This window comes from Kushneria sp. AK178 (assembly GCF_053903105.1).
Window position 1 is genome coordinate 57,672 of the sequence record NZ_CP096381.1, and the last position, 229,484, is coordinate 287,155.

A 229,484-nucleotide genomic window follows, 5' to 3' on the forward strand; every position below is an offset into this window, starting at 1 on the left:
CATTGATGCGGGTGTTGGCAAAGTGCTCGCGGTCGAACAGGTTGCGAATGCCGGCGTAGACGTTGAGGCTCGTGTCACCGCCGAGCCGCCAGCCCTCCCCCGCGCGCAGATTGATCAGCCAGTAGCTGTCGACGTCCACGTCGTTGGCGTTGTCGGCCACCATGTCGCCGATGTACTGCGTCTCCAGCGTGGCAAAGCGCTGATCCTTCCCTTCCCAGGTCAGCCAGTTGACCCAGGTCTGCTCCGGTAGCCCCGGAATGCGGTTGCTGTCATAGCGCTCGCCGTCGGCCTCGAAACTGTCAAAGCGGTAGCGGGCCAGCGTCAGCGCGCTGTCGAGCCGCCAGGTCTCATCGATCTGCCAGCCCAGTGCGGCTTCCAGACCGTCGCGGTCGGTATCGCCGGCATTCTGGTAGAAGGTGCGGTCGCTCTCGCCCTCCAGGGTGTAGGGCACCAGCTCGTCGCGCACCCGCACCGAGAAGAGCGCCACATCGTAGTTCAGGCCGTTATCGAAATGGCCGCGCAGGCCGATCTCGCGGTTCCACGCCTTCTGAGGCTCGACGCTTGAATTGAAGCCGCCGCCGCCGGCGGGATTGGCAAATTCGGAGAAGGTCGGTGTCTCGAACGAGGTGCCGGTGTTCACGTAGGCCTGATGGTCGGGCAGGTAGCGATAGCTCAGGCCCGCCGAGCCGCTCCACTCGTTGAATTCCCGGTCACCGCTGTTGTCGCCCTCGGTGGTCAGGTCATCGTCGATCTTGAGCCTGACGCGGTCGTAGCGCGCGCCCAGCGAAGCGGTCCACTGGTCGGTCAGGTCGAGATCGCCCTGCACAAAGACGCCGGTCGAGGTGGCGGTCTGGGTTTCGTCTTCGACCTTGCCGGTGACCTCGCCGCTGAAGGCGACATTGCGCCGCCAGCGATCGTCGCGCTGATGCGCGGCGTCGATGCCGGCCACGTAGCGCAGCGGCATATCATTCAGGCTCAGCGTCTGATGATACTCGGCACTGGCGCCGAAGAAGTCGCGGTCATAGCCCAGCAGGCTGTCGCCCGGATAGGGCAGCTGCTGCTCGAAATTACGCCAGGTGTAGAAGCCCTTCACATAGAGCTCGCCGGGGCCGGCGGCAAGATCCTCGTACTGCAGCCCCACCACCTGCTGATCGACACTCTGGCCGGTGTCATAGTCCTGTGTGAAGGCGCCGGCCTGATGGCGCTTCTCACCCACCTGCTCGCGGGTCAGCCCGCCCGGGTCTTCCGAGCGCGGGTTATCCAGCAGATTGACGATGGCGGTCAGCGCGCGATCCTCATCCAGCTCGCGGCGCAGTCTGGCGTTGAGCAGGTACTTCTCCACCGAGCTGTGGTCGCGATAGCCGTTCTGGTTCAGCGCCGAGAGGCTGACGTGGTGCGACCAGTCGCCGTTGGCGCCGCCGGTCTGGATGGAGGCCTTTTTGTAGTCGTCGCTGCCGCCTTCGACGCGAATCCGGGTGCCGGGGTCATCGCGGCCGTCGGCGGTGGTCACCGAGATCACGCCGCCGGCGGCGTTGCCGTAGAGCACCGACGACGGCCCGCGAATCACCTCGATGCTCTCGGCACTGTCCAGATCGATGGCATCCACCTGGGCCTGGCCGTCCGGCAGCGTGTAGGGAATGCCGTCCATCAAAATGGTGATGCCGCGCACACCGAAGGGCGCGCGGGCGCCGAAGCCGCGGATGGCGATGCGCTGGCCCTGGGCGAAGTTGTCGCGGTTCTGGATGAACACGCCCGGCACCTGGCCCAGCGACTCATCCAGCCGCACGCGCTGCTGGCCGCGCTGAATGCTTTCGCGCTCAACGGTCGATACGGCCGCCGGGGTGTCATAGAGCTCGCGGGCCAGACGCGGCGCGCTGACCACCATCGTCTCCACGGCGTCGGTGTTGTCCACGGCATCAGCCGTTTCGACCGCCTCGCCGTGGGCGGTCCCCGCCGTCATGGCGCCCGCCAGCGCCAGCAGCAGCGTGTTGCGTGATGTCATGTTGTTCCTCTGAAGGTAGTGGTGCTGTTGTTGTCGTTATGGTGTTCGAGATGGCGCTGATTCTAGCACCTGTCGGCACTTCGGCCGCTGGCGGGCTTGCTGTCTTCAGGCAGGTTTTAAGGACGTCGCCGCAGGGCGTGAAAACGACGGCGGACAAAAGCGTCATCAAAAAAATGCCCGGCACGGGGCCGGGACACTCGCTGGTGAACGACAGGGCTGCGTTACCCTGTCATTGGCGGGAAAACGGACGCTCAGCGGCCGTCCTTGCCCTCATCCAGCTGGGCGACGATCGGGTGGCTGATGCAGCGATCGACCAGATCGGTCGAGGCGCCGATGCGATCGGCCACTTCCTGGATCGACATGCCCTGATCGATGTGCGGCTTCAGCGACATGCCCAGATCCGCGACCGGGTTGTTGCTGTGCTCATGGCCGCCCGGCTCGGCGTCCGGTCCGGTATCGGTGGCGGCGCTGGCGTCCTCGACCATGGTCGGCGTGACGTCTTCGAGTCTCTGAACAATCGGCATGACAGCTCCCTGTCTTCTGTGCGTGTCCCTGAAGGGTAGACGAGGGCGGCCGGTACTTCGAACATCCCGCCAGAACGCGCGGCGGCCGCTTCTGTTCAACGGGTGCGCTTGAGAAAATCCCGCAGCACCACGGCGTTGTTGCACTGCTCGTCCCGGGCGGCAAACAGCAGCGTCAGCCCTTCGTTCTGCGCGTGCTCGCGCAGCGTCTGCGCCAGCGTCGAATCCCGCTCGCGCAGCTCCTTGCGATAGGCCTCATAGAAGTCGTCCCAGCGGTGGCGGTCGTGGCTGAACCACCTGACCAGGTCCTTCGAGGGGGCAATGTCGCGATACCACTCGTCGATATGGGCGTCCTCCTTCGCCACGCCCCGCGGCCACATGCCATCGACCAGCACGCGGTAGCCATCCTCGCTGTCGCGCGCATCGTAAATCCGCTTGAGCTGAATCTGCATGTCGCCTCCTGTCAGTGTTCGCGTGGGCCCAGTGACACATTAGTCGTTGCGAATAGAGTCTGCAGGGCTGCCTTTTGTCGCACCCGGCCCGACCGGCAGGTCCTCAAAAATACTTAAGAAAAGCACAATACAGGGCCTTTATTGTTATGATATAACCTTGCGCCGAATACTCACCCGAACGATCAGGGGCGTGCGAAACACATGGCGGCGAATACGGTGCTAAAGGTCGATGAGCTGTGCATCCACGTGGCGGGTCAGCCGGTCGTCAGTGATCTGTGCTTTCACGTGGCCGCCGGCGAGCGGGTCTGCCTGCTGGGGCCGTCGGGCTCCGGCAAATCGCTGACCGCCGGCGCCATTCTGGGGCTGTCGCCAGACTCGGTGCGTGTGGATGGCAGCGTGTGCATCAACGGCGTGGAGGTGGCCGATATTCGCGCCACCCGCCGTCCGGTGCTGTCGCGCTCGGGCATGGTCTTTCAGGACACCCACTCGGCGCTCAATCCGCTGGTCAGCGTCGGCGCGCAGCTGCGCGAGCCCTTCATGCGCTTTCACGGCCTCTCCCGCAAGGCCGCCATGGAAGCCGCGAGAACCATGCTCGCCGGCATGAACATGGAACGTCCCGAGGATGTCATGCAGCGCTCGCCGGCCGAGCTCTCCGGCGGCCAGCGCCAGCGCGTCTGCATGGCGCTGGCGCTGGCCTGCAAGCCGGCGCTGATCGTTGCCGACGAGCCCACCACCGCGCTGGACGTGCTCACCCAGGAGGAGGTGCTGACGCTTCTGCGCGAGTGCACCGGCACGGCGGATACCCCGGCACTGCTGTTCATCTCCCACGATATCGGCGCTGCCTGTCGGCTGTGCGAGCGCGCAGTCATCATCGACGAGGGTCGGCTGATCGAGAGCAACACCCTGACCCACATCATTGCCAACCCGCAGCACCGCTTTACCCGTGAGCTGGTGCGCGCGCTGCAGGACAGCGCCCCGGGCCGCCCGCCCTGGGCGCCCGATTTTGACGCTCGCGAGGGGCTGTTGTGCACGGCCTGACGCCCGAGGAGGCTTCCTCGCCGCTGCTGTGCGCCGAAGGGCTTTACAAGCACTTCCACCAGCCGAGCCTGGCCTTCTGGCGTGGGCGACAGGCCCGCACGATCCTGCGCGACATCCACCTGTCGATTCACGCCGGTGAGCGTATCGGCCTGGCCGGCGTGTCCGGGGCCGGCAAGACGACGCTTTTGAACCTGCTGCTGGCCCTCAATCATGCCGATGCCGGCTCGATCACCTGTCAGGGGCGGTCCGTGCGCCCGGCCTCGGTGCGCGCGCTGCGCTGGTATCGCCGGCGGGTGCAGTACATTCCCCAGGACCCCGCCGCCTCGCTCGACCCGCGCATGAGCGTGCGCGAGCTGATCCGCGAGCCGCTGGTGCGCCTGAGCGTTGAAGACCATCACGGCAGGCGCATCGACGAGGCGCTGGACCGGGTGGGGCTCGATCAGAAATTGCTGGGTTATCGACCCGGCGCGCTCTCCGGCGGCCAGGCCCAGCGCGTGGCGATCGCCCGCGCCGTGGCGCTGCGCCCGCGGCTGTTGCTGGCGGATGAGCCGCTCAGCGGGCTGGATCTGCCGGTGCGCGCCCGGGTCATGCAGCTCTTTGATGACATGAGCCGCCTCGATGGCACCGCCTTTGTGATCATCTCCCATGATCTGGCCGTCATGCCGCGCCTGTGCGAGCGCACGCTCATCCTGCACGACGGCGCCATCATCGAGGATCGCCCCACGGCGGCACTCTTTGACGCCCCCGAGCATGATCACACCCGGGCGCTGGTGCGCGCCGCGCATCCGGCGTACGGCATCGCATCAATGGTGCCGGCAGCGCCCGCGCCCTCTCTTTACCCCGTTCCCTGATACCCGACTGCCCAGGAGATCCGTCTTGACCCTTCGTCGCGCGCTGTATGTACCCGCCATGGCCCTGTCACTGGCCGTGCTCACCGGCTGTCAGCAGGAGGAGGCCACCGAGGAAGCGACCGGCGAGCAGGCCGGTAACGATCGCGTGCGGGTGGCGATGCTGCAGCCGCCGCGCTCCGGGCTGAACCCGCTGACCGATGACGCCTTCAAGCTGTCGCGCTGGCGCACCGCCGAGACCCTGATTCGTCTTGATGACAACAATGAGCCGCAGCCGTTTCTCGCCACCGAGTGGGAACAGCTCGACGCGCGCACCTGGCGCTTCGGGATTCGCGACGACGTGACCTTTCATGACGGCACGCCGCTCACCGTCGAACAGGTGGTACACGCGCTGACGGCGGCCACCAACGCCGTACCGCGTCCGCGCATTCTCGATGGCGTGAAGATGACCATCGAGGCCGACGGCGATGACGCCGTGCGAGTACAGACCGAGCAGGCCGACCCGCTGGTGCCCAATCGGCTGTCGAGCCCGCAGCTCGCCATCATGGCGGCGAAGGCCTACGGCGACGACGGCCGGGTCAACCCGGTCGAGGCCGGTACGGGGCCGTTCGTGTTGAAGGAGATCAACGGCACCCAGAGCGCCCGGCTCGATCGCTATGACGACTACTGGGGCGAGCGCGCCGAACTGGCCGGCATCGATGCCGACTACGTGCCCGACGGCACTGCCCGCGCCGCGGCGCTGCGCACCGGCACTGCCGATGTGGTCGAGGCCGTACCGGTCTCGCAGGTCGCGCTGGTCGATCCGGAGCTGGTGCACGAGGTGCCGATGCCGCGCACCAACACGCTCTATCTCAATACCGACCGCGGCGTGTTCGATGATCCGGCCATGCGCGCTGCCGCGCGCGAGGCACTGGATCGGGCCGCCCTCGTCAGAACGGTCTATGAAGGGCGCGCCGATGAGGCGAAGGGCCTGCTGGGGCCGGCGCTGGCCTGGGCCGACGGTCTGCGCTCGCCGATCGAGGGGCGCCCGGAGGCCGCCGACCCGGACGGCGCCAGCATCACGCTGGGCACCTTCACCGACCGGGCGGAGCTGCCGGAAGTGGCGGTGCTGCTGGAGCAGCAGCTCGAAGCAGCCGGCTTTGATGTCCACCAGGAGGTGCGCCAGTACGCCCACATCGAGTCCGACATGCTCGCCGGTCAGTTCGACGCCTTCATCCTGTCGCGGGCGACCATGCTCGACTCCGGTGACCCGGTCGCCTACATGTACAGCGACTTCGCCTGCGAGGGCTCCTTCAACATCGCTCAGCTCTGCGACCCGGCGGTCGATGAGGCGCTGGCCCGCGCCGCCGACCTGCCCACCGGGCCCGAGCGTCGTCAGGCGATCATCGACGCCGAGGCCGCCATTCTGAAAACCGATGCCGCGGTGCCGATGCTGCACGAGCGCGTTATTCAGGGCGAGTCACAGCGTGTTCAGGACGCCGTGCGCGACCCGCGCGAGCGTGAGCTGATCACCGAGCACACGCGCCTGGATGGCGCCTCTCGTTAAGGCTTTGAGCATGAGCACTGCCGGTATCGCCCCCATGCCTGCCCTGATGCCCGCGCTGCGCGCGATGCTGCCCACCCTCTCGCGGCTGGTGACGCTGGCGGCGGTGGTGGTGCTGGTGGGGCTGCTGCCCTGGCTGTCCGGACGGGACCCGGCGCTGAGCATCCTGCGGGCCCGCGCCGGCGATCAGAACCCCACGCCCGAGGCGCTGGACTCGATTCGCGCCCAGCTCGGGCTCGACATGGGGCCATGGGAGAAGCTTGGCCACTGGCTTTCAGGGCTTTTACACGGCGATGCCGGCGTCTCCTGGATTTCGGGCGGGCCGGTGCTGCCCGGCATGCTGGAAGCCACCGGCGTGTCGCTGACGCTGATGTTCGCCGCCCTGCTGGTGGCGCTGGTGACCACCATGGCACTTTGCGTCACCGCCGTGCGTCGCGGCCTGAGGGGTGAGCCGGCGCCGACTTCCGGCGTGGTGGGCGCCACGCTCACGGCGCTGCCGGAGTTTCTGCTCGCCGCCATCCTGCTAGTGATTTTCGCTGCCGGGCTCAACTGGCTGCCGCCCTACGGCTGGGGCGAGGCGCGCCACATGGTGCTGCCGGCGCTGGCGCTGGGGCTGCCGGCCGGGGGCCTGCTGGGGCGGCTGTTCAGCGACGGCCTGACGGCGAGCTTTTCCGAGCGCTGGGTGGCGACCTGGCACGTGGCAGGCTTCACGCGCCGGCGCATTGCCCTCGCCGTGCTCAAGCGCACCCTGCCCAGCCTGCTGCCCCAGGTCGGGCTGGTGATCGTCGGGCTGACCGGCGGGGCGATTGCCGTCGAACAGGTGTTCTCGATTCCGGGGCTGGGGCGGGCGACGCTGGGCGCGGCCTCGGCGCAGGACCTGCCGGCACTGCAGACCGGCATCCTGCTGCTGCTGGCCATCGCCGTGGTGCTCGGCGGTGCGGCCGGCCTGGGCCGCACCCTGCTGCTGGGGCGCACCCTGCGCGCCGGTGCCGTGCCGGTCACCCACCATGAGCCTCATCACGGGCGCTGGCAGTGGCTGGTGCCGGCCGGGGTGGCGCTGCTGCTGGTGATCATCATTGTGGCCGGCATCACGCGCGACCCGCTGGCGTCCCAGTATCTGCGCCTGCAGACGCCGAGTCTCGCGCTGCCGCTGGGCGCCGACGGCACCGGGCGCGACATTCTGGCCCGCGTCAGCCACGGCGCGCTCTCCACCATGGGCATGGCGCTGCTGGTGGTGTCGATCACCTTCGTGCTGGGCGTGCTGATCGGGCTGATGCCGCGACTCGCCGCCGGGCCGATCGAGGTGACCAACGCCACCCCGCCGGTGATCGCCGGGCTGGTGGTGGCCGGTCTCATGGGGCCGAGCGCCGGTGGCGCCATCATTGCGGTGACACTGGTGAGCTGGGCGCCGCTGGCGGCGCATACCGCGGCGCTGGTCACCGAAGTACAGGGCCAGGCGCACGTGCGCATCACGCCCATGCTGGGCGTGGGCCGCGTGCGCCTGCTGAGTCGCTACATCCTGCCGGCGGTGCTCGGCCCGGTCTTTCGCCACGCCATGCTGCGCCTGCCCGGCATCGCGCTGGCCCTGGCCGCACTCGGCTTTCTGGGCCTCGGGCCGCGCCCGCCCGCGCCGGAGTGGGGGCTTTTGCTGGCCGAGGGCATTCCCTATCTGGAGCGCGCCCCCTGGGCGGTTCTGGTGCCGGCGCTGGCGCTGGTGCTGATGTCGGTGCTGGCCGTGTCGCTGTCGAGCCTGTGGCGGCGGGGGTGAGACGCGGTAGCGCTTTGCCTGTTCAGATAAAAAGCTTCAGGTTCACCAGTCTGTGCAAGCTCGATCCCTGAAAAAACGGCGATCAGGACCGTCGCTTCAAAAAACAGGAACGCTCAAGACTGGAAGCATAAAAAACAGCAGGAATGTCAACATTCTTGCTGTCTTCATGTTTAAAGTTATATGCATGCAGGTGTTTTCAAGACGGTCTGCTGATATAGGAGCCCTGTAGTTGTTCCAATAGCTGCTGGGTCCGTTTTTCTGCAGTTTCAATTCGATTGGCCGCGGTGCTTAACTCCAGGCCCTGATGCTGGTTCAAGGTTTTGACGACCCCGGAGTTATAGACTGTTGCAACTTCCTTGCCGCCCATAATAATTTTGGAATATATCTGATCTTCAGTGTTGTCTGCTGATGGGGGGTTGATACCCAGCTGTTTTTTTCGTTCATATTCAAGTATGAAATCTGACGGGTCAGCCTGTCTGGCTGAGCTTTTATCAAAGGTATGAATCTGATCTATCTGGGTAGATTGGGCTGCAGAAATAACATTATTAATGTTCATGTTTTCCTCACGCGCTCAAGATATCAAGGTTTACGGCTGCTTCGTCTCCACCGTCAGGTAATCATTTCCTGCCAGGGTTTCAACGGTGCGGCCACCCTCCTTTGCATTTAGAAGCTCGTTGGAAACAGTAATGACATCGTCAGGCTCGATGCCTGAAAAATAAGCCATCCTTTGCTCCCAACTTATGAATTTCCAATGCAGGATGGAAACTATCATCAATACAGGATGACAAAGTTTATAAGTGACATGCCAAAAAACTTCTTTTCCCTGGTTTGTCCACACAGAGGAGGTAACTAACTAATGTTTTTAAATAATATTTTATTAATATTGGCGTAATGTCCTGCTACATCGTCTTCCAGAAATCATCCATCGCACTCTGCTGGTACTGCACCTTGAATCACAGGCCGACCAAAGAAAGGCGCCCCTCTCATGAGGGGCGCCTTTTTGGTGGATTTTAGATGATGCAGGCCGTCACAGGCGCCGATTATCCCTTCGCCGGTGCCTGCACGCTGTCGGTGCCCTCCTCATCCAGCCAGTTGATGTGGTGCATGCGCCGCACCACCACGAACTCGTCGCGGTTGGAGCCGACGGTGCCGTAGTAGTTGAAGCCGTAGGAGAGCTGGGCGTAGCCGCCGATCATGTGCGTGGGCTTGGGGCACACGCGGGTGACCGAGTTGTGGATGCCGCCGCGGGTGCCGCTGATCTCCGAGCCCGGGACGTTCACGATGCGCTCCTGGGCGTGATACATCATCGCCATGCCGGTCTTGACCCGCTGACTCACCACCGCGCGCGCGGCAATCGAGCCGTTGGCGTTGTAGAGCTCGATCCAGTCGTTGTCTTCCACGCCCAGCGATCTGGCATCGTCCTCGGAGAGCCACACGATCGGCCCGCCGCGCGACAGCGTGAGCATCAGCAGATTGTCCGAGTAGGTGGAGTGGATGCCCCACTTCTGGTGCGGGGTGATCCAGTTGAGCACCCGCTCGGGGTTCTGGTTGCCGTCGGGTCGCTGCACCCCGGCCATCGCCGCGCGGGTGTCGATCGGCGGGCGATAGGTCAAAAGGCTCTCGCCGAAGGCGCGCATCCAGGCGTGATCCTGATAGAACTGCTGACGACCGCTCAGGGTGCGCCACGGGATCAGCTCGTGGACGTTGGTGTAGCCGGCGTTATAGGAAACGTGCTCATCCTCGAGCCCTGACCAGGTGGGGCTGGAGATGATCTTGCGCGGCTGGGCCACCACGTCGCGAAAGCGGATCTTCTCCTCGTGCTTGGGCAGCGCCAGATGGGCGTGCTCGCGGCCGGTGATCTTGGAGAGCGCCTCCCAGGCGCGCACCGCCACCTTGCCGTTGGTCTCCGGGGCGAGTGTGAGGATCATCTCGGCAGCGTCGATAGCGCTGTCGATGATCGGGCGCCCTTCCGCCGGGCCTTCGGACTTGCAGCGGTTGAGCTTGCCGAGCAGGTCGATCTCGGGGCCGGTGGGCCAGTTGATGCCCTTGCCGCCGTTGCCGAGGCTGTCGAGCAGCGGGCCGACCGAGGTGAAGCGCTCATAAGTGGCCGGGTAGTCGCGCTTGACCGCGATCAGGTTGGGCAGGGTGCGCCCGGGGATCGGTTCGCACTCGCCGCGCTTCCAGTCCTTGACGTCCACCTGGGCCAGCTCCCCGGGGGAGTCGTGCTGCAGGGGCTGGGTGACCAGGTCGGTCTCCTCGCCCAGATGCCCCACGCACACGCGGGAGAAGGCCTTCGCGATGCCCTTGTAGATTTCCCAGTCGCTGCGCGATTCCCACGCCGGGTCGGTGGCCGCGGTGAGCGGGTGGATGAAGGGGTGCATGTCCGAGGTGTTGAGATCGTCCTTCTCGTACCAGGTGGCGGTGGGCAGCACCACGTCGGAGTAGAGGCAGGTGGTCGACATGCGAAAATCGAGCGTCACCAGCAGATCAAGCTTGCCTTCGGGAGCCTCATCGCGCCACTCGACCTCTTCCGGCAGGGCGCCGCCCATTTCGCCGAGGTCCTTGCCCTGCAGGCCGTGGGTGGTGCCCAGCAGGTACTTGAGCATGTACTCGTGGCCCTTGCCGGAGCTGCCCAAAAGGTTGGAGCGCCACACGAACAGGTTGCGGGGGAAGTTCTGCGGGTTGTCCGGGTCCTCAGAAGCAAAGCGCAGCTCGCCGCTTTTGAGCTGGTTGACCACGTAGTCATTGAGCCCCTGACCGGCCGCCTCGGCGGCGGAAGCCAGGCGCAGCGGGTTGGTGCCCAGCTGCGGCGCGGAGGGCAGCCAGCCCATGCGCTCGGCGCGCACGTTGAAATCGACCAGGCTGCCGGAATAGTCCTCGCGGCGGGCCAGCGGCGAGAGCAGGTCCTTTACCTCGACCTTCTCGAAGCGCCACTGGCTGGAGTGGTTGTAGAAAAACGAGGTGCCGTTCATCTGGCGCGGTGGGCGGTTCCAGTCCAGCCCGAACGCCAGCGGCAGCCAGCCGGTCTGCGGGCGTAGCTTCTCCTGACCCACGTAGTGGGCCCAGCCGCCGCCGGTCTGACCGATACAGCCGCACAGGATCAGCATGTTGATCAGGCCCCGGTACTGCATGTCCATGTGGTACCAGTGGTTGAGCCCGGCGCCGACGATGATCATGGAGCGGCCGTGGGTCTTGTCGGCGTTGTCGGCGAACTCGCGCGCCAGCCGGGTCACCTGCTCGGCCGGCACGCCGGTGATCGCGGCCTGCCAGGCCGGCGTGTAGGGGCGCATCTGATCCAGCGTGGTGGCGCCGTCGTCCTCGCTGCCCTCGAGCGCCAGGCCCTGGTCGATGCCGTAGTTGGCCACCATCAGGTCAAAGACCGTCACCGCCAGCACCTGGCGGCCATCGGCCAGACTCAGCCGCCTGGCCGGCAGGTGGTGATAGAGCACGTCGTTGCCGTCGACATGATTGAAATGCTCATGGCGGATGTGGCCGAAGTAGGGGAAGCCGACCCGTGCCACCTCGTCATGATCGTTGACCTGCGACAGGCGCAGGTGAATCTCGTCGCCGTCGGCGTCGCGCGGCTCCAGGTTCCAGCGCCCCTGACCGGCCTCGCTTTCGCCCCAGCGAAACCCGATCGAGCCGCGCGGCACCACGAGCTGATCACGCGTCTCGTCCCAGCCGACGGTTTTCCACTCGGGGTTGTTGTCCTGACCCAGTGCGGCGTCAAAGTCGGCGGCGCGCAGCTGGCGGCCGGGTGCGAAGCTGCCGTCCTCGCGGGCTTCCAGCTCGACCAGCATCGGCATGTCGGTGTAGCGGCGCACGTAGTCGGTGAAGTACGCACTCGGCCGTTCGAGATGGAACTCCTTGAGGATCACGTGGCCCATCGCCATGCCCAGTGCCGAGTCGGTGCCCTGGGTGGGGCTGAGCCACTCGTCGCAGAGCTTGGCCACCTCGGCGTAGTCCGGGGTGATGGCGACCGTCTTGGTGCCCTTGTAGCGCACCTCGGTGAAAAAGTGCGCGTCCGGGGTACGGGTCTGGGGCACGTTGGAGCCCCAGGCGATGATGTAGCTCGAGTTGTACCAGTCGGCGGATTCCGGCACGTCGGTCTGCTCGCCCCAGGTCTGCGGGCTGGCCGGCGGCAGGTCGCAGTACCAGTCATAAAACGACAGGCACACCCCGCCGATCAGGGACAGATAGCGGGCGCCGGCGGCGTAGGAGACCATCGACATGGCCGGAATCGGCGAAAAGCCGGTGATGCGGTCCGGGCCGTACTGTTTGGCGGTGTAGACGTTGGAGGCCGCCACCAGGGTCTGCATCTCCTCCCAGTCGGCGCGCACGAAGCCGCCCATGCCGCGAACCTTCTTGTACTGCGCGGTCTGGGTCGGGTCCTCGACGATCGAGGCCCAGGCATCGACCGGGTCGGGGTGCTGCGCAAGCGCCTCGCGCCACAGTTTGATCAGCGCCTTGCGCACCAGCGGGTACTTGAGCCGGTTGGCGCTGTAGAGATACCAGGAGTAGCTCGCCCCGCGCGGGCAGCCGCGCGGCTCGTGGTTGGGCAGATCCGGCCGGGTGCGCGGATAGTCGGTCTGCTGGGTCTCCCAGGTGACCAGGCCATTCTTGACGTAGATCTTCCAGCTGCACGAGCCGGTGCAGTTCACCCCGTGGGTGGAGCGCACCACCTTGTCGTGCTGCCAGCGGGCGCGGTAGCCGTTCTCCCACTCGCGGCTCTCCTCGCGCACCTCGCCGTGGCCGTCCGCAAACGGCGTGCGGATCTTTTTCATGTACTGCAGTCGGTCGAGAAAGTAACTCATGGGTCAGTCTCCTTGAGCGTGCCTAGCAGGGGGCCGGGGCGTTACGACGGGCATAAAACCACCAGGTCAGCGCCATGCAGCTGAGATAGAAGAAAATGAAGCCGTAAAGCGCGGGCGCCACACTGCCGGTCATGGCGGTGGCGGTGCCGTAGGATTTGGGAATGAAGAAGCCACCGTAGGCGGCCACCGCCGAGATGAAGCCGAGCACGGCGGCGGATTCGCGATTGGCCTCGGTACGGGCCTGATCGAGGTGATCCTCGCCCAGCGCCCGGCGGCGCTGATTGAAAAAGATCACCGGCACCATGCGGTAGGTGGAGCCGTTGCCGATGCCGGTGGCGACGAACAGCACCATGAACATCACGAAGAAGCCGGCGAAGCTGCCGCCATCACCGTGCTCGGGCAGAAAGAGCAGCACGCCCAGCACCCCCACGGCCATCAGGGCAAAGTTCCACAGCGTCACCCGGGCGCCGCCCAGCCGGTCCGCGAGCACCCCGCCCAGCGGGCGGGCCAGCGCGCCGACCAGCGGCCCCAGGAAGGCGTAGCGGGTCGGGTCGACATCGGGGAACTGCATGTTGGAGAGCAGCGGAAAGCCCGCGGCAAAGCCGATGAAGCTGCCGAAGGTGCCCAGATAGAGCCAGCTCATCAGCCAATTGTGCCCCCGCTTGAAGATCACCGCCTGATCGCGGAAGGAGGATTTCGCCGAGGCGATGTCGTTCATGCCGAACCAGGCGGCGATCGCGGCGATGGCAATCAGCGGCACCCAGATGAAGGCGATGTTCTGCAGCCACACCGGCTCGCCGGCGTAGGCGCCCTGCTCTGCGATCAGCGGGTCTCCGGCGGCCGGCCCCAGCACGCCGGCGGCGATCACCAGCGGGCCGATCAGCTGCAGCGCCGACACGCCCAGATTGCCCAGGCCCGCGTTGAGGCCCATGGCGGTGCCTTTCTGCGCCTGCGGGTAGAAAAAGCTGATGTTGGCCATGCTGGAGGCGAAGTTGCCGCCGCCGAAGCCGCACAAAAGGGCCAGAATCAGCATCACGCTATAGGGGGTGTCGGGGTTTTGTACCGCCATCCCGATCCACAGACACGGCAGCAGCAGCGAGGCGGTGGAGATGGCCGTCCAGCGCCGCCCGCCGAAGATCGGCACCATGAAGCTGTAGAAGATGCGCAGCGTCGCGCCGGAAAGAGAGGGCAGCGCAGCCAGCCAGAAGAGCTGATTGGGCGTGTAGCCAAAGCCGAGCTGCGGCAGGCGCACCACCAGGATGCTCCAGATCGACCACACCGCAAACGCCAGCAGCAGGTTGGGAATCGAGATCCACAGGTTGCGCCGGGCGATGCGCGCCCCGGTCTGGCGCCAGAAGGTGTCGTCTTCCGGGTGCCATTCGGTCAGCACCAGCGAGCGGGAAGCCGCCAGCTCCGGCAGGTCGGTGCTGCGCGGAGTTTTGCCCCAGCTCTTGTTGTCGGCGCGGTGGATGGCGTAGTGCATCCATGCAAGGGCGGCGATCACCACCACAAACAGCAGCATGAAGCAGCTCTGCCAGATGCCCACCACGTCGTTGAGCATGCCGAAGGTCAGCGGCAGCAGGAAACCGCCCAGACCGCCCACCATGCCGACCACGCCGCCGACCGAGCCGACGTGGTCGGGGTAATAGACCGGGATGTGCTTGAACACCGCCGCCTTGCCCAGCGACATGAAAAAGCCAAGCACGAAGATCAGCACGATAAACAGCGCCAGCGGTGTCCCCAGCGAGAAACTGACCTCACCGCGCACGCCGTCGACCACGAACCGGCTGGGCGGATAGCTCAGCACCAGCAGGCACAGCGCCGAGATGCCCAGCGTCCAGTACATCACCCGGCGGGCGCCGATACGATCCGACATGACCCCGCCCAGAATGCGAAACAGCGAGGCCGGCACCGAGTAGAGCGCCGCGACGATACCGGCGGCGGCGATGCCCAGGCCGTAGACCTCCATCAGGTAGTGGGGCAGCCACAGGGCCAGCGCCACGAAGCCGCCGAAGACAAAGAAGTAGTAGAGCGAGAAACGCCACACGCGCAGCTCGGAAAGCGGCGCCAGCTGGGCCTTCAGCGGCACCGGTTCCCGGCGCCGGGCGTGCTGCGGGTCCTCCTTGGCCAGCACAAAAAACGCCACGCCGGCCAGCGCCAGCACGGTGGCATAGACCAGTGCGGTGCCCTGCCAGCCCATCGCCAGCAGCAGAAAGGGGGCGGCAAAGTTGGTGATGGCCGCGCCCACGTTGCCGGCGCCGAAAATGCCCAGCGCGGTGCCCTGCTTGCCGGCGCTGTACCAGGCCGAGGTGTAGGCGACCCCGACGATGAAGCCGCCGCCGGCCAGCCCCACGCCGAGTGCGGCGAGCAGCAGCATGGCGTAGCTGGCGGCGAAGGTGAGCAGGTAGACGCAGGCGGCGCTGACCAGCATGAGCAGGCTGAACACCCGGCGCCCGCCGAAACGGTCGGTCCAGATGCCCAGCAACAGCCGGCTGACGGAGCCGGTGAGCACGGGCGTGGCCATCAAAAGTCCGAGCTGGGTGTCGGACAGGCCGAACTCCTGTTTGAGACGCACGCCGATGATCGAAAAGATCGTCCAGACCGCAAAGCACAGCGTGAAGGCCAGCGTCGACAGGCCCAGCGCGCGTCGCTGCTCGGAGCGTGGGGGGGAGGCGGTGTCTGCTCTCATGGTGGTGCCCTCGTGCCTTGAATAATGGCGTCAGGGCTACTGTGCGCGAGATGACGGTGTCGCTTTTGACCGCTGTCAAAACAGGAGCGTCAAAAATGTCGTTAAATCAGCGTTTTATGTCATTGGCGATAGCGTCTTGCCCGGTGCCATGTCACTGAAGGCACAGTGCTTTATGAGAGGTTCTACCTCCTTGGGAGTAGTCAGGATGTGCAGGAGAACACCATGGGGGTAGGCCGACGATTCGTGGCGTCGCACCACGCGCTGAGCCTGACCATCGGCGCGATACTGGCGGCGGTATCGCTGCTGGCGCTGGGCGGCATGATGGCCAGCGGCTGGCTGGCGGAGACGGCCCGGCATGATGCCCGGGTAATCAACCAGGCCGGCTCCCTGCGCATGCAGGCCTGGCGGCTGAAGGCGCAGGCCGGCACGGCGGACGCCGCGCAGTGGCAGACGCTGCTGGACGGCGTGGATGACACCTGGCAGCACCTGGCGACGGCGGTGGCGCAGGAATACGATGCCGACATCGCCGAGCGGCTGGCGGCCGTGCGGCTTGAATGGACCCGTGCGCTGCGACCGGCCATGCGCACGTCCGACCGGGCGGCGAGCGTGGCCACGGCCCGCATTGTCCGTCACGTCAGCGCACTGGATGATCTGACCGGCGAGCTGCAGACGCTGGCCGAGGCGCGCCTTGCCCGCCTTCGTCTCCTGCAGGTCATCCTGCTGCTGCTCACCCTGCCGCTGATCGGCTGGGGGGCGTATCAACTCTACGCTCACGTGCGCCGCCCGCTCGGCCGGCTGCTGGGCGTGATCGAGGCGCTGCGCGGCGGCAACCTTCAGGCCCGCAGCGGCTACTGGCGCAACGACGAGATCGGACTGCTGGCGGCCACCATTGATGACATGGCCGGTCAACTCGACGTGTTCTGCCAGCATCTCAACGATCAGGTCGAAGACCGCGGCCACCGGCTGGAGCAGAGTCATCTGGCGCTGACGCTTTTGTACGATAACGCGCGCTATCTGGCCACGACCCCGTTCGAGGTCCTCGATCCCGAAAGCACCCTGCGCCCCTTCGAGGCGCTGATGGCGCCGGCCGAGCTTGGACTGGTCGATCCTCACCGCACGGCGGATGACGACCCCGCCGCCCACCGGTTCCCCCTGCAGGGCGATAGCCGCACGCCGCTAGTGCTGGTGGCCCGCCTGCCCGGCGGGGCGCCGCTGCCCGACTGGAAGGGCCGGATCTGCGAGACGCTGGCCGACCAGCTGGGCGCGGCACTGGCCCTGCGCGCCCAGGGACGGCACAAGCGTCGCCTGGCGTTGATGGACGAACGCGCCGTGATCGCCCGCGAGCTGCACGACTCGCTGGCGCAGTCGTTGAGCTACCTCAACATTCAGGCGCTGCGGCTGGCCTGTGCCCTGCCGGAGACGGCCGATAACAACGCAGGCGTGATTGTCGGCGAGCTGCGCGACGGTATCGATCACGCCTATCGCCAGCTGCGCGAGCTGCTGGTCACCTTTCGCCTGCGCCTGACCGAGGAGGGCATCAACGCCGCCGTGCAGGCCACCGTGGCAGAGTTTGCCGAGCGCGGCGGGCTCGATATCGACACGACGCTTACGCTGGCCGATGACACCCTCTCCCCCGATCAGGAGCTGCATCTGGTGCAGATCCTGCGCGAGGCGCTGGCCAACGTGGTCCAGCACGCCCGGGCGCACCGGGTCACGGTGACCCTGACCGATCATGGCAGTAGCATGGCGCTGGTGATCGAGGATGACGGGGTGGGGCTGCCCGAGCAGACGCAGCGCCCCTGTCACTACGGCACCATCATCATGGCCGAGCGCGCGCGCAGTCTGGGAGCGACCCTGACGCTTGCCCGGCGCGAGGCCGGCGGTACCCGGGTGGCGCTTGAATTTACCGTTGAAGGAGCAGGCGATGACGCAGTCCAAGCAGGGCCGGAACATTCTGATCGTGGATGATCACCCGCTCTTTCGCCGCGGCGTGCAGCAGCTGCTGGCCATGAGCGAGCGCTGGACCCTGTGGGGCGAGGCCGACAGCGGCCAGCAGGCGCTGGACATCTGCGCGCGCCACACGCCGGATCTGATCCTGCTGGACCTGCGCATGCCGGGCATGGACGGCATCGAGACGCTGACCCGGCTGCGCGAGGCGGGCGTGACGGCGCCGATCGTGATGCTCACCGTTTCGGAGGAGCAGGAGGACGTGCTGGCCGCCATTCGCGCCGGTGCCAGCGGCTATCTCTTGAAGGACACCGCCCCCGAGGACCTGCTGACCGCCATCGACGGCATCGAGACCTCGGATGACGCCTTCGATCCGCGCCTCATGGGGCTGCTGGCCCGGGCGCTGCGCGAGCCGTCCAGCGGCCCCGGGGTGCTGGTGGCCCGGCTGACCCGGCGCGAGCGCGACATCCTGCGCCTGATCGCCCGCAGCCACTCCAACAAGGAGATCGGCCGGCGCCTCGAGATCAGCGAAGGCACAGTCAAGGTGCACATGCGCCACCTGCTGAAAAAGATGGGCATGCGCACCCGCACCGAGGCGGCGGTGTGGGCCGCCAGGGAGGGATGGAAATAGGTGCGGGGCTGGTCAGACCGGCCGTGCCCGGCTAGTCTGGCGGGCCCTACCGTATAACTGGAGCGCTTTCCATGCTGAAACCGTTACTGCGCGGCTGCCTGCTGGCGCTGCCGCTGCTGTCGCCCCTGGCGCTGGCCGATGCCGATCATCCGCACATCGAGATCCGCACCACCGAGGGCGATATCGAGCTGGCGCTCGATGCCACCGCAGCGCCCAATACGGTGGAGAACTTTTTGCGCTACGCCGAGGATGACTTCTATCAGGGCACCATCTTTCACCGCGTCATCGACGGTTTCATGATCCAGGGCGGCGGCATGACGGTCGACATGGCAACGAAGAAGACCCGTGACCCCATCGCGCTGGAAGAGAGCGAGCTCAAGAACACCCGGGGCACCATCGCCATGGCGCGCACCGGCCAGCCGGATTCGGCCACCAGCCAGTTCTTTATCAATCTGGTCGACAATCCGGCGCTCGACTACCGCAACCTCTACGAGCCCGGCTATACCGTCTTCGGCCACGTGGTGGATGGCATGGACGTGGTCGATGCCATCGCCGGTGCGCCCACCGCTCAAAAGGGTCCCCATGCCGATGTGCCGCGCGAGCCGATCACCATCCTGGACGTCGAGCGACTGGACTGAGTCTTACCGTCCCGGGTCACCATGACACGGCCCCGGCCACCCGAGAGGGTGGCCGGGGCTGTTGGATGTATAAGGGGTCACCCGGGGCTTAGGCTCTGTCTGAAAAGTGCCTGCGCTCGACAATACGGCGTTAAAAATTGACTCAGAATACTCATTTACACCCCGTAAACTCCGCTTCTTCGCCAATTTTTGCCTTGTCTTGTCTTCGCTCACCAACTTTTCAGACAGACCCTAGTGCAGCTGACCGGAGGGGCCGAAGTACTCGAAATGGCGATACGGCGTATCGACCCCGAGGGCGGCCAGCTCGTGGTCGATATCGCGCATGAAGCCGGTGGGGCCGGTGAAGTAGCAGCTCGGTGTGGCCTCGCGCGGCAGATAATCCGCCAGCAGGGCACGATCGATGAGGCCCTTGTGGCGCGCGTCGTCGGGCGTATCCGGATGGCTGTAGACGTAGCGGTAGGTCAGCCGGCTGCCGTACTGCTCGGTCATGGCCTGCAGGTGCTCATGGAAGGCGTGGACGCGGGCGTTGCGGGCCGCGTGCAGGTAGATGACCCGGCGGCCCGCCGCCAGCGCCTGCGCCATGAGTGACAGCATCGGGGTCTGGCCGACGCCGCCGCTGATCAGCATGACCGGGGCATCGCGATCATCCAGCACCATCTCGCCCACCGGCGCCAGCAGCCGGACGTGATCGCCGACGCTGACGTGATCATGCAGGTGGCGGCTGGCGCGACCCTGGCCTTCACGCTTGACCGAGATGCGATAGAAGTCATCGCCCGGGTTCGAGGTCAGGCTGTACTGGCGCAGCGCCCGCTCACCGTCGATGTCGAGTGACACGCCCAGGTACTGCCCCGCCTTGAAGGTGCGAATCGGCCGGCCATCGAGGGGTTTGAAGTAGAACGACACGATCTCTTCGCTCTCCGGCACGCGGTCGGTAAGCCGGAAGTCGCGCTCGCCGCGCCAGCCGCCCGGGGCACTCTCCAGCGCCTCATAGGTGTGCTCCTCGGCCGCGATCAACCGGTCGGCAAACTCCCAGTAGAGCCCGCTCCAGGCATCGGCGATCTCGGGGGTGACGGCATCGCCCAGCACCTCGCCGATGGCGGCCATCAGACACTCGGCGACGATGGCGTACTGATCGGGCTGCAAATTGATCGCCACGTGCTTGTTGACGATCGGGTACATGAGTTTTTCCAGCGCCTCGGGGTCATGACGATTGAGCGCGTAGGCCACCACCGAACGGGCCAGGGCCCGGGGCTGCTCACCGGTCTCCTGGTGGCGCATGTTGAACATCGAACGCACGTGCGGGTAGCGCTCGAACATCAGCGGATAGAAGGTCATGGCGATGGTTTCGGCGTTGTCGGCCACGACCGGGGCGGTGGCGTTGATGACATCAAGCTGCTTGTCGTTAAGCATGGCGCGCTCCTGGCGATGCGGTAGCAATATGAGACATCTTTCATATCGCAATCGCCGTGCCAGCCATGGCGCCATGTGACAGCCTGCCACACCTCACACGGCCCGACGCCCGTGTGAGGCGGCGCGCGCCGGTCGCGCGACAGGAGGCCTCTGGCACTGTCGCGCGGATCATGGTCATAATGACCCTGTTTCAACGTGTCAAAATGACAATATGGCAAGCGGGGTGTCGATATGACCATCTTTTCACGGGCGCTGCGAGAGCTGCTGTCCGCGCTGAGTGACGGCAGGCCCCTGGATGCCCTGCACGCGCAGTGGTCGCAGGTGCTGGCCGCGCTGGTGCGTAACTATCCGGCCGATGCCTGCACACTGATGGTCAGTGTCGAGGGTGGCCTGCAGCCGGTGGCAGTGCTGGGCATGGATGACGAGGTCTGCGGGCGTCATTTCTCCCTGCAGGCGCATCCGAGGCTGGCCGCGATCGCGGCGCATCCGCAGGTCTGTCGCTTCCCGCGCGACTGTGCCCTGCCGGACCCCTTCGACGGCCTGCTCGATGCCGATCTCACCCATGTGCATGACTGCATGGGCGTGGCGCTGCGCGACGGCGAGCGGCTGCTGGGCATGCTGACACTCGATGCGCTGGTGCCCGATCAGATGGCGGGCATCGATGACGACGAACTGATGGCCGCCGCCGAGCTGCTGGCCACCTGTCTGCGCCTGACCGGCCAGCTCGAGGAGACCCGCTCGCGGCTCAATCAGGTGCTCTCGCCCGGGGAGAGCGCGCCGCGGCGCGCCCCCGGCTGGCACAGCCCGGCCATGGCGCGGCTGTACGAGAGCATGGCGCTGGTGGCGCCCACTGACCTGAGCGTGCTGCTGCACGGCGAAACCGGCGTGGGCAAGGAGCTGCTGACCCATCACCTGCACGAGCGCTCCCGGCGCTGCAACGGGGCGCTGGTCAAGGTCAACTGCGCCACGCTGCCGGAATCGTTGATCGAAAGCGCGCTGTTCGGCCACCGCCGTGGCGCTTTCTCCGGCGCCACTCGCGACCATCGCGGCCATTTCGCCATGGCCGACGGCGGCACCCTGATGCTGGACGAAATCGGCGAGCTGCCGCTGTCCCAGCAGCCGCGGCTGCTGCGCGTGCTGCAGGAGGGCGAGATTCAGCCGCTGGGCAGCGACCAGCCGGTGACGGTGGATGTACGCCTGATCGCCGCGACCAACCGCGATCTGGCCGAAGAGGTGGCGGCCGGGCGCTTTCGCGAGGACCTGTACCATCGCCTGAGCGTCTTCCCGCTGCGCATTCCGCCGCTGCGCGAGCGGCGCGAGGACATCCTGCTGCTGGCCGGTCATTTTCTGGAGGACAACCGGGTGCGGCTCGGCCTTGCCAACCTGCGCCTGGACATCAGCGCCGAGCAGGCGCTGCTCGCCTGGCACTGGCCCGGCAACGTACGCGAGCTCGAGCACACCCTGGGCCGGGCCGCCCTGCGGGCGATGGGCGAGGCGCGCCCCGAATCACGGCGCTCGGCAATCGTGCGCATCAGCGCGGCCCATCTGGATCTGCCACTGCAACAGGCCACGTCGCCGGAGACCGTGTCGGCCGCTGCGTTATCCACACCCGCCCGCGTGCCACCGGCGGTGGATAACACGCTCTCCCTGCGTGACGCCACCGATGCCTTTCAGCGTCACCACATCGAACAGGCGCTGGCCGCACACGATCACAACTGGGCCGCCAGCGCCCGGGCGCTGGACATGGACAGCGCCAACCTGCACCGCCTCGGGCGCCGGCTGGGGCTCAAGTAGACGCCGGAGTGCGACGTGACACGGCAATGTTTCACGTGAAACATGGAAGGTGTGACACACGTTCGGCCGTAACATGAAAAAAGCCCGCCTGTTACGCAGGCGGGCTTTTGTATCTCAAAGCCGTTCAGACCTCGACACTCAGCGTCACGTCGATATTACCGCGGGTGGCGTTGGAGTAGGGGCACACCACGTGGGCCTTGTCGACCAGTTCATGGGCCAGCGCCTCATTCATGCCGGGCAGGCGGATATTGAGTGCCACCTCGATACCGAAACCGGTCGCGATCGGACCGATGCCCACTTCCGCACCGGCCCAGGCGTTGGCCGGCAGCGTGACCTCCTGCTGCGAGGCCACGTGCTTGAGGGCACTCATGAAACACGCCGCGTAGCCGGCGGCAAAGAGCTGTTCCGGATTGGTGCCGTCACCGCCGGCGCCGCCGAGTTCCTTCGGCGTGCTGAGCACGACATCGAGCTTTTCGTCCGAGGAGACGGCGCGGCCTTCACGGCCGCCGGTGGCCTGGGCGCTGGCGCGGTAGAGAATGGTTTCGATCGACATGGTCATGCCCCTGTTCTTCTTTGTGCTATTTAGTATCGCGCTATTTGGTTGAATAAAAGATTAAATGCTGTCCAGATGACGTTTCAGGGCGTTGAGCTGATCGCGCAGCGCCGTCATTTCCGACGCCGAGCACCCCGTGGCCCGTCGAGCTTCGACAGGAATGGCCCGGGCCTCTTCACGCAGTGTCCGGCCCTTGTCGGTCAACGAGACCTCGACCTGGCGCTCGTCTTCACGGGTGCGCGCCCGCCGCACCAGTTCGGCACCTTCCAGCCGCTTGAGCAGCGGGGTCAGCGTGGCCGAGTCCAGCGACAGGCGCTCGCCGATGCCTGACACGGTCAGGTGATCCTCCTCCCACAGCACCAGCATGACCAGATACTGGGGATAGGTCAGATCCAGCTGTTTGAGCAGACGCCGATAGAGCTTGCTCATGGAGAGCTGGGCGGCATAGAGCGCGAAGCACAGCTGCGACTCCAGGGCCAGCAGATCATCGTGGTGCTCGAGGTGTTCGTTGTCGTTGGTCATGGCTGCAATCTATATCGTGCGCTATTGAATGGATAGCGATTTAAAGCTATGAGCGTCATAGTGCCGGCTTCGGAAAGGCCATGACGATCAGGGAGTTGCCGTGTCGGTGCGTATCGTGATGAAAAACAGCTTTCATCAACAATAACCTGTATCAGCAAGGATGCGCCGGCGCGCCATCAGGAGCACGCCGGACATGATGACTTTCAATCGGTCAGGAAGTCGAACTTCTCGCGCAGCGCGTCCCAGCTCTCCTTCGAGTTGGCGGCGATCATGCGGCCCTGATGGATCGTGGGGTTATAGGGCGTGCCATCGAGCAGCGCGGCGTAACCGCCGGCTTCCTGAAGGATCATGATGCCGGCGGCGTGATCCCAGGGCATCAGCTTGGCGGTGAGCATGAAGTCCACGAAGCCGAACGCCATGGTGCGGTATTCATGGCAGGCGCAGCCGAACGCCATCATGCGGGCAAAGTCGGGGAAGAGCCCGGCCAGATCGTACTGGGTCTCCTTCGGGAACAGGCGCAGCGAGGTCGAGCCGACCATGTTCGATACCCTGGTGGTGTCCGAGACCTGCAGGCGCTGCTCGGCGTCGTCCGGGCGGCCATACCAGGCGCCCTCCCCCTGGCGCGCCGTGATCCAGTCATCGGCCAGCGGGTCGTAGAGCAGGCCGAAGACGGTTTCGCCGCGGCTGACCACGGCCACGATCACGCCGAACTGGTTGAGATTGCGCGCGAAATTCCAGGTGCCGTCGATCGGATCGATGATCACTGCCATCTCGGCATCACGGATGCTGTCCAGCAGCGTCTCGTCTTCGGCGACCGCCTCTTCCCCCACGATGGTCGCCTCGGGAAAGGCCTGCGCCACGCCCCGGGCAATCACCTGCTCGGCGCTCTTGTCGGCAATGGTGACCAGGTCATCCGGGCCCGCCTTGGTATCGATGGCCTCCGGGTCGAGCCGGCGAAAGCGCGGCAGAATTTCGGTTTTTGCAGCGTGGCGAACGATATCGATAAGGGTTCGGGCGGCGGCCTGATCCAGGGTCATGACGGGGCTCCTTGGCAAGGGGTGAAGGGTCGAGGCATCAACGCGGGCCGGATGACCACGGGCGCGACGATACCGTGCGCCTATAGCATGGCGGTCATCCAGGGCAATCACCAGCACCGATGATGAACGACTCGCGCTCGCCGTCGCCGAGGGTCCGTCACGCTCCGACAGGGGATTGCCACATCGCTGCCGCTTTGTTTAAATATATTGATATATTTCTATATTAATAGGTGAAAGAGATGACAACCTCTGCTCAGGCGCTGGCCGCGCCGCTGTTTGAACCCCTCTCGCTGGGCCCGGTCACGATCCCCAACCGCATTGCCATGGCGCCCATGACGCGCAACCAGTCGCCCGGTGGTGTGCCGGGCGAGGAGGTGGCGGCCTACTATCGAAGCCGTGCCGAAGGCGGTGTGGGGCTGATCATTACTGAAGGCACCTATATCGACCATCCGGGCGCCAACGGCTACCCGGACGTGCCGGCCTTTCATGGCGAGGCCGCACTGGCCGGCTGGAAGAAGGTCGTCGAGGGCGTTCACGCCGCCGGTGGAAAGATCATGCCGCAGCTGTGGCACGTCGGCCGCGAGCGTCGCCCGGGGGTCGAGCCGGATGCCACCGTGCCGGGCTTCGGGCCGATGTCGATCGTCGAGGACGGCGTGGAAGTCGTGAAGGCGATGACCGAGCAGGACATTCAGGACGTGGCGGTCTCCTTCGCCCGCGCCGCCAGCGATGCGAAGGCGATCGGCTGTGACGGTGTCGAGCTGCACGGCGCCCACGGCTATCTGATCGATCAGTTCCTGTGGCCCGAAAGCAACCAGCGCGAGGACGCCTACGGCGGCAGCCTGGACAACCGACTGCGCTTCCCGCGCCTGATCGTGCGTGCGGTCCGCGAGGCCGTTGGCCCGGATTTCCCGATCATCTTCCGTTTCTCGCAGTGGAAGCTCTCCGACTACGAGGCGATCATCGCCGAGACCCCCGAGGCGCTGGGCGAGCTGCTTCGCCCGCTGGCCGACGACGGCGTGGATGTCTTCCATGCCAGCACGCGTCGCGTCTGGGAGCCGGGCTTCGAGGGCAGCAGCAAGACGCTGGCCACCTGGACGCGCGAGCTGACCGGCTGCCCGGTGATTGCCGTGGGCAGCGTGGGGCTGGACAAGACCTTCCGCACCGGGCACTTCACCCGCACGGAAGACCCCACCTCCAAAAGCCGGGTCAACGTCGAGGAGCTGGCCTCCTGGCGTGCGCGCAACGACTTCGACCTGATCGCCATCGGCCGTGCCCTGCTCTCCGACCCGCAGTGGGCGCGCAAGGTACGTGACGGCCGACTGGATGAGCTGAGCGATTTCGATACCAGTGCGCTGGACACCCTTGTTCGCTAGGCGGCATCGGCCGAGCTGTCTCGGCAGCCCGGCCGTGAGTGCGTATACTGGTCGGGCCTCCACCGCCTGGCCCTGATCATGGATATCAACACGATTTTAAGCGCACTGGCCAACCCGGTGCGGCTGGACATTCTGTGCTGGCTCAAGGAGCCGGAGCTGCATTTCCCGCCCCAGAAGGAGATGGCCCCGCCCGGGGGCATCTGCGTCAGCCACATTCGCGAAAAGACCGGCCTCTCCCAGCCGACCGTGTCGCTGTACCTGTCGACGCTGTCGCGCGCGGGGCTGGTGTCGTCCCAGCGGGTGGGTCAGTGGACCTATTACCGCTACGAGCACGAGGTCGCCGAGGCCTTTCTGAGCGCCCTCGGCGAGCAGTTGTCGGTCACTGATTCGCAGTGATTCAACCGGTGGATGCGTGCCGGGATGACGATGCATGGGCTGATGGCGTATGAATGGATGGCGCGTGGACCGATGACGCCTCGTCTTCTCCCGCCAGTCCCCAGAGCCGCTCGATGGCCACGCTGACGCGGCTGCCCGCCGGCAGCGCCACCGGGCTGTAGGCGGTCAGCGACTGACCATCGGTCAGGCGCAGCGCGATGACGTGGCGCTCGCCGCGAAAGATACAGCCCTCGACCCACGCCAGCAGTCCGCCCTCTACCCCCAGCCGCACATGCTGCGGTCGCACGAAGCCTCTCGCCCGGCCCTGATCGCTCAGGCGCCGGGCGTTCGCCCCGGTCAGCCACTCGTTTGGGGTGGCGTGCGTCAGGCGAACGACACTGCCCTGACCGATAAAGCGGGCCACCTCGACATCGCACGGCTGGTGATAGAGCGTCTCCGGCGTGGCGAACTGCTTGAGCCGGCCGTTTTGCATCACCGCGACCCGATTGGCCAGCGCCATCGCCTCATCCTGATCGTGGGTGACGTACACCATGGTGGTGCCGGTCTCGCGGTGAAAGTCGCGAAAGTAGTCCTCCATGCTGGCGCGCAGGTGGCGGTCGAGATTGGCCAGCGGCTCATCGAGCAGGATCACCGCCGGCTGGCTGACCAGACAGCGCGCCAGCGCCACCCGCTGACGCTGGCCGCCGCTGAGTTCGCGCGGATAGCGCCCGGCCATACGGGTCATGTCCACCCGCGCCAGCACCTCTTCCACCCGCCGCCGACGCTCGTCGCGGCCCACCTTTCGGACCCGCAGCGGATAGTCGACGTTGCCCGCCACGCTCAGATGCGGCCAGAGCGCGTAGGACTGAAACACCATGCCCATGCGCCGCTGCTCGGGCGGCACCTGCACCTGCGGGCTGGAAAGCAGCTGATCGCCAAGATGAATCTCGCCGTGATCCGGTGTCTCGAAACCCGCCAGCAGGCGCAGCGTGGTGCTCTTGCCGCAGCCGCTGGGACCCAGCAGCGCCACGAACTCGCCCGGCTCGATGGTCATGGAGAGCGCCTCGAGCGCGGTGTGTGACCCGAAACGCTTGCCCAGCGTCGTCATCGACAGACGCCCTGCATTCATTGCTGCCATGGCAATACCCCCTTCGGCAGGCGACGCGCCATCAGCTCCAGCGCCCCCATGATGGCGACCACCATGGCCACAATCACCACGGCGACCGACGAGGCCAGTACGCTGTCGCCGCTGTCATCCAGATTGAAGATCAATACGCCCAGCGTCTCGTTGCCGGCCGACCATAAAAGCGCCGACACGGTCAGCTCGTTGACGGCGCTCAAAAAGACCAGCAGGCCCCCGGCCATGGCGGCCGGCGCCACCAGCGGCAGTAAAATGTCCCACAGGCGGCGCGCCGGGCCGGCACCGGCCAGCCGGGCGGCTTCTTCAAGGCTGGGGTCCAGCTGGGCAAAGGCGCTGTGCAGCGGCTTGAGCGCCACCACCAGAAAGCGCGACAGATAGGCGATGAAGATGATGCCCAGCGTGCCGTAGAGGGAATAGTTGATGATCGGCAGCGGCCGGCTGAACACCAGGATGCAGGCGATCGCCAGCACCACGCCGGGCAGCGCAAACGGAATATCAAACAGCGCCGCGCACACGCTCAGCACCTTTGAGCGCCGACGCGCGAGCTGCCAGGCCAGCGGCAGGGTCAGCGCCACCAGCACCACGGCCGCGCTGCCGGCCAGCCACAGGCTGTTGCCAAAGGCGCGGGCGGTAACCGCCTGACGGGTGAACATTTCCTGATAGGCCGCCAGGCTCAGGTGCTGCCAGTCCAGCCCCATGCCGAAGGCCGGCACCAGTGAGGTGCTGATCAGCGCCGCCAGTGGCGCGACCAGCATCAGCCCCAGCAGGGCCCAGAGCATCAGCGTGAGCGGCCACCGCCAGCGACCGGTGGCGAACGTCAGGGGGCGGCTACCCTGCCCGCCGAGGCGATAGTCGCGCCGGGCCAGCAGCTGGTGCTGCAGCCAGATGCCCACCCCCACCAGTAACGTCATCACAAGCGCCAGTGAGGCGACGCGATCCAGTACGCCGGTGCCGAAGCCGGCCAACTGCTGATAGATCAGCGTGGGCAGCGTGTAGTAGCCCACCGGGATGCCCAGCATGGCCGGAATGCCGAAGTTGCCCAGTGCGGCGATGGCCGCCATCGCCGTGCCCGCGATCAGCCCCGGCGTGCTCAGCGGCAGGATCACCGTGCGCCACACCGTATGCGGCGGTGCCCCGCTCAGACGGGCGACTTCCACCAGCTCCTGCGGCAATTCGGCCAGGCTGGCCCGCAGGGCGAGAAAGACCATTGGCGCGTGCTGAATGCCCAGCAGCAGTGCAATGCCCTCTCCCGAATAGAGCGGCTGCGGTGACCCCAGCGCCGGGGCCAGCCCCAGCGTGATCAACAGCGTACTGGCCGGGCCGAACAGCTGCAGCCAGGCCAGCGCCGTCACCTGGGGCGGGATCATCATCGGCAGCATGAAACAGATCACCAGCGCTCGCCGGCCGCGCAGGTCGGTCAGCGCCAGCGCAAAGGCAAACAGCATCCCCAGCGCCACGCTGATCAAAGTGCCCAGCGCCGTGGTGTAGAGGCTGTGGCCGGTGGCCTGCCAGGTCGTGGGGCTGGTCAGTACCTCGACCAGCGGCGAGTCGCGCCACGGTGTCGGCGCGGCCAGTGTGGTCAAAAGCGATTCCAACAGCAGCTGGCCCACCGGCAGCAGGCAGATCAGCAGCGCCGGCACCAGCAGCAGCCCCATGCCAAGCCGGGGCATGCGGGGTGTCATGGCGGTTGAAGCCATCAGGACGAGAAGATATCGGCGAAGCGCGCCTTTTCCGCTTCGGCCTGCTCCAGCGCCCGGGGGGCCGAAAAGGGCAGCGCCTTGATCCGGTCACGCTCGGGATAGCCGTCGGGGGCGTCGACGTCATCGCGCGCCGGCAGATAACCCTGCTCGCGGATCAGCTCCTGGCCCGCCTTCGAGAGCAGAAAATCGACAAATTGTTGTGCGGCATCAATATTTTGAGTCGCCTTCATGATCGCCACCGGCTCGGTGACCACGCTTACCCCCTCCTCGGGATAGACGAACTCGATCGGCGAGCCTTTCGCCTTCTCACGCAGGGCCATGAAATCGACCATCACCCCATAGGGTTTGGTACCGGCGGCGACCTGCTTGAGCACCCCGCCGTTGCCGCCGTTGGGCATTACCCCGTTGTCAGCCAGCGCCTGATAATAGTCCCAGCCAAAGCGCTCATCACTTACCATGCTGTCCAGATGGATCAGCGCCGCACCGGAATAGAGCGGGCTGGGCATCGCCACCTGGCCCTCGTATGCCGGCTCGGTCAGGTCATGCCAGCGCTGCGGCTGCTCGGCCGCGCGCTGGTGATAAACAATGCCGGTGGCGATCTGCTTGGTGCCGAAGTAGTGGCCCTCGGGGTCGTACAGCGCGTCCGGATAGTGATCCAGCGCCGCGGGCTGATAGCTCGCCAGCAGGTCCTGCTGGCGCAGGTTCTCGAGACTCACCGCATCGGCCACCAGCAGCACGTCGGCGCGGTGCTGTCCGGCACTGCGCTCGGCTTCCAGACGGGTCATCAGGCGCGTGGTGCCATCGCGCACCCACTGCACGTCGATGTCCGGATGAGCCGCCTCAAAGGCATCCACCGTCTGCTGGGCATCGGTGTTGGGCTGGCTGGTGTAGAGCATCAGCGATTCGGCACCGGACAGCGGTGCGACCAGCATGCCGACAACGGCAGTCAGGATGGCGTAGCGACGGGCGAAAGCGGTGACGGCCATGGGCAGGAGTATCGGCAGATGAACGGGAACACGTCCTGGTATCGTCGCCGGGCAACATGACAGGTGTGTGACGGGGGCGGTGCGTCAGGAACGGTTCAACAGGCGCTCACGCAGCACGGCATTGCGAAGCATCAGCCCGATGGTCAGATCAAGGGGGCCATTTGAGCAATATGTCGCTCATTATTGAAGCGCAGAGCCTTTCCTGAGCAGATGTCTGCTCACTAAAACGCCCGCGCTTTTCGAACGCGGGCGTTTCGGTATCGGCCTGGTATGATCAGGATGACGACGAATAGTTGTCCAGTGCCTTCTGCAGCATGTCATGGGCCTCACTGACCGGGGCAAAGCCCTTGAGCTCGATGCGCTCGTCGCCCTCCGGCAGCTGCTTGTAGACGCGGAAAAAGCCCTCGAGTCGCGCGCGCTCCATGGCCGGCAGGTCATCAACGCTCTGGACCTCATCCCAGCTGGGGTCCACGGCATGGGTGGGCACGGCGATGATCTTGTCGTCGGCCTCGCCGCCATCAACCATGCGCAGCATGCCGATCGGGCGCACGGCCATGATGGCCCCCGGCACGATCGGCGTGCGCGTAAACGCCATCACATCCAGCGGATCACCATCGCCGCCCAGCGAACTCGGGATCGAGCCGTAGTTGGCCGGATAGGCCATCGGCATGGACAGAAAGCGATCGACGATCACATGACCCGCCTCGTCCAGCTCGTACTTGATGGCGCTGCCCGCCGGGATCTCGTTGACCATCAAAATGGTCTCCGGTGCGCCCTCGGGCTGGGGAATGTCGGCCAGACCGCCGGCGGCCTGGGCCAGTAACGGGGTAGCAAGCGCCGTGACGGTCAAAAGCGCAGCGGCAAGACGGCGTGGTGCGGGCATGGTCATGACTCCGGATCGACAGGATAAAGGGCCGTCCAGATTGAAACAGGGTCATGTCACGGCGATGACAGTGCCTTGCGCGTGCGCCATGTGATGGCCCGGCAGCGCGGCGCCGGGCAGCGGCTGAGCCCGAAATCCGGTGCGGCGCCCTGGTGGCCGGGGTCGCCGACGACTTACAATGGGCGCCGATCGAACCCTGCCTATTCGCGAGCGCCCATGACCCTGCCTTCCCCGGAACTCGAGACCGAACGCGCCCCGACCGGTGCCTGCCCCTATGACGCGCTAAACGATGACGCGTTGCTGGCGCGGGTGCTGGAAATCTTCGATCGCAGTGTGGTGGCCAGAAAGCTTTCCGGAGTAAGCGCTCACTGGACCCGCGAGGCGCTGGCGCGCCACCTCAAACGGGGTAGTCAGACACCGCTGAGCGATGCCGAACGCCGGGTGCTGATCACCCTGCTGCCCGCGCCGCCCCATCGTCAGGGCAAGGCTGATTTCACCTTTATCGATCTGTTCGCCGGCATCGGCGGCATTCGTCAGGGTTTTGAGGCGGTTGGCGGTGAGTGTGTGTTCACTTCCGAGTGGAACAAATACGCGGTGCGCACCTACAAGGCGAACCACTACTGCGACCCGCAGACCCACCGCTTCAACGAAGACATTCGCGATGTGACGCTCTCCGCGCGCGACGACGTCGATGAAGAGACCGCCTACGCCCACATTCGCGAGCAGATCCCCGAACACGACGTGCTGCTGGCGGGCTTTCCGTGCCAGCCCTTCTCGCTGGCCGGCGTCTCCAAGAAAAACGCGCTGGGGCGCAAGCACGGCTTTGAGTGCGACGCCCAGGGCACGCTTTTTTTCGACGTGGCCCGCATCATCGCCGCGCGCCGGCCGCCCGCGTTCGTGCTGGAAAACGTCAAGAACCTCAAGAGCCACGACGGGGGCAAGACCTTCCGCGTCATCTGCGAGGCACTCGATGAGCTGGGCTATGACGTCGCCGATGTGGACGCGCCGAAGGGCCGTGATCCGAAAGTGATCGACGCCCGCCACTTCGTGCCCCAGCACCGCGAGCGCATCGTACTGGTCGGCTTTCGCCGCGATTTAAACGTGCATAATGGCTTCACCCTGCGCGACATCAGTGAATACTTCCCCGCGCACCGGCCCACCTTCGGCGAGCTGCTGGATAAAGAGGTCGACGATAAGTATGTGCTCACACCGAAGCTCTGGAATTATCTCTACCAGTACGCCCGCAAGCACCGGGAGAAAGGCAACGGCTTCGGCTTCGGCCTGACTCGCGCCGAAGACACCGCCCGCACGCTGTCGGCGCGCTATCACAAGGACGGCTCGGAGATCCTCGTCGACCGCGGCTTTGATGAGGCGCTGGCCTTTGACGCCCCCGACAATCTGAAAAACCGCCCGCGACGTCTGACGCCGCACGAATGCGCGCGGCTGATGGGCTTTGATGCGCCCGGCGAACGGCGCTTCGTGATTCCGGTGTCGGACACCCAAGCCTACCGCCAGTTCGGCAACTCGGTGGTCGTGCCGGTGTTTCAGGCCGTGGCGGAAATGATGAAGCCGAGGGTGTTGAGGGCAAAAAGGAAAAGCACTGAGGCGGCACTAGCAGAAAGTTAAAATAGTGCGCCGCCTTATTTTAATTTTGATGGAAAAATGAAATAGCGGCGCTGACTCGGTCGTCTACCGATTCCGCTGATCCCGGTTCAGGCCGGGATGCTTGCCGAGCCGTTGCTCTATCGACAGTACCTGCCTCATCGCCGGTACCGTCAATAATCCCGTCATCGTGGTGCAGGTTCTTTTCAGTCATCCAATCGCTCATATCGCTATCCGGAAACAGGCTTTGCCTATCGCGTTTGAGCCGAGTTGCGGAGCCCCGAATAAACAGCGTTAAATGAACACCAACGAATGTATAGGCCCAGAATCAAATCGTTATGATTCTGCCAGCTTATAGCCGAATACTTTTTCCAGGAGTCACAGTGGCTACCACCGAACACCAGTTTCTAACCGCGCTTGAAGACAAGCTCTGGAAAGCCGCCGACAAGCTGCGCAACAACCTCGACGCCGCCAACTACAAGCACGTAGTGCTGGGGCTGATCTTTCTGAAATACGTCTCCGATGCGTTCGAGGAGCGTCAGCGCGAGCTGCTGGCGTTGTTCAAGGATGACGCCGACGACAACATCTACTACCTGCCGCGTGGTGATTTCGACAGCGACGCCGAGTACGAACAGGCGCTCGAAGACGAGCTGGAAATCCTCGACTACTACCGCGAGGCCAACGTGTTCTGGGTGCCGAAGGAGGCGCGTTGGAGCACGTTGAAAGAGAAAGCCGCCCTGCCCACCGGTTCGGTGCTCTGGCAGGATAATAAAGGCGAAGACGTGCGCCTGCGCTCGGTGGGCTGGCTGATCGACAACGCGCTGGATGCCATCGAAAAAAGCAACGACAAGTTCAAGGGCGTGCTGGAAGGCATCAGCCGCTTTCAGGTCGATAACGACAAGCTGATCGGGCTGATCAACTCCTTCTCGGATACCTCTTTTACCCAGCCGACCCTCAATGGCGAGCCGCTTAACCTGCGCAGCAAGGACATTCTCGGCCACGTTTACGAGTACTTCCTCGGCCAGTTTGCCCTCGCCGAAGGCAAGCAGGGCGGGCAGTACTACACGCCCAAGAGCATCGTTTCGCTGATCGTCGAAATGCTGGAACCCTACAAGGGCCGGGTGTATGACCCGGCGATGGGCTCCGGCGGTTTTTTTGTCTCATCCGACAAGTTCATCGAAGAGCACGCCCGCGAGCACCACTACGACCCCGCCGAGCAGAAAAAGCACGTCTCGATTTACGGGCAGGAGTCCAACCCCACCACCTGGCGGTTGGCTGCCATGAACATGGCCATTCGCGGCATCGACTTCAAATTCGGCCAGAAAAACGCCGACAGCTTCCTTGATGACCAGCACCCTGACCTGCGCGCCGATTTCGTGATGGCCAACCCGCCGTTCAACGTCAAGGACTGGTGGCACGAGTCGCTGGCCGAGGACGTGCGCTGGCAGTACGGCACCCCGCCCAAGGGCAACGCCAACTTCGCCTGGCTGCAGCACATGCTGCATCACCTTGCCCCCGTGGGCAGCATGGCGCTGCTGCTGGCCAACGGCTCGATGAGCTCCAACAGCGGCGGCGAGGGCGACATTCGCCGCCGTTTGGTCGAGAAGGATCTGGTCGAGTGCATCGTCGCCCTGCCGGGCCAGCTCTTCACCAACACCCAGATTCCCGCCTGCATCTGGTTCTTGACCCGCGACAAGACCGGCGGCCTCTCCCCCAACGGCGTCGAAAAACGTCGGCGTAAAGGCGAAGTGCTCTTTATCGACGCCCGCCAGCTCGGTCATATGGCAGACCGCGTGCTGCGCGTGTTCGATGATAAAGAAGACATCGCCAAAATCGTCAAGACTTTCCATGATTGGCAGCGCACCGACGCCTTTGAAAACGTGCCCGGTTTCTGTGCCTCTGCCGATCTCGCCATCATCGAAAAACACGACTTCGTGCTGACGCCGGGGCGCTACGTGGGGGCCGCCGCGCAGGAAGAGGACGACGAACCCTTTGCGGACAAGATGGCGCGGCTGACAGCGCAGTTGAAAGAGCAGTTCGAGGAAAACGACCGGCTGGAAGCAGAAATCAAGCGAAATCTTGGGGGGCTGGGTTATGAGCTCTGAGTGGCCAATCGTTACTGTTGACGAAATAAAATCTGATAAAAAAAACGCGATATCTATAGGGCCATTCGGTTCAAGAATGAAAAGTGATTGCTATGTTGACTCGGGTGTAGCTGTAATCAGAGGTACTAATCTCGGTTCCGGACCTGACTTTATTAACAGCCTTGTCTATGTAAGCGAAGAGAAGGCGAATGAGCTTGCTTCATGCAATGCTTATCGCGGCGACTTGGTTTTTCCGCATCGTGGAGCAATTGGGGAAGTTGGTATAGTTGAAAACGATCAACGTTATCTGCTTTCTACTAGTTTAATGAAGCTCACATGTGATACAGAAAAAGTTGAACCGAAATTTGTTTATTATTTTTTTAAAAGTTCACATGGAAGGCATGAGCTTCTAAAGAACTCATCACAAGTAGGAACTCCTGGTATCGGACAACCGCTTTCTTCTCTTAAAGCTATAGAGATTCCGTTACCTCCCCTTTATGTACAGAAAAGTATTGCAAATGTACTTGGCACTTTAGATGCCAAAATTCAACTAAACCGGCAAATCAATCAAACTCTCGAACAGATGGCGCAGGCCCTGTTCAAAAGCTGGTTTGTCGATTTCGAGCCGGTCAAGGCCAAGATCGCCGCGCGTAAGCGCTGGCAGGCGCTCCAGCCGGAGAATGAATCCGCATCCCCCGTCTGCTACGCCGCCGAGTTTGGCGAACAACCGGCGGTAAATGATCTGGAAACGATCATGAACCGCGCCGCCATGCAGGCGATTGCTGGCAAGACGGCGGCGCAGCTCGACGCAATTCGCGCAGAAGACCCCGAGCGTTATCACGAGCTGTATGAAACCGCCGCGCTGTTTCCATCGGCGATGCAGGACAGTGAGCTGGGGGAAATTCCGGAGGGGTGGAATTGCCTGTCTCTAGATCAAATCGCTAAATATCAAAATGGTTTGGCACTTCAGAAATTCAGACCCGAGAATGAAGATGATTATTTGCCAGTAGTTAAAATATCCCAGCTCAAAAAGGGGTATGCAGATGGCGAGGAAAAAGCTTCTCCCAATATCAACCCCGAATGCATTATTGATAACGGGGATGTGGTCTTTTCTTGGTCCGGATCGTTAATAGTTGATACTTGGTGTGGAGGAAGAGCTGCGCTCAATCAGCATTTGTTCAAGGTCACTTCTAGCATATATCCCAAGTGGCTATATTTTCATTTTACCCGACATCATCTAGAAGAGTTTCAGCGGATTGCAGCAGATAAGGCTGTGACAATGGGGCACATAAAACGGGAGCATCTTAAACAAGCCTTTTGTGCAGTACCCGACGCCAAGTACCTCTCAATAGGCAAGGCGATTGATAATATGTTTGAAAAACAAATTGATATGCGCCTTGAGTCTCTAACGTTGTCCCAAATGCGTGACTCTCTCCTCCCCAAACTTCTCTCCGGCGAGCTGATGCCCTCGGAAGCCGAAGAAACACACGCGGAGGCCACGGCGTGACCCCAGCGCCCAAACCGTGGAAATCGTTTGAGGCGCAGCTCGCGATTCTTGAAGAGCGCGGTCTTCAGGTCGATGATCGTGCGGCGGCACTGAGCTATCTGGCACGCATCGGCTACTACCGGCTCAGCGGGTATTGGTATCCGTTTCGGCAGTTGGAACGCTCACAGGGTGACGATGGCCGGCTGGTGAAGCGTCGTCTTAATGCCTTCGTGTCCGATAGCCATTTCCGTGAGGTGGTCGATCTCTACGTGTTCGACAAGAAGCTGCGCCTGCTGGCACTCGATGCCCTCGAGCGCATCGAAATGGCACTGCGGGTGGATATCGCGCACCTGCTGGGTGAGCAGGACATTCATGCCCACGAAAACCCTGACTGTCTGCATGGCCATTTCAGTAAGCAGCTGCTGAAAAAGGGGTATGGCAAGGGCAGGACGCAACATCAACTGTGGCTGGAAAAATATCATCAGCATTTGCACCGTGCCCGCCGCGAGCCTTTCGTCGCGCATTATCTTGGCAAGTATGGCCGGTTACCGATCTGGGTGGCGGTCGAGGTGTGGGATTTCGGCATGATGTCGAAGCTCTATGCCGGCATGAAACAACCGGATCAGGATCGCATCGCTGCCAAATATGGCGCGAAGGATGGCCACACGCTGGCCGAATGGCTACGAAGTCTGAACTTTATCCGCAACGTATCAGCGCATCACAGCCGCCTCTGGAACATCAACGTGCTGGAGCGCTCCGCCCTGCTTGCCGATAACGCCTATTGGCAGGCGTTGAATAATGCGCGGCCCTTTTTCTATTTCTGCCTGATGCAGAAACTGATGCGGATCATTTGCCCGAACTCGCAGTGGCATCAGCGCTTTCGTGCGCTCATGGAAGATTTTCCACAGACGGCGTCCGGTGCGGTCACGCTTCGAGACGCTGGTGTGATCGACGACTGGCAGTCGTGGGCGCTCTGGAGATGAGCAAGACAGGAAGGCAAAAACGAGAACCGGCGCGTACACAGTGAACTGTGAAGAGGCGCCGGGCGTATTACGGTGAAGTATAGCGATGACACAAAACGTGTCAACGAGTATTGACGATTTCAGCAGGTGGCAAGGGAGTGGGGATGACCGAAGATCAACTGGAGCAGCTGTGTCTCGAGTGGTTTGGCGATACCGGCTGGGAAACCGCCCACGGACCGGACATCGCCCACGATGGCGCCACGCCCGAGCGCGATGATTACCATCAGATCCTGCTATCCGGTGATCTTGAAAAGGCCATCACCCGGCTTAATCCGCAGCTGCCCGATGACGCCGTTCAGCAGGCCGTGGCGCAGGTCAGCAAACCCCAGAGTCCTGATCTCGTGCTCAGTAACCGGTCCTTCCATCAGTGGCTGCTCGACGGCGTGCCGGTGCGGTACAAGCGCAACGACGAGGTCATTTATGACCACGCTTTCCTGATCGATTTCGAGCACGTCGAGGTCAACCGCTTTCGCGCCATCAATCAGTTCACGATTCAGGGCAGCAAGCAGCCCCGCCGCCCGGATATCGTCTGTTTCGTCAACGGCCTGCCGCTGGCGGTGATCGAGCTGAAAAGCCCGAGCAGCGAAACCGCCGATGTCACTGGCGCGTTCAATCAGCTACAGACCTACAAAACGGAAATCCCTGATCTGTTCGTCACCAACGAAGCGCTCGTCATCAGTGATGGCTACACCGCACGGGTGGGGTCGCTGACGGCGGATCAGGAGCGCTTCATGCCGTGGCGCACCATCAAGGATGAAGATGACAAGCCGCTGCTGGAGTGGCAGCTCGAAACCCTGGTGCGGGGCTTTTTCGACCGAGGCTTGTTTCTCGATTATCTGCGCTCCTTCGTGCTGTTCGAGACCGACGCCGAGCGGGTGATCAAGAAGATCGCCGGGTATCACCAGTTCCACGCCGTGCGCGAGGCGGTAAAGGCGACCGTAATTGCCGCCGAGGAGCCTGCGGCGGGCGTGGGCGAGAAACGCGCCACCTACGGCGATGAGGTCATCCCCGGCAGCAAGAAGGCCGGGGTGGTGTGGCACACCCAGGGCTCGGGCAAGAGCATCTCGATGGTGTGCTACGCGGGTAAGCTGGTGCAGCAACCGGCGATGCACAACCCGACGCTGATCGTGGTGACCGACCGTAACGACCTCGATGGTCAGCTCTTCACCACCTTCAGCAGCGCCCGCAACCTGCTCAAGCAGGACCCGATCCAGGCCGAGGACCGCGAGAGCCTGCGCCAGAAGCTCGCCGAGCGCGAGTCCGGCGGCATTATCTTCACCACGGTGCAGAAGTTCGCCCTGCTGGACGACGAGCACGGCCACCCGATTCTCAACGGCCGCCACAACATCGTGGTGATCTCGGATGAGGCCCACCGCAGCCAGTACGGCCTGAAAGCCACACTCAAGCAGGATGGCACCTACCAGTTCGGCTTTGCCAAGCACATGCGCGATGCGCTGCCCAATGCCTCGTTCATCGGCTTTACCGGCACGCCGATTGCCAATGAAGACAAGGACACCCGCGCCGTCTTCGGCGATTACGTCTCGATCTACGACATTCAGGACGCCGTGGACGATGGCGCCACCGTGCCGATCTTCTACGAGTCGCGCCTGGCCCGGCTCGATATCAACCGCGAGGAAATCAACCGGCTCTCCGAGCAGGTCGACGAGGTCATCGAGGACGAAGAGGATACCGGCGCGCGGGAGCGCACCAAGGGCGAGTGGAGCCGCCTCGAAAAGCTGATGGGCACCGAGCCACGTTTGCAGCGCATCGCGGCGGACCTCGTCGAGCACTTCGAGACGCGCAACGAGATTGTCGAGGGCAAGGCAATGATCGTCGCCATGAGCCGCAGCATTTGTGCGCAGCTCTACAACGAAATCGTCAAGCTCCGCCCCGATTGGCACGACGACGACCCGGAAAAGGGCGCGATCAAGGTCATCATGACCGGCTCGGCGGCCGACAGTACGCTGCTGACCCCTCATATCTATAACAAGAAAACCAAAAAACGGCTGGAAAAGCGCTTCAAGAACCCGGCGGACCCGCTCAAGCTGGTGATTGTGCGCGACATGTGGCTGACCGGCTTCGACGCGCCGTGCTGCCATACCATGTACGTTGACAAGCCCATGAAGGGCCACAACCTGATGCAGGCCATCGCCCGGGTGAACCGGGTATTCAAGGACAAGCCCGGCGGGCTGGTGGTGGACTACATCGGCATCGCCAACGAGCTGAAAAACGCCCTCAAGACCTACACCGACGCCCGCGGCAGGGGCCAGCCCACCTACAGCGCCGAAGAAGCCTTCGCGGTGTTTGAAGAGAAGCTCGATATCATCCACGGCATGTTTGCCAAGGGCGCCAACCGCGAGGGCTTCGACTACAGCGGCTTTGAAGAGGCGCCGCACAAACTGCTGCCGTCAGCGGCCAACTATATCCTGAGTCTGGATAATGGCAAGAAGCGTTTTCTCGATACCGTGCTGCAGCTCAACAAGGCTTATTCGCTGTGCAGCACGCTGGATGAAGCCAAAGCGTTACACAAGGAGGTCGCATTTCTCTCGGCGATCAAGGCGGCGCTGGTCAAGCACACAAGTACACACCGCTCGCTGAGTGAAGAGCAGAGAAACTCGGCGCTCAAGCAGATTCTCGATAACGCTGTGAAAGCGGAAGACGTGACCGATGTCTTCGCACTCTGCGGCCTCGACAAGCCCAATATCGGTCTGCTTTCCGATGAGTTTCTCGAGGACGTGCGCCAGATGCCGCATCGCAATCTGGCCGTCGAGCTATTGGAAAAATTGCTCAAGGACGACATCAAGGCCAAAACGCGCACCAACGCCGTGCAGGAGAAAAAATACTCGGACCGCCTGCAGGAGACGCTTCGCAAGTACAACAATCGCGGCATTGAAACGGCGCAGGTGATCGAAGAGCTGATTGAGATGGCCAAACAGTTCAAGGCCGATATGGAACGTGACGAGGCGCTCGGCCTGACCCCCGACGAGATCGCTTTTTACGACGCCCTGATTACCAATGAAAGCGCGGTGCGCGAGCTGGGTGATGATCAGTTACGGGCACTGGCGGTTGAAGTGACCAACAAGCTTCGCAGCTCCACCACCGTTGATTGGCAGGTGCGCGAAAGCGTGCGCGCCAAACTGCGCATTCTGGTGCGCCGGACGCTGCAGCGTTACAAGTATCCGCCGGACAAGTCGCCGGAGGTCATTGAGCTGATTCTCAGGCAGGCGGAGCTGCTGTCCAATCATTGGAGTCGGTAGGCGAAATTATTCGCATCTCCAGATAGCGAAAAACCCCGGTGCAACTCACCGGGGTTATAACGCCGACCGGGTACTCCCAGTCCATCTCGAAGATTGGATGCTTTTGATTCTGAAATCAACGTCCGTTCAGTCTTGTGTTCGCTGAGCTCCTGCTGCTTTCTGCTGCCCGGTTCGCGCGAAAAAAGCGCCCCGCAGGGCGCTTTATCTCTCAATGACTTGCCTTTCCTTTTGACGATTCACTCCGGCAGCGCATAGGTGAGCACGTAGTCCCCCGACGGCGTTTCCATGAAGTGGTGGCCGGTGGCGACAATCATCAGGTACTCGCGACCGTTGGCTTCATACACCAGCGGGTTGGCCTGACCGCCCGCCGGCAGCGGCGCGCTCCACAGCGTTTCGCCGCTTTCGATATCGATGGCCCGAATCAGGTCGTCGGTGGCCGCGGCGATGAAGATCAGGCCGCCGGCCGTGACCGCCGAGCCGCCGTTGTTGGGCGTGCCGATATCAATCGGCAATCCTGAGCGGATGCCCCAGGGGCCGTTGGCACGGGCGGTGCCCAGCGGGCGGTCCCACAGCGTGTTGCCGGAGGCCACGTCCACGGCGCGAATGTGGCCATAGGGCGGCTGCTTGCAGAGCAGGCCGGTGAAGGGCACGCGCCAGCCGGCGTTGACGTTGACTGCGTAGGGCGTGTTGGCCTGCGGGTCGCCCGCGCCTTCGGCACCGCCGTCGTCACTGGCCATCTCTTCACGCGGCTTCCAGCCGTACTCGTTGGCCTTCTCGCGCGGCACGAGGATGTTGTAGTTGGGCATGTCGTTGTAGTTGGCGATCAGCACGCCGCGCTCCGGGTCGATCGCGATGCTGCCCCAGTCCGAGCCGCCGTTGTAGCCGGTGTATTCGATCCAGTGCTGATCGGTGGTGGGTGGCGTGTACATGCCCTCGTAGCTGGCGTTCTGGAACTGGATGCGACAGAACATCTGATCAAAGGGTGACATGCCCCACATGTCGCGCTCGGTCAGCTCGGGCTGTTCCAGGGTGTGATAGAGCGAATAGGGCTGGGTTTTCGAGCGCTGCTCGGGTTCAACACCGCCCTGCGGCACCGGGCGCTCCTCGGCACCGCCGCCGAGCAGTTCGCCATTGCGTCGATCAAACACGTAGATGCCGCCCTGTTTGGTGGGCATGACCACCGCCGGCACGCTGCCGTTGTCGGTAGGGAAGTCGATCAGCGTCGGCTGGGAGCCGGGGTCGTAGTCCCAGACATCCTTGTGGGCGGTCTGGAACTTCCACGTCGGCAGGCCGGTATTCACATCCAGTGCCACCAGCGAACTGGCCCATTCGTTTTCGGCCGGCGTGCGCGAGCTGCTCCAGTAGTCCGCCGCCGAGTTGGCCATCGGCAGATAGACCAGCCCCAGCTTGTTGTCGCCCACGGCCGTGGTCCACATGTTGGGCGAGCCGCGCACGTAGGTCTCGTCACCGCTGAGCGGCTCGCTGCGATCCGGGCGACCGGCATCCCAGGCCCACTCGAGTTCGCCGGTGACGGCGTCATAGCCCTTGATCACACCGGAGGGCGGATAGCGGCGCTGGCCGTCCAGCACCTGGTGGCCGGTGACCAGCACGTCATTGACGATGACCGGCGCCGAGTTGATCGACACATAGCCCGGCGGGGTCTCGCCCATGTTCTGCTTGATATCGACCTGGCCGTTGTCGCCGAACTCGGTGCAGGGGCTGCCGGTCTCGGCATCCACGGCAATGATGCGACCATCCAGCGTGCCCGAGAAGATGCGCGCCTGGCACTGCTGCGCGGCGCTGTCGCTTGAGGTGTTGGCAACAACATCATTGCCGGCCATGGTGCTGGCACCTGTCTCGTCGGCATCATTGTCGCTGGGCGCCGAGGCACTGTCCGGCACCTGATAGTACGTCACCCCGCGGCAGGCGGCGGTATAGGGGATGGCGTCGTCCGAGACCTGCGGATCAAAGCGCCAGCGCTCCTCGCCGCTGGCGGCGTCCAGCGAGATCAGGATATTGCGGGACGTACACAGAAAAACGTCATTGCCGACCTTTAATGGTGTGGTTTCAGCACCCCAGCGATGCTCGAGCAGATCGCCGGTGCGATAGGTCCAGGCCTGTTCGAGCTGGTCGACGTTGTCGGGGGTAATCTGATCCAGCGCGGTAAAGCGGGTGGCGGCGTTGTCCCCGCCGTAGGCGCTCCAGTCGCCGCGCGCCGGCTGGTCCGCCGGCTGGGCGCTGCCGACATCGGTAGTCAGCGAGGCCGACTGCGGGTCAGGGACATTACCGGAATGGGTGAAGTTGTGCGGTAGAAAGGCCAGTGCCCCGGCGCCGGCCAGCACCAGCGTCAGCCCGCCGGCGGTGACCAACGAGGCGCGTCGGGACACACCGGCAGACGTCTTGTACGCCACCAGCGCGACCAGAATGCCAAGGATCAGCACCACGTCCATGCGCGGGATCCAGCGCCAGTAGTCGAGACCGGACTCCCAGGCCGCCCAGATCAGCGAGCCGATAAAGACCACGGCGTACACCAGCACCCCGGCGCGGCGCTGCATGGCCAGAAGCCCGCCGGCCAGCAGCATGCCGATGCCGGCCAGCAGGTAATACCAGGAGCCGCCGACAATCGCCAGCCAGGCGCCCCCTATCGTTAAAACCAGACCGACCAGCGCCACCAGCGCGCCGACCAGCATCAGCGCGATATCACGCCGGCCTTCCTTCCCTGAAGATGTTGCCATGTCGCTCTCCCTCGCATTTGTCGTTATTCGGGAAAGCTTGTTTGTGGCTTAATGGCTTGCCCGTCAGCACAGCCTGGTCGCATTTCCAATAAAAATACATTGGATCAAAGTGCGAATCCGAGGGCTGTTCACCCGAACGCCGCCAGCGCCAGATACGCCCCGCTCTGCTCCCGAATCTCCTGTCCCAGCTCTTCGACCTCCTCACTCACGGCTTGGAAATGCGCTCGTTCGGCCAGCCCCGCAAGCCAGGCGTCCACCTGCGGGAAGCCGTCAAAGCGGTAGCCGACCGCGCGGATCTGGTAGAGCTCACAGCCCATGGCGAGATCAGCGATGGTGGGGTGTCCGTCGCCCAGCAGCGTCGGGGGATGATCGCTGCCCTGCTGATTTTCGAAATGCCTCTCCAGCGTGGCCAAACCCGGCTTGAGCCCTGCCTGCAATGGCTCGAGCAGCGTGGCCTGAATCTCGCGCTTGAGCATCGGCAGGGTCTGATGCAGGTTCATGATGTGGTGGAACATGTCGAAGCGGCGCAGGTTGCCGTGGTGCCAGGCCAGCCACTGATCGATCTTCGCGCTGCGGGTAACGTCCTGCTCCCCGGGATACCAGCGCTGCGCGGTATCCCGATCCGCGGCGGTACGACACAGATGGATCATGATCGCCTGGCTCTCGGCCAGAGTGAGCGGCTTTTCATCGCCATCGTTGTCGACCACCAGGGCGGGCACGGTCTGGAAGGGGTTGAGGGCGGTAAACCAGTTGGTGTGGGTCTCCCCGCCGGCGAAGTCGACCTCGTGGAAGTCGTAATCGACGCCCAGCTCGCGAAGGAGGATTTCCGCGGCGCGCGAGGGCTGGGAGAGGCGGTGGGCGTAGAGGGTCGTGGGCATGAGATGTCACTTGAAGGGAGTTTGCTTGAGTCTGGCACAGGTGTTCGGCCTTCTCCTTCGAGATGGCCGAACACCCGATGCCGTCCGGGTTAGTGCACCACCACGCGCACCCGCGCCAGGTTCTCCATCCGGGCGTAGGGCGTTTTCTCATCCCCTTGCACCCGGGAGACACCCTTCAGGGCCACGAAATGGGTGCCGGGCCGGTCGAAGGTGCGGGTGGTCGTGAGCGTGACCTGCGTCTGGTCGGGCTGGATCCCGGCCTCGACCGGGAAGGCGGTCTCCTCCTGACCGAAATCCCACCGGGCGTCCATCACGACACCGGCGCCGGGGGGCGTTTCGATGGTGCCGGTCAGCGTCACCTGGTCGCCGGGCTGGATGTCGGCGCGTTCGCCACCATTGACGCTCAGATTGACCACCGGCTGCAGCCCTTGCCGCATCGTCGCCGTGCCGGGCACATGCACCTGGCCGTTGTCGATGCGATACCCGGTGCTGGCCGGGGGCGCTTTGTCGTGTTCGACCCAGGCCGCCAGTTCGCGCAGCGCCTGCTGGAGGACCGGGATGTAGCTGACAACGCGCGTGGGGTCATCCACTGCGTTCGGGTCATCGCCGTGCAGGGCGTGGTCGACGTAGTAGAGTCGAACGCGATCGTCGCCCCGGGCATGCTGCTCGACCTGGCGGCGGTACCAGTCCGCCTGCCAGGGCAGCGCTTCACGGTCCCACAGCGAGGCCACGAGAATCATCCTTTCATCGACCTCGCCGGTGATCTCCCCGCCGGCCGTGTTGCCGGCAAAGAGCGGGCCGAGCAGCATGGGGCGCTGCGGGTAGAGCGGCTCGCCACTGTCATCGCGGAACTGGTCCCACACGGGGTAGCCTTCGGGCGGCACCTGGTGGCGGTGGTAGCTCTCCATGGCGAGCAGATTGCTGTTGTCGAGCGTCACCCGGTCACCCGGGCGGATCGCCTCGGCCGCATTTTGTCCGGTGTCGGCGAGCATGACGATATCGTCGACGATGTCCGTTGCCAGCAGTGACTGCCCGGCACTCTCGCCGTTCTCGACGTCAAGATCGCCCGCGACGAAGGTGACGTCAGGCGGTGTGTCCTCGAGACGAAAACCGACGATATCCTCGGCGCTGGCCTCGCCCTCGAAGGCGTTGTCGACACCGCCCGCGGCATCGCCGTCCGTGGGGGCTTCCATCAGGCCGAGATCATGGGCCTCGCGCCGGGTGATCGGTTCGGCCACGGTCGAGGCGAATTCGATGCGCGCCTCGTCGAAATAGTCGGGGTGGTCGTGACCGAGATAGCCGGGCTGCGTCCAGAAGTCCTCGAAATAGGCGGCATCGGCGGCCCGGACCCCCTGGTACAGAGCGGCAAAGCCGTGCAGGCCCATGGACTCGTAGGCGTACCAGCTCTTCAGCGGAAAGCCCATCCTGTCGGCTTCGCGCAGGACCTCGGCCTCGCGCTCGGTGAGACCGGCGTACGGGTCGCCGCTGCCGCCGGGATCGACTGCGTCCACCACCTGCGCCAGTTGGTCGTCGAGCACGCGAAGCGCCTGCATGCGCACGGTAAACATGTTGGGAATCGCCATGGGCGAGCCGAGCACATAGGGGACGCCGCCGTCCCAGACGTCGGTGTTTTCGAGGCTGCCGATGGTGCGAAAGGCGCCCCCTGAGCCGCCATAGACATAGCCCCAGGGGCGCTCGTCGTTGGTGTAGACCTGACGGGCCACATGGCGGGAAAACCGCGCCGCGGCCGCGTTGGCGCGGTAGGCGGCGAGGGTCGGATCATTCCCCTGGCCCTGACCGCCGCCGTTGGTCTCGACGAAATAGGCGCCGCTGTCGGCGGAGAAGCCGATCTTGTTGTCGGCGCCCGCTGCGGCTTCCCGGGCGAGGGTTTCGCTGATCGGTGTGGGCGTCACATGCTGGAAAAAACGCCCTTCGTAATCCTCCCTCGGCGGGAAATAGTACGAAAAGCGCGTGTCGGTGCCCTTGAAACCGCCGTGTACGTAGCGGTGCGGCACGGGCTCGGTGCGCCTTTCGTCCGTGTCGATATAGGGCGTGGCGAAGGTGTCATCCCGGGTGTCGAATCCCTGTGCCGTCAGCGTGTCCCGGGAGTGCGGCGCAGAGCAGGCCGTCAGCGTCAGTACGGCGAGGCCGCAGGCGGTGCCGGCAACGCCCTGCATGTATCGTTTTGCCATGAATATCCCTTTGCTTTTGTCTGTTGTTTCCTGAGGGGCTGCGTCAGTTACGGGTGCCCGTCAGAAGACTGCTGCCACAATGCCACGCAGCCATGCCGGGCCCACTTTTGAAGTACAGGCCCGGCGGAAACGTTAGCAGAGATTAGAAATGTTCGATGAAGTTGTGGCGAAGGTAGAAGGCACAGGCAACGCCCGGACAGAGACGACTAAAACAGCGCGCCGAAAGCCGATGCTCGAGAGGAAGGCATGCAGCAGCATGGACAGTTCTGGTGCCAGTCCCTGACCGAAAAGCGCCACAAGGGTGAGCAGACGCTCTTCTGGTCATGGCCGGGCGTCGCGCAAGTCATCGTCTTCGTTCAGGGCGCCGGCCCGAGCGTGAGCGTCAAGCAGGTCGTTGGTGGACGGACATGCTAGCCCGCCAGCCTGACGTCCTGGATCAGACGGGAGGATTGCAGTCGATGTTTGACCAGATCCACGGCGGCCCTGTCATGAGTGGCCACTTCCGGCGACTCGATCAGACAGGCCAGACATTCCGGCAGCGGTAAAAAGCCTTCTCTGGCCCCCAGGATCTGCATCTCTCCGGTAAGCCGTTCCCGATTGAGCACGCTGACCGCCAGGCCGTTGCGGACGGCCGATTCGATCGCGGTCACGCTGGTGCTGGCAAAGACGGTCTCCCAGCGTCGGCCGCTCTCGTTCAGCGCGGCCAGGCCAATGGCTCGATAGGTGCAGTCGGTGGGATACAACGCCAGCGGTAGCGGGTTCAGCTGGTGCAGCTCGTGACAGGTCGACCCCGCCCAGACCGGTTGCGTGCGCCAGAGGGGAGGACCGGGCATCGGTGTTTCCCTGTCGGCGTACAGGGCAATCGCCAGGTCGAGTTCACCCCGTTCCACGGTCCGGCGCAGTTCTAGGCTATTGGCCGTTGTGACCTGGAGTCGGACGCGGGGCATCGATCGTCGAAGAGCCGGCAGCAGGCTATCGAGTACCCCGGGGACATAGTCGTCCGGCAGGCCGAGGCGAACAGTGCCCTGTGTCGATCGGTGCGAGAGCCGCTCGAGCAGCGCGTCGTGTTCGGCAAGCAGCGCAAGCGATTGCGCGATCAACTGCTCGCCGTCCGTGGTGAGCTGTACCCCGGTCTTGAAGCGCACCAGCAGCTGACGGTCCAGCTGTTGCTCCAGCCGCTTGATCTGCTGGCTGACCGCACCGAGCGTGCAGTGTCGGCGTGTGGCCGTGGCACGCAGCGTGCCCAGCGACCCCGCCATGTGCAGCGTGCGGAGCAGTTCGATATCCAGCGTTCGATCGGCCATGTTTAACTTTTCTATACACAGGCTGGTTTAATTATAGATTCAATAATCACATGGCAGCGCCTACCCTGACAACGTTGCCCTATCCGTTCAGTGAGTGGCGTGCCAGGAAACGGCACGCAGGCCGATTCCGCGTGTCGAGGCGGCGGATTGAGGGGGGTGAAGGAAGGGCGGCCGCCCCCATGTCGATCACGCGGTGTTCCAGGGGCAGCCGATAACGTCAGGTATTGATCACGGAGAAGCCCGGAAGTGACACAAACCAGTCGAGCCGACATGAGAAGCACCGTGGCCATCGCCGCAGGTGGTGCGCTGTGTACCGCTATCGCCTTCGGGCCGGCCCGAATGGGCTACGGGCTGTTTCTTCCGCAGTTTCGCGAGGTGTTTTCGCTGAGTACCGCCCATGCCGGCCTGATCGCCAGCAGTGCCTTTGCGGCCTTTTTCCTTGCGCTGCTGGTGTCCGCCCGTCTTGTCATCCGCCACGGCTCGCGCGTGCCGGTGGTCTCCGGCTCGCTGGCCGCCGCCATCGGTATGGCACTTGTCGCCGGCACGCAGAACACGCTGGTATTTGCCGCCGGCATCGTTCTGGCGGCCACCAGCGCCGGGCTGTGCTGGTCACCCTTCAATGACGCCGTGGGCCGCGCGATTGCTGAAAAATGGCATGGTCGCGTGCTGTCGATGGTCAGTACGGGGACTACGTTCGGTATTGCCGGGGCGGGTGTTCTGGCACTGGCCGTGGCACTGCTGGGCTGGGACTGGCGTGCCATCTGGTTCGGATTTTCCGCTCTGGCGCTGTCGTGTGCCGTGTATAACCTGGTGGTATTGCGTCAGCTGCCTCGAACGACGGCGTCGTCCCTTGATTCGGCAACCTTCAGGCGACTGATGAACAGGGCCATTCGGCCCATTTACTGGATTGCCGTGTCCTTTGGCGTTACCAACGGCATCTATCTGTCGTTTGCCGTGGATCAGATCGATTCAACGGGAGGTCTGGCCGGTCTGCAGGCTGACGGGGCCGGCGCCGTACTGTTCATGGCCTTTGGTGCCGGCGGGATCGTCGGTTTATTGACGGCAGATGTTGAGCGTCGTATCGGTCTGCGTCGTCTGGTGCAGGGCGTCTTTCTCTGTTCTGCGGCCTCCCTGCTGTTCATCGCCTTCGCCGCGACGCTCTGGATGGGCGTCATTGCCTCTGCTGCCCTGCAGGGGCTGTGCCTGATGAGCCTGAGCGCCATTTTTTCGTTTGTCAGCCAGCGGCTGTATCCCGACATCTCGAGCATCAGTTTTACGGCGGTGCTGACGGTCTATGCCCTGGGCAACGTGGCAGGGCCCGCGCTGGCAGGCTATCTGGCCAGTGCCACGAGCCTGATGATGGTGTTTACCGGGGCGGCCGTCGTATCGCTGGTCACCGGCGTGCTGTTTCGGGCGCGGTATACCTGAACGTGGGGGCGCCGCGGGGATGCCGGTATCCCATCCTGCGTCTGTCGGCAGGCCGGCATCGCCATCAGGCGGCGAACTGCGGCTGGCTTCGGCATGGTGGGGAAAACGAGTCTGATGCTGTTGGTCATGCCTGAACGTCGCCGCGTTGTTGTATGCAAAACGGTGCCATGGTGCGTCGCTATCCATGACAGCGTTAGCACGGATCGGTAACCGGTCACGGCGGCAGGTGAAAGGGATCGTGCCTAAAACAGCGCCCCGACAAGGCCGATGCTCGAGATGAAGGCATGCAGCAGCATGGGCAGCAAAAGACCCCGGGTGCGCCAGCGGTAGTAGCCCAGCACCAGCCCCCAGCCAAAAAGCGCCACAAACGTGAGCAGGTGGTGATACTGGATCATGTGCAGCCCGGCAAAACACAGCGCGCTGAAGGCGATCAAAAGCGCCACGCGCCAGCCCCGCGGCTGATCATCGATTCTTGCGATCAGGAAGTGACGAAAGGCCAGCTCCTCGATGATGGGCGCCCAGATCAGCACGCAGACCACCATGATGAGATTCTGCCAAACGCTCCTGTTGTCATACAGCGAGGCCATGAACGCCTCGGGCGCCATCTCCAGCCAGACGCTGACGGCCGCCGCCAAAACCTGAACCAAAAGCACCAGGCCGATGCCACGAGCGACATCGCCCCGCGTGAACTGACCGACAAACGTGGGTTGCGTAGAAAACCAGCGTCGCCATGCCCAAAAGCCTGCCAGCATCAATATCAGCGACGGCGCCAGAATCACCGCGAAACCATACCCCTGGATGAGCTCGGCAAAGGCGGCAGCGCTCATGACAAGCTGCAGCCCCTGCACGCTCAGAAACTGGCTGGCGAGATAGCCGGCGAACATTACAAGGCCGAAAAGGATCTGCCGTGCAGGGGGATGGTAGACAGGACGGGGCGTGGTCATGACCCGGGCTCCGGTAGCGGGAATCCAGGCAGGGTAGCACTCGTTTCTGAAGACAGTGCAGAACAGGGCGATGGAAAAGAGCGCTAGACTGGGAGCGTTGCCCTGCAAGGAGCTGCCATGAAGACCTTTGCCCTCTCTCCAGGAGACGCCGAGCGCGCCCGCCCCGACGTCGCCGGCTTTTTCGACCCGCGCACCTTCAGCATTCAGTACGTGGTCTCCGACCCCGCCACGCGGCGCTGCGTCATCATCGACCCGGTGCTCGATTTTGACGAGAAGGCCGGCGCCACCGCCACGCGGCAGGCCGATGTGCTGCTGGCCTATATCGAGCGCGAAGGGCTTGAGGTCGAGTGGATTCTGGACACGCATCCGCACGCCGATCACTTCTCCGCGGCGCGCTATCTGCATGACAGCACCGGCGCACCGACCGCCATCGGCCGGCCGGTGACTCGGGTTCAGGCGTTATGGAAAACGATCTACAACTGGCCGGATTTGAAAGACGACGGCAGCCAGTGGGACCGGCTGTTCGATGATGGCGACACCTTCCGGGTGGGCGACATCGAGTGCCGCGTCATGCACTCGCCGGGCCATACGCCGGCCTCGATCACCTATGTGATCGGGGATGCCGCCTTCGTGCACGACACACTGTTCCAGCCCGACTTTGGTACCGCACGCGCCGACTTCCCCGGCGGCTGTGCCCATCAGCTGTGGCGCTCGATCCAGGCGATTCTGGCGCTGCCGGACGATACCCGGCTCTTCACCGGCCACGACTACATGCCCGACGGACGCGAGCCGCAGTGGGAGAGCACGGTGCGCGAGCAGCGCGACACCAACAAGCACTGTTTGAAAGACAGCAGCGAGGCGGCCTATGTCGAACTGCGCCAGAAGCGCGATCAAGAGCTGCCGATGCCGAAGCTGATCCTGCATGCGCTGCAGGTCAACATTCTCGGCGGGCGCCTGCCGGAGCCCGAAGAAAACGGCCGGCGCTATCTGAAGATACCGCTGGAGGCGCTGGACGGGGCCGAGTGGGAGTAGCGCAAGTCTGGCGTCGTGACTCGTGGAGCAGGGAGTCGGCGACGCCATGGAAGAGATAAATGATTACTCGAGATTCTGAATCTGCTCGCGCATCTGCTCGATCAGGACCTTGAGCTCCACCGCACAGCGGGTGGTGTCGGTGACGGCGGCCTTGGAGGAGAGGGTGTTGGCTTCGCGGTTCAGTTCCTGCATCAAAAAATCCAGCCGCCGCCCGATGGGGCCCTTTTGATTGAGCTGGCGCTCAACCTCGCCGACGTGTGTCTCCAGCCGGTCGAGCTCTTCGGCGACGTCTGCCTTCTGGGCGATCAGCGCCATTTCCGCTTCCAGCCGGTTGGGGTCAAGCTCGGCCCTGACGCTCTCCAGACGCTCCAGAATCTGACTGCGCTGGCGCTCCAGCACGGCCGGCAGGTGGGCGCGCACTGCCTCCACCTGGGCGCGAATGCCGGTCAGGCGCTCGCGAATCAGATCGCAGAGCTGCTCGCCTTCGCGCTCGCGGCCGGCGTTCAAGTCCTCCAGCGCCTGTGACATCAGCCCAAGTGCGGCGGCGCGGACGGTGTCCATGTCGATCTCGCCGCCGCGGGCGATGCCGGGGTGATCCAGAAGCTCCAGCAGGCTCGGCATGGAGGCTTCCGGGGCGTGGCGACGCAGGCGGGTCAGGGTGTCCATCAGCACTTCAAGGTGTTCGACGTTGATGTCGAGGCCGTCACCGCTGCTCCGGGCGCGTTCAAAGCGCAGCGAGCACTCGATCTTGCCGCGCGACAGCGCCCCGCGCAGGCCGTCGCGAAACGGCGCTTCCAGATCCCGCAGCGCTTCGGGCAGGCGAAAGTGCAGGTCGAGATAGCGCTGATTCACCGAGCGCAGTTCCAGCGCAAGGCTGCCCCAGTCGGCATCCAGCGTCTGGCGGGTAAAGGCGGTCATGCTGCGTGCCATGGGTCATCCTTGCATGAGAGGTGAAAGCGATCAGTCTAAACGATTCGTTCATGGCGCAGGCAGGCGTGTAAGATGCCCGGCCCATCGTTTCTTGTGTTTTCATTTTTACCAGTAGAGAGAATGTCATGCGACCCAGTGGACGTGCCCCCGAGGCGACTCGTGAAATTACCCTGACCCGCGGCTACACGAAGCACGCCGAAGGCTCGGTGCTGGTCGCCTTTGGCGATACCCAGGTGCTGTGCACGGCCAGCGTGGAAGCCGGTGTGCCGCGCTGGCTGCGCGGCAAGGGTCAGGGCTGGATCACCGCCGAATACGGCATGCTGCCGCGCGCGACCCACAGCCGCAGCGGTCGCGAAGCGGCCCGCGGCAAGCAGGGCGGACGCACCATCGAGATTCAGCGCTTGATCGGGCGCAGCCTGCGCGCGGCAGTGGATCTGAAAAAGCTCGGCGAGTTCACCATCACCATCGATTGCGACGTGCTCCAGGCCGATGGCGGCACGCGCACGGCGGCGATTACCGGTGGCTGCGTGGCGCTGGTCGATGCGCTCCAGTCGCTGCAGCGCAACAAGCAGATCACCACCGATCCGCTCAAGCAGCTGATCAGCGCGGTGTCAGTGGGCATCTACAAGGGGCAGGCGGTGACGGATCTGGACTACGCCGAGGACTCGCGCGCCGAGACCGACATGAACGTGGTCATGACCGCCGACGGCGGCATCATCGAGGTGCAGGGCACCGCCGAGCAGAAGTCGTTCTCGCGCGCCGAGCTCAACGCCATGATGGATATGGCCGAAGCCGGCTGCGAGCAGCTCTTTGCGCGTCAGCGCGAGGCGCTGGGCGTGGTCAGCTGAGCGGTACGCGCCGCTTGAGACACGGCAGTAATGACACGGCGCCGGCAGCGAGAGCTGTCGGCGCCGTGGCGCGAAGGGACCGGGGCAGGGACGCTCGATCACGACATTGACGTGATCGGGCGATCTGTCAGAGCTCCAGATCGTACTCGATGATCAGCGGCGCGAACTCGCTGAAATCGGCGTCGCGGTCGATCCAGGCACTTTTGACCGTGCGGGCCAGGTCGGGCCCGGTGATCTGGTAGTCCATGCGCCAGCCGTCCTGACGCTTGCGCGGCACCTCGCTGTCGAGCTTTTGCCACCAGGTGTGATGACCGGCGTTGCGCTCGACTTCGCGGAAGGTGTCGACAAAGTCCATCGGGCCGAAGACCTGATCCATGAAGGCGCGCTCTTCGGGGCGAAATCCGGGCGTGCTCTGGTGTTCGGACCAGTGGTCGAGATCGATGGTCTTGTGGGCGATGTACCAGCTGCCGGCGATGATGTACTGGCGGCGCTTGCGGCGCAGCTTGCCGAGGTAGTCGCTGTACTGCGCGATGAAGCGCTGCTTGGCGTGCGGGTCTTCCGGCATCAGAAAGGAGGCCACGCTGAAGCGCTCGTAGTCGGCCTGCAGAAAGCGCCCTTCGTTGTCGCACTGCTCAAAGCCCAGACCGTACATGATCGCCTTGGGGATCTTGCGGCAGTAGATGCCCACGCCGGCAAAATCGTCCTGTTCGGCGTCCAGGAAATAGCCTTCATAGCCCTCGGGATAGAGGATCGAGTCGTCCAGCTCGAAGCTTTTGGTCTTCAGGTTCTGCACGCAGACGATGTCGGCATCCTGCGCTTTCAGCCAGTCGAGAAAGCCCCGTTCCACGGCTCTGCGCATGCCATTGACGTTGATACTGGCGATTTTCATACGTGGTCCCTTGTTTTTCGCGCGTGTATGATACCCGAGCCTGACAGGTTTGGGTAAAGAGCCGGTACAAGAAAAGGGTATGACATGTTTGACGAGCAGCGGGAATTCATTGAATTTGCCATCCGCGAGCAGGCGCTGCGCTTTGGCGAATTCACTCTCAAGTCGGGGCGTGTCAGTCCCTATTTCTTCAATGCCGGCCTTTTCCACACCGGTGCCGCACTGGAAGTGCTGGGTCGCTGCTATGCCGGTGCCATCCAGCGCAGCGGTCTGGAGTTCGATCTCCTGTTCGGCCCTGCCTACAAGGGCATCCCGCTGGCCTCGAGCACGGCCATTGCGATGGCCACGCATCATGACCGCAATCTGCCTTGGTCGTTCAATCGCAAGGAAGCCAAGGACCACGGTGAAGGCGGCTCGCTGGTCGGCGCCCCGCTGTCCGGCCGCGTGTTGATCATTGATGACGTCATCACCGCCGGCACGGCCATCGGTGAATCCATGGCGCTGATCGAGGCGGCCGGGGCCACCGCCGCCGGGGTGGTCGTGGCGCTGGATCGCCAGGAGCGCGGCCAGGGTGACATCAGCGCCATCGAGGACGTGCGCCGGCGTTACAATATCCCGGTGGTGCCGATCATCACGCTGGCGGGCATTCTCGAGTATCTCGACACCCGGGCCGATGACGCCCTGGAGCCGCATGCCCGCGCCATTGAAGCGTATCGCGCACGCTACGGCGTTTAGCGCACGGCTTCAGACGGTGGTAAGGTGGCCTTAATAAAAAAGATGACATCATGTCGATTCATGTCCTCATGATGGCACAATGTACCGGTCGACACCGGTCTGTATTCCCGCAGGCGAACGGACTCCTCTCTGATAGCGCCTGCCCCTGGCGGGGCAGCAAGCCAAGGATTTCAACATGAAAAAGATCATCATTTCGGTACTGGGTACCGGCCTGGCGCTTTCCAGCCTGAACGCGTCGGCCCTGAGCCTGTCGGCCAGCGGCGGCAAGGACTCTCACGGCGTTCAGATCAACCAGTCCCTGCTGCCGGGCTGGAGTGCGGGTCTGGGCTACTACAGCACGGATCGCAGCGGCGACAACACCAAGACCTATTCCGGTCAGCTGATGTTTTCACCCTACGTGCCGGGCGTGGATATCTCGCTGGGCGGGCGCTATCAGTATTTTGATTCCCACTACGGCAACGGTGGCGGCCTGGGGCTGGGCGGTTCGGCCTATGTCGATACCCCGATTCCGCGCGTCAGCGTCGGTGGCTACGGCTTCGTCACGCCCACCGGGCTGAGCCACGGCGATATCGACAAGAGCTACGAGTACGGCGCCCGCGCCCGTGCCACGCTCTTTGCCCAGACCTACGGCTATGTGGGCTATCGCTACTACCGCGCCGATTTCGACGATCACAGCAACAAGACGCTGTTCAGCGGTCCGGAACTGGGTGTCTCCGTCGGTTTCTAAACCAGCGAACGTCTGATGCAAGCGGGCCCGGCCTCTGTGCCGGGCCCGCTGTCGTTGGTTCCCGGCAATACCGATCGCAGACCTGGAGGCCACGCCCGCCATGCTGGATATCGCCCTGTTCGAGCCGGAAATTGCCCCCAACACCGGCAATATCATCCGGCTGTGTGCCAATACCGGCTTTCGTTTGCACCTGATCGAGCCGCTCGGCTTTGAACTCGATGACAAGCGCCTGCGTCGCGCCGGGCTGGACTACCACGAGTGGGCGCGCGTCCGGGTGCATGCCTCGCTGGACGCCTTCATGGCCGCCCTCGCGCCGCAACGGGTGCTGGCCATCACCACTCGCGGGCGCACCCGGCACGACCGTGTGGCCTATCACACCGGCGATGTGCTGCTGTTCGGCCCGGAGAGCCGCGGCCTGCCGCAGCCCCTGATCGACATTCTTCCCGAAGATCAGCGTCTGCGCATTCCCATGCGCGAAGACAGCCGCAGCCTCAACCTGTCGAATGCCTGCGCCGTGCTGGTTTACGAAGCCTGGCGGCAATTCGACTTTGACGGGGCGTTGCCGTCCTGATCCTCAAGCGTTTTGGTCATGAACACGCTGTAGGGGCTTTCGAGATAGGTGCCGAAGGGCGGGCAGGTCTCGAATCCGAAGCGGGCGTAGAGACTGCGTGACGGGGCAAAGATATCCTGCGGGCCGGTCTCGAGGCTCAGACGCTTGAAGCCGCGCGCGCGGGCTTCCCGGATGATGTGATCGAGCAGTTTGGCCGCCACCCCGCGGCGTAAATGGGTGCTGGCGGTGCGCATCGACTTGATTTCGCCGTGGGTCTCGTCGAGCGTTCTGAGCGCGCCGCAGCCGGCCAGCGCGTCCCCCTCCCAGACGCTCCAGAGGGTCACATCAGGGGCGCGCAGCGCCTCGAGGGGCATGGCGTGGCAGTTCTCCGCCGGGGAGTGGCCGGCCAGGTCCGTCACGTGTTCATGAATCAGCGCGGTGATGGCGTCACCGCTCAGGTCATCCTGCACAATCTTCATGGGTCATCCCTTTTGTTGTTGTGCCTCAAATGATCGCGCCCCGGAGGGGAATCGATCAGAAGCCGGCGGGGGCCAGACGCCCTTCCAGCCAGGCAAAAAGGCGCTCGTAGCCGGCCCGTTCGGCCGCGCTCAGAAACCCCTGCTCGGTAATGAGCTGATCGCTCTGGGCCTCGATGGCATCAAGCTGGGTCATGAGAGCGTCGGCATCGTGCGGACCAAGCGTCCCATCGCCCCGGGCGTTGCCGATACGGTAGCGAAACGTCTCGATGAGATCATCGATGCGCTCGCGGTCGCTCTGATTGATGCGATAGTGGCCCTTGTCCAGATGAACTTCCAGCCCCGAGCCGCGCACCAGCTGGATCAGCGCCGCATCCGGGGTGAACGAGCCGTCGAGTGCCGACGCCCGATGGCCTTCCAGCAGCGCGTCATCCACCTCGACCGGGCAGCCGCTGGTATGGGCGAACTGCTGCAGCGCCTCATCAAGGCGCTGTTCGGGATAGTCATAGACCATCGCCTGAACCTGACAGGCCGCGCTGGCCGGCAGGGCACACGCCATGGCCGCACCGGCCAGCAGTGCCCCGGCGCCTGCCTGAAAAGGACGCTGTCGGACACGCCGGGCAAGCCCCTGATCACGCATGTGTTTCTCTCCTGGGCGGTGATGGGTGGTCGATTCGAGTGCCGCCATTACAGCACAGGCACGGGCACAGGATGTATCATGACGTGCTTGCGTCATCTGCCTTCCATCAGGTTGTTCCCATGTCCGATATTCGCCACCGCATCAGCGGCCTCAATCCGCGTCAGCGTGAGGCCGTGAAATACATCGATGGCCCCTGTCTGGTGCTCGCCGGCGCCGGCTCCGGCAAGACCAGCGTGATCACCACCAAGATCGCGTATCTGGTACATGAGTGCGGCATGAGCGCCCGGCGCATCGCCGCGGTGACCTTCACCAACAAGGCCGCCCGCGAGATGAAGGAGCGTGTGCAGTCGATGCTGCCCGGCCGCAGCGGCCACGGCCTGACGGTCTCCACCTTCCATACCCTGGGGCTGACCATCATCCGCTCGGAGCTGAAAACGCTGGGCCTGCGCCCCGGATTTTCGCTGTTTGACCCGGAAGATGCGAAGGCGCTGCTGCGCGATCTGATGCAAAAGGACGCCCAGATCGATGCCGACCAGATCAACCGGGTGCAGAGCCAGATCTCGAACTGGAAGAATGACCTGATCCTGCCGGGCCATGCGCTGTCCCACGCCGAGACCGAGGACGAGGCGTACTGCGCGCGCATCTACGAGCACTACGTGCGCCACCTGAAGGCCTATAACGCGGTCGATTTCGATGACCTGATCATGCTGCCGGCGACGATGTTCGAGCGTCACCCCGAGGTGCTGCAGCGCTGGCGGGGCCGCATCCACTACATGCTGGTGGACGAGTATCAGGACACCAACTCGAGCCAGTATCAGCTGGTGCGCATGCTGATGGCCGAGCGTCAGACCTTCACCGTGGTGGGCGATGACGACCAGTCGATCTACGCCTGGCGCGGCGCGCGGCCGGAGAACCTGGTGCAGCTGGGCGAGGATTTCCCCTCGCTCAACGTCATCAAGCTGGAGCAGAACTACCGCTCCACCTCGGTGATCCTCAAGGCCGCCAACACCCTGATTGCCAACAATCCCCACGTCTATGAAAAGACGCTGTGGTCGGACAAGGGCCGCGGTGAGGCGATCCGCATCATCGTCAACCGCAACGAGGAGGCCGAGACCGAGCGGGTCGCCACCGAGATCCTCACCCGGCGCATCAAGGAGAACGCCCAGTGGCGCGACTTTGCCGTGCTCTATCGCGGCAATTTCCAGGCACGGCTGCTGGAGCTCAAGCTTCAGCACCACCAGATTCCCTACAAGCTCTCCGGCGGCACCTCCTTTTTCTCACGCAACGAGATCAAGGACGCCATGGCCTACCTGCGTCTTTTGATCAACCCGGCCGATGACAACGCCTTCTTGCGCATCGTCAACGTGCCGCGCCGCGAGATCGGCCCCAATACGCTTGAAAAACTCGCCAACTACGCCCAGGAGCGCAGGGTGAGCCTGTTTGCGGCCTGCAGCGAGATGGGGCTGTCGCACGTGCTCTCCGAGCGCGCCGTCGACCGGCTGGGGCGCTTCAATCACTTTCTCGACGGCATTCGCCGGCGCATGGACGAGGGCGACGCCATCGCCGCGATCCGGCAGATGTTTACCGAGATGGACTACGAGGCCTGGCTGTATCAGAACGCCAGCGCCCCGGTCGTGGCCGAAAAGCGCATGGGCAACATCCACATCCTGATCGATCAGCTCGAGAAATCGATGCAGCGCGACACCGACGAGGGCGACGACGTGGCCCAGGAGACCGACGATGTAGAAGCCGCCATCTCGCGGCTGGTGCTGCGCGACATCCTCGATCAGCAGGCTCAGGAGGATGACACCGACAAGGTGCAGCTTCTGACCCTGCACGCCTCCAAGGGCCTCGAGTTTCCGCACGTCTACGTGATGGGCATGGAGGAGGAGCTGCTGCCGCACCGCAACTCGATCGAGCTGGACACCATCGAGGAGGAGCGCCGGCTGGCCTATGTCGGCATTACCCGCGCCCGCCAGACCCTGACGCTGACGCTGGCCCAGCAGCGCAAGCAGTTCGGCGAGATGATGAACTGCACGCCCAGTCGCTTTCTTGATGAGCTGCCGCCGGATGATCTCGAGTGGTACGGCCGCGCCGACAAGGAAGACCCCGAGAAGAAACGCGAGCGCGGCCAGAGCGCCATTGCCGGGTTGCGCTCGCTTTTGGGGTGAAAACTTCTCCATAACGTCGTTAGCGAGACAGTAATGGCACTCTCCGTCTGGCTTTTAACCGGGATCAAAATCATCGGACAGCTCACGCCAGCGAGTGGCCTCGCTGCGCAGGGCGTTAGCCATGATGGCGATGTCGTTGGGGCCGGCCACAAAGCGGTATCCGGCGTTTGATAGCGTATCGATGTCTCGAGTCGGCGCCGTGATGGTGCCCATCCAGCAGCCGCTGGCCGTAATGCGCTCTTCCAGAGCCTGTATGGTCTGACGAACGTCGGCGTCCTCCAGCTGTTCCAGCCGGTCCATGGAACCTGCCAGATCGTTGGGGCCGATAAACAGCATGTCGATGCCTTCAACCGCCGCGATGGCTTCGATCTCTTCACGGGCATCGATGTGTTCGATCTGCACGATCAGCAAAAGGTTGTCATTGGCGAGGCGGGCGTAGTCGCTTATGGCACCAAAGCGGGAAGCGCGCACAATGGGCGCGGCATAGCCGCGATTGCCCTGCGGCGGATAGCGGCAGGCATCCACGATGGCACGGGCCTGTGCGGCGGAATTGATCATGGGCACCATGATCGAGCGCACCCCCATGTCCAGTATCCTTTTCAGATAGGCTGGATCCTCGGCCGGTATACGCAGAACAACGTCACCCCCGGCGGCCTCGACGGCGCGCAGCAGATGGGCCGTATGCTCGAGGCTGGCAATACCGTGTTCATTATCGACCAGAATGGTTTTCCAGCCGGCATGTACAGCCAGTTCGGCAATTTCGGGACTGGCGCTTTCAAGCCATAGCGCGCTGACGGTGCGGCCCTGTTCCAGGGCCTGGCGGGTCGGGTTGAAGGAAGTCATCAAGGTTCTCGCTTGGGTGCATTGAGGGAGAGGACACGCTGTCGCTTGTAGCCCTCATAAAGTGCTCGACCGAGCAGGAAAATCCAGACCATCAGAGTGAGAGCGCCCAGTGCAGCCGCCCAGGGGCGCTCAAAAAAGGCGAGCAGATTGCCCTGCGATTTAATCATCGAGGTCATGAAGTTCTCTTCGACAATACCGCCCAGTACGATGCCAAGAATGGCAGGTGCCAGCGGAAACCCGGTGGCTTCCATGGCGTAGCCCAGAATGCCCAGCACCAGAACGATCCAGACGGCCACGACCGAATTGGTAATGGCGTAGGCGCCTACCAGCGAGAAGAGCAGCACGATGGGCATCAGTACGCGACGAGGGACGCGCACAATTTTGCTCGAGAGTGCGATGACCGCGATGCCGATCGGGATCATCAGCAGGTTGGTCAGCGCAAAGGCGCCGTACAGGGTCTGAACGATTTCCGGATTGTCGGTAAAGATGCGTGGCCCGGGCGACAGTCCATTGAGTAGCAGAATACCGATGGCGATGGCCGTCACGCTGTCTCCCGGGATACCGAAGACCAGTGCCGGTGTCCATGCGCCACCGATGGCGGCATTGTTGGCCGATCCACCATCGACGATGCCTTCGATATGCCCCTTTCCATAGCGGTCCGGGTGGCGCGAAAAGCGTCTTGAAAAGGCATAGCAGATCCAGGCCGCGATATCGGCACCGGCCCCCGGCAGGGCGCCGATCAGGGTGCCTGAAACACTCGAGCGCGCCACGTTGCGACGATAGCGTGCCAGGGTGGCAAAGGTTTCCCTGAAGGCCCTGGAAAGGGTTTCGCGTATCTCGATAGGGGGCGGCTGTCGCTTGCCGGTACTGACCGCGCGCAGAATCTCACTAAGCGCAAAAAGGCCGATGATGGCCGGGATAAAGCTGACGCCATCAAAGAGTTCATACCAGCCGAAGGTGAACCGGGGATGGCCCACCGCAACATCGATGCCGATCGAGGCGATGAACAGCCCGATAAACAGGCTGGCAAAGCTCTTGATCACCGAGGCATTGCTGGTCATGACCGCACAGCTCAGCCCCAGGGTGGCCAGCCAGAACACCTCATAGCTTGAAAACCCGATGGCGACCCGAGCCAGCTGAGGGGCGATCAGAGCCAAAAGGATGACACTGACAAGTCCCCCGATCGAGGCGGCCAGTAGCGAGACCAGCAGGGTCGAGCGCGATTTTCCTGTACTCGACAGCCGGTAGGCGTCCTCAACGTAGGCCGCCGAGGCCGGCGTTCCCGGAATGCGCAGCAGGGCGCCGGGGATATCGCCGGCGAAGATGGCCGTGGTGGTGGTGGCCACGATGGCACTGATGGCCATCAAGGGGTCCATGAAGTAGGTGAAGGGCACCAGCAGCGCCACTGCCATGGTGGCCGTCAGGCCCGGCATGGCGCCAACAAGGGTGCCGTAGAGCGTACAGAGCGCCAGCAGGGTCAGCGACTGGGGTGAAAGGAGGCGAAAGAGCGTATCGAGTTCCATGCGGGGTCACCAGGCCAGCGGTGTCAGGACGCCCCAGGGCAGCGGGACATTCATCAGCGAGTAAAACAGCAGGTGTACGCCGAATGTCAGAGGCACCGACAGGCATAGCGCCCGTGGCGCATTCAGTCCGAAAAGCAGGGCCGTGGCAGTCATGGCAAGCAGCGAGGTGAGATGAAAGCCCAGCGAATCAAGGGCCAGGCCAAACCCGGCCACGATCAGCACCAAAGCCACAAGTCGTGCCCCGGCACGACGCCGCTCCGGTACCCAATGATTCGAGGAAGCGTCGTGGTTGCCGGGCGCGTTTTTCGCGGTCGTTGCGCGTTGTCGTGCCAGCAGGGTCGAGAGCAGTAACAAAATGCCGCAGACCGTGAGCCCACCGGCGGCAATCGAGGGAAACAGGTCGGGCCCATAGGGCAGGCCGGCCATGCTTGGAAAGGTCGAGGCGCGCCAGAATATCAACGCACCAGACAGCATCAGCAAAAGTCCGGACCATAGATCGGTGCGTACCATCGTCCTGCCCTCTCGTCTGACTCTGCCAGTCATGCCTTTAGTGGACGCTATCGAGCCAGGCCAATGGCGTTAATCACGTCACCCAGCTGCTGATCGGTTTCTTGAAACAGCTCGGCCGTCTGCTCGGGGCCCTCAAATACCACTTCGCTGCCGCGGCTGGCCTTGAATTCGGCCCATTCATCGCTCTGGGTAATCTTCTCGATGGCCCGGGCGTAGGAGCAGGTCATCTCTTCCGGCAGATCCCCGGGGCCGCTAATGGTCATGAAGGCGCTTTGTGTCCAGCCGCTGTCGAGCACGTCCGAGGTTAGCGGTACATCGGGCAGGCTCGAATTGGGCGTATCGCTCATGTAGGCCAGCGCCTTGAGTTCCTCCTGTTCGACCAGGTGCTGCGCTTCCGACAGCGACGGTGTGGCAACATCGACACCGCCTGCCATCAGCTCCTGCATTGCCGGTGATGCCCCCTGGCTTGGGACCCAGCGAATGGCATCGGGGGGCAGACCTTCGGCCTGTAACATACCGGCCAGCGCCAGATGCCAGATACCGCCCTGAGCGGTGCCCGAGGCGGTCAGCTCACCAGGATTTTCTCTGGCTTCTTCCAGCAGGGCTTCCAGAGAGTCCCAGCGAGCATCCTCTTTCACCACAACGCTGGCAGGGTTTTGATCAACCAGCGCGACCGGCGTGGCGTCCTGCCAGGTCAGGGGTGTCAGCCCCAGGTGATGCATGGTGGACAGTTCAATGGTGGCAGCACCGATGGTATAGCCATCCGGTCGTGCTCGAGCCAACGCGGTATGGCCGACCACGCCGTTGCCGCCGGTGCGATTGACCACGTTGAAGGGCGCGCCCATCTCCTGTTCCAGCAGGCTGGCCAGCCGCCGGGCGTTGGCATCAGTACCGCCGCCGGTTCCCCAGGGCACGATCATCGTGACGGCGCGGTCGGGCGTCCACTCGCAGGCCGCCTCACCGGCCTGTGCCATGTTGGTAGCCGTAAGGGTGCCCAGCGTGACGGCGGTCATCAGAGCCATTCCGGAGAGTGCATGAGCCATGTTGGTGCTCCTGTGGTGGAACAGGAAAGAAGTGCGGCAGGTCAGCCGCCGCGTTGAGATTTGATATGATTAAACGCAATTCAATCGATTGAACCAATCCGACCATGGTCTTTGATGACAAGGTCGAAGATGCGCGCAAACTACCAGGCCTGATTCAGGGCAGGTGTCTGCTGCGAGGTAATAATGTTCCCACCGTTCACAGGAAACAGGGCATGACACGGCGTCCCACTCTCAAGCACATTGCCGAGCGCGTCGGTGTCACGGCATCGACCGTCTCGCTGGCCCTTCGCGATGATGCGCGAATCTCGACCAAGATGCGCGAACGCGTCCGGCAGGTGGCCCTTGAAATGGGCTATATCTACAACCGTCACGCGGCAGGGCTGCGACGCGGGGACAGCGGCACGGTGGCGCTGTGTCTCAATGATCTGGGTAACCCGTTTTTCACCGAATTCATTGCGGCCATGGAACAGCGGTTTCGTTTTCAGGAGCGCATGATGCTGTTTTGTCACGCTCAGGAATCGCTGACAGTGCAGGCCGATTTCATGCGTCGCATGGCCGAGCATGGCGCCTCGGGGCTGATTCTGATTCCGGCTGCCGGCACGGCCCGGGAAGATCTTCGTGGGACAGGGGCGGCTCATTTGCATCATCTGCCGCTGGTATTATTGTCCCGGGATGTGGCCGGGGCCGAAGTGGATCGCGTCATCAACGATGATGCCTGCGGCATGGCTCTGGTGGTCGAGCACCTGCTATCGCTGGGCCATCAGCGTATTGCCTGGCTGGGGGGCGGAAATGCAACTTCTACATCGCAGGAGCGCGAGCAGGCCTTCAGGAAGGTGTTGGCCCGGGCCGGCTATCCGCCGGATCAGGACGGCATACGCTACGGTCCTACCACCATGGCATTTGGTTACCAGGGGCTCGAGAAGCTTATGGCGCAGGCCCGGCCACCGACTGCCGTGGTCTGCTTTTCGGATCTGATCGCTTTTGGCGCAGTGGCGGCCTGTCACGGACTGGGGCTGCGTCCGGGGGTGGATATTTCAATTACCGGTTTTGATGACATGAGCGCTGCGGCCTATACCACGCCGCCTCTGACCAGTGTTCGGGTAAGAACCGATCTGATGGGCGCACGGGCCAGCGAGATGCTGCTGGCCCGCATTCGCGGTGATCAGGAGGCGCCACGCAGGGAAATGATGGCGCCGGAACTGGTGGTGCGTGAAACTACCGGCCCCGTTTCTTTCCGGCATCGGAACTGAGTCGTTGTTCAAATCCCCAGCAGATTCAGCGCGGCAAAAAAGCCCGCCATCAACAGCGCCACGGCGATCGCCACCGGGTTACGCACACGCTCGAACAGGTAGTGAAAGAGCATCGAGATCGGCAGCGAGACGATAAACCAGCCGAGGTAGTTGCTCAGCGGCACCGAGATGTCGCCCCAGGCCCACATGTCGTGCTGGATGGCGACCGGTTCGATCAGCATGTCGAGTGCCACCATCAGCATCGCACCGGCCACCCCCTTGAGCGGCCGCGACAGCCCGGGCAGCACGCGCTGTACCACCACGTTAAGGCAGTACAGCAGCAGCGCCCAGTTCACGCCGATGATCAGCGGCGTGTGCCACAGCGTCGGCCCCAGCACGTGGCCGTAGGCGTAATCGCCGAACAACAGCCCCGTCGAGGTGCCGATCGCCTCGGCGACAAACCCCACGGCGTAGCACAGCGCCACGTAGCCCCACAGCCGACCGCGCGGGCCGGGGTGAAAGGCCATCACCAGTCCTAGTGATGCCAGCAGTGTCAGCGGCGTCAGGCGGATGAACTGATCATGCACCGGCAGCGCAATGCCGATGACGCCGGCCGCATAGATCAGGCTTAAAAGAATGATTACCGGCGTCTGGCGCAGGCGGCGCTCGCGAGTGGCGGGGCCGGGTGAAGTCATCAGGCATCGTCCTTTTGTGAAGACAGGGCGTTGTGCGAAGAGGGGGCGTTTGGCGGCCACGGCTCGCGCTGGGCCATGACGTCGGTCATGATTTTTGCCGACAGCAGACACAGCGGCAGGCCGCCGCCGGGGTGTACGCTGCCGCCGCAGAAATAGAGCCCGTCAACGTGGCGGCTGTAGTTGGGATGGCGCATGAAGGCGGCCATGCGGTCATTCGAGCTGGTGCCGTAGAGCGCGCCTCGATGCGACAGCGTGCGCGCCTCGATGGTGGTCGGATCAAACACGCACTCCTCGGCGATCGCCCCGCGAAGTTCGCGCCCCAGCATCCGCTCGAGCTTGTCGATCACCCGCTCGCGGGTGCGCTCGATCAGCGCCGACCAGTCCTGCTCCGGCGTGGCAAAGGGGGCGTTGATCATCACGAACCAGTTCTCGCCACCTTCGGGGGCGGCGCTTGTGTCATAACGCGACGAGATGCTGATGTAGACGGTCGGGTCATCACACAGCGTGCCCGCCTCCAGCGCCTCGAACTCGCCAGCGTAATCGTCGCTGAAAAAGATGTTATGCACATCCAGTTCCGGGAAGCGTTTGTCCACACCCCAGTAGAAGATCAGCGCCGAGGTCGATTTCTCCCGCGCCAGCACGCGCGTCGGGGCCGGCGCGCCGGGCAGCAGTCGTTCATGGGTGAAGAACACGTCCATGTTGCTGACCACGCGATCAAAAAGCACTTCCCGGTCATCCATCAGGCGCAGCCCTGTTGCCCGCGGTCGGCGCCCTTCCGGCCGGGTGAGGATCTCTTGTACTGACGTATTGAAGTGAAAGATCACGCCGACCCGCTCGGCCAGGCCATACAGTGCCCGACCGATCGCCGGCATGCCGCCTTCCGGTACGAAGGCGCCGGCGCCGTGCTCGAAGTGGGCAATCATGGATAAAAGCCCCGGCGCGCGGTACGGGTTGGAGCCGTTGTAGGTCGCAAAGCGATCAAAAAGCTGCACCAGATGCGGCTCTTTCAGATCGCGCTCGTGGACCTCGTGCAGGGTGCACATGAGATCGAGTCGGTGCAGCCGGGTCAGGGCGTGGCCCACCTCCGGCGTCAGCCAGGTCTTCGGAGCGTGCAGCGACTTCTCCAGAAAGGTCCGCCCGGTCAGCTGGTACTTCTCGGCGCCGTGGGAAAGCGTATCAAGCACTCGCTGCGCCGGTACGTCGAGCACCTGCTCGACCTCTTCGGCGAAGGCCTGCGGGTCGGCGCGGGCATCCAGCCGGGTGCCGTCCTCCCAGGCGTAGCGGCATACGGTGTCCAGCCGCTGATAGCGAAAGTGCTCACCGGGCACTTCACCGGCCAGCGTAAACAGCTCGTCGATGTACTCCGGCATGGTCAGAAGCGAGGGGCCGATGCCGAAGCGATATTCCCCCAGCACCAGTTCGCCCAGCTTGCCGCCCGCTGTGTCACCGGCCTCGAACACCTCGACATGCGCGCCTTCCAGACGCAACCGGATGGCGGCGGCCAGCCCGGCGATGCCGGCACCGATGACGGCGATGTGGGGGGCGGTGCTGGCAGTATGGGATCGGGTCACGGCGTCAGCCCCTCAAGCGGGCGTCGAAGCCGGTGGCGTGTGGTGATCGATGCAACATCATGGGCCATGCGTGATTGCTCTGCCGGGCGTTGACAAGACTGAGCGTGAGTATAGCCCCTGTGCGGGGACGGCCCTGTAGATGGATTTAAGCGGGGCGGGCGTGCCGCCCCGCTGCGTACTCCACTGCCTTGATGCGATTCAGGAAGCGCGCTGCTGGATATCCTCCAGGCTGCGGCCGCTGCCGGTTTCAGGCAGATAGAACATGACAAACAGCCAGGCCGCGACGCCGACGCCGGCGAAGATGAAAAAGCTCAGCGCGGCGCTGTAATCCAGCAGCGAAGGAAAGGCCTGCCCGACGATGAAGTTGGCCAGCCAGTTGAGTACCAAAATCAGCCCGGCGGCCGTGCCGCGGATCGAGGAGGGAAAAAGCTCCGAGATGACGACCCGCACGCACACGCCCCAGGAGAGCGCAAAGGCGGCGAAGAAGACCATCATGCCGATCAGATTGACCCAGGCGCTTGCCATCGACGGCTCCGGTCGCATTGCGGCATGCAGCCCCAGCAGGCCCATGGCCAGCAGCATGACCAGAGCGCCGGTCCCCATCAGACGCTTGCGGGAGAACCGGTCCATAATCAGCACGCCAATGATGGTGAAGACCACGTTGACCACGCCGATGCCCAGATTGGCGGTCACCGCCGCGGCGTCGCCAAAGCCGGCGCGGGAGAGCGTGGTCGGCGCGTAGTAGATGATCGAGTTGACGCCGATGAACTGCACCAGGATGGCCACGGCGGCGGCCGCCAGCGAGGCCGAGCGCAGTCGGGGCGACAGCATCTGCTTGAGCACCGAACTCTTGGCCGGTCCACCGATCTCACCGGCACGATGGGCACTGACGAGCTCATCAAGTTCGCTATCGACCTCTCGGGGCGCCCGCCCCAGCGTCCTGAGTGACTGACGGGCGGCGTCGATACGATCGCGCATCACCAGCCAGCGCGGCGTTTCGGGCATGAAGATCAGCCCGATGAGCAGCACCAGCGCCGGGATGGCCGACAGCCCGATCATCCAGCGCCAGGCATGAAAGGGCTGCAGGGCGTAGCCCACCAGATAGGCCAGCAAAATGCCCGAGACCACCATCAGCTGGCCCATGGCGCCGACGCGCCCGCGTAGATGCGTCGGGGCCACCTCGACCAGGTAGACTGATACCACGACCGCTGAGGCGCCCACGCCCAGGCCCATGATCATGCGTGCCACGATCAGCGATGCCACTCCGGGTGCCAGCGCAGCGGCCACGCCGCTGACGGCAAAGATCACGCCGGTCAGTATCAGCGCCGGCTTGCGCCCCAGACGGTCGGCAAGCCAGCCGGCCACGCCGACCCCGATGGTGGCGCCGAACAGAATGGAGCTGACCACCAGACCCCGGGTCATCGGGTCCAGCGCGAAGTCCTGTTCGATCGAGAGCAGTGCCACACCGATTATGCCCAGGTCGTAGCCGAACAAAAGCTCGGCCAGCGCACCCAGACCAAAGATCGCCAGCGGTGATCGCGGCGTGGCGGCGTCGCTCACGGTTGTCGAGGCGGTCATGATGACGCTCCTGATGTGGGGGTGGTGGCGTTCGATGCCAGCGGCGGCAGGGCATCCACGGCGCGGGCGCGGTGCTGCGGCGGCTGTATCGGCCCTTCGAGCAGCGGATCGCGGGTGGTGGTCATCCACTCATCGAGTGCCTTCAAAAGCCGGATCTGAACCTCCTGGTATTCCGGCTGATCGAAGACGTTATTGAGCTCGTGCGGATCGACGCGACGGTCATAGAGCTCGGTCATGTCGCGCTCTTCGAGGTGAGCATCGCCCATGCCCTGGCGGGTGGGGCTGTTTTCCAGATCCAGCGACAGCGCCAGCTTCGGCCCTGGCGTGAAGTTGCGAATCAGGGCAAAGTCGCGCGTGCGCACGGCCCGCTTGGGGTCGTAATTGTCGTGATAGGTCTTCTCGGTGAAGATCATTCGATCGTCCGCCGCTGTGGGTTCGGCTGCCGTGGCGCCGGATGTGGTGAGCAGCGCCACCAGCGAGCGCCCCTCCAGCGCCGGATCGACCGGGCCGCCGGCCACCTCGAGCAGGGTGGGCAGGATATCGACATGGCTTGCGACGTTATCGACCCGGGCCGGCGCCTCGCCCCAGGCAGTAGGCGGACGAACCAGCAGGCTGACCCCGGTGCCGGCGTCATACAGAGTGCTCTTGGCGCGCGGGAAGGCCGTGCCGTGGTCGGTGGTGAACATGATCAAGGTGTTGGCCGGATCGAGGGTGCTGTCCAGCGCCTCGAACAGGCGGCCCATGGCCTCATCGAGCTGGCGGATCGAGCCGTGGAAGGCGGCAATGTCGCGGCGCGTCTCGGGTGTGTCCGGCAAAAACGTCGGCACCTCGACGTCGGCCGGATCGGCCGGCGTGTAATCGCTCTCCGGCCACGGCCGATGCACCTCCCATACGCCGATGGCGGCAAAAAGCGGGGCGCGCGTCTCGCGCAGCGCCTGATCGGCCAGCCAGCCCCGGGCGGCGTCCACCACCTGGTGGGCACGGGGCAGAAAGCCGGCGCCGGCCACCTCGTCATAGCCCAGCACATCCGGGTCGACGTGCTCGTGCTGTAGCCCGATCAGTGTAGAGCGATAGCCCAGCTCGCGCAGATGCTCGGGGGCCGTCAACACGTTCTCGCGGTAGCGCCAGGCATCGTGCGCCAGCCCCTGAATGCCATTGCGATGCGGTGACAGGCCGGTAAACAGCGCCCCCCGGGCCGGCGAGCACAGCGGCGCGGCGGCGTGGGCGTTGTCAAAGACCGTGGCGTGTCCGGCGAAGCGTTCCAGGTTGGGGCTCGGCACAGAGGGCATGCCGTAGCAGGAGAGCCAGCGCCCCAGATCGTGGCAGTGAATTAGGACAATATCCGGCCGTGTGCCGTCGGGTGGTGTCATGCGGGTCTCCAGTAGTGTCAGGTAGATCGATCTACCCGTCACGTTATGGAGCCCGGTCAGCCCTCACAATGCGACTTGTGTCCGGTCTTTTGTCGCTCAGCTACAGCCGCAGGAGGCGCGCACCGCCAGCACAGGGTCCAGACGCTGCTCTCGCGGTACGTCCTGCTGTTCAAGAAGCGCCAGAGTGCGCCGGGCGGCCAGCGCGCCCATCTCCTCGGGCCCGACCGTGACGGTGGTCAGCGGCGGATCATAGAGCGCGGACTCCTCGAGCCCGTCAAAGCCGATGATCGGCCAGGGGATATGGCCGACCCGCTGACGACAGGCCGCCATCAGGGCAAAGGCGATGATATCGCTGTGACAGATCACGCCATCGGTGGCGATATTGCTGTCCAACCACTGTTCGGCCAGCTGCAGACCGCCCTGAACACTGGCATGACCGGTCATGTCGGCCACCAGCGCGCCACCGACCGCTTCAAGGGCACCGTTGACCCCCTGTAGTCGTTCCGTGCGCACCGACGCGCCCGCCGGTCCCCCCAGATAGGCCAGCCGCCGGCAGCCATGCACGCGAACCAGATGCTCGGCGGCCAGGGTGCCGCCATGGACATCGTTCTGGCCGATCCAGGCGATGTCGGCCTGTGGCTTTCGGGTCAGCGCCAGATCGGGCCAGTAGCCGGCCGGCAGCGCTGCCTGTTCGCCATGGGCGGAGGTCGAGACCGGCACATGCACCAGCGCATCGACCGGCATTTCACGCATCGAGCGGATCAGCGAGCGCTCGCGCTCGGGGCTGTCGAAGGTATTGGCCAGCATGGTCAGATAGCCCGCCTCGGCCAGCGTCTGCTCGAAATGCACTGCCATGGTGGCATGAAAGGGGTTGGAGAGCTGAGTCACCAGAAGGCCCACGACGCCGCTGCGCTGCTCGCGCAGGGCCGCCGCGCCGCGGTGATAGACATAGCCCAGCGCCTGCATGGCCTGCTGGACGCGCTCACGGGTTTCGGCGCTGATGCGCCCTTCGCCGCGCACCACCAGCGACGCCGTGGCACGGGAGACGCCCGCGTGCTCGGCCACCTGGCTCAGGGTCACTCGTGTCATGGTTCTGCCTTTCCTTGAACGTGATGATGCGCTCGGCGCTTGACGCCATGGCCCCGGCCGATGTGCAGTAACGGTTTTCCTGAACCCATTGTAGGGCCGTGACGGGGGCGTGTACCGCGTCACGGCCCGTCTGTCCGGAACCGATCATGACCTCAAGGCCTGCTTCCCCCTGCTGTGCTGCCTCGCGTCCGCCGGGGCAGGATGAACGGGCGGCCCCCGCCATCGCCCCGCGTCAGGCGCCGACCGACACGACCGGCATGTGTGCCCTGCCGGGGGGCCGCTTTCTGATGGGCACCGATGATATCGAGGGCTTTGCCCAGGATGGTGAAGGGCCGATTCGGGCGGTCGACGTCGCGCCGTTTCTGATCGACGCCTGCGCCGTCAGCAACGCGGCCTTCGCCGACTTTGTCACGGCCACAGGGTATGTCACCGAGGCAGAAGATTTTGGCTGGTCGTTCGTGTTTGAAGGGCAAGTCTCGTCGGACAGTCGCGCGGGCATCGTGGGCACCGTGCCGGGCACCCCTTGGTGGCTGGCGATCAAGGGCGCCTGCTGGCATCAGCCCGAGGGGCCGGACACGTCGCTTGAAGGGCGGGAACATCACCCGGTGATCCACGTGTCACACAACGATGCCCTGGCCTATTGCCGCTGGGCCGGCAAGCGCCTGCCGACCGAGGCCGAATGGGAGTACATGGCGCGCGGCGGTCTGGAACAAAAGCGCTACCCCTGGGGCGATGAGCTGATGCCTGACGGGCAGCACCGCTGCAATATCTGGCAGGGGGAATTCCCGACCCGCAATACCTGTGAGGATGGTTATATGGCCACCTGTCCGGTCGATGCGTTTCCCCCCAATGGCTACGGCATCTTCAATGCCAGCGGCAACGTGTGGGAGTGGTGTGCTGACTGGTTCGGTGTCCGCCACCCTGCCTCCGTACCGGCGGACCCGACCGGCCCGGCCAGCGGTCAGGCCCGCGTTATGCGCGGCGGCTCCTATTTGTGTCACCGCTCCTACTGCAACCGCTACCGGGTCGCGGCGCGTACCGGCAATACGCCGGACTCCTCGTCAGGCAATCTCGGCTTTCGCTGCGCGCTGTCCGCGTGACTCAGGCATCCAGCCAGCGCAGCGCGATCAGCCCGCGCTGGCGCAGCAGCGTCTCATCGACCTGATCGAGGGCGTCCAGCCAGGCCATGGCGAAGCTGCCCGGGCCCTGGGCGTGCTCCTCGGCCAGCTCCGCGGCCACGGCGACATGCACGTGCGCGGCCACGGCGGCGCTCAGCGGGTCGCGGACCACCGCGCAGTAGGCGGCGATGATGGCGCCCAGCGCACAGCCGGTGCCGGAGACGCGGGGCTGCCACTCGCTGCCGCCGCCGACTTCGGCTACGGCGTGACCGTTGTGATGACGATCGAGCAGCGGGCCGACCAGAATGTCCACCGGTCCGGAGGCCGATACCGCACAGGCCTGCCCCAGCAGCTCCCGCGCCGCGCCGACGGCGGTCTGCGGGCTCATGGCGCTGTCCACGCCACGGCCGTGGCCTTCCTGACCGGCCAGGCCGATGATTTCCGAGGCGTTGCCGCGCACCACCGTGGGCCGATGCTCCAGAAGCTCCAGTGCCAGGCCGTGGCGCCACTTCATGCTGCCGGCACCGATGGGGTCGAGGACCCAGGGTGTGCCTGACTGGTGGGCGCCGCTGGCGGCCTTGTGCATCGCCTTGACCTGATCGCCCTGCGGCGTGCCCAGGTTGATCAGCACCGCATCGGCCTGGGCGGCAAAGCGGCCGGCCTCCTCGGGGTTATCGATCATCGCCGGTGTGGCGCCGGCAGCCAGCAGCGCGTTGGCGACCAGATTGACCGTGACGTTGTTGGTCAGGCACTGCACCAGCGGCTTTTGGGCCTTCAGCGCCTGATGTGCCTGGATGACCATGTCGATGGTGGGCTCACCGCCCGGTTGCTCACTCATGCCCATCGGGGGACTCCCTGGTGATCAAAAAAGGTGGTCTGACGCGTTAGTATAAGCACCCTGTCGGCACTTGCCCGCCTGACGAAAGAGGCATGCAGAGGCGGCGCTCGAGAGTGGACAGGTGCGGGTGCGGGCGTTAGGATAACGCGCTGTCTTCCCCGTGAAGACACCCCGCGCGCTTGTAGCTCAGCTGGATAGAGTACCGCCCTCCGAAGGCGGGGGTCTTGGGTTCGAATCCCAACAAGCGCGCCACTACCCCTTCCCAGCAAGTCCTCTCCAGTCCTTTAAACCCCTGAAATTGCTGCAAAAATGGCGTTTCAGCGTCTCTGCCGTTCCTGCCTGTTCCTACCCAATCCAGCCCCTAAAAGGTATATTGTTTGGTATATCCCATCGTTAGATTCTGCTCGGTATACCACCATGCCGCTGACCATCAAAAAGATCGACACCACCAAGCCATCTGAGAAAACCGTGACGCTATCCGACGGCGACGGTTTGCAGCTCATCGTAAAGCCCAATGGCCGCAAGGGCTGGCGCTTTCGCTATACCCGCCCGGACGGCTCGAAGAAGCGCAACATGATGAGCTTTGGCAGCTATCCCACGGTCAAGCTGGCAGAAGCCCGTGAGAAAGCCAGTGAGGCCCGCCGGCTGGTCTCTCAGGGCATCGACCCTGCCGAACAACGCCGAACCGAACAGGAAGCGCTGGAGAACTTTGATGCTGACCATTTCCGCACGCTGGCCAATGAGTGGCACAGCGGCAAGGCGCAGCAATGGAAGGCCACCTCCAACCGGGCAAAGCTGAGCTGGTCAGTGCTGGAGAACCATGTGTTCCCCTATGTGGGAGATCGCCCGATCCAGAGCATTACCCCCATGGACTGGCTGGGGATTCTTCGCCGGCTGGAACAACAGGGCAAGCACGAACAAAAACGCCGTGTACACTTCTTCTGCCGGGATATTTACCGGCTGGCCGTAGTGACGGGCCGGGTGGACAGTAACCCTCTGACCGATCTGGGCGTCGCACTCCAGCGGGCCAAGAAGGGCAGCATGAGTCACATTGGCCCCGAGGAACTACCAGAGCTGGTGCAGGCCATCGAGAACTACAGTGGCAACGTACTGGTGAAGTACGGCCTCAAGCTCCTGCTGCTGACCTCTGTCAGGCCGGGAGAATTGAGAAAGGCCGAGTGGAAAGAGTTCGATTTCGAAAAGGCCATATGGCGCATTCCCGCCGTGCGCATGAAAATGGGCAAGGAGCACAAGGTGCCGCTGCCTACCCAGGCACTGGATGTGCTCAGGGATCTGCACCGCATCACTGGCCACTACAACCTGCTATTTCCGAGCCGTAATGACAGTACCCGGGCCATGTCAGATATGACATGGAGCATGGCACTCAAGCGCATGGGCTTTGATGGCCGGCATGTTCCCCACGGCACACGCCATACCATCGCCACAGCGCTCAAGGAGATGGGCTATCCCGGCGAGTGGATCGAGATGCAGCTCTCGCACAAGCTACCAGGCATTCAGGGCGTCTACACCCATGCCGAGCACATGGCATCGGAGCAGAGGCCGGCCATGATGCAGGCATGGGCAGATTATCTTCGCTTTTAACTGCCCTCTATCTCTTTAACTACTTTTGATAATCGTTGGTTAAAGTCAGTGAATTTTTCTTTATTGGAACTACTTTCATTATCACCCATCTCACCGGTTTCTTTGAGCATAATAATCTTGAAATGCCTAATAGAGCATGCTTCTTTTGTGTACGTGTTTCTGGTTTTTTCATTATTAAGAATCTCTTCTAGTTTTCTATAAGATTCTTCTCGATAAGTTGGGTCTTGTTTTTGTCTTATTGCGTCTATAAACAAATATGCTTCTTCGTAGACTAATAATGCATCGTTGTCTCGATAGATACTAAATGGATGGTCTATTCCAGATTTACCATGCATTTCATGCAGCGCTTTGTCTCTTATGATTCTGCCTTCAGCTCTGTGTGATATGCTGACTTGAGCAGAGTTTCCTGTAAATTTCAATATCGAGTTATAAGTTTTGCATAAAACAAAAAGCCTCTCATTTAAAGAATAAATATTTATTCCAGTGTTGTTGTCAAAAAACAATATATCTCCATTGCGATGGTTCTTTTTATTTTCTAAATGAAGCGATGATTGCAGGTTTATTATCTCGAAAATGCTTCTCAAGTCCATCGATTGTTCTTTTAAAATTTTTTCAACACTGGAGAACATTACATTTATATCTGTAAGTCCATTAGGCTTAGAGCACCTAATATCTACTAAATAAACATTCGTCTCACAGCGAGATGGAGAGTTGCTTGGGTATATTTTTTCGTAAAGTTCTTCTTTGTTGTAGAACTCTATTTCGTTTTCATAAAGCTTTTCTATGCTTTCAAGCCGTTCAAAAAAGATGCGGCGATGCTTGTCATATCTATCAAATTCGATGGATTCTATCTGCTTTGCCGTTACTATCTGTTGTTCTTTAAATTGTGCTTGAATCGCAATTAAAGTTGCTACAGCTGCAAATGTTCCTGTAAATGCAAATAAACCAGAAAGTAAGGATCCAAAGTCACCCCAAGCGGAAGAGTTTTTTGATAAGTTGCTCGGCATGGTGGCAAAGTACACAGCTACTATTGTTAAGGATATTGTTAAAGATAATCCAACAATCACTATAAGAGTTTTATTCAGCAAGCTTAATTTTTTAAACTTCTCTCTGAGGTCTTTTAGTAAAGCCATCATTTCATCTTGAAACATTAAAACTCCTATTTCCTAGTATTAAAGCTTAGGCTTTTTTCTTAAAAATCAATTTATACATTTCATGTTGATGATGTGATGTCAGCTCTGTCATATATTTTATATGCGATCCAACCGTAATGGCTAAAGCTGTTACGTTTTTTGTACCTATCGCAAGGAATATTGCCTTTAGCTTGTCGTTTTTATTGTAAAGCCGCGTTTTACAACGCCAGCCGCTCGAAGTCCCCGCCGCTACCCTGCAAGCTGATCCTGTCTTCTAAAAGCTCCAGTAACTTTTGAGGACCTCAAGCGTTCCTAGAGAGTACTCCGAGATTTTTTCCAAATGTGCAATCTTGGAAAAGTCAGCCAACACACAGGAAAACCAATGGCCCAACGCAGACATGTCGAAAAGATTCAGCTTGGCAACCGCCTGCTGCGCCGCCGTGAGGTGGAACTCAAGACCGGCAAGAGCCGTTCATCGATCTACAAGGGGGTGAGCGATGGCACCTTCCCGGCGCCCGTACCGATTGGCGATAACAGCGTCGCCTGGCTGGAAGAAGAGATCGACGGCTGGATCGCCGAACGACTGGCCCAGCGCAACACCGCCCTGAACACCACTACCCGACCGGAGGCCCGCGCATGAAACGCTTCACCATGAAGATTGGCAATCAAAGCATCGACTTTACCGAAGCCGATATGGAGTCGATGGATTCGGCCCTGACCGGCGCCGTCAACATGCCGGGCCGGGAGATCGTGCGCGGTGGCAGTGAGCGCTTTGTGTCCGTCACCCAGCACAAGGAAGGCAATGCCTCTGGCCATCACGGCGAACACCCCGCAAACCGTCACCTGCTGACCGACCTGCAACGCGGCCCCAGCATCGAGACCGACTGCTAGGCCGCGCCACCGCCTGACCCTCTGAATCACTGAATATCACCGCTGCCCGGTAGTCACCGGGTGGGGTTGGGGAGACTTTGTGCCCACGACACGCGAAAAAACCGAGACACGACGGGCTGCCGGGCACTTTTTTCAAGATCCGGCATCGGCCACCGGGACAAAATCGTCCCGGCATGGCTTGCCACGTTCTGGCCGGTCTGATTATGATGAAAGGGTCGCAGCAAAATCTGCGACCGGGTTTGGCGACTCGAGCATATCTAGGCGCAGTAGCGCCCATAAACTCATTGCAGGCGCTTTTTTTGTGCCCGTAATGCGTTGTTATGGCGGGCTGCGTGGGGAGACCTTTGGGTCTGCCGGTTTCCTAGATTGCCGGTTCGCCAACCCTGCGCAGTCCGTCACCCAACTGTTTGGCGACAGTGGTGACGGTTCCGAGACTATATCTAGGAGCCTTCCCATGGCACATCACGCCCTCAGTGCGTCCGCACGCCCGCAAAATCCCCATACTGAAATACCCGCTTCCCAGAAAGCCATCGCCCTGATCGGCTCGCGCTTGATCGAGCTGCGCGTCAATCGCCGTCTGGATCAGTTTGCCGAGCTGGTCGGCATGGCCCGCATGGCCCACACGCTGGGCGCCATTTCTGCCGCCGACTACACCGAACTCCTTTCCGATCTGGATGACATGATCGGTGAGGGGGTGGCCCGTGGCTGATCAATACGTCCCGCTGACCGCTCACCCGACAAACCAGCGCCCGGCGCTGCTGATCGACCGCAAGGCGAGCTTTGACGAGCTGCACGACTGCGCCGGCCTGCGCCTTTCTGCCGCCCGCGACATGCTGTTCACCGTCACCACGCTGGGCGGTGAGAGCAAGGGCGGCGCCGTCGATGGTCGGGATCTGGCCAACATCACCCACGCTGCCTATCTGCTGCTCAACGATGCCGACGACCTGATGAGTATTGCGGGCCATGCGCACAGCCGGGAGGTGGCCCATGGCTGAGCATGAGACCTTTGCCAAGATTCGCCGCGTCAGCGCGGCAGCCCTTGAATACGCCGAGCTGCTGCTCTCCGAGTGGCTGCCCGAGGGCCAGCGACAGGGCAACGAGTGGCAGGCCCGCAACACCGTCCGGGGCGACCGCCACGCCGGTTCCTTTGGGGTGTCGCTGACCAGCGGCAAGTGGAACGACTTTGCCGACTCTGACGCCCGGGGCAGTGATCTGGTGTCGCTGCTGAGCTATCTGCGCGGCTGCCGGCAGGTCGATGCCGCCATGGAGATCGATGCCCGGCTGGGGCTGGGCGTGTTCCGGTCTTCCCGTAGCGGCATGCCTGCCCATTCCTCGCCGGTGCTTGATCCTGCACTGACGGCAGCTCATGAAGAACGCCGGCGCACCATGGAACAGGAACAGGCCCGCAACCGCGAGGCCGCCGCCGAACGCGCCCGGCGCTACTGGGACAGCGCTCGACCGGCAGGCAAGCATCATCCCTACCTGATTGCCAAAAAGCTGCCGGCCTATAACCTGCGCCAGTCCGGGCGCGGCTGGCTGATGGTGCCGCTGTATGCCGATGGTGAGCTGGTCAACCTGCAATGGATCATGCCCAACGGGCGCAAGCGCTTCCTGAAAGGCGGTCGCGTCACCGGCGCCTACTCCCTGATTGGCGACCCGATCCCCGGCGGGCGTCTGTTCGTCTGCGAGGGCTGGGCCACCGGCGCCACCCTGCACCGGCTGACCGGCGACGCCGTGGCCTGCGCCATGAACGCCGGCAACCTGGAAGCCGTGGCCCTTTATATGAAAAGAGCGCTGAACGGCTCGCTGGAACTGGTGATCGCCGGCGACGACGACCGGCACACCGAAGGCAATCCGGGCAAAAAGATGGCCAACGACGCCGCGGTCGCTGCCGGCGCACTGGTGCTCTATCCCAAGTGGCCGGAGGGTGCGCCGGAGGACGCCACCGACTTCAACGACCTGTACTGCTGGCACCGGCAGCGCATCGATGCCGAAAGCCGGCGTGATCGGGCGCAGACCGGCAAACCCCACGCTCGCCAGAAGAAAGGCACTAGCCAGACAGGGGGTGCGCAATGAGCAACAACGAATCGCACCTGTCACTGGTGGGCAATCCCAACGTGCCCGAGCGGGAAGGCATCACCCGTCCCGGCTTTGCCACCTATGACGGCCCGGTGAACATCGACGGACGTCTCTATAAGGCCGGCACCTGGTATCACGGCATCAAGCAGACCTCGCCGGATGAACCGGGCCAGCCGTTCGACCTGTGGATCTGCTCGCCGCTCTATATCGAGGCCGAGACCATCGACAGCGACGACGGCAGCATCGGGCGACTGGTGCGCTTTTATCACCGGGGCCGGGAGCTGGAATACGTCATCCCCATGGAGGCGCTGGCCGGCAAGGGTGACGACGTGCTCAAACCGCTGATGCGACAGGGGCTGATCGTCGATTATCACCACCGCAAGTACATCCCGGCCTATGTGGCCAGCCACCATGCCCCTGACGTGGTGCTGACCACGACCACCCGCACTGGCTGGCACGCCGGCACCGGGGCCTTTGTCATGCCCCACCGTGTGATCGGCAGTGATCAGGTGCGCTATCACGGCTCGGGGCTGGAAGCCCGGGTGTTCGATTCACGGGGCACCCTGGAGGACTGGCAGCAGGAGGTGGCCACGCCGTGCCTGGGCAACCCGGTACTGATTGTGGCCGTCTGCTGCGCCCTATCGGGGCCGCTACTGCGCAAGGTCGGTGTCAACGGTGGCGGTATCCATCTGGTCGGTGATTCATCCAGCGGCAAGTCACTGGCGCAGGACGTGGGCGCCACAATCTGGGGACGCCCGGAGGGCTTCAAGGTGTCATGGGACATGTCCGCCGGTGGCGTCGAGATCGAGGCCACCACCCGCAACGATACCGTGCTGATTGCCGACGAGATCAGCCGCGCCAATCCCAAGCGACTCCAGGAGCATATCTACGCGCTGGCCAACGGCTCGGGCAAGGGCACCATGACCCGGGAACGCGAGGGACGCCCGAAAAACCACTGGTGTCTCCCGATCCTGTCCAGCGGTGAGCGCAGCGCCGCCGACCATACCGGCATTTCCGGCCAGAGTGCCCATGCCGGCGCCGAGCTGCGTATGGTCGATATCAACGCCGGCACCCGCACCTATCGCGCCTTCGATGACGTCCACGGCATGGACGGCGAAACCTTTCACCGCGCGCTGACCGGCGCCGTAACCAAACACTACGGCCACGCCGGCCCGGCACTGGTGGAACATCTGATCGATGAGAACGTGGCCAACGGTCTGCCGTGGCGCTTTGGTGAGGTTCGGCGCTCGTTCGATGTGGCCAGCGCTCAGGCTGGACGTGTGGCGGATCGTTTCGCCGTCATGGCGCTGGCCGGAGAGCTGGCCAGCGAACTGGAGATCCTGCCATGGCCGAAAGGTGCCGCCACACAGGCGTGCCGGGGGCTGTTCATGGAGTGGCTGGCCACCATCGGCGACGGCAACGCCGAAGACCGCCAGATACTGACGGCGCTGGCCGACTTCATCGCCCTGCACGGCGATAGCCGCTTTTCCGACGTGAACGCCCAACTCGCCGCCCATGTCTCGCACCGGGCCGGCTTCTATGAGGTGGACGACAACCGCCGCCTGTACCTGTTTAACCGGGCCGCCCTGCTGGAAGCCGTCGAAGGCTACAGCCGGGACCGCATCCTGCGCACCCTGAGCAGCCATGACGTGATCCCCAAGACCGACCCGGGAAGGCTCCAGAAGAAGTACCGCCTGCCCGGCGGCGGCAGTGCCCGCTTCTTTGTCATCGATCCCGAAAAGCTCGAGACCGAAAGCGGTGCCCGATGATTCGACAAGCTACCGCGCCACCTGCCGCACTCATCTTTACCCCCGCAACCCGGGACGGCCTGCTGGCCGTCCCCTCATCCACTGCATGGAGCTGCCCCATGACCGCTGCCAACACCAATGCACAGAGCACTACCACGGATAATGCCGCCATGAATGCCAATGCTGCAACGCAGAACACCGAGACCACCACAGACAGTTCGGCACCGCTCCCGCAACCATCACGGCGCATGCTGGACGCCAACTTTGACTATCAACCCACCACGGTAGCCATTAACGCCCTAACGCCGGCAAAGGCGCAGGAGAAGCTGGCCAGCGCCCGTGCTGACTATCTGGACAAGCGCGAACGTCTCAAACAGGCCAGCGAGGAACTGGACCGGATCGAAAAGACGATCAGCGCCGCCGAAGCACAGGAACAGCAGGCCGCCAAAAGCTGGCGCAGGGCCTTTCTGGAAGGCGCCGGCAAGCAGGGCAAGGAAGTACGGGACCAGCAGAAGCAGGCCGGCCAGTGGCGCATCGAGGCCGAGCAGAAGCGCGAGATGATCGAGCTTTTAAAACCGCAGGTCGAGTGGCTGCAAATCGAGACACAGGTCGCCCGGGAGCAGTTCCAGCGCAGCCTGAAGGCCACACGGGAAGTCATCAGCCATCACAGCCTGCTGGCCGAAGCAGAGAAGCTGTTCGAGGGGCTGGAAAGTGACGCCTTCCAGGCATCGCTCTCGGGGCTGTTCCAGCGCATCACCGACGATCTATGCAACAACGTCGGGTACATGGCCCAGTACAATCTGGACGTCTCCAGTCAGCCGGGCGAGCGCATCTTTGCCAACCTCAACGATCAGGAGACCAGAGCGGTACGCCGTGATATTCGTCAACGTCAGTATGCCGCGCTGGGCGAACTGTTGTGGCATCTACTGCCGAAAACCAGCACCGAGCAGCCGGACATACTCAAGGGCATTGCGCCGCTGGCATGTGAAGCCGGCAAGGGTGAGCTGGGTAATAGCATCGGGCGCCGCCGTCGCCAGCTTGAGCTGGAAGCCACCATGGAATATGTGCCGGGCAAGACGCAGCACTGACCCACAAACGACAGAAGGCCCCGCCATGTGCGGGGTCTTTTTGCATGGGGGCCTCGACCATAAACCCCATCGCTCGCCAAGAGGAAGGATCGCCAAAACCGGCAGCGGTGATGGCCAGACGACCCGCATCGAGCACTAGAACGGTGAGGAAGGTTTTCACAGGAACCTGAAAACGACCGGGAACAGCGGGAACAGTGGGAACACTTCGCTGGAAGCCGCGCCACAGGCGGGCTCGCTTGTTCCCGGTAAGACACTAAAGAGTGGGAACAAACGGGAACACCTAACTGTATAGGGGTATTTTTACCCTTTTCTGTTCCCACTCGATTTTTCGGTGGGAACAATGTTCCCACGCTGGAACCCGCATGGTTGAGCCTTGTTCCCACTGTTCCCGGTGTTCCCACTCAAAAATCACAGGTGTGAAAACGGTTCAGGGGAATAGGAATCAGCCTCAGAAAAAGAGAAGCCAGAAACGGCTGGATCAAGGCTTGATCATTTCATTCTGGCGAGCGATGTTTTGGCGGTATCAGGTAATGGCCGTTCTATCCCCTCACCCGTTCCATTCCGGTAGCTGCTGACTGGTTCGAAGCCGCAGGCGCTGAAGCATCAACCCTTCGAATACATCTTCCAGGCTGCTGTCTTTTTTCACGGTCGGTAGTGACGCCTGCGCTTCGGTGAAAAACTGACGTTCCATCGAGCTACCCATGAACGCATGACGCCACCACGCCAGAATCCTTGAGCGGGCTCTGGTCATCAATTCGATGCTGGGAAGCTTTTCCGATTTGTCAGCATTGGCCCTGCTCGACGCAGGCAGCAGGTTCCAGAGGTCGTTATTGCCCCAGCGCGCCCAGGGGAGACAGTGATCGATGTCGTACCGGCTACGGCTCAGGTCGGCATTGGTCCAGACGCAGCGTACCGGGTGGTTGTCCTGTATTGCCTGAGCGACCGCAGCACGGATCCTGCTGGTATCGCGTTTGCCCTCCTGCCAGTACAGCGCCTGATACATCCGGCCTATATCGTCGTTGCCACCATAGCTGCGCATCAACCGGACCCACTCATTGACAATGGCGGGCTCCAGCCAGCAATTGAATCGGCTGAAACAATCCCACAGCGATGCAGGAACGCGCAGCGTGCCAAAGGCCGACAGGCTGTCTCTATCCAGCCGTGATGGCAGGGTGGGAAATCTTGCCGTCTTGCTCTGAGCCTCGAATACGGGGCGCCTGGAACCCGGCCATGTCATGAACTGTGCCGGCATGTTCACAATATTGTTCACGGCATCGCGGATAGCCTGAACAAGGGTGGCCATCAGGTCGCTGGCCAGCGGCTGGCCGATTCTCAGATCGTGTCCCGAAACATTGGCCAGCGCATAAAAGGCTTTTTTGGCGAATCCATAGCCTCTGGTGCCCGGCGCCTGTCGTAGCTCATGTCGCAGCACCAGCGGCTGATATAGCTTGATCCAGTACAGCCCGACAGCGCCCAGCGGTATGTCTACCCACTGCTCCGAGCGATCAATCACGATGCCCGGCACGGTTTCGGCAATTCGCGCCACACTGCGCAGCAGGCCCAGCTTGTAGGTGGCCGACTTGTCGTCATTGGTGATGATATGGCGCAGCACCGGCAAGGCACTGGTGCCGTCATCGGGCAGCCGGAATACCAGCGTTTCCCAGCGCACCCCCGGCCTTTGCTGCTGGTCGTCGCTCTCTCCGTCATATAGCAGCACCAGTGCCTGATCCCGCGCCCAGCTCTCGATGTGGTGCCGGTCAACGTCATGGAAAACCCGTGCATCAGGGCTGGGGCCGTGGCGAAGGGTAATGACCAGCACGCCGCCGGGTGTCAGCAGCTCGGCCAGAATGCGAAAGGCCCGCTGCTGTTCGGTCAGCGGCAGGTGCATCCAGACCGCAGACACCAGAACAAGATCGAAGCGATAGCCAAGGGTGCGAACCTGATTCAGTCCGGGCAGAGCATCATCGAGCCACTGCACGGACAGTCCGGCAGTGCTTTCCTCGCCCAGGGCACGCAGGCCGGCCGCCGGCTCAACGGCCAGCACTTCCCAGCCTCTTTGCGCGAGTGCCGCCGCATCGCGCCCACTACCCGCCCCTGCATCCAGTGCAAGACCGACGCGCTCAGAGAGATGGTGCAGCCAGTCGCCATGCACCTCATCGAAGGCGAGCTGCTGATACTGAGCAAAGAACCGTTCCGCATTTTCCGAATACAAATTTTTCATGGATCAGGCATTGCTTATGGGGCGGATGTTCGAGACATTCTACTCCCGGTATTAAGTCTTTTGTGAGAACGCTGTGGACTACAGAAGGCGGCAGAAGATACCCGGTAAAGGCTGCCTGCACAGATTCGAAGGCAAAAGGCATCTGACACGCTCACAGGCACTCGTCGCGGTGGTGTGAAATGCAAGGAAACGCATGATTTTTTGAGCCGCTAAACCGTCATGCAGCCCAGCACTGGGGCGGGCTGGCGCCTACTGCAAGGGTGCAATAAAACCGACCCATTTAGCGCGCAGGCGGGGCGGGGAGTCGACAGCGCGCTGGGGGAGTTGACCGAGGTTTTCGCCGTGGGCGGATGCAAGGGTGTTGTCCATGGCGTCAGGAGAGCGGTAGACGTGTCTGACCGCTTATATCGTGCCAACAGCAGTAAGGAGTGATTATGGGTATCAAACCGGGTCCTAAACGGACTGCCAAGTCTACTGGCCAGCCTGACAAACGTCAGCGTGACAACAAGCAGACGCCCGGCAATACGCCATCCCTGAAGCCACATAAACACAAAAAGGGAGATTAAACAGGCTGATATTGAACCCCGCTATTGTGCGGGGTTATGTGATCCATTCAATGAGGTGACAAAATGGGGATGCGTTTCAGAAAGTCCATAAAAGTAGCACCGGGCATCCGCTTGTCTGCTACTCACCGTGGCCTCGGAGTTCGCCTTGGTGGCCGTGGTGGGGGCATCTCCTTCTCCCCTTCCGGTACACGCGTAAGTGCCGGTATCCCTGGTACAGGATTGTCTTGGTCTGAAAAAATCGGTTCAGGTTCTAGCAATAGGTTACGAGCTTCCTCCTCCAATCTTAACTCCAGACAACAAGAGCATATCGAGATACAGCTACAAATTGTTATCGATGATGAAACCGGTGAAGTTCAGTTATTGAATAGCCGTACCGGTTTACATCTAGATTCTTCGACCTTAAAAGTCCTCAAGCAGCAACAAGGCGACGTCATCCGGGAAAGGCTGGGGTTGATGGTCGATAATATTAATGAGACGCGTGAATCATTGGCCATACTACATGGCGATATACAGGCGCCGATTGCTCAGCCTTATAAAGTAAAATCATTTAATGAAGAACAGCCTACACTCCCTGATTTACCTTCCAAAAAGCTTGTGCATTTAGTCTGGCCACCAGCAGAAAAACGGCGCCAAAAATGCATTGAGTTGATCAATTCTGATTACCAAAATGCTATTTCTGATTGGGAAAATTCCCAAAAGCAGCACGAAGCGCTCCAAGAATCTTTAAGGCTAAGGCACTTATATGGCCAGCAAGGAGACTTGCAGAGCATGGAGGAACTATTAAAAGAAGCGTTGGAAGAGATCGAATGGCCCTATGAAACCTTAATAGCTTGGGATTTCCTCTCCAACCATGAGCTTAAAATCGACGTGGATTTTCCGGAAATCGATATGCTTCCAGCGCGTCGAGCGGCATTAGCTGCCCGTGGTTTCAAAGTGAATGTACGTAAGCTTGCCGCAAAGGAACTGAATGAGCTTTACGCTCGACATATCAGCAGCATTGGTTTGAAGCTGGCAGCGCTGTGCTTTCAGATTATGCCAACAATTCAAAAGATAACTTTATCTGGATACTCACAGCGCCTCGATCGTAGCACTGGTCATGAGCAAGACGAATATCTCTATAGCGTTAGATTGAATCGCGATGCATGGCAATTATTGAATTTCGATTCACCAAAAGACATCGATGCTTATGACTGTCTTGGAAACTTTGATGTTAAGCGAAAGGTGCTTGCTTCGTGGACAATGAAACCAATTGAGCCGTTCTAGGCTCAGAGTTAGTTTTCTTCGGCCCGTTGCAAGGGTCCTGATATTGATCAAAAACAGATATCTAAGGTATATGTTTATAGCTTTATTTAATAAGCTGAGCAAAAAGGCGGTATACAAAAAGGTATACCGGCAGAAAAAATTTACTAAAAAGTCAATATTATCATGAGTTTGAGTAGATTTTATAATCCCAACAAGCGCGCCACTTCCTTTCCCTGTAATACCTTCCTTGTTTTGACGCTGCTACTGAGTCCGCTCAGGGTCTTGTTGCGTCTGGCGTTTGGGCCTTATCCATCATTGCCATGCGGCCAGGCCAGAATCTCCATCCCTGAATAGGGAGTCTGTCTGCAGGCTTCCAGTCTGCTATTCAGGTTGCCCACGTGAATCTCGAGCCTGTGACCATCCGGATCGAGAAAATAGAACGAATCCCCTTCGCTCCGATTTTGCCGCCACTCTTCGACGCCATGGGCTCTAAGGTGGTCGACGCTCGATACGAAATCCTCCTTCATTACCGTGAAGGCGTAGTGCGTGTATTCAGGGTGTGGTTGAGTATTGCGCTGATTGTCCAGAGTCAGGCAGAGCCACAAATCAGGAAGTGACAGATAAGCCCCTGTATCCCATCGAGCGTTCAGCGTCAGCCCCAGCACGTCCCGATAAAATTCGATGCTTCTACCCAGCTCGGAGATAGAAAGCGTCAGATGATTCAGGCCTCTCAGCATATCCAGCTCTCGATGTAGTGGTATTTACGAATTGATGACCGCCGTGAACCAGCCAGAATAACGCGCAACAGATCCAGGGGTGAGGCGCCCCAATTGGTTGAACCCATCAGTCTGGGATATTGGGCAGTCAGCTTGGTACGGCGCATTTCTGCCGATCGCATGAAGACGGGAAAGGAATACAAGGTGTCGCGTCCTATCCAGGCACTGGACGTACTCAGGGATCTGCACCGCATCACTGGCCACTACAATCTGCTGTTTCCCGGTCGCAATGACAGCACCCGACCCATGTCGGATATGACGTGGAGCATGGCGCTCAAACGAATGGGATTTGATGGCCGGCATGTGCCCCATGGCACACGCCATACCATCGCCACAGCGCTCAAGGAGATGGGTTACCCGGGGGAATGGATCGAGATGCAGCTTTCCCACAAGCTGCCGGGCATTCAGGGCGTCTATACCCATGCCGAGCACATGGCACCGGAGCAAAGGCCGGCGATGATGCAGGCGTGGGTAGATTATTTGAAAACCTAAAAAATTTAGATTTTCACAACGCTTTCTACAGAGCCAGGAATAAAGCTAATAAAATTGTTTTCCCAGCTTATAGGCTGAGTGTCGTTTATCAATGATGATAGTTGACGAATGTCGTTTTTTATATTTCGCGGCAATTTTTTCCACCATTTCAAGTTAAAATAATTGTTCTCGATATATAAAAATATCATCGTAAATAACCATTTTTTCACAAAATCCTTGTTGTCTTCATTCAGGAAGTTAAAATATTGGCCCATCGTTCCATATTTACGAAGGTGAGATACTATATAAACAGCTTTGCTGTCTTTGATTACAGTTGATATATTGAACCCTTGGAAATCGTTGTTATAAGTATTTATTTCTCTTTGTATTTTATTTCCTAGAATATCGCGCCTTGGAGCTGCTGCTCCACTAACTGCAACAGTTATTGGTGCATCTAAAGTTATTATATAACTTGTTAGGCCATCATAAGCTTCCTCGATCTTGATTTCTTCGAATGTTTTTTTCTCTTTTAAGACAAAGTATTTTCCCATATGTATATCAAATTCTTTCGTTGAGATTAAATCGTCCAATACAACTTGTGCTTTGGACGATAAGCCCTGAGAAAGATAATTTTTTTGCCAGCTCAATGCTTCTTTTGCAGCTATCTTCTGGTAATACTCGTGACATATAGCTCTATAGCTACTTGCCCAACAGTTTTCAGGAGATGGCTGGAATTCTATAGCTTCTATATCATGAAATAACTTTGAGTCGTGAAATTCACAAAAACTATAAATAGTAGAGGCTTCTTTGTTTATACCTACTGATCGTTCTTTGAATGTTAGGGGCTCACATTGGTAAAAAGTGCCAACATGACCTTTGTCTGCAAAGCTAGAAAAGACTCTGCTTTTTTGTATCGTATGAGCTCCTTTTATGCTTCCGTTGCAATTGTCTTTATCAAAATCTGACGCGCAGCAAAATCGAGGTTTCCTAAAGGCACGAGAAAAACTATTATTTATTTCTTTATAACTCAGTGCTCTTTTTTTCTGCATTCCCAAATGACAGTCTTGAAACGATTTTTTGCTTCCGCACCAACACATGTCATTAGCATTTAATGTGGCAGCTTCTGCTGTTTTCCAAAGTAATTTATCTTGTTTTTCTATAGGAAATTCTTGAAATTTTTCCAATAGCATTTGGTTTAAGTTAAAATTTTCTAAGCTTCTCTTTTTCATAGGGTTTTATAACTCAATGCGATTAAAATTTTGCCAGTAGTCTGATTTTAAAATTGGTAGGTGTGTACGTGAATGTTTTTCCTGTGGACTTGTTTCTCATGGGTCCACTGATGACGTTGTGAAGTCTACTTTTACAACACCAGCTGCTCGAAGTCCCCACCATCCCTTGGCAAGCTAATCCTGTCCCCGGCGGCACCTGCGCTGCCTGAATCAACCACGACAGGAAATACCCATGACGGTATCAATACAGCCCACTACCCGAGCCTGCCGGCACGTCGAGCGCATCCAGTTGGGCAACCGCCTGCTGCGTCGCCACGAGGTGGAACTCAAGACCGGCAAGAGCCGCTCATCGATCTACAAGGGCGTCAGCGACGGCACCTTCCTGACACCCGTGCCGATTGGCGACAACAGCGTCGCCTGGCTGGAAGAAGAGATCGACGGCTGGATCGCCGCACGACTGGCCCAGCGCAACACCGCCCTGAAAACGACTGCCCAGCCGGAAGCCCGCGCATAAAACATTTCGCTCTGAAGATCGGCGAAAAGAGCATCGGCTTTACCGGCGGCCCCTCGGCTTTTGATTTTTTATCATGAGTCTTTAATATAGATTTTCACTTCTACTCCAAGGGTATTCGTCCGATGCGCCATTGATGCCGCCATCACCCTGACGGCCAGTCTCCGCCCACCCCATTTGCTGGGGGAGTCTCTGGTATCGATGGAGTTATCCATGACAAATCCCTATCTGGCGCTTGAAAGCGTCTCTTGTCTTCTGCCGGATGGCAGACCCCTCTTTTGCGACCTCAATGAGCATTTCGATACCCGTCATACGGGACTGATCGCCCGTAACGGCATCAGAAAGACCATGCTGGCGCGCATCATGACCGGTGACATGGCGCCGTCGAGCGGCATCTGTCTTCGCTCGTGGAGCGTTTATTACCTTGCCCGGCAGGTGTTTGTTGCGGCAGATGCCAATGCTGACTTCCTGACCCTAGATGAGCCTACCAACCACCTTGAACAGACGAGTCGGCATGCCCTGATAAAAAGGCTGCAGCAGTGTACAGGCGGGCTCATCGTGGTCAGTCATGAGGGGGTCCCGTTAAGTAAACAGGAGCAGTTTGGTTACCATTACTTTTTAGAAAGAAATTGTTTACTTACCGAGAAAAACAGAGCCTAAGTGAATGTGCTCCACCATCCTTTTATCTTGTCCCAGGCCCCTTTCTCTTTGTCGGATGCGGTCAAAGATGACTGTCTTACTATCAGGCCGGTTGTTGTCCTATAAATCTTATAAAGCTTGTCGGTTTCTATATTCTGATAAACAGATGTGCCGTAAGAAATGTCAGCAAATAAGTTGAAACCAAAAATTGAAAAAAATTCTAAAGTTCCACCTTCGTCAAGATCATTGACAAAATGTTGCTTGTTATTGGCATCTTCAGCGCTGGAGTAACGACCCTCAAGCCTTGAAAGCGCATATCGAGGTTCTTTTCCGAAAGCGCTGAAAAGCCACCGCATTTTTAGAAATCTGGCATCAAGCCGCCATTGATCACCTTTTACGGTATATACGGCTTCATCAGGTGAGTCAGAGCTTGCTTTAAGGTAAGCGGTATATACCATCTCACCTTCTTGCTTGAAGCGTAATTCTGCGACCGGTACTTCCTCTGTAAGATTGCTGTAGGAAACAAAAAAGCTGGATATAGCCACCACCAGCATAAAAGCAAGAATCGCAATTACTAACAGAAGGCTTATAACGGCATGACCACCCTGTCGCTGTATAGATAGCTTTTCCAAGGCTGGGCTCCTGATCTGAAAATGATATTCCGATATCATGATATCGACTAAAACCTGAATTTATTTAGAAAAACTCTTTTGAATGGCTGCTTTCAAATCCCATCGTCAAATCAGAGGGTCGTTATGCCTGCTCGATTTTACATTCATGTCGAGCCTTGATTTTGCTGGCAAGTCGTCTACCAAGCGCTATGGTTAATGCCCTGGCGATAAAGCGAACCGTCAACGCGTCCCCTCTCACACACAACACCGGAGCCCCCATGGACATCGAACGACTCGGCAACGGCCTGGCGTTTTTAAAGGAAGCCGAGCGGCTCAAGAGCGTGCTGCGCACGGCGTACACCTCGACCGGGCGGCAGGAGGATACGGCGGCGCATACGTGGCGGCTGTGTCTGATGGCGATGACGTTCGAGCGCGAGCTGGCGCCTTTGGACATGGCGCGCGTTCTGAAACTCTGCGTGCTGCATGATCTGGGCGAAGCGATCCACGGCGATCAGCCGGCCATTACGCAGGATGCCGACAAGAACACCCAGGAGCGTGTGGATCTGCTGACCGTGATGGCGCCGCTGGATGAGACGCTCAAGGCCGAGTTTCTCTCATTGTGGGAGGACTACGAGCAGGGCGCCTCGCGCGAGGCGCGGCTGGTGAAGGGCCTCGACAAGCTCGAAACCATTCTGCAGCACAGCCAGGGCGATAACCCGCCCGGCTTCGATTACGCGTTTAACCTCACCTACGGGCTCGAGCAGACGGATGCCGAGCCGGTGCTGACCATGCTGCGCACCCTGGTCGATGGCGAGACGCAGCGGCGCATCGATCACGGTCAGTAGCGTCCATTCGTGATGAAGTGAGTTTTAAAATAAAAAACCCCGACCAGCAGAGGCTGTCGGGGTTTTTGGTGTCGGGCCGGGCAGGGCACGTGTTCGGCTCAGGCAGGTTCCGCCGGCTTGACCGTGCTCTTGTCCTCGTAGTCGTAATCGTCATCGAGGTTGTGCTCGGGGTCGTTGAGCTCGCCGCGCATGAAGGCGAGCAGGCGCTCGTCGGCTTCACTGTCCTCGGCGGTGGCGTCAAAACGGTGGCGGATGACGATGTTGGCGCGCTGGTGGTTGAAGAGCCCGCCGACCATGAAAAAGACGCTGCCCACCAGAAAGAGCGAGGCCAGCAGGTTATGCAGCTGGTCGTGGTCGGCCACGCTGTCGAATCCCCACAGGTAGGGGATGGAGGCGACCACGAACAGTACCGAGCCCACCACGAAGGTCACGGCGGTCAGGTTCATCAGCTGCAGGGTGAGCAGCGCCGAGGCGCGAATCACCATCATGACGTTGAGACAGGCGCCGATCAGAAAGAGCACCGAGCCGACGATGAACATCCACGCGCCGATCTCGATCCAGTGCCACCACGACAGAAAGAGCAGGCTGCCCACGGCATAAAGCACGGTGCCGACGATATAAACGGCCAGCGAGATGACCTCCAGAAGCTGCGAGGGCGAGACCTTTTTGCTGTCGCTCCAGAAGCGGCGCACTTCGATGACGTCGTGGGCCTGAACGACCAGATAGACCAGCGAGCCGACGAAAAACAGCCAGGCACCGATGTCGCGGATGTGTTCAAGGCGCGGGTAGAACATCACGCTGCCAACGATGAACATCACACCGCCCAGCTCGTAGAGCACCGCGTTGATGCCTTCCCAGCGGTAATCCTTTTCGAGATTACTCTTGCCCCGGCCCGGGCGGGCTGAGCGGGGGCGGTCGGTAAACAGGTGCGGCATGGAAATGGTCCTGCGGGAAAACGCAAAGTGTGGTTCGTACACTCTCGCTTGTATAGAGCTTAACGCTTCTTTTTGGGACCGGGGCGCTGACCGCGCGGAGCGCTTTTGTTATCGCCGGGTTGGCCCTTGCCGGCGGGTTTGCCGTTCGAGCGACCCTGGGGGGCGGGTTTGCTACCCTGCTTGCCTTTCGTGGCGGGCTTGCCGCCTGTCTTCTGGCCGTTGCCGGTGTTCGACGATTTGCCGCTGGTCCCCGGCTTGCCCTTGCCCCTGGCGTGCATCTTGTCCAGCGCCGGCTTGCCAATGCCCAGCGGGTCGGTTTTGGGGGGCTCTTTCGCCGTCTTCTGACCGCCACCGGTACGCGACGAGGTTTTCGAGCCGGCCGGCGTCGGGTCGGCTTTTGAGTTTTCCGTCAGCTCAAGGAGGGTGTCGATCTCCTTCGTGGTGAGATCGCGCCAGTCGCCCAGCGCCAGGCCCTTGAGCGAGACGTTCATGATCCGGGTGCGGATCAACTGGGTGACTTCAAAGCCGAAGTGCTCGCACATGCGGCGAATCTGGCGGTTGAGCCCTTGTACCAGGGTGATGGTGAAGACAAACGTGGAGACTTTCTCGACCTGACAGCGACGCGTCATCTGGCCCAGAATCGGTACGCCGTTTCGCATACCGTCGATAAAGTCCTCGGTGATCGGCTTGTCGACCGTGACCTGATACTCCTTTTCGTGCTGGTTGTCGGCCCGCAGAATGCGGTTGACCAGATCGCCGTTGTTGGTCAGAAAGATCAGCCCCTGGGAGTCCTTGTCCAGTCGGCCGATGGGGAAGATGCGCGCGCCATGCTTGACGAACTCGACGATGTTGTCCTTCTCGCTCGCCTCGGTGGTGCTGACAATGCCGACCGGCTTGTTGAGGGCGATCAGGACCAGGTCCTCTTCCTCGCGCGGCTCGATCTCCTGGCCGTTGACCGTGACGCGATCCCCGGCAACCACCTGATCGCCCGTGGTGGCCCGGCGGCCGTTAAGCCGGACCTGGCCCTGTTCAACAAAGCGATCCGCCTCGCGTCGCGAGCACAGGCCGCTTTCACTGATGTATTTATTGATGCGGGTCGAGGTTCGTAATGGCATGACGTTTCGCCGGATCGGGAGTGGTTGAACAGGTGGCTGAGCGCGGCGGTCGCGGGGCCTGCCGATGCAGAAAGCCGGTGACGGGCCCATGATGCGATACGTCACGGGGTCGTGTCGTGCGGCGCTTCGGAATACATCAATGAAAGGATATGGCATCTGCCCATGAACACGTCACGAGTGCTTGCCTTTATCAGAGGCTTTCGCAACAGTATCGCCTACCTGACCAGCCTCATCATCACGATTTACGTACTGCTGGGGCTGGCGGCGGTCACGTTCGAGGTGAAGAGTCTGCCCGGGTTTCTGGATTTCATGGACTTCGACCAGCCCGGCACCGCCCGAACGCTGCTGGCCACGCTGATGGCGGGGATGATCTCGCTTCTGGTGTTCAGCTTTTCCACCGTCATGTCCGTGTTGACCCAGGCCGGCAGCAACTTCTCCAACAAGCTGGTGTTCGGCATCATGACCGAGAAGCGCCACCAGAAGGTGCTGGGGCACTATCTGGGCACCATCCTCTATCTGCTGATCCTGCTGCTGGTACCGGCCATCGGCAATACGCCGGATACCTGGCGCTCGTTGGCGGTCTATCTGGGATCGGCCATGGTGATCAACTGCCTCGCCATGTTCGTCCTGTTCATCCATGGCACCTCGCAGTCGGTGCAGATCAATGCGATCACCCAGAACCTGCTGATCTCCACTCAGCTCTCGCTGGACAAGCTCAGGAAGCGACAGGCGCGCGACGACTATACCCATCGCACCGGCGCGGTTCATCCCGGCACCGTTTATACCCTGTACTCCCGCGACAGCGGCTATATCCAGGGCGTCGATTTCAAGACACTGGGCGAGCTGGCGCGCCGTCATGAGCTGGCGATCCATCTCGGGTTCAGCTTTGGCGATTTTGTGGTCAAGAAGTTTCCCCTTCTGACGGTCGAGGCCGAGACACCGCCCGGTGAGGTGCTGGTAGAGCAAATTCTCAACTGTCTCGAGTATGTCGAAGGGGAGTCCACCCAGAATCACTATGTCAACGGCCTGACCCAGCTGATGGAGGTAGCCATCAAGGCGCTATCGCCGGGGATCAACGACCCGGGCACGGCGCGGCTGTGCATCCATCAGGTGACCGAACTGCTGGCGCAGCGTCTGGCGCTGACGCCGCCCGACATGCTGGTGGATGACGATGGCCGCTGTCTGCTCACCTGGCACGAGGAGGGCGTCGAGAGCCTGATGTTTCGGGTATTTGATCCCATTGTTCACTACGGCGGCGAGGATCTGAGCATCTGTCTGTCGCTGCTGAAGGCCTTCAAGACGCTCTCCAATTTCGCAACGGCTGCCGACAACCGGGTCATTCAGGCCCACACCGATCGCGTCATTGCGCTCATGGCGGCGAACTTCACCACGCCGCTGGAGATCGGTTTTATCGAGGCGCGGCTGGCCGGCGGGCTGCATCGGCTGCAGATCGATACCCGGCTGCCGGCAGCACCGACCCCAACGTAAGGGCCGATCCGCCCGGCGCTCTTCACCGACCACGCTCCGGCTCGCGGAGCGTTTGGAGCGCTTTCGCCATCAGAACGCAGATGCGGTCCGGGTAGTCGACCGTTCCCGTGCGTTGCCACCCGTGGCGCTCGTAGAGTGTCTGACTGTCGGCGGTAATCAGGTGCAGCCCTGTCTCTCCCCGGGCCCGGGCATCCTGCTCGATCGCCTCGATGAGCTGCCCGGCAATGCCCCGGCCGCGATAGTCGGGATGCACGAAGACGGCCGCCAGCCAGGGGCGCAGGTCGGGGCGTTGGGCACAGTCGTTGTCGAACAGGCTGGCCATGCCGAGGGGACGGTCACCGTCATGGGCCACCCGGGTGAGCGGCAGGCCGCTGCCGTGGGCGGCGCTGGCGAATAGCAGGCGGGTCTCCTCCAGCGTGCGCCGGCTGTAGACGCCCCACTGACCAAAGGTCCAGGCGCTGCAGGCATCGATGAAGGCCGGGCGCTGGTGCAGCGGTGTGATCTCGATGGACATGGTGGCCTACCGATCGGTGTCAGAGAGAATGGGTATAAACCGGTTGGGTACGGCCTGTATACCGCTGTTGTGTTTCATGACGGGAAGTGGCTGGAAAGGTGCCCATGCCGGCGGCGCTGCAATAACTTTGTAACATTAAAAATCACTCCCTGATCTTTCGAGCCTATCATCAAGAAAGCCCCGTCCACGTCGATATAGCTCCGCAATTGTACTTGCCATGAGTGATACGACGATGTTGATGCGTTTAAGGATCGGCCCACGGCTGGCCCTGGCCTTTGGTGTCCTGACACTGCTGCTGATGGCCAGTGCCGCGGTAGGGCTGCTGGGTCTTGGCAACATGAAGATGACGGCCGACAGGGCCATCAATACCGATGCCCGGCTGGCGCAGAATGCGCTCGAGGTACAGCGTCTGGCCCTGGAAGAGCGTCGCTTCGAGAAGGACAGCTTCATCAATATCGCCACCCCTGATCGGGTCGCATCCTATTACAACAAGTGGAACGGCTCCCGGGAGGCGCTGCGCCGGACGCTGGCGGACGGTCAGCAGCTTGCGCCGACCGAGGCGCTGCGCGAACTCTACGAGCAGGCCGGCACGGCACTGAGCGCCTATGCCGCCGGATTTCAGGCCATTCATCAGCGTATTCTCGATGGCGAACTGACCGAGCCGGCGCAGGCCAATGCGGCCTTTGCCACCTATAAGGAGCAGGTGTATGCGCTCGAATCGCTGGCCGATCAGATCAATACGGCCGCTGCCGAGCGGATGAGCCGTGCCAGTGAGACAATTGCAGCCGCGCACGATCGCACCATGATCAGCCTGCTGATCTTTGCTGCCGCGGCGCTGCTGGCCGCCGTGGTTCTGGCCGTCCTTATCACTCGAAGCATTACACGTCCTCTGAGGCGGGCACTCCATATCGCCGAGCAGGTGGCGCAGGGCGATCTGACCCAGCAGATCACGGTGACCGGGCGCGATGAAACCGCTCGGCTGTTGATGGCCATGAAGCAGATGAACGCCTCGCTTCTGACACTGGTCAGCTCGATCCGTGAGACCTGTCAGAGCGTTCATGCCGGTGCTCGCGAGCTGTCGCACGCCAGTCATGATCTGTCGGCCAGAACCGAGCAGCAGGCCGCCTCGCTCGAGGAAACAGCGGCCAGCATGGAGGAGATCTCCTCGACAGTGAAACACAACACCGAGGCGACCCAGCAAGTCAATACGCTGACCCGTGAGGCGACCGGCAACGTGCGCAGCAGCCGTCAGGATGTGGTTCAGAGCCTGTCGTTGATGAAGGAGATCGCCACGCAGTCACAGCGGGTCAACGAGATACTGGCCACCATCGACTCGATCTCGTTTCAGACCAATATTCTGGCGCTCAATGCCTCGGTGGAGGCGGCCCGCGCCGGCGAGCAGGGGCGCGGTTTTGCGGTGGTGGCCTCGGAGGTCCGGGCGCTGGCCAACCGCAGTGCCACCTCGGCCGGCGAGATTCGCCAGCTGCTCGAGGAGATGAGCCAGCGGGTCGTCTCCGGCGTCGCCCAGGCCGAGCGCAGCGGCACCAGCATCGAACAGACCCGGGGTGCCATTGAACAGCTCGCCACGCTGATCAACGATATTGCGACCGCTTCCCGCGAGCAGGATGGTGGGGTGGATCAGGTCAATACCGCCATTGCCCAGATGGATCTGGTCACCCAGCAGAACGCAGCCATGGTTGAACAATCCACGGCCGCGGCCGGCATGCTGGAGGAGCAGGCCGGACAGCTTCAGAAGCTGGTGGCGACTTTTCGGGTTCGGGAAGCGGCCGGCGCCTGAGCGCAGGCCCGGGGCCGGCGCATCGTCGGCCCTGCTACGGGCGCCGCTCATCGAACGGACAGGTACCAGACACACAAAAACACCGAAGCCCGCTTGCGCGGGCTTCGGTGGTCCGAGCCTTGCGGCTCGAGGCAGAAATAACCCGGAGGTTAGTCTGCTACAACGTTGGCAGCCTGAAGGCCTTTCTTGCCCTGAGTCACGTCGAAGGAGACCTGCTGGCCTTCCTGCAGTGACTTGAAACCTTCAGCCTTGATTTCGGAGAAGTGAACAAAGAGGTCGTCGCCGCCGTCGGCCGGAGAAATGAAGCCGAAACCTTTCGCGTCGTTAAACCACTTGACTGTGCCGTTTGCCATTTTCGAAGTTCCTTTGCGCTTGTGCGCTATAAAAAATTACCGGGTGTTGCCCCAGAGGAAGCAGGTAAAACAAGGGGGATAAAACCAGGCGATCGAAGGACTCGAGTACTGCTGACAATATGCATCTTGCTCACCAACTGAGGCCATCCTGTCACGCCCGCAGGGCGGGGTCAATCAAATACTCGGAAATTGTCCGGCCCATTGCTACCAAAGTTGCAGGGCCGCTGTCCCGGGACATATGTTCGCACCCCGGGCCATCAGCCCGGATGCGGCGCCGAGCGGTACTTGCTCCAGTGCATCCGGGGACGACCGACCACGTACTCTGTACGTCATGATCGGGGCGATGATGGCATCAATTACACGTATGGTGATAAAGATCACCCCGAACAGCGCTGGCGACAGGCTGTCAGTGTTGCCGCGGCTTACCCGGCAGCCATTGATCGGCAACAATGGCCCTGACGCCCACGATAACCAGAGGAAACACTGTCATGAAGATAGCCATACCCGCCGAGATCAAGAACCACGAATATCGCGTGTCCATGACGCCGGCCGGTGTCCGCGAGCTGTTTGATCAGGGCCATGAAGTGGTGGTCGAACAGGGCGCCGGCACCGGGACGGGCTACAGCGATCAGGATTACGAGCAGGCCGGCGCCCGCATCGAGGCCGATGTCGAGGCGCTCTGGGCGGGGGCCGAGCTGATCATCAAGGTCAAGGAGCCCCAGCCGGTCGAGGTTGCCCGTCTTGGCGAGCATCAGACGCTGTTCACCTATCTGCATCTGGCCGCCGACGAGACGCTGACCCGGGGACTGATGGAGAGCGGCGCGACCTGCATCGCCTACGAGACCGTGACCGACGACCGGGGCGGGCTGCCGCTGCTGGCCCCCATGAGCAGCGTGGCGGGGCGCATGGCGGTACAGGCCGGCGCCCACGGGCTGGAAAAGGCGCAGGGTGGCGCGGGTATTCTGCTGCCGGGTGTGCCCGGAGTGGCGCCTGCCGGGGTGACCGTCATCGGTGGTGGCGTGGTAGGCGAAAATGCGGCCCGGATGGCGCTGGGGCTGGGCGCCGACGTCACCGTGCTGGACCGGTCACTGCCGCGACTCGAAACGCTTGATCAGCGCTACCAGGGACGCCTGCGCACGGTCTACTCCACGCAGGACGCCATCGAGGCAGCCGCCCGGGAATCGGATCTGATCATCGGCGCGGTCCTGATCCCCGGCGCCAGTGCGCCCAGACTGATCACCCGGGACATGCTGTCGATGATGAAGCCGGGCAGCGTGCTGGTCGATGTGGCCATCGACCAGGGCGGCTGTTTCGAGACCAGCCACCCCACCACCCATGCCGAGCCGAGCTATATCGTCGATGGCATCGTTCACTACTGCGTGGCCAACATGCCCGGCGCGGTGGCGCGTACCTCTACCCAGGCCCTGAGCCATGCCACGCTGCCCTGGATTCTTCGCCTGGCGCGTGACGGCTGGCGCAAGGCACTCAAAGACGATAGTCACTTTCGCCACGGCCTGAACCTGACCGGCGGGCAGATTGTGCATCCGGCCGTGGCCGAGGCGTTCGATCTGCCCTGCACCAGCGTGGATGACGTGCTGGCCGAGTGAGTACCGCATCTTCCGGGCAGACGTCCTCGCCTCGGATGGAGACGCCGGCTCGAGGCCGATCCGATCACGGCATTGACGCCACAGGGTATGGCAGGCGAACCGTGACGACAGTGCCGCCGTTGTCGCCTGCGTCCATGTCTATGGTGCCCTGATGGGCCTCCACGATGGCATGAGAAATGGTCAGCCCCAGACCGCTACCGTTTTCAGAGCCGTGGGGCCCTTGATGAAAGGGGGCAAATACCCGCTCGCGCTCTTCCGGGGAGAGGCCGCACCCCTGGTCGCTTAACGTAATCAGGGCCTGCCGGTCTGTCCTTTCAAGCGTTATCTCTACGCTGGAGCCCCGGGGCGCCGCGCGTAACGCATTGTCGACCAGATTGGTCAGCATGGCATTGAGCAGTGCCGGTTCGCCTTCAAGGGTCAAAGGCTCCGGAGGCAGTCGGGTTTCAAGGTGAACGCCTGCCTCTGTGGCTGCCTGTTCATGTTGCTCGATCACCTCTTGAATCAATGCCTCGAGCGTGATTGGTTGTGTTTCGATGCCCTTTCCGGAGCGGTCCAATCGCGCCAGCAGCAGCATGCGATGGATCAGCTGTGTCATGTGTTCGATGCTTTCCCGCATGCGCTCAAGGGCACGCCTGCGCCGGGGCTCATCATGGGCGTGCCGGGCCAGCCTGAGCTGAGCCAGACAGCCTGCCAGCGGCGTACGAAGCTCATGGGCGGCACTGGCGGTAAAGGCGCGCTGGCGTGCGTAGATATGACGCATCCTTGCCAGCAGATGATCCAGAGTGTGAACCAGGGGTTTTAGTTCGCGGGGCACTTCACGCTCGGCAGGCGACAGCGGTGTTGGATTTTCGGGATCGACACGACCGATGCGTACGGTCAGCCGACGCAGTGGTGCCAAGCCCCGCCAGACGGACAGCAGCGCCGCCAGTGCCAGTCCCGGCAGCAGCCACAGCAGCGGCGAGCCGAAATCGCGTGTCAGTAACCGCGAAGTGGCCTCCTGCGTCTGCTGCGCGAAGGCGACACGAAGTACCAGATCACCCTGGTCGTGGATGCTGGTATAAAAACGCCAGGTGTTGCCATCAATTTGACGATTTTCAAAGCCCGTTGTGCTGCTTGCGGGCGTGTCGGGGAAGTTGTCGGAGCGCGCGATCAATTGTCTCGAGCGGTCAAGAAGCTCGAAGGCAGGCGGAGAGCGGCGCGCACGATCATCGTCGCTGCCCGAAGGAGCGACCTCGGGCAGGGACGTCTCTGTTGTGTCCCGGTTCTGACCATGATGAAGCTGAATGATCAGCATGGCGGCGCTGCGTAGCCGGTCATCAATATCCTGGCGAGCGCTTTTTTCAACCTGGCTGTAATGATTGGCCCATAGAACCACCCAGAGGGCACCGAGCAGAATCAGCAGCCACAGCAGCAGGCGCTGATGAAGCCCCGGCGAAAAACCGTGTCGTGTCAAAACAGAAGTTCCCTTTCTCATGCGTGCAACCGATAGCCCATGCCGCGTACTGTCATGATGCGCTCGGCGCCCAGCTTGCTGCGCAGCTTGTGAATCAGTACCTGCAGGCTGTTGCTTTCCGGGCCGCCTTCCCAGCCGTAAAGACGTGTCTCCAGCTGTTCCTGGGTCAGGGATCGGCCCGGGCGCTCCATCAGGGCTTCAAGCACCATGAATTCATAGGCAGACAGCGTCAGTTGGCGATCCCCCAGCCACACCATGCGATCGCCGCGGTCCAGACTGATGTCACCACAGCGCATACGGTTATCGGGGTGACCGTTGGCGCGGCGATGCAGTACCCGCAGGCGTGCCTCCAGCACGTCGGTATCCACGGGCTTGACCACATGTTCGTCAGCGCCCAGATCGAGTGCACGAATGCATTCGTCATTGCCCTCGCGCGCGGTCAGGATCAGCACAGGCGTCTCATGGCCACTGCGACGCCAGTGCCTCAGCACCTCGAGTCCCGAACAGCCGGGCAGGGCCAGATCCAGGATGACGGCATCGAAGGCATCGGCCTCCAGTGCGTGCAGCGCTTTTTCGCCACGGGTCAGCCAGTCCACGGTGTATCCCGACAGCCTGAGCCCCTCGCACAGCCCTTCTCCCAGAATCATGTCGTCTTCCACGATCAAAATACGCACTGGTATCTCCTGCCAGCGGGGTGACCTGTTAACCATGAAAATAACCTGCTGGTGGAGACCATAGCCCAGTCGTGCCAATACCTGCCATGCACTAAGACCCGGTTAATGAGATCTGACCAGGGTAGTGCGTACCGGAATTGCCGGAGTGGTTCGAGGCAGACCGGTCAATAGCGACTCATGTGAAAGGAGAGCACGACATGCGAAAGGATATTGTACTGGGTATCGCCCTGGCACTGAGCTCGACGGCCGCCCTCGCCGCCGGGTCGACCTTCAGCGCGCTGGACAGCGACGGCGACAACAGTATCAGCAAGGATGAATTCTACGGCTCGGTCAGCGACTGGGGCACCTACTCCGACTGGGACACCAGTGGCGACGGCCTGATCGATGACGATGAGTTCAACACGCTGGTTGCCGACCGGGACGTTGACTGGGACTACGCGACCTGGGATCTGGACGGCGATGGCTATCTTGATTCCGGCGAGTTCTATGACGGCATCTACACCGTCTACGACTACGACGAGGACGGCTATTGGCAAAACGGCGAGTGGCATGATGCTGGCGAAGCCGGCCTCTGGGATGTCTAAACCCCTGGCATGTGGCCCTGGCGCGTGATCGTTGGGCCACGAGAGTGGCTCCGGGACCGGGGATTTCCCGGTCCTCTCCAGCGATAGCGCCCTGTTAGTCCGGCGCCAGAAGCTCTAATAAACCGCGTATCCGGTTTTAGGGGCAGGCTCAGGGCAGGCGTACCAGGAAATCTTCTTTGGCACGGCGTACCTTCGCCTTGCCGGCACCCGGGTCGCGTTCGGTGTCGCGATAACCCAGCGCCATGATGACCACGCTCTTGAGCCCCTTCTCCCGCAGGCCGAGCGCCTCATCCAGCCTGTCCGGATAAAAGCCTTCCATGGGGGAGGCGTCGACCTTCTCCAGCGCTGCGGCGCTCAGCGCCACGCCCATACCGATATAGGCCTGACGCGCCGCCCACTCCAGGCACGCCTCATGGCTGCCCTTTTGATCCATCACGCCCTTGACCATGTTGCGAAAGCCGTCCAGCGAGCTCTCATCGACCTCCCGGGTGAGGGCCATGCGAGTGATGTGGTCATCCACCTGGGCCTTGAAGTCGCGATCGTGGACAGCAAAGACCAGCAGATCGGAACCCTCGATCACCTGCGGCTGCGGGGCGGCGTCGTCATGCAGGCGCGCGCGCACCTCGCTGCTCCGTACATGCACCAGCGACCAGGGATGCAGGCCGAAGGAGGAGGGCGCCAGCCGGGCGGCGTCCATGATCCGCTCCAGGGTTTCCTCGGGCACCGGTTCGCCGTTCAGGCGCTTGGCGGCATAGCGCCAGTGGAGGGCATCGGTCAGTGACATATCAATAACCTCGCGAAAAAGGGGTGAGAGAGAATGGTAGCAAGCGATGTCGTGATTACCGCCCGGCTCGCGCGTACTGAAACATCAGCACGCCCAGTAATATCAGTACGCCTGCCATCAGCAAATGTGGCGGTATTGGTTCATCAAACACGATGACGGACAGGGTGATGGCAATCGGCGCCGCCACAATACCGATCTGGCTCAGGTAAACCGCGCCGGCCATCCTTTGCAGCACAAAATAAAGAAAATAGAGCAGGGCAAAGATGGCGGCCTCGGCGGCGACCATCAAGAGACCATCGGCACTGTCGAAAATAGCGGCGATGGGGGCTGGCCCGGCCAGCAATGACAGGGGGAGAAGGATCATGGCGCCCCCGAGCATCATCAGTGCCGCAAGAAACAGGGGCGCGGCATCCGTGGGCCAGCAACGGGTACGATAGATGTTACCCGTGACCACAATAACGGGAATGATGGCAACGACCGCGAGCCAGATCGGGCTGACCTGGGATGCGGAGGCCTTGCCCAGCGCCAGAATGGCGCCTCCGCAGAGACCGAGCAGGACACCGGCCAGGCGTCCTGCCTGCCAGATTTCCATTCCCATGAAAAGTGCCATCAGCCAGGTCAGCAGCAATGGAAAAACGAAGCTCAATGACACAAAGCCGGCGCCCAGATGGGGCAGCGCCAGGAAAGCCATCGCGTTGGGCAGGGCAAAGAGTGTGCCGGCCACGAACGCGTAGACCAGAACCTGACGGTTCCAACGGGTGCCGCTTTTCCCCGGTACCGTGATCGATAGCAGTATGCCCCCCGCGCCCAGTAGCCCCAGCATCAAAAAGCTCAAGCCAGGAATGCCGGCTCTGTTCGCCATTTTGGCGAGCAGTAGTGACAGCGCCAGCAGTGTCCCTACCAGCAGCAACAGCAGCAGCGCACCAGAGTGTGAAAAGGATTTGCGATACCGGGCTGACAGCGTGATCATGGCATTTATCTCCGGGTAAAGTATCTTTATGTCGAGATATATTGCCAAAGTATCTTACCGTCAAGATAAAGGGTCAAGCATTCCTCATGGATCAGGTTGAAAAAGCAATTACTCAATGGCGACAGGAGCGCCCCGAGCTTGAGCTTTTGGCGATGGCCACCGTGGCTCGACTCGGCGCTACGACAAGAATCGTGGGACGCAGTTTTCTTGAGCCCTTTTTTAGAGCCCATGAGCTTCAGGCTGGCGAATTTGACGTACTGGCCACATTGAGAAGAGCCGGTGCACCTTACGCTCTGGGACCTACCCAGCTTTATGAAGCGTTGATGATCTCGTCAGGAGGCATGACCAATCGCCTTGATCGGCTGGAAAAGCAGGGGTTGATCGAGCGTCATCCCAACCCCGAGGACCGTCGGGGAACACTGGTGCAGTTAACGAGCCGGGGAAAGGAGATCATCGACAAGATGGTCCCTGAACACATTGATAATGAAAGCCTTGCCCTGTCGGGGCTGACCCGGGAAGAGCAGGAGCAGCTCAACGCCCTGCTGGGCAAGCTGCTGGAGCATCTGGAAAACCATGAAGGGGAATAGACTCATGCACTGAAAAGGCCCCGCCGGCGCACATCGCGGGCAGGGCCTTCGGCACCAGGGGTGCGGTTCAGTGTAGCTGGCTGAACCTGTCGATACGATCGCGCAGCGCCTGCTCGGGGCCGATCAGCTCGATCAGTTCCGCCTCGGTGAGTTCGATGTCCTGATGCCGGGCAACGATGCTCGAGTAGTCCTCGCCGTTGGCCAGCGCCTGCTCGACCAGCAGGGAGAGCTCCTTGCGGTCGTTGATGGCGGCCGGGTCAAAGCTCTGGCGGTTGCGTTGCTGCTGAACGCGCTGTTCGCGGCGACAGCGCATCAGCAGATTATCGGTGATAAACGGAGCACTCATGGACCGGGTCCTTTGTGGGGTACACGAGGTCATGCTGTGGCGACGGTGCAGCGCTGTCCATTCGACCCTGGATGTATCGCCAAAGGTCTCGGGTCGCTGTCGAGACGGGGCGCCGTGGGGGCGGGGAGGGCGCCCTGCGCATCAACGTGGCGCACTTTACCCCCGGGCTGGCACCGCTGTTCGACCCCGATGATGGGGATTAAACGTCGCCAATCTCCTCCAGCAACGCGTCACGAAACGCGACCAGCCGCGCATGGCGCGCTTCGGCCAGCTGCTGGCCGGTGGCAGTGCGAAAGCCTGCCCTGAGCGTCAAAAGCTTGGTCTGGAAGTGATCCAGCGTGAAGCGCCGGTCATCCAGCGCTCTGGCGGCGGCCTGCGGGTCGAGCGGGTCGTACAGGGCGCTGCCCATCTGCCCGGCGGTGTAGAAGCAGCGCGCGATGCCCAGGGCGCCCAGCGCGTCGAGCCGGTCGGCGTCCTGCAGGATCCCGGCTTCCAGCGTTTGCGGCGCGATACCCGCCGAGAAGCTGTGTGCCTCGATGGCATGTGCCACCGCCTCGATGCGCGAGTCCTCCCATGACAGCGCTTCGAGAATCCCGCGGGCCTGTTCGGCGGCAAGTCGCGAGGCACTCGACCGGCGCGGGTCGTCCTTGGGCACATGAACGCCGTCGTGCAGCACGGTGGCGGCCAGCAGCAGGTCACCATCGCCGCCCTCCACGGCGCTGATGCGCTGTACGTTGCGCCACACGCGTCCAAGATGGGCGAGATCATGAGCGCCATCGGTGACGTCGGGCAGCCGGGCCAGCAGGGCATCGGCCAGCGCCTGATGGGGAGAAAAGAGGGTCGACACGGCAGGCACCTGATCGTGTGAGCGGGCGCCGGGCAACGGCGCCCTGTAGGCGGGTCGGTTTACAGCGGTGTCTTGCCGCCGGTGGCGGCGTAGATCTCACCGGTCAGGTAGGTGGCGCTGCTCTCGGCGAGCTGGACATAGACGCCGGCCAGCTCCGCCGGCTGGCCCGGTCGCGTCATTGGCGTATCGCCGCCAAAGCCCGTGAGCTTCTCTCTTGAGGCGTTCGAGCAGACCTGCAGTGGGGTCCAGAACGGCCCCGGGGCCACGGCGTTGACGCGAATACCGCGGCCGGCCATCTGCCTGGCCAGGCCCTTGGTGAAGTTGGAGATGGCCGCCTTGGTCATGGCGTAATCCAGCAGGTCCTCGGGTGGTGTCCAGCCCGTGGTCGAGGTGGTGTTGATGATCGTCCCGCCTTCCGGCAGATGGGGAATGGCCGCCTTGCTGAGCCAGAACATGGCGTAAAGGTTGGTCTTCACGGTCCAGTCAAACTGCTCGGTGGTGATGTCCATGATCGAGTCATGGCTCTGCTGGCGGGCGGCGTTGAGCACCACAATATCCAGCCCGCCGAGCTGATTGACGGTTTGGTTGATCAGACGCTGGCAGAAATCCTCGTCACGAATGTCGCCCGGAATCGCCACGGCCCGGCGCCCGGCGGCCTCGATCAGCTCGACGACCTCGCGGGCATCCGGCTCTTCATCGGGCAGATAATTGATCGCCACGTCTGCCCCTTCGCGGGCATAGGCGATCGCCGCGGCGCGGCCGATGCCGGAATCCCCGCCGGTAATCAGCGCGCGACGCCCGGCCAGCCGGTTGCTGCCGCGATAGCTCTGCTCGCCGTGATCCGGGCGCGGCGTCATTTTGTCGGCCAGCGCCGGCCAGGGCTGCGTCTGATACTCGAACGGCGGTTTGGGGTAGGCGTTCTGCGGGTTTTCAAGCGATCGGGGGGTGTTCTGTGCGGCCCCGTTTTGATGAGCGCCGTTCTGGCTGCCGGCAAGGGCCGGACCGGCCGCGGCGGCGGCCATGGTCAGGCCGGCGCCCTTGATGATGCGACGACGCGAGGCGTCATGGTCGTTCGTTGCCATGTGCTGCTCCCTGTGGTTGGCAGACAATGCCTTCCCGGCACCGTCGTGGATGACCCGTGAAGCATAGACCCTCGAGCGTGCCTGTCAGCCGGCGCCGGGCCGGTGACAGGGTCACATCAGCCGGGTGCCCAGCGGCACGTCCTGGTCCGGGACGCACAGCGCCACGGCGCCCTCCTCGTTGTGAAAGCCGGTGACCAGGCACTCCGACATGATCGGGCCGATCTGTTTGGGCGGGAAGTTGGTGACCGCCACCACCAGCCGGCCTACCAGGGCCTCGGGGTCATACAGCTCGGTAACCTGGGCGCTGGACTTGCGCACCCCGATGTCAGGACCGAAATCCACCTGCAGCAGGTATGCCGGCCGGCGCGCCTTGTCGAACACTGCCGCGTGTGTGATGCGCCCGACGCGCAGCTCTACCCTTGAAAACTCTTCCCAGCTCAGTGTCGACACCGATTGCTCCTTTCCGGTCTGCGCCATTGGTCGTAAACAACGTTCAAGCCCTACAACTTTGGCAGCTCGAGCGGCGGGTGTATTGACGACATTGGTCGTCTTTTCAAGGAGATGAAAAAAGACATAACCAAATGGATATATCTTGATGGTTCGACAGCTATTAGTTAGGCATTTGCGCTTCTCCTTATGCTCGAGCGATTGAATTCACCGGCCCACCGCCCGGACACCCGTCCCCCGGCGGCTACCGGGACCAGTCGCACCGACGCAGGAGACAAGCATGCAAAAGGGCAGAATCAGCATTGTCGAGAAGATCGGCTTTGGCATGGGGGATGCCGGCAACAACATGACCTTTGCTGCCGTGGTCATGTATCTGTCCTACTTCTACACCGATGTCTACGGCATTTCACCGGCGGTGGTCGGGACCATCTTTTTGTCGATGCGCTTTGTGGATGCCATCACCGACCCGATCATGGGCGCCATTGCCGACCGCACCCGTAGCCGCTGGGGCCGTTTTCGCCCGTGGATCCTGTTCATCCCGGTGCCGCTGGCCATCGCCTGTGTCCTGATGTTTACCACCCCGGACTGGTCGGACCAGGGCAAGATCATCTATGCCTTTGTCACCTATGCGGTGATGTCGCTTCTCTACACGGCCGTCAATATTCCCTACTGCGCGCTGGGCGGGGTCGTCACCAGTGACCACCGCGAGCGCGTATCGTGCCAGTCGTGGCGCTTCGTGCTGGTGGGTGTGGCCTACCTGATTCTCAACTCGACGCTGATGCCGCTGGTCGAGTGGTTTGGTGATGGGGACGAAGCCCTGGGCTTCCAGATCACCATGGGCATCATGTGCGTGATTGCGCTGTTCATGTTCGGGTTCTGCTTTGCCACCGTGCGCGAGCGGGTGCAGCCGGTCGAGAACAACACCAACGGGCTGCTGGAAAACCTGAAAACGCTGGCCACCAACCCCAAGTGGCGCCAGGTGCTGTCGATCACCTTCCTGCAGGCCTTCCAGTTCTTTCTGCGCCAGGGCGCGGCGATCTACTACGCCACCTGGGTACTGGGCCTCGGCGCGGCCGGCATTTCGTTTTTCGTGACCTCGGGCGTGGTCGGCGGCATGGCAGGTACCGCCATCTCGCCGCTGCTGACCCGGTATACCACCAAGATGCGCGTGTTCATTCTCAGCTCCATCGCGCTGGTCGCGGCCTGCGTGGCGCTCTATTTCGTACCCGGCGATCAGGTGATCCTGGCGGCGATCGTGGTAATCGTGATCAACATCTGCCACGGCATCGGCACGCCGATCGCCTGGGCCTTCATGGCTGATGCCGAGGACTACGGCGAGTGGCAGAGCGGCTATCGCAACACCGGCGTCTCCTTTGCCGGCAATCTCTTCTTTCTCAAGCTGGGCCTGGCCGCGGCCGGCGGCCTGGTGGGCTTTCTGCTGTCGCTGGGCGGCTATGTCGGCGGCGCCGATGCCCAGGACCCTCAGGCACTGACCATGATCGTGCTGCTCTTTACCCTGATACCGGCGGTAGTCAGCGTACTGATGACGCTGGCCGCCTGGCGCTTCGGGCTGGATGATGCCGAGATGGATCGCATTCGCGCCGATCTGGAATCGCGTGCCGGTGACCGATCGAGCCCGGCCACCCGGAACGGGTCCGATGTAAACGATGCCGGTGGGGCCGCTCGTCCGGCCACTACCTGATAACAATACTGTTCACCATAACGGGAGAACCCCATGCAGACCCGCGTGACCCTGCACCGTGACTTTGTCACCAGCACCATCGACGGGCGTCTCTACAGCGCCTTTCTCGAACACATGGGCCGCGCCATCTATGGCGGTATTTATGAGCCCGGTCACCCGCAGGCCGATGACCAGGGCTTTCGTCAGGACGTACTGGAAATGGTGCGCGAGCTGGCACCGCCGCTGGTGCGCTACCCGGGGGGCAACTTTGTCTCCGCCTACAACTGGGAGGACGGCATCGGTCCGCGCGAGGAGCGTCCGGTGCGGCTCGATCTTGCCTGGCACAGCCGTGAATCCAACCAGGTCGGCATTCACGAGTTTGCCGACTGGTGCGAGCAGGCCGACATCGAGATGATGCTGGCGGTCAATCTGGGCTCGCGCGGTATCGACGAGGCGCGCAACTTCCTGGAGTACGTCAACCACCCCGGCGGCAGCGCCTGGAGTGACGAGCGCATCAAAAACGGTCGCAAGGAACCGTGGAACGTGCGCCTGTGGTGTCTGGGCAACGAGATGGACGGCCCCTGGCAGATCGGGCACAAGAGCGCGGCGGAATACGGCCATCTGGCCAATGAGACCGGCAAGGCGCTCAAGGCCTATGACCGCTCGCTGGAGCTGGTCGCCTGCGGTTCGTCGAATCCCGATATGGCCTCCTATCCGGAGTGGGAAGCCACCGTGCTGGAGCACTGCTACGAGACGGTAGACTACATCTCGCTGCACATGTACTTCACCAACCACGAGAACCAGCTCGGCGACTATCTGGCGCTGGCCGAAAAGCTCGATCGCTACATCATGTCGATTGCCGGCGTGATCGACTACATCCAGGCCAAGAAGCGCACCCGCCATCAGGTGCATATCTGCTTTGACGAGTGGAACGTCTGGTATCACAGCGTGCAGCAGGACCGGCGCGTGCTGGAGGGCAGCGACTGGCCCTTTGCGCCGCCGATTCTCGAGGACATCTACAACGTCGAGGATGCCCTGCTGATCGGCTGCGTGATCAACACCTTCATTCGCCGTTCGGATCGGGTGCGCATCGCCTGTATCGCTCAGCTGGTCAACGTGATCGCGCCGATCATGACCGAGACCGGCGGTGACGCCTGGCGCCAGACCATCTTCTATCCGCTGATGTTTGCCTCGCGCTACGGCCGCGGCAGGGCGCTGCAGCTGGCCGTCGACAGCCCCACCTATCAGACCCGCGAACTCGATGACGTGCCGTGCCTGGACGTCTCCGCCGTTCACGATGACGAGGGTGGATTCGTGACGATCTTTGCCGTCAATCGCCATCAGGAAGAGGCGCTGGATCTGAATGTCGCCCTGCACGGCTTTGAAAACGCCCGTCTGGTCGAGCATCAGTGCATCAATCATCCGCAGATGAAGGTCGTCAACTCGGCCAGCCAGCCGGATCAGGTGCGCCCGGTGACGGGTGAGGGCATCAGTGTCGAGGAGGGCGCGCTCAAGGGCAGCCTGTCGTCGCTGAGCTATCACATGATTCGCCTGTCGGTCGGTACCTGATACCCGGGTAACCGCAAGCGAGGCGTCTGACACGCTCGCCGAGCCGGCGTCGCCATGAGGCGGCGCCGGCTTTTTTAATGCCATGGTCAGAGAAAGCAGGGCAGATGGACGGTCAAGAATTGCCCCACATGTTTCATGTGAAACATCCTTCCCGGTGTGGCCGTGCCAACCCCCGAGGCGGTATCCGCCTCTGATCGCGCTCGGGATGCATTCGGCCGGATGGCAATGTTCGGCCAATGATTCGTGGCTGGCGCTACAACCTTGGTGTCGGACCCGGCGCCGGACGCCGCGAAAAACTTCCGTATTATCAGCTTTCCTGCCCGAGCGATAACGTATCAGTTATTGCTGTTATTGGCGTGTGCATTGGTGTCCCGCATGGCAGCGCTCATAGGGTCGCGCGATGAGCGGTCTGATGGCATCAGGTCGCTGCGATTCGATTCCCGCAGGGAGAGACGCATGCGCAAGGGCAGTATCAGCACGCTTGAAAAGATCGGCTTTGGCATGGGGGATGCCGGCAACAACATGACCTTTGCCGCCGTGGTCATGTACCTGTCGTACTTCTACACCGACGTTTACGGCATTTCGCCGGCGGTGGTCGGCACCATTTTCCTGTCGATGCGCTTTGTGGATGCCGTCACCGACCCGCTGATGGGCGCGATTGCCGATCGCACCCGCAGCCGCTGGGGTCGCTTTCGTCCGTGGATTCTGTTCATTCCGCTGCCGCTGGCGATTGCCTGCGTGCTGATGTTCACCACCCCGGACTGGTCGGACCAGGGCAAGATCATCTATGCCTTTGTCACCTATGGCGTGATGTCGCTTCTCTACACGGCCGTCAACATTCCCTACTGCGCGCTGGGCGGCGTCATCACCGATGACCACCGCGAGCGGGTGTCGTGCCAGTCGTGGCGCTTCGTGCTGGTGGGCGTGGCCTATCTGATCCTCAACAGCGGGCTGCTGCCGCTGGTGGAGTGGATCGGTGACGGCGACGAGGCGCGCGGCTTTCAGGTCGCCATGGGGTTGATGTGCGTGATTGCGCTGTTCATGTTCGGGTTCTGCTTTGCCACCGTGCGCGAGCGCGTCACGCCGCCGGCACAGAACAGCACCAACCCGTGGCGGGACCTGCGCACCCTGGCGGCCAACCCCAAGTGGCGCATCATCCTGAGTATTACCTTTCTGCAGGCCCTGCAGTTTTTTCTGCGTCAGGGGGCGGCCGTGTACTACGCCGACTGGGTGCTGGGCCTGGGCGCCACCGGGATTTCGATTTTCGTGACGCTGGGCGTGGTGGGCAAGATGGCGGGCACGGCCCTCTCGCCCCTGATCACCGGGCGCATCAGCAAGCGCAGCGTGTTCATGGCCAGCACCGGCCTGTTGATTCTGGCCTCGGCGCTGCTGTTTGTGGTGCCGGGCAGCCTGCTGGTGGTCGCCACGACCGTATTCGTGCTGGTCAATTTTTTCCACGGCATCGGCACGCCGATCTCCTGGGCGCTGATGGCCGATGCCGAGGATTACGGCGAATGGCGCCATCGTCACCGTCTGACCGGCGTCTCCTTTGCCGGCAACCTCTTCTTTCTCAAGCTGGGGCTGGCGCTCGGCGGCGGCCTGATCGGCTTTCTGCTCTCCTGGGGCGGCTATGACGCCGATCTCGAACAGCAGGGCAGCTCGGCGCTGTTGGCCATCACCCTGATGCTGACCCTGATTCCTGCCGCCATCTGCGTGGCCATGAATATCGCCATCTGGGCCTTCGGGCTCGGGGATGCGGACATGGACCGCATTCGCCGCGATCTGCAGGCGCGCAGCGAGGGCCGGGAGGACACGCGGTCGGCGGATGAAAAGGGCGCTGAAAGCGGTCCCGCGCCCCGCACGTCCTGAAACCGGTCGGGCTTGCCCCGGGTCATGGTCATGGCCCGGGGCCGTCAAATAGTGCGGTCCCGAGCCGTCAAAGCGCGTAAGATGCCCGCCCGTTGACACTTTCCAACAGGACACTCGAATGACCGCACTGCCTCCTTGCCCCGGCTGTGACGCCGACTACACCTACGAAGATGGCGCCCTGTTCGTCTGCCCCATGTGCGGCCATGAGTGGGCACAAGGCGGTGAAGCGCCCGCCAGTGACGAGACGGCCAGCGTTCGCGATGCCAACGGCAATGTGCTGGCTGACGGTGACACGATCACGGTGATCAAGGATCTGAAGATCAAGGGCTCGTCACAGGTGGTCAAGGTCGGTACGCGGGTCAAAAACATCCGTCTGGTCGACGGCGATCATGACATCGACTGCAAAATCGATGGCATCGGCGCGATGAAGCTCAAGTCGGCGTTTGTCAAAAAGGCCTGATCAGTGCCTTGCAGGGTGGGCCGGTGCGCCTGAATCGTTGTTTCACGTGAAACACCTTCTACCGGAAATGCTCGTGGCGCGGGTGACGCTGAACGCATGAGCCGTATAATGCCGCCTTCTTATGCCTTTTGCTTATTGAGAGGCGTGTTTTTATGGCAACCGGTAGCAGAGCGTCATGAGCAATTCTCCCGACGGGCCGGAGATTCCCGAGCCCCGCGGCACCTCCCGCGATTTCAAGCGCAGCATGCAGTCGCGCCACCTGGTGATGCTGTCACTGGGCGGCGTGATCGGCACCGGCCTCTTTCTGAGTTCGGGCTATACCGTCAATCAGGCCGGCCCCCTGGGCGCGATTCTGGCCTACCTGATCGGCGGCGTGGTGGTCTATCTGGTCATGATGTGTCTGGGCGAGCTGTCCGTGCACATGCCCGAGACCGGCGCCTTCAGCGCCCATGCCTCGCGCTATATCGGCCCCGCCACCGGCTATACCGTGGCCTGGCTCTACTGGCTGACCTGGACGGTGGCGCTGGGCTCGGAGTTCACCGCCTCGGGCCTTCTGATGGCGAAGTGGTTTCCCGACGTGCCGATCTGGATCTGGAGCGCGCTTTTTGCGCTGATCGTCTTTCTGACCAACGCCTTCACGCCGAAGATCTTTGCCGAGACCGAGTTCTGGCTCTCGCTGATCAAGGTCGCCACTGTGGTGATTTTTATCATCGTGGGCGCGGCGGCGATTTTTGGCGTTGCCGGGCCGGACGATCAGCTGGCGCCGATGTTTCATAACCTCACCCGCGAAGGCTTCTTTCCCACCGGCGTGATGCCGATTCTGGTCACCATGCTGGCGGTGAGCTTTGCCTTCTCCGGCACCGAGCTGATCGGCATCGCCGCCGGCGAGACCGAGAACCCGGAGAAGAACGTGCCGCGCGCCATTCGCGCCACGCTGTGGCGGCTGGTGGTCTTTTTTGTCGGCACCATTGTGGTGATCGCCGCCATGCTGCCGCGCGAAAAGGCAGGGCTGGTGGAGAGTCCATTCGTCACGGTCTTTGCCATGACCGGCATCCCGCATGCCGACGACATCATGAACTTCGTCATCATCACGGCGCTGCTGTCGGCGGCCAACTCGGGGCTTTACGCCGCCTCGCGCATGCTGTGGTCGCTGGGCGAGCAGCGCACCCTGCCGTCAATCTTTGCCCGCGTGACCCGCGGCGGTATTCCGCTCAACGCGCTGTTGTTCAGCATGCTGGGCGGACTGCTGGCGCTGCTCTCCAGCACCTTCGCCCCGGACACGCTCTATCTGGTGCTGGTGTCGATCTCGGGCTTTGCCGTGGTCGCGGTCTGGATGAGCATCGCCGTGAGCCAGATGTGCTTTCGCCGCCAGTTCGTGCGCGGCGGCGGCGACCCGGCCACGCTGGGCTACCGGACACCGCTCTACCCCTGGGTGCCGCTGGGGGCCTTTATCGCCTGCCTGCTGTGCTTTATCGGTATCGCCTTTGATCCCACCCAGCGCATCGCGCTCTACTGCGGCATTCCCTTTATTGCGCTGTGCTATCTGGCCTTTTATCTGACCGACCCGCGCCGCAGGGGCGGGGCCGATGTCGATTCATCTGCCGTGACGGAGACCTCATGACCCCTTCTCTTGACCCCATTGCCCGCGCTCTGCAGGACCACCCGCTGCTGATCGTGGACGGGGCGCTTGCCACCGAGCTGGAAGCCCGCGGCTGCGACCTCAACGACAGTCTCTGGTCGGCGCGCGTGCTGGCCGAGCGGCCCGAGCTGATCCGCGAGGTGCATCTCGACTACTTTCGCGCCGGCGCCGATATCGCCATCACCGCCAGCTATCAGGCCACCATCGAGGGCTACATGGCGCGCGGCATGAGCGAGAGCGAGGCGCTCGAGCTGATCACGCGCTCGGTGACCCTGGCCGCCGAGGCGCGTGACACGTTCTGGAACGAAGCTGATCACACCGGCCGGCCGAGGCCGCTGGTCGCCGCATCAATCGGCCCCTACGGCGCCTGGCTGGCCGACGGCTCGGAGTATCGCGGCCACTACGATATCGACGAGGCCGGGCTGGTGGCCTTTCACCGTGACCGTCTGGCCGCACTCGCCGCCGCCGGTGCCGACGTGCTGGCCTGTGAAACCCTGCCGTCACTGGTCGAGGCGAAGGCGCTGGTTACCGTACTGCGTGAATTCCCCGACATGAGCGCCTGGATCACCTTCACCGCCCATGACGGGGAGCACATCAGCGAAGGGACGCCGATCGCCGAGTGCGTCCGCTGGCTCAATGATCAGCCGCAGGTCGCCGCGCTCGGGGTCAACTGCACCGCACTCGAGCACATCCCGTCGCTGCTGGAACAGATGGCAGGCGCTACCGACAAGCCGCTGATCGTCTACCCCAATTCGGGCGAGACCTATGATGCGGACAGCAGGACCTGGCAGGGCGGCTGCCAGGTGTCCCACGGCGCCGGCTTCGGCGAGCAGGCCGCACAGTGGTACGCGCGTGGCGCGCGCCTGATCGGCGGCTGCTGTCGCACCACGCCCGAGGATATTCGCGCCATCGCGGCCCTTCGCGCCGGGCATTGAATGGTCGGCGTCCTGAGTGATGATGACCGCCTGCCCGGTGGATAGACCTTTTTTTGCCTGCGGCCCGGGCACCCTGGCGCACATCAGCGCCAAAGGGGCTACGCTTCTCACGGCCGTTTCGAATTCAGGTTGGATCAGGAGTGATTGTCATGAAGTCATACCGTGTGCTGGCCCTGTTACCGCTGGCAGCCCTGCTCAGCGCCTGTGGCGATCCCCAGGAGGCCAGCGAGGGCAATTTCCGCTCGGCGCTGCAGGATGATGTCGGCGGCATGGGCCCGGCCATCTGTCTGGAAGCGCCGGCACCGCGTCTGCCGTTTGTGATGAACCAGCGCGCGGCCGGTCAGCAGTCCGACATGGCCGAGCGGACCAAACGCGCCAACGCGCTGGTGGATGCCGGTCTGCTCGAGCGTGAAGACCTGAGCGACGGGCGTCAGCGCTACAGCCTCACCGATGACGGCCGCGACAGCTACGCCCGCGCTCACGGGCTCGAGCAGGGCGGGTTCTGCTTCGGCAAGGTACGCATCGAAGGTGTCGACAGCTTTACGCCGGCCCAGGCGATCGAGGGCGGCTTCACCGTCTCCCACGTGCGCTACAGCTACAGCGTCCGCGACATCCCGAGCTGGGCCGAGGAAGACAGCCTGCGCCAGGCCTACCAGGGCGGTCTCGAAGGCCTCGACGACACCCGGCACAAGCGCGCCATGATGATCCTGACCAACCAGGGCTGGCAGACCGAGCGCCGCTTCGCCGAATAATCTCGGCACCGGTGATCAAAAAAGGCGACCCCTCGGGGTCTAATGCCAGTCAGTTAAGGTTTTCCCCCACCGGCTGACGATGCGATAGTCCGGTATCAGTAACTTGCTGATACCGGACTTTTTTATGCATTTCAGTCAGGCCATCGATGCCATCAACCGGGTAAGGCCCGGCAGCTTTTCAAGTTTGGCGGACGTCCTTTCCCCCGAGCTCATCGACACCTGTCTGGAGCAGGCCGGCGTGGCGACCCTTCGCAAGCGGCGACTGCCGCTGGATCTGGTCGTCTGGTCGATTGTCGGCATGGCCCTGTTTCGCCATATCCCCATGGCGCAGGTGGTTAACCAGCTTGATATCGTCCTGCCGGGCAAGCGTCCATTCGTGGCCCCCAGCGCCGTGGTACAGGCGCGTCAGCGCCTGGGTAGTGACGCAGTCAGACATGTTTTCGAGCAGACTCAGGCCCTGTGGCATGCTCAAACGCCTCAGCCTCACTGGTGCGGACTCAGCCTGCTTGCCGTGGACGGCGTGGTCTGGCGAACGCCGGACTCTCCCGACAACCAGACCGCCTTCGCGCGCACGCGTAATGCGCAGCGTGAGGCCGGCTACCCGCAGGTACGCATGGTGTGCCAGATGGAGGTGACCAGCCACCTGATCACGGGGGCCGCGTTCGACAGTGTCGCGACCGGCGAAGTGGCCCTGACGGAAGACCTGATCGCCGGCACACCGGATCACTCGCTCACGCTGTTTGACCGCGGCTTTTATTCACTGGGCCTTTTGCATGCCTGGCAGCAGGCCGGCGAGCAGCGCCACTGGCTGATTCCGTTACGCAAGGGAACTCACTACGAGGAGATTCGCTCGCTGGGGCGCCAGGACCGTCTCGTTCGGCTGACCACTTCGCCACAGGCGCGTGCCAAATGGCCGGATTTACCGGTCTCGTTCGAGGCGCGCCTGCTGCGCCGCAAGGTTCGGGGCAAGGAGGTGGCGGTATTGACCTCGATGACGGAAACGATGCGTTTTCCGGCCGCCGACATCGTGGATCTTTACAGCTACCGCTGGGAAATCGAGCTGGGATATCGGGAAATGAAGCAGTCGCTGCTGGACAATCGGCTTACGTTGCGCAGCCGTACACCGGAGATGGTGCGTCAGGAGCTGTGGGGCACGCTGCTCGCCTACAACCTGATCCGTTTTCAGATGGCGCGAATGGCTTACAGTCTGGACAACATTCACCCCAACCAGCTGAGCTTTCACCAGGCGGCCAGCTTTATTATCAAGGAGTTATCGATGCTGCCGGCGGTATCGTCGGGTCGGGTGCCGGCGGTGGTCCAGTCGATCACGGAGATGGCGCCGGCCTTTGTACTGCCCGATCGACGAGAAAGATCGTACCCGCGAGCGGTGCGGGCACGACCGCAGAAATATCCGGTCAGGAAAAAGCCAGTCAGCACTAACTGACTGGCATTAACCCCTCGGGGTCGCCTTTTTTATACCCGGTACCGTGCGCCACTCAGTCAATGACCGAGCCGGACTGCGCCACCAGTACATCACTGTTGATCTCGCTGATGCTGCTGGCGCCGGTCAGCGTCATGGCTACACGCATTTCCTTTTCGATCAGGCCGAGCAGGTTGGCCACGCCGGCCTGGCCGTGGGTCGCCAGTGCATAGATAAAGGCGCGACCGAGCAGCACGGTGTCGGCACCCAGTGCAATCATGCGGACCACGTCGAGCCCGGTGCGAATGCCTGAGTCGGCGAGGACCTTGAGATTCCCCTTGACCGCACTGGCGATCTCCGGCATCGCACGGGCGCTGGAAAGCACGCCATCAAGCTGACGGCCGCCGTGGTTGGAGACAACTATCCCGTCGGCGCCAAAGCGCACCGCGTCCCGGGCATCGTCGGCATCAAGAATGCCCTTGATGACCATCGAGCCCTTCCAGAAATCGCGAATCCATTCCAGATCCTGCCAGGAAATGGACGGATCGAAATTCTTGGCCAGCCAGCCCATGTAGTCTTCAAGGCCGGTGGGGCTGCCGCGATATTTCGAGATGTTGCCCAAATCATGAGGTCGGCCGTGTAGACCGACATCCCAGGCCCAGAAGGGGTGGGTAAAGGCCTGCCACATCCGGCGCAGGGCGGCGCGTTCGCCGCTCATGCCGGAGTGGGCGTCACGGTAGCGCGCCCCCGGCGTGGGCATGTCGACGGTAAAGATCAGCGTGCGCACGCCGGCCGCCCAGGCCCGCTCAAGCGCGTTTTTCATGAAGCCACGGTCCTTGAGCACATACAATTGAAACCACATCGGACGATCGAGTACTGCCGTGACTTCCTCGATCGGGCAGACCGATACGGTAGAAAGCGTAAAGGGAATGCCCTTTTCTGCCGCCGCCGTGGCAGCCTGCACCTCGCCACGACGCGCGTACATGCCGCACAGGCCGATGGGGGCCAGCGCCACCGGCATCCCCAAGCGCTCGCCGAACAGCTCGGTCTCAAGGCTCAGCTCGGACATGTTTCTCAACACGCGCTGACGCAGGGCCACGCTGCCGAGATCGTCGACATTGCGGCGCATGGTGTACTCGGCGTAGGCGCCGCCGTCGATATAGTGGAACAGGAAGGGCGGCAGCCTGCGCTGCGCTGCCGCACGGTAGTCGGTCGATGCTGAAATGATCATGTTGGACCCTGGTGACAAAAGAGAGGCGATGTTTCAAATACCACTGACCAGAGGTCATCAACCGCTCATGAGTGGGTCCGTGACACCCAGCCCGTAGCAGGCCACCAATCCGATGATGCCGGTGAAGAACACGTAATACAGGGTGGGCCAGACCGTCTTGCGCAGGGTGATCCCCTCGCGTCCGACCAGGCCGACCGTGGCAGACGCTGCCACAATATTATGAATCGCGATCATGTTGCCGGCCGCAGCACCTACTGCCTGGATGGCGACGATAAAGGCCCCGGAGACGCCCAGTGTCTCGGCCACGCCGAACTGAAACTGGCTGAACATCATATTGCTGATGGTATTGGAGCCTGCCAGAAACGCCCCCAGTGCTCCCACACTCGGTGCCATCAGTGGATAGACGTCGCCGACGCTATCGGCTACATAGCGTGCCATGGCAATCGGCATGCTGGGCAGATCCGCAGCATTGACCCCCGAGTTGATGAGGATGCGCACCATGGGCACGGTAAACAGCAGCACGAAGCCGGCCTTGAGCAGCACCCGGCCGGATTCGCTGGCCGCCGCACCGAGCGCACGCAGATGCATGCGATGTAGCACCACGGTCAACAGGGCAACGAAGGCCAGAATGCCGCCGGGCAGAAACAGCGGCTCGATGCTGGCGTTGATGCCCTCTTCGCCCAGGATGTTGGTCAAATCGAAGCTCAGGGATTTAAGGGCAGTCGTCACCTCGGGAAAGACGCGACTGATGACCAGCAGGACACCCACCAGCACGTAGGGCAGCCAGGCAAGCACCTGGCCCATGGGGCGGGCGGTGAGATCATCGAGCCTGACCTGCAGCGTGCCGATCCACTCGGCCGGCCAGTCCTTTCGATCGGCAAAGTCCCAAATCGTTCTGGGAGTCAGAAAGCGCAGACGAGCGGCGGTCACAACAATCACCAGACCCACCAGTCCGCCCAGCAGGGAAGGGAATTCGGGCCCGAGGAAAATGCCGGTGATAACGTAGGGCACGGTCAGCGCCAGCCCTGCAAACATAGCAAAGGGCAGAATCTCGAAACCGGCCTTCCAGCTTTTTTTCTCACCGAAGAAACGCGTCAGCATTAATACCATGATCAGCGGCATGATGGTGCCGACAATGGCGTGCGTAATTGCGGTGCCATTGGTGATCTGCTGCAGAAAAATCTCCCAGTTCGAGCCCTGTGCGACCAATCGGTCCGTCAGGGTCACGCTGTCCAGCCCGGTGGTCACGCCGATGACGATGGGGGTGCCCACGGCGCCAAAGGAGACAGGCGTGCTTTGCACCAGCATGCCCATCAGCACCGCTGCCATGGCCGGGAAGCCCACCGCGACCAGTAGCGGCGCGGCGATGGCGGCCGTGGTGCCAAAGCCCGACGCGCCTTCGATGAAGCTGCCAAACAACCAGGTAATGATGATGGCCTGCACGCGGCGATCCGGGCTGATAGTGGTAAAGCCGGCGTGAATGGCCCGGATCGCGCCCGAGTGTTGCAGCGTATTGAGCAACAGGATCGCCCCGAAAATGATCCACAGCACGCCGACCGTGATCATGAGCCCCTGAAGCGTTGAGGCAAGCACGCGGACGACACTCATTTCCCATCCCAGCAGTGCAATCAGCACGCTGAGCAGATAGACCACCGGCATGGCGCGGCTGGCCGGCCAGCGCAGGCCGATAAGCAAAATACCGGCGACGATGATGGGGGTAACGGCGAGCAGGGCAAGCAGACCGGGTGACATGGTGATGCCCTCTTAGTGGCGAGTCGCGGGACGAAGGGGAAAGGAACGTGCCGAAATGTCGCGGTGGCTCATAAGCGTTGCTCCAGGGTGTTATTGGACTTGTACGACATTAAATTGGTAAAACCAATTTAATGTATTCTAATGAAATTGCTGTGGAGAGTAAGATGCTCTTGTTACAAGGGTCAACGAAAGCTGCCTGCTACTTTGGTTCATGGACGTTGCCATGGCTTGGGAAAATCGTGCTTAATATAAAATTGGTAAGACCGATTGAGGGTGGGATATGGAAGTAGGGCAGGTGCGTCAGCGCCGACTGGCGGATGGCATCGTCGAGCAGCTGCAGTCGATGATTCTTGAAGGGACGCTCAAGGCCGGTGAGCGTCTGCCGGCCGAACGCGTGCTGGCCGAGCAGTTCGGGGTCTCCCGGCCCTCATTGCGTGAGGCCATCCAGCGTCTGGTCGCCCGGGGGCTGCTCAACAGCCGCCAGGGGGGTGGGACCTATGTGACGCCCTCATTGGGGGCGACCTTCAGTGATCCACTGCTGTTGCTGCTGGAAGACAGCCCCGATGCCCAGCGCGATCTGCTCGAGTTTCGTCATACGCTCGAAGGCGCCTGCGCGTTTTATGCCGCACAGCGGGCGACCGAGCCGGACCGCGATCGGCTGCGGGTGGCCTTTGAACGCCTGCAGTACTGCTATGAACACGCGGGCCCGACCACCCAGGCCGAGGAAGGCGCCGCGGATGCGGGCTTTCATCTGGCGATTGCCGAAGCCAGCCACAACGGTGTGCTGTTGCACACGATCCGTGGGCTGTTTGATCTATTGAAGCGCAACGTCGTGACCAATATCGGCGGCATGTACGCCCAGCGCCTCGAGACCCGCGAGATTCTCAGCCATCAACACCAGGAGCTGTTCGAGGCAATCATGGCGCGAGAGTCGGCGCTGGCCCGTGACATCGCCCAGCGTCATATTCACTACGTGCAGCAGGTACTCGCGGAAGTACACGCCGAAAATCAGCGCATGGCTCGCGCCCGGCGCCGGGGATAAGGCGTTCTTGCAGGCGCTTTCGGCAGGCACTGGCGCTGGTATCAAAAAAAGGCGACCCCTCGGGGTTAATGCCAGTCAGTTAGTGCTGACTGGCTTTTTCCTGACCGGATATTTCTGCGGTCGTGCCCGCACCGCTCGCGGGTACGATCTTTCTCGTCTATCGGGCAGTACAAAGGCCGGCGCCATCTCCGTGATCGACTGGACCACCGCCGGCACCCGACCCGACGATACCGCCGGCAGCATCGATAACTACTTGATAATAAAGCTGGCCGCCTGGTGAAAGCTCAGCTGGTTGGGGTGAATGTTGTCCAGACTGTAAGCCATTCGCGCCATCTGAAAACGGATCAGGTTGTAGGCGAGCAGCGTGCCCCACAGCTCCTGACGCACCATCTCCGGTGTACGGCTGCGCAACGTAAGCCGATTGTCCAGCAGCGACTGCTTCATTTCCCGATATCCCAGCTCGATTTCCCAGCGGTAGCTGTAAAGATCCACGATGTCGGCGGCCGGAAAACGCATCGTTTCCGTCATCGAGGTCAATACCGTCACCTCCTTGCCCCGAACCTTGCGGCGCAGCAGGCGCGCCTCGAACGAGACCGGTAAATCCGGCCATTTGGCACGCGCCTGTGGCGAAGTGGTCAGCCGAACGAGACGGTCCTGGCGCCCCAGCGAGCGAATCTCCTCGTAGTGGGTTCCCTTGCGTAACGGAATCAGCCAGTGGCGCTGCTCGCCGGCCTGCTGCCAGGCATGCAAAAGGCCCAGTGAATAAAAGCCGCGGTCAAACAGCGTGAGCGAGTGATCCGGTGTGCCGGCGATCAGGTCTTCCGTCAGGGCCACTTCGCCGGTCGCGACACTGTCGAACGCGGCCCCCGTGATCAGGTGGCTGGTCACCTCCATCTGGCACACCATGCGTACCTGCGGGTAGCCGGCCTCGCGCTGCGCATTACGCGTGCGCGCGAAGGCGGTCTGGTTATCGGGAGAGTCCGGCGTTCGCCAGACCACGCCGTCCACGGCAAGCAGGCTGAGTCCGCACCAGTGAGGCTGAGGCGTTTGAGCATGCCACAGGGCCTGAGTCTGCTCGAAAACATGTCTGACTGCGTCACTACCCAGGCGCTGACGCGCCTGTACCACGGCGCTGGGGGCCACGAATGGACGCTTGCCCGGCAGGACGATATCAAGCTGGTTAACCACCTGCGCCATGGGGATATGGCGAAACAGGGCCATGCCGACAATCGACCAGACGACCAGATCCAGCGGCAGTCGCCGCTTGCGAAGGGTCGCCACGCCGGCCTGCTCCAGACAGGTGTCGATGAGCTCGGGGGAAAGGACGTCCGCCAAACTTGAAAAGCTGTCGGGCCTTACCCGGTTGATGGCATCGATGGCCTGACTGAAATGCATAAAAAAGTCCGGTATCAGCAAGTTACTGATACCGGACTATCGCATCGTCAGCCGGTGGGGGAAAACCTTAACTGACTGGCATTAACCCCTCGGGGTCGCCTTTTTGATGTTCGCAGGCTTTGAAAGGGACGGGCTCAGCCCTGCCAGCCCGTGGCCTGCGCCACGATCAAGATCACTACGGCGATCCCGGCCCACATGCCGAACAGCGGCAGGAAAAAGCGCACCCACTTCTGCCAGGGCAAGCGTTGCCATGAAATAGCCCGAGGTGGGATAGAGGATATTGCCGATGCCGTCGCCGAGCTGATAGGCCAGCACCGCGGTCTGGCGGGTCACACCGACCACGTCGGACAGCGGCGCCATGATCGGCATGGTGACCAGCGCCTGGCCGCTGCCCGAGGGCACCACGAAGTTGAAGCCCAGCTGGGCGAGATACATGCCCAGTGCTGACAGTGCCGTGGGCAGCCCGCCGACCAGATGGCCCAGAGCGTGCACCATGGTGTCGAGCACTTGGCCGTCTTCGAGCACCACCGCGACGGCGCGGGCAATGCCGGCGATCATGGCGCCCATCAGCACGTCCCGGAAGCCCTCGTTGAAGCCTTCGCAGATCTCGTCGATCTTCAGCCCCGCGATCAGACCGGCCACCACGCCCATGACGATAAAGAGTCCGGCCATCTCCGACATGAACCAGCCGCGCCCCAGTACGCCGTAGACCAGCACGCCAAACAGGCCGAGCGTGGCCGCGATGCAGAGCTTCTGGCGGCCGGTGGCCGGCGGCGTCACCTCGTTGAGCGCGTGCTGATAGCGCGTGCGCTTGTGCTGCTCGTCCGCCTCGTCATGCATCAGGCTCGCCTCGGGATTGTCCCGTACGCGCCGGGCGTAACGGATCACCCAGAACACCGCGACCGCCAGCATGCTGATCAGCGCCACCAGACGCAGACCGAAGCCCGAATAGAGCGGCAGGTTGGCCAGCTGCTGGGCCAGCCCCGTGTTGATCGGGTTGATGACCCCGGCGGCAAAGCCGGCCGTGGTGGCGCACAGGGCGATGGCGGCGGCCGTGACCGAATCGAATCGCAGCGCGATCAAAAGCGGCAGGATCACCGGGACATAGACCAGCGACAGCTCCTGGGTGCCGATGATGGTGGCCAGTACCGCAAAAAGCCCCATCAGCACCGGGATGACCCACAGGCTGCGCCCGGCAAAGTGGCGCGTCAGGTGATCGACCCCCAGCTCGATGATGCCGGTGCGGCGCAGCACGGCAAACATGCCGCCGATCAGCAGGGTAAAGAACACCACCTCGCCGGCGCTGAGCAGCCCGCGCGGGATGGCCAGCAGCAGCTCGGTGGGCCCGGCGGGGCTGGCCGGTACCCAGTGAAAGGAGTCGGCATCGATGGTGGTCCGCCCGTCGGGGCCGGGGATGGTGTCGTAGGCCCCTGCCGGAATCAGCCAGGTGGCCAGACCGGCCAGCAGGATGAAGATGAAAAGGATGGCGTAAATATGCGGAATCTGAAACGAACGTTTCTTTGACGGGCGATCGGATTCGGCCCGGGAGGGATCCTGTGACATGGACGATGGCTCGTTGTTGTTGATTGGGCGGCAGGGCCGCTGCTCGAAGCGGCCCTGGGCCCTGATCGTTACACAACCGGCCATCCGACGAAAGTCGGCCCGGCCGGCGGCCGATGAGATCCGCCGCCGGCCGGGAAGGGATTACGCGTCGCTCTGCTCGTCCAGCCAGGGCTGCTGCAGAATCCGGTCCACGTCGTTGAAGCGCGCAGCGGCGGTGCGCTGCTGATGCCAATAGGGGTAGATCAGCGGCGGGCGCCCGGCCTTTTCGATGGCACGAATCTCGTCATCGGCCAGCGTGAGCTCGGCGCCGGCGAGGTTGTCCTCGAGCTGCTCGTCCTTGCGCGCGCCGATCACGGCGGTGGTCACCCCGCGCCGGCCCAGAATCCATGCCAGTGCCACCCGGGCAGCGGAAACGCCGTGGGCGTCGCCCACTTCCACCAGGGTGTCGATGAGGGTGTAGAGCTGCTCTTCATCGCGAATGGGCGGCTCGGTCCAGCCCTGGCTGAAACGGGTGCCGTCCGGGTTCTGCTGGCCGCGACGGTACTTGCCCGACAGCAGACCGCCGGCCAGCGGGCTCCAGATCATGGTGCCCAGACCCTGATCGACCGCCATCGGCATCAGCTCGTATTCGGCGTCGCGCGACTGAGCGGTGTAGTGAATCTGCTGGCTGATCGGTCGGTGAAAGCCGTGGCGCTCGCACAGCAGCAGGGCCTTCGAGATCTGCCAGCCGGTGAAGTTCGAAACACCGTAGTAGCGGATCTTCCCATCACGCACCAGCTGATCCATGGTGGCCAGCGTCTCTTCCAGCGGCGTCAGGCCGTCCCACTCGTGCAGCTGGTAAAGATCGATGTAGTCGGTCTGCAGCCGCTCGAGGCTGGCATGGAGCTGGCGCAGGATGTGGTGACGCGACAGGCCGCTGTCGTTGGGGCCCTCGCCCATCGGAAAGCGCACCTTGGTGGTCAGCAGCAGGTCATCGCGCCGACCCTTGATCGCCTCGCCCAGAATTTTTTCCGAGGCGCCGGCGGAGTACATGTTGGCGGTGTCGAAAAAATTCACGCCGCGATCGATACACATGTCGATCTGACGGCGGGCACCCTCGACATCGGTATTGCCGAGACTGGCCATCCGGCCTTCGCCGCCGAACGTCATGGTGCCCAGTGTCATGGTCGAAATACGCAGGCCCGATTGGCCCAGATTGCGATATTCCACGCGAATCTCCTTATGTGTCTGCAGTAAATCAGACTGCGCCGCGCCCGGCGGGCGGCGGTCACTGCTTAGTGTGGACACACGATCATTATTTCAGCGAATGCCGAAGTGGTGACGCCAGCGGGGCTACATCAAAAAGTTGATGCCGATCAGCAACAGCAGCGCGGCGAAAAGGCGCTTCAAAAGCGTGGGCGAGAGCCGATGGGCCAGCCGCACGCCCAGCCGCGCCGACAACATGCTGGTCAGGGCAATGCCCGCCACGCCCGGCAGGTAGACATAGCCGATGCTCCACTCGGGCAGCTCGGCATGGCCGTGGCCGAACCACATGAACGACGCCGCCCCGGCGATGGCGATCGGCAGGCCGCAGGCCGCCGAGGTCCCCACCGCCTGCTGGGCCGGCAGGTTGCGCCAGAGCAGAAACGGCACGGTCAGCGAGCCGCCGCCGATGCCGAAGATCGCCGAGGCCCAGCCAATGATCGTACCGCCGCCGATCAGCCACGGCCGCCCGGGCGGGCGGTAGTCGGTACCGCCGCCCTTCGGGCGCAGGTTGAAGGCGATCTGGAGGGCCATGGCGATGGCAAACAGCCCGATCACCATCTGCAGGTCGTCCCCGGGAATCCACGAGGCGGTGAGCGCCCCCAGTGCGCAGCCGGCGACGATGCCGATGCTCATCCAGCCCACCAGCGGCCAGCGCGTGGCGCCCTTGAGGTGATGCCCGCGAATCGAGTTGAGCGAGGTGAAGACAATGGTGGCCAGTGAGGTGCCCACCGCCAGATGGGTCATGACGGCCGGGTCCACGCCCTGCAGGGTAAAGCTGTAGATCAGGACGGGGACAATGATCAGGCCACCGCCGACGCCGAACAGGCCCGCCAGGATGCCGGCCACAATGCCGAGCGCCATATAGAGAAGAAAGATCATGCGTTATCCAGAATCGTCATGCGAAGGGGTCGCGTGCCGGGAGGCGGTCGACGTATCGATCAGCATAGCGTCTTCAGGTTCAGCGGTAGAGCCCCCGCTGGCGGTACGCTTCCGGTCGCGGCCGGCTTAACGCATTGTTACGACATTGGCGCGATGCCACGCTGTCGTCCACAATTTTAGTTAATCTCGATTTACCTTTTGCGCGCGCTCAGTATCGCTTTTGCCCGATGGCTGATCGGCGTGCGCAGCATTGATCCGCTGCACACGGAATGCGGCACCTCACCTCACTGGAATGTTCATCGATGACCAAAAGACAGGTTGCCAATCCCGAGCGGGAAGAAGGCTTTGCCCCGCTGGGCGACTACGCCGCCATCGGCGAGGGGCGCTCGGTAGCACTGATTGCCCTTGATGGCGCCATCGACTGGTGGTGCGCGCCGAGCATGGACAATTCGCCGCTGTTCGATCGGCTGCTCGAACCCGAAGTGGGTGGTTACTTCTCGCTTACGCCGCGCCACGACTATCGGGTCGAGCGCCAGTATCGTGACAACAGTAACGTGCTGGAAACGACCTTCATCACTGAAAACGGTCAGGCACGAGTAACCGAGTCGATCAACAGCAACACCGCCGGGCGGCTGCCCTGGTGCGAGCTGGCGCGGCGCGTGGAAGGGCTCGAGGGCGAGGTGGTCTTTGATATCTGCTTTCACGCCGGCACCCGCACCGAAACGGTCAGCCCCTGGCTGCAGCATACCCCCATGGGACGGGTCTACAACGTGGGCCATCTGATGGCCATGCTGCGCTGCTCGGATGATGTGGAGATCACGGCGTGTTGCGATCGTTTCACCGAGGGCACGCTCACCGCCCGTGAGGGGCAGCGCTCGATGGTGGCGCTGCTGGCTACCGAGGGGCAGCCGCTGGCCGTGCCGTCGACCGACAGCATCGATGAGCGCATCGAGGTGAGCGACTTTGCCTGGCGCGACTGGGTGGAAAAGCTCGATTTTGACGGCGACTATCACGAGTGGGTCAATCGCTCGGCGCTGGCGCTGAAGTTTCTGCTTTATTCGCCCAGCGGCGCGATGGCCGCCGCGGCGACCACCTCGCTGCCCGAGCGTATCGGCGGCGAGAAAAACTACGACTACCGCTACGCCTGGGTGCGCGATGCCTGTCTGATGATCAAGGCGTTCGTGCATGCCGGCGCCATCGAGGAGTCCCAGGCGGCCTTTTCGTGGCTGACCGAGACGATCCGCCGTCACGGCCCCAACATGCGGGTATGCTACACGCTCGAGGGCGATCTGATTCCGGCCGAAACCCACCCGCCGCTGACCGGCTACAAGGGATCACTGCCGGTGCGGGTAGGCAACAACGCCCGGGACCAGATTCAGCTGGGCATGTATGGCGACATGCTCGCCACGGCGTCGCTGTTTATCGATGCCGGCCATATCATCGATCTCGATACCGCCCGGCTGCTGGGCGATCTGGCCAATCAGTGCGCCGATCGCTGGCGTATCCGCGATGCCGGCATCTGGGAGCTGCCCGGCGAGGCGCAGCACTACACCCACTCCAAGATGGCCTGCTGGCTGTCGCTGACCCATGCGGTACAACTGGCCGAGGATGGGCACATCGAGCCCACCTGGAAGGATCGCTGGAAGCGGGAAAAGGATCGCATTGCCGACTGGATCGAGACGAACTGCTGGTCCGAGGCGCGCGGCGCCTATGTCTTTCATGAAGGCGTGGAAGGACTCGATGCCGCGCTGTGTCTGACCCACCGCTACGGTGCCGAGGTCAATCGCGAGCGCATGCTTTCGACCTACCGCGCCATTCGCGAGGAGCTGGGCCGCGGGGCGCTGATCTATCGCTACTCCGGGGCCCATGAAGAAGAGGGCGCCTTTGTGGCCTGCTCCTTCTGGATGGTCGAGGCGCTGGCAGCCCTGGGCGAGAAGGAGGAGGCCCGCGAGCTGATGAGCGAGGCGCTCGAGGCCACCAACGGCAATCTGGGGCTTCTGACCGAGATGGTCGACCCCTCGACCGGCGAACACCTGGGCAACGTGCCCCAGGGCCTCAGCCATCTGGCGCAGATCTGCGCGGCCAATGCGCTCGCCGGATACACCATCGAGGATGCGCACTACTGATCCGGACACGACCCGCCGGGCATGACCCACGCCCCCTGCGCCCTGCGATGCAGGGGGCGTTTTTTTGACCACCTGCCCGCGGCAGGCCCGGGCAGGTGGTGCCACGCTATGACGGAATCGGCAACGGACACTGGATCGGGAGGAGACGGCCATGCTCAAAAAGGGCTTGTTGTGCGCCAACTGTGGCGTCCAGTTTGCTGAAAGTGAACACTCACCCACGCGCTGTCCCATCTGCGAGGATGAACGCGAGTTCGTGCCCGTTCAGGGCCAGCGCTGGACCACGCCCGGGTCACTTTGTGAACGTCATGCCAATGTGTTCGAGCAGCTCGCGCCCGGCCTTTTGAGCCTTCGCACCACCCCCGGGTTCGGCATCGGCCAGCGGGCGCTGCTCCTGCAGACGCCCCGCGGCAACGTGCTGTGGGACTGCATCAGCCTGCTTGATGACGCCACGCATCAGCTGATCGAGGGGCTGGGCGGGCTGAGCGCCATCGCGATCTCCCATCCGCATTACTACAGCACCATGGCCAGCTGGGCCGAGGCCTTTGACTGCCCGGTCTACCTGCACGGTGATGACCGTGAGTGGGTCATGCAGCCCTCCGAGCGGCTGTCGTTCTGGCCGGGGGATCGACTCGAGGTGCTGCCGGGGGTGACCCTCTACCGGCTGGGCGGGCATTTCCCGGGGGCCAGCGTCCTGCACTGCCCGGAGAAGCGGCTGTTGCTGGGCGGCGACACGCTGCTGGTGACGCCGGACAGGAAGGCGTCGTTCATGTGGTCCTATCCCAACAACATTCCGCTGCCGGCGAGTACCGTCAAAACGATGGGCGAGACGCTGGCGGGGCTCGAGTTTGACGCCCTGTACTGCGCCTTCAAGGGCAGCGAGATTGTGGAAAACGCGGGGCAGGTGGTGCAGGCATCGGTCGAGCGCTACTGCCGCGCGCTCGAGCAGGTGGGGCCCTGATCGGTGCCCGTGACAGGACAGCAGCTCCATGACAAAAGTGCGCCCCCTGACACGACAGCGCCCCCGTGTCGTCATCGAGCACGGGGGCGCCGGGTGGTGTATCGCGGGATTACTCCCGGGGCATGACGCGGATCAGCGCGTCATCGCCATTGTCGGTCAGAATCCACAGCGCGCCGTCAGGGCCCTGTTCGATATCGCGGACCCGGCCCAGGTCTTCAAGATAGCGCGCCTCGCCGGTCACGCGGGCGTCTTCCATGGTCAGCCGAACGATGCCGCCGGGCTTGAGCGAGGCGATCAGGGCATCACCCTGCCAGCCGTCAAACGCATCACCGGTATAGAAGGTCATGTCACCGGGGGCGATGACCGGATCCCAGTAATAGACCGGCTGCTCCATGCCCTCCTGCTGCGTAATGCCCTCACCGATATCCGCGCCGGAATAGTCCTCGCCATAGGTGATGACCGGCCAGCCGTAGTTGAGCCCGGCCTCGGGACGGTTGAGCTCATCGCCCCCTTTCGGGCCGTGTTCGATGGTCCAGAGCTCGCCGGTCTCCGGGTGCAGGGCGGCGCCCTGAATGTTGCGGTGGCCATACGACCATATCGCGTCCATCGCATTATCGCGGCCCACGAAGGGGTTGTCTTCAGGGATGGAACCGTCGGCGTTGACCCTGGCCACCTTGCCGATCGTGTTGTCCAGCGTCTGGGCCAGCTGGCGCGGCTCGACCAGCGAGCGCTCGCCCAGGGTGATCCAGAGTCTGCCATCCTCGCCCCATACGAGCCGGGAGCCAAAGTGTTTGGTGGAGTCCCACCCCGGCTGTTGCTGAAAGATGACCTCGACATCGCTCAGGCGCGTATTGTCCTCGGAGAGGCGGCCGCGGGCCACGGCGGTGCCGTTTTGATCGCCATCGCGTGGCTCGGCGTAGCTCAGATAGACCCACCGCTCGGTGTCGAAATCGGGGCCGAGGCTGACATCCAGAAGGCCGCCCTGGCCTCTGGCATCCAGCTCGGGCAGACCCTCGATCGGCTCGGACATCTCACCATCCGGCGTAATGAGACGCAGCCGACCGGCGCGCTCGGTCACCAGCATGTCACCGTCGGGCAGAAAGACGATCCCCCAGGGGTGTTCCAGATCGTCGGCCACGGTCTGCGTGTCGAACTCGACCGTCCCTTCCAGCTGCGGTGCGCGGGTCTGACCCTCGAAAGCGGGTGTCTGTGAGGGGGCGTTGGGTGGGCCAACGTCAACCGGCTCGGCCACGGCGGGCGTCGTGGTCATCAACACAGCGATAAAGGGCGATAGAAACGGCACGACACGCATGGACACTCTCCCGGTGGTCTGAATCAATGAAAACGGCCTGATTCAGCCTCGCATGCCACACGCGTCGATGCCCGCCGCCTTCAGCTCCGGCTCAAGGCGGCGCCGAAAACGCCGCCGGGGAAGCTACAGCGTGCCGTCCGCGATCGCCCTCGCCATGGTCGGTGCCAGCGGCAGGCGGGGCAAAAGGGTGGCCTGATAGGCGTGATAGAGATCCGGCTTGCCCGACCACACGGTGCTCGACGGCTGATTGTGGCGGTCGAGTTCCTGATGCCAGCTGCCCTGCTCGCGATCGATCATGAACTGATCGATATAGTCCCAGAAGCGGCGATACCAGTGCTCGTAGTCGCCATCGCCGGTGCGCTTGAGCAGCATGGCCGCGGTCGCGGCCGCCTCGGCCACCACCCAGTGCATGCGCTCGTGCACCACCGGTTGGTTGTCCCAGTCGTGGGTGTAGATCAGCCCCGGCGCGCCATCGACGTGCCAGGCCAGCTCGATGGCGCTGTGAAACAGGCCACGGGCGTCCTCGATCAGCCAGCCCGGCGTTTCGTCGCCATCGCGCAGCAGGCCGCCTTCAAGGTGCAGCAGCAGCCGCGCCCACTCGAAGGCGTGACCGGGGGTGGCGCCATAGGGGCGAAATGGGTCGCCGGGCCTGTCCCGGTTGTAGTCGCGCCACGCCTGCCAGTCGCTGTCGAAGTGCTCGATCACGCGGTAGTCGTTGGACGGGGCGTGGTCGTGGATGATCTTCTCGACAATCGACAGGGCGCGCTGACGCCATTTGGCCTCCTCGAGCACGTCGGCGAGCTGCAAAAACGCCTCGGTGGCGTGCATGTTGCTGTTGCCGCCGCGATACGCTTCCTCATCACGCCAGTCGCGGGAGAAACTCTCGCGCAGCCGGCCCTCACTTTCATCCCAGAAGCGCGTCTCGAGGATATCGATAATGTCCCCCAGCAGCGGCCCGCCATCCTCGTGACCGGCCTGCCAGGCACTGGCGGCGGCCAGCGCGACAAAGGCGTGGATGTAGGCCTGCTTGGTCGGCGCCTCGCCCTCGCGGGGCAGCGCGCCAAACCAGCCGCCGTGCTCGTCATCATGCAGGGCGCCGCGCAGCGCCGCCACGCCGTGGGCCACCAGCGGCATGGCGCCGGGCTCGCCGCGCATGGCGGCCAGCGCGAAGCAGTGGGTCATGCGCGCCGTGATCAGGGTATCGGGGCGGGCATCGCCGGGCAGTCGGCCCGCGTTATCCAGCGCCGCGAAACCGCACTCGCCGTGGCGCGAGGCGCGATAAAAGGCCAGCAGGCGCTGGCCCTCGGCCTCGAGCCAGTGATGATGGGCGGGGCGGTCGAGCCAGCTGTCATGCTGCGGGGGCAGGATCGATGGGGTACCGGGCATGCTGCAGAGCCTCCTTCATCCGTGCTGTGGGTGTATCGATGCCGGCTCGCCATGAAGACCGGGCCGAGGCGATTCCGGGGGCATCGAGGCCCCGGGTGTCGTTTTTTTGACATCCTGATGGGCGTATGATCGACCCGCAAGCCTTCTTTCATCCAACCGGCAGTGTCGGCACCATGTCTCCCGAACTCTTCTGGGCCTTTCTGGCCGCATCAATACTGATCAGCATCACGCCCGGCGCGGGCGCCATCAATACCATGTCCAACGGCATGCGTTACGGGCTCAAGCGCAGTCTGCCGGCGATTCTGGGGCTTCAGGTGGGGCTGGGGCTGCAGATTCTGGTGGTGGGGGCCGGGCTCGGGGCGCTGCTGGCCTCCTCGGAGCTGGCCTTCATGTTGATCAAGTGGGTCGGCGTGGCGTATCTGATCTATCTGGGCATCAGCAAATGGCGCGAGCGGGCGGTGGACATCAACGCCGCCCCGACGGATGCTCCCCGCGAGTCCGCCATGAGCCGCTTCTGGAAAAGCGTGCTGGTCAACGTGACCAACCCCAAGGCGACCATTTTCATGATCGCGCTGCTGCCGCAGTTTCTCGACCCGGCGCTGTCGCGCGTCATGCAGTTCACCGTCATGGGCGTGACCATGATCGGCATCGACATCCTGGTGATGTGCGGCTTTGCCGGTCTGGCCACCCTGGTGGCCCGCTGGCTGCGCTCACCGCGCCAGCAGCGACTGCTCAACCGCCTCTTTGGCGGGCTCTTTGTCTTCGTGGCCGGGCTTTTGGCCACCTGGCGGGCCTGAGCGGTGTCAGTCGACCCAGGGCCAGGGCATATCGATCGCTTCGGGATAGGGTGCTGGTGTAAAGGGCTTTCTCAGCGGCTGCATCAACTGACCCCACCACCGGTCGTGCTCGGGTGACTTGAAGTTCTTGAGACCGCCCGTGGGCGTAAAGGTGATCTCGCCAAAGTAGACGCGCCCATCCGTCAGATAGAGATCCACCCGGGCAAAGTCGAAGCCTTCGGAGAGTCTTTTGGCCACCTCGATGGCCTCGTCGAGCTTTTTCGGTTTCGGAATTCGCCGTCCGGTGGTGAATTGCTCCTGGACAACCTCGACCAGATTCCAGTCCACGTCGTAGTAGTCGACGGCAAAGTCGGTGAAGCGGTCCTGCACCACCTCGATATAGATTTCAGGGTCGCGCCGGTCCGGCCGTCTGAAGCAGTAGAACTTGAAGTCCATGGGCGGCCGGTCATGGTCATCCAGCAGCAGGTCCTCGAACAGCAGTCGGGGTTCGATCGCCCGGTAATGCGATTCGCGGCTTACGGCGTAATAGTCGGCATCCAGCCAGTGCCGGCCGATGCTTTCCAGCAGCCACAGCGGATACTGCTGCTTGTGTCGCACCAGCAGATTGAAGCCCGAGCCGTGGTTGCCCTTCATGACAAAGCTTTCCGGCAGTGCCCGGTACAGCGCCGGCGTCAGTTCGGTGGCATGCCCATGGCAGGGAATCAGATATTCGTCGCCGACCGTGGCCGCGACATAGTCGCGCACCGCGTACTTGTCACTCAGGATGGTGTAGACCGGCTCGGGGTCAAAGCGTCGGCAGCAGATCTTCTCATTGAAGGTCTGCGGGTTGGTCAGGTTCGGAAACCGGCCGAACTCGCGCCGGTAGACAAAAGCGACATACAGCCTGTCACTGATGCGCGATGTGAACATCCTGCGCACCCGTCGAGCGAGCGTTTTGTAGTGCAGGCCGGCAGGCTGCTGCCGGTACCCGTCGGTTGGCTCTTCGTTATCGAGCGATGCTCTCCTCATACCACACGCTTCCTTGATTGCAGGAGAAGAAAGGCTTTCGTCCGCGCTGGTCGACTCCTGTCGACATCATGTCATGTATTTCTGTTATCGATAACCTTGCTGGAAAACGCACGGTTTCGGCTTAAAAAGACCTGAAGTGCCGCTTTGACAGGCCGGAAAGGGCCTCGAACGGGAGAGCGCGCATGGTGATTCGATGGTCGATGGCGCGGGTCGGGTGACCCCTGTCAGGTCAGCGTCATGGGCCCTTTGCGCGGCAGATAATGCACGTGCAGGCAGCCGTGATGTGGCGAGCGCTCGACCACGGTTTCCACGCCGTAGACATCGCGAATGCGCTCGGGAGTAAGCACTGACGCCGGTGTGCCGGCGGCAGCCACGCGGCCTTCCTTCAACAGCACCAGCTGGTCGCAGAACATGGCGGCGAGGTTGAGATCGTGCAGCGCCATCACGCAGGTGGTGGCGAGCCGTCGGACGAGGGCGAGAATCTCCAGCTGGTGCTGGATATCCAGGTGGTTGGTGGGTTCGTCCAGCAGCAGCTCGCGAGGGTTCTGGGCCAGCGCCCGGGCGATGTGGACGCGCTGGCGCTCGCCGCCGGACAGCGTGTGCCAGCTCTGATGGCGCCGCCCGGTCATGCCGACCCGGGCGAGCGCCTGCTCGACGGCGGTGCTGTCCTCTTCGCCCCAGCCGCTGAGCATCGAGCGCCACGGCGTGCGCCCCAGACGCACCACGTCGAGTACGGTGACATCGGCATCGGTGGTAGCGCTTTGCTCGACCAGCGCCAGCCGTCGGGCCACGTCGCGGCGCCTGAGCTGTCCGATCGGCGCGTCATCGAAGGTGATCACCCCGTCGGTGGCGCGGCGCAGACCGCACAGCAGGCGCAGCAGCGACGACTTGCCCGAGCCGTTGGGGCCGAGCAGGGCGACGGTCTCGCCGGGCGTGATCGCAAGGCTCACGTCATCGACGATCAGGCGGCCGGCCGTCGACCAGCTCACCCCTTGTGCCTGTATCGACATCCTGTGGCTCCTCGGGTAGGTAAGTGCTCGCTTTCGTTACAGCGGCGGTCTCGCACGGTAGAGAATCATGGCAAAGACCGGCGCGCCGACCAGGGCGGTGACCACGCCGATGGGCAGGCTCTGGTGGGGCAGGATCACGCGCGAGACGATGTCGGCCAGCACCATGAAGATCGCGCCGATCAACAGCGAGGCCGGCAGCAATCGTACATGGGCGGTACCGACAATAAAGCGTGCGGCGTGCGGAATCACCAGCCCGACAAAGCCGATGGCGCCGACCATGCTGACCATGGTGGCGGTCATCAGCGCGGTGATGGCAAACAGGATCAGCCGCACCGCGCCGACCGGAATGCCCAGCGCGGCGGCAGCATCCTGCCCGAAGGTAAAGGCGTCCAGCGCCCGGGCAAACAGCAGACAGATCAAAAACCCCGGCAGAACCACGGCCAGTGCCAGGGTGACATCCGGCCAGCGCACGCCCCCCAGATTGCCCAAAAGCCAGAACATGATGCCGCGCACCTGCTCGGCGCTCGCCGAGGTACTGATCACCCAGGCGGTGAGCGCGTTAAACAGCTGCGAGCCGGCCACGCCGGCCAGAATAATCCGGTTGGGACTGGTGGAGGCGCCGCGCGACAGCGCCAGCACGACGGCAAAGGCGCCCAGTGCGCCCAGAAAGGCGCCCAGCGACAGGCCGACGACGCCACCGCCCACGCCGAGCACCATGATGGCCACTGCGCCGGTCGAGGCGCCCGCCGAGATGCCCAGCACGTAGGGCTCGGCCAGCGGATTGCGCAACAGCGCCTGCAGGATGGCGCCGCACAGTGCCAGCCCCGCGCCGCAGCAGGCGGCGACCAGTGCCCGGCTCAGGCGGTACTCGCGGATGATGCTCTCGTGAATGCGATCCAGTGGGTACTCACTCACGCCGAGCGCGTTGCCCAGCGCCTTGAAGGTGGTGGTCAGCGGAATATGAATCTCGCCGATCGATACCGCCAGCGCCATTGCCAGCGTCAGCACCAACAGACCCAGTACGATCAGCCCCAGGTGCAGGCCCTGCCGATGCCGGGTGCCGGAGGCTGTCAGACTCATGGTGTCCCATCCGGCGCCGGCGCATCGGTCAGCCCCAGTCTCTTCAGCCCTTCGGCCACGGTTTCCAGACCCTCAACGGTGCGCAGGGTCGGGTTCATCGCCTGGGCATCCAGCACGATAAAGCGGCGGTGTTGCACGGCGCGCATTTCGCGGGTGACCGGATCGCTTTCCAGAAACGCGATCTTTCGGGCCACGTCATCGGCCGGGAAGTGGCGGCGCTGCATCTCGCCCAGCACGATCACGTCCGGGTCGGCCGCGGCGATGCGCTCCCAGCTGACTGCCGGCCACTCCTCATGGCTTTTGATGATGTTGTGCGCGCCCAGCTTGTTCATGATGTCGCCCGGCGCCCCCAGTTGCCCGGCCACCCAGGCATCGCCCGAGAGTTCGGCGCTGGAAAACCACCACACCATGGACAGCGCCTGCGGCGTGCCGGTCGCCTCGGAGATGGCACGTGTCTCGCGCGCCTGCAGGGTGTCGATCAATTCATTACCGCGCTCGGTGACGTTGAAGATGTCGGCAAGCTCACTGATTTCGCGATAGACCAGCGCCATGTCGAAGGCGCGGGTGCGGGCGCCATCCGCGTTGGTGTCGCCGCCGTAGGTCCGCCCCACGCAGTCGGTCGGGGAGAGGTAGGTGGGCACGCCGAGGGCGGCGAACTGCTCGCGGTCGGCGATGCGGCCCTGCGGGCCGACATCATTTTCAAACTGCGCCGCCACCAGGTCGGGGCGCTTGCCCAGCACGCTCTCGAAACCCGGGATGCCGCTCGAGAGCCGCGGCACGCGCGCGTTGGCGGCCTTCAGCGCTTCCGGCACCTCCCCGATCCAGACGGCGCTGGCCGCCAGGCGATTTTCAAGCCCCAGCGAAAGCAGGATCTCGGTGGTGTTCTGGCCGATGCTGACTGCCCGCTGCGGCGGCGCCTCGAACGTGATCTGCCGGCCGCAGTTGTCCAGCGTGATCGGGTAGTGGCCGTCACGCTCGCCGGCCGGCGCCTGAAGGGCGAAAGCCATGAGCAGAAGCAAAAAAGCAGCAGAGCGCAGAAGGGCAGCGGGCATTGAAGGGTCCGGTGAGCAGGCAACAGGTCGAGACGTGAACATACCCGACGAACCGGATCGACAAAAGCGAGCGGGATTCAGTCGGGCATGTGATGGCATTCATGCCGGGGTCAGGCGCTGGCGCGTTCCTGGCGCAGTGACAGTACCAGCATCCACAGACACACTGCCGAGCAGGCCGCCATCGCCAGCACCACGGCCGTGACCGAGGCCGGCAGGCGCGAGGAGAGGGCACTCACCACGCCGGCGATGCCGAACTGTGACGCCCCCAGCAGCGCGGCCGCCGTGCCGCTGTTGACGCCGAAGTATTCGATGAACGAGGCCTGGATGTTGGGGGCGATCGCCCCGACCATGCCGATGCTGACCATCATGGTTGGCAAGAAAAGGTACAGCGGCGCATCGAGGACGCTTGCCAGCAGTGCGGCGGCCACGGCCGTGGCCTGAATGCCGGTCGCCACGCGCAGGATACGACGCGAGCCAAAGCGCTCCAGCAGCGAGCGGTTGGTCAGATTCGCCAGCAGCATGACGATCACGTTGGCCCCGAACAGCAGCCCGAAGGTGTGCTCATTGGCGCCGAAGTGGGTCTGATAGACAAAGGAGGCGTGGGTGACAAAGATCATCAGCACCGAAAACGACGCCGCCTGCCAGAACAGGAAGGGCAGCGCCTGGCGGGTGGCGAGCACCTGGGCGTAGCGCCTGAAGATATTGACCTTCGGGCCCGGCGCACCGGCCGGCGCGGTGTGACCGGCCTCCTTGAAGGCCACGATTTTCAACAGCGGAATGACCAGCAGGGCGTAGAGCGCCAGAAACAGAAAGATGAACGACCAGCCGCCCAGCGCCAGCAGCGCCCCACCCACCGTGGGCGCAATGCCGGGCGCGACCACCATGATCAACCCGATCAGGCTGAAAAGGCGCGCGGCCTCCACGCCCTGAACGCGGTCGCGCACCAGCGCCGGCACCGACACCAGCGTCCAGCCGGCACCGAAGGCCTGCAGGGCGCGAAAGGCCAGCACGCTCTCGAGCTGCTCGCTCTGCCAGATCAAAAGGCTGGCCACGCTGTAGAGGATCAGCCCCGAGAACATGATCTTCTGGCGACCGAACTGGTCGGACAGCGGCCCGCCCACCAGCTGGCCGATCGACATGGTGAAGATATAGACCGACACGCTCAGGGAGACATCGCTCAGGGGCACGCCCAGCGACTCGGCCATGGCAGGAAAGGCGGGCAGATAGGCGTCGAGCGAGAAGGGGCCGATGGCGGCCGTCAGCGCCAGCACCACGGCCAGCGGAAAATGTGAGGGAGTTCTGGATGCCATGAAGCGTTGTCGCCTGAATAACCGTCGATGATAGGAAACCGCCATTATGGCGAAGTGAGATGCATTATCAACGCGGGGCCGCCCGGCTGTCCCCGAAAGAGGTCCGTTCAGGCAGGCCCCGGTACATTGGGGGCCGGGGGCTCAGGGCCGGTCGGTCAGCGTCTCGCAGGCATGGGCAATGCGCTCGCACGCCTCGCCCAGGCGCTCGGTAGCGGCGGCAAAGGAGATGCGAAACCAGGGCGCCAGGCCAAAGGCCGTGCCCGGCACCACCGCGACATGCGCCGACTCGAGCAGAAAACGGGCCACATCGACATCGCGCTCGAGCACCGCGCCGTCCGGCGTGCGCCGCCCGATCAGCCCCTGGCAGCTGATGAAAAGATAGAACGCGCCTTCCGGGGCGCGGCACGACAGCCCGTCGATGGCATTGAAAGCGGCCGTGCACATGTCGCGGCGCTGGCGCAGGATCTCGAGGTGTTCGTCAAGAAATTCCTTCGACCCGTTGAGCGCCTCCACCGCCGCGGCCTGGGAGATGGCGCTGGGGTTGGTGGTCATCTGCCCCTGCAGCATGGCCATGGCGCTGATCAGATCCTTCGGCCCGCCGCCAAAGCCGATGCGCCAGCCGGTCATGGCGTAGCCCTTGGAGACGCCGTTGACGGTCAGGGTGCGCTCGAACAGTTCGGGGACGACGGCCGCCAGGGGAGTAAAGGTCCAGTCGTCGTAGGCGAGGTATTCATAGATATCGTCGCTGATCACGAACACGTGGCGGTGGCGCTTCAACACCTCGCCGAGGGCGATGAGCTCCTCGCGGTGATAGCCGGCCCCGGTCGGATTGGCCGGTGAGTTGAGGATCAGACATTTTGTCTGTGGGGTGATCGCGGCCTCGAGCTGCTCGGGGGTGAGCTTGAAGCCCTGGTCGTCACCGCACTCGACAATGACCGGCATGCCGCCGGTCAGGCGCACCATGTCCGGGTAGGAGACCCAGTAGGGCGCCGGGATGATCACCTCGTCTTCGGGGTCGATCAGGGCCATCAGGGCATTGAAGATAACCTGCTTGCCGCCGGTGCCCACCGAGATCTGATCGGTGGCGTAGTGCAGCCCGTTGTCGCGCTCGAACTTGGCCGCGACCGCCTGCTTGAGCTCGGGGGTGCCATCGACGTTGGTATAGCGGGTGTGGCCCTCGTCGATGGCGCGCTTGCCGGCATGGGCAATATGGGCGGGCGTGTCGAAGTCGGGCTCGCCCTGCGACAGGGAGATGATGTCGAGCCCTTCCCGGCGCATGTCGGCGGCGCGGCGCGAGATCTCGATGGTGGCCGAGGGGGCAATCGTGCTCAGGCGGCGGGCAAGCGTGGTCATGATCGGCGTTCCGGTCAGCAGGAGAGAAGCCTTCAGCGTAACGGCTCTGGCCGCGCACGGCCACGCTGTGCCGATCAGGTTGGTGTCTGACGAATCAGCTGGCGCAGCAGGCGCATCATGGCGGCCACGCCCGGCGGCAGCTGCTGGCGGCGCAGGCTGACCAGTCCGTAGGGCTGCACGCTCAGTCGTTTGGACAGGGCGATGATGCGAAAGCGCTGTGGGTCGCACAGAAGCTCCGCCACGCCCCGGGTCGCCACCGTGAGAAACGATGAGGCGTTGACCAGCGCCAGCGAGGTGGTCAGGTCCGAGGTGTCGACGATCCAGTGCGGCGGTTCCAGGCCGCGGTGGCGCACCAGATCATCGACGCGCTGGCGCATCAGGGTGCCGGGCGGCTGCAACGCCCAGGGGTAGTCGACCATGGCGCCGAGATCCGGCACCGGCTGCTCGGCCAGCGGATGGCTGCGGCTGCAGATAAAGCAGATTTCTTCCTCGCCAATCTCCTCGAACACGAAGTGCTCGCCGGAAAAGCCGGCCGGGATACGAGAGATTACAAAATTGTAATGACCATCGAGCAGGCCGGAGATCAGGGCGCGGCTGACATCGACATGGACGTTGATGCGCAGTCCCGGGCGTTCGCCGTGCATCTGCTCGATGGCGCGGGTCAACAGCGCCACGGCCGGTTCCATCACCGTGCCGACCCGCACCAGCCCCGCATGGCCGGCCTGGATGGCGTTGAACTCCTCCCCGGCACGCTCGAGCTCATCGATGATGGTGCGCGCGCGGCGAATCATCAGCTCGCCGTACAGGTTGGGCGACAGCCCGCGGCCGTGACGCTCGAACAGCGTCGTACCCAGCCGCTCCTCGAGCTCGATCAGCAGCCTCGAGGCGGCCGGCTGGCTGATGCCCAGCACTTCGGCGCTGCGATGCAGGTTGCCCTGCTCGCCGAGGGCCACGAACAGCTGCAGATGACGCAACTTTAGTCTCGATCGGAAAAACCAGTCTTCGGGCAGAGTCCCCATGACGTGCGGCTCGTTATCAGAGTGATATCAAAATGGTCATCGATTTTCGTCATGACCGGCATTGGTCGGGTATTGCCCGGGGAAGATATCGTCTGTGCCATCGTACTTACAGCGATGTAAGGCATTTTGCGACCAATGGCGTATCGAAGCGCTTCGAGCGTCATGGTCTGACCCGGAGCCGGTTATGCCCAACGCCCCCGAAGCCGCACTGTCGACACCTCTTCTGCTTTCGATTTCGGCGATGGCGATCGCCATTTTGCTGGTGCTGATCATTCGCATCCGCCTGCACCCCTTCTTCGCCCTGGTCATCGTCAGTATCGGGACGGCGCTGGCCACCGGCATCGGAGTCGGCAACCTCATCGAAACCCTGACCGGCGGTTTTGGTCAGACGCTTGGCAATGTGGCCATGCTGATCGGCTTTGGCGCCGTGCTGGGGCGGATCGTGGCGGTATCCGGCGGGGCCCGGGTGCTCTCCGATACCCTGATTCGCATCTGTGGGCGCGAGCGCGCCCCACTGGGGCTGTCGATCGCCGCGCTGTTGTTCTGCTTTCCGATCTTTCTCGACGCCGCCTATGTGGTGATGCTGCCGATCATCTTTGCGGTAGCGCGCGAGCTCAAGGGCTCGCTGCTGCTCTACGGGCTGCCGGTGGCGGGCTCGGCGCTGGTCATGCACGCCCTGATGCCGCCCCATCCCGGCCCGGTCGCCGCGGCGGTCTTTCTGGAGGCCGATATCGGTCTGGTGCTGTTCGTCGGACTGCTGGTGGGGCTGCCCACCTGGTACGTAATGGGCTATCGCCTCGCCGTATGGCTGGCCAACAAAACGCCGTTTCAGTCGGTGCCCGATGTGATGGGCGGTGAGGAAGACGACGGCGGCCCGCAGCCGGCCTTTGGCACCGTGCTGCTGGTGCTGTTGCTGCCGCTGGTGCTGATCTTCATGAACACCGGCATCTCGACGCTGATCTCGGCCGGTACCCTGCCGGATGACAATGCCCTGCTGGATGCCCTCGTCGTGGTCGGCGAAACCCCGATTGCGCTGTTGATCAGCACCTGCGTGGCGATGTGGCTGCTGATCTTTCGTCGCGGGCTCAAGGAACCGATGGAAGCCGTCAACGACATCATCGAGAAGGCGCTCGCGCCGGTGTGCACCATCATCCTGATCACCGGGGCCGGCGGCATGTTCGGCGGCGTGCTCACCGCCAGCGGTATCGGCAACGCGCTGGCGGAAAGCCTGGATGCGATCGGCATGCCGCTGATCCTGGCCGGCTATCTCATCGCTTCGGTCATTCGTATCGCCCAGGGCTCGGCCACCGTGGCCGGCACCACGGCTGCCGGCATCATGGCGCCCGCCGTGCTGGCCGAACCGGCACTGGCCGGCATGCCGGCGGCCTGTATCACCACGGCGATCGTGGCCGGTGCCATCGGCTACTCCCACGTCAACGACTCGGGCTTCTGGCTGGTCGGCCGGTTTCTGCAGGTCGAGACCCGCACCATGCTGCGTACCTGGAGTGTGATGTCGACCGGTATTTCACTGATGGCCTTTGCCCTGGCCTGGGCGCTGTTCGCGCTGGTGGCCTAGGCCGTCGTCCCGTCATCCACGGGCCCGTGACAGAGCGGGCCTGATCAAGCCCCACACAAGGAGATGGACCCATGCCTTATACCGCTGATGACTGGCCGATCACGGCCGCCACGCTGCCCTTTCCGGGCGTTGACCCCCAGGGGCGTCCCGTCAACGAGTCCGATGCCGATCACTGGCGCAGTGTCTTTGATGAAATACGCGCGGCAGACTTTACCAATGTCGATCTCTTCGACAACTGGATCAAGCCGGGCGATCTGTCGACCCCGCGGCTGGATGAGCTGGTACGCACGGCACGGGAGGCCGGCGTCGGTCTGCCCGCCATTTCGGCAGTGCGTCGCAGTGTCATTGACGAAGAGCATGGCGAGGAAAACCTGGCCTATAGCCACCGTACGCTGGAAGCCGCTGCAGCCATGGGCGCTCGCGTGGTCTCGGTGGGACTGCACCAGGCACTGACGCCCGAGCAGCAAAAGCAGCTGTGGTTCTGGACGGTAGAGGGTTACAAGTCACCGGAAGGCGATCGGGACATGTGGAACCTGACCGTCAAGCGCCTGCAGGAGCTGGGCCGCCACGCCGAGGAACTGGGCCTTCTGATCTCGCTCGAGATGTATGAGGACACCTATATCGGTACGGCGGATTCCACCGTGGCGCTGATCAAGGACATCGGTCTGGACAACGTCGGCATCAACCCGGACGTGGGCAACCTGGTGCGTCTGCACCGCCCGATCGAGTCCTGGCTCGAGATCATGGAAAAGACCCTGCCCTACGCCAACTACTGGCACGTGAAGAACTACATGCGTGATGAGGACGTGGCTCGTGACCACTATATGGCCATACCCACCTCACTGGAGCTGGGGCTGATCAACTACCGCAAGTCGATGGAGATCGCGATTGCCAACGGCTTTCAGGGCATGATCTGTACCGAGCACTACGGCGGCGATGGTCTGAGCGTGTCCAGCACCAATCAGCGTTACCTGCGTGAAAAGGTTCTGCCGCGCAGTAGCGATTACGCGCTCGGCAAGAGCCGGGTTCGCCAGGGTTGATCCGCCCCTGACCGCGATATGACAACAGCATGACCACAGGGAGTAATGTTTCATGACACGCAAGATTGCCATTGTCGGTTCAGGCTACATGGGTGGTGGTATCGCCCAGGTCATGGCACTGGCCGGTGCCGACGTATTGATCAGCGATGTGTCGCTCGAGGTGACGCAGGCCAACCGCGAACGCCTCATCGAGGAGACCCGTCAGTTTGTTGCCGATGGCCTGTTCCCGGAGGATGCCGTCGAACGCATCGAACGTCAGGTGAAGGTCGCCGATTCGATCGAGGACGCGGTGCGCGATGCCGACTTCATCGAAGAAGCGGTGCCCGAGAAGATCGACATCAAGCATGACATCTTCAAACGCGTCAGCGCCGCGGCGCGTCCGAACGCGATCATTGCCACCAACACCTCGACCATCTCGATTGCCAAGCTGTCCGAGGCCGTGACCCACCCGGAGCGGTTTCTGGGCGTGCACTTCTCCAACCCGTCGCCGTTCGTGCCGGGCGTGGAGATTATCCCGCATGAAGGTACGGCGTCCGATATCGTCGAGAAGGCCTGCGAGATCGTCCACGAGACCGGCAAGGAAACCGCCACGGTCAAGGACGTCACCGGCTTTGTGCTCAACCGGCTGCAGTATGCGCTGTTTCACGAGGCGACCCAGCTGCTGGAAGAGGGCGTGGCCAGCGCCGAGGACATCGATACGCTGGTGCGTACGACCTTCGGGTTCCGGCTGCCGTTTTTCGGCCCGTTCGCGATCGCCGACATGGCCGGGCTGGACGTCTACAACTTCTGCTATCAGTCGCTGCAGACCGACTTCCCCGAGCGCTTTGCCACGCCCGAGGCGCTGAGCTCGCTGATCGATCAGGGCAAGATGGGCACCAAAAGCGGCGGCGGCTTTACCGACGTGCCGGCCGAGCGCATCCCCGATCTGATCGCCTGGCGCAACCGGGCCTACGTGAAGCTCTCCGAGCTGATGAAGGAACTCGGGCCGCCGCCGATGAAGTGATCCGGCGCCTGCCTTCGAGCGACAGCGCCCGTCCGGCTTGCCGGGCGGGCGTTTGTCATGTCTGAAAAGGGGCTGACGACAGCGGGGCATGACTGGAGCGCCCGGCGATGCTGCGCCAGGCTTGCTGATGACATGTTCATTACAAGGAGCGATTCATGGCATCACGACGCGATTTTCTGGCCCTGAGTGCCGTGGCCGCCGCCGCAGGCGTGGCCGCACCGCGACTCATGGCCGCAGAGAAGGACAGCGATAGCGGTCAAAGACGACGCGACGAGGCGCTGCCGAACAATCCGCCGCTGGCCATGGATCGCTTTCCCCCCGAGCACAAGTACGGCGTGGGCGGGACGCAGCTGGGCAACATGTTCGAGGTCACGCCTGATGAGACGGCCGCGGACATGCTGGCGGCGGCCTGGGAAAGCGGTACCCGCCACTTTGATACCTCCCCCTGGTACGGGCTGGGGCTTTCCGAACGGCGTCTGGGTCGATTCCTGTTCGACCGGGACCCGAGCGAGTACCTGCTCTCGACCAAGGTCGGGCGGCTGCTGGTGCCGGATGCCTCGACCGACAACGTCGCCAACTGGAAGGGCAACCTGCGCACGAACTACCGCTATGACTACTCCGCCGACGGCGTGCGCCGCTCCATCGAGGACAGTCTGCAGCGCATGGGCGTGTCCAAGATCGATCTGGTCTATATCCACGACCTGGCCCCGAGCAACGGGGACATGGGCGAGGAGTGGAAGGATTACTTCGAGATCGCCCGCAAGGGGGCCATTCCCGAGCTCGAGCGTCTGCGCGATGAAGGCATCATTGGCGGCTGGGGCATGGGCGTCAACGATATCGAGCCGAGCCTGGCCGCGATGGATGCCGGGGACCCGGACGTCATTCTGCAGGCCACGCAGTACACCCTGCTCAACCATCGCGATGCGCTGGACCGGCTGTTCCCGGTCTGCCGCGAGCGCAATGTGCCGCTGGTGATCGGCGCGCCGCTGGGCTCGGGCTTTCTGGCCGGCAGCACCCACTGGATGTATAGCACCGACATTCCCGAAGGCTTCAGGCAACAGCGCGAGCGCATCAGCGCCATCGCCCGCGAGCACGGCACGGACCTGCGCACCGCGGCGCTGCAGTTCACCGCCGCCCCGGATGTGGTGGGCGCCACCATTCCCGGCGCCCGTACGGCCGAGCATGCCCGTGAAAATCACGCCTCGATGACGGCGAATATTCCGGCGGAGTTCTGGGGCGCGCTGAAATCGGAAGGGTTGATCGAGCAGGATGCCCCCGTGCCGGGCTGATGCCTGCCGGATGGCCGGGTGTCACCCGGCCGTTTGCGAAAGGGCTCGATGGCCGATGCGCCATCGTTGGGTTCCGATTCTTCAGGGGCGATGTTTCACGTGAAACATCGCCCCTGTTGATGACACGAATGGTGTTCTAGCCCATTGCCTGAGTGATCAGGCCGAAGCGTGTCAGCGGCCCGGTGTCTACCGCCGGGCCGCAGCGCATGCGCACGACTCGATCCACGCAGACAAGTCCCGCCTCACGCAGCCCCTCATCGTCTTCCGGATCGACCAGGTCCAGTCGCACGAAGGCGCCCTCGGCGCGCGCCAGCAGCGAGGAGACCAGCGTCCGGGCCTGTTCCGGCGTCTCGGCCATGACAGGACCAATCTGGTCACCGCGGCCGAAGGGCCGGCGCAGGGCCAGTCCCACCAGCTGCCCGTCGCGCTCGATGACGGCACCATCCGTGGCCTGATGCACCGCAGCCGCGTGAACCGGGTTGTCGGGCGACAGTGCCACGGCGGCGTTCAGGTCGTGCGCGGCCAGCGGGCGCAATCCGGCAACGCTGTCGGCCATCGGCGGAGCCGCGGTGACGACGCCCTGATACTGGCAGACCGTATTACACGGCATGAAACCGAGCTTTTGATAGAGCGGCGCGCCGGCCACCGTGGCCACCAGAAACTGCGTGCGATCCCCGGCCAGTGCCATCAGGCGGGTCATCATCGCGCGTCCCAGTCCCCGGCCCTGCCAGGCATCACTGATGATGACCAGTCCCAGCGTGGCAGTACGTCCCTGCGGGAGGCAGAAACCGGTGCCGATCAGCGTGCCGTCATCGTCTTCCAGTGCCACGCCGTGGCCCAGCTCGAGGATCATGGCCCAGTCCTCGAGTCGGTGAGGCCAGCCCAGCTGCCGTGACAGCGCTTGGGCTTCCGCCAGATCGGTGTCGTGGAAGGGGCGCCAGCAAGGCTCCTGTGCGGCATCGGTCGTGGGCTGTGGGGATAATGAAGGCATGACAGGACTCCCATGGAAATATCGGCGTGTCGTGGCGCTGACTGTCGCATGCACCCGGCGTGCGTGCCACATCATTGAGGACCGGGTAGCGCAATTCGGCAGATCCGACCGAATCGATGATCCAACGGCGTTGATGGGCGATCTGAACAGCTGATGCTGAGGCGACAGTGTCGTAACGGCTGTCATGTCATAATCCCGCGCTGGCAGGAAGGGTTCCGTGGCAGGCATGCCACGACAGGAGAAGGGGAGTTCAATCATGTTCGTCAACGTGGAGGCCGTTCAGGACAGTCCCGACTTTCCCGAACAGGTCGATGTCGTGGTCATCGGCGGTGGCATCGTGGGCACCACCACGGCTTTTGAACTGGCGTGTCGGGGCGTGTCGGTGGCGCTGCTGGAAAAGGGTCTGATCGGCGGCGAGCAGTCGAGTCGCAACTGGGGCTGGGTGCGCCAGCAGAATCGCGACATGTTCGAGCTGCCGCTGGCGATGCACAGCCTGAATCGCTGGGAGGCCCTGTCCGGGGAGATCGGGCGCGACGTGGGCTTTCGCCGCAGCGGCATCGTCTATACCACCGACAATCCCGAGAGCCTGGCCAAATGGGAGGCGTGGGGGGAGAAGGCGCGGGCCCACGGCTTTGTCAGCCATGTACTCACGGCCGAGCAGGCGCACGAAAAGGCGCCGGGCACGACTTCGCGCTGGCTCGGCGGCATCTTCTCCCCGACCGACGGGCACGCCGAACCCGCCATGGCCTGTCCGGCGATCGCCCATGGCGCCCGCGAGCGCGGCGCATATTTGCATCAGAACTGTGCGGTGCGCGGGCTGGAGATTGCTGGCGGCCGCGTCACGGGCGTGTGGACCGAGCGCGGTCTGATCCGCACCTCGAGCGTGGTGTGCGCCGGGGGCGCCTGGAGTTCGCGCTTCTGCCGTCGCCACGGGGTCGAGCTGCCCGCGGCCAACATCATGGGCACCACCCTTCAGACCACCCCGGGCGATCAGGTCACGCCGGGCTGTCTGACCACGCCGAAAATTGCCCTGCGCCGGCGGCTCGATGGCGGCTATACGCTGGCCATGCCGGGCCAGGGGCGGGTCGAGATCAGCCCGCAGGGGCTTCGCTACGCCACGAAATTCTACGGCGCCTATCGCAGCAAGCTGGCCAAGAAGCTGCAGGTGCGCATCGGTCGCTCCTTCTTTCGCGGGCCGGAGGCCGCCGGCAGCTGGCAGTTCGATCAGGTCTCCCCGTTTGAAGCGCAGCGCATTCTGGATCCCATGCCCGACATGGCGCAGGCCCGCGCGGCGCTGGCCGGGCTGCACGCGGAGTATCCTTCGCTCAAGGGCGTTCATATTGCCCGCGCCTGGGGAGGCATGATCGATACCACGCCGGACATGGTGCCCATCATCTCGCCGGTCGAGGACATCCCGGGACTGGTCATTGCCTCGGGCTTTTCCGGTCACGGCTTTGGCATCGGTCCGGCGGCCGGACAGCTGACGGCGGATATCGTGACCGGTGCCACGCCGGTGGTCGATCCGGCACCTTACCGGCTCGATCGCTTTGCCCGCGGCAGTCGCATTCGCCAGCCCGAAATGATGTGACCCGCCGCAGGCTGTGCTGTCCATGTCGTGAAAAAGGGCGTTTTGTACCGGCAGCGCCCGGACTTTCAGCGTCCTGCAATGGTCGTGCAGTGCTGTAATGGGGTCATGGCTTTCCGCGAGGGGGCCAGCGTCCGCAACAATTTTCGCCGCCTGCCGGCACGACAACACAGGACGACAGACCATGAGCGACATCATGCGCCCGAAGTACATCACCTTTGACTGCTACGGCACGCTGACCAACTTTCAGATGGGCAGCATGACGCGGGAGATCTTTGCCGACCGCATCCCGGATGCCGATCGGATGGACGCCTTCGTCAAATCCTTCGGGGCCTATCGCTTCGATGAAGTGCTCGGCCCCTGGAAGCCCTATTCAGAAGTGCTGTGCACCGCGCTTGAGCGAACCTGCAAGCGCTGGGGTGTTGACTACCGTGACAATGAAGGCATGCGCTATTTCGAGGCCGTGCCGACCTGGGGGCCGCATCTGGATGTGATCGAGGGGCTTGCAAGAATCGCCGATAAAATTCCGCTGGTGATCTACTCCAACGCCGATGACAGTCAGATCATGGACAACGTCAAAAAACTGGAAGTGCCGTTTCACAAGGTCTTCACGGCCGACACCTTCAAGGTCTACAAGCCGCGTCTGGAAGCCTTCGAGGCCATGATCGACACTCTTGGCTGCCGGCCCGATGAGCTGTTGCACGTCTCCTCGAGCTTTCGCTACGACCTGATGTCGGCACACTTCATGGGCATCAACAACAAGGCTTTCGTGGCGCGCAACCACGAGGGTTTCTGTCAGGGCTACGGCGCCACCGAGATTGCCGATATTCGCGGTCTGCCGGCGCTGGTCGGGCTCTGAACTGTCCTGTCGAATGGCGTGCGACGGTGATACAGCCACAAAAAAACCCGGTGCGGACACCGGGTTTTTCAGAACGCCGAGAAAAATCAGCGCTTTTTGGGGTCCAGCTTGTCGTCGCGATGCGCCGGGTCGTCACGACGCGTGCCGTCGGTCTCGTCGATATCGACTTCGTGGTGACGGACTTCGTCGCTGACGTGCTCGGTGTGCTCACCGACGTCCTTGCGAACCGCCACTTCTTCGCGCACGTGGGCTTCCTTGCTGACCACGGCCTCTTCATCCGTTTCGGTCATTTCGACCGACTTGTCGGTGAAGTCGGCATCGGTGACATGGCGATCACCGGTGACCGGGCGACGCTCAACGGAGACCGATTCGTCACGCAGGTGGACGTCTTCCTCGACCGGCGTGCTGACCACATGGCGACGGACGCGAGTGGTGCCGCGTTCGACATCACGCTTGCCGACCTTGAGCTCTTCCTCGGACAGGGCCAGGGTCTCTTCCTTGTCGGTATTGGTAGCGCGGTCGGCGGTGACGGCCGGATCGACATGCGCGCTGTCGTGTCCTGCCGTGGCGGTATTCAGGCCGCCAGGTGCCGTGGTCGGTGCCGTGCCGGCACCCATGCCGCCGGCTGCCGCACCCGGGGTGGGCGCGGGTGCATCGGCGCGCTGACCGCCCTGTTCGTCGATATCGACCGGGTCGTGGCGCTCCAGAATCGCTTCGACGCTGTCGAGCTCCGCCGTCGGGGCGCGTACGGCGATGACGATCGCGCCCTGTTCAACGTTGCGGTCGTAATCGCTGGTGTCTTCGCTGTGATCGTGCTTGCCGAACAGGCGCTGCCAGAAGCTCGGCTTCTCCTGCTCTTCATGATGCGATTCTTGAGCCACGTCGCCCTGTCTGGCATGGCGGTTGATGGCTTCTTCGGGAATGCCGGCGTCACGCAGATCCTGCATGGCGGCATCGGCGCGTGCTTCGGTGTCGTATACGGCAACTACGAGTTGTTCGTCCATGAAATAGGCTCCTTTAATCGTGCCTGGATCGACCGTTTGCCGGCCGATGTGATCTATTCGGTAATGTCGTCATCCTGACGGGTTACCACGGCGTGCTGCTCACGCAGCGTCACCTCTTCGCGCCAGGGTGTCCGGTCGTGAACGCGGCGCACATGCACCTCTTCGGTCAGGCGCAGTCGTCGCTGTACCACCAGCACCTCCTCGACCACCGGGATAATGGTGGTATCGCCCTCCTGGCGCGTCTCGGGCATCTCATCGACATACTCATTGATTTCGACGTGCTCGACTTCGACACGCGCCTGCGCAAGCATGGCTTCAACCGTTTCCGTGCGCTCACGGGTTTCGGTGCTGACGTTTACCCTGCCGGTGGTGACCTCACGACGCGAGACATCGAGCGTTTCCTCGAGCAGGGGAAGGACCTTCTCCTTGTCGGAGGGCGCTGAATCATTCGTCATGGGGGGCTCCTGCCGGGGTCATGAAACATCAGTCACCTGTTGAGGCCCGGTCGGTGCCGCTCGAGCAGGGGACATCCTTCAACTTGGCAGATTAGGCGCAGTAAGCGAATCCTTTCTTGTTATCTTTGGTGTAAACAGGAAACATCTCGGCATTTATTATGCTTTTACGACCATAAGGCGTCGTTTTGGGCACTTTTCTTGTTTTGAAATGAATGCCCGCCCATGCAAAGGGGCGCCGCAGCGCCCCTTCAAGGTCGTGATCCGCGAGTCGATCATTCCGGGGTGATCGTCGCCATCACATGGCCGGCCTCGAGGGTGGCTCCCGTCTCGGCCCGGTGGGTGAGAAGGCCGCCGGTGTCGGCGACGATCTGCGTTTCCATCTTCATCGCCTCCATGATGGCGATCACGTCTCCTTCGCTGACCCGGGCGCCGTCCTCGGCCTGCCAGGCCAGCAGCGTGCCGCTGATGGGCGCCGTGACGCTGCCGGCCGTTGAATCACCACCTTCCTCGATATCGGCGGCGGCACCGCCTGGTGACAGATGCTGCAGCAGCGCGGTGGGCAGCCCGATGCGGTGGCGCTTGCCGTCAATGTCGATCATGGCGTGCAGCATGCCGGGTTCGGTGGCAGGTCGCTGGCGGGGCGCCCACTCGAGGTTGTCCTGAAAATCGGTCTCGATCCAGCGGGTATGCACGTTGAAGGTCGCCGCCCCGGTGAAGTCCGGATGCGCCATCACCGCGCGGTGGAAGGGCAGCGTTGAGGCCACCCCCTCGATATCGAACTGATCCAGCGCGCGCCGGGCCCGGGCGATGGCCTGTTCGCGGGTCGCGCCGGTGATGATCAGCTTGGCCATCAGGGAATCGAAATGACCGGAGACATGGCCGCCGCTTTCCACGCCGGTATCGAGCCGGACGCCGGCGCCGGTGGGCGCCCGGAACGCCTCGACGCCCCCCGGCGTGGGCAGAAAGCCCTTGGCGGCGTCCTCGGCGTTGATGCGAAATTCAAAGCTGTGGCCGCGCGGCGCCGGGGTCTCGGTAAAGGAGAGTGGGTGGCCTTCGGCAACGCGCAGCTGCTCGATCACCAGATCCACCCCGGCGGTCTCCTCGGTGACCGGATGCTCGACCTGCAAGCGTGTATTGACCTCCAGAAAGGACAGGGTGTCGTCGCTGCCGAGCAGGAATTCGACCGTGCCGGCGCTGATATAGCCCGCCCGGGCGCCGATGTCATGGGCGGCCTGATGAATCCGGCGGCGCTGCACCTCATCAAGAAAGGGCGCCGGGGCCTCCTCGACCAGCTTCTGGTTGCGACGCTGCAGCGAGCAGTCGCGGGTGCCGACCACTACCACATTGCCGTGACGATCGCCCATGATCTGGGCCTCGATATGGCGCGGCCGGTCGAGATACTGCTCGACGAAGCACTCGCCGCGACCGAAGGCGGCCTCGGCCTCGCGCACTGCCGAGTGGTAGCACTCGGTCACCTCCTCCATGTGCCAGGCGACCCTGAGCCCGCGGCCACCGCCGCCGAAGGCCGCCTTGATCGCAATCGGCAGTCCCACCTCGTCGGCAAAGGCCACGACCTCCTCGGCACTATCGACCGGGTTTTCGGTGCCACGGGCCAGCGGGGCGCCCACCTCGAGTGCCAGCCGTCGCGCCTGGACCTTGTCGCCCAGCACGTCGATGGTGGCCGGGTCGGGGCCGATCCAGACCATGCCGGCATCCTGCACGGCGCGGGCAACGTCGGCGCGTTCGGAGAGAAAGCCGTAGCCCGGATGGATGGCATCGGCGCCGGCGCGGCGGGCGACATCCAGGAGCTTGTCGATCGATAGATAGCTCTCTCCGGCGCGCTCACCGCCGAGACCGTAAGCCTCATCGGCGAGCTGGACGTGCAGGGCGTCAAGATCGCCCTCGGCGTACACGGCGATCGAGGCGACACCGTAATCGCGACAGGCATTGATGAGGCGCACGGCGATCTCGCCGCGATTGGCAATCAGCACCCTTTTCAGGGGGCGCGAGGCGTTGGGCGTGTCGGGAGCAGTCATGACAGAACCTCGGGCGATACGTCGTCACCGGCCAGCGGTGCGAAACGGGTGATCGGATTGAAGCGGACGGTGGCGCCGGGGGGAATCTGGCCGGCAAGGTCCAGATGGTGATCGGCCACGCAGGCGATCACCGGGTAGCCGCCGGTCAGCGGGTGATCGGCCAGAAACAGCACCGGCTGGCCGCTGGCCGGCACCTGCAGAGCGCCGGTCACGGTGCCTTCGCTGGGCAGCTCACCGTGATGCGCTCGCGTCAGTGCGTGTTCACCTTCAAGGCGGATGCCGACCCGGTCGGAGCGCGGCGTGACCTGCCAGTCCTGATCACATAAAAGCGCCAGTGCCCGGTCGGTAAACCAGTCGCTGCGCGGGCCCATGACGATGTCGAGCGTGACCTCTTCACCCGCGCGGGGCAGCTCGAACGGCGGCGTCTCGGCAAGCGACACTGCCGTGACCGCCAGCCCTGCCGGGGATAAAACGTCACCGCACTGCAGCGGTTCGGGGCCGAGCTTCGCCAGCGTATCGGTCGAGGTGCTGCCCAGTATCGGGGTGACGTCGAACCCGCCGCGCAGCGCCAGATAGCAGCGCACCCCCGCCGTGACGGGCCCCAGGGTCAGGGTATCGCCCTCGGCCAGTTCAATGGGCCACCAGAGCGCGGCGTCGCGGCGATCGCCCTCGGCAGTGGTGATCGATACGTCGGTCTCGGCACCGGTCACGGCCACGATGGCCGGTCGGTGACAGCGCAGTGACAGTCCGCCCTGGGCGGTCTCGATGACCGTGGCACTGGCGGGGTTGCCGACGATTCGATTGGCGCCGCGCAGGGCGCTTTTGTCCATGGCGCCGGCGGTCGAGACGCCCTGGTCGGTCCGGCCCTCGCGGCCGGGGTCCTGAAAGAGGCTCTGCAGGCCGGGCTGCAGAATCTCCAGACAGGGGGTGGTGCCGGTATCGCGAACCGCGGGGGAGCCGGCAGGGGCGCTGACCCGTGTCGGGGACTCGTCGGTGACGGTAAAGCGCACCCGCATGCCGGGCTGCAGCAGCGCGGCCGGCTCGCGATGGATGTCCCACATTTTTAGCGGCGTGGTGCCGATCAGCTGCCAGCCGCCGGGGCTGTCGGTGGGGTAGATGCCGCTGAAGGTACCGGCCAGCGCCACGGCGCCTGCCGGAATACGGGTGCGCGGCGTGTCACGCCGGGGCACGTCAAGGCCCGCGCCGCCGCTGAGATAGGCAAAGCCCGGGGCGAAGCCGCAGAAGGCGACCTGATAGTCGTGCTTGCTGTGGCGGCGGATCACTTCATCGGTGCTCATGTCGAGCAGCCGGGCCACATCATCGAGATCCTCGCCGTTGTAGTGCACGGGGATCTCGATCAGTTCGCCGTGCCGGTGAGCGCCGCCGCTGACAGGGCAGGCCCCGAGCGTAGAGGCGAGCTGCGCGGCGCTGATACGCGCCGGAATGAAATGGATCAGCAGGGTGCGCGCCGCCGGAATGATGGTGGTGACGCCGTCGATCGGGGTGCGCTGGAGCCGGTCATAAAGCCCCAGCGCCTGCGACAGGTCATCGAGCTCGACCAGCAGGGTGCTCAGGTTGACGGGCAGTATTCTCATGAAAGCTCCCGGCGTGTCGTGACGTTCATGGTGTTTTCCCGGCAAAGGCCTTCAGCTCGACGCCGGCCTGGGCCAGACGCCCACGCACCGCTTCGGCCAGGGCGACGGCGCCGGGGCTGTCGCCGTGGACGCAGATGGAATCGGCTTCAAGGGCAATATCGTGACCGTCGATGGTCTCGATCACGCCGTCATGCACCAGCCGTCGCATCCGCTCGGCGACCCGGTCACCGTCATGAAGCACCGCGCCTTCTTCCCGGCGCGACACCAGGCTGGCGTCACGCTGGTAGGCGCGATCGGCAAAGGCCTCGGCCGCCACGCGCAGCCCGGTATCACGGGCCCACTCGATCAGCGGCGTGCCGGCCAGCGCGACCAGGATCAGCTCGTCATCAACGGTCTTCAACGCCTCGATGACGGCGCGTGCCTGGCGCTCGTCCCGGGCGATGGTGTTGTAGAGCGCGCCGTGCGGCTTGACGTAGCGCACCGACGTGCCGGCGGCCCGGGCCAGCCCCTGCAGGGCGCCGATCTGATAGATCACATCGCCCATCAGTTCATCACTGGCAAGATCCATGTTGCGCCGGCCAAAGCCCACCAGGTCCGGATAGCTGACGTGGGCCCCGACGCTGACGCCGTGTTCGGCGGCGGCCTTCAGGGTGCGCAGGATGCCGCTCGGATCACCGGCGTGAAAGCCGCAGGCGACGTTGGCACTGGTGACGATGCCGAGCATGGTGGCGTCATCGCCCATGTGCCACGCCCCGAAGCTTTCGCCCAGGTCGCTGTTTAAATCGATGGAGGCCATGTGAAACTCCCGGTTCAGGCAGAGGGTGTCAGAAAGTCAAAGATCGGGCCGATGGCGTTAAAGCCCATGGTCCAGGTCAGCGCGCAGACCACCGCCCCCGAGATCAGGAGCCAGCGCGGGTAGCGGTGTCCGTGCATCAGATCGCTTCGGCGCCAGGCGACATAAATGAACAGCGTCAGGCCGACCGGCAAAATCAGTCCGTTGAAACCGCCGACAAAGACCAGCAGCGCCGCCGGGGGCGTGCCCACCGACACAAAGGCGATCAGCGAGATGGCGATAAAGATCAGCGTAGCGCGATTGCGCACGTCTTCACTGATGCCGGGGCGAAAGGCGCTCAGAAAGGTCATGGAGGTGTAGGCCGCACCGATGATGCTGGTGATGCCGGCGGCCCAGAGAATCAGGCCGAAGGCGCGCAGGCCCAGCTCGCCGGCGGCGGCCTGAAAGGCCTGGGCGGCCGGATTGGCGCTCTGGCTGGAGACGTCGATGACCACGCCGCTGGCGACCACGCCGAGAATGGCCAGAAACAGGATATAGCGCATCACGCCGGTGACCAGAATGCCGCGCAGGGCGGCTTGTGAAACGGTATCGACGTTGTCGACCCCGCCCAGCCCTTTATCCAGCAGGCGGTGGGCGCCGGCATAGGTGATATAGCCGCCGACGGTGCCGCCCACGATGGTGGTGATGGTGGCAAAGTTGATGGTGTCGGGCATCACGGTCTGGCGCAGCGCCTCGCCCACGGGCGGATGGGAGGCAAACGCCACGAACACCGTCATCGCCAGCATCACCATGCCCAGCACCACAATGATGCGATCGATGGCCACGCCGGCCCGCCGGGAGGAGAAAATGGCGCCGGCGATCACGGCGCTGATCAGCCCGCCCCATGTCGTGTCTAGCCCCACCAGGGCGTTGAGCCCCAGACCGGCGCCGGCAATGTTGCCGACGTTGAAGGTCAGCCCGCCGACGATGATCAGAATCGCCAGCAGATAACCGCTGCCGGGCAGCGCGGCGTTGGCCACTTCGGGGGCGCGCAGGCCGGTGACGGTGACCACCCGCCAGATGTTGAGCTGCACCACCAGGTCGATGAGGATCGAGGCCAGAATGCCGAAGGCAAAGGCGGCGCCCATCGTGGCGGTAAAGGTGGCGGTCTGGGTGATGAAGCCGGGGCCGACGGCCGAGGTGGCCATCAAAAAGACGGCGCCGATCAGCGAGGCGCGCCGGGAGCGGGCGAACCCGGCGTCAGAAGGTGCTGCCATATCAGGGGCTCCGATGGGGAAGGATGACAGGCCCTGCCAGCAATTGTCGTGCCACAACCGGCAGAGCGACCGGGGCTTGTAGAACTTGTCGACGTTGATTGTTCAACAATACCGGGGCCGATCGCGGTGTGATATTCGACTTGCGTTCCATTGTGGTGCATTGGGCAGGTGAAGGGCGCCGTTATGGTGCGCCTGGAAGGCTTGTCGGCGGGCATCCTTATCGGGAACACTGGGAGACCCTTCAAACGGCATGATCAAGATGGCGCTTCAATGACAACGCAGGGCCTGGAAAACAGAAGCAGACCGCTGGGCGAGACCGTCACAAACGGCATTCGACGGCTGCTGGTGGAGGGGGCGTTTGCCCCGGGGCAGCGCCTGTCGGAAATGGCGCTGTGCGAGCGCCTGGGCGTATCGCGCAACACGCTCCGGGAGGCCTTTCGCACCCTGGCCCATGAAGGCCTGGTGACCCATCAGCCCCATCGGGGCGTCTTCGTGACCCGGCCCGATGCCGCCTCCATCGTTGAAATCTACCGGCTACGACGCTTCATCGAGTGCCGCGCGCTGAGCGAGGCCTGGCCCTGCCATCCGGCAGTGAAGGGGATGCGTGCGGCAGTGGCGGATGCCCGGGCCTTCAGCGAGCAGCAGGACTGGCAGGCGGTGGGCACGGCCAACATGGCCTTTCACGGAGAGATCGTGGCGCTGGCGGACAGCCCGCGGCTGGATGCCTTCTTTCGCGGGGTGCTGGCCGAGCTGCGCCTCGCCTTCGCCCTCATGCCCGACCGGGAGTGGCTGCACGGCCCCTATGTCGAGATGAACCAGCAGGTGCTGGAGACCTTTGACGCCGGCGACACCAACGCGGCCGTGGCGCTGCTGGAGCAGTATCTGGCGCAGTCCGAGCGCACCGTGCTGGCCGCCTGGGAGCGTCAGGCCGCGCCCTGACCCTTTTCTCACACAGCAAAAGGCCCCGCCGGCGTCGGCGGGGCCTTTTTTAACGGCGCATTGATCGCCCTGATCGAGCGAGCCAACGCACTCAGGCGCTAGCGGGCTCGGCGGCAGACATTGTCCGGCTCGAGTGGTCGGTCAGCGCGCGCTGGTTGGAACTGATCGGGATCTGACGGGCGCGCTGCTGCTCGGGCACCACTCGCAGCAGGTCGACCATCAGCAGGCCGTTTTCAAGCCTGGCGCCCTGGATCTCGATATTCTCGTCAAGCCGGAAGGAGAGCCGGAACGAGCGCCTGGAGATGCCACGATGCAGATACGTAACCCCTGAATCGTCGCTGTCACTGTTGCTGCGACCACCGGTAATGGTCAGTACGCGGTTTTCGACGTTGACGTCGAGCTCTTCCTCGGCAAACCCGGCCGTGGCTATCGCAATGCGATAGTCGTTGTCGCCATGCTTTTCGACGTTGTAGGGCGGATAGCTGGGCGCATCGTTGTGCATGGCCTGTTCGAAAAGATCATTCAGTCGATCAAAGCCGATGCTGCGACGAAAGAGCGGAGAAAGGGTCATGGTGTTCATAAAACCTCCTGATGGACAGCAAAGTTCGTCACTACCGTGATTGAGAAATCGCAGACCCGCATGGGCGGCATCTACGCTCGCGTCAGCCGCCCTGATGGCGCCAGCTGCCGCGACATTATGTTAAATAGTGTCGCCTGTTGGCGTTTCAAGTCTTCCCTGAAAAAAATCCTGTCTCTTTTTTTGCCGGGCGTCACTGGTCAGGAAAACAGGGCCGGCAGGCGTCTTTTCAAGAGGACATGTCAAAAAATATCGGGGCAGGGTGGACGGGCATCGATATTGCCCTTTCGAGGGCTGCTCTTTTGGCGCGCGGCGTCGATGGTCATGGAATCACGACCACCGTAAACCGCCTCAGGAATCAGCCCCATGTGCACAGCCCCAACTGCCGGCACGATCATCATCATGAGCATGGCCACATCCATGGTCCGAATTGCAGCCACGGTGTGCAAAAGCCCACGCGCAACGCGTTGAAGGATATCGGCCACAATGATCCTTGCCCCTGTGGCAGCAAATACAAGAAGTGTCACGGCGAACAAGCCGGGCGCACGATACCGGCAGATATAAAAAACCGGCGCCAGAAGGCGCCGGTTCTTTTTGAAAACAGACATCAGGGCCGGGACGCGCCCGACCTGATGCTGCTGATCAGAGCTTGCCGCTGAGAACTTCTTCAGCAGTCACCTGACGGTTGGTGACCGAGCTGGTCCACTGGCCCCAGCCTTCGGCGCTGACGGTGTCACCGTTGTTGCCCAGGTTCTCGAGACGCTTTTTGTCGTCGTCGGTGAGGACCTGTCTGGCCAGCGGCTGGAGATGCTTGACGTCACCCACGCTCATGCCGAGTTTTTCGGCCACGCGGTTGCCGTAGTCGTCATGGACCATCCAGAAGTGCCACAGCATGCGCTCCTGTACGTCACGCTCGCACTGACTCAGCATGTCGCCCATGTTGAAGGTCAGGTCTTCGCGCTCCCAGTCCTGCATGGTGTTGTAGCGACCGCGCGCCTGGACATAGTCGTTGCGACGCTCGATGACGCTGCGCGTGAGCTGGCCGCGAACTTCCGGCGGATGGTTGGGCTCGTCGCGATCAGACTCCTGCAGGCCGTTGTGGATCGACGGCTCGAAGTTGATGTGCGGGTTCTGCCCCTGCGCCACGCCCTGCTCATAGGCCATTTGACCGTCGCGCTGGTTGGTGGCCACGCGCGCATTTTTCGGCTGGTTGACCGGCAGCTGCAGGTAGTTGGGCCCGATGCGATAGCGCTGGGTATCGGAGTAGGAGAAGGTACGCCCGACCAGCATCTTGTCGTCGGAGAAGTCCAGGCCGTCGACCAGCACGCCGGTGCCCATGGCGATCTGATCGTTTTCGGCGAAGAAGTTCTGCACGTTGCGGTTGAGCGTCATCACACCGATCCTGCGCAGCGGGAACTGATCTTCCGGCCAGATCTTGGTGTCATCCAGCGGGTCCCAGTCGAGCTCGGGATGATCATGATCTTCCATGAGCTGAACGAAGACGTCCCACTTCGGATAGTCGCCGCGCTCGATGGCCTCATACAGATCCTTCGAGGCCGAGCCCAGATCCTGCCCCTGCACCTTGGCGGCTTCGGCCGCGGTGAGGCTGGCCACGCCGCACTGCGGATGGAAATGGTACTTGACCAGGACCGTCTCGCCCTGAGCGTTGACCATCTTGTAGGTGTTGACGCCGAAGCCTTCCTGGTGGCGATAGGACGCCGGAATACCGCGCGGGCTGAACAGGTGCGTCAGCATGTGCATCGCTTCAGGCGTCTGGCTCATGAAGTCGAAGATGCGGTTGGGTTCCTGCCGGAAGGTGACCGGGTCCGGCTTGAGCGAGTGGATCACGTCCGGGAACTTGATCGCATCACGGATAAAGAACACGGCCAGGTTGTTGCCGACCAGGTCCCAGTTGCCGTCCTCGGTGTAGAACTTCACCGCAAAGCCACGCGGGTCGCGGGCGGCTTCCGAGGAGTCGCGACCGCCGATAACGGTCGAGAAGCGCAGCGCCAGGTCGGTCTTCTTGCCGGCTTCCTGAAAGAGTGCGGCGCGAGTGTACTTCGACGCCGGCTCGTCACCGATCATGCCGGTGGCTTCGAACTCGCCGTAGGCCAGAAAGCCGCGGGCGTGGACCACGCGCTCGGGAATGCGCTCGCGGTCGAAGTGACTGATCTTTTCCAGAAACTGATAGTTTTCCAGCGTCGCCGGGCCGCGACTGCCCACCGTGCGCTGGGATTGATTGTTGGTGACAGGGTGCCCCTGTCGGTTGGTCAGTTCGTTATTTCTATCTGACATGCCATGCTCCTCTTTTGACATCCTGTCCGGATCATATGGGTGCCGGTCACGATCGGCTCCGAAGGCGGAAGGTACCACGGTATCTTCATGGATTAGTCCTATCGCATGGTAGAGAGCAAAACTATGACGCCGAAAGAGGAAGTGCGGTGACCGTGAAAGGCCATGTTTCACGTGAAACATGCCCTGCAGGTTTCTTTCTCCAGACTGAGGTCTGACCGCCCACATCGCATGGACTGTCGGCATGAACGGCACAGGTCGAATCGGCATAAAGGTGCACCATTGCGGTTTCCGGAGCACCAAAAGAGAGCGCCTGATGCATGTGACGAGACTGTATGCCGGTGAGGATGGCGAGTCCCACTTCGAGGATCTGGAGATCGAGGTGGGCGGTAATGCCGAGATCGGCCGGCTGTCGGTGAAGATTCCGGCCACCGGTCTGGTGTTTCGTGAAACCGCCCCGGACTATGACTACAGCTGGCACAACGCGCCACAGCGTCAGTACATCCTGATGCTCGACGGTAGCGTGGACATTACCGTGGGCAGCGGCGAGACCCGGCGATTAAACACCGGTGACATCCTGCTGTGTGAAGACACCACCGGGCGCGGCCATATCAGCCGGGCAGTTGACGGTCAGCCGCGCCGCTCGGTGTTTGTCACTCTGGAGTAACTGCCCGGCAGGCCGGAAAGGTTATGATGCCAGCGTCAGCGCCAGCTGGGTCAGGGCGTGAATGACCACCCCGATCAGGCCGCCAACCAGCGTGCCGTTGATGCGGATGAACTGCAGATCGTTGCCGACGTTCTTCTCGATCTGGTCGACGATCTCGTCGCTGTCGAGACTGTCCAGATAGCGCTGGATGTAGGCATCAATGCGCGGCCCGTTGCGCTCGACCAGCGCCGGCAGCAGCGTCACGGCCTGCTCGTTGAGCCACGCACGCGCCGGGGCATCGTGCTCGAGGGTGCGCACGTAGTAGTCGATGAAGTGCTCGAGCCAGGCGCGTGACTGCGAGTCCCGGGCCACCAGATCGCGGGCCAGCCAGTCCATCAGCTCCTCCCAGACGCCGGCGATATAGTCGCTGAGGCGGTCGTTATCGAGGAGGTCGTCGCGTAGCCGGTCGAGGCGACGGGCAAAGGCCGGGTCATGGCGCAGCTGCTCGATGAACTCGGCAAACTGGTGATCGAGGTGATGACGCAGCGGGTGATCGGGGTCGTCGCTGACCTCGCTGATCAGCCGCGCGCTCTGCTCGACGATACGCTCGTTGATCAGCCAGCCGGCCAGCCGGTGCATGCTGACCTCGCGTCCCATGACACGCGGATTGAACAGCTTGAAGACGGTATCGGTAATGAAGTGCTTGACCCGCTCCTGGTTGTCCTCGACCTCGAGCCAGCGCGACAGCCGGGCCAGCGAGTCGTCCAGCAGCGCCTGATGGCGCCCCTCGGCGGCCAGTACGCTCAGGGCGCTGCCCATCAGCGCAGCCGTATTGATACGGCCCAGGTGATGGCGCAGGGTGCGGGTGAGAAACACCCGCGCCGCACTCTGACGCACCGCCGACAGCGAGGTGCTCATCGCCCCGGTCAGGCGCTCGGCGACCATGGCGCGCCGCTCGGGTCGCGACAGCCAGCTGACCAGCGCGCCGGCCACGTCGAAGCGGCGCACGCTGTCGCGCACATAGGTCTCGGACAGAAAATTCTCGCGGATAAACCCCGACAGGCTGCGGCCCAGCCGCGCCCGGTTGCGCGGGATGATCGCCGTGTGCGGAATTTTCAGCCCCAGCGGGTGGCGAAACAGCGCCGTGACCGCAAACCAGTCGGCGATGCCGCCGATCAGGGCTGCTTCAGCAAAGGCAGCAACGTAGTCCAGCGCCGGCAAGCGGGCCTGATACCAGGTGCTGACGATATACAAAAGCAGGGCCCCCAGCAGGCAGAGCGTGGCCGTGCGGCGTTGGTTGTGGCGTGGCGGGGTCAATCGACGAAGCTCCTGTGTGACACCATTTGCCGAGCGCCTGGCGCAGGGCACGAGGTCCTTGTATGCCGACCGCCCATTGGTCCAGGGCGGTTGTCCCGCCTGTCCGGGCGGGTCACACTTCTCGCGACAATAATGCAATGCCGCGCCCGGGAATGACAGGATGCTCCGGGCTGCCGGCAGGCGCCCGGGCGATGATGCCCCGGCGCCCCAATGCTTTCTTTCAGACGACGATAGAAGAGACGGCATGACGGACACATCGAACAACTCTACAACGACCTCCCTGGAAGCGCCGAGCCTGAACTTTCGCCTTGGCGCGCTGGGGGCTGCCATCCCGCTGATATTTTTTGTCGGCTGGGCGATTATCACCAGTGTGCTGGGCCTGTCCTCCGAGATCGGCCTGGTCATGGGCTGTCTGTTCGGTCTGACGCTGGGCCTTTTATTCTGCAAAAGCCGCTGGGACGCCTACGCCCAGGGACTTTTCAGCGGCATGGCCCAGCCGATCGGCGTGGTGGCCGTGGTGGCCTGGTTCTATGCCGGCATGCTCGCTCAGGTGCTGCAGACCGGCGGGCTGGTGGAAGGTCTGGTCTGGCTGGGCGGCATCTCGGGTGCCAGCGGCGGCGTTTTCGTGGGGCTGACCTTCGTGCTGGCGGCGGTCTTTTCCACTGCGGTGGGCACCGGCTACGGCACCACGGTGGCGTTTTCGACGCTGATGTATCCCGCCGGCGTGGCGCTGGGCTGTGACCCGGTGGTGCTGTTCGGGGCCATTCTGGCCGGCGCGATCTTTGGCGATAACCTCGCCCCGGTGTCGGACACCACCATTGTCTCGGCCACCACCCAGGACGCCGACGTGCCGGGCGTGGTCAAAAGCCGCTTCAAGTACTCGATCATGGCGGCCGTGCCGTCGCTGGTGCTCTTTGTGCTGCTGGGCAATGCCAGCGGTGATGTGGGGGGCAATCAGGACGCCCTGAACACGATGATGGACCAGACCGATCCGACCGGGCTTTTGATGCTCATTCCCTTTGCGCTGATTCTGGTATTGGCCCTGCGCGGCCACCATCTGATCACCTCATTGACCTGGGGCATCGTGGCGGCATCCATCATGATCGTGGTGGCAGGCCTGGCCGCGCCGAGCGACATCATGGGCTTTGACCCCGACAGCGACAGCGTGGTGACCGGCGCGCTGGTGGATGGCGTCAGCGGCTACGTCAACATGGCGATTTTGATCCTCTTGATCGTGGCCACGGCCCATCTGCTCAGGCTCGGCGGCACCATGAGCGCTGTCACAAAGGGCCTGACGCGCTGGATCGGCGACTCCGTACGCCGGGCGGAGCTGGCCATCTGGGGCATCGTGGCGCTTTTGAACTCGGCGATCACCATCAATACGGCCGCCGAGATTGCCGCCGCGCCGTTCGTGCGTGAGCTGGGCATGAAGTACCGTATCCATCGCTATCGTCGCGCCAACATGCTCGATGCCGTAACCTCGGCGCTGGGCTATATCTTCCCCTGGGGGGCGCCGGTACTGCTGGGCTGGGGCACGATCACGGCCATGCAGGGCCAGTATGACTGGCTGCCGGTCGTGGCCCCCACCGAAGTCTTCCCGTTTGTCTTCCACGGCTGGTTTTTGCTGGTGATCATGCTGTTTGCCGCCGCCACCGGCTGGGGACTGCATTTTGAAGACCCTGACGAGACGGATCAGGCCGCACCGGCACGCTGATGTGTACGGTGGGCACACGATAACGCTGGCAATCGGCGCGCAAATCCCCTATGTTGGCGCTCCTCTTCGCACGGGCAGGCCGCTGGCCTGCCTCCGTCATCCGAACATTCCCCCTGCGCTGTCACGGCGCTGTCGCTCTCGCGAAGAAGACGCCAGCATCCGATAGCGCCATGAGACGACCTGTCGATGTCATTTTCCCAACTTGGGCTGTCGCCCGAGCTTTTGCGTGCTCTTGAAGATGCTGGCTACCAGACACCTTCGCCCATTCAGTCAAAGGCCATTCCGGCCTGCCTTGAAGGCCGCGACGTGCTGGCGGCAGCCCAGACCGGCACCGGCAAGACCGCCGGCTTTACCCTGCCGATCCTGGAGCGGCTGTCGCGCCAGCCTCAAAGCGGCAAGCGTCCGGTCCGTGCCCTGATCCTGACCCCGACCCGCGAGCTGGCTGCCCAGATCGGTGAATCGGTCGAGAAATACGGTGTCCATCTCAGTCCGCGCCTGAAAAGCGATGTGGTCTACGGCGGCGTCAAGGTCAACCCGCAGATCACGCGGCTGCGCGACGGTGTGGATATCCTGGTCGCCTGTCCGGGCCGCCTGCTGGATCTGGTCGGCCAGAAGGCCGTGCGGCTGGATGAGGTCGAGACCCTGGTGCTGGATGAAGCCGATCGCATGCTGGACATGGGCTTTATCCACGACATCAAAAAGATTCTGCGGCTGGTGCCGAAGCAGCGCCAGAACCTGCTGTTCTCGGCGACCTTCTCGAAGGAGATTCGCGAGCTGGCCGGCACGCTGTTGAACGACCCGGTCAGCATCGATGTGGCGCCGCGCAATACGGCGGCCGAGAGCGTCGATCAGTCGATCTACATGGTCGACAAGCCTCAGCGCATGGCGCTTCTGACCCATCTGATCACCCATCATCAGTGGTCGCAGGCGCTGGTCTTTACCGCCACCAAGCACATGGCCAATCGTGTCACCCAGCATCTGCAGAAGGCCGGCATCACGGCGGCGGCGATCCACGGCAACAAGAGCCAGAATGCCCGTACCGCGGCGCTGTCCGGCTTCAAGAGCGGCGAAGTGCAGATCATGGTGGCCACCGACGTGGCCGCGCGCGGCATCGATATCTCCGAGCTGCCCAACGTGGTCAACTTCGAACTGCCCAAGACGCCGTCCGACTATGTCCACCGCATCGGCCGTACCGGTCGTGCCGGGGCCAGCGGGCAGGCGGTGTCGCTGGTGATGCCGGATGAGAAGGGCCAGCTCAAGCAGATCGAGAAGCTGATCGGGCGCAACATTCCGGTGGCCACCGCCGAAGGCTTTGACTTCAGCCGCGCTGTGCCGGAAACACCGGATGAGCGCGAGCAGCGTCCGGGCGGCGGTCAGCGTCGCCAGGGCAGTGGTCAGGCGCGCCATAACAGTGGTGGTGGCGGTCGCAACGGTGGCGGTAACGGTCGCAGTGGGTCCAACAACCGCTCACGCGGCAATGGCGGCGGCAACAGCGGTGATGAGCAGGCGCGCCCGGCGCGGCGGCGTCGTCGCAGCGGCCCGCGCACGGCGGATGGCAGCGGCAATCGCTGATCGTCCGGCCACGGCCCTGGTGTCACAACCGTCTGCTCGGGCAGGCGGTTTTTTATGCCCGCCCGGCAGTGAACGCTGCAGGGCGGCAGTGGCATTGTCGCGGGGCTTTCCGGCGCGGCGCATCAGGGAGACTGCTGGTGATACGCGCCTGTCATCAGGCGCCCGGCGGGCGACAGGGGCGTGTGGTGCGGCTATTCTTGAGCATGACGCAATAAAACGGCGTGTTCATTTCGCCACTTCCGGGAAACAATGTCCTTAAACGGGTTAAGCTCAATGCCACGTCGCTCTTTCGCTACCCTGATCAAGGGACTCAAGAAGCTGCTTCATGTGGCGGCGCGTCCGGCCAAGTCGGAAAGGGTTCATGGTGGCCGACTGATTCATACCTACCGCGGCTACGGCACCCATCGGGAGGTCTTTCTGATGGGGCGCGTGTTTCGCCAGCCCGGTTTCAATCTGGATCTGCCCGAAGGCTCGTGGCGGCGCGATCTGGCCGATATCGTGCGACGCACGGTGCGCTGGGGCATCAAGTATATCGATGTCCAGATTCAGCTGGGCGGGGAGACGGTCACGGTCACTACCGACCGGGACGGTTATTTCAATGCCCATATCCGGCTCGGGACGCCGCTGCCCGGCGACCGGATCTGGCATGAGGCGCATCTGCGTATCCTGTCGCCGAGCAAGGATCACAAAAGCACCCGCGCCAATAACGGGGCCGGAGGGGATGCCGTGGCGGACATCTACATTCCGCCGGCCGACATCGACTTTGCGGTTATCAGCGATATCGACGACACGGTGATGTATACCGGCGTCGCCAACAAGCTGAAGATGATGTATCACCTCTTTATTGCCCGCGCCGAGCAGCGCATGGCCTTTCCGGGCGTGGCGGCGCTCTATCGGGGGTTTCACGTCGGTGATGGCGATCAGCACTGTCAGCGTCCGCTGCTGTATGTCTCGCGCGCGCCCTGGAGCATCTACGAGATGCTGGAGGCGTTTTTCCGACTCAATCGCATTCCGGTCGGGCCGATCCTGTTTCTGCGCGAATGGGGGCTGACCGTTCAGCATCCGCTGCCGCGCAAGGCGGAAGACCACAAGCGCGAGCTGATCGAGACCATGCTCGAGCTCTATGATCCGCTGCCCTTTGTGTTGATCGGCGACAGCGGCCAGCATGACCCGGAAGTCTATACCGACATCGTGCGGGACTATCCCGGGCGCATCCGCACGGTCTACATCCGTGATGTCAGCAATGATGCCGGCCGTCAGCAGGCCATCGAAGCGCTGTCCGACCAGATCGACAAGGAGCACAACAACGACTGCACGCTGGTGCTGGCCTCCGACAGTCTGACCATGGCCGAACACGCTCATGAGCACGGCTATATCTCCAGCGATGCCCTCGAGCACGTGCGCGAATCCCAGTAGCCTTTGCTGTCAGCGCGTACGCGACAGCCGGACGCAGAGGTTGTTGGCCGGCATCTCGATGATATCGGCCAGCGCCAGCCCGGCATCGCGCGCGGCCGGCAGCACCTCCTGCTCCAGATCCCGCACGCCCCAGCGACTGTCCCGGGCCTGAAGACTCTGATGAAAGGCGGCGTTGCTCTCGGCATGATGGACGCCGTTGCGGCTGAAGGGGCCGTACAGCAGCAGCCAGCCCTGTGGGGTCAGATGCTGCGCGGCGCCATCGAACAGATCCAGCGTGGCCTGCCAGGGCGCGATATGAATCATGTTGAAGCAGAGCATGACATCGAATCGATCATTCAGTGGCCATGGGTCGTGGCCGACGTCCAGCGCCAGGGGCGGGTGCAGCCGGGCGTCAGGTGCCTCGCGCTGGAGCGCCTCTCGCCAGGCCCTGATCGACGTCAGTGCCCCGGGGTGCATGTCGCTGGGCGTAAAGTCGTTGGCCGGCAGTTCGCGGGCAAAATGCATGATGTGCTCGCCGCTGCCGCTGGCGATTTCCAGCACGCGCGCGCCGGGGGCGAGATGGGTCTTCAGTACGTCCAGCAGCGGCCCCCGGTTGCGCTGTGCCGCCGGGCTTGACTGCCGGCCATCTGCCGGCGCGGCGCCGGAATCATCCATGGTGATCATGTGGTCTCCCCGTAATGTCGTTCGTGGACAGGATAACCGACGCCGTGAGGCCAGGATGAATTTGAACGGTTGCTCATACTTGCCCTGTTACGTCGGTTTTCTGCTATGTTAGAACGCTTTTTTGAACGGACTCAGTGAGGCGAAGCATCATGACAGTCAATATCCCTGCCAACGAACAAGAGCTTCTTGCCATGCCGGCTGAGGACTACATGAACGATGCACAGCTGGGATATTTCCGCCAGTTGCTGCTCAAGGAGCGCGAAGAAGTCGAAGCGACGCTGGAAGAGATGCGGGACAGCATCGGCATGGCGGAAAGCAGCGGTGACGATAGCGACCGCGCGGCCAGCGAAGAAGAGCTGCGCTATACTCTGCGCCAGGCCGATCGTGAAACGCGCCTGTGGCGCAAGATCAACGCCACGCTCGATCGTATCGACGAAGGCGATTACGGCTTCTGCGAGGAAACCGGCGAACCCATCGGGCTCAAGCGGTTGCTGCTGCGGCCGACCGCCACGCTTTCCATCGAGGCCAAGCAGCGCCAGGAACAGCAGGAAAACCATTACGCTCGCCGCCGCTGAAGTTGCCACCGATGCCGGTTGATCGCGCCTGCCCTGCTTGACGATCGCCCCTGCCCGGGGCGATTTTTTCATGACACCTGCCATCCGGGCTCCCGCCCGTTGCTTTCCTGTCGCTGCCCGCCCGGGTAATGACAAAAGCTGACGCATGACCGTCAAGAATATTAAAAAGATAATAATAATTAAATTTTTTCCAATTAAGAGAAAAGTGCGCCGCTCATCATCCCATCTGCACATGTCACCTTCTAATATAATCGTTATTATCTCGTAGAAGGGTAACGACAAGGCATCGATACAGGACGGTCATGACAGTCTTCTGCCGGGCGGTGACCGTAGAAGAAACGATAAAAAGCCTGGTGGATGACGATATGCACGGGTGAACTGTTGCTTCTCGGGCATTTGATACCGCTGCCGCACGGGCATGATGGCGTCTCATATCAGACCACCACTGAAGAGACGTGCCGATGCATGCTGCCGGAGGTAGCGGGAAGCGGCTTTTTTTCTGGCAGGGGCGGGGAGCCTGGAGAATGCCGAAAGGCATATTAATACTTGTATCGATGGTCATGTTGCTGCTGTGTTGCGGCCAGGCAGCGTATGCCCAGAAGCCGGTGGTACTGATCGCCAACCCCTCGACACCCCCTGACATCATGACCCGGGAGACCGTGCGCGCCATCTTTGCCATGCGCCAGCGTACGCTGCCTGATGGCGGGGCGGCCCATGTCTTCGTGCTGCCGGACAAGCACCCCCTGCATGAGCGCTTCACCAAGGAAATCCTGGGCGTCTACCCCCATCAACTGCGCCTTTCCTGGGACCGGCTGGTGTTTTCCGGTACGGGACAGGCGCCCAATGAAGTCAAATCGGTTGAAGAAATGCGACAGCGCGTGGCCGGTACACCAGGCGGACTGGGCTATCTGGAAAAAGGAGCCGTGGATGATAGCGTCAGCGTTCTTTCGGTGGAGTAATCGGCCGCGTCATCACCGATGCGCCGCCGTACTGGCACTCGTCACGATGGGGGCAGGCCTGACGCCGGCAAGGGCCGATGTCTTCGATACCGTTCAGGCACACGGCTTTCTGAGCCAGGCGCTGATCATCAGCCGACACAACGACTTCTTTGGCCCCAGTAGTCATGGCGGCGGCAGCCTGCAATACACCGAGGTCGGCGCCAATGTGTCCATGCGGCCGACCAGTGATCTGCTGGTGTCCGCTCAGGTCCTGAGTCGCCGGGCCGGCGATGACAATAGTGACTATGAGCCGAAGCTGGACTATGGACTGCTGGATTATCAGCTATTTGCCAACAATTCTCGAGCTTTCGGAATCCAGATTGGAAGAATAAAGCACCCATTTGGTATATATAATCAAACCAGGGATATCGCATTCACGCGGCCAGGAATATTGCTTCCTCAGTCTATTTATTTTGATAGAACCCGGTCTTTTGGTTTAGCGTCTGATGGCGTCCTTTTTTATAATGAAGAAAGACTAAAAAATGGCATTCTTTATTTTTCGATAGAAGGAGGTTGGCCAAGTTTAAACGGCGATGCAGAATCCGCTCTAGATATTTCTGGCGATCATCCTGCCGTCACAATGAATGAAGAATTTTCTACATTGGCTCAGATTCGCTATGAGCATGACGGCGGAAGAATGGTTTTTGCATTCAGTGTCGCCGATGTGAATGCAGAATTTGACTCGGGTGTTAAGGAAGCTGGTGAAGGGAAATTCAAATTCCAGCCGATAGCACTGTCAGCTCAATATAATAGCGCGGACTGGAGCCTGACAACGGAATATGCGCTTAGAAGAAGAAAGATCAGCGGACTTGATATGCCGGATCTGAACCAGAGTGTCATTGGAGAGAGTTGGTACCTGCAGTATGACCGCCGGTTGCTCGAGGATTGGCGCTGGCTGGTGCGCTACGATGTCATGGCCAACGACTGGCATGATCGCAGTGGTCGACAGTATGAAAATGACAACCGGGGCCCCGCCCACTCCAGGTTTGCCAGGGATCTGACGCTGGGGCTCAAATGGCAGCCGCGAACCAATTTTCTTTTATCTGCCGAATATCACAATATTGATGGTACGGGCTGGATTCCGCCTGCAGATAATGAACGTGACGATCTCGACAGATACTGGGATATGTTGATGTTTCAGGCCTCCTTTTTATTTTGATCGTGACACACGCTAGAGAGGCCGGACAGCAGATATGAAACAGAAGTTCTTCAGTCTTAAATGGCGTGCCATAGTTTTGACCAGTCTCGTATTATTGGGACTGGCTTCTGTATTTACTCTTGTCAGTCATATCAACATGACACACCAGTTTCAGGTCATGCAAAATAATAATTATAAAAGGCAAATCAAGGAGATCGATGTCTCCATCGAGCGTGACAGCAGCGATCTGCGACAGCTTGCCAGTATCGTGGCCGCTTCGGAAAGTCTGGGGGAGTCACTGGCCAAACGGGACGTGGCGGCGGGAGAAGAGATTCTCGAGTCACAGTGGCCTACCCTGCAGCTGGGGAGCGGTCTTGAAGAGGTGACGGTATTCGATACCGACGGTGGTGTCTTTTTGCACATGGGCCGATCCCAGCCAGACGTTGATGGTGATCTCGTTGCCCGATGGATCAAAAATGTCGGCAATAGTGAAATGCCTGAAAACAAGGTGTTTTGTCGTCAGGACTGCAGACAGTATGCGATTGTGCCCATTCTTTTTGAAGGTGACAGCGTTGGCATTGTCATGGTGGCAAGACCGCTGGCCGATATCGCCCTTTACGCCCTGCAAAATGCAGACGGCAATATTGCCCTTTTGCTGGATACCGATAACAGAGAGTCCGCAGATGGGTATTATCTTGCCGACTGGTCGATGACCATTACGGCCATTACCAGTGAACAAGCCACGCTGGCGCTTTTGCAATCAGCTGCCGACAGGTTTTCGTTTCATGACCTTCTGGGCAATCCTCGAATCATCAGACATGACAATCGAGCCTACGAACTGCTGGCCATGCCCATCGAGGCCGAAAAGGAGAGCAACAACGGTTATTTTATACTGACCTCCGATGTCACCGAGCAGCTTGCCACCATCAATCGGACAACCAGCTATATATTACTGATCGCACTGAGCGGATGGTTGACTGCCGAGGTACTGCTTTTTGGCATCATGTGGCGTCCCATGGCCCGGCTCAGACGCCTTACCCATTTATTGCCGGTACTGGCCCAGGGCGGTTTCGACAGGATTCGCCAGCATGCGAGCCAGAAAAGCGGCGTCTGGCATGATGAAATCGATCTGCTGGGGCAGACGGCCCAGAAGCTGGCCAATCAGTTGGAAGTTCTTGAAAACGAGGTCGATTCAAAGGGGCGTCAGCTGAACGAAAGACTTGTGGAGCTCTCCCGCGAAAAGGATTTTATCGCCGGCCTTTTGAATACGGCCCATGTACTTATATTGACTCAGGATGATCAGGGACGCATTACGCTGGTCAATCAATATGCACTTGAATTGCTGGGCATGGAAAGGGCACAGCTGATCGGCCAGCGCTTCAGGGATATATTTCATTATCCTGCGCGACTCATCGATCAATCGATCGAACAGCATGAAAGTATCGTCAAGGGCGCCGGCCGGGAAGACAGGATCATTACCTGGGTTCATACCACCATGGGCGGCAGCGACAAGACAGCGCAGCGCATTTCCGTGGGCCTTGATATCTCGGCGCGCAAGAAGGCCGAACAGCAGCTCGAATGGCTGGCACATCGTGATCCGCTGACCTCCCTTTATAACCGACGCTTTTTCCAGCAGGCACTCGAGGCCGCTATCGGACGCGGCACTCGTGGTGCCGTGCTGTACCTCGACCTTGATCAATTCAAGATGGTCAATGAACTCGGCGGCCACCATGCCGGCGACCAGCTTCTGCGTCTGGTTGCAGACGCGCTGGCCAGCGAGCTCGCCGGGGAGTGCATCGTGGCCCGTCAGGGAGGAGATGAGTTCTCCATTCTCCTCGAGTCAGCCGACGCACGGGAGGCCGTGGACACCGCGGAAAAGGTTCACGAGAGACTTGAAAGTATCCTGTTTTCGGAAGGAGGGCGTCACCATCGGGCCATGGCCAGTATTGGTATCGCGCTGTATCCCGAGCATGGGGACAACGAAACGGATCTCATGGCCAGTGCCGACCTTGCGATGTACAAGGCCAAGGAAAAGAGCACTCAAAAATGGCATCTGCTGTCTTCCGTCCACGAGTCCCGCGAGCAGCTGCAGGAGAGCGCATACTGGGTCGAGCTCATTCGTGCCTCGCTGGCTGCTGACCGGTTCACGCTGATGCTTCAGCCGATCGTTCGTATCGATGACTTCAGTGTGAAACACTACGAGGTTTTGCTGAGAATGCGAGATGAAAACGGCACGCTTCATATGCCGGGCGCTTTCATCCCCGTGGCCGAACGTTTCGGATTGATTGTCGAGATGGACCGCTGGGTGGTCAGGGAAGCCGTTGCCCTGTTGAGTCGATTCAGCGATGAACAGACAAGTCTTGCCATTAATCTCTCGGGGCAATCCCTTCATGACGAGTCCATCAAATGCTTTCTTGAAAACGAGATACAGGGTCATCGTGTCTGCCCCTCTCGTATTATTATCGAGATTACCGAGACGGCCGCCGTGGCTGATCTGGCCACGGCAAGAAACGTACTCCAGGGCATCAGCGAACTGGGTTGTAAAATAGCACTGGATGATTTTGGAGTGGGCTTCAGCAGCTTTCATTACCTTGATCAATTACCATCGGATTACATAAAAATTGATGGGTCTTTCGTGCAAAACATGCTATGGAATGATAAAGACAGGCTGATTGTTAAATCGATTGCCGATATTGCTCATGGCTTTGGGAAATCGGTTATTGCAGAATTTGTCGATAATAAAGACATGTTGGCCGTCCTCGAATCATATGGCGTTGCTTATGCGCAAGGCTATTATTTGGGTCGACCAGGTGAAGTATGATTTTGAGTGAGGTTACATGAGGATGTCATGGATATTGTAGAAAGATTTTTTACCGATTTCGATGTCAGGGTTGCTTTGTCTGAAAAGGATAAGTTTGCTGTTTACGATTTAAGATATAAGGTTTTTTTGCAAGAGTTGGGGTATGAACTTTCCGAATTGCTGTTGGAAGGTCAGGAAAAGGACCCTCATGACAATCATGCCATTCCTTTGATTATTGTATCCAGGAAAACAGGCGAGATAGCAGGATGTACTCGTATCGTTATTCCTGTACCGACGCAATATGAGAGGCTGCCGGTGGAAGATCATTGTGGTATGAATCTTTATAATGAAGACATCGATGTTTCAGCGATACCGCGTGAAAAGATATGCGAAGTTTCTCGTATTGTCGTCGCCAGTGGGTTTAGAAAATCAACTTCTGAAACCATGACTAACAGATTGATCACCCCCGGCTTGTATGCCTATGTAGCTGTTTTGCTCGACATTCTTGATCGTCCGCATATGATATGTTTCTTGGAAACGAATTTTGCTCGCCTTTTGTCGATTATGGGGCTGCAAGTAAAAAAGGTTAGTGAAGATCATGATGTTTGTGGTATTCGCGCAGCGCATTATTTAAACACGCGGACAACACTGGACACCATGTCATCTGTGTTTTTAAATATAATGAATGAGTTTAAAAAAAGAGTGATTTATACGGCAGCCGATCTGAATAATATTGTAATGGAGAATATGAACAAATAACATGCTCAATCTTAAAGGAGAGGCTGCCAGGTAGCCTCTCCTTTAAGTCCTACTGATTCACGAACAGGTCCGCATACTGACGCGGCTGTGACCGCAGATACTGATTCGGCGCTGTCACCTGCGCACCCAGCTCAGCGGCGGCATGCCACGGCCAGCGCGGGTTATAGAGCATGGTTCTGGCCAGCGCGATGGCGTCGGCATCGCCGGTCGCCACGATGGCCTCGGCCTGCTCCGGCTCGGTAATCAGCCCCACGGCGATGGTCGGCATCTCGACCACCTCACCAATGGCGCGCGCCAATGGCACCTGATAGCTCGGGCCGACCGGAATCTGCTGGGCTGATGTCAGCCCGCCGCTGGAGACATGAATGAAGCTGCAGCCGCGGGCGTCGAGTTCGCGGGCCAGCGCCTGACTCTCCTCGACATGCCAGCCGCCGTCCGCCCAGTCGGTGGCAGAGATGCGGATGCCCACCGGCCGCTCCGGCGGAAAGACCTCCCGAACCGCATCGAAGACCTCGAGCGTCAGGCGCATGCGGTGTTCCAGACTGCCGCCGTAGGCATCATCACGCTGATTGGACAGCGGCGAGAGAAACTGGTGCAGCAGGTAGCCGTGGGCGGCGTGAATCTCGATCGCCTCGATGCCCAGTCGCGCCGAGCGTTCGGCGGCCGCCCTGAACTGCTCGCGAATTTCCCCGATCTCCTCGATGGTCAGGGCGTGCGGGGCGTTTTCTTCCTCGCTCCAGGCAATGCTGGAGGGGGCGAGGGTTTGCCAGCCGCGCGGCGCGTCGGGGGCGATCTGGGCCCCGCCTTCCCAGGGGACATGCGTGGAGGCCTTGCGGCCGGCATGACCGAGCTGAATGCCCAGCGCCATGTCCGAGTTGGCGCGCACGGCGTCCAGCGTCTGTTGCAGGGCCTGCTCGTTGTCATCGTTCCAGAGCCCGAGATCATCAGGGCTGATACGGCCTTCCGGCGACACGGCCGTGGCTTCCAGAATCAACAACCCGGCGCCGGAGAGCGCCAGATGGCCAAGGTGAATGGTGTGCCAGTCGGTGGCGTTGCCGTCGCGTGCCGAGTACTGACACATCGGCGCGATCAGGATGCGATTGGGCAGTTCGAGGCCGCCGAGTGTCAGCGGTTCAAAAAGACGAGGGGAGGGCATTGAGAGATTCCTTGAAGGGTCGGGTCCAACGGATGCGTCGAGTCTGACACAGCCGTAATCCGTTAGCACGCTATCAAAATCGATGAGGCTCATCGAAAATTTTTTGCTCTTGGCAGGAACTCCTGGACACGGGACGACTCAAAGTCAGTGTTCCCTTGAATGATCCCTTGCAAGAATGTTTCTTGTCGCCTGCCATCCCCTGGCAGGCTTTTTTTTGCCTGATGCAGGTAGCGTCATCCCGTGCCGGAAGCATCTACAATGGCGCCATTCGCGTTATCGGAACCCCGTTCATGATTCAATCCTCCCTGCTGGCCGGCATTGCCTCGATCGCGCATGGCTTCGGTCATCGACAGCAGCTGATGCCCGATGTCTTCATCGGATTCGAGGCGGCACGACCTCACAAGCAGCAGGGGCACGGCACGCGCATCGTCACTATCGATCGGCCGGGTCAGCCGTGCGGCGAGGCCGATGGCTTTCTTACCGACCGGCCGGGCATTCCCGTATCGATCGTGACGGCCGACTGTCTGCCGATCCTGCTGGCGCATCGCCGCGGGCAGTTTATCGGTGCCCTGCATGCCGGCTGGCGCGGGCTGCTGGACGGCATTATCGAGGCCATGCTGGCCCGTATCACCAGGCAGCGCTGGGGTGATCTGTCGGAGTGGGTCGCGGCGGTGGGGCCGGCGGCCGGAGCGCAGGCCTACGAGGTCAGCGAGGCGCTGGTGGCGCGGTTCAGGGCGTCCCTGTCGATCCCTGATGAGGTCATGTCGCCCCGGCCGCGCCATCTGGCACTCGGCGCCATTGCCTGTCACAAGCTTGAGGCGGCAGGCGTAGGCCGGATCGAGCATCTGGATCAATGCACCATTACCACGCTGGTCGATGGCAGCCCCGGCCCGCGGGATGTCGCGGACCCGGACGCCTACCGGTTTCAGAGCCATCGCCGGCATACGCTGACCCATCCCGATTCCGGGGCGCGCCCGAAACTGCCCAATCAGCACTCCGGGCTTGTCATTCTGCCCTGATCATTGTGCTTTTGATCATGATGTTTCACGTGAAACAGCGGCCGCTGCTAGAACGATGAGCCGGGGGTGGTCAGAAAGGCCCGTTCTTCGTCGGTACTGACGCGGCCAAGAGCCTCGTTGCGATGTGGATAGCGGCCAAAGCGCTCAAGAATGGCCAGGTGGCGCTGCTCCACCTCGAGATGGCGCTCGAGGCCCGGCTGATCGAACAGCCGCACGGCCTCCCGATGAACGATCAGGGATTCGCTGTGCATCCACGGCATGTAGAGAAACGGGCGCTCCTTCAGCGACAGGCGCCGGTCACAGCCCAGCCGTACCGCCTCCTGGGCCAGCACCAGTGCCTGCGGATCATGAGAAAAGGCGCGCGGGTCACCGCGATGGACGTTGCGCGAAAACTGATCGATGACAATGATCTCGGCCAGGCGGCCGCGGTCACTGTCGCGCCAGTGGGTCAGCTCGGCCTGGCGCGCCGCATTCAGCAGCGCGCCAAAGCGTGTGGCGATGGTGTTATCAAGCGCGTCGTCGCGGCGAAACCACTGTTTGGGTGACAGGGTCTCGAACCAGAACGTCAGGACATCATCGATGTCACTCGCGGGTGTCATGACGGTTGTGGTCCTTGCCGGTCGTCAACGGCTGACCGGTGGCCAGCGACATCATGAACCGCTTGACCGGTGACATGCGGTCGGCACCCTTCAGGCCCCTTTCTGCCAGCGAGCGCAGCGGTGCGAAGGGCAGGGTGAAGAGATGGTGGAGCTGTTCGACGCCGGTCAGCATGGCGGCGTTGCGCGGCCACTGGCGGCGCTGGTAGCCGCTCAGCGCATGGCCGGCGCCCGGGTCGCTCTCCTGCTCGAGCGCATCCGACAGTGCCACCACATCGGCCAGTCCCAGATTGATGCCCTGACCGGCCATGGGATGAATCACGTGGGCGGCATCGCCGATCAGTGCCAGTCGCTTGCCCGCATAGCGCTGGGCGTGCAGCCGGCGGATCGGGAAGCGGCCGCGCTCGATGATGGCCTCGATCCGACCCAGGCGTGTCGGAAAGGCCTCCTCGATGGCGGCGCGCAGAGCATCATCGTCCATGGCCATGCGTTTTTGAACCTGTCCGGGACGGTCATACCAGATCAGCGAGGCCTGTCGGTCATGCAGCGGCAGCAGCGCCACCGGTCCGCTGGGGGTGAAGATCTGCCAGGTGGTGTTGCCGGCGGGTTCGGCCAGACGCACGTTGATGATCATGGCTTCCTGGGCGTAGTCGCGCTGCTGGCTGCTGATGCCGCCCAGATGCCGCACCTGAGAGCGGGCCCCGTCGGCGCCGATGATCAGACGGGTCTCGAGTGAGCGGCCGTCATCCAGCAGGCCATCCACGCGGTCGTCGTGACGCTGCAGCGAGGACAGACGCGATTCGCTGATCAGGGTGACCTGCGGCTGCGCCTTGAGCGTCTGCCACAGCGCGTGGCGCAGGCGGTCGTTTTCGACGAAGATCCCGAAGCGATCCAGATCGATATCGTTGGCGCTGAAGCTCAGGGCACTCGGGGCGTCTCGGCTGCCGGCCTCGAGCCGATCGAAATCGGTCAGAAAGCGCGCCGGCAGATGCGCCATGACGCCGGCCTCTTCCAGTAGCGCCAGCGCGGCACTGTTGAGCGAGGTGGTGCGCAGCCCGAGCGTGTCATCCGGTGTCCCGGGGGCGCGGTCACTGTCCAGCACCGTGATGGTGAAGGCGGTGCGACCCGCCAGGCGAGCCGCCATGGCCAGGCCCGCGATACCACCGCCGACGATGACGATGTCCGATTTGATCGTGCTGATCTCTGTCATGATTGCGCCACTCGTGTGAACAATGCCGTGTAAAGGAAATCTGCCGGTATCAACGCGCCCGTGACGCCGACGTCATCGTGCGCGCCGGTGTCGCAGGCCGCTAGCGTTGCGGGTCGGTCATGGTCGGGTCCTCGGAGAGCAGACGATTGGCAAAATCGAGCAGGGAGTCGGCAATCACGACCTCCTCGGGGCGTTCGAGCTGATCCAGATCGCCCCGGGTGATCTCGCCCTTGCCGGTCAGCACCAGCGCCGTCTTGCATCCTGCGCTCTGGCCGGCCTGCAGATCGCGCAGGCTGTCACCGACCATCCAGGCGTCATCGAGGCACTCGAGCCGGCAGAGATCGCGAATCTGATACAAGAGCCCCGGCCTGGGCTTGCGGGTCTCGCTTTCCTCATCCGGACCGTGGGGGGAATACACGACATGCGAAATCCGTCCGCCGGCGGCTTCGACCTCGCGATGCATCCGGTCGTGCATGGCCTCGAGCGTTGCCTCATCAAAATAGCCGCGGGCGAGGCCGGACTGGTTGGTCGCCACGGCGATGGTCCAGCCGCACTGATGCAGGCGGGCGATGGCTTCCAGCGCCTGGGGGAAGGCCAGCCACTGCTCCGGACTCCTGATGAACTCGATGGAGTCCTCGTTAATCACGCCATCCCGGTCGAGGATAATCAGGCCTTCACGCATGTGGACACTCTCTGCAGTGGTCCCCGGCATCGGGGCGTTGTATGAGGTAGCGCCGGGCGCCGCGACGCCGGCGGGTCGTCACGTTCTGGACGCCCTGCGATGACTACAGTACATTGAATCAAATTCTTTTTGCGGAGTTCACCATGAAAAAGCCCGTTTCGATGCTCGGCGCGGCCCTGATGACGGCCGGTATGCTTACCGCCCCGATGGCCATGGCCGGCAGCCAGGGCGCTCCCCAGGCTCAGCAGCAGGGCCAGCAGCAGGCCCCGGCACAGATGCAGCAGCCCCAGCCCGTTGAGCCTGGCACATTGTCGGATCAGTACAACGACGACGAGCTGCGCGCGTTTCTGGAAGTCAATCGCGACATGATTCCGGTCATCCAGAATCTCGCCAGCCAGAACGTGGAAGATCAGCAGCAGGCGCAGTCGCTGATGCAGGAGTTCCAGAGCAAAACGGAAGACTCCCTGCAGGAGCACGACCTCTCCGTGCAGCAGTATCAGCAGATCGGCACCGACGCTTCGCGTGACCAGGCGCTGGAGCAGCGTCTGATCGACATGGACCCGGAGCTCTACCAGCAGCTGCAGTCCATGCAGTCTCAGGCGCAGCAGCAGCCGGCGCAGTAATGTCGGCCCCTGTACGGCGCATGTCGCAGGGGTGAAGATGACAAAAGCCGGCCCGCCATCTGGCGGGCCGGCTTTTTTCGGTCGCGATCATGCTTCAGGGAATAATGCGATTGGCGCGCAGGGTATCCAGCGCGCGCAGCAGCGAGGTGCGTGCCGCCTCGGTCTCCTGAAAACCGGCATCATGGATCTTGTTGACGTCCGAGATGACGTCCGTTTCGGTGTTGAAGATGAAATGGCCGAAGTTCCAGCCCACCAGCTTCGACAGATCCGGCTCGACCAGATCGTGGCGGCTGGCAATGTCGCGCCAGAGATCGCCCTTGTCGGCCATGTGGGTGGGCAGATCCAGCGGTACCGGCGAGGCCGTGGCCATGTCGAAATAGTCGGCCACATCCTCCCAGAGGCGCTGCCAGCGAAACACGTCGCCATTGGTGATATTGAACGCCTCGCCACCGATGCCTTTGGTGCTGGCCGCCCAGAGACTGGCGCGCCCGAGCAGATCGGCATCGGTGAACTGCATCAGGACCCGATAGGCCTGCTCGCTGCCCGGGAAGCGCAGTGGCAGTCCCAGCGCTTTTGACAGGGTGGCGAACACGCCGACCACCAGCGCGATGTTCATGGGGTTGCCATGGACGTTGCCATCGACCATGACATCCGGGCGCAGCGCCACGTAATCCCACGAGGCATTTTCGGCGCGCCGGGCCAGCTGGGCCTCCTGCGCCTGATAAAGATTGGGCGGCATATGGCCGGGGTCGCTTTCCCGGGCCGGGGTGGGCACATCAGCGCCCAGATGGATGCCATAGATCTTGAAGCCCTGATAGATCACGACCCGCTCAAGCGGTGCCTCGGCCGCCTCCAGGGCGTCCAGCAGGTTGGCCAGCATCGCGGCGTTGCGCTCGGCTTCCACCGAGAGGCTGTCATCCGGGGCGAGGGCGGCATAGAAGAGATGGGTCGTGTCGGCCGCCTCCCGGGCGATGGCCTGTGCCGTGGCATGGGCGTCGGTCAGATCGGCACGGATCGTCTCCATGCCGTCCACCTCGTGGCGGGCCAGCCCTCTGACGCTGGCGCCGTCGGCCTTGAGGGTGCGGGCAGTGGCGTGACCGATAATGCCGCTGGCACCGGCAATCAGGGCGTTCATGGGGCGTGTGGTCATGGTGGCTCCTGTCATGGCGAATGGGGCCGGCGGCGGGATCTCCTGTCCCGGGCCGTGCATCTACCCCAAACATAGTGCGAAAGGGCGAGTTCACAATAACGTCTGTCAGTAAAAAACGTTTTCCGGTGCGCAGGGCCCCTGGCGATACTATGCCGACAGACCGGCTTCATGGCGCTGCCCGCGCCACCAGATCATGAGCCCCGCCAGGCTGATGGCAATGCCGAAGATAGTGACGCCCATCCAGCCCGTGTGACCATACAGCCAGGCCGAGGCCAGCGAGCCGGCCGCCCCGCCCAGGAAGTAGCTCACCATATAAGCGGCATTGAGCCGATTACGGGCGTCGGGGTCGATGCGATAGACCATGTTGAGGTTGGTGATATGCACCAGCTGCACGGCGATATCCAGCACCAGCACGCCGACCACGATCGCCACCAGCGAGTGCTCGGCGCCCAGCAGTGGCAGCCAGCCCACCAGCAGCAGCACCAGTCCCGAGGTGGTGGTCAGCCGCGCCCGGCCGCGGTCCACCTGACGCCCGGCCCAGGGCGCCACCAGCGCGCCCGCGGCACCCAGCAGCCCCAGAAGGCCGATGGTGGCATCGTTGAACTGCCAGGGCGGTGCCGACAGCAGAAAGGCCACCGGCGTCCAGAAGGCAGCGAACAGTGCAAAGGTCAGCGCCCCCAGGGTGGCGCGCAGGCGCAGCGCCGGATGGGTCGCCAGCAGGTGGCCCACCGAGCGGATCAGGGCAATATAGCTCAGGCCGGCATGGGTAGTGAGCCGGGGCAGGGCGCGCCACAGCAGCAGTGTGGTGATCAGCATCAGGATCGCGGCGACCATGTAGACCAGCCGCCAGTTGCCCAGCGTCGACAGGGCACCGGCAAAGGTGCGCGCCAGCAGAATGCCGATCAGAAGGCCGCTCATCACGGTGCCCACGGCGCGGCCGCGCTGCTCGGGCGCGGCAAGCGTAGCCGCCAGGGGCACCAGCACCTGGGCGACCACCGAGAACACGCCGGTCATGGCGGTGCCCAGCAGTAGTACGGCGAGATTGTTGGACAGCGCGCTGATCACAAGGCCTGCGGTGGCCAGCAGCATCATGATCACCACCAGCCGGCGGCGCTCGACCATGTCGCCCAGCGGCACCAGCAGCAGCAATCCGGCGGCGTAGCCCAGCTGGGCGGTGGTCACGATAATGCCGGCGCTCGAATAGGTGAGATCGAGCTGGCCGGCGATGGTATGTAAAAGCGGCTGGGCGTAGTAGTTGCTGGCCACCGAAATGCCGGTGGCGACGGCCATCAGAAGCAGCAGGGGCGTCGGCAGGGCCGTCGTTGTTGTGTCCCGGGATGTCACGGCAGGCGCCTCTCTGGGTTGAAGCTTAACAGGAGAGGCGCAGTGTGGGCCGCTTTACGATCGGGCGCAAAAGGTACGTGAGCGAAGCCGCTCAGGGTCGGGGATCGCCTGTCCCGGTGACGGCTCAGGACGCACGCACGTGCTCGGGCAGCGAGTAGCGCCGGCTCGAGCGGCCGGCCTTCACCACCTGGCCCGGCACGTCATGGCCGACCAGGTCCGGCAGGGTGGCGGAGACGGCCAGCAGGGCGTCGAGATCGAGGCATTGATGAACACCTCATGGCCGCGGGCCTGTTCGACCATCGCTGGGCTCGCGAGCGGGCGGGGTAATCAACCATTTGAAGGCCGGGCGCGAAGCGGCGCCGGGCTGAATCCGGAAGGGGGCAAAAAAGCGGGGCGGGTGTTTCACGTGAAACGTTGCACATGAAACCCCGCCCCTGGCGATGCTCGATCAGATCAGCGTCTTTTCCAGCACCGCGAAGCGCAGATCGTCACGCCTTGGCGTGCCAAAGCGCTCGTCGCCGTAGGGGAAGGGCAGGTAGTCGCCGGTGCGCGCATAGCCGCGGCGTTCATACCAGGCGATCAGCTCCAGACGCACATCGATAACTGTCATGCGCAGTCGGTCCAGTCCCAGCTCTTCGCGTACCACGCGCTCGGCTTCCGCCAGCACCGCCTGACCGATGCCGTGTCCCTGTAGCCAGGGACGCACGGCAAACATGCCGAAATAGCCGGTGCCGTCCTCTTCGCCCACGTGGGCACAGGCCACCAGCTCGTGCGTGCTGTCGCCCGGTCGCTCGGCGATGATCACCACACTGCCGGAGCGCTCGATATCGCCGCGCAGCACCTCGGGGACGATGCGCTCGCCATCGAGCAGGTCCGCTTCCGTGGTCCAGCCGGTCCGGCTGGACTCGCCGCGATAGGCCGAGGTCACCAGGTGGATCAGCGCCTGAATGTCATCGGTCGTGGCGCGGCGAAAGCGGATGGTGCTCATGACTGACCCAGCAGCGCAATGTCGGCGACTTCGAGGAAAAGTCCCTGCAGCCCGGCCAGCAGCGCCAGCCGGTTGCGCCGCAGCGCCTCGTCATCGCTCATCACCATGACCTGGTCGAAAAAGTCATCCACCGGCGCCTTGAGCTCGGCCAGGGCGTCCAGCGCGCTGGCATAGTCGCGCCGGGCAATCAGCGGCGCCGTCTCCTCGCGCTTGGCAGAGACGGCGTCATGCAGCGCCTGCTCGGCGGGTTCGGCAAGACGTGCGGCGTCCACCTCGTCCGGCACATCACCCTGCTGTTTGGACAGGATATTGGCCACGCGCTTGTTGGCCGCGGCCAGGGCCAGGGCCTCCTCGCGATGGGTGAAGGCATGCACCGCGCGCAGGCGCCGCTCGAAGTCGAACGGGTGCGTGACCGGGCGGGCGCGCACGGCCAGATAGGTCTCGGCGCTCATGCCGGCTTCCTGCGCCCAGGCGCGGAAGCGATCGAGCATGTAGTCCTGCACTTCATCGACCAGTGCCGCCACGTCGGTCACGCCGCCGTGCTGGCCGGCGGCAATGACAAGCAGCTCGCGCAGGTCGAGATCCAGCTCGGCACCCACCGTGATGCTGAGCACGCCGATCGCGGCGCGACGCAGGGCAAAGGGGTCACGGGTGCCGGTGGGGCGCTGCCCGATGCCGAAGATGCCGGTCAGGGTGTCGAGGCGGTCGGCAATGGCCAGCGCCTGGCCGGTGACGGTGTCGGGGATGTCATCGCCGGCAAAGCGGGGCAGATACTGCTGGGAGAGTGCGCCGGCGACCGCATCGTCCTCGCCGTCAAAGCGGGCGTAGTAGGCGCCCATGATGCCCTGCAGCTCGGGGAACTCGAGCACCATCTCGGTGACCAGATCGCACTTGGCCAGTCGGGCGGCCCGGCCGGCCTGCTCGCCGCTGTCGCCGAGGCGTTCGGCAATGGCGCGGGAGAGCGCTTCGACGCGGACGCTCTTGTCGGCCAGCGTGCCCAGCTGCTGCTGGAACACCACGCTTTGAAGCTGTTCGATGCGCGCCGCCAGCGGCCGTTTGCGATCGGTCTCGAAGAAAAACGCCGCATCGGCCAGGCGCGGACGGATGACGCGCTCGTTGCCCTCGATCACCTGGCGCGGGTCGCGGCTGTCGATGTTGCTGATGGTGATGAACGCCGGTATCAGGTTGTCCTGCCCGTCGAGCAGGTGGAAGTACTTCTGGTTGGCCTTCATCGACGAGATCAGACACTCCGCCGGCACCTCCAGAAAGCGCTCGTCAAAGCGCCCGGTCAGCGCCACCGGCCACTCGACCAGGCCCGTGACCTCATCAAGCAGGGCATCCTCGATGACCGCCGTGGCATCCAGAGCGCGGGCCTTCTCGCGCACCTGCTCGACGATCAGGCTGCGCCGCTTGACCATGTCGGCAATGACGTAGCCCGGATTTTCCAGCTTCTCCAGATACTCATCGGCGTGCGACAGCTCGATGGGGTGGTGGTAGTGGAAGCGATGGCCGCGGGTGGTGCGTCCGGATTCGAGCCCCAGCAGCTCGCAGGGCACGACCTCGTCACCAAAGAGCATGACCAGCCAGTGCACCGGGCGCGAAAACGCCACGCGCGAGGCGCCCCAGCGCATGCGTTTGGGCACCGGCAGGGCGTCGACGGCTTGGCGCACGATGTCGGGCAGAAGGGCCGTGGTGGCCTCACCCGGTTGGGTGTAGCGATGGCCGAGGCGCTCGCCCTTGTCGGTGTCGATCCGCGAGAGTTCGCTGACGTCGAGCCCCAGCGACCCGGCAAAGCCCTGAGCGGCCTTCGTGGGATTGCCATCCTGGTCAAAGGCGGCCGCCACGGCCGGGCCGAGGCGCTCGATGGGCTGATCGGGCTGATATTCGGCCAGCCGGGTGATGCTGACGGCCAGACGGCGCGGCGTGGCCATCGGCAGCACTTCGCCGTACGCGATGCCGGCATCACGCAGGCCGTTCTTGACGCCCAGGGCGAGGGCATCGACCAGCTCGGCCAGCGCACTGGGGGGCAGCTCTTCACAGCCCAGCTCGATCAGAAGCGTGCGGGTGGACGCCGGGGCGTTGGCGGCCGTGGTGTTGTCGGGGGCCATCAGCTCGCTTCCTTTTGACCGAGGATTTCATCGCGGATGTCAACTGATGCCAGCGGGAAGCCGGCCGCCTCGCGCGAGGCGTAGTAGGCATGGGCCACGTTACGGGCCAGGGTGCGCACGCGCAGGATATAGCGCTGGCGCTCGGTCACCGAGATGGCGTGACGGGCATCGAGCAGGTTGAAGGTGTGCGACGCCTTCAGGGTCTTTTCATATGCCGGCAGCGGCAGGTTGGCTTCCAGCAGCGCCTGGCAGTCGCGCTCGTGATGATCGAAGTCGGCAAACAGCGTCGGCACGTCGGCGTGCTCGAAGTTGAAGGTCGACTGCTCGCGCTCGTTTTGCAGGTAGACGTCGCCGTAGGTCACCGTCGAGCCGTCCGGGGCGCGGGTCCAGATCAGGTCATAGACGCTGTCGACATCCTGCAGGTACATGGCGATGCGCTCGAGTCCATAGGTCAGCTCGCCCATGACCGGGTAGCACTCGATGCCGCCGGCCTGCTGGAAGTAGGTGAACTGAGTCACCTCCATGCCGTTGAGCCAGATCTCCCAGCCCAGCCCCCAGGCGCCCAGCGTGGGGGATTCCCAGTTGTCCTCGACAAAGCGGATGTCGTGGACGAGCGGGTCGAGGCCCAGATGCTCGAGCGAGCCCAGATAGAGCTCCTGGAAGTTCTCCGGCGAGGGCTTCATGACCACCTGGAACTGGTAGTAGTGCTGCAGACGGTTGGGGTTTTCGCCATAGCGCCCGTCGGTCGGACGGCGCGAGGGCTGAACGTAGGCCGAGTTCCAGGACTCCGGACCGATGGCGCGCAGGAAGGTGGACGGGTGGAAGGTACCGGCACCCACCTCCATGTCCAGCGGCTGCATGATGACGCAGCCCTGCTGCGCCCAGTACTGCTGCAGGGCCAGAATCAGGCCCTGAAAGGTTTTCACGTCTGGCGTTGACGCGCTCGTGGATGAAACCGTCATCGGGGAACCACCGTTGGCCCATGAATTCAATAGCCCACAAGTATACAATCAGCGCCATGCGGGTTATAGGGCCGCGTCGACTCGACGGGGCCGCAGCCACGGCAGACGCGCCGGATACCCGGCCCATCAGGCGCTACGCTTGTCACCAACCGACAGGCGCCTCCGGCGCCGCTGCCTTTCAAGTTCAATGCAGGAGTACGTCCCATGATCGTCGTTACCGGCGGCGCCGGCTTTATTGGCGCCAATCTGGTCAAGGCACTCAATGCGCGCGGCCGCGAGGATATTGTTGTCGTTGATGACATGACCGATGGCACCAAGTTTCGCAATCTGGCCGACTGCCAGATCCAGGACTATCTCGACAAGGACGACTTCCTTGATCGCCTGCGCCGCGATGCCCGTCTGCCACGCATCGAGGCGATCTTCCATGAGGGGGCCTGCTCGGCGACCACCGAGTGGGACGGCAAATACATGCTGGCGAACAACTTCGAGTACTCCAAGGTGCTGCTCGATTACTGCCAGACCCATCAGATTCCTTTTCTCTATGCCTCCTCGGCGGCGACCTATGGCGGCAGCGAGGTCTTCGTCGAGGCGCGCGAGCATGAAAAGCCGCTCAACGTCTACGGCTACTCCAAGCTGCTCTTTGATCAGTACGTGCGCGCCCGCTGGGATCAGCTGACCACCCAGGTGGTGGGCTTTCGCTACTTCAACGTCTACGGCCCGCGCGAGCAGCACAAGGGCTCGATGGCCAGCGTCGCGTTCCATCACTACACCCAGGTGATGAACGGCGAGAATCCGAAGCTCTTCGGCGCGTACGACGGCTATGAGGCCGGCATGCAGAGCCGCGACTTCATCCACGTCGATGACGTGGTAGACGTGAACCTGTGGTTTCTCGACAACCCCGACAAGTCCGGCATCTTCAATCTGGGGACCGGGCGCGCCGAGCCCTTCAAGACGATTGCCGAGACGGTGATCGAAATGACCGGTCGCGGCGAGATCGAGTTCATCGACTTCCCCGAGCATCTCAAGGGGCGCTATCAGAGCTACACCTGTGCCGATATCTCGCGGCTGCGCGAGGCCGGCTACGACCGCGAGTTCCGCGGCCTCGCCCGGGGTGTTGCGGACTACATGGCAGCGCTCGGCGTGACGGGGAACCGCGATTCGTGAGTGATCTGTCACAACGCAGTGCCGAGGGCGAGCGCATTCTGGTGGTCGGCCCGTCATGGGTCGGCGACATGGTCATGGCGCAGAGCCTTTTCATCGCGCTCAAAAGGCGTGATCCGGACTGTGTGATCGATGTCATGGGGCCGAAGTGGTCGGCGCCGATGCTCGAGCGCATGCCGCAGGTGCGTCGCGCCATCGTGCTGGAAACCGGCCACGGCGAGACAGGCTTGCGCACGCGCTGGCACCTCGGACGCTCGCTCAAGGGGGCGTACGATCGGGCGGTCGTGCTGCCGCGCTCGCTCAAGTCGGCGCTGGTGCCGTTTTTTGCCGGCATCCCCGAACGGGTCGGCTTCACCGGCGAGCAGCGCTATGTGCTGCTCACCGAGCGGCGCGCGCTCGACAAGGCGGTGCTGGATCAGACCGTCAAGCGCTTCGTGTCGCTGGGGCTGCCACTCGAGGGCACCTCGAATGCCATCCCCGAGCCGCAGCTGCAGGTGGACAGCGCCCGTCAGCAGGCCCTCCGGCAGGCACACGGGCTGGAAGGACCGCTGATTGCGATGATGCCGGGGGCCGAATACGGCCCGGCCAAGCAGTGGCCGCTGGCGTATTTCCGCCAGGTGGCCGAGGCGATGATCGCCCGCGGCCATCAGGTGATCGTGCTGGGCGGGCCGAAGGACCGGGATGCCGGGGAAGCGATCGGTCAGGGGCTCGAGGGCGTGATCAATCTGTGCGGCGAGACCACACTGACCGATGCCGTCGATCTGCTGGGGGCCTGCGAGCAGGCGGTCAGCAACGACTCCGGGCTGATGCACGTGGCTGCCGCCGTGGGCACCCATGTGCAGGCGATCTACGGCTCCTCCACGCCCAACTACACGCCGCCCCTGACACCGGCCCGGGATATCCACTGGCTCAACCTGTCCTGCTCGCCGTGCTTCGAGCGCACCTGCCCGCTGGGCCACACGCGCTGCCTCAACGATCTTGAGCCCTCGCGGGTGATTGCAACGATGACCGTCGAGTGACCGGTCCGGCCGTCAGCGGGTGACGGCCAGCAGCCGCGCGCCCAGGGCGATAAAGACCGTGCCCATGAGGCGATCCAGCCACTGCGCCAGGCGCTCGCGCCGGCGCAGCCAGTCGGTCAGGCGCGCGGCACCCAGCACCACGGCCAGCTCGATGGGAATGGCCACCACAATGGTCAGCATGCCCAGAAGCAACAGCTGGGCCGGCACCGGTCCGGCTTCCGGACGCACGAACTGGGGCAGAAAGGCCATGAAAAACAGCGCCGTCTTGGGATTCAACAGATCCACCAGGATGCCCTGACGAAAGGCGCGCCAGGCCCCGGTCGGTCGTGCGCCGGGCTCGGGCGGACGGAACTGCCTGCCGGCGTGACGCAGCGCCTGTACGCCGAGATAGAAGAGATAGAGCGCGCCCACCAGCTTGATCGCGGTAAACGCCGTGGCCGAGGCCATGACGACGGCCGACAGTCCCAGCGCGGCGGCCAGCGCATGCCCCATGGCGCCGCACCATAGTCCGGCGCCGGCGGCCAGTCCTTCCCGCCGGCCGCCGCTGGCGCTTTTGGCCATCAGATAGAGCATGTCCGGCCCCGGCGTCAGATTGATCATCACTGCCGCGCCCAGAAAGAGCCCCCACCAGGTAATATCCATCGCCGCTTCCTCGAGATTGTCCGGACCCGGGCGAGCCGTCAGTCGTGGCGGTCGCTGTCCAGCGCGCGGTCCTGCTCATGGCGCTCGAGCGCCAGCTCGATCAAACGCGTGACCAGCGCCGGATAGCTCAGACCGCCGGCCTGCCAGAGCTTCGGGTACATGCTGATGCGGGTAAAGCCGGGCAGGGTGTTGACCTCGTTGATGATCACCCGGTTATCCGGCGTGAGAAATACATCCACCCGCGCCAGCCCCGCGCACTCCAGCGTCTTGAAGGCCTCGAGCGCGATGCGGCGAATCTCGTCGCTGGCGGTGTCATCAATGTCGGCGGGAACGGCCACGGCCGCCCCGGCGTCGCTGATGTATTTGGTGTCGTAGGAGTAGAAGCCGTCATCATTGATGATGATTTCGCCGCACGGGCTCGCCTCGATGTCGTCATTGCCGAGGATCGCGCACTCGATCTCGCGACCCTGAACGGCGGACTCGACCAGCACCTTGTGGTCAAACGACAGCGCCAGCGCCAGCGCCCTTTCAAGCTCTGCGGCACCGGTGACCCGACTGACCCCCACCGAGGAGCCCTGGTTGGCCGGCTTGACGAACAGCGGCGTGCCCAGCTGCTCGCGCAGGGCGTCAAAGTCGGCTTCGGCGGCGCTCTGGCGGGTCAGGGTGACAAAGGGGGCCACGGCCAGACCCGCATCGCGCAGCAGACGCTTGGTCACATCCTTGTCCATGCTCACCGCCGAGCCCAGCACGCCGCTGCCGACGAAGGGCAGGTTGGCCATGCGCAGAAGCCCCTGCAGCGAGCCGTCCTCGCCGAGGGTGCCGTGCACGATGGGAAAGACCACATCGAGCTGCTCGAGCGCCGCCTGCCGATCGATTTCGATCAGCTGCGCCTGTTCACGACCGGGCATGACGACCAGATCGCGCTGTGAATGGTGCAGGGCGATGCGGGCCGGGTCATCGGCATGGACCAGGTAGTGGTCGGCGTCGTTGACGTGCCACTGCCCCTGTTTGTCGATGCCGATCAGCGTCACCTCAAAGCGCTCGCGATCAAGGGCATCGACGATGTTGCGGGCGGACTGCAGCGACACTTCATGCTCGGCCGATTTGCCGCCAAAGATGACCCCAACCCTGATTTTTTCCATGACCACTCCCGATGTGCCGTCGTCTTCAGTGCGCGCATGATGCCATGTTCAGACGCTGCTGTGCGTGTTCGGCGCGCGCGAAGGGCTCAGGCGCTGTCGGTCCCGAGCAGCTGTGCATAGAGGGCGCGGTAGCGGCTCGCCATGGTCTCGGGGGTGAAGGCTTCCAGCCGCTGACAGGCGCCGCGGGCCAGGCGTTCGCCGCGAGCGGGGTCATCCCTGAGCGCCAGCACCGCCTCATGGAGGGCATCGGCATCGTCGGGCGGGATCAGCATGCCGCTTTCATTGTTGATGACAATATCGGGGATGCCATCCACGTCACTGGCAATGATCGGCACTTCGGCATCCATGGCGTCCAGCAGCGTCGAGCCCAGCCCTTCATTGCGCGACGGAAAGACAAACAGGTCCATGGCGGCCAGATAGTCGCCCACGTTGGACTGAAAGCCTTCCCAGATGATGTTGTCGAGCCCCTCGCTTTCACGCTTGAAGCGCTCTTCGTCCTCGCCGCTGCCCAGCATCAGGAACACGATATCGGGATGCGTGTCGGCCAGCCGACGGGCGGTTTCGATGATCAGGCTCTGCCCCTTGTGGCGATCCACCAGCGCGCCCGCATGGCCGACCACATAGCGGCCCTCGAAGCGGCTTTTCAGCGTCTCGACCACGGTGGTATTGCGGGTGAAGTGCGACAGGGCGCTGGGGATGCGCGTCACCGGGCACCAGCGGCGCGCCTCGAGATGCGCCTCGATGGGCGACGAGATCGCCACTGCGGTGGCCGCGCTGCCATAGGTTCGGCGGTTGAACCACTTGTCCCTGACCGGCTGCGGCACGCGCCGGGTGAGAATATAGAGCGTGCGGCGCAGCTTCGAGTGCCACCAGGCCCAGTGAACGGCGTGGGCCTCGTGGGCATGGACCAGATCCACCGCCGGCGTGACCTTGTGGCCGGACCACATCCGCCGGGCGGTGACGAGGTTCAGCCCTTCGACACCGGACAGGGCGTGGCGCAGCGGGGAGTCCCGGCGACACACCAGCGTCTGGGGTATGTCGTGGGCGGCCAGCTGCTCGATCAGCAGCTGGGTCTGGCGCTCGCCGCCGCGAAAGTCTCGCGCCAGATTGACGTGACAGATATGCAAGGAATCACTCACCTGTGAAGGAATCGAGGTACCAAGGGTGATGCATGAAGTGGCCGGGCGGCCAGCAGGCTCTGCCTGAAAAGTGCCTGCGCTCGACAATACGGCGTTAAAAATTGACTCAGAATACTCATTTACACCCCGTAAACTCCGTTTCTTCGCCAATTTTTGCCTTGTCTTGTCTTCGCTCACCGACTTTTCAGACAGAACCTGGGTCAGCAAACACCGTCAGTGGCGGGGCTTCAGGGGCTACCAGACCCGATTGAAGTCTTCGCGCTCGCGTACCTGCGGGTCGCGCTGAAATTCCAGCAGCTTGGCGTACTTCAGATAGGCATTGATGCCGGCCGACAGCGACACCGACAGCCCGTCCAGCCCCGCCATGAAGCCGCGCTGAAACAGGTACTTGCGCAAGAAGGCGTTGGCACCGTGGATAAACGGTGAGCAAGCGTTCACTTTCTTGCCCTTGAGATACATGATCTTGGCCGCGCGGGTGGAAAACCGCCCCCCGGCCTTGGTGAAAAGCTCTGCCAGATTGGCAAAGGAGTAGTGCTCGATATCGGCGTCCAGCTCGTGGGGGCTTTGCGCCTGAACGCTTGAGTGCTGGCGCGAGTCGGAAAAGGCCGTGCGCTCGCGATCAAACAGGCGCAGGCAGTAGTCGGGATACCAGCCGCAGCGCTTCACCCAGCGTGAGCCGATGAAATTGCGCCGGCGCAGGGCGAAGCCGTCATGGCCCGTGTCGGCAAGCGCCAGCGCGTTGATGGCGGCGACCGCCTCGTCGGTGAGGCGCTCATCGGCGTCCAGCGACAGCACCCAGCGGTGCGTGGCGGCCTTCGGGCCGACGTTTTTCTGCGGGCCGTCGCCCAGATAGGGCTGCTCGATGACCCGGGCCCCCACGGCCCGGGCCAGTGCGCCGGTGTCATCCACCGAGCCCGAATCCACCACGATCAGCTCGTCGCAGACGCGGCCCAGCGAGGCCAGACAGGCCTCGATGTTCGCCGCTTCATTGAGCGTGATGACCACGCCGGTGATCGGCGGGCGTGCGGCACCGGTCGTGGTCATGGCGTCTCCTCGGTGCCGTCCGGGGTGCCGGTGGTATCGCGGCGGGTCGGGTCGACGCTGTCATCGATGGTGGGGCCGTCGTTCCGGTGGCGCCGGGTGGCCGCCTCGCGGGCCTCGGGCACGGGTGTGGCCGGCTCGCCCATCAGGGCCTGGCGATCAGCCTCCTGCGGATGCAGCACGGCCGTCTGGTCGGTATCGGTGGCGATATCGATGCCCACGCTTGCCATCAGAAGCACCGGCATCAGGATCACCAGACTCCACACCGGGGAGGTGATGCGCCGCGCGCGTGCCATGATGCGCCAGGCGAGCCACAGTTCGACCAGCGCGATCAGCACCACGCCGCCGCCGGTCAGGCCCCACTGGAGGGGGGACAGGTCAGGGGTATCATCGCCTGACAGCGCCACCAGGTGGGCGCCGGTGGCGGCAAACAGCTGGGTATCGGCAAACAGGGCGCCCAGCCCCAGCGTGCCCAGCACGGCGCAGGGCCAGATCAGCAGGCGGCGCTTTAAAAACAGCGACAACAGCGCCGGCAGCAGCCAGAGCGCCACGGCCAGGGTGCCGAAGCTGCCCAGCCAGGCGCAGATTAGCCAGACGATGCCGAGCGCCTCCCCGGGCATGTCGATGATCGGCAGATAGCGCAGCGACAAAAGCCAGACAAATATCAGATTGAACAGGGCAAAAAAGGCCGTGGCGCGCAGTCGAAACCGCAGGGAATCTTCACTTGAACGAGGCATGATCTAACTCGATTGGTATCCGTGGTTGATGGGGGCCATGAGGGTGGCGGCCTGCCCGGGGGCAAACTTTTCCAGAGAACGCTCAAGCCGTGCAAGATTGCCGGTTTGCCAGCGCCCGCTCGAGCGCAGGCGGCAGCGGTCCAGATCGATCAGCCAGGGGGTATTGTGACCGTCGATCAGGATGTTGCGGGCATTGAGATCAACATGGTCGAGGCCGGCGTCGTGAAAGCGGCGGATCATGCGGCCACACGCCGTTAAAAGCCCGTCGTGGCGCGTGGCGGCATCGGGGGCCTGTACCAGTGATGCCAGGGCCCGGGCGCCCTCGATGTACCGGGTGATCAGCGCGGCCTGATAGACCATGCCGGTACGCCAGACGCAGGCGCCGATAGGGGGCGGCACCGGCAGCCCGCGATCAAGCAGGGTGGCCAGCAGGCGGCATTCGCGAAAGGCGCGGTTGCGCTCAGCGCCCGTCCAGACATAATGCTCGGCACTGAGGCGTGCCACAACACCGCCACGGCGATAGTGACGCAGCACCCACGTCTGATCACCGGCGCGCACGAACAGGCTCTCACCGCGCCCCGGCGCCTGGTCGATGACGGCATCACGCGCGTGCCACCAGTCGACGGTGAAGTGTTCGGGCTCAAGCGCCGGCCGGCCGGTTTGTGGGGCCGTTTGAGCATCATATAGAATGTGCGCATTCGCTTTTCGGGACGTAATCATCCGCATGAAGCATCCTTTGCCCGCGCGACCCGCGCATATCTGTGTATTGCGGTTATCCGCCCTCGGCGATGTCTGCAATCTCGTACCGACCGTTCGGGCGTTGCAGCGCCAGTGGCCCGGGGCCCGGATCACCTGGATCATCGGCCGGGCGGAGCACAGTTTACTGGCCGGCCTCCCCGGGGTCGAGTTCATGGTCTACGACAAGGCCACGGGCCTTGCCGGCATGCGCAGACTCTGGCGCGAGCTGCGCGACACGCGCTTTGACGTGCTGCTGCACATGCAGCAGTCCATCCGCGCCAGTCTCCTCTCGCTGGGGCTGAAGGCCGATATTCGTCTGGGCTATGACCGCGCCCGCGCCAAGGACTGGCAGACCTGGTTCACCAACCGCCAGCTCACGCCCCATCCGAAGGCGCACGTGCTCGAATCCTTCATGGACTTCGCCCGCGAACTCGGCGTGGAAGATGACCGGCTCGAGTGGGGCATCCCGCTGCCGGAGACCGCCCGCGACGAGGCGCGTGAGTTTCTGGACGGCCGTCAGGCGCTGGTGATCAGTCCGTGCGCCAGTCCGCGGCTGCGCAACTTTCGCAACTGGTCGGCCGAGGGCTACGCCGCCGTGATCGATCACGCCTGGCGTCGCCACGGCCTGACCACCTTTCTGACCGGCGGCACCAGCGCCCAGGAGCTCGAGATGTGCGAGCGCATCGCCGACGGCGTCAGCGAGGCCGAGCCGGTCAATCTGCTGGGGCGTACCTCGCTCAAGGGGTTGCTGGCAATCATCGACGAGGCGCGCATGGTCATTGCGCCCGACTCCGGGCCGGTGCACATGGCCAATGCCATGAACACGCCGGTGCTGGGGCTCTTTGCTACCACCAACCCCGAGCGTGCGGCGCCCTGGTGCTGGCGCGAGCACGTCGTCAATCGCTATCCCGATGCCGTGACCACCTATCTGCACAAGTCACCGGACGAGATCGTCTGGGGCACCCGCGTTCGCCATGAGGATGCGATGTCACTGATTACCTTTGATGATGTCATCAACCGGCTCGATGCCCTGCTGGCGCTGACCGCCGACCACGACAGGGCTGCCGGGAGCGTGCGCCATGATGTTTGATCCCGCAATGCTCGGCCGGGCCCGGGTGCTGGTGGTGGGCGACGTGATGCTTGATCGCTACTGGCACGGCCCCACCTCGCGCATCTCGCCCGAGGCGCCGGTGCCGGTGGTACGCGTCGATGACAGCGAGGATCGCCCGGGCGGGGCGGCCAACGTGGCGCTCAATATTGCCGCGCTGAAGGCAGGGGTGACGCTGTCCGGGCTGATCGGCTGCGACGACAACGCCGCTATCCTGGACGATCTGCTGGCCCGCGCCGGCATCGCCTCGCGCTTTCAGCGCAGCGCCGGAATTCCCACCATCACCAAGCTGCGCGTGATGAGCCGCAACCAGCAGCTGATCCGGCTGGATTTCGAATCCTCCCTCGAGGGCGTCGATACCGATGGGCTGACGGCGCAGGTCGAGGCGGCGCTGGCCGACACCGACCTGATGATCCTGTCCGACTACGGCAAGGGCACGCTGTCGCAGGTGCAGACGCTGATCGAGGCCGGCAGACGGGCCGGCAAGCGGGTGCTGATCGACCCCAAGGGCAGCGATTTTCACCGCTACCGCGGGGCCAGCATCATCACCCCCAACCTCAGCGAGTTCGAGACCGTGGTGGGGCGCTGCCACACCGAGGAGGCGCTGACCGCGCGCGGCGAGGCGCTGCGCGCCGAGCTCGAGCTCGAGGCGCTGTTGATCACCCGCAGCGAGCGCGGCATGACGCTGATTCGCGAAGGCCTGCCGCCGCTGCACCTGCCGACCCGGGCGCAGGAAGTCTTTGATGTGACCGGTGCCGGCGACACGGTCATCGGCGTGCTGGGGCTGGCGCTGGCGGCCGGCCAGGGCCTGCCGGATGCCATGGCACTGGCCAATCTGGCGGCCGGCGTGGTGGTGGCCAAGCCCGGCACCGCCACGGTATCGGTCGAGGAGGTCGAGGCGGCGCTGAATGCCGACCACGGCGTGGCGGCCGGCCACGGGGTGATCGATGCCGATACCCTGACGGCGGCCGTACGCGGCGCCCAGGCCCGCGGCGAGCGCATTGTCATGACCAACGGCTGCTTTGATCTGCTCCATGCCGGCCACGTGAGCTATCTCGAGCAGGCCCGCGCCCAGGGGGACCGGCTGATCGTGGCGGTCAACGATGACGCCTCGGTGAGGCGCCTCAAGGGCGAAGGCCGGCCGATCACACCGCTCGAGCACCGTCTGGCGGTGCTGGCCGGACTGCGCGCGGTGGACTGGGTCGTGCCCTTTGGCGAGGACACGCCGGCGGCACTGATCGAGCGCGTGCTGCCGGATGTGCTGGTCAAGGGCGGTGACTACCGCGTCGAGGAGATCGCCGGCGGCGAGGCCGTGATGGCCAACGGTGGCGAAGTCCGGGTGCTGGGCTTCGAGGAGGGACTGTCCACCTCCGGGACCATCAGCGCGATCGTCTCGCGCACCGCTCGCCGCGAACAGGAGTAGATCGCCCCGTGGGACGACGCCTTTATTCTGCGCTGTTGTATGCGCTCTCGCCGCTGATCTGGCGTCGCCTGCGCCGCGAACATCTCCCCGATCACCCGCGCGGGGAGCGGCTGGGCCGCATCCCGGACTATCACGATGAGCGGGTGCTGTGGGTCCATGCGGCCTCCGTGGGGGAGGTGATCACCGCGCGGCCGCTGATCCGCTCGCTGATCGATGACTATCCCGAGCATCGGGTGATCGTGACCACCATGACCGCCACCGGCGCACGCCAGGTGCAGACGCTGTTCGGCGATCTGGTCACCCACCACTTCGTGGCGCTGGATTTTCCCGGCGCTACCCGGCGCTTCGTGGCGCGTCTCGATCCCGAAATCGCCATCATCGTTGAAACCGAGATCTGGCCCAACCTGATTCATGCCTGTGCGATGGCCGGCATCCCGGTCACCATCGTCAACGGCCGTATTACCGAGCGCGGCTTTGCCCGCTACCAGCGCTTTTCAAGGCTGATGGCCGAGGCGATCCGCCGGCTGGCCTGGGTGGGCGCCAAGTCCGCCGAGGACGCCAAGCGCTTTCGCGCCCTGGGCGTGTCGGCCCGACGGCTCAACGTGACCGGCGCGCTCAAGTTTGATCAGCACATCGATGACAGCGTCTTCGACGCGGCCGAGGCGCTGCGCGAGGCGATCGGTGATCGTCCGGTGTGGGTGGCGGGCTCGACCCACGAGGGCGAGGAGGCGCAGCTTCTTGCCGCGCATGCGCGCGTGCTGGCCCGCTTTCCCGACGCCCTGCTGATTCTGGTGCCGCGCCATCCCCAGCGCTTTGACGAGGTTGCCGGGCTCTGTGCTGACCGGGGGATGTCGACGGTGCGCCGCAGCGAGGAGACGCCCATCGAGGCGAGCACGCAGGTGTATCTGGGCGACACCATGGGCGAGCTGACGATGCTCTACGCCGCCGGGGATATCGCCTTCGTGGGCGGGTCACTGGTGGATATCGGTGGCCATAATCTGCTCGAGCCGGCCGCGCTCGGCCTGCCCGTGGTGAGCGGCCCGTCGCTGTCGAGTCTGGGCGATGTGGTCGCAACCCTGGATGCGGCCCATGCCCGGGTCGAGGTGGACAGCGCCGATCGGCTGGGCGAGACGCTGGTGTCGCTGCTGCAGGACGAGACGCGCCGGGAGGCGCTGGGTCGCAATGCCCGGGCGGTGGTGGACGCCAACCGCGGGGCGCTGGGGCATACCCGGGACTATCTGGGACGGCTGATCCGGGCCCGCGAACTGCACGAGCCCTGGCCGCTGGCCGATGAGCGCCCGCCCGGCAGCAAACGCTAGCGGGTCAGTCGCGACGCCTGATGCCAGCCATGCCGGCGGGCGTGCTGGCCCAGATGGGTGGCCAGCCGCGTGCAGGTATCGCCCATGGGACGGCCGGGGGTGATGATGGTGGTTCGACACATCAGCGTGTACTGACGACGCTCGACGTTGAACCAGACGCTCATCAACGGCCTGACGATGTTGCCGCTTACCCGTTCGAAATAGAGGGAATAATCCGCACCCCTGATCCGCAGGCCCTCGATCTCCAGGGCGTCACAGGTATCGACCAGCGCCCGACGCAGCTGGTGCAGCGAGGCCGGGGCATACGCCGGTACGGAAATACCACTGCTTTGTCGCATGCGACCCCTCCCTGTCATTGTGATGGATGCGATACGAAACGCCCGATGACCGCCCGTGGTCAGCCATGACGTGAGCCGGTCATGACATGCCGGGTCGGCCGCAGAGCGCCCGTGTCGGCCCCTGTCCTGTGCAGGGTAGTCGCAGCGTGCAGATCATAGTGCCAGGAGAGGGTAATGTTCTGCAGCAAAAGCGTGAAGGCGTGTTGCGCAAGGGTAATGCGCCGTGAGTCATGGGTAACTCACGGCGTGGCGGGTCACTGGCGATCCGGGGCCAGTCGCTGAACGCCGTCGGCGGTGCCCAGCAGCAAAAGGTCAGCGCCGCGATGGGCAAACAGCCCGTTGGTCACGACGCCAGCGATCTGATTGATGCGCGTTTCCATGTCCCGGGCATCATCGATGAGCCGATCATAGAGATCGATGATCTGGTTGCCGTTGTCGGTCACCACGCCCTGGCGATAGACGGGGCTGAAACCCAGCGCGACCATCTGGCGGGCCACATACGAGCGCGCCATGGGGATGACCTCGATGGGCAGCGGAAAGCCGCCCAGCTGGCGGACGTACTTGGAGCCGTCGGCAATGCAGACAAACCGCGAGGCGCAGGCCGCCACGATCTTCTCCCGGGTCAGGGCCGCGCCGCCGCCCTTGATCATGGCGAAATCATTATCGATTTCGTCGGCGCCGTCGACATAGACGCTCAGCGTCCCCGCCTGATTGAGATCAAACACCTCGATGCCGGCGGCCGTCAGCCGGCGCTCGGTTTCCGTGGAACTGGCCACGGCGCCGGCAAAGTCGTCGCGCAGCGGGGCGAGGGCCTCGATAAAGCAGTTGACGGTCGACCCCGAGCCCACGCCCAGCACGGTGTCGCGGGTCAATTCCGGACGTATCTCTTCCACTGCCGCCTGTGCCACCGCCTGCTTGAGCGTCGACTGGTCCTGGGATGTCATGGTGTCTCCGAATCTGATGATGTTCTACCGCGGCCCATCAAGCGTATCATGGCGATCATCACGGACACTGTCGATCACTGCATGTGCTGTTCCCGCCTCGCCGGTCGATGTTTCACGTGAAACAGCGCCTGCGGATGTCATGCAGCCCGGTGTCCTCGAGCGTCGCCCCCAAGTCACTGCCCAGGGTACAAGAATGCTGGAAGCCTACGCCAAGAGAATCCTTCAGGCCCGCGTCTACGAAGCCGCCGTCGAGACGCCCATCTCCGAGATGCCGCAGATGTCCGGGCGCCTCGACAACCATGTGCTGCTCAAGCGCGAGGACCTGCAGCCGGTCTACTCCTTCAAGATTCGGGGCGCCTATAACTGCATGGCGCAGCTGAACGCCGATCAGCGTGCGAAGGGTGTCATTACCGCCTCGGCGGGCAACCACGCCCAGGGCGTGTCGATGGCCGCCAAACGCATGGGCATTCACGCCACCATCGTGATGCCGCGCATTACGCCGGAGATCAAGGTGGCGGCCGTACGAGCGCGCGGCGCGACGGTGGTCCTCGAGGGCGATGCCTTCAACGATGCGCTGACCCATGCGCAGGCGCTGATGGAAGAGCACGGCTACGCCTGGATTCCGCCCTTCGATCATCCGGACGTGATTGCCGGACAGGGCACGGTGGCCATGGAGATCCTGCGCCAGCGCCAGGGGCCGATCGATGCGGTTTTCGTACCGGTCGGCGGCGGCGGTTTGCTGGCGGGCATGGCGGCCTACATCAAGTATCTGCGTCCGGACATTCGGGTGATCGGCGTGGAGCCCGAGGACGCGGCCTGTCTCAAGGCGGCGCTGGAGGCCGGCGAGCGGGTGACGCTCGACAGGGTGGGCCTGTTCGCCGAGGGCGTGGCCGTCTCCCGGATCGGTGAGGCGCCGTTCGAGATCCTGCGCCATCACGTCGATGAGGTGATCACCGTCAACACCGATGAGATGTGCGCGGCGGTCAAGGACATCTTCGAGGACACCCGCGCGGTGTCGGAGACCTCCGGGGCGCTGTCGCTGGCCGGTCTCAAGAAGTATGCCCAGCGTGATGAGGTACAGGGGCAGACCCTGATCGCGATCAATTCGGGCGCCAACCTCAACTTTGATCGGCTCCAGCACATTGCCGAGCGCACCGAGTTCGGCGAGCAGCGCGAGGCCATTTTTGCGGTGACCATTCCCGAGCGGCCCGGCAGCTTCAAGGCGTTTTGCCAGACGCTGGGGCAGCGCATGGTGACCGAGTTCAACTATCGCTATGCCGATGGGGAGCAGGCCCATATCTTTGTGGGGGTGCAGGTGCAGCCCGGCGGCGAGGATCGACTGGCGGTCGCCCGCCGGCTCGAGGCGGCCGGCTACAGCGTCGAGGACCTGACCGACAACGAGCTGGCCAAGCTGCATATCCGCCATCTCGGCGGCGGTCGTCCACAGGAGCCCTTCAGCGAGCGTCTCTATCGCTTTGAATTTCCGGAGCGTCCGGGCGCGCTGATGAACTTCCTCGACCATCTGCCCGAAGGGTGGAACATCTCCCTGTTTCACTACCGCAACCACGGTGCCGCCTACGGCCGGGTCCTGATCGGCATGCAGGTGCCACAGGCCGACCATGCCACCCTCGAGCAGCGCCTCGATGAGATCGGCTATCGCTATTTCCATGAAACCGACAATCCGGCCTATCGACTGTTTGTCTCCTGACAAGCGCTGCGAGGTGCGGTGACGGCCGGAATGCAACGGTATGTAATGTTGCCGGCCCCGATATTGTGCTGATTCGGCTGCGCCACTATGATGGCGCCGCTGTGGCCTCTCGGGGCCGTTCCCTCGTGCGTTCTTCTGTTGTGACGGAGCAGTAATGAGACGTAAACCCGATCTGGTCTTTACCCTGGTAGTCATTCTCGGACTGGGCGTTGTCGCCACGGGCTATGCCCAGAATGTCATGGGGTATTAGCCGCGCCGCGATCGGGCATGGCGGCGGCTGGCATCGAGGGTGTCCGGCGCGCCGCGCAGGCCTTTCCCAACGCCTCCCGCCGGAGGCGTTTCGACCCCTGCGGTCTGTCGCTGTCAGGTATCGCCGGTGCGAGGGCGCAGCACGCGCCGGTCGCTGACGATCAGGTCCAGATTGACGTCCCACGGCTGGTGCGGCAGGCGTTCGACCTGCTGACAGTGGTGCGCCACCCCGATCAGCGTCGGCCGCGGGCCGTGAGCCCGGGAGACGAAGGCGAAGGTGCGGTCATAGAAGCCGCCGCCCATGCCGAGCCGATGGCCCTGCTCATCAAAGCCCACCAGCGGCATCAGCACGACATCCAGCGCCCAGGGCGCGAGGCGTCGAATGCGCTCGCCGCTCTGGCGCAGATCGGGCTCCGTGATTCTGAAGCGATTGAGCACCATGCGGGTATCACCGCGCCAGTGCACGAACCATAGCCGGTTCTCCACCAGCGGTCTCAGCACCGGCAGATAGACCTGCTTGCCGCGCCGATGCAGCCAGTCCACCAGCGGTGTCGGGTCAATCTCGCCGTTTTCCGGCAGATACAGTGCGACGTGACGGGCCCGGCGCAGGGCGGGAAGCTGCATCAGCCGGCGCGCCAGCGACATCGATGCCAGACGCTGGGCGCGGCCATCCAGCGCGCGGCGGCGCCGGCGCAGGTCGCGTCGCAGCGCTCGACGATCGTCGGAAGCCGGCAGGGGCGTCGCCGTCGAAGCGGATAACGGGGGATGCGAAAAGCGTCGTCGGGGACGCGGGGTGCGCAACGAAAGGGCGCGGGGTCTGCGGGGACGCGATCGGCTCGCGGGGAGTGCGCAGCGCACTGACATGAGGGTTCTCCGGAGTGCCGCTGTTGTTCTGGCCCTTGAACCTACTGGTTCAAGGTGGGTGACCGCAAGTGGACCATCAGGCTTTCCGTCGCGCGGACATGCACACAGGTCCACTTATAGTGGCCCCCTGGGTATTACGCATAGGCTCGAGGGACTATAACAACTGGCGAACACCCCAGAGAACAAAGTCATTCTAACAGAACTTCCCGGGGGCTGCGCTACCCTGCGATCGGGGCGGTCAGGCGGGGCGGTTTTTGTCCAGTGCCCGTTGCAGGCGCTCGTCAAGGCCGGCAAGCTTCTCTTCCAGCTCCTGGCGGCGCTGTGTTTCATGGCGCAGTTCGTGAGTGATGTTCAACCCCGCCATCATGGCCACCTTGTCGATGCTGATGGTGCGGCCCCGATTCTGGATACCGGCCATGGCCTGATCGAAATAGCGTGCAGCCTCATGCAGCGCCTGCTCTTCGCCGGGGGCGCAGCTGACAACGAAGTTCTGACCCATCAGGGTGATTTCGGCGGTCTGACGAGGACCTTGCGGCATGACATCACTTCCGGTACGGGCCAATTTCCGGCCGTTACGCTAAGATGGTGGGCAGCCACACATGGTCCATTGCCTGAGGCCTTTGCCGGCAGACAGGCCATGTCGCTGCACTTGCAGCACCACTATAGAGAGACGACCGGGGGCGGTCAACGCGCGGCCCCCGGGCGAGAGTTCATGATTCCCGCCACGGGAACAACCACGCAAGGGATGCAGTATGCCGTCCGGTGATAACGCCCTCGATTTCGCCACCATCAGCGATATTTTTCTTGCCCATGGCAGCCTGCAGTCGCCGGCCTTCTTTGACGGCTATCTGTGCGCGCGTCTGGCGCTCGAGGATATCAGCGCCGAAGACTGGCTGGGCCAGATCTGCGCTGCGCTGGGGGTGGAAGAACCCGCCACCCGCGAAGACGGCGAGAAGCTGCTGGCATGGCGCTCGATGGCAAAGGAGCGCCTGGATGCCCAGGAGATGAGCTTCGAGCCGCTGCTGCCCGATGAGCTCTTCTCGCTGGCCGAACGGGCGCAGTCGCTGGCGCTGTGGTGTCAGGGCTTTCACGACGTCGTCGGCGAGGTGGACCCCGATCAGCGCAGTACGTGGTCGACGCCGCTGCAGGAGGGCGTCAGCGACATCGAGCAGCTCTCGCGCATTGATGACGATATCGAGGAGAGCAGCGAAAACGAAAACGACCTGTTCGCCCTGACCGAACACGCCCGCATGACGGCACTGATGCTCTATGTCGAGCAGCATCCGGGCAAGCCCGATGTCGAACAGCCCGAGCAGTCGCTCGAGGAGGGCATGAAAAACGAGGGCCTGAGCGGCGAGGGCGACGACGACACCCGCCATTGACATGCAGCGAGCAGCACCGGCCGGACGCCGAAACGCGTCATGACAGCACCGGGTACGGGAGACAGGACACAGTGACACAGGCAGAGCAGGGCACACCGGCCCCCATCACGAGCGAGGCGTATCGACAGCGCCGCGAGCGGCTGATGGCCGAGGTAGCGCCGGACAGCGCCATCCTCGTGCCGGCCGCCGGGCTGGCAGTGCGCAATCAGGACAGCGACTACCCCTTCCGTCAGGACAGCGATTTCCACTATCTCTGCGGCTTCCCCGAGCCGGATGCCTGGCTGGTGCTGCTGCCCGGGCGGGAGGCCGGCGAGAGCGTGCTGTTCTGTCAGCCCCGTGACCCGTCGGTCGAGACCTGGACGGGCAAGCGCATCGGCCCGCGCCGGGCGGTTAAAACCTGGGGGGTGGATGAGGCCTGGCCGCTGGAAGCGCGGGACGAGCAGCTGCTGGATCTGCTGGCGGGGCGCCGAACGCTCTATCTGCCGCTGGACAGTGATGCGGCGCTGTCGCTGGCCGGCGAGATGCGGGCCGGGCTCAAGGCGCGGTCGCGACGCGGGCCGCCGGCGCCCTCGAGCTACGCCGACATCAGCGTGATCCTGCACGAGCAGCGTCTGATCAAGACCGACGACGAGCTGGCTCTGATGCGCCACGCCGGCGAGATCAGCGCCCGCGCCCACGTTCGCGCCATGCAGACCGCACGACCCGGGATGTTCGAATACCAGCTGCAGGCGACGCTCGAACACGCCTTTGCCATGGAGGGCGCCCGGGCGCCGGCCTATGGCACCATCGTGGGCAGTGGCGCCAACGCCTGCATCCTGCACTACACGGAAAACGACGCGGCGATGGCCGCCGGTGATCTGGTACTTGTCGATGCCGGCGCCGAATACGACCTCTACGCCGGCGATATTACCCGCACCTTTCCGGTCAGCGGCCGTTTCAGCGAGCCGCAGCGCCAGCTTTATGAAATCGTGCTGGGGGCGCAGCAGCGTGCCCTTCGCGCCGTGCGCCCCGGCGCCACGCTCAAGGGCATCCACGACGGTGTCGTGCGTGATCTGACCGCGGGGCTGGTGGCGCTGGGGCTGGTGGAAGGGCCGGCCGAGATCGCCGTCGAACAGGGCCATTACAAGCGCTTTTATCTGCACGGCACCTCCCACTGGCTGGGGCTGGATGTGCACGATGTCGGCGCGTATCAGGTCGAGGGCGCCTCGCGGCCGCTCGCGCCCGGCATGGTGCTGACCGTCGAGCCCGGGCTCTATATTCCCGATGATCTCGACATCGCCGAGCAGTGGCGCGGTATCGGCATTCGCATCGAGGACAACGTGGTGGTCACGTCGGACGGTAGTGAGGTGTTGACCGGCGATGTGCCCAAACGGGTTCGGGAGATCGAGACACTGATGGCGCAGGCACGGACATGAGCGATACTCCGGTAGACATTGCCATTATCGGCGGCGGGCTGGTGGGGGCCAGCCTGGCCGTGGCGCTGGCACCGCTGATCGAGCGCCACCGGCTCAGGGTGGCCGTGGTCGAGGCCAGCGAGCCGGGCGCCGGGCGTGCCCAGCCCAGCTTCGACGAGCGCTCCAGCGCCATCGCCTACGGCTCCCGCGCGCATTTCGAGGCCATGGGCATCTGGTCGGCGCTGGCCCCGCGCGCCGCGCCCATTCATGACATCGAGGTCAGCCAGCGCGGCGCGCTGGGCCGTACCCGGCTGTCGCGACGGGATGTAGGCACGCCGTCGCTGGGCTATGTCCTGCCCAACGCCTTTCTGGGGCAGGTGCTGCATGAGCGACTGTCCCGCATGTCGATCGACTGGCACTGTCCGGCACGGGTCGACACCATTACGCCGGCCCCCGACGGGCACCGGCTGGTGCTGGACAGCGGCCGGTCCCTCCACGCCGGCCTGACCGTGCTGGCCGACGGCGGGCGCTCCGGACTCAAGGCGTCGCTGGGCATCGACACGGTCCGCCACGACTACGAGCAGCATGCCCTGATTGCCAATGTGGAAACGGCGCACGATCATCACGGCCGGGCCTTCGAGCGCTTTACGCAGGAAGGCGCCATGGCGCTGCTGCCGCTGACGCAGCGGCGCATGGCACTGATCTGGACGCTACCGCCGGAGAAGATCGACGCGACGCTGGCCATGAGCGATGACGTCTTTCTGCGGGCGCTGCAGGCGCGGCTGAGTACCCGGCTGGGGCGCTTTCAGCGCGTGGGCACGCGTCATGTCTATCCCCTGTCGATGTCCCGCGCCCGCGAACAGAGCCGGCCGCATCTGGCCGTGCTGGGCAACGCGGCGCACGCCATCCATCCGGTGGCGGGTCAGGGCTTCAATCTGGCGCTGCGCGGCGTGATGGACCTGAATGCGGCCATCGGGGCGGCGCTCGAGGCCGGACGAGCGCCGGGTGAGGCGGCCACCATGGCCGATTTCGAGCAGCGCCGGGCGCGCGACCGGGATCTGATCATGCAGGCCAGCGATACGCTGGTGCGCCTTTTCGGCCTCGAGCTGCCCGGCGCCGCCGGGGCGCGGGGCGCTGCCCTGGGGCTTTTCAATCTCGCCACGCCGCTCAAGCGGACGCTGATTCGTCGTGCCATGGGACTGGCACGTCATTAACCGATCATGTGGCGCCAACGATCGCCCAACGGAGTACTTCATGACGTTCGACACCGCACGGTTTGACATGGCCATCGTCGGCGCCGGGCTGGTCGGGGCCACCCTGGCGCTGGCACTGGGGCAGCAGGGGCACCGCGTGGCCCTGCTGGACGGTGGCGAGCTCTGGCAGGACTGGCAGCCGTCGCGGATCGATGCCCGCGTCAGTGCCATTACGCCGGCATCACAGCGGCTGTTGACCACCCTGGGGGTCTGGCCGGGCATCGAGCGCCGCCGCCTGAGCCCCTACGACCGGATGGCGGTATGGGACGGGGAAGGTACCGGGCACATCGATTTCAGCGCGGCGGAAGTCGGCAGCGAGGTGCTGGGTCATATCATCGAAAACGGCGTGGTTCGTGATGCGCTGCTGGAGGCGCTGGCCGCGCGGGACAACGTCACGCTCATGCCGCACGCCCGGGTCACGGCACTGTCCGACGTCGAGCATCAGAGGCGCTGTCTCACCCTGGCGGACGGTCATGCTCTGGCCGCCGATCTGGTCATCGGAGCCGATGGTGCCCGCTCGCAGATCCGTGAACTTGCCGGGCTGGGCCATCGGGAGTACGCCACCGGTCAGCGTGCCGTGGTCGCCACGGTGTGGCATGAGCATGATCACGAGGCGACGGCACGTCAGCGCTTCATGGGCACCGGGCCACTGGCCTTTCTCCCCCTGTACATCGACGGTGACCAGAAGACCTCCTCCATTGTCTGGTCGGCCGATACGACGCTGGCCGATGAGCTGATGGACATGGATGATGACGCCTTCATGCGCGCGCTCGAGTCGGGCTTCGAGCATCAGCTGGGGCGCGTCGAATGCGTCAGCCGGCGTCACGACTTTCCTTTGGTGCAGCGTCACGCCCGACGCTATGTCGACGAGGGGGTGGCGCTGGTCGGTGATGCGGCGCACAACATTCACCCGCTGGCCGGACAGGGCGTCAACCTGGGGCTGATGGACGTGGCGGTACTGGCCGAGGAGCTCGAGCGCGCGAGCCGACGCGGCGCGCCGGTGGGCGATGTCCGCATCCTGTCGCGCTATGCGCGCCGGCGCCGCGGCGACAATACGGTCATGCTGATGGCCATGGATGCCTTTCGCATCGGCTTTGGTACCGGCTGGCCGCTGGTGCGGGTACTGCGCAATCAGGGGCTGACCACCACCGGGCGCTGGCCCTGGGCGCGGCGCCTGTTGATCCAGCAGGCCATGGGGCAGCGCAGCGACCTGCCTGCGAGCATGCAGACGCCGTCGGTCTGACGGCATTACTCCTGCCACGCTTGAGCCGATGTTTCACGTGAAACCGATCCCCATACAACAAAAGGCCCGCCGATTCGGCGGGCCTTTTGCATGGTCTGCGGCGCGATTACATGGTGTTATCAGGGTTGGCACTGTTGGTGCTGTCAATGCCGCCACCCGGTGAATCATCCATGGGGCTGCCATGACCGGTCCCCGTGCGGGTCTCGTCGGCGCCCGGCTGGGTCGACATGCCGCCACCGGTCTGAGAAGCACCGCTGCTCTGAGACATGCCGCTCTGGCCGCCCTGGGACATGCCACTCTGGCTGCCCTGGGACATGCCGCTCTGGCTGCCCTGGGACATGCCGCTCTGGCCACCCTGCGGGGCCGGGGCACCGCTGTTTTCAGGCGCACCGCCGGAGGAGGAACAGCCGGCTGCCAGCATTACGGCAGCGGCCAGCGCGCCCATCGTCAATCCCTTCTTCATGTGTACTACTCCTTTTCAAGGCGGATGGCTTCATTGCGTTGCCCTCATCAGCGTAGACGCTTTTTACTGGTCCGTGGCCGCCGGCGTGTTGTCGGTTTGTGAACCATCGTCGGAGGCCTCGTCAGCTTCGGACAAGGATGTCGCTTCGTGGTATCGCACCCCGGAGCGCTGGAACACGTTGATGCCGCGCAGCAGATTGAGCGCCTCGCCCAGCTGGTAGTCGTCGGTGGCGATGGGGGAATCGGGCAGCGCTTCCTCCTCCCGGTCGCGTTCGCCGTCGGCGTTTTGCAGGTGCCCGCGCAGATTGGATTCGCGAATCTCGAAGCGGCTTTGCTCGAGCTCCAGTCGGCCGCGGCGTACCATCACGTCCGGGGTGATGCCCTCGGCCTGGATGGAGCGCCCGCCCGGCGTATAGTACAGCGCGGTAGTGAGCTTGATGCCGGTATTGTCATCCAGCGGCATGACCGACTGTACCGAGCCCTTGCCGAAGCTTTCGGTGCCCAGCACCACGGCGCGATGATGGTCCTGCAGGGCGCCGGCGACGATCTCGGCGGCGGAGGCGCTGCCGCCGTTGATCAGAACGACCAGGGGCGTTTCGGCCAGGGCGGTATCGCCGTGCGCTTCAAACTGCATGTCCGAATCCGCCAGACGCCCCTCGGTGTAGACCACCAGGCCGCTGTCGATGAAGAGATCGGCCACGCCGACGGCGCCATCGAGCAGCCCGCCGGGGTTGTTGCGCAGATCCAGAACCACGCCGGAAAGCCCGTCGTCGCCGGCCTCGTCCTTCAGGGACGCGATGGCCTCGCTGGCCTGCGTGGCCGTGTTCTCCTGAAACTGGCTGATACGCAGATAGCCATAGCCGGGAGTCAGCATGCGCGAGCTGACACTGGCGGCCTGGATGTTGTCACGCTCCAGACTGACCTCGATGGGGGCGTCCTCGCCCTCGCGCGCCAGCGTCAGCTCGATCTCGCTGCCGGGCTCACCCCGCATCAGACCGACCGCTTCCTCCAGCGACATGCCGTCGGTACTCTTGCCGTCGATCTCGATGATCAGATCCCGCGGCTGCAGACCGGCCCTGGAGGCCGGCGTGTCATCGATCGGCGAGATGACCATCAGCCGGTTATCCTCCTGGCCGACCTCGATGCCGATGCCGCCGAACTCGCCCTCGGTCATCTCGTGAAGCATGCGAAAGGCGTCTTCATCGAGATAGTCCGAGTGCGGGTCCAGCCCCTTCAGCATGCCGCGCATGGCGTTGCGCAAAAGGGTCTGGTCGTCGACATCGTCCACATAGGCCTGCTTGATGCGCTCGAAGACCTGCGCCAGCGCCTGAATGTCCTCCAGCGGCAGGCTGCCCCGTGAGAGCGTCTCGCCATCGGCGTCATTGGCCGCATCGTTATCGGCCGGCATGGCCGGCGCGTTTTGGGGCGCGTTCTCCGGTGGCGCCGTATCGGTGGCCGGTTCAGCGGCGGTGGCCGGCAGCGTCAGCAGCAGGGCGGATGACAGGGCAAGCGTTGAGGCGACGTGACGCAGCAACATGCGAACTCCTTCAGCGGGGATGGGCCGGGCTGCAGGGCGCCCGATACCGTCAATGGATAAAGCGTGTGCCGTACTAGCGCGAGGCCAGCCAGCTCTGCGGATTGATGGTCTTGCCACCGCGACGTACCTCGAAATAGAGCGCCGGACGCGACAGGCCGCCGGTGTCACCAACGTAGCCCAGCGTCGCACCGCGCTCGACCCGGTCACCGGCGGCCACGGCAAGGCGCTGCTGGTGAGCGTAGAGAGACAGTATGCCACCGTGATCGATGATCACCAGATAGCCAAAGCCGCGCATCCAGTCGGCAAACACGATCTGACCGGCTGAGGCGGCATGGATCGCGGTGCCGGCCGGAGCGCCGATCAATACCCCGTTCTTGTTGAGACCGTCGCCGCTGCCGTAGCTCGAAATCATCGAGCCGTTGACCGGCCAGCGCGAGTCGCCGGCGCCGCTGTCGGCCTCGTGGGTCACGCCCTGACGCGCCGTGGCGCGTCGATCCGGCGCCGGGTCGGCACTGCGGGTCGGTACGCTCCGGGCGTTGCTTGAGGAGGCGTTCATTTCGTCGCTGGTCAGACCGTCATCTTCCGACGCTGTGCTTTGGCGCGACTGTTTTTGTTGTTCGGCCTCCCGGGCACGGCGTTCGCGCTCGGCCTTTTCGCGCGCCCGGCGCTGCTGGCGGGCGCGGGCCAGCTCCTGTTCGAGGCGGCTGACCATTTTTTCGGCCTCGGCGCGGTCGGACTGAAGGCCTTCAAGATCGCTGCGGCCGCTCTGGTAGCGTTTTTCCAGCGTGGCCAGCGCCGTTTCACGCTCGCGGCGCTGCTCGGCCAGGGTCTGCTGGCGGCTCTTGAGCTCTGCCTGCAGCCGATCGAGCGTCTGCTGCTGCTCCAGGGTCCGGGTGCGGTTGTCCTGAAGCGCTTCGTTGAGCGAGGCAAGGCGTGCGAGCTGTTCGGCGCGGGCCTCGTTGAGCCGGTTGAGATAGTGCTGAAAGCGGTCGATCTCGCCGGGGTCCTGATTATCGAGCAACAGCTTCAGGCGCGGCTGCTCGCCCAGCTTGTAGAGCGCCCTGACCTGTTCGGCCAGCGCCTGTTGCTGCGCATTGCGCTTGATGGTCAGTTCCTGTTGGCGCTGGTCGAGCGTGTCCAGCGCCTCGGCGCTCTCCTGACGTGCCTGTTCCAGCGTCTCCAGCCGGCGATGGGTCTCGGCCAGTGCCTTTTCGGCCTGCTCGAGCGCCTCGCGGGCGCTGCCGCGTCGGGCATCGGTCTTTTCCAGCTGGCGCTGGGTCTGTTCAATGTCCTGGCGAATATGATCCAGCTCGGCTTTTGAAGCATCCAGACTGGCGGCACCGGCAGGCACCGCCAGGCCCAGCGTCAATGCCAGCAGCCAAAACCGGCCCGCAGGCCGGTATCGTGTGAATGGCACCGAAGGGCTCCGATTACTGATGGTCGATCAGCACGCGGCCGGTCATCTCGTCCGGCTGGGTCTGTCCCATCATGGCCAGAAGGGTCGGGGCGATATCGCACAGGCGCCCGTCTTCAGAGAGCGTGGCCTGGCGCTGGCTGACGTAGACCAGCGGGACCTGGAAGGTGGTGTGCGCGGTCTGGGGCTTGCCGGTCTCCGGATCGACCATCTGCTCGGCGTTGCCGTGATCGGCGGTCACCAGGCACTCGCCGCCGGCGCGCTCGATCGCTTCCACCACACGGCCCAGGCACTCGTCCACCGCCTCGATGGCCTTCGTGGCCGCCTCCAGATCGCCGCTGTGGCCGACCATGTCGCCGTTGGCGTAGTTGCAGATCACCAGATCAAAGCGGCCGGAATCGATCGCCTCGACCAGCCGGTCGGTGACCTCAAAGGCGCTCATCTCGGGCTTTTCGTCGTAGGTTTTTACATCGCGCGGCGAATCGACCAGGATGCGCTCCTCGCCGTCGTACTCCTCTTCGCGGCCGCCGGAGAAGAAAAACGTCACGTGAGCGTACTTCTCGGTTTCGGCGATGCGCAGCTGGGTCAGCCCCTGTGATGACACGTATTCGCCCAGGGTGTTGGGCAGATCGTTGGGCGGGAAGGCGACCGGGACATCCAGATCATCGGAGTAGCGGGCCATGGCGACGAAGTGGACCTTCGGCGTGCGGTTACGCTCGAAGCCGTCAAAGCCCGGATCGACCAGCGCATGGGCGATCTCGCGGGCGCGGTCGGCGCGGAAGTTGGCAAACAGTACCGCGTCGCCATCCTCGATGGTGACCCGGTCATCATCGCTCTCGCGCAGGCTGGTGGCGGTCACGAACTCGTCGGTCTCGTCCCGGTCGTAGGCGGCGTTGAGCGCCTCCTCGACATCGCTTTCGACATGCTCGGCTTCGCCGTTGACCACCACCTGCCAGGCGGCTTCCACGCGATCCCAGCGGTTGTCGCGGTCCATGGCGTAGAAGCGTCCGACCATCGAGGCGACCCGGCCCACGCCCATCTGGCGCAGCAGGGCATCGGCGCGCAGGAGGCTGTCCAGCGCGCTCTGCGGGGCGGTATCACGGCCGTCGAGGAAAGCATGGATATAGACCTTTTTTGCCCCGCGCGCCTGGGCCAGCTCGGCCAGCGCCAGCACGTGGTCCTCGTGGCTGTGGACGCCGCCCGGCGACAGCAGCCCCAGTACGTGAACGGCGCGATCGTCGCTGACGGCCTGGTCGATGGCTTCGGTCAGGGCGGTGTTGTCGCCCAGCTCGTTGTCGCGGATCGCCTTCGAGATGCGGGTCAGGCTCTGATAGACCACGCGGCCGGCGCCCAGATTCATGTGGCCGACCTCGGAGTTGCCCATCTGGCCTTCGGGCAGGCCGACGTTTTCACCATCGGTATTGATCAGGGTGTGGGCGTAACTGTCCTGCAGCCGATCCATGACCGGCGTTTTTGCGGCGGCAACGGCGTTGTTGGCCGATTCCGGGTTGTGGCCGTAGCCATCGAGAATCAGCAGGGCGACGGGACGTGGTTGCGATGTGGACATGATTTCGCCTCGGGTACACGGACATGTAAGCCCCGATACCGGGTGGCGCCTGCTGCGTGCTACACGCAGCAGGCGCGTTATCAGGGCGTCGAAATGGTGATCATCATAACCCAGCCGGTGCATGCCAGCATTGATCATCGGGGACGGACGACGGCCGGGTGCTTGTGTATACTGGGCGCGCGCCGGATTCCAGCTGCCGGGCGGCTTCCCCGAACCCGCAGGGTAGACCAGGCACGACCGCGCGCCGAGCCATTTTAAACGACCGGGGTCAAGATATTTCCATGATCGATCAGCTTCTGGAGTTTGCCCAGAATCACCTTTTGCTGGTAGGCGCCTTTGTTGTGGTATTGCTGGCCTGGCTGGCCTTTGAATCCCGACGCAGCGCATCCGGTGGCGTCACGAGCGGTGAGGCGACCAACCTGATCAACCGCGAGGACGCCATGGTCCTGGATGTGCGCGAGATCAAGGAGTTCAAGGCAGGCCACATCGCCGGCGCCGTCAACGTGCCCGCCGCCAAGCTTGATAACAACATGCAGCGTCTCGACAAGCACAAGGACAAGCCCATTATCGTGGTGGACAAGATGGGCCAGCACAGCGGCGGCGTTGTCACGAAACTGCACAAGGCAGGCTACAGCGGCGCCCGTCGTCTCAAGGGCGGTCATTCGCAGTGGGTGGCCGATGGCCTGCCCGTTGTGACACGCTGATGTAACCTCTTCAAGCGACAGTTTTACTGGCTTCAAGCAACAGTCATTACTTACTCACCGACCGGGAAACGAGCATGTCAGAGAACAACGCCACCAGTGAGCAGGGCAATATCCAGTTCGCGCTGCAGCGCATCTACGTCAAGGACATCTCCTTTGAGGCGCCCAACTCGCCGGCGATCTTCCAGCAGCAGTTCAAGCCGCGGGTCAAGCTGGATGTCGACAACGACCACCAGCAGATCAGTGAGGGGCTCTATGAGGTCAGCGTGCGCGTGACCGCTCATGTCTATAACGGTGAAGAAGAGTCCACGGCGTTTCTCGCCGAAGTTCAGCAGGCGGGGCTGTTTGCCATTTCCGGACTCAGCGATACCCAGCTTGATCACACCCTGGGGGCCTTCTGCCCCAATGTGCTGTTCCCCTATGCGCGTGAGTGCATCGACAATCTGGTCGGCCGTGGCACCTTCCCGGCGCTGATGCTCTCCCCGGTCAACTTTGACGCCATCTACGCCCAGCGTCAGCAAAACGGCCAGCAGCAGGCCGACGCCTGATCGGCCATTCCCTGATCGTTCATGCGAATCCATGTCCCTCTGGCGCTGGTTCCCGGCGCCACCCTGACCCTGCCCGACGCCGCCGCCCATCATGTGGCGCGCGTCATGCGGCGTCGTGAAGGTGACGCGCTGGTGCTGTTTGACGGGGCTGGCGTAGAAGTGAATGCTCACATTACTGCCATCTCGAAGCGTGAGGTGCAGGTCAATATCGACGAGCGTCTGACGGCGCTGCCCGAGTCGAACCTGGCCGTGCATCTGGGGCTGGCCGTGGGCAAGGGCGATCGCATGGATTTCGCCATTCAAAAGGCGGTCGAGCTGGGGGTGGCGGCGGTCACCCCGCTCTATACCCACCATGGTGATGTCCGGCTCAAGGGTGAACGCGCGCAGAAAAAGCGCGACCACTGGCAGGCCGTCGCCGTCAGCGCCTGTGAGCAGTGCCGACGCGCCACCGTGCCGGCGGTGCATCCGGCCATCGCCCTGGAAGAGTGGCTGGCCGCCCGCGATGAAACGCTGCGACTGGTGCTTCATCCCCACGGTGCCGGTCGCCTGCCCGGGATGGCGACGCCCGGCAGTGCCGCGCTGCTGGTCGGCCCCGAGGGTGGCCTCAGCGATGACGAAGTCGCTCGCGCCCGGGACTGCGGCTTTCACGCCTGGATCATCGGTCCGCGCATCCTGCGCATGGAGACGGCGCCGATCGTGGCGCTGTCGCTGTTGCAGGCGCGCTACGGCGATCTCTGATCCCCGCGTATCCCCCGGTTTTCCTCAGCGCATCTTTTCACACGCCGCAGCCGGTCAGGCCGTGCCGGTGGCCTGATCGGGCGCGTCTGTCTGTCGTCAATGGATCGATGGCATTGGACATTCGTCTGCCGGACGTCTGAACTGACGGGTATCCACGTCCTTTTATCCGCTGGACGCCGGTCATGGTCCATGACGCGGCGTGCAGGGGCTGCCATCACAGGGAGAAGTGATCATGGTCGACTATAGTGTTGCCGACATGCTGGTACGAACGCTGGCCCAGGCCGGCGTGCAGAATATCTGGGGGCTGCCGGGCGACTCGCTCAACGGTCTGACCGAGAGCCTGCGCCGTCAGGAGGCGATTACCTGGCGCGGCGTGCGCCACGAGGAGGTCGCCGCACTCGCCGCCAGCGGCGAGGCCGAGGCGCGGGATGATCTGACCGTGTGCGCCGGTTCCTGCGGGCCCGGCAATACCCACCTGATCAACGGGCTTTTTGAAGCCCAGCGGGCGAAAACGCCGATGTTGGCCATTGCCGCCCAGATTCCCTCCAGCGAGGTGGGGCTGGGGTATTTTCAGGAGACCCACCCGGAGCAGCTGTTCAAGGAGTGCAGCGACTACTGCGAGCTGATCTCCAATCCCTCCCAGGCGCAGCGCGTGATCGAGACCGCCATGCGCACGGCGATTCTGGAAAAGAGCGTGGCGGTAATCGTGATTTCCGGTGATGTGGCGCTGTCGCCTGCCGTCGAGCAGAAGATGCAGTGGAGCGCGCCGGTGGCACCGGTCCCGGTGCCTCCCGGGCCCGAGCTTGACGAGCTGGCCGAGCTGCTCAACGACAGCAAGCAGGTGGCCATGCTCTGTGGCGCGGGCTGTGCCGGCGCCCATGACGAGGTCATCGCGCTGGCCGAGCGGCTCAAGGCGCCCATCGTGCACGCTTTGCGCGGCAAGTCGCACCTTGAATACGACAATCCCTACGATGTCGGCATGACCGGCCTGATCGGCTTCAGCTCGGGCTATCACGCGCTCAAGGAGTGCGACTTTTTGATCATGCTGGGCACCAACTTTCCCTATCGGGACTTCTTCCCCGAGCACGGGCGCATCGTGCAGATCGATGTGCGTCCCGGGCATCTGGGCCGACGCAGTACGCTGCTCAAGGGGCTGGTCGGTGATGTGAAGGCCAGTCTGGACGCGCTGCTGCCGCGGCTCGAAGAAAAGACCGATCGCAGCTTTCTCGACAAGTCGCAGGAGCACTACAAAAAGGCGCGCGAGGATCTCGACGAGCTGGCCGTGCCGGACGATCCGGGCAAGCCGCTGCATCCGCAGTATCTCACCGCCCGCGTCAGCGAACTGGCCGCCGAGGATGCCTGGTTTACCGCCGAGGTGGGCACGCCCACCGTCTGGGCGGCGCGCTATCTGAAGATGAATGGCAAGCGACGTCTGACCGGCTCGTTCATGCACGGCTCGATGGCCACCGCCATGCCCCAGGCGATGGGGGCCCAGGTCGCCCAGCCCGGGCGTCAGGTGATCTCGCTGTCCGGGGATGGCGGCATCAACATGCTGATGGGCGATCTGATGACGCTGGCCGAGCAGCAGCTGCCGGTCAAGGTGATCGTCTACAACAACGCCACCCTGGGCTTCGTGGCCATGGAGATGAAGGCGGCCGGCTACGTTGATGAGGTCACCAATCTGCCCGGCGCCGATTACGCGCGCCTGGCCGAGGCACTCGGCATCAAGGGGCTGACGGTCGCAAGCTCCGAGCAGCTCGACGGCGTGCTTGAAGAGGCCTTTGCCCATGACGGGCCGGTCATTGTCGATGTGAAGGTGGCCAAGCAGGAGCTCTCCATGCCGCCGACCATCGAAGCCGCCCAGGCGAAGGGCTTTAGCCTCTACATGCTGCGCGCGGTGATGAGCGGTCGCGGTGACGAGGTGATGGATCTGGCCGATACCAACTGGCTCAGCCGGCTGGGGCGCAGGAAGTAGCCATCGACTGATAGTGAGCACTTGCTCGCGCTGACGCATCGCCCGACAGCCGTCAGACGACAAAAGCCCCGGCCATGCCGGGGCTTTTTCATGCGCGGGGCATCAGACCCGGGCGATCAACTCTTCTCGTCGATCAGCTGCTGGCGGGCCTGACGCTCAAGCTCTTCCGGATACGTCGGGAAGTCCACATAGCCGCGGGCATCGCCACCGTAGAAGGTGGACGGATCAAACTCGGCCAGCGGCCAGCCGTTTTTCATCCGCTCGACCAGGTCCGGGTTTGAGGTGTAGAGACGCCCGAAGACCGGCAGGTCGATGGTGCCATCATTGACCAGCTTCTCGGCCTCGGCCTGGTCCAGATTGCCGGCCAGCAGCAGGTTGCCCTCGTAGACCTTGCGAAAGCGCTTGAGGTAGTCGCGCGGCATCGGCGGCATGCCCTGACCGCCCTGGTCGTGCAGGTGCACGTAGGAGAGCCCGCGCTTGTTGAACTCGCGCGCCAGGTGCAGATAGGTCTCGCCGTTGTCGTCGTACTCCGGCATGTCAAAGAGCGTGCCGTGCGGCGACAGGCGCACACCGACGCGATGGGCGCCGATCAGCGCGCTGACCTCATCGACGACTTCCAGCAGCAGACGGCAGCGGTTTTCCCGCGAGCCGCCGTACTGGTCATCACGGTCGTTGACGCCCGGGTTCAAAAACTGCTCGAAGAGATAGCCGTTGGCGCCGTGAATCTCGACACCGTCGAAGCCGGCCTCGCGTGAATTGACGGCGGCCCGGGCGAAATCGCGCACGATATCGCGCACTTCATCGGTGTCGAGCCGGCGCGGCGTACTGGCATCGAGCATGTCGGGCGTGCCCTGTTCGTTGTAGCCGAACGCCATGCCACCGGGCTGCTCGCTCGGGCCCACCGGGGCGCCACCGGCGATCTGGACGGTGGTATGCGATACGCGCCCGACATGCCAGATCTGGGCGAAGAAGACCCCGCCGCGCTCGTGAACGGCGCGGGTGGCCTTTTTCCAGCCCTCGATCTGATCCGGACCATAGATGCCCGGGTTATAGAGATAGCCCGTGCCCTGGCGCGATACCGGCGTGCCTTCCGAGATGATCAGCCCGGCGCTGGCGCGCTGGCGGTAGTAGAGCGCCCCCATCTCGGAGGGAATGTCGCCGGGCGCCCGTGAGCGGGTCATGGGGGCCATGACCACGCGGTTGTCGAGACGGATGCCGGCCAGATCAACGGGCTCAAAAAGTGATGACATGCAGGTTCTCCTGGCTGAACGCCTGAACGTCGTGGTTCAGCGATGACTTGTACCACCAAAGTCTAGCCGTTCAGGCGCGCTCCCCTGATAGTTTCCGAACATGCCTGCCATTGGAAATAACAACTCTTCAAGCGGGAAAGCAGCGGGTTCGATCATGGTCGAAGGATGAGGCTTGCGTCATACTGGCGCCATCAGCGGCTGCCATACCATCACATGGCCGTGTTCCGGAGTGTTAAATGAGTGAACGTGCATTGAAGATTGCGGTGGTCATGGATCCCATCGCCGACATCGCCTGGAAAAAGGACACCACGCTGGCGATGCTGTGGGCGGCCCGACGACGCGGCCATACGCTGTATTATCTCGAACCCGACGATCTGTACCTCAAGGACGGGCGTGCCATGGGGCGGCTGCGCACGCTGGAGGTGTTCGAAAACGACCCCGGGCATTACTACACCCTCGGCGAGGTCGAGGCCGGGCCGCTGGCGGCGATGGACGCGATCCTGATGCGTCAGGACCCGCCGGTGGATGTCAATTTCACCAATGCCGTGCACCTGCTGGGCTTTGCCGAGCGTGAGGGCGTGCTGGTGGTCAATCCGACCCGGGCACTTTTGACCTGCAATGAAAAGCTCTACGCCCAGCAGTTTCCCCAGTGCCTGGTACCGACCGTGGTCTCCAGCAACGACCGCGTGCTGCGCGAGTTTCACGCCGAGCAGGGCGATACCATCTTCAAGCCGCTGGATGGCATGGGCGGGACCGGTATCTTTCATATCGCCCCCGACGGGCGCAACATCGGCGCGGTCATCGAGCAGCTGACCCGGCGCGGCACCGAGCAGATCATGGCGCAGCGCTATATCCCCGAGATCAAACAGGGCGATACCCGCATTCTGCTGATCGATGGCGAACCGGTACCGTTCGGGCTGGCGCGCATCCCCTCCGCCGGCGAGGTGCGCGGCAATCTGGCAGTGGGAGGCCGGGGCGAGGCGCGGGAGCTGACCGACCGCGATTACTGGCTGGTCGATCAGGTCAAGGATTCCATCAAGGCGCTGGGACTGATCTTCGTGGGTCTGGATGTGATCGGCGACTACATCACCGAGATCAATGTCACCAGCCCCACCTGTGTGCGAGAAATCGACGCCCAGAAGGGCACCGACATTGCCGGCATGCTGATGGACGCCATCGAGCAACGCATCACCTGAGTGGTTGACGTCACGCTGGCCTGCCAGTGTTACCATGACACCATCAATCGCTGCCGACGAACGGGTGTCGGCAGCCAACGTCATGTCATGACCCATCGACATGCGCCCCGGCCCATCGGCGGGGGCGCCTGCCTGCGTTACCATCCGGGAGGCCCATGCAAGGCTTGCGCGATAACTTTCTCATGGCGATGCCCCATCTCGAAGATGAAAACTTTGCGGGCTCGCTGACCTACATCTGCGACCACGACGACAACGGCACGCTGGGGCTGAAGCTCAACCAGCCCATGGAGCTGACGCTGGAGGCGCTCTTCGAGCAGCTCGAGATCGATGCCAGCCACTGTCAGGCCCTGGAAACGCCGGTGCTCAATGGTGGGCCGGTGCATCGCGAACGCGGCTTTATCCTCCACGCCGGCAGCCCCGAGCACTGGGACTCCAGCATCCGCACCGGTGAGAACCGGGCGCTGACCACCTCGATGGACATCCTGCACGCCATTGCCGCAGGTCGTGGGCCCGAGCAGTTTCTGGTCTGTCTGGGCTGCGTGGGCTGGGAGCCCGACCAGCTGGCCCAGGAGATCAAGGACAACACCTGGCTGACCGTGGAGGCCAGCGACGAGGTGCTCTTTCGCACGCCCGCCCCGGCGCGGCTGGAAACCGCTGCCAGCCATCTGGGGGTCGACCTGAGCCTGCTCTCGCGCGAGGCCGGCCATGGCTGAGGCGCCGGGCCAGCGGCTGGTGCTGGCCTTTGATTTCGGCGTGCGCCGCATCGGCGTGGCGGTCGGCAACGAGCTGCTGGGCAGCGCCACGGCGCTGGATCCGCTGCCGGCGCGCGACGGCATTCCCGACTGGCAGGTGATCGCGCGTTTGATTCAGGAGTGGCAGCCCGATCTGTTCGTGGTCGGGCTGCCGCTTAACATGGACGACAGCGAATCCGACATGAGCCTGCGGGCGCGCAAGTTCGGCAAGCGCCTGCACGGGCGCTTTGGCAAGCCGCTCGAGATGTTCGACGAGCGCGGCACTACCCGCGCCGCCAAGGCGATTGCCCGCGAGGAGGGCCACAAGGGCAACTATCGCGAGCACGGCGTCGACGGTATCGCCGCCGAGCTGATTCTGAGTGGCTGGTTTGCCGAGCAGGCCGGCGGTACACGGCTTGATATCCCCGCACCGCGCTAGCCCCTGAAAAGCGCTTCGTAATGCAAGTGGGCGCTTACATCAGAGTGGCAGATCGGCGTCATCCACCCCCACCCGGTGTGGCGGCTGCCAGCCCACGTCACGCAGGTTGCGATCAAAGGTCTCATCCACCCCCATCAGCGTGGCAAAGATCGCCATGCGCACCGGAATGCCGTTGTCAGTCTGGCGAAAGATCGCCAGGCGCGGGTCGCCGTTGAGGTCCACGTTGAGATCGTTGGCGCCGGGGCGGCTGTCGCGGGGCAGCGGGTGCATCGCGAGGGTATGCGTACTGCAGCGCTGATCCAGAAAGGTGCGATCGACGCTGAAATCACTCGACAGGCTGAAACCCTCCACCATCTCCTGGGTAAAGCGCTCCTTCTGGATGCGCGTGGCGTAGACCACGTCCACATCGCTGAAATCGGCCTGCAGGGTGTCCCCCTGACGGATTCGGTGGCCGGCGTTTTCGGCCCGGTCGATCAGCTCGGCGGGCATCTCGAGCCCCGGCGGCGAGACCAGCGTGATCTGCAGCGGCGGATAGAGCGACAACAGCTTCAAAAGCGAATGCACGGTACGCCCGTATTTGAGATCGCCGGTCAGCAGCAGATGCGCGCCGGCAAGCGATTTGTCCAGCCGCTCGAACTCCTTGCGGATGGTATAGAGATCCAGCAAAGCCTGACTGGGGTGCTCACCCGGACCGTCGCCGCCGTTGATGACCGGCACGTGGGTCGCTGCGGCAAACTCGGCCACCGAGCCCAGATCCGGGTGGCGCATGACGATGGCATCAACGTAGCCGCTGATCACGCGGCTGGTGTCATAAAGTGACTCGCCCTTGGCCATCGACGAGAAGGTGAAGCCGGTGGTATCACAGACACTGCCCCCCAGTCGGCTGAAGGCCGAGTGAAAGCTCATGCGGGTACGGGTACTGGCCTCGAAAAAGAGATTGCCCAGCACGGCGCCTTCCAGCACGCGCGTGATCCTTTGGCGCTGGGCGATGGGCTCCATGCGCCGCGCCACGTCAAAGAGATGATCGACGTAGTCGCGGGACAAACTATCAACGGACAACAGATGGGCACTCATGGCACTCGCCTCTGGCTGGGAGGGACAAAGCCACACAGCGGGCACTGTGGGGCGCAAACGCGCGCCAGTGTAGCGCGACAGCCCCCTGTTCTTCATCGCCCGGAGCCACCTTCTTGAATGCCCTGCAATGCGCCCTACGCTTGAAGGGACGCCGCGCGGAACGACCGGCGGCAGACATTAATCCATGTTTCAAAAGGAGTTTGAACAGTGGCCAATTCAACCAGTGCCCCCCAGTCACAGCCGGGCGATGAAGATCGCATGAACGACCAGCCCGAATATATCCGGGCCGGCTATCGCGGCACCGGCAAGCTCAAGGGCCGGATTGCGCTGATCACCGGTGGCGACAGCGGTATCGGCCGCGCGGTGGCGGTGCACTACGCGCGCGAAGGCGCGGATGTTGCCTTCAGCTACCTTGAAGAGGACGAGGACGCCGAGGATACCCGCGCGCTGGTCGAGGCCGAAGGGCAGCGCTGTGTCGTCATGAAAGGCGATGTGGGCGATGCCGACTTCTGCCGCGACATGGTCGAAAGGACCGTCAGCGAGCTGGGCGGGCTCAATATCCTGGTCAACAACGCCGCCGAGCAGCATGACTGGGATGACATTACCAAAATCCCGGACGAGCAGATCGAGCGCACCTTTCGCACCAATATCTTCAGCCACTTCTACACGGTCCGGCAGGCGCTGGCGCACATGCAGGCGGGTGACACCATCATCGAAAGCTCCTCCGTCAACGCCTTCAAGGGCAACAATACGCTGATCGACTACACCGCGACCAAGGGCGCGATCCAGGGCTTCATGCGTTCGATGGCCATGTCGCTGGTCGGGCGCGGCATTCGCGTCAACGCCGTGGCTCCCGGGCCGGTCTGGACGCCGCTGATTCCGGCCACCATGGATGAAGAGAAGGTCGAAGGCTTCGGCGGGCAGGTGCCCATGGATCGTGCCGGCCAGCCCAGCGAGATGGCACCGGCCTATGTCTATCTGGCCAGTGAAGAGTCGTCCTACATGAATGGCCAGACCATCCATCTCAACGGTGGCGTTATTCTTAATACGTAACAATGTAATAATTTTACAGTAATGGTTACATCTGCGACCCGCGCCGCCTCTGGTGGCGCGGGTTTTTTCATGGCCGGTGATTGCCCCGGTCGTCTGCGTAAAGAGTCTCGTGTTCAGGTAAAGGATGTTTCCCACGAGTATCCTGTCACCGCTATAAAGGAGGTTAGTGACAGATTTTTCGCCGACGATGGCGTTTGTTGCCGACAGACCTGTAGCCGGCACCAGAACACGGGAGCGATTCCTGACAATGGACCGATGCGCCCTGATGGCGCATGTTTCGGCGCGCTATCTTCCGGGCCAGCTGTACATTTTCTGTTCGGCCGCGATCTCTGGATGTCAGAGTTTTATTAAACGATAAAATCCATTACGTAATATAGGGCAGGAGAGCGGTCACGACAGGCTTTCCGGAGGCCTACCAGCGCGAAAGGTCACGGTTCGACGGCGTCACACCCCGGTCGCTCGTCAGATCGGTCAGACATGAAACAGCCGGCGGCTGTTGTCCCGAATGGCGTCGGCAATCTCCTGGGGTGGCTCCTCGCGAATCTCGCACAGGCTCTGCCAGACGTGCCTGATGCGCTCGGGACGATTGGGCTCGCCCTGAAAGCCCTGTACGGGCATGTCCGGTGAATCGGTTTCCAGCAGCAGCGACGACAGCGGCAGGCGCGACAGGGTGCGGCGGGTCTTGGAGGCGCGCTCATAGGTGATGGTGCCGCCCACGCCAATGAAATACCCCGCCCTGATAAAGGCCTGCGCCTGCTGCTCGCTGCCGGCAAAGCCGTGCACCACACCGCGCCGGGGCACATCGAGGCGTCTCAGGTGCATGGCGAGCTTGTCGTGGGTGCGCCGCGAATGCAGGATCACCGGCAGATCATGGTCGCGGGCCAGCCGCAGCTGGGCGTCCAGCAGGGCTTCCTGCCGCTCGAACTGCGGATTGTCGATATAAAGATCCAGCCCGACCTCCCCGATCGCCACCAGCTTGTCGGGGCGCTGTTTGAGCCGGGTCTCCAGCTGCGCGAGGTCTTCCTCCCGGAAGTCGTGGATGGCCATGGGATGCACGCCGAGTGCGGCGTATACCGGCGCGTGACGCTCGGCCAGCGCCATGACGCCTGCAAAGCGCGCCGCCGTCACGCCTACCGCAATGATCTTCTCCACGCCGGCATCCGCTGCCCGCTGCAGGCTCTCGGGTTCGTGGCCGTCAAACGGCGGGAAATCGAAATGGCAGTGGGTATCCACAAACTGTGGGGGCATGTCGTCGCTCCTTCGAGTCATTGGCGCTCCGGACTGTCGGGCGTACGTCGGAGCCGTTCATGGCCGAGTGTAGCGCCCTGTAGCGAAGGGTGAATTGCAGGATGGGTGGGGGCGTCTACGCTTTAGACATTCGTCGGTATACGACCGGCGCAGGAGGCGACCGGCCGTATGCATCAATGACAGGTGGCTTCGGCCACGTAACGACAGGGAGATGTCGTCATGGCAGAACAGATTCCCCCGCAGAAGCAGGGTCGCCAGCCCGGCGTTGAAGGCGAGATGACGCCGGCCGCCGAGTTTATCCGCGACAGCTATCGCGGCAGCGGCAAGATGCAGGACCTGGTGGCCATCGTCACCGGCGGCGACAGCGGTATCGGTCGCGCCACCGCTGTGCATTTTGCCCGTGAAGGCGCCGATGTGGCCGTCATGTACCTGGATGAGCAGGACGACGCCGAGACCACGAAGCAGATGATCGAGGCCGAAGGCCGCCGCGCGCTGCTCATTGCCGGCGACGTGGCCGATGCCGACTTCTGCCGCAGCGCGGTGCAGCAGACGGTCGATACGTTCGGCAAGCTGGACGTGCTGGTCAACAACGCCGCCCAGCAGGTGCTGCACGACCGGCCCGAGGAGACCTCGGACGAGGAGTGGCGCCGCACGTTTGATGTCAATATTCACGGCTACTTCTACATGGCCAAGGCGGCCATTCCGCATCTGCGCGAGACGAAGGGCACCGTGATCAATACCACCTCCGTCAACGCCTTTGCCGGTAACGCCAACCTGCTGGCCTATACCACGACCAAGGGCGCCAACGCCGGCTTTACCCGCGCGCTGTCGAAGATGTGCGTCGGCGACGGCATCCGCGTCAATCAGGTCGCGCCCGGCCCGATCTGGACGCCGCTGATTCCCTCTACCATGGGTCAGTACGATGAAGACATGGTCGAGGACTTTGGTAGCCAGTCGCCCATGGGACGCGTCGGCCAGCCCGCCGAACTCGGCCCGGCCTACGTGTATCTGGCAAGCCAGGACAGCAGCTACGTGACCGGCCAGACCATCCACGTCAACGGCGGCATGATCGTCAACGGCTGACGTATCGCCTTCAAGGCATGCGTCTGCATGGGCGGCCTGCAATGGCCGCCCTGCTTATCGACGGACAGGATGCCTGTCTGCAGACGCGCCATTCGCACAGCATTGTCTACCGAAAAGGGAGATTTCAGACATGGCCGATCAGTTTCCGCAGCAGTCACAGGATCGTCAGCCCGGTTTCGAGCACGAGATGACGCCAACGCCCGAGATCATCCGCGACGACTATCGCGGCAGCGGCAAGCTCGAGGGCAAAAAGGCCGTGGTCACCGGTGGCGACAGCGGCATCGGCCGCAGCGCGGCGGTGCACTTTGCCCGTGAAGGGGCCGACGTGGCCGTGATGTATCTCGACGAGCAGCAGGACGCTGAAGAGACGAAGCGTCTGATCGAGGCCGAAGGCCGCCGGGCACTTTTGATCAGCGGCGACGTGCGCGACAGCGCGTTTTGTCAGCAGGCCGTCGATCAGGTGCTCAATGAATTCGGGGCGATCAATATCCTGGTCAACAATGCCGCCGCCCAGGTGGTGCGCCAGGACATTACCGACATCCCGGATGATGAGTGGCGCGAGACCTTTGACGTCAATATTCACGGCTACTTCTACATGGCGAAAGCCGTGCGGCCGCATCTCAAGGCCGGCGATACCATCATCAACACCACCTCGATCAATCCCTTCGTGGGCAACGCCATGCTGATGGCCTACACCTCGACCAAGGGCGCGATCACGGGCTTTACCCGCTCGCTGTCGGAGTCGCTGGTGGGTGACGGCATTCGCGTCAACGAAGTCGCACCGGGGCCGATCTGGACGCCGATCCAGCCCTCGACCATGGGCCGTTTCGATCCGACCCTCATGCAGAGCCTGGGCGAGAAAATGCCGATGGGCCGAGCCGGTCAGCCCAGCGAGCTCGGGCCCGCCTACGTGTTTCTGGCCTCGAAGGATGCCTCCTACATCAGCGGCCACTCGCTGCATATCAACGGTGGCGCGATCATCAACTAGGCCGTGACATCGTTTTGGCCAAACATAAAAAAACCGCCCCCGGCAGCGCCGGGGGCGGTTTTTTTATGGCGTCATATCAAAACGGTCAGCGCGAATCACCCGGCGTTGCGTCGTTGGCCGCCACGCGCTGTTCGCCCTCTCCTGCAGAGGACGCCGGGACGCGCGAGTTTTCCCATCGCCACCGCGCCGGCCGGCAGCGCCGGCACGCAAAAGGGGCGCTCCCGATGACCGGGAGCGCCCCTTTTTGCCGCGAAGGCAAGCCTGTGCGAGCGATGGCTGGCGCGCGCGAGCCGCAACGGATTTAGATCATGCCTGCCAGGCCGCTGAGCAGCTCGCGGGGCTCTTCCATCAGCGTGGCAATGGCGTAGCATGCCACGAAGGCGATGGGGTAGAACCACTGCGGATGCGTCCGGCTGATACCGGCCACGCGGGCGCCGAGGCGCCGAAAGGGGGTCAGAAGGGCCAGCTCGATCACGACCACGCTCAGGATGCCGCCGGCGATGACATCGGTGGCGAAGTGAAAGCCGGTGTAGACGCGCGAGAAGGAGACCAGTACGGCAAACACGATGGCAAGAAGGCCCAGCGGGCGGCAAAAGCGCCAGATGACATAGCCCAGGCCGATAAAGACGGCGCCATGATCGCTGGGAAAGGAGGTAAGATCGTGAAACTCCGGCGAAATATGGAACGGCGGTGTCATGTCCAGCGCCTGATCCTGCAGCGGACGCGGATTATCCGGAATGAAGATCTGCATGACACGGCTGACCAGCGAGGTGACAAAGGCCGCGAGGGTGCAGAGCAGAATGTCGCCCCGACGCGCGATCATTGACGGCATGCACCAGATGGCGCAGATACCGGCCACCAGCGGCACGCCGGTAATCAGCTTTTGATAGGAAAACGCGTTCATCAGGTAGTCCAGCAGCGCGTTTTGCTGCGCGGGCTGATTGATGAAGTTCATGAAGGCATATTCCACCGCCGTACCCGACAGCGCCAGGGGCGCAAGCACCACAAAGGCGATCAGGGCGATCACGATTCTGACCCAGGAGGGAGAATCGGCAGGCAGGGCGTTACCGCTGTGCGTCGGATCGGCGCTGGCAGCGTGAAAAACGGTAGAAGCAGACGTGGTGTTGTTGGAAGACATGATACCCGTTAAAAGATTTTGTTAAGGCTGTCGAGTGTGGTCTCCACAGCGCGCCTTGACCGTGTCAAAACGCATGTTTGTGTATCACTTTTGTGACACGGGCGGTCTCGCAGCGGATTGCGTCCGAAGAGGCGACGCCGGCCGGGCGCTCTGGCTCAGGACATCAGGCGCAGCACACCGCCGGCCAGGTCCCGAAGCTCCTCCACCAGCGTGGCGATGCCGTAGCAGCTGATAAACGCCAGCGGATAGAACCAGTGCGGATGGCTCTCACTGAAACCGGTGATCCAGCCGCCGATGCGCTGAAAGGGCGCGAGCAGGGCCATCTGCACCGTCAGGATGGCGAGCGCCCCGCCACCAATGATGTCGGTGATGAAGTGAAAACCAAGATAGATGCGGGTAAAGCAGAGCAGCCCGGCAAACAGGAAGGCGGCCAGCCCCAGGCGACGATGCAGACGCCAGATCACCCAGGCCAGCCCGATATACACCGCGCCGTGGTCGCTGGGAAACGAGCTGAAATCGCTCAGCGTCTGGGCATCGATGCCGGTGGGCGGCGTCATGTTCAGCACCTGGTCCTGCAGCGGACGCGGATGCGGCGGCGTCATCTGCTGCATGATGCGACTCAGCGCTGCCGAGCAGAAGGCCGCCACGGTGCAGGTCAAAAGCTCCGTGCGGCGGAGTTTCAGCGCCGGCATGAACCACAGCGCCCAGAAGCCGGCCACCAGAACCACGCCCGAGATCAGGTTCTGATAGGAGAGCACGTTCATGATGAAATCAAACAGCGCGCTTTCCCGCGCCATTTGATTGATGCCCAGCATGAGCCGGTCTTCCACCGCCAGCGGCGTGACGAAGGTGATCAGGGTGGTCGCGACGAGCACCCCCAGGGCGATCAGCGCGATAAAGCCTTCCCGAAGCGCACGGGACTCACTGTACCTGTCAGTGTATTGAGAGGAGACTGAAGACATTCTCTTCCAGTTTAAGTTGACTTAAAAATGACACCAGTATGAAAGGTAGATGACGGTATTATTGTGTTGATGTGTTCACATGATGATGCCGTATGTAAGACAGCGCGGCCGGCAGGCGATCGCCTGCCGGCCGCAAGGGGAGGCGGGTGCCGCGTCCGGATGGCGTCAGCTCTCCTGACGGCGTAGATAGTCGTGCACGGCGGCGATATCCTGCTCGCCAAGGCCGGCATCCACGGCCTCACGCCATAGCTCGCTGATGCGGGAAAGCCCCGGCAGATCATGATTGCCGGCGGCTTCCAGTGCCAGCCGGGCATCCTTGAGGCCCCACTCGAGTGCCATCTGGGCGCTGTATTCCTCACCGCCGATCTTGTCGAGCTTGGCCTTGACGTAGGGCGCTGCCAGCGGGCCGCCATCGAGCACCGACCACAGCTCGTCGGTGGCAAAGCCAAGCGTTTGCGCCAGCCGCGCGCTTTCGGCAATGCCCTGCATCATGTGAATCAGCCAGGCGTTGACGACAAGCTTCATGCGCGAGCCGCGGCCGGCCTCCCCCAGCCAGACCACGCGTTGGGAGATGGCGTTGAACACCGTATCGATACCGTCGGCGGCGTCCTGATTACCGCTGGCCAGCACCGAGATGGTGGCCTGCTCGGCCGGCGCCTTGGTGCCGGAGACCGGGGCGTCGATGAAGGTGATATCCGGGCGCGCCTGATGCACGGCCTCGATCAGGGCCTCGGTCTGCTCGACCCCGATGGTGCCCATCTGGATGACCACGCCACCCTCGGGCAGGTGGTCCAGGGCGCGAGCCTCGCCGAGCAGCACGTCCCGGGTGGTATCAAAGTCCGGCAGCATGGTGATGACAAACCGGGCGCCGCTGACGGCCTTGCCGGCGCTGTCGGCATTGAGGGCGCCGCGCTCGGCCAGATCTTCGCCGCGCGAGTGGGTGCGGTTCCAGACCCGCACGCTCAGCCCGCTTTTTACAAGGTTGGCGGCAAAGGCGTGGCCCATGGCGCCCAGGCCGAGAACGGCAACAGTCGTGTCCTGTGACATATGGCAATGCTCCATTGAGGGGTTCAAACCGATCGCACCAGCGTAGCGCGATGTCGTTGACAACGGGAACGTCAAACGCCCCGGCATGACCGGGGCGTTTTTTTGATGGCGTGATCCGCCTTACGGAGTCAGCACGACCTTGCGGCAGTCATCCTGTTTGGCATCGAACAGGCGATAGGCTTCGGCGGCCTGATCGAGCTTCATGCGATGGCTGATGATCGCCTCGGGCTGGAGCGTGCCCTGATCGATGGCTTCCAGAAGGGTCGGCAGATAGTCATGCACGTGGGTCTGGCCGCCCTTCATGGTCAGGCCCTTGTCGAAGAAATCGCCGATCAGAAAGCCGTTCACGGCGCCGGCATAGACGCCCGGGATGCTGATGCTGCCGCCGCGGCGTATGGCGGCCAGGCACTGGTGCAGGACGATGTCGCTGCTTTCGACCTCGAAATTATCCATGGCCGGCAGCGCCCCGCCGTGGCTTTTGGCCTCATAGCCCACCGCATCGATGACGGCGTCCACACCGCGACGGCCTGCACTCAGCTGGATGATGGCCTCGGCCACGTCATCGGTCCGGTCGAAGTTGATGGTCTCGACGCCGTAGGTCTTCTGCGCAAAATCGAGGCGATACTGCTGATTGTCGATCATGACGATCTGCTCGGCGCCTTCCATGCGCGCACAGGCTGCCGACATCAGCCCCACAGGGCCGGCGCCGAAGATCGCCACGCTCGAGCCCTTTCTAACGCCGGCGTTGAGCACGGCCTGATAGCCGGTGGGCAGGATGTCCGACATGAACAGCACCTGTTCATCATCGAGACCTTCCGGAATGGCGTAGGGGCCGGCATTGGCCTGCGGCACGCGTACATATTCCGCCTGGCCGCCGGGAATGCCGCCATACATGTGCGAGAAGCCAAAGAGCGCCGCCGGCGCCGGGATCGACTTCTTGTTCAGCGCCGCGCCTTCGTCGGGGTTGGTGGTCTCGCAGGCCGCATAGAGCGAATGCTGGCAGAAAAAGCAGCTGCCGCAGGCGATCACGAACGGCACGACCACGCGATCGCCCTTTTTAACGCTGGTGACCGCAGAGCCTGCTTCCTCGACGATGCCCATGAACTCGTGGCCGAAGATATCGCCGGGCTCGGTGGCCGGCATTGAGCCGCGATAGAGGTGCAGATCGGAACCGCAGATGGCGGTCGAGGTGACGCGCAGGATAATGTCGTCATCCTGCTGGAGCGTGGGTTCGGCGACGTTTTCAACGCGAACATCGTTGCTGCCCTGATAAACCAGTGCCTTCATGAGGTCTCCTCCGTGAAATCTCCGACCGAAGATCATCGGCCGGCAATGCTGGCGACGGTCGACATCCTGCCGACCCGAAAGACAGCATAGAAAGCAAAGCGATAGGCAGCTAATGATTTATCGAAACCTGATGTAAGCGCTGCAAAAGGCAGGATGTAGCAGGCAAGCGGGCAAGGGGTTGGCGTCGCCATCTCATGACAACGGGCGCCCCGTGGAAAGGGCGCCCGTTGATAGAGCGGCAGCTGCTTGTGTGTTGCCCGCTCGACCGGGGGTTACTCGCTGTCGGCCTGGGAGTAGAGCACGCGGGTGCGCAGGGTGTGGTTGACCTCGCGCAGGGCATTGAGCGCCTGTTCCCCATAGGCCTTGTCGACATCGATGACCACGTAGCCGACCTCTTCGTTGGTCTGCAGAAACTGCGCGGAGATGTTGATGCCTTCATTGCCCAGCACATGGTTGATCTCGGAGAGCACGCCCGGCACGTTGCGGTGAATGTGCAGCAGACGGTGCTTGTCCGGGTGCGACGGCAGGGCGACTTCGGGGAAGTTGACCGAGGTGATGGTGGTGCCGTTGTCGGAGAAGGTAATCAGCTTTTCCGAGACCTCAACGCCAATGTTCTCCTGCGCCTCGACCGTGGAGCCACCGATGTGCGGCGTCAGGATCACGTTGTCGAATTGACGAAGCGGTGAGACGAACTCTTCATCGTTGCCCTTCGGCTCGGTCGGGAAGACGTCGATGGCCGCCCCCAGCAGCTTGCCGGATTCGAGCACCTCGGCGAGTGCGTCGATGTCCACGACCTTGCCGCGCGAGGCGTTGATCAGATAGCTGCCCTGTTTCATCAGCGCGAGCTCGTCACGGCCGATCATCCAGGTGGTGGCGTGCGTTTCGGGCACGTGCAGGGTGACGACGTCGGCGCGCGCCATCAGCTCCTGCAGGCTGCCGACCTGGCGGGCGTTGCCCATCCCGAGCTTGGTGATGGTGTCGTAATAGATGACGTTGAGACCGACCGACTCGGCCAGTACCGACAGCTGGGCGCCGATGCTGCCGTAGCCGACGATGCCCAGCGTCTTGCCGCGGGCCTCGAACGAGTTGCTGGCGGACTTGAGCCAGCCGCCCTGATGGGCGCGGGCGTTCTTTTCGGGGATGCCGCGCAGCATCATGATGGTCTCGGCCAGCACCAGCTCGGCGACCGAACGGGTATTGGAGTAGGGCGCGTTGAACACCGGGATGCCGAGCTTGAGCGCCGCCGGCAGATCCACCTGGTTGGTGCCGATGCAGAAGCAGCCGATGGCGACCAGGCGTTCGGCGGCGCTGAGCACACGTTCGTTCAATTGCGTACGCGAGCGAATGCCGATGAAATGGGCGTCACGGATCCTTTCAATCAGATCCTCTTCGCTCAGTGACGTGGTCAGACGCTCGATGTTGCTGTAACCGGCGTTTTGAAAGTTGTCCACGGCGGACTGGTGGACGCCCTCGAGCAGCAGAACCTTGATCTTGCTCTTGTCCAGAGACGTTTTTGCCATGTGCGCATCAACCCTTTAATCGGCTGGCCTGAGGGAAAGTAGGAAGAGATGGCGGGCGCGGCCCGATCTCGGCCGAAAACAATCGGGCATCGATATGACAGCGCGAGTGGCTGCCTGATGGCCCGGCTCGGCGGGGCAGTTATCCTACCATGGTGGTACGGGTGGTGCATGGCCCGCCACGGCGGGGTGCCCTGAAACGTCCGGGGCCTGTGGATGAATCCGGTGCATGTGATGGCGCCCGGGCGGGCGTTCCGGTCTGTCCCGACCGGCGCGTCGGGCGGCGTCAAACGCATGACGGATGTGTATACTTGCAGGCTGTCGGGGCGTTACCGTCTGCCGACACTCTGGATTTCACGCCATATACCGGCGCTTACAGGATTGACGCATGATACAACGGTCCGGGTCCGCTCACGACAGCGATCAGGCCGCGGCGACATCATCAACGGCCGCGGCACAGACACCGTCCGACTTCGCTGGCACGCTGGCCTCGCTTGAAACCCTGGTCAGACGCCTCGAGTCGGGCGATCTGAGCCTTGAAGCCTCGCTGGAGGATTTCGAGCGCGGCATCGTGCTGGTGCGCGACGCCCGCGCCCGGCTCGAGCAGGCCGAGCTGCGGGTACAGCAGCTGCTGGCGCAGGAGGACGGTACACTGACGTCGTCGCTGCCGGACGATCAATCGCGAGACAACGACGCATGATGGGTGAACGATGACTGTGGACACCGCGGGGGTGGATGTCGGCGCGCTGATGACGACGCTGCGCGACCGGGTCGAGACGCAGCTGGGCACGGTGCTGGAAAATGCGGCGCCTGCCCGGGCTGTCCGACTGGAAGAGGCCATGCGCTACAGCGTGCTGGGCGGGGGCAAACGGCTGCGCGCC

204 protein-coding genes, 1 tRNA gene, 1 other RNA gene and 1 pseudogene (2 of these 207 cut by a window edge) are annotated in these 229,484 nt (G+C 63.1%); 97 read left to right on the plus strand and 110 right to left on the minus strand.

All coding sequences use genetic code 11. The features are described from left to right. From M1D97_RS00285 to M1D97_RS00295, 3 genes are all read right to left on the minus strand, one after another. On the minus strand, window positions 1-2,002 hold the 5' portion of the coding sequence (locus M1D97_RS00285; protein WP_456268742.1) for a TonB-dependent receptor family protein. The gene continues 71 nt to the left of window position 1, outside the view; 2,002 of the gene's 2,073 nt are visible here — the first part of the coding sequence; the start codon lies at window positions 2,000-2,002; the stop codon falls past the left edge of the window. 251 nt (window positions 2,003-2,253) lie between these two features. After that, window positions 2,254-2,526, minus strand: a complete 273-nt coding sequence (locus tag M1D97_RS00290) for a hypothetical protein (RefSeq protein WP_456268743.1) — start codon at window positions 2,524-2,526, stop codon at window positions 2,254-2,256. A 95-nt stretch (window positions 2,527-2,621) separates the two neighbouring features. Next, a complete protein-coding gene (locus tag M1D97_RS00295) occupies window positions 2,622-2,975 on the minus strand; it encodes a DUF488 domain-containing protein (RefSeq protein ID WP_456268744.1) in 354 nt (117 codons plus the stop codon). A gap of 201 nt (window positions 2,976-3,176) precedes the next feature. Here M1D97_RS00295 and M1D97_RS00300 point away from each other — a divergent pair, with 201 nt between their 5' ends. Genes M1D97_RS00300 through M1D97_RS00315 form a run of 4 tightly spaced genes read left to right on the plus strand, consistent with a single transcriptional unit; the run spans window position 3,177 to window position 8,172 of the window. Further along, complete coding sequence (locus M1D97_RS00300; protein WP_456268745.1) at window positions 3,177-4,013, plus strand: ATP-binding cassette domain-containing protein; 837 nt, start codon at window positions 3,177-3,179, stop codon at window positions 4,011-4,013. Then, window positions 4,001-4,864 (plus strand): ABC transporter ATP-binding protein, encoded by an 864-nt coding sequence (locus M1D97_RS00305; protein WP_456268746.1) that lies wholly within the window; start codon window positions 4,001-4,003, stop codon window positions 4,862-4,864. The genes M1D97_RS00300 and M1D97_RS00305 overlap by 13 nt, the downstream gene beginning before the upstream one ends. A gap of 25 nt (window positions 4,865-4,889) precedes the next feature. After that, window positions 4,890-6,407: an ABC transporter substrate-binding protein gene (locus M1D97_RS00310; RefSeq protein WP_456268747.1), complete on the plus strand. Its 1,518-nt coding sequence runs from the start codon at window positions 4,890-4,892 to the stop codon at window positions 6,405-6,407. A gap of 10 nt (window positions 6,408-6,417) precedes the next feature. Next, the gene (locus M1D97_RS00315; protein WP_456268748.1) at window positions 6,418-8,172 is read left to right on the plus strand and encodes an ABC transporter permease subunit; all 1,755 of its coding nucleotides are present in this window, start codon (window positions 6,418-6,420) and stop codon (window positions 8,170-8,172) included. Window positions 8,173-8,368: 196 nt separating this feature from the next. On the opposite strand, the gene M1D97_RS00320 is transcribed toward M1D97_RS00315, so the two are convergent. The 4 genes from M1D97_RS00320 to M1D97_RS00335 form a co-directional block, all read right to left on the minus strand. Beyond that, window positions 8,369-8,728 carry a hypothetical protein gene (locus tag M1D97_RS00320; RefSeq protein ID WP_456268749.1) on the minus strand — a complete coding sequence of 120 codons (360 nt, stop codon included), beginning with the start codon at window positions 8,726-8,728 and terminating at the stop codon, window positions 8,369-8,371. Window positions 8,729-8,758: 30 nt separating this feature from the next. Next, on the minus strand, window positions 8,759-8,896 hold the full coding sequence (locus M1D97_RS00325; RefSeq protein WP_456268750.1) for a hypothetical protein: 138 nt from the start codon (window positions 8,894-8,896) through the stop codon (window positions 8,759-8,761). A 316-nt stretch (window positions 8,897-9,212) separates the two neighbouring features. After that, the gene (locus tag M1D97_RS00330) at window positions 9,213-12,986 is read right to left on the minus strand and encodes a nitrate reductase subunit alpha (RefSeq protein WP_456268751.1); all 3,774 of its coding nucleotides are present in this window, start codon (window positions 12,984-12,986) and stop codon (window positions 9,213-9,215) included. Between the two features lie 22 nt (window positions 12,987-13,008). Then, entirely contained in the window at window positions 13,009-15,675 is a 2,667-nt protein-coding gene (locus M1D97_RS00335) for a nitrate/nitrite transporter (RefSeq protein WP_456268752.1), read from the minus strand. 222 nt (window positions 15,676-15,897) lie between these two features. On the opposite strand from M1D97_RS00335, the gene M1D97_RS00340 reads away from it, so the two are divergent. The 3 genes from M1D97_RS00340 to M1D97_RS00350 all read left to right on the plus strand — a co-directional run bounded on the left by M1D97_RS00340 (window position 15,898) and on the right by M1D97_RS00350 (window position 18,891). After that, window positions 15,898-17,643, plus strand: coding sequence for a histidine kinase (locus tag M1D97_RS00340; protein ID WP_456268753.1), 1,746 nt, complete (start codon window positions 15,898-15,900; stop codon window positions 17,641-17,643). Then, window positions 17,600-18,253, plus strand: coding sequence for a two-component system response regulator NarL (gene narL / locus M1D97_RS00345; protein ID WP_456268754.1), 654 nt, complete (start codon window positions 17,600-17,602; stop codon window positions 18,251-18,253). Before M1D97_RS00340 ends, narL begins: the two co-directional genes overlap by 44 nt. 71 nt (window positions 18,254-18,324) lie before the next feature. Then, a complete protein-coding gene (locus M1D97_RS00350) occupies window positions 18,325-18,891 on the plus strand; it encodes a peptidylprolyl isomerase (protein ID WP_456268755.1) in 567 nt (188 codons plus the stop codon). Between the two features lie 231 nt (window positions 18,892-19,122). Here M1D97_RS00350 and hmpA read toward each other — a convergent pair whose 3' ends face one another. Continuing rightward, on the minus strand, window positions 19,123-20,301 hold the full coding sequence (gene hmpA, locus M1D97_RS00355) for an NO-inducible flavohemoprotein (protein ID WP_456268756.1): 1,179 nt from the start codon (window positions 20,299-20,301) through the stop codon (window positions 19,123-19,125). Between the two features lie 231 nt (window positions 20,302-20,532). Between hmpA and norR the strand changes: the two genes are divergently transcribed. Continuing rightward, window positions 20,533-22,095, plus strand: coding sequence for a nitric oxide reductase transcriptional regulator NorR (gene norR / locus M1D97_RS00360; RefSeq protein WP_456268757.1), 1,563 nt, complete (start codon window positions 20,533-20,535; stop codon window positions 22,093-22,095). Between the two features lie 124 nt (window positions 22,096-22,219). Here the strand turns inward: norR and M1D97_RS00365 are convergent, their stop codons facing one another. From M1D97_RS00365 to M1D97_RS00375, 3 genes are all read right to left on the minus strand, one after another. Then, window positions 22,220-22,648 carry an organic hydroperoxide resistance protein gene (locus M1D97_RS00365; protein WP_456268758.1) on the minus strand — a complete coding sequence of 143 codons (429 nt, stop codon included), beginning with the start codon at window positions 22,646-22,648 and terminating at the stop codon, window positions 22,220-22,222. 60 nt (window positions 22,649-22,708) lie between these two features. Continuing rightward, on the minus strand, window positions 22,709-23,170 hold the full coding sequence (locus M1D97_RS00370; protein ID WP_456268759.1) for a MarR family winged helix-turn-helix transcriptional regulator: 462 nt from the start codon (window positions 23,168-23,170) through the stop codon (window positions 22,709-22,711). Window positions 23,171-23,373: 203 nt separating this feature from the next. Next, window positions 23,374-24,207 (minus strand): inositol monophosphatase family protein, encoded by an 834-nt coding sequence (locus M1D97_RS00375; protein WP_456268760.1) that lies wholly within the window; start codon window positions 24,205-24,207, stop codon window positions 23,374-23,376. Window positions 24,208-24,446: 239 nt separating this feature from the next. Here M1D97_RS00375 and M1D97_RS00380 point away from each other — a divergent pair, with 239 nt between their 5' ends. Beyond that, on the plus strand, window positions 24,447-25,580 hold the full coding sequence (locus M1D97_RS00380; protein WP_456268761.1) for an NADH:flavin oxidoreductase: 1,134 nt from the start codon (window positions 24,447-24,449) through the stop codon (window positions 25,578-25,580). Between the two features lie 78 nt (window positions 25,581-25,658). Continuing rightward, on the plus strand, window positions 25,659-25,976 hold the full coding sequence (locus tag M1D97_RS00385; protein ID WP_456268762.1) for an ArsR/SmtB family transcription factor: 318 nt from the start codon (window positions 25,659-25,661) through the stop codon (window positions 25,974-25,976). 1 nt (window position 25,977) lies between these two features. On the opposite strand, the gene M1D97_RS00390 is transcribed toward M1D97_RS00385, so the two are convergent. The 4 genes from M1D97_RS00390 to M1D97_RS00405 all read right to left on the minus strand — a co-directional run bounded on the left by M1D97_RS00390 (window position 25,978) and on the right by M1D97_RS00405 (window position 30,665). Next, window positions 25,978-27,093: an ABC transporter ATP-binding protein gene (locus M1D97_RS00390; protein WP_456268763.1), complete on the minus strand. Its 1,116-nt coding sequence runs from the start codon at window positions 27,091-27,093 to the stop codon at window positions 25,978-25,980. Further along, entirely contained in the window at window positions 27,081-28,778 is a 1,698-nt protein-coding gene (locus M1D97_RS00395) for an ABC transporter permease (protein WP_456268764.1), read from the minus strand. The genes M1D97_RS00390 and M1D97_RS00395 overlap by 13 nt, the downstream gene beginning before the upstream one ends. Before the next feature lie 14 nt (window positions 28,779-28,792). After that, window positions 28,793-29,782, minus strand: coding sequence for an ABC transporter substrate-binding protein (locus tag M1D97_RS00400; protein WP_456268765.1), 990 nt, complete (start codon window positions 29,780-29,782; stop codon window positions 28,793-28,795). A gap of 274 nt (window positions 29,783-30,056) precedes the next feature. After that, window positions 30,057-30,665, minus strand: coding sequence for an inorganic diphosphatase (locus M1D97_RS00405; protein ID WP_456268766.1), 609 nt, complete (start codon window positions 30,663-30,665; stop codon window positions 30,057-30,059). A gap of 216 nt (window positions 30,666-30,881) precedes the next feature. Between M1D97_RS00405 and dcm the strand changes: the two genes are divergently transcribed. Further along, a complete protein-coding gene (gene dcm, locus M1D97_RS00410) occupies window positions 30,882-32,291 on the plus strand; it encodes a DNA (cytosine-5-)-methyltransferase (protein WP_456268767.1) in 1,410 nt (469 codons plus the stop codon). Window positions 32,292-32,310: 19 nt separating this feature from the next. Here the strand turns inward: dcm and M1D97_RS00415 are convergent, their stop codons facing one another. Further along, window positions 32,311-32,493: a hypothetical protein gene (locus M1D97_RS00415; RefSeq protein ID WP_456268768.1), complete on the minus strand. Its 183-nt coding sequence runs from the start codon at window positions 32,491-32,493 to the stop codon at window positions 32,311-32,313. Between the two features lie 157 nt (window positions 32,494-32,650). On the opposite strand from M1D97_RS00415, the gene M1D97_RS00420 reads away from it, so the two are divergent. From M1D97_RS00420 to M1D97_RS00435, 4 genes are all read left to right on the plus strand, one after another. Next, window positions 32,651-34,372, plus strand: coding sequence for a class I SAM-dependent DNA methyltransferase (locus M1D97_RS00420; RefSeq protein WP_456268769.1), 1,722 nt, complete (start codon window positions 32,651-32,653; stop codon window positions 34,370-34,372). Then, complete coding sequence (locus M1D97_RS00425; RefSeq protein WP_456268770.1) at window positions 34,362-35,858, plus strand: restriction endonuclease subunit S; 1,497 nt, start codon at window positions 34,362-34,364, stop codon at window positions 35,856-35,858. Before M1D97_RS00420 ends, M1D97_RS00425 begins: the two co-directional genes overlap by 11 nt. Further along, complete coding sequence (locus M1D97_RS00430; RefSeq protein WP_456268771.1) at window positions 35,855-36,820, plus strand: Abi family protein; 966 nt, start codon at window positions 35,855-35,857, stop codon at window positions 36,818-36,820. Before M1D97_RS00425 ends, M1D97_RS00430 begins: the two co-directional genes overlap by 4 nt. A 143-nt stretch (window positions 36,821-36,963) precedes the next feature. Continuing rightward, the gene (locus M1D97_RS00435; protein WP_456268772.1) at window positions 36,964-40,116 is read left to right on the plus strand and encodes a type I restriction endonuclease subunit R; all 3,153 of its coding nucleotides are present in this window, start codon (window positions 36,964-36,966) and stop codon (window positions 40,114-40,116) included. 236 nt (window positions 40,117-40,352) lie between these two features. On the opposite strand, the gene M1D97_RS00440 is transcribed toward M1D97_RS00435, so the two are convergent. The 3 genes from M1D97_RS00440 to M1D97_RS00450 all read right to left on the minus strand — a co-directional run bounded on the left by M1D97_RS00440 (window position 40,353) and on the right by M1D97_RS00450 (window position 45,921). Further along, entirely contained in the window at window positions 40,353-42,851 is a 2,499-nt protein-coding gene (locus M1D97_RS00440; protein WP_456268773.1) for a membrane-bound PQQ-dependent dehydrogenase, glucose/quinate/shikimate family, read from the minus strand. A 128-nt stretch (window positions 42,852-42,979) separates the two neighbouring features. After that, entirely contained in the window at window positions 42,980-43,729 is a 750-nt protein-coding gene (locus M1D97_RS00445) for a glutathione S-transferase family protein (RefSeq protein ID WP_456268774.1), read from the minus strand. Window positions 43,730-43,818: 89 nt separating this feature from the next. Beyond that, window positions 43,819-45,921, minus strand: a complete 2,103-nt coding sequence (locus M1D97_RS00450; protein ID WP_456268775.1) for a hypothetical protein — start codon at window positions 45,919-45,921, stop codon at window positions 43,819-43,821. Between the two features lie 246 nt (window positions 45,922-46,167). On the opposite strand from M1D97_RS00450, the gene M1D97_RS00455 reads away from it, so the two are divergent. Further along, entirely contained in the window at window positions 46,168-46,335 is a 168-nt protein-coding gene (locus M1D97_RS00455; protein WP_456268776.1) for a hypothetical protein, read from the plus strand. On the opposite strand, the gene M1D97_RS00460 is transcribed toward M1D97_RS00455, so the two are convergent. Then, complete coding sequence (locus M1D97_RS00460) at window positions 46,332-47,225, minus strand: LysR substrate-binding domain-containing protein (RefSeq protein WP_456268777.1); 894 nt, start codon at window positions 47,223-47,225, stop codon at window positions 46,332-46,334. The genes M1D97_RS00455 and M1D97_RS00460 overlap by 4 nt on opposite strands. 270 nt (window positions 47,226-47,495) lie before the next feature. Between M1D97_RS00460 and M1D97_RS00465 the strand changes: the two genes are divergently transcribed. After that, window positions 47,496-48,653 carry an MFS transporter gene (locus tag M1D97_RS00465; RefSeq protein ID WP_456268779.1) on the plus strand — a complete coding sequence of 386 codons (1,158 nt, stop codon included), beginning with the start codon at window positions 47,496-47,498 and terminating at the stop codon, window positions 48,651-48,653. A 242-nt stretch (window positions 48,654-48,895) separates the two neighbouring features. Here M1D97_RS00465 and M1D97_RS00470 read toward each other — a convergent pair whose 3' ends face one another. Continuing rightward, window positions 48,896-49,597, minus strand: a complete 702-nt coding sequence (locus M1D97_RS00470) for a CPBP family intramembrane glutamic endopeptidase (RefSeq protein WP_456268780.1) — start codon at window positions 49,595-49,597, stop codon at window positions 48,896-48,898. 117 nt (window positions 49,598-49,714) lie between these two features. Between M1D97_RS00470 and M1D97_RS00475 the strand changes: the two genes are divergently transcribed. Continuing rightward, entirely contained in the window at window positions 49,715-50,629 is a 915-nt protein-coding gene (locus M1D97_RS00475; RefSeq protein WP_456268781.1) for an MBL fold metallo-hydrolase, read from the plus strand. Between the two features lie 63 nt (window positions 50,630-50,692). On the opposite strand, the gene M1D97_RS00480 is transcribed toward M1D97_RS00475, so the two are convergent. Further along, window positions 50,693-51,559, minus strand: coding sequence for a YicC/YloC family endoribonuclease (locus M1D97_RS00480; protein ID WP_456268782.1), 867 nt, complete (start codon window positions 51,557-51,559; stop codon window positions 50,693-50,695). A 125-nt stretch (window positions 51,560-51,684) separates the two neighbouring features. Between M1D97_RS00480 and rph the strand changes: the two genes are divergently transcribed. Further along, window positions 51,685-52,407 (plus strand): ribonuclease PH, encoded by a 723-nt coding sequence (gene rph / locus M1D97_RS00485; RefSeq protein WP_456268783.1) that lies wholly within the window; start codon window positions 51,685-51,687, stop codon window positions 52,405-52,407. A 127-nt stretch (window positions 52,408-52,534) separates the two neighbouring features. On the opposite strand, the gene M1D97_RS00490 is transcribed toward rph, so the two are convergent. After that, window positions 52,535-53,296: an exodeoxyribonuclease III gene (locus M1D97_RS00490; protein ID WP_456268784.1), complete on the minus strand. Its 762-nt coding sequence runs from the start codon at window positions 53,294-53,296 to the stop codon at window positions 52,535-52,537. A gap of 84 nt (window positions 53,297-53,380) precedes the next feature. On the opposite strand from M1D97_RS00490, the gene pyrE reads away from it, so the two are divergent. The 3 genes from pyrE to trmL all read left to right on the plus strand — a co-directional run bounded on the left by pyrE (window position 53,381) and on the right by trmL (window position 55,326). After that, on the plus strand, window positions 53,381-54,028 hold the full coding sequence (pyrE, locus tag M1D97_RS00495) for an orotate phosphoribosyltransferase (protein ID WP_456268785.1): 648 nt from the start codon (window positions 53,381-53,383) through the stop codon (window positions 54,026-54,028). 175 nt (window positions 54,029-54,203) lie between these two features. Further along, window positions 54,204-54,755 (plus strand): YfaZ family outer membrane protein, encoded by a 552-nt coding sequence (locus tag M1D97_RS00500; protein ID WP_456268786.1) that lies wholly within the window; start codon window positions 54,204-54,206, stop codon window positions 54,753-54,755. Between the two features lie 100 nt (window positions 54,756-54,855). Further along, window positions 54,856-55,326 carry a tRNA (uridine(34)/cytosine(34)/5-carboxymethylaminomethyluridine(34)-2'-O)-methyltransferase TrmL gene (gene trmL, locus M1D97_RS00505; protein ID WP_456268787.1) on the plus strand — a complete coding sequence of 157 codons (471 nt, stop codon included), beginning with the start codon at window positions 54,856-54,858 and terminating at the stop codon, window positions 55,324-55,326. Here trmL and M1D97_RS00510 read toward each other — a convergent pair. Then, a complete protein-coding gene (locus M1D97_RS00510; RefSeq protein WP_456268788.1) occupies window positions 55,278-55,784 on the minus strand; it encodes a GNAT family N-acetyltransferase in 507 nt (168 codons plus the stop codon). The two genes, trmL and M1D97_RS00510, sit on opposite strands and share 49 nt — an antisense overlap. A gap of 55 nt (window positions 55,785-55,839) precedes the next feature. Next, complete coding sequence (locus M1D97_RS00515) at window positions 55,840-56,421, minus strand: STN domain-containing protein (RefSeq protein WP_456268789.1); 582 nt, start codon at window positions 56,419-56,421, stop codon at window positions 55,840-55,842. 119 nt (window positions 56,422-56,540) lie between these two features. Between M1D97_RS00515 and rep the strand changes: the two genes are divergently transcribed. Beyond that, on the plus strand, window positions 56,541-58,592 hold the full coding sequence (rep, locus tag M1D97_RS00520; protein ID WP_456268790.1) for a DNA helicase Rep: 2,052 nt from the start codon (window positions 56,541-56,543) through the stop codon (window positions 58,590-58,592). A 54-nt stretch (window positions 58,593-58,646) separates the two neighbouring features. Here rep and M1D97_RS00525 read toward each other — a convergent pair whose 3' ends face one another. The 4 genes from M1D97_RS00525 to M1D97_RS00540 are packed head-to-tail and all read right to left on the minus strand — an operon-like array spanning window position 58,647 to window position 62,511. Continuing rightward, a complete protein-coding gene (locus M1D97_RS00525) occupies window positions 58,647-59,435 on the minus strand; it encodes an HpcH/HpaI aldolase family protein (protein WP_456268791.1) in 789 nt (262 codons plus the stop codon). Next, window positions 59,435-60,958 carry a tripartite tricarboxylate transporter permease gene (locus tag M1D97_RS00530; protein WP_456268792.1) on the minus strand — a complete coding sequence of 508 codons (1,524 nt, stop codon included), beginning with the start codon at window positions 60,956-60,958 and terminating at the stop codon, window positions 59,435-59,437. The genes M1D97_RS00525 and M1D97_RS00530 overlap by 1 nt, the downstream gene beginning before the upstream one ends. Window positions 60,959-60,964: 6 nt before the next feature. Next, entirely contained in the window at window positions 60,965-61,468 is a 504-nt protein-coding gene (locus M1D97_RS00535; RefSeq protein ID WP_456268793.1) for a tripartite tricarboxylate transporter TctB family protein, read from the minus strand. A gap of 47 nt (window positions 61,469-61,515) precedes the next feature. Beyond that, complete coding sequence (locus M1D97_RS00540) at window positions 61,516-62,511, minus strand: tripartite tricarboxylate transporter substrate binding protein (protein ID WP_456268794.1); 996 nt, start codon at window positions 62,509-62,511, stop codon at window positions 61,516-61,518. A 212-nt stretch (window positions 62,512-62,723) separates the two neighbouring features. Between M1D97_RS00540 and M1D97_RS00545 the strand changes: the two genes are divergently transcribed. Next, a complete protein-coding gene (locus M1D97_RS00545) occupies window positions 62,724-63,761 on the plus strand; it encodes a LacI family DNA-binding transcriptional regulator (RefSeq protein WP_456268795.1) in 1,038 nt (345 codons plus the stop codon). Window positions 63,762-63,769: 8 nt separating this feature from the next. Here M1D97_RS00545 and M1D97_RS00550 read toward each other — a convergent pair whose 3' ends face one another. The 5 genes from M1D97_RS00550 to M1D97_RS00570 form a co-directional block, all read right to left on the minus strand. Beyond that, a complete protein-coding gene (locus M1D97_RS00550) occupies window positions 63,770-64,435 on the minus strand; it encodes a carotenoid biosynthesis protein (RefSeq protein ID WP_456268796.1) in 666 nt (221 codons plus the stop codon). Continuing rightward, window positions 64,435-66,006 (minus strand): 1-hydroxycarotenoid 3,4-desaturase CrtD, encoded by a 1,572-nt coding sequence (gene crtD / locus M1D97_RS00555; RefSeq protein ID WP_456268797.1) that lies wholly within the window; start codon window positions 66,004-66,006, stop codon window positions 64,435-64,437. Before crtD ends, M1D97_RS00550 begins: the two co-directional genes overlap by 1 nt. A gap of 198 nt (window positions 66,007-66,204) precedes the next feature. Then, complete coding sequence (locus M1D97_RS00560) at window positions 66,205-67,584, minus strand: sugar porter family MFS transporter (RefSeq protein WP_456268798.1); 1,380 nt, start codon at window positions 67,582-67,584, stop codon at window positions 66,205-66,207. Further along, a complete protein-coding gene (locus M1D97_RS00565) occupies window positions 67,581-68,954 on the minus strand; it encodes a sulfatase family protein (RefSeq protein WP_456268799.1) in 1,374 nt (457 codons plus the stop codon). The genes M1D97_RS00560 and M1D97_RS00565 overlap by 4 nt, the downstream gene beginning before the upstream one ends. Before the next feature lie 96 nt (window positions 68,955-69,050). Next, window positions 69,051-70,043 (minus strand): LacI family DNA-binding transcriptional regulator, encoded by a 993-nt coding sequence (locus tag M1D97_RS00570; RefSeq protein WP_456268800.1) that lies wholly within the window; start codon window positions 70,041-70,043, stop codon window positions 69,051-69,053. Between the two features lie 146 nt (window positions 70,044-70,189). Between M1D97_RS00570 and M1D97_RS00575 the strand changes: the two genes are divergently transcribed. After that, window positions 70,190-71,143, plus strand: a complete 954-nt coding sequence (locus tag M1D97_RS00575) for a formylglycine-generating enzyme family protein (RefSeq protein ID WP_456268801.1) — start codon at window positions 70,190-70,192, stop codon at window positions 71,141-71,143. Window position 71,144: 1 nt separating this feature from the next. Here M1D97_RS00575 and thiM read toward each other — a convergent pair whose 3' ends face one another. Next, the gene (gene thiM / locus M1D97_RS00580) at window positions 71,145-71,999 is read right to left on the minus strand and encodes a hydroxyethylthiazole kinase (protein ID WP_456268802.1); all 855 of its coding nucleotides are present in this window, start codon (window positions 71,997-71,999) and stop codon (window positions 71,145-71,147) included. A 175-nt stretch (window positions 72,000-72,174) separates the two neighbouring features. On the opposite strand from thiM, the gene M1D97_RS00585 reads away from it, so the two are divergent. Together M1D97_RS00585 and M1D97_RS00590 are read left to right on the plus strand one after the other, a co-directional pair. Beyond that, a tRNA-Arg gene (locus M1D97_RS00585) sits at window positions 72,175-72,251 on the plus strand. 216 nt (window positions 72,252-72,467) lie between these two features. Beyond that, the gene (locus M1D97_RS00590; RefSeq protein ID WP_456268803.1) at window positions 72,468-73,601 is read left to right on the plus strand and encodes a tyrosine-type recombinase/integrase; all 1,134 of its coding nucleotides are present in this window, start codon (window positions 72,468-72,470) and stop codon (window positions 73,599-73,601) included. Here the strand turns inward: M1D97_RS00590 and M1D97_RS00595 are convergent. Beyond that, on the minus strand, window positions 73,598-74,752 hold the full coding sequence (locus M1D97_RS00595; RefSeq protein WP_456268804.1) for a hypothetical protein: 1,155 nt from the start codon (window positions 74,750-74,752) through the stop codon (window positions 73,598-73,600). The two genes, M1D97_RS00590 and M1D97_RS00595, sit on opposite strands and share 4 nt — an antisense overlap. Before the next feature lie 364 nt (window positions 74,753-75,116). Here M1D97_RS00595 and M1D97_RS00600 point away from each other — a divergent pair, with 364 nt between their 5' ends. From M1D97_RS00600 to M1D97_RS00630, 7 genes are all read left to right on the plus strand, one after another. Beyond that, window positions 75,117-75,374, plus strand: coding sequence for a helix-turn-helix transcriptional regulator (locus tag M1D97_RS00600; protein ID WP_456268805.1), 258 nt, complete (start codon window positions 75,117-75,119; stop codon window positions 75,372-75,374). Next, complete coding sequence (locus M1D97_RS00605; protein ID WP_456268806.1) at window positions 75,371-75,625, plus strand: hypothetical protein; 255 nt, start codon at window positions 75,371-75,373, stop codon at window positions 75,623-75,625. Before M1D97_RS00600 ends, M1D97_RS00605 begins: the two co-directional genes overlap by 4 nt. 454 nt (window positions 75,626-76,079) lie before the next feature. After that, a complete protein-coding gene (locus M1D97_RS00610; protein WP_456268807.1) occupies window positions 76,080-76,334 on the plus strand; it encodes a hypothetical protein in 255 nt (84 codons plus the stop codon). Continuing rightward, a complete protein-coding gene (locus M1D97_RS00615) occupies window positions 76,327-76,620 on the plus strand; it encodes a hypothetical protein (protein ID WP_456268808.1) in 294 nt (97 codons plus the stop codon). The genes M1D97_RS00610 and M1D97_RS00615 overlap by 8 nt, the downstream gene beginning before the upstream one ends. Beyond that, window positions 76,613-77,701: a toprim domain-containing protein gene (locus M1D97_RS00620; RefSeq protein WP_456268809.1), complete on the plus strand. Its 1,089-nt coding sequence runs from the start codon at window positions 76,613-76,615 to the stop codon at window positions 77,699-77,701. The genes M1D97_RS00615 and M1D97_RS00620 overlap by 8 nt, the downstream gene beginning before the upstream one ends. Continuing rightward, window positions 77,698-79,473, plus strand: coding sequence for a DUF927 domain-containing protein (locus M1D97_RS00625; RefSeq protein WP_456268810.1), 1,776 nt, complete (start codon window positions 77,698-77,700; stop codon window positions 79,471-79,473). The genes M1D97_RS00620 and M1D97_RS00625 overlap by 4 nt, the downstream gene beginning before the upstream one ends. A 98-nt stretch (window positions 79,474-79,571) precedes the next feature. After that, window positions 79,572-80,540, plus strand: a complete 969-nt coding sequence (locus M1D97_RS00630; RefSeq protein WP_456268811.1) for a hypothetical protein — start codon at window positions 79,572-79,574, stop codon at window positions 80,538-80,540. Between the two features lie 547 nt (window positions 80,541-81,087). Here M1D97_RS00630 and M1D97_RS00635 read toward each other — a convergent pair. Further along, window positions 81,088-82,761, minus strand: coding sequence for a methyltransferase domain-containing protein (locus M1D97_RS00635; protein WP_456268812.1), 1,674 nt, complete (start codon window positions 82,759-82,761; stop codon window positions 81,088-81,090). 629 nt (window positions 82,762-83,390) lie between these two features. Here M1D97_RS00635 and M1D97_RS00640 point away from each other — a divergent pair. Next, window positions 83,391-84,590, plus strand: a complete 1,200-nt coding sequence (locus M1D97_RS00640) for a DUF4236 domain-containing protein (RefSeq protein WP_456268813.1) — start codon at window positions 83,391-83,393, stop codon at window positions 84,588-84,590. 284 nt (window positions 84,591-84,874) lie between these two features. On the opposite strand, the gene fos is transcribed toward M1D97_RS00640, so the two are convergent. Next, window positions 84,875-85,306, minus strand: a complete 432-nt coding sequence (fos, locus tag M1D97_RS00645; RefSeq protein ID WP_456268814.1) for a fosfomycin resistance glutathione transferase — start codon at window positions 85,304-85,306, stop codon at window positions 84,875-84,877. Between the two features lie 183 nt (window positions 85,307-85,489). Here fos and M1D97_RS00650 point away from each other — a divergent pair, with 183 nt between their 5' ends. Beyond that, window positions 85,490-85,837 (plus strand): tyrosine-type recombinase/integrase, encoded by a 348-nt coding sequence (locus M1D97_RS00650; protein ID WP_456268815.1) that lies wholly within the window; start codon window positions 85,490-85,492, stop codon window positions 85,835-85,837. 5 nt (window positions 85,838-85,842) lie between these two features. Here the strand turns inward: M1D97_RS00650 and M1D97_RS00655 are convergent, their stop codons facing one another. Next, window positions 85,843-87,045: an SEC-C metal-binding domain-containing protein gene (locus M1D97_RS00655; RefSeq protein ID WP_456268816.1), complete on the minus strand. Its 1,203-nt coding sequence runs from the start codon at window positions 87,043-87,045 to the stop codon at window positions 85,843-85,845. A gap of 232 nt (window positions 87,046-87,277) precedes the next feature. Here M1D97_RS00655 and M1D97_RS00660 point away from each other — a divergent pair, with 232 nt between their 5' ends. Next, on the plus strand, window positions 87,278-87,559 hold the full coding sequence (locus M1D97_RS00660; protein ID WP_456268817.1) for a helix-turn-helix transcriptional regulator: 282 nt from the start codon (window positions 87,278-87,280) through the stop codon (window positions 87,557-87,559). A gap of 210 nt (window positions 87,560-87,769) precedes the next feature. Then, window positions 87,770-88,216, plus strand: a complete 447-nt coding sequence (locus M1D97_RS00665) for a hypothetical protein (RefSeq protein ID WP_456268818.1) — start codon at window positions 87,770-87,772, stop codon at window positions 88,214-88,216. Here the strand turns inward: M1D97_RS00665 and M1D97_RS00670 are convergent. Continuing rightward, a complete protein-coding gene (locus tag M1D97_RS00670) occupies window positions 88,213-88,827 on the minus strand; it encodes a pilus assembly FimT family protein (RefSeq protein ID WP_456268819.1) in 615 nt (204 codons plus the stop codon). The two genes, M1D97_RS00665 and M1D97_RS00670, sit on opposite strands and share 4 nt — an antisense overlap. Window positions 88,828-89,084: 257 nt before the next feature. On the opposite strand from M1D97_RS00670, the gene M1D97_RS00675 reads away from it, so the two are divergent. Continuing rightward, window positions 89,085-89,651, plus strand: a complete 567-nt coding sequence (locus M1D97_RS00675) for an HD domain-containing protein (protein ID WP_456268820.1) — start codon at window positions 89,085-89,087, stop codon at window positions 89,649-89,651. A 98-nt stretch (window positions 89,652-89,749) separates the two neighbouring features. On the opposite strand, the gene M1D97_RS00680 is transcribed toward M1D97_RS00675, so the two are convergent. Together M1D97_RS00680 and rluF are read right to left on the minus strand one after the other, a co-directional pair. Next, window positions 89,750-90,586, minus strand: coding sequence for a YrhK family protein (locus tag M1D97_RS00680; RefSeq protein WP_456268821.1), 837 nt, complete (start codon window positions 90,584-90,586; stop codon window positions 89,750-89,752). Window positions 90,587-90,645: 59 nt separating this feature from the next. Further along, entirely contained in the window at window positions 90,646-91,701 is a 1,056-nt protein-coding gene (gene rluF / locus M1D97_RS00685) for a 23S rRNA pseudouridine(2604) synthase RluF (protein ID WP_456268822.1), read from the minus strand. A 162-nt stretch (window positions 91,702-91,863) separates the two neighbouring features. Here rluF and M1D97_RS00690 point away from each other — a divergent pair, with 162 nt between their 5' ends. Then, complete coding sequence (locus M1D97_RS00690; protein WP_456268823.1) at window positions 91,864-93,189, plus strand: DUF2254 domain-containing protein; 1,326 nt, start codon at window positions 91,864-91,866, stop codon at window positions 93,187-93,189. A gap of 22 nt (window positions 93,190-93,211) precedes the next feature. Here the strand turns inward: M1D97_RS00690 and M1D97_RS00695 are convergent, their stop codons facing one another. After that, window positions 93,212-93,703, minus strand: a complete 492-nt coding sequence (locus M1D97_RS00695) for a GNAT family N-acetyltransferase (protein WP_456268824.1) — start codon at window positions 93,701-93,703, stop codon at window positions 93,212-93,214. A 217-nt stretch (window positions 93,704-93,920) separates the two neighbouring features. Between M1D97_RS00695 and M1D97_RS00700 the strand changes: the two genes are divergently transcribed. Further along, complete coding sequence (locus M1D97_RS00700) at window positions 93,921-95,501, plus strand: methyl-accepting chemotaxis protein (RefSeq protein WP_456268825.1); 1,581 nt, start codon at window positions 93,921-93,923, stop codon at window positions 95,499-95,501. Between the two features lie 149 nt (window positions 95,502-95,650). Here M1D97_RS00700 and M1D97_RS00705 read toward each other — a convergent pair whose 3' ends face one another. After that, window positions 95,651-95,854: a cold-shock protein gene (locus M1D97_RS00705; RefSeq protein WP_456268826.1), complete on the minus strand. Its 204-nt coding sequence runs from the start codon at window positions 95,852-95,854 to the stop codon at window positions 95,651-95,653. Between the two features lie 488 nt (window positions 95,855-96,342). Between M1D97_RS00705 and ald the strand changes: the two genes are divergently transcribed. Next, complete coding sequence (ald, locus tag M1D97_RS00710; protein WP_456268827.1) at window positions 96,343-97,461, plus strand: alanine dehydrogenase; 1,119 nt, start codon at window positions 96,343-96,345, stop codon at window positions 97,459-97,461. A gap of 64 nt (window positions 97,462-97,525) precedes the next feature. On the opposite strand, the gene M1D97_RS00715 is transcribed toward ald, so the two are convergent. Together M1D97_RS00715 and M1D97_RS00720 are read right to left on the minus strand one after the other, a co-directional pair. Next, window positions 97,526-98,914 carry a sensor histidine kinase gene (locus tag M1D97_RS00715; protein WP_456268828.1) on the minus strand — a complete coding sequence of 463 codons (1,389 nt, stop codon included), beginning with the start codon at window positions 98,912-98,914 and terminating at the stop codon, window positions 97,526-97,528. A 17-nt stretch (window positions 98,915-98,931) separates the two neighbouring features. Further along, window positions 98,932-99,588: a response regulator gene (locus M1D97_RS00720; RefSeq protein WP_456268829.1), complete on the minus strand. Its 657-nt coding sequence runs from the start codon at window positions 99,586-99,588 to the stop codon at window positions 98,932-98,934. 197 nt (window positions 99,589-99,785) lie between these two features. On the opposite strand from M1D97_RS00720, the gene M1D97_RS00725 reads away from it, so the two are divergent. Then, entirely contained in the window at window positions 99,786-100,172 is a 387-nt protein-coding gene (locus M1D97_RS00725; RefSeq protein WP_456268830.1) for a hypothetical protein, read from the plus strand. 148 nt (window positions 100,173-100,320) lie between these two features. On the opposite strand, the gene M1D97_RS00730 is transcribed toward M1D97_RS00725, so the two are convergent. After that, window positions 100,321-100,956: an NAD(P)H-dependent oxidoreductase gene (locus M1D97_RS00730; RefSeq protein ID WP_456268831.1), complete on the minus strand. Its 636-nt coding sequence runs from the start codon at window positions 100,954-100,956 to the stop codon at window positions 100,321-100,323. A 55-nt stretch (window positions 100,957-101,011) separates the two neighbouring features. Continuing rightward, window positions 101,012-101,926: an EamA/RhaT family transporter gene (locus M1D97_RS00735; RefSeq protein WP_456268832.1), complete on the minus strand. Its 915-nt coding sequence runs from the start codon at window positions 101,924-101,926 to the stop codon at window positions 101,012-101,014. 86 nt (window positions 101,927-102,012) lie between these two features. Between M1D97_RS00735 and M1D97_RS00740 the strand changes: the two genes are divergently transcribed. Continuing rightward, window positions 102,013-102,513, plus strand: coding sequence for a MarR family winged helix-turn-helix transcriptional regulator (locus M1D97_RS00740; RefSeq protein WP_456268833.1), 501 nt, complete (start codon window positions 102,013-102,015; stop codon window positions 102,511-102,513). 67 nt (window positions 102,514-102,580) lie between these two features. On the opposite strand, the gene M1D97_RS00745 is transcribed toward M1D97_RS00740, so the two are convergent. The 4 genes from M1D97_RS00745 to M1D97_RS00760 all read right to left on the minus strand — a co-directional run bounded on the left by M1D97_RS00745 (window position 102,581) and on the right by M1D97_RS00760 (window position 105,238). Continuing rightward, window positions 102,581-102,859, minus strand: coding sequence for a hypothetical protein (locus tag M1D97_RS00745; RefSeq protein WP_456268834.1), 279 nt, complete (start codon window positions 102,857-102,859; stop codon window positions 102,581-102,583). A 199-nt stretch (window positions 102,860-103,058) separates the two neighbouring features. Beyond that, on the minus strand, window positions 103,059-103,706 hold the full coding sequence (locus M1D97_RS00750; RefSeq protein WP_456268835.1) for an HD domain-containing protein: 648 nt from the start codon (window positions 103,704-103,706) through the stop codon (window positions 103,059-103,061). Between the two features lie 59 nt (window positions 103,707-103,765). Continuing rightward, entirely contained in the window at window positions 103,766-104,788 is a 1,023-nt protein-coding gene (locus M1D97_RS00755) for an SDR family oxidoreductase (RefSeq protein ID WP_456268836.1), read from the minus strand. 111 nt (window positions 104,789-104,899) lie between these two features. Further along, window positions 104,900-105,238 (minus strand): tRNA-binding protein, encoded by a 339-nt coding sequence (locus M1D97_RS00760; protein WP_456268837.1) that lies wholly within the window; start codon window positions 105,236-105,238, stop codon window positions 104,900-104,902. Between the two features lie 277 nt (window positions 105,239-105,515). On the opposite strand from M1D97_RS00760, the gene M1D97_RS00765 reads away from it, so the two are divergent. The 8 genes from M1D97_RS00765 (at window position 105,516) to M1D97_RS00800 (ending at window position 115,584) form a co-directional block, all read left to right on the plus strand. Further along, a complete protein-coding gene (locus M1D97_RS00765; RefSeq protein ID WP_456268838.1) occupies window positions 105,516-106,937 on the plus strand; it encodes a glycoside-pentoside-hexuronide (GPH):cation symporter in 1,422 nt (473 codons plus the stop codon). A gap of 33 nt (window positions 106,938-106,970) precedes the next feature. Next, entirely contained in the window at window positions 106,971-108,485 is a 1,515-nt protein-coding gene (gene arfA / locus M1D97_RS00770; RefSeq protein WP_456268839.1) for an arabinosylfuranosidase ArfA, read from the plus strand. Window positions 108,486-108,941: 456 nt separating this feature from the next. Continuing rightward, window positions 108,942-110,354, plus strand: a complete 1,413-nt coding sequence (locus M1D97_RS00775; RefSeq protein WP_456268840.1) for a glycoside-pentoside-hexuronide (GPH):cation symporter — start codon at window positions 108,942-108,944, stop codon at window positions 110,352-110,354. 118 nt (window positions 110,355-110,472) lie between these two features. Then, the gene (locus M1D97_RS00780) at window positions 110,473-110,814 is read left to right on the plus strand and encodes a zinc ribbon domain-containing protein YjdM (protein ID WP_456268841.1); all 342 of its coding nucleotides are present in this window, start codon (window positions 110,473-110,475) and stop codon (window positions 110,812-110,814) included. 175 nt (window positions 110,815-110,989) lie between these two features. Beyond that, window positions 110,990-112,435, plus strand: a complete 1,446-nt coding sequence (locus M1D97_RS00785) for an amino acid permease (RefSeq protein WP_456268842.1) — start codon at window positions 110,990-110,992, stop codon at window positions 112,433-112,435. Beyond that, the gene (gene mmuM, locus M1D97_RS00790; protein ID WP_456268843.1) at window positions 112,432-113,388 is read left to right on the plus strand and encodes a homocysteine S-methyltransferase; all 957 of its coding nucleotides are present in this window, start codon (window positions 112,432-112,434) and stop codon (window positions 113,386-113,388) included. Before M1D97_RS00785 ends, mmuM begins: the two co-directional genes overlap by 4 nt. Window positions 113,389-113,537: 149 nt before the next feature. After that, complete coding sequence (locus M1D97_RS00795; protein WP_456268844.1) at window positions 113,538-114,140, plus strand: hypothetical protein; 603 nt, start codon at window positions 113,538-113,540, stop codon at window positions 114,138-114,140. A 124-nt stretch (window positions 114,141-114,264) separates the two neighbouring features. After that, the gene (locus M1D97_RS00800; protein ID WP_456267629.1) at window positions 114,265-115,584 is read left to right on the plus strand and encodes an IS4 family transposase; all 1,320 of its coding nucleotides are present in this window, start codon (window positions 114,265-114,267) and stop codon (window positions 115,582-115,584) included. Window positions 115,585-115,636: 52 nt separating this feature from the next. Here M1D97_RS00800 and lldD read toward each other — a convergent pair whose 3' ends face one another. Continuing rightward, on the minus strand, window positions 115,637-116,791 hold the full coding sequence (lldD, locus tag M1D97_RS00805) for an FMN-dependent L-lactate dehydrogenase LldD (RefSeq protein ID WP_456268845.1): 1,155 nt from the start codon (window positions 116,789-116,791) through the stop codon (window positions 115,637-115,639). Window positions 116,792-116,848: 57 nt separating this feature from the next. Further along, entirely contained in the window at window positions 116,849-118,543 is a 1,695-nt protein-coding gene (locus M1D97_RS00810) for an L-lactate permease (RefSeq protein WP_456268846.1), read from the minus strand. A gap of 280 nt (window positions 118,544-118,823) precedes the next feature. Here M1D97_RS00810 and M1D97_RS00815 point away from each other — a divergent pair, with 280 nt between their 5' ends. Continuing rightward, a complete protein-coding gene (locus M1D97_RS00815) occupies window positions 118,824-119,585 on the plus strand; it encodes a GntR family transcriptional regulator (RefSeq protein ID WP_456268847.1) in 762 nt (253 codons plus the stop codon). A gap of 75 nt (window positions 119,586-119,660) precedes the next feature. Here M1D97_RS00815 and M1D97_RS00820 read toward each other — a convergent pair. From M1D97_RS00820 to M1D97_RS00835, 4 genes and pseudogenes are all read right to left on the minus strand, one after another. After that, a pseudogene (locus M1D97_RS00820) lies at window positions 119,661-120,980 on the minus strand (IS4 family transposase). Window positions 120,981-121,061: 81 nt separating this feature from the next. Next, a complete protein-coding gene (locus M1D97_RS00825; RefSeq protein ID WP_456268848.1) occupies window positions 121,062-122,543 on the minus strand; it encodes a YfcC family protein in 1,482 nt (493 codons plus the stop codon). Between the two features lie 141 nt (window positions 122,544-122,684). Next, window positions 122,685-123,752, minus strand: a complete 1,068-nt coding sequence (locus tag M1D97_RS00830; protein ID WP_456268849.1) for an aldo/keto reductase — start codon at window positions 123,750-123,752, stop codon at window positions 122,685-122,687. A gap of 123 nt (window positions 123,753-123,875) precedes the next feature. Then, window positions 123,876-124,667, minus strand: coding sequence for a sulfite exporter TauE/SafE family protein (locus M1D97_RS00835; RefSeq protein WP_456268850.1), 792 nt, complete (start codon window positions 124,665-124,667; stop codon window positions 123,876-123,878). Between the two features lie 302 nt (window positions 124,668-124,969). On the opposite strand from M1D97_RS00835, the gene M1D97_RS00840 reads away from it, so the two are divergent. Both M1D97_RS00840 and M1D97_RS00845 read left to right on the plus strand, forming a co-directional pair. Further along, complete coding sequence (locus tag M1D97_RS00840) at window positions 124,970-126,793, plus strand: glycoside hydrolase family 15 protein (RefSeq protein WP_456268851.1); 1,824 nt, start codon at window positions 124,970-124,972, stop codon at window positions 126,791-126,793. A 151-nt stretch (window positions 126,794-126,944) separates the two neighbouring features. Then, window positions 126,945-127,751 carry an MBL fold metallo-hydrolase gene (locus tag M1D97_RS00845; RefSeq protein ID WP_456268852.1) on the plus strand — a complete coding sequence of 269 codons (807 nt, stop codon included), beginning with the start codon at window positions 126,945-126,947 and terminating at the stop codon, window positions 127,749-127,751. 109 nt (window positions 127,752-127,860) lie between these two features. Here M1D97_RS00845 and M1D97_RS00850 read toward each other — a convergent pair whose 3' ends face one another. After that, the gene (locus M1D97_RS00850) at window positions 127,861-129,063 is read right to left on the minus strand and encodes a PQQ-dependent sugar dehydrogenase (protein WP_456268853.1); all 1,203 of its coding nucleotides are present in this window, start codon (window positions 129,061-129,063) and stop codon (window positions 127,861-127,863) included. 123 nt (window positions 129,064-129,186) lie between these two features. After that, on the minus strand, window positions 129,187-130,449 hold the full coding sequence (locus M1D97_RS00855; protein WP_456268854.1) for a D-mannose isomerase: 1,263 nt from the start codon (window positions 130,447-130,449) through the stop codon (window positions 129,187-129,189). Between the two features lie 125 nt (window positions 130,450-130,574). On the opposite strand from M1D97_RS00855, the gene rhtB reads away from it, so the two are divergent. Further along, the gene (gene rhtB, locus M1D97_RS00860) at window positions 130,575-131,246 is read left to right on the plus strand and encodes a homoserine/homoserine lactone efflux protein (protein WP_456268855.1); all 672 of its coding nucleotides are present in this window, start codon (window positions 130,575-130,577) and stop codon (window positions 131,244-131,246) included. A 6-nt stretch (window positions 131,247-131,252) separates the two neighbouring features. Here the strand turns inward: rhtB and M1D97_RS00865 are convergent, their stop codons facing one another. From M1D97_RS00865 to M1D97_RS00895, 7 genes are all read right to left on the minus strand, one after another. Further along, window positions 131,253-132,155: an ATP-grasp fold amidoligase family protein gene (locus tag M1D97_RS00865; RefSeq protein ID WP_456268856.1), complete on the minus strand. Its 903-nt coding sequence runs from the start codon at window positions 132,153-132,155 to the stop codon at window positions 131,253-131,255. A 323-nt stretch (window positions 132,156-132,478) separates the two neighbouring features. Next, on the minus strand, window positions 132,479-133,264 hold the full coding sequence (locus M1D97_RS00870) for an ABC transporter ATP-binding protein (protein ID WP_456268857.1): 786 nt from the start codon (window positions 133,262-133,264) through the stop codon (window positions 132,479-132,481). 36 nt (window positions 133,265-133,300) lie between these two features. After that, entirely contained in the window at window positions 133,301-134,257 is a 957-nt protein-coding gene (locus M1D97_RS00875) for a FecCD family ABC transporter permease (RefSeq protein ID WP_456270244.1), read from the minus strand. 83 nt (window positions 134,258-134,340) lie between these two features. Continuing rightward, on the minus strand, window positions 134,341-135,396 hold the full coding sequence (locus M1D97_RS00880) for an ABC transporter substrate-binding protein (RefSeq protein ID WP_456268858.1): 1,056 nt from the start codon (window positions 135,394-135,396) through the stop codon (window positions 134,341-134,343). 110 nt (window positions 135,397-135,506) lie between these two features. Further along, on the minus strand, window positions 135,507-136,706 hold the full coding sequence (locus tag M1D97_RS00885) for a multidrug effflux MFS transporter (protein ID WP_456268859.1): 1,200 nt from the start codon (window positions 136,704-136,706) through the stop codon (window positions 135,507-135,509). A gap of 141 nt (window positions 136,707-136,847) precedes the next feature. Continuing rightward, window positions 136,848-138,059 (minus strand): pyridoxal phosphate-dependent aminotransferase, encoded by a 1,212-nt coding sequence (locus M1D97_RS00890; protein ID WP_456268860.1) that lies wholly within the window; start codon window positions 138,057-138,059, stop codon window positions 136,848-136,850. 74 nt (window positions 138,060-138,133) lie between these two features. Beyond that, window positions 138,134-139,033, minus strand: coding sequence for a LysR family transcriptional regulator (locus M1D97_RS00895; protein WP_456268861.1), 900 nt, complete (start codon window positions 139,031-139,033; stop codon window positions 138,134-138,136). A 229-nt stretch (window positions 139,034-139,262) separates the two neighbouring features. Here M1D97_RS00895 and M1D97_RS00900 point away from each other — a divergent pair, with 229 nt between their 5' ends. The 4 genes from M1D97_RS00900 to M1D97_RS00915 all read left to right on the plus strand — a co-directional run bounded on the left by M1D97_RS00900 (window position 139,263) and on the right by M1D97_RS00915 (window position 143,986). Continuing rightward, the gene (locus M1D97_RS00900) at window positions 139,263-140,654 is read left to right on the plus strand and encodes a GntP family permease (RefSeq protein WP_456268862.1); all 1,392 of its coding nucleotides are present in this window, start codon (window positions 139,263-139,265) and stop codon (window positions 140,652-140,654) included. Window positions 140,655-140,725: 71 nt separating this feature from the next. After that, complete coding sequence (locus tag M1D97_RS00905; protein ID WP_456268863.1) at window positions 140,726-141,694, plus strand: sugar phosphate isomerase/epimerase family protein; 969 nt, start codon at window positions 140,726-140,728, stop codon at window positions 141,692-141,694. A 52-nt stretch (window positions 141,695-141,746) separates the two neighbouring features. Further along, window positions 141,747-142,697, plus strand: coding sequence for a 3-hydroxyacyl-CoA dehydrogenase family protein (locus M1D97_RS00910; protein ID WP_456268864.1), 951 nt, complete (start codon window positions 141,747-141,749; stop codon window positions 142,695-142,697). 155 nt (window positions 142,698-142,852) lie between these two features. After that, window positions 142,853-143,986 (plus strand): aldo/keto reductase, encoded by a 1,134-nt coding sequence (locus M1D97_RS00915; protein ID WP_456268865.1) that lies wholly within the window; start codon window positions 142,853-142,855, stop codon window positions 143,984-143,986. Between the two features lie 136 nt (window positions 143,987-144,122). Here the strand turns inward: M1D97_RS00915 and M1D97_RS00920 are convergent, their stop codons facing one another. Beyond that, the gene (locus tag M1D97_RS00920) at window positions 144,123-144,977 is read right to left on the minus strand and encodes a GNAT family N-acetyltransferase (protein WP_456268866.1); all 855 of its coding nucleotides are present in this window, start codon (window positions 144,975-144,977) and stop codon (window positions 144,123-144,125) included. A gap of 256 nt (window positions 144,978-145,233) precedes the next feature. On the opposite strand from M1D97_RS00920, the gene M1D97_RS00925 reads away from it, so the two are divergent. Both M1D97_RS00925 and M1D97_RS00930 read left to right on the plus strand, forming a co-directional pair. Beyond that, complete coding sequence (locus tag M1D97_RS00925) at window positions 145,234-146,565, plus strand: NAD(P)/FAD-dependent oxidoreductase (protein ID WP_456268867.1); 1,332 nt, start codon at window positions 145,234-145,236, stop codon at window positions 146,563-146,565. Between the two features lie 181 nt (window positions 146,566-146,746). Next, window positions 146,747-147,421: a haloacid dehalogenase type II gene (locus M1D97_RS00930; protein WP_456268868.1), complete on the plus strand. Its 675-nt coding sequence runs from the start codon at window positions 146,747-146,749 to the stop codon at window positions 147,419-147,421. Between the two features lie 86 nt (window positions 147,422-147,507). Here the strand turns inward: M1D97_RS00930 and M1D97_RS00935 are convergent, their stop codons facing one another. The 6 genes from M1D97_RS00935 to M1D97_RS00960 form a co-directional block, all read right to left on the minus strand. Then, window positions 147,508-148,425 (minus strand): YsnF/AvaK domain-containing protein, encoded by a 918-nt coding sequence (locus tag M1D97_RS00935; protein WP_456268869.1) that lies wholly within the window; start codon window positions 148,423-148,425, stop codon window positions 147,508-147,510. A gap of 53 nt (window positions 148,426-148,478) precedes the next feature. Then, window positions 148,479-148,880, minus strand: a complete 402-nt coding sequence (locus M1D97_RS00940; RefSeq protein ID WP_456268870.1) for a YsnF/AvaK domain-containing protein — start codon at window positions 148,878-148,880, stop codon at window positions 148,479-148,481. Between the two features lie 272 nt (window positions 148,881-149,152). Next, the gene (locus M1D97_RS00945; RefSeq protein WP_456268871.1) at window positions 149,153-150,916 is read right to left on the minus strand and encodes an acetyl/propionyl/methylcrotonyl-CoA carboxylase subunit alpha; all 1,764 of its coding nucleotides are present in this window, start codon (window positions 150,914-150,916) and stop codon (window positions 149,153-149,155) included. Then, complete coding sequence (locus tag M1D97_RS00950; RefSeq protein ID WP_456268872.1) at window positions 150,913-152,511, minus strand: 5-oxoprolinase subunit B/C family protein; 1,599 nt, start codon at window positions 152,509-152,511, stop codon at window positions 150,913-150,915. The genes M1D97_RS00945 and M1D97_RS00950 overlap by 4 nt, the downstream gene beginning before the upstream one ends. A gap of 25 nt (window positions 152,512-152,536) precedes the next feature. After that, window positions 152,537-153,307 (minus strand): LamB/YcsF family protein, encoded by a 771-nt coding sequence (locus M1D97_RS00955; RefSeq protein ID WP_456268873.1) that lies wholly within the window; start codon window positions 153,305-153,307, stop codon window positions 152,537-152,539. A gap of 14 nt (window positions 153,308-153,321) precedes the next feature. Then, entirely contained in the window at window positions 153,322-154,560 is a 1,239-nt protein-coding gene (locus M1D97_RS00960; protein ID WP_456268874.1) for an NRAMP family divalent metal transporter, read from the minus strand. Window positions 154,561-154,830: 270 nt separating this feature from the next. Between M1D97_RS00960 and M1D97_RS00965 the strand changes: the two genes are divergently transcribed. Continuing rightward, entirely contained in the window at window positions 154,831-155,499 is a 669-nt protein-coding gene (locus M1D97_RS00965) for a GntR family transcriptional regulator (RefSeq protein ID WP_456268875.1), read from the plus strand. Window positions 155,500-155,590: 91 nt separating this feature from the next. Here the strand turns inward: M1D97_RS00965 and M1D97_RS00970 are convergent, their stop codons facing one another. Continuing rightward, window positions 155,591-156,079: an Hsp20 family protein gene (locus M1D97_RS00970; RefSeq protein WP_456268876.1), complete on the minus strand. Its 489-nt coding sequence runs from the start codon at window positions 156,077-156,079 to the stop codon at window positions 155,591-155,593. A gap of 137 nt (window positions 156,080-156,216) precedes the next feature. Here M1D97_RS00970 and M1D97_RS00975 point away from each other — a divergent pair, with 137 nt between their 5' ends. Further along, window positions 156,217-156,735, plus strand: coding sequence for a hypothetical protein (locus M1D97_RS00975; protein ID WP_456268877.1), 519 nt, complete (start codon window positions 156,217-156,219; stop codon window positions 156,733-156,735). On the opposite strand, the gene M1D97_RS00980 is transcribed toward M1D97_RS00975, so the two are convergent. Further along, window positions 156,719-158,371 carry a catalase gene (locus tag M1D97_RS00980; protein WP_456268878.1) on the minus strand — a complete coding sequence of 551 codons (1,653 nt, stop codon included), beginning with the start codon at window positions 158,369-158,371 and terminating at the stop codon, window positions 156,719-156,721. The two genes, M1D97_RS00975 and M1D97_RS00980, sit on opposite strands and share 17 nt — an antisense overlap. A gap of 313 nt (window positions 158,372-158,684) precedes the next feature. Here M1D97_RS00980 and M1D97_RS00985 point away from each other — a divergent pair, with 313 nt between their 5' ends. Beyond that, entirely contained in the window at window positions 158,685-159,035 is a 351-nt protein-coding gene (locus M1D97_RS00985) for a hypothetical protein (RefSeq protein ID WP_456268879.1), read from the plus strand. A gap of 21 nt (window positions 159,036-159,056) precedes the next feature. On the opposite strand, the gene M1D97_RS00990 is transcribed toward M1D97_RS00985, so the two are convergent. Next, window positions 159,057-160,331, minus strand: a complete 1,275-nt coding sequence (locus tag M1D97_RS00990; RefSeq protein WP_456268880.1) for a DUF445 domain-containing protein — start codon at window positions 160,329-160,331, stop codon at window positions 159,057-159,059. Window positions 160,332-160,575: 244 nt separating this feature from the next. Between M1D97_RS00990 and M1D97_RS00995 the strand changes: the two genes are divergently transcribed. The 3 genes from M1D97_RS00995 to M1D97_RS01005 all read left to right on the plus strand — a co-directional run bounded on the left by M1D97_RS00995 (window position 160,576) and on the right by M1D97_RS01005 (window position 165,033). Continuing rightward, the gene (locus tag M1D97_RS00995) at window positions 160,576-162,045 is read left to right on the plus strand and encodes a Na+/H+ antiporter NhaC family protein (RefSeq protein WP_456268881.1); all 1,470 of its coding nucleotides are present in this window, start codon (window positions 160,576-160,578) and stop codon (window positions 162,043-162,045) included. A gap of 186 nt (window positions 162,046-162,231) precedes the next feature. Then, complete coding sequence (locus tag M1D97_RS01000) at window positions 162,232-163,617, plus strand: DEAD/DEAH box helicase (RefSeq protein WP_456268882.1); 1,386 nt, start codon at window positions 162,232-162,234, stop codon at window positions 163,615-163,617. A gap of 273 nt (window positions 163,618-163,890) precedes the next feature. Further along, window positions 163,891-165,033 carry an App1 family protein gene (locus M1D97_RS01005; protein WP_456268883.1) on the plus strand — a complete coding sequence of 381 codons (1,143 nt, stop codon included), beginning with the start codon at window positions 163,891-163,893 and terminating at the stop codon, window positions 165,031-165,033. A 9-nt stretch (window positions 165,034-165,042) separates the two neighbouring features. Here the strand turns inward: M1D97_RS01005 and M1D97_RS01010 are convergent, their stop codons facing one another. Then, entirely contained in the window at window positions 165,043-165,696 is a 654-nt protein-coding gene (locus M1D97_RS01010; protein WP_456268884.1) for a DUF938 domain-containing protein, read from the minus strand. A 149-nt stretch (window positions 165,697-165,845) separates the two neighbouring features. On the opposite strand from M1D97_RS01010, the gene dksA reads away from it, so the two are divergent. The 5 genes from dksA (at window position 165,846) to M1D97_RS01035 (ending at window position 171,966) form a co-directional block, all read left to right on the plus strand. Further along, window positions 165,846-166,271: an RNA polymerase-binding protein DksA gene (gene dksA, locus M1D97_RS01015; protein WP_456268885.1), complete on the plus strand. Its 426-nt coding sequence runs from the start codon at window positions 165,846-165,848 to the stop codon at window positions 166,269-166,271. A gap of 560 nt (window positions 166,272-166,831) precedes the next feature. Continuing rightward, window positions 166,832-167,230, plus strand: a complete 399-nt coding sequence (locus tag M1D97_RS01020) for a hypothetical protein (RefSeq protein ID WP_456268886.1) — start codon at window positions 166,832-166,834, stop codon at window positions 167,228-167,230. Then, window positions 167,199-168,428 carry a hypothetical protein gene (locus M1D97_RS01025; RefSeq protein WP_456268887.1) on the plus strand — a complete coding sequence of 410 codons (1,230 nt, stop codon included), beginning with the start codon at window positions 167,199-167,201 and terminating at the stop codon, window positions 168,426-168,428. The genes M1D97_RS01020 and M1D97_RS01025 overlap by 32 nt, the downstream gene beginning before the upstream one ends. Before the next feature lie 34 nt (window positions 168,429-168,462). After that, the gene (locus tag M1D97_RS01030; RefSeq protein WP_456268888.1) at window positions 168,463-171,228 is read left to right on the plus strand and encodes an EAL domain-containing protein; all 2,766 of its coding nucleotides are present in this window, start codon (window positions 168,463-168,465) and stop codon (window positions 171,226-171,228) included. Between the two features lie 27 nt (window positions 171,229-171,255). After that, window positions 171,256-171,966, plus strand: a complete 711-nt coding sequence (locus M1D97_RS01035; protein ID WP_456268889.1) for a PEP-CTERM/exosortase system-associated acyltransferase — start codon at window positions 171,256-171,258, stop codon at window positions 171,964-171,966. A 49-nt stretch (window positions 171,967-172,015) separates the two neighbouring features. On the opposite strand, the gene M1D97_RS01040 is transcribed toward M1D97_RS01035, so the two are convergent. Continuing rightward, window positions 172,016-173,122: an NADH:flavin oxidoreductase/NADH oxidase gene (locus tag M1D97_RS01040; RefSeq protein ID WP_456268890.1), complete on the minus strand. Its 1,107-nt coding sequence runs from the start codon at window positions 173,120-173,122 to the stop codon at window positions 172,016-172,018. Between the two features lie 290 nt (window positions 173,123-173,412). On the opposite strand from M1D97_RS01040, the gene M1D97_RS01045 reads away from it, so the two are divergent. Beyond that, entirely contained in the window at window positions 173,413-174,141 is a 729-nt protein-coding gene (locus tag M1D97_RS01045; RefSeq protein WP_456268891.1) for a laccase domain-containing protein, read from the plus strand. A 47-nt stretch (window positions 174,142-174,188) separates the two neighbouring features. Here M1D97_RS01045 and M1D97_RS01050 read toward each other — a convergent pair whose 3' ends face one another. The 3 genes from M1D97_RS01050 to gmhB form a co-directional block, all read right to left on the minus strand. Then, on the minus strand, window positions 174,189-174,740 hold the full coding sequence (locus tag M1D97_RS01050; RefSeq protein WP_456268892.1) for a DUF924 family protein: 552 nt from the start codon (window positions 174,738-174,740) through the stop codon (window positions 174,189-174,191). After that, window positions 174,724-175,947, minus strand: a complete 1,224-nt coding sequence (locus tag M1D97_RS01055; RefSeq protein WP_456268893.1) for an FAD-dependent oxidoreductase — start codon at window positions 175,945-175,947, stop codon at window positions 174,724-174,726. The genes M1D97_RS01050 and M1D97_RS01055 overlap by 17 nt, the downstream gene beginning before the upstream one ends. A 100-nt stretch (window positions 175,948-176,047) precedes the next feature. After that, window positions 176,048-176,629 carry a D-glycero-beta-D-manno-heptose 1,7-bisphosphate 7-phosphatase gene (gene gmhB / locus M1D97_RS01060; protein WP_456268894.1) on the minus strand — a complete coding sequence of 194 codons (582 nt, stop codon included), beginning with the start codon at window positions 176,627-176,629 and terminating at the stop codon, window positions 176,048-176,050. Window positions 176,630-176,772: 143 nt separating this feature from the next. Between gmhB and M1D97_RS01065 the strand changes: the two genes are divergently transcribed. Next, on the plus strand, window positions 176,773-177,252 hold the full coding sequence (locus M1D97_RS01065; RefSeq protein WP_456268895.1) for a hypothetical protein: 480 nt from the start codon (window positions 176,773-176,775) through the stop codon (window positions 177,250-177,252). 94 nt (window positions 177,253-177,346) lie between these two features. Here M1D97_RS01065 and M1D97_RS01070 read toward each other — a convergent pair whose 3' ends face one another. The 5 genes from M1D97_RS01070 to glyQ all read right to left on the minus strand — a co-directional run bounded on the left by M1D97_RS01070 (window position 177,347) and on the right by glyQ (window position 183,804). After that, window positions 177,347-178,402 carry an SDR family oxidoreductase gene (locus M1D97_RS01070; RefSeq protein ID WP_456268896.1) on the minus strand — a complete coding sequence of 352 codons (1,056 nt, stop codon included), beginning with the start codon at window positions 178,400-178,402 and terminating at the stop codon, window positions 177,347-177,349. A 147-nt stretch (window positions 178,403-178,549) separates the two neighbouring features. Next, window positions 178,550-179,746: an MFS transporter gene (locus M1D97_RS01075; protein WP_456268897.1), complete on the minus strand. Its 1,197-nt coding sequence runs from the start codon at window positions 179,744-179,746 to the stop codon at window positions 178,550-178,552. 448 nt (window positions 179,747-180,194) lie between these two features. After that, the gene (locus tag M1D97_RS01080) at window positions 180,195-180,734 is read right to left on the minus strand and encodes a GNAT family N-acetyltransferase (RefSeq protein ID WP_456268898.1); all 540 of its coding nucleotides are present in this window, start codon (window positions 180,732-180,734) and stop codon (window positions 180,195-180,197) included. Further along, window positions 180,731-182,842, minus strand: coding sequence for a glycine--tRNA ligase subunit beta (gene glyS / locus M1D97_RS01085; protein WP_456268899.1), 2,112 nt, complete (start codon window positions 182,840-182,842; stop codon window positions 180,731-180,733). Before glyS ends, M1D97_RS01080 begins: the two co-directional genes overlap by 4 nt. Next, window positions 182,842-183,804, minus strand: a complete 963-nt coding sequence (glyQ, locus tag M1D97_RS01090) for a glycine--tRNA ligase subunit alpha (protein ID WP_456268900.1) — start codon at window positions 183,802-183,804, stop codon at window positions 182,842-182,844. Before glyQ ends, glyS begins: the two co-directional genes overlap by 1 nt. A 204-nt stretch (window positions 183,805-184,008) precedes the next feature. Between glyQ and rfaD the strand changes: the two genes are divergently transcribed. Together rfaD and waaF are read left to right on the plus strand one after the other, a co-directional pair. After that, window positions 184,009-184,968 (plus strand): ADP-glyceromanno-heptose 6-epimerase, encoded by a 960-nt coding sequence (rfaD, locus tag M1D97_RS01095; RefSeq protein WP_456268901.1) that lies wholly within the window; start codon window positions 184,009-184,011, stop codon window positions 184,966-184,968. Between the two features lie 5 nt (window positions 184,969-184,973). Next, entirely contained in the window at window positions 184,974-185,984 is a 1,011-nt protein-coding gene (gene waaF, locus M1D97_RS01100) for a lipopolysaccharide heptosyltransferase II (protein ID WP_456270245.1), read from the plus strand. 12 nt (window positions 185,985-185,996) lie between these two features. On the opposite strand, the gene M1D97_RS01105 is transcribed toward waaF, so the two are convergent. The 6 genes from M1D97_RS01105 to M1D97_RS01130 all read right to left on the minus strand — a co-directional run bounded on the left by M1D97_RS01105 (window position 185,997) and on the right by M1D97_RS01130 (window position 191,411). Continuing rightward, window positions 185,997-186,626: a LysE family translocator gene (locus M1D97_RS01105; protein ID WP_456268902.1), complete on the minus strand. Its 630-nt coding sequence runs from the start codon at window positions 186,624-186,626 to the stop codon at window positions 185,997-185,999. A gap of 38 nt (window positions 186,627-186,664) precedes the next feature. Further along, window positions 186,665-187,768: a D-alanine--D-alanine ligase gene (gene ddlA / locus M1D97_RS01110; RefSeq protein ID WP_456268903.1), complete on the minus strand. Its 1,104-nt coding sequence runs from the start codon at window positions 187,766-187,768 to the stop codon at window positions 186,665-186,667. 86 nt (window positions 187,769-187,854) lie between these two features. Then, window positions 187,855-188,907, minus strand: coding sequence for a glycosyltransferase family 4 protein (locus tag M1D97_RS01115; protein ID WP_456268904.1), 1,053 nt, complete (start codon window positions 188,905-188,907; stop codon window positions 187,855-187,857). A 234-nt stretch (window positions 188,908-189,141) separates the two neighbouring features. Continuing rightward, window positions 189,142-189,951 (minus strand): glycosyltransferase family 2 protein, encoded by an 810-nt coding sequence (locus tag M1D97_RS01120; protein ID WP_456268905.1) that lies wholly within the window; start codon window positions 189,949-189,951, stop codon window positions 189,142-189,144. Beyond that, the gene (locus M1D97_RS01125; RefSeq protein ID WP_456268906.1) at window positions 189,948-190,685 is read right to left on the minus strand and encodes a DUF3413 domain-containing protein; all 738 of its coding nucleotides are present in this window, start codon (window positions 190,683-190,685) and stop codon (window positions 189,948-189,950) included. The genes M1D97_RS01120 and M1D97_RS01125 overlap by 4 nt, the downstream gene beginning before the upstream one ends. Before the next feature lie 3 nt (window positions 190,686-190,688). Further along, a complete protein-coding gene (locus tag M1D97_RS01130; RefSeq protein ID WP_456268907.1) occupies window positions 190,689-191,411 on the minus strand; it encodes a 3-deoxy-D-manno-octulosonic acid kinase in 723 nt (240 codons plus the stop codon). Between M1D97_RS01130 and M1D97_RS01135 the strand changes: the two genes are divergently transcribed. The 3 genes from M1D97_RS01135 to waaA are packed head-to-tail and all read left to right on the plus strand — an operon-like array spanning window position 191,410 to window position 195,273. Next, window positions 191,410-192,513: a glycosyltransferase family 9 protein gene (locus M1D97_RS01135; RefSeq protein ID WP_456268908.1), complete on the plus strand. Its 1,104-nt coding sequence runs from the start codon at window positions 191,410-191,412 to the stop codon at window positions 192,511-192,513. The two genes, M1D97_RS01130 and M1D97_RS01135, sit on opposite strands and share 2 nt — an antisense overlap. Beyond that, the gene (gene hldE, locus M1D97_RS01140) at window positions 192,503-193,954 is read left to right on the plus strand and encodes a bifunctional D-glycero-beta-D-manno-heptose-7-phosphate kinase/D-glycero-beta-D-manno-heptose 1-phosphate adenylyltransferase HldE (RefSeq protein ID WP_456268909.1); all 1,452 of its coding nucleotides are present in this window, start codon (window positions 192,503-192,505) and stop codon (window positions 193,952-193,954) included. The genes M1D97_RS01135 and hldE overlap by 11 nt, the downstream gene beginning before the upstream one ends. Before the next feature lie 8 nt (window positions 193,955-193,962). Continuing rightward, complete coding sequence (gene waaA, locus M1D97_RS01145; RefSeq protein ID WP_456268910.1) at window positions 193,963-195,273, plus strand: lipid IV(A) 3-deoxy-D-manno-octulosonic acid transferase; 1,311 nt, start codon at window positions 193,963-193,965, stop codon at window positions 195,271-195,273. Here the strand turns inward: waaA and M1D97_RS01150 are convergent. Together M1D97_RS01150 and rpiA are read right to left on the minus strand one after the other, a co-directional pair. Further along, window positions 195,270-195,611 (minus strand): hypothetical protein, encoded by a 342-nt coding sequence (locus M1D97_RS01150; protein WP_456268911.1) that lies wholly within the window; start codon window positions 195,609-195,611, stop codon window positions 195,270-195,272. The genes waaA and M1D97_RS01150 overlap by 4 nt on opposite strands. 254 nt (window positions 195,612-195,865) lie before the next feature. Continuing rightward, the gene (gene rpiA / locus M1D97_RS01155; protein ID WP_456268912.1) at window positions 195,866-196,555 is read right to left on the minus strand and encodes a ribose-5-phosphate isomerase RpiA; all 690 of its coding nucleotides are present in this window, start codon (window positions 196,553-196,555) and stop codon (window positions 195,866-195,868) included. Between the two features lie 193 nt (window positions 196,556-196,748). Here rpiA and ilvA point away from each other — a divergent pair, with 193 nt between their 5' ends. After that, complete coding sequence (gene ilvA / locus M1D97_RS01160) at window positions 196,749-198,263, plus strand: threonine ammonia-lyase, biosynthetic (protein WP_456268913.1); 1,515 nt, start codon at window positions 196,749-196,751, stop codon at window positions 198,261-198,263. A 363-nt stretch (window positions 198,264-198,626) separates the two neighbouring features. Here ilvA and M1D97_RS01165 read toward each other — a convergent pair whose 3' ends face one another. The 3 genes from M1D97_RS01165 to M1D97_RS01175 form a co-directional block, all read right to left on the minus strand. Continuing rightward, a complete protein-coding gene (locus M1D97_RS01165) occupies window positions 198,627-199,247 on the minus strand; it encodes a 5-formyltetrahydrofolate cyclo-ligase (protein WP_456270246.1) in 621 nt (206 codons plus the stop codon). 131 nt (window positions 199,248-199,378) lie between these two features. Next, a non-coding RNA gene (gene ssrS, locus M1D97_RS01170) (6S RNA) lies at window positions 199,379-199,561 on the minus strand. Between the two features lie 53 nt (window positions 199,562-199,614). Beyond that, window positions 199,615-199,914, minus strand: a complete 300-nt coding sequence (locus tag M1D97_RS01175; RefSeq protein WP_456268914.1) for a cell division protein ZapA — start codon at window positions 199,912-199,914, stop codon at window positions 199,615-199,617. Between the two features lie 214 nt (window positions 199,915-200,128). Between M1D97_RS01175 and M1D97_RS01180 the strand changes: the two genes are divergently transcribed. The 4 genes from M1D97_RS01180 to M1D97_RS01195 all read left to right on the plus strand — a co-directional run bounded on the left by M1D97_RS01180 (window position 200,129) and on the right by M1D97_RS01195 (window position 204,648). Beyond that, window positions 200,129-200,758 (plus strand): UPF0149 family protein, encoded by a 630-nt coding sequence (locus tag M1D97_RS01180; protein WP_456268915.1) that lies wholly within the window; start codon window positions 200,129-200,131, stop codon window positions 200,756-200,758. Window positions 200,759-200,901: 143 nt separating this feature from the next. Continuing rightward, window positions 200,902-202,173, plus strand: a complete 1,272-nt coding sequence (gene pepP / locus M1D97_RS01185; protein WP_456270159.1) for a Xaa-Pro aminopeptidase — start codon at window positions 200,902-200,904, stop codon at window positions 202,171-202,173. Continuing rightward, window positions 202,170-203,366 (plus strand): 2-octaprenyl-6-methoxyphenyl hydroxylase, encoded by a 1,197-nt coding sequence (gene ubiH, locus M1D97_RS01190; RefSeq protein WP_456268916.1) that lies wholly within the window; start codon window positions 202,170-202,172, stop codon window positions 203,364-203,366. The genes pepP and ubiH overlap by 4 nt, the downstream gene beginning before the upstream one ends. 40 nt (window positions 203,367-203,406) lie before the next feature. Further along, on the plus strand, window positions 203,407-204,648 hold the full coding sequence (locus M1D97_RS01195; RefSeq protein WP_456268917.1) for a UbiH/UbiF/VisC/COQ6 family ubiquinone biosynthesis hydroxylase: 1,242 nt from the start codon (window positions 203,407-203,409) through the stop codon (window positions 204,646-204,648). A gap of 106 nt (window positions 204,649-204,754) precedes the next feature. Here M1D97_RS01195 and M1D97_RS01200 read toward each other — a convergent pair whose 3' ends face one another. From M1D97_RS01200 to gpmI, 4 genes are all read right to left on the minus strand, one after another. After that, window positions 204,755-205,111 (minus strand): hypothetical protein, encoded by a 357-nt coding sequence (locus M1D97_RS01200; RefSeq protein WP_456268918.1) that lies wholly within the window; start codon window positions 205,109-205,111, stop codon window positions 204,755-204,757. Window positions 205,112-205,174: 63 nt separating this feature from the next. Further along, window positions 205,175-206,647: a S41 family peptidase gene (locus M1D97_RS01205; RefSeq protein WP_456268919.1), complete on the minus strand. Its 1,473-nt coding sequence runs from the start codon at window positions 206,645-206,647 to the stop codon at window positions 205,175-205,177. 73 nt (window positions 206,648-206,720) lie between these two features. Continuing rightward, complete coding sequence (locus M1D97_RS01210; protein WP_456268920.1) at window positions 206,721-208,064, minus strand: murein hydrolase activator EnvC family protein; 1,344 nt, start codon at window positions 208,062-208,064, stop codon at window positions 206,721-206,723. Between the two features lie 13 nt (window positions 208,065-208,077). Further along, a complete protein-coding gene (gpmI, locus tag M1D97_RS01215) occupies window positions 208,078-209,628 on the minus strand; it encodes a 2,3-bisphosphoglycerate-independent phosphoglycerate mutase (RefSeq protein ID WP_456268921.1) in 1,551 nt (516 codons plus the stop codon). A 281-nt stretch (window positions 209,629-209,909) separates the two neighbouring features. Here gpmI and M1D97_RS01220 point away from each other — a divergent pair, with 281 nt between their 5' ends. The 4 genes from M1D97_RS01220 to poxB all read left to right on the plus strand — a co-directional run bounded on the left by M1D97_RS01220 (window position 209,910) and on the right by poxB (window position 213,590). Beyond that, the gene (locus M1D97_RS01220; protein ID WP_456268922.1) at window positions 209,910-210,332 is read left to right on the plus strand and encodes a rhodanese-like domain-containing protein; all 423 of its coding nucleotides are present in this window, start codon (window positions 209,910-209,912) and stop codon (window positions 210,330-210,332) included. Between the two features lie 74 nt (window positions 210,333-210,406). Beyond that, window positions 210,407-210,877 carry a protein-export chaperone SecB gene (gene secB / locus M1D97_RS01225; protein WP_456268923.1) on the plus strand — a complete coding sequence of 157 codons (471 nt, stop codon included), beginning with the start codon at window positions 210,407-210,409 and terminating at the stop codon, window positions 210,875-210,877. Window positions 210,878-210,898: 21 nt separating this feature from the next. Next, complete coding sequence (locus M1D97_RS01230) at window positions 210,899-211,615, plus strand: 16S rRNA (uracil(1498)-N(3))-methyltransferase (RefSeq protein ID WP_456268924.1); 717 nt, start codon at window positions 210,899-210,901, stop codon at window positions 211,613-211,615. A gap of 232 nt (window positions 211,616-211,847) precedes the next feature. Beyond that, the gene (gene poxB / locus M1D97_RS01235) at window positions 211,848-213,590 is read left to right on the plus strand and encodes a ubiquinone-dependent pyruvate dehydrogenase (RefSeq protein ID WP_456268925.1); all 1,743 of its coding nucleotides are present in this window, start codon (window positions 211,848-211,850) and stop codon (window positions 213,588-213,590) included. Between the two features lie 116 nt (window positions 213,591-213,706). On the opposite strand, the gene M1D97_RS01240 is transcribed toward poxB, so the two are convergent. Continuing rightward, window positions 213,707-214,840 (minus strand): alkene reductase, encoded by a 1,134-nt coding sequence (locus M1D97_RS01240; protein ID WP_456268926.1) that lies wholly within the window; start codon window positions 214,838-214,840, stop codon window positions 213,707-213,709. Window positions 214,841-215,076: 236 nt separating this feature from the next. On the opposite strand from M1D97_RS01240, the gene gshB reads away from it, so the two are divergent. From gshB to ruvX, 3 genes are all read left to right on the plus strand, one after another. Next, window positions 215,077-216,036: a glutathione synthase gene (gene gshB, locus M1D97_RS01245; RefSeq protein ID WP_456268927.1), complete on the plus strand. Its 960-nt coding sequence runs from the start codon at window positions 215,077-215,079 to the stop codon at window positions 216,034-216,036. A gap of 155 nt (window positions 216,037-216,191) precedes the next feature. Continuing rightward, window positions 216,192-216,749, plus strand: coding sequence for a YqgE/AlgH family protein (locus M1D97_RS01250; protein WP_456268928.1), 558 nt, complete (start codon window positions 216,192-216,194; stop codon window positions 216,747-216,749). Beyond that, window positions 216,742-217,206 carry a Holliday junction resolvase RuvX gene (ruvX, locus tag M1D97_RS01255; RefSeq protein ID WP_456268929.1) on the plus strand — a complete coding sequence of 155 codons (465 nt, stop codon included), beginning with the start codon at window positions 216,742-216,744 and terminating at the stop codon, window positions 217,204-217,206. The genes M1D97_RS01250 and ruvX overlap by 8 nt, the downstream gene beginning before the upstream one ends. Window positions 217,207-217,245: 39 nt before the next feature. Here ruvX and pyrB read toward each other — a convergent pair whose 3' ends face one another. Then, window positions 217,246-218,280, minus strand: a complete 1,035-nt coding sequence (gene pyrB / locus M1D97_RS01260; RefSeq protein ID WP_456268930.1) for an aspartate carbamoyltransferase — start codon at window positions 218,278-218,280, stop codon at window positions 217,246-217,248. Window positions 218,281-218,538: 258 nt separating this feature from the next. Here pyrB and M1D97_RS01265 point away from each other — a divergent pair, with 258 nt between their 5' ends. Beyond that, a complete protein-coding gene (locus M1D97_RS01265) occupies window positions 218,539-219,333 on the plus strand; it encodes an SDR family oxidoreductase (protein ID WP_456270160.1) in 795 nt (264 codons plus the stop codon). A gap of 471 nt (window positions 219,334-219,804) precedes the next feature. On the opposite strand, the gene M1D97_RS01270 is transcribed toward M1D97_RS01265, so the two are convergent. Beyond that, window positions 219,805-220,581: a TatD family hydrolase gene (locus M1D97_RS01270; protein ID WP_456268931.1), complete on the minus strand. Its 777-nt coding sequence runs from the start codon at window positions 220,579-220,581 to the stop codon at window positions 219,805-219,807. 219 nt (window positions 220,582-220,800) lie between these two features. Between M1D97_RS01270 and M1D97_RS01275 the strand changes: the two genes are divergently transcribed. After that, window positions 220,801-221,664 carry a glucose 1-dehydrogenase gene (locus tag M1D97_RS01275; protein WP_456268932.1) on the plus strand — a complete coding sequence of 288 codons (864 nt, stop codon included), beginning with the start codon at window positions 220,801-220,803 and terminating at the stop codon, window positions 221,662-221,664. 130 nt (window positions 221,665-221,794) lie between these two features. Then, the gene (locus tag M1D97_RS01280) at window positions 221,795-222,652 is read left to right on the plus strand and encodes an SDR family oxidoreductase (protein ID WP_456268933.1); all 858 of its coding nucleotides are present in this window, start codon (window positions 221,795-221,797) and stop codon (window positions 222,650-222,652) included. 301 nt (window positions 222,653-222,953) lie between these two features. On the opposite strand, the gene M1D97_RS01285 is transcribed toward M1D97_RS01280, so the two are convergent. From M1D97_RS01285 to serA, 5 genes are all read right to left on the minus strand, one after another. After that, window positions 222,954-223,790, minus strand: coding sequence for a phosphatase PAP2 family protein (locus M1D97_RS01285; RefSeq protein WP_456268934.1), 837 nt, complete (start codon window positions 223,788-223,790; stop codon window positions 222,954-222,956). 155 nt (window positions 223,791-223,945) lie between these two features. After that, window positions 223,946-224,752 (minus strand): phosphatase PAP2 family protein, encoded by an 807-nt coding sequence (locus M1D97_RS01290; RefSeq protein ID WP_456268935.1) that lies wholly within the window; start codon window positions 224,750-224,752, stop codon window positions 223,946-223,948. 165 nt (window positions 224,753-224,917) lie between these two features. Continuing rightward, complete coding sequence (locus tag M1D97_RS01295) at window positions 224,918-225,799, minus strand: NAD(P)-dependent oxidoreductase (RefSeq protein ID WP_456268936.1); 882 nt, start codon at window positions 225,797-225,799, stop codon at window positions 224,918-224,920. Between the two features lie 120 nt (window positions 225,800-225,919). Then, window positions 225,920-227,086, minus strand: coding sequence for a zinc-dependent alcohol dehydrogenase (locus M1D97_RS01300; protein ID WP_456268937.1), 1,167 nt, complete (start codon window positions 227,084-227,086; stop codon window positions 225,920-225,922). 272 nt (window positions 227,087-227,358) lie between these two features. After that, complete coding sequence (gene serA, locus M1D97_RS01305) at window positions 227,359-228,606, minus strand: phosphoglycerate dehydrogenase (protein WP_456268938.1); 1,248 nt, start codon at window positions 228,604-228,606, stop codon at window positions 227,359-227,361. 385 nt (window positions 228,607-228,991) lie between these two features. Between serA and xseB the strand changes: the two genes are divergently transcribed. Both xseB and ispA read left to right on the plus strand, forming a co-directional pair. Further along, on the plus strand, window positions 228,992-229,303 hold the full coding sequence (gene xseB, locus M1D97_RS01310; RefSeq protein ID WP_456268939.1) for an exodeoxyribonuclease VII small subunit: 312 nt from the start codon (window positions 228,992-228,994) through the stop codon (window positions 229,301-229,303). A 10-nt stretch (window positions 229,304-229,313) separates the two neighbouring features. Continuing rightward, window positions 229,314-229,484, plus strand: partial view of a (2E,6E)-farnesyl diphosphate synthase gene (ispA, locus tag M1D97_RS01315; RefSeq protein ID WP_456268940.1) — the 5' end (the start) only. 729 nt of this gene lie beyond the right edge of the window; 171 of the gene's 900 nt are visible here — the first part of the coding sequence; it begins with the start codon at window positions 229,314-229,316; the stop codon falls past the right edge of the window.

Coding starts and splice junctions, on each gene's coding strand:
- M1D97_RS00290 (WP_456268743.1), bottom strand. CDS start 2,526: ATGCCGATTGTTCAGAGACTCGAAGACGTCACGCCGACCATGGTCGAG.
- M1D97_RS00295 (WP_456268744.1), bottom strand. CDS start 2,975: ATGCAGATTCAGCTCAAGCGGATTTACGATGCGCGCGACAGCGAGGAT.
- M1D97_RS00300 (WP_456268745.1), top strand. CDS start 3,177: ATGGCGGCGAATACGGTGCTAAAGGTCGATGAGCTGTGCATCCACGTG.
- M1D97_RS00315 (WP_456268748.1), top strand. CDS start 6,418: ATGAGCACTGCCGGTATCGCCCCCATGCCTGCCCTGATGCCCGCGCTG.
- M1D97_RS00320 (WP_456268749.1), bottom strand. CDS start 8,728: ATGAACATTAATAATGTTATTTCTGCAGCCCAATCTACCCAGATAGAT.
- M1D97_RS00325 (WP_456268750.1), bottom strand. CDS start 8,896: ATGGCTTATTTTTCAGGCATCGAGCCTGACGATGTCATTACTGTTTCC.
- M1D97_RS00330 (WP_456268751.1), bottom strand. CDS start 12,986: ATGAGTTACTTTCTCGACCGACTGCAGTACATGAAAAAGATCCGCACG.
- M1D97_RS00335 (WP_456268752.1), bottom strand. CDS start 15,675: ATGAGAGCAGACACCGCCTCCCCCCCACGCTCCGAGCAGCGACGCGCG.
- M1D97_RS00340 (WP_456268753.1), top strand. CDS start 15,898: ATGGGGGTAGGCCGACGATTCGTGGCGTCGCACCACGCGCTGAGCCTG.
- narL (WP_456268754.1), top strand. CDS start 17,600: ATGACGCAGTCCAAGCAGGGCCGGAACATTCTGATCGTGGATGATCAC.
- M1D97_RS00350 (WP_456268755.1), top strand. CDS start 18,325: ATGCTGAAACCGTTACTGCGCGGCTGCCTGCTGGCGCTGCCGCTGCTG.
- hmpA (WP_456268756.1), bottom strand. CDS start 20,301: ATGCTTAACGACAAGCAGCTTGATGTCATCAACGCCACCGCCCCGGTC.
- norR (WP_456268757.1), top strand. CDS start 20,533: ATGACCATCTTTTCACGGGCGCTGCGAGAGCTGCTGTCCGCGCTGAGT.
- M1D97_RS00365 (WP_456268758.1), bottom strand. CDS start 22,648: ATGTCGATCGAAACCATTCTCTACCGCGCCAGCGCCCAGGCCACCGGC.
- M1D97_RS00370 (WP_456268759.1), bottom strand. CDS start 23,170: ATGACCAACGACAACGAACACCTCGAGCACCACGATGATCTGCTGGCC.
- M1D97_RS00375 (WP_456268760.1), bottom strand. CDS start 24,207: ATGACCCTGGATCAGGCCGCCGCCCGAACCCTTATCGATATCGTTCGC.
- M1D97_RS00380 (WP_456268761.1), top strand. CDS start 24,447: ATGACAACCTCTGCTCAGGCGCTGGCCGCGCCGCTGTTTGAACCCCTC.
- M1D97_RS00385 (WP_456268762.1), top strand. CDS start 25,659: ATGGATATCAACACGATTTTAAGCGCACTGGCCAACCCGGTGCGGCTG.
- M1D97_RS00390 (WP_456268763.1), bottom strand. CDS start 27,093: ATGGCAGCAATGAATGCAGGGCGTCTGTCGATGACGACGCTGGGCAAG.
- M1D97_RS00395 (WP_456268764.1), bottom strand. CDS start 28,778: ATGACACCCCGCATGCCCCGGCTTGGCATGGGGCTGCTGCTGGTGCCG.
- M1D97_RS00400 (WP_456268765.1), bottom strand. CDS start 29,782: ATGGCCGTCACCGCTTTCGCCCGTCGCTACGCCATCCTGACTGCCGTT.
- M1D97_RS00405 (WP_456268766.1), bottom strand. CDS start 30,665: ATGCCCGCACCACGCCGTCTTGCCGCTGCGCTTTTGACCGTCACGGCG.
- dcm (WP_456268767.1), top strand. CDS start 30,882: ATGACCCTGCCTTCCCCGGAACTCGAGACCGAACGCGCCCCGACCGGT.
- M1D97_RS00415 (WP_456268768.1), bottom strand. CDS start 32,493: ATGAGCGATTGGATGACTGAAAAGAACCTGCACCACGATGACGGGATT.
- M1D97_RS00425 (WP_456268770.1), top strand. CDS start 34,362: ATGAGCTCTGAGTGGCCAATCGTTACTGTTGACGAAATAAAATCTGAT.
- M1D97_RS00435 (WP_456268772.1), top strand. CDS start 36,964: ATGACCGAAGATCAACTGGAGCAGCTGTGTCTCGAGTGGTTTGGCGAT.
- M1D97_RS00440 (WP_456268773.1), bottom strand. CDS start 42,851: ATGGCAACATCTTCAGGGAAGGAAGGCCGGCGTGATATCGCGCTGATG.
- M1D97_RS00445 (WP_456268774.1), bottom strand. CDS start 43,729: ATGCCCACGACCCTCTACGCCCACCGCCTCTCCCAGCCCTCGCGCGCC.
- M1D97_RS00450 (WP_456268775.1), bottom strand. CDS start 45,921: ATGGCAAAACGATACATGCAGGGCGTTGCCGGCACCGCCTGCGGCCTC.
- M1D97_RS00455 (WP_456268776.1), top strand. CDS start 46,168: ATGCAGCAGCATGGACAGTTCTGGTGCCAGTCCCTGACCGAAAAGCGC.
- M1D97_RS00460 (WP_456268777.1), bottom strand. CDS start 47,225: ATGGCCGATCGAACGCTGGATATCGAACTGCTCCGCACGCTGCACATG.
- M1D97_RS00465 (WP_456268779.1), top strand. CDS start 47,496: ATGAGAAGCACCGTGGCCATCGCCGCAGGTGGTGCGCTGTGTACCGCT.
- M1D97_RS00470 (WP_456268780.1), bottom strand. CDS start 49,597: ATGACCACGCCCCGTCCTGTCTACCATCCCCCTGCACGGCAGATCCTT.
- M1D97_RS00475 (WP_456268781.1), top strand. CDS start 49,715: ATGAAGACCTTTGCCCTCTCTCCAGGAGACGCCGAGCGCGCCCGCCCC.
- M1D97_RS00480 (WP_456268782.1), bottom strand. CDS start 51,559: ATGGCACGCAGCATGACCGCCTTTACCCGCCAGACGCTGGATGCCGAC.
- rph (WP_456268783.1), top strand. CDS start 51,685: ATGCGACCCAGTGGACGTGCCCCCGAGGCGACTCGTGAAATTACCCTG.
- M1D97_RS00490 (WP_456268784.1), bottom strand. CDS start 53,296: ATGAAAATCGCCAGTATCAACGTCAATGGCATGCGCAGAGCCGTGGAA.
- pyrE (WP_456268785.1), top strand. CDS start 53,381: ATGTTTGACGAGCAGCGGGAATTCATTGAATTTGCCATCCGCGAGCAG.
- M1D97_RS00500 (WP_456268786.1), top strand. CDS start 54,204: ATGAAAAAGATCATCATTTCGGTACTGGGTACCGGCCTGGCGCTTTCC.
- trmL (WP_456268787.1), top strand. CDS start 54,856: ATGCTGGATATCGCCCTGTTCGAGCCGGAAATTGCCCCCAACACCGGC.
- M1D97_RS00510 (WP_456268788.1), bottom strand. CDS start 55,784: ATGAAGATTGTGCAGGATGACCTGAGCGGTGACGCCATCACCGCGCTG.
- M1D97_RS00515 (WP_456268789.1), bottom strand. CDS start 56,421: ATGCGTGATCAGGGGCTTGCCCGGCGTGTCCGACAGCGTCCTTTTCAG.
- rep (WP_456268790.1), top strand. CDS start 56,541: ATGTCCGATATTCGCCACCGCATCAGCGGCCTCAATCCGCGTCAGCGT.
- M1D97_RS00525 (WP_456268791.1), bottom strand. CDS start 59,435: ATGACTTCCTTCAACCCGACCCGCCAGGCCCTGGAACAGGGCCGCACC.
- M1D97_RS00530 (WP_456268792.1), bottom strand. CDS start 60,958: ATGGAACTCGATACGCTCTTTCGCCTCCTTTCACCCCAGTCGCTGACC.
- M1D97_RS00535 (WP_456268793.1), bottom strand. CDS start 61,468: ATGGTACGCACCGATCTATGGTCCGGACTTTTGCTGATGCTGTCTGGT.
- M1D97_RS00540 (WP_456268794.1), bottom strand. CDS start 62,511: ATGGCTCATGCACTCTCCGGAATGGCTCTGATGACCGCCGTCACGCTG.
- M1D97_RS00545 (WP_456268795.1), top strand. CDS start 62,724: ATGACACGGCGTCCCACTCTCAAGCACATTGCCGAGCGCGTCGGTGTC.
- M1D97_RS00550 (WP_456268796.1), bottom strand. CDS start 64,435: ATGACTTCACCCGGCCCCGCCACTCGCGAGCGCCGCCTGCGCCAGACG.
- M1D97_RS00560 (WP_456268798.1), bottom strand. CDS start 67,584: ATGACCGCCTCGACAACCGTGAGCGACGCCGCCACGCCGCGATCACCG.
- M1D97_RS00565 (WP_456268799.1), bottom strand. CDS start 68,954: ATGACACCACCCGACGGCACACGGCCGGATATTGTCCTAATTCACTGC.
- M1D97_RS00570 (WP_456268800.1), bottom strand. CDS start 70,043: ATGACACGAGTGACCCTGAGCCAGGTGGCCGAGCACGCGGGCGTCTCC.
- M1D97_RS00575 (WP_456268801.1), top strand. CDS start 70,190: ATGACCTCAAGGCCTGCTTCCCCCTGCTGTGCTGCCTCGCGTCCGCCG.
- thiM (WP_456268802.1), bottom strand. CDS start 71,999: ATGAGTGAGCAACCGGGCGGTGAGCCCACCATCGACATGGTCATCCAG.
- M1D97_RS00595 (WP_456268804.1), bottom strand. CDS start 74,752: ATGTTTCAAGATGAAATGATGGCTTTACTAAAAGACCTCAGAGAGAAG.
- M1D97_RS00600 (WP_456268805.1), top strand. CDS start 75,117: ATGGCCCAACGCAGACATGTCGAAAAGATTCAGCTTGGCAACCGCCTG.
- M1D97_RS00605 (WP_456268806.1), top strand. CDS start 75,371: ATGAAACGCTTCACCATGAAGATTGGCAATCAAAGCATCGACTTTACC.
- M1D97_RS00610 (WP_456268807.1), top strand. CDS start 76,080: ATGGCACATCACGCCCTCAGTGCGTCCGCACGCCCGCAAAATCCCCAT.
- M1D97_RS00620 (WP_456268809.1), top strand. CDS start 76,613: ATGGCTGAGCATGAGACCTTTGCCAAGATTCGCCGCGTCAGCGCGGCA.
- M1D97_RS00625 (WP_456268810.1), top strand. CDS start 77,698: ATGAGCAACAACGAATCGCACCTGTCACTGGTGGGCAATCCCAACGTG.
- M1D97_RS00630 (WP_456268811.1), top strand. CDS start 79,572: ATGACCGCTGCCAACACCAATGCACAGAGCACTACCACGGATAATGCC.
- M1D97_RS00635 (WP_456268812.1), bottom strand. CDS start 82,761: ATGAAAAATTTGTATTCGGAAAATGCGGAACGGTTCTTTGCTCAGTAT.
- M1D97_RS00640 (WP_456268813.1), top strand. CDS start 83,391: ATGGGGATGCGTTTCAGAAAGTCCATAAAAGTAGCACCGGGCATCCGC.
- fos (WP_456268814.1), bottom strand. CDS start 85,306: ATGCTGAGAGGCCTGAATCATCTGACGCTTTCTATCTCCGAGCTGGGT.
- M1D97_RS00655 (WP_456268816.1), bottom strand. CDS start 87,045: ATGAAAAAGAGAAGCTTAGAAAATTTTAACTTAAACCAAATGCTATTG.
- M1D97_RS00660 (WP_456268817.1), top strand. CDS start 87,278: ATGACGGTATCAATACAGCCCACTACCCGAGCCTGCCGGCACGTCGAG.
- M1D97_RS00665 (WP_456268818.1), top strand. CDS start 87,770: ATGACAAATCCCTATCTGGCGCTTGAAAGCGTCTCTTGTCTTCTGCCG.
- M1D97_RS00675 (WP_456268820.1), top strand. CDS start 89,085: ATGGACATCGAACGACTCGGCAACGGCCTGGCGTTTTTAAAGGAAGCC.
- M1D97_RS00680 (WP_456268821.1), bottom strand. CDS start 90,586: ATGCCGCACCTGTTTACCGACCGCCCCCGCTCAGCCCGCCCGGGCCGG.
- rluF (WP_456268822.1), bottom strand. CDS start 91,701: ATGCCATTACGAACCTCGACCCGCATCAATAAATACATCAGTGAAAGC.
- M1D97_RS00690 (WP_456268823.1), top strand. CDS start 91,864: ATGAACACGTCACGAGTGCTTGCCTTTATCAGAGGCTTTCGCAACAGT.
- M1D97_RS00695 (WP_456268824.1), bottom strand. CDS start 93,703: ATGTCCATCGAGATCACACCGCTGCACCAGCGCCCGGCCTTCATCGAT.
- M1D97_RS00700 (WP_456268825.1), top strand. CDS start 93,921: ATGAGTGATACGACGATGTTGATGCGTTTAAGGATCGGCCCACGGCTG.
- M1D97_RS00705 (WP_456268826.1), bottom strand. CDS start 95,854: ATGGCAAACGGCACAGTCAAGTGGTTTAACGACGCGAAAGGTTTCGGC.
- ald (WP_456268827.1), top strand. CDS start 96,343: ATGAAGATAGCCATACCCGCCGAGATCAAGAACCACGAATATCGCGTG.
- M1D97_RS00725 (WP_456268830.1), top strand. CDS start 99,786: ATGCGAAAGGATATTGTACTGGGTATCGCCCTGGCACTGAGCTCGACG.
- M1D97_RS00730 (WP_456268831.1), bottom strand. CDS start 100,956: ATGTCACTGACCGATGCCCTCCACTGGCGCTATGCCGCCAAGCGCCTG.
- M1D97_RS00735 (WP_456268832.1), bottom strand. CDS start 101,926: ATGATCACGCTGTCAGCCCGGTATCGCAAATCCTTTTCACACTCTGGT.
- M1D97_RS00740 (WP_456268833.1), top strand. CDS start 102,013: ATGGATCAGGTTGAAAAAGCAATTACTCAATGGCGACAGGAGCGCCCC.
- M1D97_RS00745 (WP_456268834.1), bottom strand. CDS start 102,859: ATGAGTGCTCCGTTTATCACCGATAATCTGCTGATGCGCTGTCGCCGC.
- M1D97_RS00755 (WP_456268836.1), bottom strand. CDS start 104,788: ATGGCAACGAACGACCATGACGCCTCGCGTCGTCGCATCATCAAGGGC.
- M1D97_RS00765 (WP_456268838.1), top strand. CDS start 105,516: ATGCAAAAGGGCAGAATCAGCATTGTCGAGAAGATCGGCTTTGGCATG.
- arfA (WP_456268839.1), top strand. CDS start 106,971: ATGCAGACCCGCGTGACCCTGCACCGTGACTTTGTCACCAGCACCATC.
- M1D97_RS00775 (WP_456268840.1), top strand. CDS start 108,942: ATGCGCAAGGGCAGTATCAGCACGCTTGAAAAGATCGGCTTTGGCATG.
- M1D97_RS00780 (WP_456268841.1), top strand. CDS start 110,473: ATGACCGCACTGCCTCCTTGCCCCGGCTGTGACGCCGACTACACCTAC.
- M1D97_RS00785 (WP_456268842.1), top strand. CDS start 110,990: ATGAGCAATTCTCCCGACGGGCCGGAGATTCCCGAGCCCCGCGGCACC.
- mmuM (WP_456268843.1), top strand. CDS start 112,432: ATGACCCCTTCTCTTGACCCCATTGCCCGCGCTCTGCAGGACCACCCG.
- M1D97_RS00795 (WP_456268844.1), top strand. CDS start 113,538: ATGAAGTCATACCGTGTGCTGGCCCTGTTACCGCTGGCAGCCCTGCTC.
- M1D97_RS00800 (WP_456267629.1), top strand. CDS start 114,265: ATGCATTTCAGTCAGGCCATCGATGCCATCAACCGGGTAAGGCCCGGC.
- lldD (WP_456268845.1), bottom strand. CDS start 116,791: ATGATCATTTCAGCATCGACCGACTACCGTGCGGCAGCGCAGCGCAGG.
- M1D97_RS00810 (WP_456268846.1), bottom strand. CDS start 118,543: ATGTCACCCGGTCTGCTTGCCCTGCTCGCCGTTACCCCCATCATCGTC.
- M1D97_RS00815 (WP_456268847.1), top strand. CDS start 118,824: ATGGAAGTAGGGCAGGTGCGTCAGCGCCGACTGGCGGATGGCATCGTC.
- M1D97_RS00825 (WP_456268848.1), bottom strand. CDS start 122,543: ATGTCACAGGATCCCTCCCGGGCCGAATCCGATCGCCCGTCAAAGAAA.
- M1D97_RS00835 (WP_456268850.1), bottom strand. CDS start 124,667: ATGATCTTTCTTCTCTATATGGCGCTCGGCATTGTGGCCGGCATCCTG.
- M1D97_RS00840 (WP_456268851.1), top strand. CDS start 124,970: ATGACCAAAAGACAGGTTGCCAATCCCGAGCGGGAAGAAGGCTTTGCC.
- M1D97_RS00845 (WP_456268852.1), top strand. CDS start 126,945: ATGCTCAAAAAGGGCTTGTTGTGCGCCAACTGTGGCGTCCAGTTTGCT.
- M1D97_RS00850 (WP_456268853.1), bottom strand. CDS start 129,063: ATGCGTGTCGTGCCGTTTCTATCGCCCTTTATCGCTGTGTTGATGACC.
- M1D97_RS00855 (WP_456268854.1), bottom strand. CDS start 130,449: ATGCCCGGTACCCCATCGATCCTGCCCCCGCAGCATGACAGCTGGCTC.
- rhtB (WP_456268855.1), top strand. CDS start 130,575: ATGATCGACCCGCAAGCCTTCTTTCATCCAACCGGCAGTGTCGGCACC.
- M1D97_RS00865 (WP_456268856.1), bottom strand. CDS start 132,155: ATGTTCACATCGCGCATCAGTGACAGGCTGTATGTCGCTTTTGTCTAC.
- M1D97_RS00870 (WP_456268857.1), bottom strand. CDS start 133,264: ATGTCGATACAGGCACAAGGGGTGAGCTGGTCGACGGCCGGCCGCCTG.
- M1D97_RS00875 (WP_456270244.1), bottom strand. CDS start 134,257: ATGGCGCTGGCGGTATCGATCGGCGAGATTCATATTCCGCTGACCACC.
- M1D97_RS00880 (WP_456268858.1), bottom strand. CDS start 135,396: ATGCCCGCTGCCCTTCTGCGCTCTGCTGCTTTTTTGCTTCTGCTCATG.
- M1D97_RS00885 (WP_456268859.1), bottom strand. CDS start 136,706: ATGGCATCCAGAACTCCCTCACATTTTCCGCTGGCCGTGGTGCTGGCG.
- M1D97_RS00890 (WP_456268860.1), bottom strand. CDS start 138,059: ATGACCACGCTTGCCCGCCGCCTGAGCACGATTGCCCCCTCGGCCACC.
- M1D97_RS00900 (WP_456268862.1), top strand. CDS start 139,263: ATGCCCAACGCCCCCGAAGCCGCACTGTCGACACCTCTTCTGCTTTCG.
- M1D97_RS00905 (WP_456268863.1), top strand. CDS start 140,726: ATGCCTTATACCGCTGATGACTGGCCGATCACGGCCGCCACGCTGCCC.
- M1D97_RS00910 (WP_456268864.1), top strand. CDS start 141,747: ATGACACGCAAGATTGCCATTGTCGGTTCAGGCTACATGGGTGGTGGT.
- M1D97_RS00915 (WP_456268865.1), top strand. CDS start 142,853: ATGGCATCACGACGCGATTTTCTGGCCCTGAGTGCCGTGGCCGCCGCC.
- M1D97_RS00920 (WP_456268866.1), bottom strand. CDS start 144,977: ATGCCTTCATTATCCCCACAGCCCACGACCGATGCCGCACAGGAGCCT.
- M1D97_RS00925 (WP_456268867.1), top strand. CDS start 145,234: ATGTTCGTCAACGTGGAGGCCGTTCAGGACAGTCCCGACTTTCCCGAA.
- M1D97_RS00930 (WP_456268868.1), top strand. CDS start 146,747: ATGAGCGACATCATGCGCCCGAAGTACATCACCTTTGACTGCTACGGC.
- M1D97_RS00935 (WP_456268869.1), bottom strand. CDS start 148,425: ATGGACGAACAACTCGTAGTTGCCGTATACGACACCGAAGCACGCGCC.
- M1D97_RS00940 (WP_456268870.1), bottom strand. CDS start 148,880: ATGACGAATGATTCAGCGCCCTCCGACAAGGAGAAGGTCCTTCCCCTG.
- M1D97_RS00945 (WP_456268871.1), bottom strand. CDS start 150,916: ATGACTGCTCCCGACACGCCCAACGCCTCGCGCCCCCTGAAAAGGGTG.
- M1D97_RS00950 (WP_456268872.1), bottom strand. CDS start 152,511: ATGAGAATACTGCCCGTCAACCTGAGCACCCTGCTGGTCGAGCTCGAT.
- M1D97_RS00955 (WP_456268873.1), bottom strand. CDS start 153,307: ATGGCCTCCATCGATTTAAACAGCGACCTGGGCGAAAGCTTCGGGGCG.
- M1D97_RS00960 (WP_456268874.1), bottom strand. CDS start 154,560: ATGGCAGCACCTTCTGACGCCGGGTTCGCCCGCTCCCGGCGCGCCTCG.
- M1D97_RS00965 (WP_456268875.1), top strand. CDS start 154,831: ATGACAACGCAGGGCCTGGAAAACAGAAGCAGACCGCTGGGCGAGACC.
- M1D97_RS00970 (WP_456268876.1), bottom strand. CDS start 156,079: ATGAACACCATGACCCTTTCTCCGCTCTTTCGTCGCAGCATCGGCTTT.
- M1D97_RS00980 (WP_456268878.1), bottom strand. CDS start 158,371: ATGTCAGATAGAAATAACGAACTGACCAACCGACAGGGGCACCCTGTC.
- M1D97_RS00985 (WP_456268879.1), top strand. CDS start 158,685: ATGCATGTGACGAGACTGTATGCCGGTGAGGATGGCGAGTCCCACTTC.
- M1D97_RS00995 (WP_456268881.1), top strand. CDS start 160,576: ATGACGGACACATCGAACAACTCTACAACGACCTCCCTGGAAGCGCCG.
- M1D97_RS01000 (WP_456268882.1), top strand. CDS start 162,232: ATGTCATTTTCCCAACTTGGGCTGTCGCCCGAGCTTTTGCGTGCTCTT.
- M1D97_RS01005 (WP_456268883.1), top strand. CDS start 163,891: ATGCCACGTCGCTCTTTCGCTACCCTGATCAAGGGACTCAAGAAGCTG.
- M1D97_RS01010 (WP_456268884.1), bottom strand. CDS start 165,696: ATGATCACCATGGATGATTCCGGCGCCGCGCCGGCAGATGGCCGGCAG.
- dksA (WP_456268885.1), top strand. CDS start 165,846: ATGACAGTCAATATCCCTGCCAACGAACAAGAGCTTCTTGCCATGCCG.
- M1D97_RS01020 (WP_456268886.1), top strand. CDS start 166,832: ATGTTGCTGCTGTGTTGCGGCCAGGCAGCGTATGCCCAGAAGCCGGTG.
- M1D97_RS01025 (WP_456268887.1), top strand. CDS start 167,199: ATGATAGCGTCAGCGTTCTTTCGGTGGAGTAATCGGCCGCGTCATCAC.
- M1D97_RS01030 (WP_456268888.1), top strand. CDS start 168,463: ATGAAACAGAAGTTCTTCAGTCTTAAATGGCGTGCCATAGTTTTGACC.
- M1D97_RS01035 (WP_456268889.1), top strand. CDS start 171,256: ATGGATATTGTAGAAAGATTTTTTACCGATTTCGATGTCAGGGTTGCT.
- M1D97_RS01040 (WP_456268890.1), bottom strand. CDS start 173,122: ATGCCCTCCCCTCGTCTTTTTGAACCGCTGACACTCGGCGGCCTCGAA.
- M1D97_RS01045 (WP_456268891.1), top strand. CDS start 173,413: ATGATTCAATCCTCCCTGCTGGCCGGCATTGCCTCGATCGCGCATGGC.
- M1D97_RS01050 (WP_456268892.1), bottom strand. CDS start 174,740: ATGACACCCGCGAGTGACATCGATGATGTCCTGACGTTCTGGTTCGAG.
- M1D97_RS01055 (WP_456268893.1), bottom strand. CDS start 175,947: ATGACAGAGATCAGCACGATCAAATCGGACATCGTCATCGTCGGCGGT.
- gmhB (WP_456268894.1), bottom strand. CDS start 176,629: ATGCGTGAAGGCCTGATTATCCTCGACCGGGATGGCGTGATTAACGAG.
- M1D97_RS01065 (WP_456268895.1), top strand. CDS start 176,773: ATGAAAAAGCCCGTTTCGATGCTCGGCGCGGCCCTGATGACGGCCGGT.
- M1D97_RS01070 (WP_456268896.1), bottom strand. CDS start 178,402: ATGACCACACGCCCCATGAACGCCCTGATTGCCGGTGCCAGCGGCATT.
- M1D97_RS01080 (WP_456268898.1), bottom strand. CDS start 180,734: ATGAGCACCATCCGCTTTCGCCGCGCCACGACCGATGACATTCAGGCG.
- glyS (WP_456268899.1), bottom strand. CDS start 182,842: ATGGCCCCCGACAACACCACGGCCGCCAACGCCCCGGCGTCCACCCGC.
- glyQ (WP_456268900.1), bottom strand. CDS start 183,804: ATGACGGTTTCATCCACGAGCGCGTCAACGCCAGACGTGAAAACCTTT.
- rfaD (WP_456268901.1), top strand. CDS start 184,009: ATGATCGTCGTTACCGGCGGCGCCGGCTTTATTGGCGCCAATCTGGTC.
- M1D97_RS01105 (WP_456268902.1), bottom strand. CDS start 186,626: ATGGATATTACCTGGTGGGGGCTCTTTCTGGGCGCGGCAGTGATGATC.
- ddlA (WP_456268903.1), bottom strand. CDS start 187,768: ATGGAAAAAATCAGGGTTGGGGTCATCTTTGGCGGCAAATCGGCCGAG.
- M1D97_RS01120 (WP_456268905.1), bottom strand. CDS start 189,951: ATGACCACGACCGGTGCCGCACGCCCGCCGATCACCGGCGTGGTCATC.
- M1D97_RS01125 (WP_456268906.1), bottom strand. CDS start 190,685: ATGCCTCGTTCAAGTGAAGATTCCCTGCGGTTTCGACTGCGCGCCACG.
- M1D97_RS01135 (WP_456268908.1), top strand. CDS start 191,410: ATGAAGCATCCTTTGCCCGCGCGACCCGCGCATATCTGTGTATTGCGG.
- M1D97_RS01130 (WP_456268907.1), bottom strand. CDS start 191,411: ATGCGGATGATTACGTCCCGAAAAGCGAATGCGCACATTCTATATGAT.
- hldE (WP_456268909.1), top strand. CDS start 192,503: ATGATGTTTGATCCCGCAATGCTCGGCCGGGCCCGGGTGCTGGTGGTG.
- M1D97_RS01150 (WP_456268911.1), bottom strand. CDS start 195,611: ATGCGACAAAGCAGTGGTATTTCCGTACCGGCGTATGCCCCGGCCTCG.
- rpiA (WP_456268912.1), bottom strand. CDS start 196,555: ATGACATCCCAGGACCAGTCGACGCTCAAGCAGGCGGTGGCACAGGCG.
- ilvA (WP_456268913.1), top strand. CDS start 196,749: ATGCTGGAAGCCTACGCCAAGAGAATCCTTCAGGCCCGCGTCTACGAA.
- M1D97_RS01175 (WP_456268914.1), bottom strand. CDS start 199,914: ATGCCGCAAGGTCCTCGTCAGACCGCCGAAATCACCCTGATGGGTCAG.
- M1D97_RS01180 (WP_456268915.1), top strand. CDS start 200,129: ATGCCGTCCGGTGATAACGCCCTCGATTTCGCCACCATCAGCGATATT.
- pepP (WP_456270159.1), top strand. CDS start 200,902: ATGGCCGAGGTAGCGCCGGACAGCGCCATCCTCGTGCCGGCCGCCGGG.
- ubiH (WP_456268916.1), top strand. CDS start 202,170: ATGAGCGATACTCCGGTAGACATTGCCATTATCGGCGGCGGGCTGGTG.
- M1D97_RS01195 (WP_456268917.1), top strand. CDS start 203,407: ATGACGTTCGACACCGCACGGTTTGACATGGCCATCGTCGGCGCCGGG.
- M1D97_RS01200 (WP_456268918.1), bottom strand. CDS start 205,111: ATGAAGAAGGGATTGACGATGGGCGCGCTGGCCGCTGCCGTAATGCTG.
- M1D97_RS01205 (WP_456268919.1), bottom strand. CDS start 206,647: ATGTTGCTGCGTCACGTCGCCTCAACGCTTGCCCTGTCATCCGCCCTG.
- gpmI (WP_456268921.1), bottom strand. CDS start 209,628: ATGTCCACATCGCAACCACGTCCCGTCGCCCTGCTGATTCTCGATGGC.
- M1D97_RS01220 (WP_456268922.1), top strand. CDS start 209,910: ATGATCGATCAGCTTCTGGAGTTTGCCCAGAATCACCTTTTGCTGGTA.
- secB (WP_456268923.1), top strand. CDS start 210,407: ATGTCAGAGAACAACGCCACCAGTGAGCAGGGCAATATCCAGTTCGCG.
- M1D97_RS01230 (WP_456268924.1), top strand. CDS start 210,899: ATGCGAATCCATGTCCCTCTGGCGCTGGTTCCCGGCGCCACCCTGACC.
- poxB (WP_456268925.1), top strand. CDS start 211,848: ATGGTCGACTATAGTGTTGCCGACATGCTGGTACGAACGCTGGCCCAG.
- M1D97_RS01240 (WP_456268926.1), bottom strand. CDS start 214,840: ATGTCATCACTTTTTGAGCCCGTTGATCTGGCCGGCATCCGTCTCGAC.
- gshB (WP_456268927.1), top strand. CDS start 215,077: ATGAGTGAACGTGCATTGAAGATTGCGGTGGTCATGGATCCCATCGCC.
- M1D97_RS01250 (WP_456268928.1), top strand. CDS start 216,192: ATGCAAGGCTTGCGCGATAACTTTCTCATGGCGATGCCCCATCTCGAA.
- ruvX (WP_456268929.1), top strand. CDS start 216,742: ATGGCTGAGGCGCCGGGCCAGCGGCTGGTGCTGGCCTTTGATTTCGGC.
- pyrB (WP_456268930.1), bottom strand. CDS start 218,280: ATGAGTGCCCATCTGTTGTCCGTTGATAGTTTGTCCCGCGACTACGTC.
- M1D97_RS01265 (WP_456270160.1), top strand. CDS start 218,539: ATGAACGACCAGCCCGAATATATCCGGGCCGGCTATCGCGGCACCGGC.
- M1D97_RS01270 (WP_456268931.1), bottom strand. CDS start 220,581: ATGCCCCCACAGTTTGTGGATACCCACTGCCATTTCGATTTCCCGCCG.
- M1D97_RS01275 (WP_456268932.1), top strand. CDS start 220,801: ATGGCAGAACAGATTCCCCCGCAGAAGCAGGGTCGCCAGCCCGGCGTT.
- M1D97_RS01280 (WP_456268933.1), top strand. CDS start 221,795: ATGGCCGATCAGTTTCCGCAGCAGTCACAGGATCGTCAGCCCGGTTTC.
- M1D97_RS01285 (WP_456268934.1), bottom strand. CDS start 223,790: ATGTCTTCCAACAACACCACGTCTGCTTCTACCGTTTTTCACGCTGCC.
- M1D97_RS01290 (WP_456268935.1), bottom strand. CDS start 224,752: ATGTCTTCAGTCTCCTCTCAATACACTGACAGGTACAGTGAGTCCCGT.
- M1D97_RS01295 (WP_456268936.1), bottom strand. CDS start 225,799: ATGTCACAGGACACGACTGTTGCCGTTCTCGGCCTGGGCGCCATGGGC.
- M1D97_RS01300 (WP_456268937.1), bottom strand. CDS start 227,086: ATGAAGGCACTGGTTTATCAGGGCAGCAACGATGTTCGCGTTGAAAAC.
- serA (WP_456268938.1), bottom strand. CDS start 228,606: ATGGCAAAAACGTCTCTGGACAAGAGCAAGATCAAGGTTCTGCTGCTC.
- xseB (WP_456268939.1), top strand. CDS start 228,992: ATGATACAACGGTCCGGGTCCGCTCACGACAGCGATCAGGCCGCGGCG.